Annotated in this window: 210 protein-coding genes, 7 tRNA genes, 1 pseudogene and 1 riboswitch (1 of these 219 cut by a window edge); of the genes and pseudogenes, 125 read left to right on the plus strand and 93 right to left on the minus strand. The window is 44.4% G+C overall.

Annotation, left to right across the window (positions count from 1 at the left end):
• Nucleotides 1-101 precede the first annotated feature (101 nt).
• The 3 genes from MWG72_RS01445 (at nucleotide 102) to MWG72_RS01455 (ending at nucleotide 4,873) form a co-directional block, all read left to right on the plus strand.
• Complete coding sequence (locus MWG72_RS01445; protein ID WP_247143084.1) at nucleotides 102-1,295, plus strand: MFS transporter; 1,194 nt, start codon at nucleotides 102-104, stop codon at nucleotides 1,293-1,295.
• A gap of 222 nt (nucleotides 1,296-1,517) precedes the next feature.
• On the plus strand, nucleotides 1,518-3,926 hold the full coding sequence (locus MWG72_RS01450; RefSeq protein ID WP_004644879.1) for a YgiQ family radical SAM protein: 2,409 nt from the start codon (nucleotides 1,518-1,520) through the stop codon (nucleotides 3,924-3,926).
• 398 nt (nucleotides 3,927-4,324) lie between these two features.
• Nucleotides 4,325-4,873, plus strand: coding sequence for a DUF2726 domain-containing protein (locus MWG72_RS01455; RefSeq protein ID WP_004732580.1), 549 nt, complete (start codon nucleotides 4,325-4,327; stop codon nucleotides 4,871-4,873).
• A 54-nt stretch (nucleotides 4,874-4,927) separates the two neighbouring features.
• On the opposite strand, the gene MWG72_RS01460 is transcribed toward MWG72_RS01455, so the two are convergent.
• Both MWG72_RS01460 and shiA read right to left on the minus strand, forming a co-directional pair.
• Nucleotides 4,928-5,284: a RidA family protein gene (locus MWG72_RS01460; RefSeq protein ID WP_005101539.1), complete on the minus strand. Its 357-nt coding sequence runs from the start codon at nucleotides 5,282-5,284 to the stop codon at nucleotides 4,928-4,930.
• Nucleotides 5,274-6,584: a shikimate transporter gene (gene shiA / locus MWG72_RS01465; protein WP_005264011.1), complete on the minus strand. Its 1,311-nt coding sequence runs from the start codon at nucleotides 6,582-6,584 to the stop codon at nucleotides 5,274-5,276. The genes MWG72_RS01460 and shiA overlap by 11 nt, the downstream gene beginning before the upstream one ends.
• A 15-nt stretch (nucleotides 6,585-6,599) precedes the next feature.
• Here shiA and MWG72_RS15495 point away from each other — a divergent pair, with 15 nt between their 5' ends.
• The gene (locus MWG72_RS15495; protein ID WP_004644884.1) at nucleotides 6,600-6,728 is read left to right on the plus strand and encodes a hypothetical protein; all 129 of its coding nucleotides are present in this window, start codon (nucleotides 6,600-6,602) and stop codon (nucleotides 6,726-6,728) included.
• A 78-nt stretch (nucleotides 6,729-6,806) separates the two neighbouring features.
• Here MWG72_RS15495 and dinB read toward each other — a convergent pair whose 3' ends face one another.
• The 4 genes from dinB to mdtD form a co-directional block, all read right to left on the minus strand.
• Entirely contained in the window at nucleotides 6,807-7,862 is a 1,056-nt protein-coding gene (dinB, locus tag MWG72_RS01470) for a DNA polymerase IV (protein ID WP_005248454.1), read from the minus strand.
• A 20-nt stretch (nucleotides 7,863-7,882) separates the two neighbouring features.
• Nucleotides 7,883-8,899, minus strand: a complete 1,017-nt coding sequence (locus MWG72_RS01475; protein ID WP_247143085.1) for an MBL fold metallo-hydrolase — start codon at nucleotides 8,897-8,899, stop codon at nucleotides 7,883-7,885.
• Nucleotides 8,900-8,956: 57 nt separating this feature from the next.
• A complete protein-coding gene (locus MWG72_RS01480; protein WP_247143086.1) occupies nucleotides 8,957-9,736 on the minus strand; it encodes a glycoside hydrolase family 25 protein in 780 nt (259 codons plus the stop codon).
• Between the two features lie 66 nt (nucleotides 9,737-9,802).
• On the minus strand, nucleotides 9,803-11,194 hold the full coding sequence (mdtD, locus tag MWG72_RS01485) for a multidrug transporter subunit MdtD (protein WP_005248451.1): 1,392 nt from the start codon (nucleotides 11,192-11,194) through the stop codon (nucleotides 9,803-9,805).
• A gap of 177 nt (nucleotides 11,195-11,371) precedes the next feature.
• Here mdtD and MWG72_RS01490 point away from each other — a divergent pair, with 177 nt between their 5' ends.
• Nucleotides 11,372-13,189 (plus strand): choice-of-anchor I family protein, encoded by a 1,818-nt coding sequence (locus tag MWG72_RS01490; RefSeq protein WP_420908499.1) that lies wholly within the window; start codon nucleotides 11,372-11,374, stop codon nucleotides 13,187-13,189.
• A 153-nt stretch (nucleotides 13,190-13,342) separates the two neighbouring features.
• Entirely contained in the window at nucleotides 13,343-14,317 is a 975-nt protein-coding gene (locus MWG72_RS01495) for a hypothetical protein (RefSeq protein WP_086044352.1), read from the plus strand.
• A 66-nt stretch (nucleotides 14,318-14,383) separates the two neighbouring features.
• On the opposite strand, the gene MWG72_RS01500 is transcribed toward MWG72_RS01495, so the two are convergent.
• Nucleotides 14,384-15,004 carry an LOG family protein gene (locus MWG72_RS01500; RefSeq protein WP_004281026.1) on the minus strand — a complete coding sequence of 207 codons (621 nt, stop codon included), beginning with the start codon at nucleotides 15,002-15,004 and terminating at the stop codon, nucleotides 14,384-14,386.
• 332 nt (nucleotides 15,005-15,336) lie between these two features.
• Here MWG72_RS01500 and MWG72_RS01505 point away from each other — a divergent pair, with 332 nt between their 5' ends.
• The 6 genes from MWG72_RS01505 (at nucleotide 15,337) to MWG72_RS01530 (ending at nucleotide 23,819) form a co-directional block, all read left to right on the plus strand.
• On the plus strand, nucleotides 15,337-16,914 hold the full coding sequence (locus MWG72_RS01505; protein WP_005248442.1) for a TerC family protein: 1,578 nt from the start codon (nucleotides 15,337-15,339) through the stop codon (nucleotides 16,912-16,914).
• Nucleotides 16,915-16,987: 73 nt separating this feature from the next.
• Complete coding sequence (locus MWG72_RS01510; protein ID WP_005263978.1) at nucleotides 16,988-17,452, plus strand: YchJ family protein; 465 nt, start codon at nucleotides 16,988-16,990, stop codon at nucleotides 17,450-17,452.
• Between the two features lie 61 nt (nucleotides 17,453-17,513).
• Complete coding sequence (locus MWG72_RS01515) at nucleotides 17,514-18,158, plus strand: trimeric intracellular cation channel family protein (RefSeq protein WP_004644893.1); 645 nt, start codon at nucleotides 17,514-17,516, stop codon at nucleotides 18,156-18,158.
• Between the two features lie 129 nt (nucleotides 18,159-18,287).
• Nucleotides 18,288-19,607: a niacin transporter NiaP gene (gene niaP / locus MWG72_RS01520; RefSeq protein ID WP_004644895.1), complete on the plus strand. Its 1,320-nt coding sequence runs from the start codon at nucleotides 18,288-18,290 to the stop codon at nucleotides 19,605-19,607.
• A 165-nt stretch (nucleotides 19,608-19,772) separates the two neighbouring features.
• A complete protein-coding gene (parC, locus tag MWG72_RS01525; protein WP_219307623.1) occupies nucleotides 19,773-21,992 on the plus strand; it encodes a DNA topoisomerase IV subunit A in 2,220 nt (739 codons plus the stop codon).
• 150 nt (nucleotides 21,993-22,142) lie between these two features.
• Nucleotides 22,143-23,819, plus strand: a complete 1,677-nt coding sequence (locus MWG72_RS01530; protein ID WP_004644897.1) for a long-chain-fatty-acid--CoA ligase — start codon at nucleotides 22,143-22,145, stop codon at nucleotides 23,817-23,819.
• Between the two features lie 51 nt (nucleotides 23,820-23,870).
• Here MWG72_RS01530 and MWG72_RS01535 read toward each other — a convergent pair whose 3' ends face one another.
• Nucleotides 23,871-24,251 (minus strand): hypothetical protein, encoded by a 381-nt coding sequence (locus MWG72_RS01535; RefSeq protein WP_005108436.1) that lies wholly within the window; start codon nucleotides 24,249-24,251, stop codon nucleotides 23,871-23,873.
• Nucleotides 24,252-24,351: 100 nt separating this feature from the next.
• On the opposite strand from MWG72_RS01535, the gene MWG72_RS01540 reads away from it, so the two are divergent.
• The gene (locus MWG72_RS01540; RefSeq protein ID WP_005108437.1) at nucleotides 24,352-24,750 is read left to right on the plus strand and encodes an MAPEG family protein; all 399 of its coding nucleotides are present in this window, start codon (nucleotides 24,352-24,354) and stop codon (nucleotides 24,748-24,750) included.
• A gap of 117 nt (nucleotides 24,751-24,867) precedes the next feature.
• Complete coding sequence (gene ppa, locus MWG72_RS01545; RefSeq protein WP_004732536.1) at nucleotides 24,868-25,404, plus strand: inorganic diphosphatase; 537 nt, start codon at nucleotides 24,868-24,870, stop codon at nucleotides 25,402-25,404.
• A 95-nt stretch (nucleotides 25,405-25,499) separates the two neighbouring features.
• Here the strand turns inward: ppa and MWG72_RS01550 are convergent, their stop codons facing one another.
• A complete protein-coding gene (locus MWG72_RS01550; protein WP_247143087.1) occupies nucleotides 25,500-26,819 on the minus strand; it encodes an OprD family outer membrane porin in 1,320 nt (439 codons plus the stop codon).
• Nucleotides 26,820-27,416: 597 nt separating this feature from the next.
• Here MWG72_RS01550 and MWG72_RS01555 point away from each other — a divergent pair.
• Nucleotides 27,417-28,151: a TorF family putative porin gene (locus tag MWG72_RS01555; RefSeq protein WP_004732532.1), complete on the plus strand. Its 735-nt coding sequence runs from the start codon at nucleotides 27,417-27,419 to the stop codon at nucleotides 28,149-28,151.
• A 45-nt stretch (nucleotides 28,152-28,196) separates the two neighbouring features.
• Here MWG72_RS01555 and MWG72_RS01560 read toward each other — a convergent pair whose 3' ends face one another.
• Together MWG72_RS01560 and MWG72_RS01565 are read right to left on the minus strand one after the other, a co-directional pair.
• A complete protein-coding gene (locus MWG72_RS01560) occupies nucleotides 28,197-29,687 on the minus strand; it encodes a YifB family Mg chelatase-like AAA ATPase (protein WP_247143088.1) in 1,491 nt (496 codons plus the stop codon).
• Nucleotides 29,688-29,753: 66 nt separating this feature from the next.
• A complete protein-coding gene (locus MWG72_RS01565) occupies nucleotides 29,754-29,981 on the minus strand; it encodes an accessory factor UbiK family protein (protein ID WP_247143089.1) in 228 nt (75 codons plus the stop codon).
• 277 nt (nucleotides 29,982-30,258) lie between these two features.
• Here MWG72_RS01565 and glnK point away from each other — a divergent pair, with 277 nt between their 5' ends.
• From glnK to MWG72_RS01600, 7 genes are all read left to right on the plus strand, one after another.
• Nucleotides 30,259-30,597 carry a P-II family nitrogen regulator gene (gene glnK, locus MWG72_RS01570; protein WP_004281042.1) on the plus strand — a complete coding sequence of 113 codons (339 nt, stop codon included), beginning with the start codon at nucleotides 30,259-30,261 and terminating at the stop codon, nucleotides 30,595-30,597.
• A gap of 59 nt (nucleotides 30,598-30,656) precedes the next feature.
• Nucleotides 30,657-32,069 (plus strand): ammonium transporter, encoded by a 1,413-nt coding sequence (locus MWG72_RS01575; protein WP_044108967.1) that lies wholly within the window; start codon nucleotides 30,657-30,659, stop codon nucleotides 32,067-32,069.
• Nucleotides 32,070-32,209: 140 nt separating this feature from the next.
• Nucleotides 32,210-32,674, plus strand: a complete 465-nt coding sequence (nrdR, locus tag MWG72_RS01580; protein ID WP_004281044.1) for a transcriptional regulator NrdR — start codon at nucleotides 32,210-32,212, stop codon at nucleotides 32,672-32,674.
• Between the two features lie 2 nt (nucleotides 32,675-32,676).
• On the plus strand, nucleotides 32,677-33,765 hold the full coding sequence (gene ribD, locus MWG72_RS01585) for a bifunctional diaminohydroxyphosphoribosylaminopyrimidine deaminase/5-amino-6-(5-phosphoribosylamino)uracil reductase RibD (protein WP_005248431.1): 1,089 nt from the start codon (nucleotides 32,677-32,679) through the stop codon (nucleotides 33,763-33,765).
• Nucleotides 33,762-35,054, plus strand: coding sequence for a DNA adenine methylase (locus MWG72_RS01590; RefSeq protein ID WP_004644908.1), 1,293 nt, complete (start codon nucleotides 33,762-33,764; stop codon nucleotides 35,052-35,054). Before ribD ends, MWG72_RS01590 begins: the two co-directional genes overlap by 4 nt.
• A gap of 22 nt (nucleotides 35,055-35,076) precedes the next feature.
• Nucleotides 35,077-35,736, plus strand: a complete 660-nt coding sequence (locus MWG72_RS01595) for a riboflavin synthase (protein WP_004644909.1) — start codon at nucleotides 35,077-35,079, stop codon at nucleotides 35,734-35,736.
• Nucleotides 35,737-35,845: 109 nt separating this feature from the next.
• Entirely contained in the window at nucleotides 35,846-36,391 is a 546-nt protein-coding gene (locus tag MWG72_RS01600) for a VTT domain-containing protein (protein ID WP_004281049.1), read from the plus strand.
• A 61-nt stretch (nucleotides 36,392-36,452) separates the two neighbouring features.
• Here MWG72_RS01600 and blhA read toward each other — a convergent pair whose 3' ends face one another.
• Genes blhA through MWG72_RS01615 form a run of 3 tightly spaced genes read right to left on the minus strand, consistent with a single transcriptional unit; the run spans nucleotide 36,453 to nucleotide 38,957 of the window.
• Nucleotides 36,453-37,082, minus strand: a complete 630-nt coding sequence (gene blhA, locus MWG72_RS01605) for a cell division protein BlhA (RefSeq protein WP_004281050.1) — start codon at nucleotides 37,080-37,082, stop codon at nucleotides 36,453-36,455.
• Between the two features lie 26 nt (nucleotides 37,083-37,108).
• Nucleotides 37,109-37,516 carry a DNA polymerase III subunit chi gene (locus MWG72_RS01610; RefSeq protein WP_005263953.1) on the minus strand — a complete coding sequence of 136 codons (408 nt, stop codon included), beginning with the start codon at nucleotides 37,514-37,516 and terminating at the stop codon, nucleotides 37,109-37,111.
• Nucleotides 37,509-38,957 carry a leucyl aminopeptidase gene (locus MWG72_RS01615; protein ID WP_247143090.1) on the minus strand — a complete coding sequence of 483 codons (1,449 nt, stop codon included), beginning with the start codon at nucleotides 38,955-38,957 and terminating at the stop codon, nucleotides 37,509-37,511. Before MWG72_RS01615 ends, MWG72_RS01610 begins: the two co-directional genes overlap by 8 nt.
• 156 nt (nucleotides 38,958-39,113) lie before the next feature.
• Here MWG72_RS01615 and lptF point away from each other — a divergent pair, with 156 nt between their 5' ends.
• The 4 genes from lptF to MWG72_RS01635 all read left to right on the plus strand — a co-directional run bounded on the left by lptF (nucleotide 39,114) and on the right by MWG72_RS01635 (nucleotide 44,163).
• On the plus strand, nucleotides 39,114-40,214 hold the full coding sequence (lptF, locus tag MWG72_RS01620) for an LPS export ABC transporter permease LptF (RefSeq protein WP_247143091.1): 1,101 nt from the start codon (nucleotides 39,114-39,116) through the stop codon (nucleotides 40,212-40,214).
• 2 nt (nucleotides 40,215-40,216) lie between these two features.
• Complete coding sequence (gene lptG / locus MWG72_RS01625) at nucleotides 40,217-41,287, plus strand: LPS export ABC transporter permease LptG (protein ID WP_247143092.1); 1,071 nt, start codon at nucleotides 40,217-40,219, stop codon at nucleotides 41,285-41,287.
• A gap of 124 nt (nucleotides 41,288-41,411) precedes the next feature.
• The gene (gpmI, locus tag MWG72_RS01630; RefSeq protein ID WP_004644915.1) at nucleotides 41,412-42,959 is read left to right on the plus strand and encodes a 2,3-bisphosphoglycerate-independent phosphoglycerate mutase; all 1,548 of its coding nucleotides are present in this window, start codon (nucleotides 41,412-41,414) and stop codon (nucleotides 42,957-42,959) included.
• Nucleotides 42,960-42,990: 31 nt separating this feature from the next.
• Nucleotides 42,991-44,163 (plus strand): S41 family peptidase, encoded by a 1,173-nt coding sequence (locus MWG72_RS01635; protein ID WP_247143093.1) that lies wholly within the window; start codon nucleotides 42,991-42,993, stop codon nucleotides 44,161-44,163.
• Here MWG72_RS01635 and MWG72_RS01640 read toward each other — a convergent pair whose 3' ends face one another.
• The 3 genes from MWG72_RS01640 to gacA are packed head-to-tail and all read right to left on the minus strand — an operon-like array spanning nucleotide 44,164 to nucleotide 47,826.
• On the minus strand, nucleotides 44,164-45,588 hold the full coding sequence (locus MWG72_RS01640; RefSeq protein WP_247143094.1) for a sigma-54-dependent transcriptional regulator: 1,425 nt from the start codon (nucleotides 45,586-45,588) through the stop codon (nucleotides 44,164-44,166).
• Between the two features lie 14 nt (nucleotides 45,589-45,602).
• On the minus strand, nucleotides 45,603-47,168 hold the full coding sequence (locus MWG72_RS01645) for a sensor histidine kinase (RefSeq protein WP_247143095.1): 1,566 nt from the start codon (nucleotides 47,166-47,168) through the stop codon (nucleotides 45,603-45,605).
• 22 nt (nucleotides 47,169-47,190) lie between these two features.
• Nucleotides 47,191-47,826, minus strand: a complete 636-nt coding sequence (gene gacA, locus MWG72_RS01650; protein WP_005108454.1) for a response regulator transcription factor GacA — start codon at nucleotides 47,824-47,826, stop codon at nucleotides 47,191-47,193.
• Nucleotides 47,827-48,045: 219 nt separating this feature from the next.
• On the opposite strand from gacA, the gene MWG72_RS01655 reads away from it, so the two are divergent.
• A complete protein-coding gene (locus MWG72_RS01655; RefSeq protein WP_247143096.1) occupies nucleotides 48,046-49,107 on the plus strand; it encodes a serine hydrolase in 1,062 nt (353 codons plus the stop codon).
• Nucleotides 49,108-49,165: 58 nt separating this feature from the next.
• On the opposite strand, the gene thrC is transcribed toward MWG72_RS01655, so the two are convergent.
• From thrC to xerD, 4 genes are all read right to left on the minus strand, one after another.
• A complete protein-coding gene (gene thrC, locus MWG72_RS01660) occupies nucleotides 49,166-50,305 on the minus strand; it encodes a threonine synthase (protein WP_005248423.1) in 1,140 nt (379 codons plus the stop codon).
• 56 nt (nucleotides 50,306-50,361) lie between these two features.
• Nucleotides 50,362-51,669, minus strand: coding sequence for a homoserine dehydrogenase (locus MWG72_RS01665; RefSeq protein WP_034438395.1), 1,308 nt, complete (start codon nucleotides 51,667-51,669; stop codon nucleotides 50,362-50,364).
• Nucleotides 51,670-51,795: 126 nt separating this feature from the next.
• Nucleotides 51,796-52,605 (minus strand): DsbC family protein, encoded by an 810-nt coding sequence (locus MWG72_RS01670; RefSeq protein ID WP_005101478.1) that lies wholly within the window; start codon nucleotides 52,603-52,605, stop codon nucleotides 51,796-51,798.
• Between the two features lie 99 nt (nucleotides 52,606-52,704).
• Nucleotides 52,705-53,622 carry a site-specific tyrosine recombinase XerD gene (xerD, locus tag MWG72_RS01675; protein WP_247143097.1) on the minus strand — a complete coding sequence of 306 codons (918 nt, stop codon included), beginning with the start codon at nucleotides 53,620-53,622 and terminating at the stop codon, nucleotides 52,705-52,707.
• 174 nt (nucleotides 53,623-53,796) lie between these two features.
• On the opposite strand from xerD, the gene MWG72_RS01680 reads away from it, so the two are divergent.
• From MWG72_RS01680 to ftsW, 5 genes are all read left to right on the plus strand, one after another.
• Nucleotides 53,797-54,057 (plus strand): FeoA family protein, encoded by a 261-nt coding sequence (locus MWG72_RS01680; RefSeq protein WP_004281065.1) that lies wholly within the window; start codon nucleotides 53,797-53,799, stop codon nucleotides 54,055-54,057.
• Nucleotides 54,054-55,910 carry a ferrous iron transporter B gene (gene feoB, locus MWG72_RS01685; protein ID WP_247143098.1) on the plus strand — a complete coding sequence of 619 codons (1,857 nt, stop codon included), beginning with the start codon at nucleotides 54,054-54,056 and terminating at the stop codon, nucleotides 55,908-55,910. The genes MWG72_RS01680 and feoB overlap by 4 nt, the downstream gene beginning before the upstream one ends.
• Nucleotides 55,911-55,969: 59 nt before the next feature.
• On the plus strand, nucleotides 55,970-56,221 hold the full coding sequence (locus MWG72_RS01690) for a DUF6587 family protein (protein WP_247143099.1): 252 nt from the start codon (nucleotides 55,970-55,972) through the stop codon (nucleotides 56,219-56,221).
• A gap of 162 nt (nucleotides 56,222-56,383) precedes the next feature.
• Entirely contained in the window at nucleotides 56,384-57,730 is a 1,347-nt protein-coding gene (gene murD / locus MWG72_RS01695; RefSeq protein WP_247143100.1) for a UDP-N-acetylmuramoyl-L-alanine--D-glutamate ligase, read from the plus strand.
• A 20-nt stretch (nucleotides 57,731-57,750) separates the two neighbouring features.
• Nucleotides 57,751-58,947, plus strand: a complete 1,197-nt coding sequence (gene ftsW / locus MWG72_RS01700; RefSeq protein WP_004281069.1) for a putative lipid II flippase FtsW — start codon at nucleotides 57,751-57,753, stop codon at nucleotides 58,945-58,947.
• Here the strand turns inward: ftsW and MWG72_RS01705 are convergent.
• The 7 genes from MWG72_RS01705 to MWG72_RS01735 all read right to left on the minus strand — a co-directional run bounded on the left by MWG72_RS01705 (nucleotide 58,936) and on the right by MWG72_RS01735 (nucleotide 65,692).
• Complete coding sequence (locus tag MWG72_RS01705) at nucleotides 58,936-59,196, minus strand: zinc ribbon domain-containing protein (protein WP_004281070.1); 261 nt, start codon at nucleotides 59,194-59,196, stop codon at nucleotides 58,936-58,938. The two genes, ftsW and MWG72_RS01705, sit on opposite strands and share 12 nt — an antisense overlap.
• Nucleotides 59,197-59,253: 57 nt before the next feature.
• Nucleotides 59,254-60,174, minus strand: a complete 921-nt coding sequence (gene gluQRS / locus MWG72_RS01710; RefSeq protein ID WP_247143101.1) for a tRNA glutamyl-Q(34) synthetase GluQRS — start codon at nucleotides 60,172-60,174, stop codon at nucleotides 59,254-59,256.
• A gap of 2 nt (nucleotides 60,175-60,176) precedes the next feature.
• Entirely contained in the window at nucleotides 60,177-60,704 is a 528-nt protein-coding gene (dksA, locus tag MWG72_RS01715) for an RNA polymerase-binding protein DksA (RefSeq protein ID WP_004281072.1), read from the minus strand.
• Between the two features lie 210 nt (nucleotides 60,705-60,914).
• Nucleotides 60,915-61,727 (minus strand): metallophosphoesterase, encoded by an 813-nt coding sequence (locus tag MWG72_RS01720; protein ID WP_004281073.1) that lies wholly within the window; start codon nucleotides 61,725-61,727, stop codon nucleotides 60,915-60,917.
• A complete protein-coding gene (locus tag MWG72_RS01725; protein WP_247143102.1) occupies nucleotides 61,724-62,359 on the minus strand; it encodes an NUDIX domain-containing protein in 636 nt (211 codons plus the stop codon). The genes MWG72_RS01720 and MWG72_RS01725 overlap by 4 nt, the downstream gene beginning before the upstream one ends.
• A gap of 76 nt (nucleotides 62,360-62,435) precedes the next feature.
• Nucleotides 62,436-64,331, minus strand: coding sequence for a phosphomethylpyrimidine synthase ThiC (gene thiC / locus MWG72_RS01730; protein ID WP_247143103.1), 1,896 nt, complete (start codon nucleotides 64,329-64,331; stop codon nucleotides 62,436-62,438).
• A gap of 88 nt (nucleotides 64,332-64,419) precedes the next feature.
• Nucleotides 64,420-64,552, minus strand: a riboswitch (TPP riboswitch).
• A gap of 108 nt (nucleotides 64,553-64,660) precedes the next feature.
• On the minus strand, nucleotides 64,661-65,692 hold the full coding sequence (locus tag MWG72_RS01735) for a hypothetical protein (RefSeq protein ID WP_247143104.1): 1,032 nt from the start codon (nucleotides 65,690-65,692) through the stop codon (nucleotides 64,661-64,663).
• A gap of 291 nt (nucleotides 65,693-65,983) precedes the next feature.
• Between MWG72_RS01735 and abuO the strand changes: the two genes are divergently transcribed.
• Nucleotides 65,984-67,321: a multidrug efflux outer membrane protein AbuO gene (abuO, locus tag MWG72_RS01740; protein WP_247143105.1), complete on the plus strand. Its 1,338-nt coding sequence runs from the start codon at nucleotides 65,984-65,986 to the stop codon at nucleotides 67,319-67,321.
• Between the two features lie 112 nt (nucleotides 67,322-67,433).
• The gene (gene phoU / locus MWG72_RS01745; RefSeq protein WP_005108465.1) at nucleotides 67,434-68,153 is read left to right on the plus strand and encodes a phosphate signaling complex protein PhoU; all 720 of its coding nucleotides are present in this window, start codon (nucleotides 67,434-67,436) and stop codon (nucleotides 68,151-68,153) included.
• A gap of 60 nt (nucleotides 68,154-68,213) precedes the next feature.
• Here phoU and MWG72_RS01750 read toward each other — a convergent pair whose 3' ends face one another.
• Complete coding sequence (locus MWG72_RS01750) at nucleotides 68,214-70,016, minus strand: ABC transporter ATP-binding protein (protein WP_114541455.1); 1,803 nt, start codon at nucleotides 70,014-70,016, stop codon at nucleotides 68,214-68,216.
• 151 nt (nucleotides 70,017-70,167) lie between these two features.
• Between MWG72_RS01750 and MWG72_RS01755 the strand changes: the two genes are divergently transcribed.
• Entirely contained in the window at nucleotides 70,168-70,788 is a 621-nt protein-coding gene (locus tag MWG72_RS01755) for an alpha-ketoglutarate-dependent dioxygenase AlkB family protein (RefSeq protein ID WP_213686750.1), read from the plus strand.
• Nucleotides 70,789-70,851: 63 nt separating this feature from the next.
• On the opposite strand, the gene ruvX is transcribed toward MWG72_RS01755, so the two are convergent.
• Entirely contained in the window at nucleotides 70,852-71,295 is a 444-nt protein-coding gene (gene ruvX, locus MWG72_RS01760) for a Holliday junction resolvase RuvX (protein ID WP_247143106.1), read from the minus strand.
• Nucleotides 71,288-71,842: a YqgE/AlgH family protein gene (locus MWG72_RS01765; RefSeq protein WP_004281085.1), complete on the minus strand. Its 555-nt coding sequence runs from the start codon at nucleotides 71,840-71,842 to the stop codon at nucleotides 71,288-71,290. The genes ruvX and MWG72_RS01765 overlap by 8 nt, the downstream gene beginning before the upstream one ends.
• Nucleotides 71,843-72,511: 669 nt before the next feature.
• Here MWG72_RS01765 and MWG72_RS01770 point away from each other — a divergent pair.
• Genes MWG72_RS01770 through MWG72_RS01785 form a run of 4 tightly spaced genes read left to right on the plus strand, consistent with a single transcriptional unit; the run spans nucleotide 72,512 to nucleotide 75,942 of the window.
• Nucleotides 72,512-73,870, plus strand: coding sequence for a COG3014 family protein (locus MWG72_RS01770; RefSeq protein ID WP_034438391.1), 1,359 nt, complete (start codon nucleotides 72,512-72,514; stop codon nucleotides 73,868-73,870).
• 19 nt (nucleotides 73,871-73,889) lie between these two features.
• Entirely contained in the window at nucleotides 73,890-74,291 is a 402-nt protein-coding gene (locus tag MWG72_RS01775; protein ID WP_005248406.1) for a YcfL family putative periplasmic lipoprotein, read from the plus strand.
• 12 nt (nucleotides 74,292-74,303) lie between these two features.
• Nucleotides 74,304-74,903: a penicillin-binding protein activator LpoB gene (gene lpoB / locus MWG72_RS01780; RefSeq protein WP_005108476.1), complete on the plus strand. Its 600-nt coding sequence runs from the start codon at nucleotides 74,304-74,306 to the stop codon at nucleotides 74,901-74,903.
• A gap of 52 nt (nucleotides 74,904-74,955) precedes the next feature.
• Entirely contained in the window at nucleotides 74,956-75,942 is a 987-nt protein-coding gene (locus MWG72_RS01785) for a CsgG/HfaB family protein (protein ID WP_005108477.1), read from the plus strand.
• Between the two features lie 86 nt (nucleotides 75,943-76,028).
• Here MWG72_RS01785 and recN read toward each other — a convergent pair whose 3' ends face one another.
• Nucleotides 76,029-77,690, minus strand: a complete 1,662-nt coding sequence (gene recN, locus MWG72_RS01790; protein WP_247143107.1) for a DNA repair protein RecN — start codon at nucleotides 77,688-77,690, stop codon at nucleotides 76,029-76,031.
• A gap of 440 nt (nucleotides 77,691-78,130) precedes the next feature.
• On the opposite strand from recN, the gene ppnP reads away from it, so the two are divergent.
• The 3 genes from ppnP (at nucleotide 78,131) to MWG72_RS01805 (ending at nucleotide 80,271) form a co-directional block, all read left to right on the plus strand.
• A complete protein-coding gene (gene ppnP, locus MWG72_RS01795) occupies nucleotides 78,131-78,454 on the plus strand; it encodes a pyrimidine/purine nucleoside phosphorylase (RefSeq protein WP_004281089.1) in 324 nt (107 codons plus the stop codon).
• 137 nt (nucleotides 78,455-78,591) lie between these two features.
• On the plus strand, nucleotides 78,592-79,341 hold the full coding sequence (gene rlmB, locus MWG72_RS01800) for a 23S rRNA (guanosine(2251)-2'-O)-methyltransferase RlmB (protein WP_005101440.1): 750 nt from the start codon (nucleotides 78,592-78,594) through the stop codon (nucleotides 79,339-79,341).
• 6 nt (nucleotides 79,342-79,347) lie between these two features.
• Nucleotides 79,348-80,271, plus strand: a complete 924-nt coding sequence (locus tag MWG72_RS01805; RefSeq protein ID WP_005108480.1) for a DMT family transporter — start codon at nucleotides 79,348-79,350, stop codon at nucleotides 80,269-80,271.
• Nucleotides 80,272-80,292: 21 nt separating this feature from the next.
• Here MWG72_RS01805 and coaE read toward each other — a convergent pair whose 3' ends face one another.
• Genes coaE through pilB form a run of 4 tightly spaced genes read right to left on the minus strand, consistent with a single transcriptional unit; the run spans nucleotide 80,293 to nucleotide 84,724 of the window.
• Nucleotides 80,293-80,892, minus strand: coding sequence for a dephospho-CoA kinase (gene coaE / locus MWG72_RS01810; RefSeq protein WP_064102364.1), 600 nt, complete (start codon nucleotides 80,890-80,892; stop codon nucleotides 80,293-80,295).
• A 1-nt stretch (nucleotide 80,893) separates the two neighbouring features.
• Nucleotides 80,894-81,754 (minus strand): prepilin peptidase, encoded by an 861-nt coding sequence (locus MWG72_RS15500; protein ID WP_276520244.1) that lies wholly within the window; start codon nucleotides 81,752-81,754, stop codon nucleotides 80,894-80,896.
• Nucleotides 81,754-82,983 carry a type II secretion system F family protein gene (locus tag MWG72_RS01825; RefSeq protein WP_247143108.1) on the minus strand — a complete coding sequence of 410 codons (1,230 nt, stop codon included), beginning with the start codon at nucleotides 82,981-82,983 and terminating at the stop codon, nucleotides 81,754-81,756. Before MWG72_RS01825 ends, MWG72_RS15500 begins: the two co-directional genes overlap by 1 nt.
• A gap of 31 nt (nucleotides 82,984-83,014) precedes the next feature.
• Nucleotides 83,015-84,724: a type IV-A pilus assembly ATPase PilB gene (gene pilB / locus MWG72_RS01830; RefSeq protein WP_247143109.1), complete on the minus strand. Its 1,710-nt coding sequence runs from the start codon at nucleotides 84,722-84,724 to the stop codon at nucleotides 83,015-83,017.
• A gap of 277 nt (nucleotides 84,725-85,001) precedes the next feature.
• Between pilB and tpiA the strand changes: the two genes are divergently transcribed.
• From tpiA to MWG72_RS01885, 11 genes are all read left to right on the plus strand, one after another.
• Nucleotides 85,002-85,793, plus strand: coding sequence for a triose-phosphate isomerase (tpiA, locus tag MWG72_RS01835; protein ID WP_247143110.1), 792 nt, complete (start codon nucleotides 85,002-85,004; stop codon nucleotides 85,791-85,793).
• Nucleotides 85,794-85,806: 13 nt separating this feature from the next.
• A complete protein-coding gene (gene secG, locus MWG72_RS01840; RefSeq protein WP_005248398.1) occupies nucleotides 85,807-86,136 on the plus strand; it encodes a preprotein translocase subunit SecG in 330 nt (109 codons plus the stop codon).
• 53 nt (nucleotides 86,137-86,189) lie between these two features.
• Nucleotides 86,190-86,274, plus strand: a tRNA-Leu gene (locus MWG72_RS01845).
• A 53-nt stretch (nucleotides 86,275-86,327) separates the two neighbouring features.
• Nucleotides 86,328-86,404: transfer RNA gene (locus MWG72_RS01850), tRNA-Met, on the plus strand.
• Nucleotides 86,405-86,484: 80 nt separating this feature from the next.
• A tRNA-Met gene (locus tag MWG72_RS01855) sits at nucleotides 86,485-86,561 on the plus strand.
• A 66-nt stretch (nucleotides 86,562-86,627) separates the two neighbouring features.
• Nucleotides 86,628-86,704 (plus strand) — tRNA-Met (locus MWG72_RS01860).
• A gap of 88 nt (nucleotides 86,705-86,792) precedes the next feature.
• Nucleotides 86,793-86,869, plus strand: a tRNA-Met gene (locus tag MWG72_RS01865).
• 223 nt (nucleotides 86,870-87,092) lie between these two features.
• A complete protein-coding gene (rimP, locus tag MWG72_RS01870; protein WP_004281103.1) occupies nucleotides 87,093-87,617 on the plus strand; it encodes a ribosome maturation factor RimP in 525 nt (174 codons plus the stop codon).
• A gap of 34 nt (nucleotides 87,618-87,651) precedes the next feature.
• Entirely contained in the window at nucleotides 87,652-89,136 is a 1,485-nt protein-coding gene (gene nusA, locus MWG72_RS01875; RefSeq protein WP_004281105.1) for a transcription termination factor NusA, read from the plus strand.
• Nucleotides 89,137-89,146: 10 nt separating this feature from the next.
• Nucleotides 89,147-91,855, plus strand: a complete 2,709-nt coding sequence (infB, locus tag MWG72_RS01880) for a translation initiation factor IF-2 (RefSeq protein WP_247143111.1) — start codon at nucleotides 89,147-89,149, stop codon at nucleotides 91,853-91,855.
• On the plus strand, nucleotides 91,855-92,259 hold the full coding sequence (locus MWG72_RS01885) for a ribosome-binding factor A (protein ID WP_004281108.1): 405 nt from the start codon (nucleotides 91,855-91,857) through the stop codon (nucleotides 92,257-92,259). Before infB ends, MWG72_RS01885 begins: the two co-directional genes overlap by 1 nt.
• 85 nt (nucleotides 92,260-92,344) lie before the next feature.
• Here MWG72_RS01885 and MWG72_RS01890 read toward each other — a convergent pair whose 3' ends face one another.
• The 11 genes from MWG72_RS01890 to MWG72_RS01940 form a co-directional block, all read right to left on the minus strand.
• Nucleotides 92,345-92,746 (minus strand): Na+/H+ antiporter subunit G, encoded by a 402-nt coding sequence (locus tag MWG72_RS01890; RefSeq protein ID WP_005108489.1) that lies wholly within the window; start codon nucleotides 92,744-92,746, stop codon nucleotides 92,345-92,347.
• A 10-nt stretch (nucleotides 92,747-92,756) separates the two neighbouring features.
• Nucleotides 92,757-93,032 carry a monovalent cation/H+ antiporter subunit F gene (locus tag MWG72_RS01895; protein ID WP_005108490.1) on the minus strand — a complete coding sequence of 92 codons (276 nt, stop codon included), beginning with the start codon at nucleotides 93,030-93,032 and terminating at the stop codon, nucleotides 92,757-92,759.
• Nucleotides 93,029-93,547 carry a Na+/H+ antiporter subunit E gene (locus MWG72_RS01900; protein ID WP_180086795.1) on the minus strand — a complete coding sequence of 173 codons (519 nt, stop codon included), beginning with the start codon at nucleotides 93,545-93,547 and terminating at the stop codon, nucleotides 93,029-93,031. The genes MWG72_RS01895 and MWG72_RS01900 overlap by 4 nt, the downstream gene beginning before the upstream one ends.
• Nucleotides 93,547-95,355: a monovalent cation/H+ antiporter subunit D gene (locus MWG72_RS01905; RefSeq protein WP_180086796.1), complete on the minus strand. Its 1,809-nt coding sequence runs from the start codon at nucleotides 95,353-95,355 to the stop codon at nucleotides 93,547-93,549. The genes MWG72_RS01900 and MWG72_RS01905 overlap by 1 nt, the downstream gene beginning before the upstream one ends.
• Complete coding sequence (locus tag MWG72_RS01910) at nucleotides 95,355-95,720, minus strand: Na+/H+ antiporter subunit C (RefSeq protein WP_114541783.1); 366 nt, start codon at nucleotides 95,718-95,720, stop codon at nucleotides 95,355-95,357. Before MWG72_RS01910 ends, MWG72_RS01905 begins: the two co-directional genes overlap by 1 nt.
• A gap of 4 nt (nucleotides 95,721-95,724) precedes the next feature.
• On the minus strand, nucleotides 95,725-98,562 hold the full coding sequence (locus MWG72_RS01915; protein ID WP_247143182.1) for a monovalent cation/H+ antiporter subunit A: 2,838 nt from the start codon (nucleotides 98,560-98,562) through the stop codon (nucleotides 95,725-95,727).
• A 423-nt stretch (nucleotides 98,563-98,985) separates the two neighbouring features.
• Nucleotides 98,986-100,347 carry an ATP-binding protein gene (locus tag MWG72_RS01920; RefSeq protein WP_247143183.1) on the minus strand — a complete coding sequence of 454 codons (1,362 nt, stop codon included), beginning with the start codon at nucleotides 100,345-100,347 and terminating at the stop codon, nucleotides 98,986-98,988.
• A gap of 62 nt (nucleotides 100,348-100,409) precedes the next feature.
• Nucleotides 100,410-101,912: a UvrD-helicase domain-containing protein gene (locus tag MWG72_RS01925; RefSeq protein WP_004281118.1), complete on the minus strand. Its 1,503-nt coding sequence runs from the start codon at nucleotides 101,910-101,912 to the stop codon at nucleotides 100,410-100,412.
• Between the two features lie 15 nt (nucleotides 101,913-101,927).
• On the minus strand, nucleotides 101,928-102,710 hold the full coding sequence (gene hisIE, locus MWG72_RS01930) for a bifunctional phosphoribosyl-AMP cyclohydrolase/phosphoribosyl-ATP diphosphatase HisIE (RefSeq protein ID WP_247143112.1): 783 nt from the start codon (nucleotides 102,708-102,710) through the stop codon (nucleotides 101,928-101,930).
• A gap of 226 nt (nucleotides 102,711-102,936) precedes the next feature.
• Entirely contained in the window at nucleotides 102,937-103,824 is an 888-nt protein-coding gene (locus MWG72_RS01935) for an SDR family NAD(P)-dependent oxidoreductase (RefSeq protein WP_004644933.1), read from the minus strand.
• A gap of 295 nt (nucleotides 103,825-104,119) precedes the next feature.
• Nucleotides 104,120-105,397: an O-acetylhomoserine aminocarboxypropyltransferase/cysteine synthase family protein gene (locus tag MWG72_RS01940; RefSeq protein ID WP_213686766.1), complete on the minus strand. Its 1,278-nt coding sequence runs from the start codon at nucleotides 105,395-105,397 to the stop codon at nucleotides 104,120-104,122.
• Between the two features lie 308 nt (nucleotides 105,398-105,705).
• On the opposite strand from MWG72_RS01940, the gene ettA reads away from it, so the two are divergent.
• Nucleotides 105,706-107,367: an energy-dependent translational throttle protein EttA gene (ettA, locus tag MWG72_RS01945; RefSeq protein ID WP_005263915.1), complete on the plus strand. Its 1,662-nt coding sequence runs from the start codon at nucleotides 105,706-105,708 to the stop codon at nucleotides 107,365-107,367.
• Nucleotides 107,368-107,443: 76 nt separating this feature from the next.
• Here the strand turns inward: ettA and MWG72_RS01950 are convergent, their stop codons facing one another.
• The 5 genes from MWG72_RS01950 to MWG72_RS01970 all read right to left on the minus strand — a co-directional run bounded on the left by MWG72_RS01950 (nucleotide 107,444) and on the right by MWG72_RS01970 (nucleotide 110,128).
• Nucleotides 107,444-107,785, minus strand: a complete 342-nt coding sequence (locus tag MWG72_RS01950) for a membrane protein (RefSeq protein WP_004281123.1) — start codon at nucleotides 107,783-107,785, stop codon at nucleotides 107,444-107,446.
• Nucleotides 107,786-107,942: 157 nt separating this feature from the next.
• Nucleotides 107,943-108,018: transfer RNA gene (locus MWG72_RS01955), tRNA-Glu, on the minus strand.
• 38 nt (nucleotides 108,019-108,056) lie between these two features.
• Nucleotides 108,057-108,132, minus strand: a tRNA-Ala gene (locus MWG72_RS01960).
• Between the two features lie 57 nt (nucleotides 108,133-108,189).
• On the minus strand, nucleotides 108,190-109,698 hold the full coding sequence (gltX, locus tag MWG72_RS01965; RefSeq protein WP_247143113.1) for a glutamate--tRNA ligase: 1,509 nt from the start codon (nucleotides 109,696-109,698) through the stop codon (nucleotides 108,190-108,192).
• A 127-nt stretch (nucleotides 109,699-109,825) separates the two neighbouring features.
• Entirely contained in the window at nucleotides 109,826-110,128 is a 303-nt protein-coding gene (locus MWG72_RS01970; protein ID WP_004281126.1) for a hypothetical protein, read from the minus strand.
• Between the two features lie 393 nt (nucleotides 110,129-110,521).
• On the opposite strand from MWG72_RS01970, the gene MWG72_RS01975 reads away from it, so the two are divergent.
• The 9 genes from MWG72_RS01975 to MWG72_RS02015 all read left to right on the plus strand — a co-directional run bounded on the left by MWG72_RS01975 (nucleotide 110,522) and on the right by MWG72_RS02015 (nucleotide 120,964).
• Nucleotides 110,522-111,502, plus strand: a complete 981-nt coding sequence (locus MWG72_RS01975; RefSeq protein ID WP_247143114.1) for a sulfate ABC transporter substrate-binding protein — start codon at nucleotides 110,522-110,524, stop codon at nucleotides 111,500-111,502.
• A gap of 266 nt (nucleotides 111,503-111,768) precedes the next feature.
• Nucleotides 111,769-112,788, plus strand: a complete 1,020-nt coding sequence (locus MWG72_RS01980; RefSeq protein ID WP_034435774.1) for a sulfate ABC transporter substrate-binding protein — start codon at nucleotides 111,769-111,771, stop codon at nucleotides 112,786-112,788.
• Nucleotides 112,789-112,972: 184 nt separating this feature from the next.
• Complete coding sequence (gene rsmH, locus MWG72_RS01985) at nucleotides 112,973-113,884, plus strand: 16S rRNA (cytosine(1402)-N(4))-methyltransferase RsmH (RefSeq protein WP_247143115.1); 912 nt, start codon at nucleotides 112,973-112,975, stop codon at nucleotides 113,882-113,884.
• Between the two features lie 76 nt (nucleotides 113,885-113,960).
• Nucleotides 113,961-114,227 (plus strand): cell division protein FtsL, encoded by a 267-nt coding sequence (gene ftsL, locus MWG72_RS01990; RefSeq protein WP_370940785.1) that lies wholly within the window; start codon nucleotides 113,961-113,963, stop codon nucleotides 114,225-114,227.
• Nucleotides 114,228-114,242: 15 nt separating this feature from the next.
• Entirely contained in the window at nucleotides 114,243-116,066 is a 1,824-nt protein-coding gene (gene ftsI / locus MWG72_RS01995) for a penicillin-binding protein PBP3 (protein ID WP_247143116.1), read from the plus strand.
• 11 nt (nucleotides 116,067-116,077) lie between these two features.
• Nucleotides 116,078-117,574 (plus strand): UDP-N-acetylmuramoyl-L-alanyl-D-glutamate--2,6-diaminopimelate ligase, encoded by a 1,497-nt coding sequence (locus MWG72_RS02000; RefSeq protein WP_247143117.1) that lies wholly within the window; start codon nucleotides 116,078-116,080, stop codon nucleotides 117,572-117,574.
• 9 nt (nucleotides 117,575-117,583) lie between these two features.
• Complete coding sequence (locus MWG72_RS02005) at nucleotides 117,584-118,987, plus strand: UDP-N-acetylmuramoyl-tripeptide--D-alanyl-D-alanine ligase (RefSeq protein WP_247143118.1); 1,404 nt, start codon at nucleotides 117,584-117,586, stop codon at nucleotides 118,985-118,987.
• Nucleotides 118,988-120,106, plus strand: a complete 1,119-nt coding sequence (gene mraY, locus MWG72_RS02010; protein ID WP_004644946.1) for a phospho-N-acetylmuramoyl-pentapeptide-transferase — start codon at nucleotides 118,988-118,990, stop codon at nucleotides 120,104-120,106.
• 54 nt (nucleotides 120,107-120,160) lie between these two features.
• The gene (locus MWG72_RS02015) at nucleotides 120,161-120,964 is read left to right on the plus strand and encodes a putative RNA methyltransferase (protein WP_247143119.1); all 804 of its coding nucleotides are present in this window, start codon (nucleotides 120,161-120,163) and stop codon (nucleotides 120,962-120,964) included.
• A 50-nt stretch (nucleotides 120,965-121,014) separates the two neighbouring features.
• On the opposite strand, the gene ponA is transcribed toward MWG72_RS02015, so the two are convergent.
• Nucleotides 121,015-123,540, minus strand: a complete 2,526-nt coding sequence (gene ponA / locus MWG72_RS02020; protein ID WP_247143120.1) for a penicillin-binding protein PBP1a — start codon at nucleotides 123,538-123,540, stop codon at nucleotides 121,015-121,017.
• A gap of 165 nt (nucleotides 123,541-123,705) precedes the next feature.
• Between ponA and MWG72_RS02025 the strand changes: the two genes are divergently transcribed.
• The 18 genes from MWG72_RS02025 (at nucleotide 123,706) to MWG72_RS02110 (ending at nucleotide 145,723) form a co-directional block, all read left to right on the plus strand.
• A complete protein-coding gene (locus tag MWG72_RS02025) occupies nucleotides 123,706-124,764 on the plus strand; it encodes a pilus assembly protein PilM (RefSeq protein WP_004644949.1) in 1,059 nt (352 codons plus the stop codon).
• Nucleotides 124,764-125,402: a PilN domain-containing protein gene (locus tag MWG72_RS02030; RefSeq protein ID WP_180180631.1), complete on the plus strand. Its 639-nt coding sequence runs from the start codon at nucleotides 124,764-124,766 to the stop codon at nucleotides 125,400-125,402. The genes MWG72_RS02025 and MWG72_RS02030 overlap by 1 nt, the downstream gene beginning before the upstream one ends.
• Entirely contained in the window at nucleotides 125,399-126,121 is a 723-nt protein-coding gene (locus MWG72_RS02035) for a type IV pilus inner membrane component PilO (protein WP_005108513.1), read from the plus strand. The genes MWG72_RS02030 and MWG72_RS02035 overlap by 4 nt, the downstream gene beginning before the upstream one ends.
• Nucleotides 126,121-126,648: a pilus assembly protein PilP gene (locus tag MWG72_RS02040; RefSeq protein WP_005108515.1), complete on the plus strand. Its 528-nt coding sequence runs from the start codon at nucleotides 126,121-126,123 to the stop codon at nucleotides 126,646-126,648. Before MWG72_RS02035 ends, MWG72_RS02040 begins: the two co-directional genes overlap by 1 nt.
• A 17-nt stretch (nucleotides 126,649-126,665) precedes the next feature.
• Entirely contained in the window at nucleotides 126,666-128,819 is a 2,154-nt protein-coding gene (locus MWG72_RS02045) for a type IV pilus secretin PilQ (RefSeq protein WP_247143121.1), read from the plus strand.
• A gap of 36 nt (nucleotides 128,820-128,855) precedes the next feature.
• On the plus strand, nucleotides 128,856-129,392 hold the full coding sequence (gene aroK / locus MWG72_RS02050; RefSeq protein WP_005101380.1) for a shikimate kinase AroK: 537 nt from the start codon (nucleotides 128,856-128,858) through the stop codon (nucleotides 129,390-129,392).
• A gap of 28 nt (nucleotides 129,393-129,420) precedes the next feature.
• Nucleotides 129,421-130,500, plus strand: coding sequence for a 3-dehydroquinate synthase (gene aroB, locus MWG72_RS02055; protein ID WP_247143122.1), 1,080 nt, complete (start codon nucleotides 129,421-129,423; stop codon nucleotides 130,498-130,500).
• Between the two features lie 10 nt (nucleotides 130,501-130,510).
• Entirely contained in the window at nucleotides 130,511-131,389 is an 879-nt protein-coding gene (locus tag MWG72_RS02060) for a hypothetical protein (protein ID WP_044109019.1), read from the plus strand.
• Between the two features lie 449 nt (nucleotides 131,390-131,838).
• Nucleotides 131,839-136,314: a glutamate synthase large subunit gene (gene gltB / locus MWG72_RS02065; RefSeq protein ID WP_247143123.1), complete on the plus strand. Its 4,476-nt coding sequence runs from the start codon at nucleotides 131,839-131,841 to the stop codon at nucleotides 136,312-136,314.
• A 73-nt stretch (nucleotides 136,315-136,387) separates the two neighbouring features.
• Entirely contained in the window at nucleotides 136,388-137,809 is a 1,422-nt protein-coding gene (locus MWG72_RS02070; RefSeq protein ID WP_247143124.1) for an FAD-dependent oxidoreductase, read from the plus strand.
• 183 nt (nucleotides 137,810-137,992) lie between these two features.
• Entirely contained in the window at nucleotides 137,993-138,583 is a 591-nt protein-coding gene (locus MWG72_RS02075; RefSeq protein WP_005108521.1) for a LemA family protein, read from the plus strand.
• Nucleotides 138,584-138,612: 29 nt separating this feature from the next.
• Complete coding sequence (locus MWG72_RS02080) at nucleotides 138,613-139,656, plus strand: TPM domain-containing protein (RefSeq protein ID WP_247143125.1); 1,044 nt, start codon at nucleotides 138,613-138,615, stop codon at nucleotides 139,654-139,656.
• A complete protein-coding gene (locus MWG72_RS02085; RefSeq protein WP_005248353.1) occupies nucleotides 139,650-140,210 on the plus strand; it encodes a TPM domain-containing protein in 561 nt (186 codons plus the stop codon). The genes MWG72_RS02080 and MWG72_RS02085 overlap by 7 nt, the downstream gene beginning before the upstream one ends.
• Nucleotides 140,211-140,420: 210 nt before the next feature.
• On the plus strand, nucleotides 140,421-140,936 hold the full coding sequence (locus MWG72_RS02090; protein ID WP_247143126.1) for a prepilin-type N-terminal cleavage/methylation domain-containing protein: 516 nt from the start codon (nucleotides 140,421-140,423) through the stop codon (nucleotides 140,934-140,936).
• A 70-nt stretch (nucleotides 140,937-141,006) separates the two neighbouring features.
• A complete protein-coding gene (locus MWG72_RS02095; protein ID WP_247143127.1) occupies nucleotides 141,007-142,644 on the plus strand; it encodes a PglL family O-oligosaccharyltransferase in 1,638 nt (545 codons plus the stop codon).
• Nucleotides 142,645-142,762: 118 nt separating this feature from the next.
• Complete coding sequence (locus MWG72_RS15505; RefSeq protein ID WP_276520246.1) at nucleotides 142,763-143,065, plus strand: pilin; 303 nt, start codon at nucleotides 142,763-142,765, stop codon at nucleotides 143,063-143,065.
• 199 nt (nucleotides 143,066-143,264) lie between these two features.
• The gene (gene tfpZ, locus MWG72_RS02105) at nucleotides 143,265-143,999 is read left to right on the plus strand and encodes a TfpX/TfpZ family type IV pilin accessory protein (RefSeq protein ID WP_247143128.1); all 735 of its coding nucleotides are present in this window, start codon (nucleotides 143,265-143,267) and stop codon (nucleotides 143,997-143,999) included.
• Between the two features lie 89 nt (nucleotides 144,000-144,088).
• Nucleotides 144,089-145,723 (plus strand): PglL family O-oligosaccharyltransferase, encoded by a 1,635-nt coding sequence (locus tag MWG72_RS02110; protein WP_247143129.1) that lies wholly within the window; start codon nucleotides 144,089-144,091, stop codon nucleotides 145,721-145,723.
• A gap of 47 nt (nucleotides 145,724-145,770) precedes the next feature.
• Here the strand turns inward: MWG72_RS02110 and bfr are convergent, their stop codons facing one another.
• The 6 genes from bfr to gmk all read right to left on the minus strand — a co-directional run bounded on the left by bfr (nucleotide 145,771) and on the right by gmk (nucleotide 150,646).
• The gene (gene bfr / locus MWG72_RS02115) at nucleotides 145,771-146,235 is read right to left on the minus strand and encodes a heteropolymeric bacterioferritin subunit Bfr (RefSeq protein ID WP_247143130.1); all 465 of its coding nucleotides are present in this window, start codon (nucleotides 146,233-146,235) and stop codon (nucleotides 145,771-145,773) included.
• Between the two features lie 235 nt (nucleotides 146,236-146,470).
• Nucleotides 146,471-146,665: a bacterioferritin-associated ferredoxin gene (locus MWG72_RS02120; protein WP_004644972.1), complete on the minus strand. Its 195-nt coding sequence runs from the start codon at nucleotides 146,663-146,665 to the stop codon at nucleotides 146,471-146,473.
• A gap of 220 nt (nucleotides 146,666-146,885) precedes the next feature.
• Nucleotides 146,886-147,269 (minus strand): RidA family protein, encoded by a 384-nt coding sequence (locus MWG72_RS02125; RefSeq protein ID WP_004644973.1) that lies wholly within the window; start codon nucleotides 147,267-147,269, stop codon nucleotides 146,886-146,888.
• A gap of 75 nt (nucleotides 147,270-147,344) precedes the next feature.
• Nucleotides 147,345-149,450: a RelA/SpoT family protein gene (locus MWG72_RS02130; RefSeq protein ID WP_004644974.1), complete on the minus strand. Its 2,106-nt coding sequence runs from the start codon at nucleotides 149,448-149,450 to the stop codon at nucleotides 147,345-147,347.
• A gap of 214 nt (nucleotides 149,451-149,664) precedes the next feature.
• A complete protein-coding gene (gene rpoZ / locus MWG72_RS02135; protein WP_004281186.1) occupies nucleotides 149,665-149,946 on the minus strand; it encodes a DNA-directed RNA polymerase subunit omega in 282 nt (93 codons plus the stop codon).
• Nucleotides 149,947-150,022: 76 nt separating this feature from the next.
• Nucleotides 150,023-150,646 (minus strand): guanylate kinase, encoded by a 624-nt coding sequence (gene gmk / locus MWG72_RS02140; RefSeq protein ID WP_247143131.1) that lies wholly within the window; start codon nucleotides 150,644-150,646, stop codon nucleotides 150,023-150,025.
• Nucleotides 150,647-150,779: 133 nt separating this feature from the next.
• On the opposite strand from gmk, the gene ispH reads away from it, so the two are divergent.
• From ispH to rplS, 12 genes are all read left to right on the plus strand, one after another.
• Nucleotides 150,780-151,730, plus strand: coding sequence for a 4-hydroxy-3-methylbut-2-enyl diphosphate reductase (ispH, locus tag MWG72_RS02145; protein ID WP_247143132.1), 951 nt, complete (start codon nucleotides 150,780-150,782; stop codon nucleotides 151,728-151,730).
• 160 nt (nucleotides 151,731-151,890) lie between these two features.
• Nucleotides 151,891-152,427 carry a pilus assembly FimT family protein gene (locus MWG72_RS02150; RefSeq protein ID WP_247143133.1) on the plus strand — a complete coding sequence of 179 codons (537 nt, stop codon included), beginning with the start codon at nucleotides 151,891-151,893 and terminating at the stop codon, nucleotides 152,425-152,427.
• The gene (gene pilV / locus MWG72_RS02155; RefSeq protein WP_005248333.1) at nucleotides 152,424-152,927 is read left to right on the plus strand and encodes a type IV pilus modification protein PilV; all 504 of its coding nucleotides are present in this window, start codon (nucleotides 152,424-152,426) and stop codon (nucleotides 152,925-152,927) included. The genes MWG72_RS02150 and pilV overlap by 4 nt, the downstream gene beginning before the upstream one ends.
• A gap of 1 nt (nucleotide 152,928) precedes the next feature.
• On the plus strand, nucleotides 152,929-153,918 hold the full coding sequence (locus MWG72_RS02160) for a PilW family protein (RefSeq protein ID WP_005248317.1): 990 nt from the start codon (nucleotides 152,929-152,931) through the stop codon (nucleotides 153,916-153,918).
• A gap of 10 nt (nucleotides 153,919-153,928) precedes the next feature.
• Nucleotides 153,929-154,687, plus strand: coding sequence for a pilus assembly PilX family protein (locus tag MWG72_RS02165; RefSeq protein WP_005248315.1), 759 nt, complete (start codon nucleotides 153,929-153,931; stop codon nucleotides 154,685-154,687).
• Between the two features lie 11 nt (nucleotides 154,688-154,698).
• On the plus strand, nucleotides 154,699-158,700 hold the full coding sequence (locus tag MWG72_RS02170; RefSeq protein ID WP_247143134.1) for a pilus assembly protein: 4,002 nt from the start codon (nucleotides 154,699-154,701) through the stop codon (nucleotides 158,698-158,700).
• 5 nt (nucleotides 158,701-158,705) lie between these two features.
• A complete protein-coding gene (locus MWG72_RS15510) occupies nucleotides 158,706-159,341 on the plus strand; it encodes a type IV pilin protein (RefSeq protein ID WP_005248313.1) in 636 nt (211 codons plus the stop codon).
• On the plus strand, nucleotides 159,335-159,769 hold the full coding sequence (locus MWG72_RS02180; RefSeq protein WP_005248312.1) for a type IV pilin protein: 435 nt from the start codon (nucleotides 159,335-159,337) through the stop codon (nucleotides 159,767-159,769). The genes MWG72_RS15510 and MWG72_RS02180 overlap by 7 nt, the downstream gene beginning before the upstream one ends.
• Nucleotides 159,770-159,907: 138 nt before the next feature.
• Nucleotides 159,908-160,165, plus strand: a complete 258-nt coding sequence (gene rpsP / locus MWG72_RS02185; RefSeq protein ID WP_004281198.1) for a 30S ribosomal protein S16 — start codon at nucleotides 159,908-159,910, stop codon at nucleotides 160,163-160,165.
• Between the two features lie 30 nt (nucleotides 160,166-160,195).
• Nucleotides 160,196-160,744, plus strand: a complete 549-nt coding sequence (gene rimM / locus MWG72_RS02190; protein WP_247143135.1) for a ribosome maturation factor RimM — start codon at nucleotides 160,196-160,198, stop codon at nucleotides 160,742-160,744.
• 28 nt (nucleotides 160,745-160,772) lie between these two features.
• Nucleotides 160,773-161,507 carry a tRNA (guanosine(37)-N1)-methyltransferase TrmD gene (gene trmD, locus MWG72_RS02195; protein ID WP_247143136.1) on the plus strand — a complete coding sequence of 245 codons (735 nt, stop codon included), beginning with the start codon at nucleotides 160,773-160,775 and terminating at the stop codon, nucleotides 161,505-161,507.
• Nucleotides 161,508-161,692: 185 nt separating this feature from the next.
• Nucleotides 161,693-162,067, plus strand: a complete 375-nt coding sequence (rplS, locus tag MWG72_RS02200; RefSeq protein ID WP_004281205.1) for a 50S ribosomal protein L19 — start codon at nucleotides 161,693-161,695, stop codon at nucleotides 162,065-162,067.
• 522 nt (nucleotides 162,068-162,589) lie between these two features.
• Here the strand turns inward: rplS and MWG72_RS02205 are convergent.
• From MWG72_RS02205 to MWG72_RS02225, 5 genes are all read right to left on the minus strand, one after another.
• The gene (locus MWG72_RS02205) at nucleotides 162,590-163,561 is read right to left on the minus strand and encodes an esterase/lipase family protein (RefSeq protein ID WP_247143137.1); all 972 of its coding nucleotides are present in this window, start codon (nucleotides 163,559-163,561) and stop codon (nucleotides 162,590-162,592) included.
• 69 nt (nucleotides 163,562-163,630) lie between these two features.
• Nucleotides 163,631-164,599, minus strand: a complete 969-nt coding sequence (locus MWG72_RS02210; RefSeq protein WP_247143138.1) for an esterase/lipase family protein — start codon at nucleotides 164,597-164,599, stop codon at nucleotides 163,631-163,633.
• Nucleotides 164,600-164,732: 133 nt separating this feature from the next.
• Nucleotides 164,733-165,704, minus strand: coding sequence for an esterase/lipase family protein (locus tag MWG72_RS02215; protein ID WP_247143139.1), 972 nt, complete (start codon nucleotides 165,702-165,704; stop codon nucleotides 164,733-164,735).
• An 84-nt stretch (nucleotides 165,705-165,788) separates the two neighbouring features.
• Nucleotides 165,789-166,799 carry an esterase/lipase family protein gene (locus MWG72_RS02220; RefSeq protein WP_247143140.1) on the minus strand — a complete coding sequence of 337 codons (1,011 nt, stop codon included), beginning with the start codon at nucleotides 166,797-166,799 and terminating at the stop codon, nucleotides 165,789-165,791.
• Between the two features lie 389 nt (nucleotides 166,800-167,188).
• Nucleotides 167,189-168,217 (minus strand): lipase secretion chaperone, encoded by a 1,029-nt coding sequence (locus MWG72_RS02225; protein ID WP_247143141.1) that lies wholly within the window; start codon nucleotides 168,215-168,217, stop codon nucleotides 167,189-167,191.
• Nucleotides 168,218-168,387: 170 nt separating this feature from the next.
• On the opposite strand from MWG72_RS02225, the gene truB reads away from it, so the two are divergent.
• From truB to MWG72_RS02240, 3 genes are all read left to right on the plus strand, one after another.
• Nucleotides 168,388-169,293, plus strand: coding sequence for a tRNA pseudouridine(55) synthase TruB (truB, locus tag MWG72_RS02230; protein WP_180086831.1), 906 nt, complete (start codon nucleotides 168,388-168,390; stop codon nucleotides 169,291-169,293).
• A gap of 12 nt (nucleotides 169,294-169,305) precedes the next feature.
• Nucleotides 169,306-170,070, plus strand: coding sequence for a sulfite exporter TauE/SafE family protein (locus MWG72_RS02235; RefSeq protein WP_005248297.1), 765 nt, complete (start codon nucleotides 169,306-169,308; stop codon nucleotides 170,068-170,070).
• Between the two features lie 134 nt (nucleotides 170,071-170,204).
• Entirely contained in the window at nucleotides 170,205-170,672 is a 468-nt protein-coding gene (locus MWG72_RS02240; RefSeq protein WP_005248295.1) for a hemerythrin domain-containing protein, read from the plus strand.
• Nucleotides 170,673-170,812: 140 nt separating this feature from the next.
• Here MWG72_RS02240 and MWG72_RS02245 read toward each other — a convergent pair whose 3' ends face one another.
• On the minus strand, nucleotides 170,813-171,691 hold the full coding sequence (locus MWG72_RS02245; RefSeq protein WP_247143142.1) for an EamA family transporter: 879 nt from the start codon (nucleotides 171,689-171,691) through the stop codon (nucleotides 170,813-170,815).
• 360 nt (nucleotides 171,692-172,051) lie between these two features.
• On the opposite strand from MWG72_RS02245, the gene MWG72_RS02250 reads away from it, so the two are divergent.
• Nucleotides 172,052-173,182 (plus strand): hypothetical protein, encoded by a 1,131-nt coding sequence (locus MWG72_RS02250; protein WP_247143143.1) that lies wholly within the window; start codon nucleotides 172,052-172,054, stop codon nucleotides 173,180-173,182.
• A gap of 53 nt (nucleotides 173,183-173,235) precedes the next feature.
• Here the strand turns inward: MWG72_RS02250 and MWG72_RS02255 are convergent, their stop codons facing one another.
• On the minus strand, nucleotides 173,236-174,102 hold the full coding sequence (locus MWG72_RS02255) for an EamA family transporter (RefSeq protein ID WP_247143144.1): 867 nt from the start codon (nucleotides 174,100-174,102) through the stop codon (nucleotides 173,236-173,238).
• Between the two features lie 125 nt (nucleotides 174,103-174,227).
• Entirely contained in the window at nucleotides 174,228-175,460 is a 1,233-nt protein-coding gene (gene serA / locus MWG72_RS02260) for a phosphoglycerate dehydrogenase (protein ID WP_005108551.1), read from the minus strand.
• A gap of 354 nt (nucleotides 175,461-175,814) precedes the next feature.
• On the opposite strand from serA, the gene MWG72_RS02265 reads away from it, so the two are divergent.
• From MWG72_RS02265 to craA, 4 genes are all read left to right on the plus strand, one after another.
• The gene (locus MWG72_RS02265) at nucleotides 175,815-177,224 is read left to right on the plus strand and encodes an FAD-binding oxidoreductase (RefSeq protein ID WP_247143145.1); all 1,410 of its coding nucleotides are present in this window, start codon (nucleotides 175,815-175,817) and stop codon (nucleotides 177,222-177,224) included.
• A 141-nt stretch (nucleotides 177,225-177,365) separates the two neighbouring features.
• Nucleotides 177,366-177,743 carry a hypothetical protein gene (locus MWG72_RS02270; RefSeq protein WP_004281576.1) on the plus strand — a complete coding sequence of 126 codons (378 nt, stop codon included), beginning with the start codon at nucleotides 177,366-177,368 and terminating at the stop codon, nucleotides 177,741-177,743.
• A gap of 78 nt (nucleotides 177,744-177,821) precedes the next feature.
• Nucleotides 177,822-178,406 carry a hypothetical protein gene (locus MWG72_RS02275; RefSeq protein ID WP_114541843.1) on the plus strand — a complete coding sequence of 195 codons (585 nt, stop codon included), beginning with the start codon at nucleotides 177,822-177,824 and terminating at the stop codon, nucleotides 178,404-178,406.
• Nucleotides 178,407-178,670: 264 nt separating this feature from the next.
• Nucleotides 178,671-179,900: a chloramphenicol efflux MFS transporter CraA gene (gene craA, locus MWG72_RS02280; protein ID WP_247143146.1), complete on the plus strand. Its 1,230-nt coding sequence runs from the start codon at nucleotides 178,671-178,673 to the stop codon at nucleotides 179,898-179,900.
• 179 nt (nucleotides 179,901-180,079) lie between these two features.
• Here the strand turns inward: craA and MWG72_RS02285 are convergent, their stop codons facing one another.
• The 5 genes from MWG72_RS02285 to MWG72_RS02305 form a co-directional block, all read right to left on the minus strand.
• Entirely contained in the window at nucleotides 180,080-180,376 is a 297-nt protein-coding gene (locus tag MWG72_RS02285; RefSeq protein ID WP_004645001.1) for a DUF3817 domain-containing protein, read from the minus strand.
• Nucleotides 180,377-180,496: 120 nt separating this feature from the next.
• Nucleotides 180,497-182,680, minus strand: a complete 2,184-nt coding sequence (yccS, locus tag MWG72_RS02290; RefSeq protein ID WP_247143147.1) for a YccS family putative transporter — start codon at nucleotides 182,678-182,680, stop codon at nucleotides 180,497-180,499.
• A gap of 126 nt (nucleotides 182,681-182,806) precedes the next feature.
• Nucleotides 182,807-183,349: a superoxide dismutase family protein gene (sodC, locus tag MWG72_RS02295; protein WP_216986355.1), complete on the minus strand. Its 543-nt coding sequence runs from the start codon at nucleotides 183,347-183,349 to the stop codon at nucleotides 182,807-182,809.
• 122 nt (nucleotides 183,350-183,471) lie between these two features.
• A complete protein-coding gene (locus tag MWG72_RS02300) occupies nucleotides 183,472-184,602 on the minus strand; it encodes an AI-2E family transporter (protein WP_420908500.1) in 1,131 nt (376 codons plus the stop codon).
• 128 nt (nucleotides 184,603-184,730) lie between these two features.
• Nucleotides 184,731-185,375: a ParA family protein gene (locus MWG72_RS02305; protein ID WP_005249839.1), complete on the minus strand. Its 645-nt coding sequence runs from the start codon at nucleotides 185,373-185,375 to the stop codon at nucleotides 184,731-184,733.
• Between the two features lie 124 nt (nucleotides 185,376-185,499).
• Between MWG72_RS02305 and MWG72_RS02310 the strand changes: the two genes are divergently transcribed.
• Complete coding sequence (locus MWG72_RS02310; protein WP_004281564.1) at nucleotides 185,500-185,967, plus strand: Holliday junction resolvase-like protein; 468 nt, start codon at nucleotides 185,500-185,502, stop codon at nucleotides 185,965-185,967.
• Between the two features lie 26 nt (nucleotides 185,968-185,993).
• Complete coding sequence (locus tag MWG72_RS02315) at nucleotides 185,994-186,572, plus strand: hypothetical protein (protein WP_247143149.1); 579 nt, start codon at nucleotides 185,994-185,996, stop codon at nucleotides 186,570-186,572.
• Nucleotides 186,573-186,596: 24 nt separating this feature from the next.
• Here the strand turns inward: MWG72_RS02315 and MWG72_RS02320 are convergent, their stop codons facing one another.
• Nucleotides 186,597-187,220 carry a class I SAM-dependent methyltransferase gene (locus MWG72_RS02320; RefSeq protein WP_247143150.1) on the minus strand — a complete coding sequence of 208 codons (624 nt, stop codon included), beginning with the start codon at nucleotides 187,218-187,220 and terminating at the stop codon, nucleotides 186,597-186,599.
• A 191-nt stretch (nucleotides 187,221-187,411) separates the two neighbouring features.
• On the opposite strand from MWG72_RS02320, the gene MWG72_RS02325 reads away from it, so the two are divergent.
• Entirely contained in the window at nucleotides 187,412-187,975 is a 564-nt protein-coding gene (locus MWG72_RS02325) for a hypothetical protein (protein ID WP_005101258.1), read from the plus strand.
• Nucleotides 187,976-188,048: 73 nt separating this feature from the next.
• Here MWG72_RS02325 and MWG72_RS02330 read toward each other — a convergent pair whose 3' ends face one another.
• Complete coding sequence (locus tag MWG72_RS02330; RefSeq protein ID WP_005101257.1) at nucleotides 188,049-188,381, minus strand: HopJ type III effector protein; 333 nt, start codon at nucleotides 188,379-188,381, stop codon at nucleotides 188,049-188,051.
• Nucleotides 188,382-188,555: 174 nt separating this feature from the next.
• Here MWG72_RS02330 and crcB point away from each other — a divergent pair, with 174 nt between their 5' ends.
• The gene (crcB, locus tag MWG72_RS02335; protein WP_005101255.1) at nucleotides 188,556-188,936 is read left to right on the plus strand and encodes a fluoride efflux transporter CrcB; all 381 of its coding nucleotides are present in this window, start codon (nucleotides 188,556-188,558) and stop codon (nucleotides 188,934-188,936) included.
• Between the two features lie 89 nt (nucleotides 188,937-189,025).
• On the opposite strand, the gene MWG72_RS02340 is transcribed toward crcB, so the two are convergent.
• Complete coding sequence (locus MWG72_RS02340) at nucleotides 189,026-189,277, minus strand: type B 50S ribosomal protein L31 (RefSeq protein ID WP_004645016.1); 252 nt, start codon at nucleotides 189,275-189,277, stop codon at nucleotides 189,026-189,028.
• Nucleotides 189,278-189,373: 96 nt separating this feature from the next.
• Entirely contained in the window at nucleotides 189,374-190,672 is a 1,299-nt protein-coding gene (locus MWG72_RS02345; protein ID WP_005248249.1) for an ABC1 kinase family protein, read from the minus strand.
• Nucleotides 190,673-190,959: 287 nt separating this feature from the next.
• Here MWG72_RS02345 and MWG72_RS02350 point away from each other — a divergent pair, with 287 nt between their 5' ends.
• A complete protein-coding gene (locus MWG72_RS02350; protein ID WP_005108569.1) occupies nucleotides 190,960-191,172 on the plus strand; it encodes a DUF1737 domain-containing protein in 213 nt (70 codons plus the stop codon).
• A 202-nt stretch (nucleotides 191,173-191,374) separates the two neighbouring features.
• Here the strand turns inward: MWG72_RS02350 and MWG72_RS02355 are convergent, their stop codons facing one another.
• Both MWG72_RS02355 and MWG72_RS02360 read right to left on the minus strand, forming a co-directional pair.
• On the minus strand, nucleotides 191,375-192,733 hold the full coding sequence (locus MWG72_RS02355; RefSeq protein ID WP_338149384.1) for an MATE family efflux transporter: 1,359 nt from the start codon (nucleotides 192,731-192,733) through the stop codon (nucleotides 191,375-191,377).
• Between the two features lie 39 nt (nucleotides 192,734-192,772).
• On the minus strand, nucleotides 192,773-193,231 hold the full coding sequence (locus MWG72_RS02360; RefSeq protein ID WP_005108571.1) for a DMT family transporter: 459 nt from the start codon (nucleotides 193,229-193,231) through the stop codon (nucleotides 192,773-192,775).
• Nucleotides 193,232-193,357: 126 nt separating this feature from the next.
• Between MWG72_RS02360 and hemW the strand changes: the two genes are divergently transcribed.
• Together hemW and MWG72_RS02370 are read left to right on the plus strand one after the other, a co-directional pair.
• Nucleotides 193,358-194,512, plus strand: a complete 1,155-nt coding sequence (gene hemW, locus MWG72_RS02365) for a radical SAM family heme chaperone HemW (protein WP_247143151.1) — start codon at nucleotides 193,358-193,360, stop codon at nucleotides 194,510-194,512.
• A 173-nt stretch (nucleotides 194,513-194,685) separates the two neighbouring features.
• A complete protein-coding gene (locus MWG72_RS02370; protein WP_247143152.1) occupies nucleotides 194,686-195,630 on the plus strand; it encodes an HNH endonuclease in 945 nt (314 codons plus the stop codon).
• Nucleotides 195,631-195,707: 77 nt separating this feature from the next.
• Here MWG72_RS02370 and MWG72_RS02375 read toward each other — a convergent pair whose 3' ends face one another.
• From MWG72_RS02375 to hemF, 5 genes are all read right to left on the minus strand, one after another.
• The gene (locus MWG72_RS02375) at nucleotides 195,708-195,917 is read right to left on the minus strand and encodes a cold-shock protein (RefSeq protein ID WP_004281542.1); all 210 of its coding nucleotides are present in this window, start codon (nucleotides 195,915-195,917) and stop codon (nucleotides 195,708-195,710) included.
• Nucleotides 195,918-196,264: 347 nt separating this feature from the next.
• Nucleotides 196,265-198,088 carry an acyl-CoA dehydrogenase C-terminal domain-containing protein gene (locus MWG72_RS02380; protein WP_247143153.1) on the minus strand — a complete coding sequence of 608 codons (1,824 nt, stop codon included), beginning with the start codon at nucleotides 198,086-198,088 and terminating at the stop codon, nucleotides 196,265-196,267.
• A 397-nt stretch (nucleotides 198,089-198,485) separates the two neighbouring features.
• Complete coding sequence (gene aroE / locus MWG72_RS02385) at nucleotides 198,486-199,274, minus strand: shikimate dehydrogenase (RefSeq protein ID WP_247143154.1); 789 nt, start codon at nucleotides 199,272-199,274, stop codon at nucleotides 198,486-198,488.
• A gap of 99 nt (nucleotides 199,275-199,373) precedes the next feature.
• Entirely contained in the window at nucleotides 199,374-199,580 is a 207-nt protein-coding gene (locus MWG72_RS02390) for a hypothetical protein (protein WP_004732323.1), read from the minus strand.
• Nucleotides 199,581-199,714: 134 nt separating this feature from the next.
• Nucleotides 199,715-200,671, minus strand: a complete 957-nt coding sequence (gene hemF, locus MWG72_RS02395) for an oxygen-dependent coproporphyrinogen oxidase (protein WP_247143155.1) — start codon at nucleotides 200,669-200,671, stop codon at nucleotides 199,715-199,717.
• Nucleotides 200,672-200,909: 238 nt separating this feature from the next.
• Between hemF and hemN the strand changes: the two genes are divergently transcribed.
• Nucleotides 200,910-202,283 carry an oxygen-independent coproporphyrinogen III oxidase gene (gene hemN, locus MWG72_RS02400; RefSeq protein ID WP_247143156.1) on the plus strand — a complete coding sequence of 458 codons (1,374 nt, stop codon included), beginning with the start codon at nucleotides 200,910-200,912 and terminating at the stop codon, nucleotides 202,281-202,283.
• Nucleotides 202,284-202,422: 139 nt separating this feature from the next.
• Here hemN and ribA read toward each other — a convergent pair whose 3' ends face one another.
• Complete coding sequence (ribA, locus tag MWG72_RS02405) at nucleotides 202,423-203,025, minus strand: GTP cyclohydrolase II (protein WP_004281536.1); 603 nt, start codon at nucleotides 203,023-203,025, stop codon at nucleotides 202,423-202,425.
• Between the two features lie 309 nt (nucleotides 203,026-203,334).
• Between ribA and dxs the strand changes: the two genes are divergently transcribed.
• The 8 genes from dxs (at nucleotide 203,335) to MWG72_RS02445 (ending at nucleotide 212,164) form a co-directional block, all read left to right on the plus strand.
• Nucleotides 203,335-205,245, plus strand: coding sequence for a 1-deoxy-D-xylulose-5-phosphate synthase (dxs, locus tag MWG72_RS02410; RefSeq protein ID WP_005101231.1), 1,911 nt, complete (start codon nucleotides 203,335-203,337; stop codon nucleotides 205,243-205,245).
• Nucleotides 205,246-205,359: 114 nt separating this feature from the next.
• The gene (locus MWG72_RS02415) at nucleotides 205,360-206,190 is read left to right on the plus strand and encodes an inositol monophosphatase family protein (protein WP_004281534.1); all 831 of its coding nucleotides are present in this window, start codon (nucleotides 205,360-205,362) and stop codon (nucleotides 206,188-206,190) included.
• A 552-nt stretch (nucleotides 206,191-206,742) separates the two neighbouring features.
• Nucleotides 206,743-208,530: a DEAD/DEAH box helicase gene (locus MWG72_RS02420; RefSeq protein ID WP_114541560.1), complete on the plus strand. Its 1,788-nt coding sequence runs from the start codon at nucleotides 206,743-206,745 to the stop codon at nucleotides 208,528-208,530.
• 405 nt (nucleotides 208,531-208,935) lie between these two features.
• Nucleotides 208,936-209,754, plus strand: coding sequence for an ABC transporter ATP-binding protein (locus tag MWG72_RS02425; RefSeq protein ID WP_247143157.1), 819 nt, complete (start codon nucleotides 208,936-208,938; stop codon nucleotides 209,752-209,754).
• Complete coding sequence (gene mlaE, locus MWG72_RS02430; protein ID WP_004281531.1) at nucleotides 209,751-210,530, plus strand: lipid asymmetry maintenance ABC transporter permease subunit MlaE; 780 nt, start codon at nucleotides 209,751-209,753, stop codon at nucleotides 210,528-210,530. The genes MWG72_RS02425 and mlaE overlap by 4 nt, the downstream gene beginning before the upstream one ends.
• Nucleotides 210,530-211,207: an outer membrane lipid asymmetry maintenance protein MlaD gene (mlaD, locus tag MWG72_RS02435; RefSeq protein WP_247143158.1), complete on the plus strand. Its 678-nt coding sequence runs from the start codon at nucleotides 210,530-210,532 to the stop codon at nucleotides 211,205-211,207. The genes mlaE and mlaD overlap by 1 nt, the downstream gene beginning before the upstream one ends.
• A gap of 18 nt (nucleotides 211,208-211,225) precedes the next feature.
• The gene (locus tag MWG72_RS02440; protein ID WP_005249877.1) at nucleotides 211,226-211,858 is read left to right on the plus strand and encodes an MlaC/ttg2D family ABC transporter substrate-binding protein; all 633 of its coding nucleotides are present in this window, start codon (nucleotides 211,226-211,228) and stop codon (nucleotides 211,856-211,858) included.
• A gap of 15 nt (nucleotides 211,859-211,873) precedes the next feature.
• Nucleotides 211,874-212,164: an STAS domain-containing protein gene (locus tag MWG72_RS02445; protein ID WP_004732307.1), complete on the plus strand. Its 291-nt coding sequence runs from the start codon at nucleotides 211,874-211,876 to the stop codon at nucleotides 212,162-212,164.
• A 251-nt stretch (nucleotides 212,165-212,415) separates the two neighbouring features.
• Here MWG72_RS02445 and MWG72_RS02450 read toward each other — a convergent pair whose 3' ends face one another.
• Nucleotides 212,416-213,429 (minus strand): CorA family divalent cation transporter, encoded by a 1,014-nt coding sequence (locus MWG72_RS02450; RefSeq protein ID WP_005108587.1) that lies wholly within the window; start codon nucleotides 213,427-213,429, stop codon nucleotides 212,416-212,418.
• Nucleotides 213,430-213,581: 152 nt separating this feature from the next.
• Here MWG72_RS02450 and MWG72_RS02455 point away from each other — a divergent pair, with 152 nt between their 5' ends.
• Both MWG72_RS02455 and MWG72_RS02460 read left to right on the plus strand, forming a co-directional pair.
• Entirely contained in the window at nucleotides 213,582-214,172 is a 591-nt protein-coding gene (locus MWG72_RS02455) for an LOG family protein (RefSeq protein WP_247143185.1), read from the plus strand.
• 30 nt (nucleotides 214,173-214,202) lie between these two features.
• Complete coding sequence (locus MWG72_RS02460; RefSeq protein WP_005108590.1) at nucleotides 214,203-214,604, plus strand: NUDIX hydrolase; 402 nt, start codon at nucleotides 214,203-214,205, stop codon at nucleotides 214,602-214,604.
• 4 nt (nucleotides 214,605-214,608) lie between these two features.
• Here MWG72_RS02460 and MWG72_RS02465 read toward each other — a convergent pair whose 3' ends face one another.
• Nucleotides 214,609-215,244 carry a ComF family protein gene (locus MWG72_RS02465; protein ID WP_247143159.1) on the minus strand — a complete coding sequence of 212 codons (636 nt, stop codon included), beginning with the start codon at nucleotides 215,242-215,244 and terminating at the stop codon, nucleotides 214,609-214,611.
• Nucleotides 215,231-217,276, minus strand: coding sequence for an ATP-dependent DNA helicase RecG (gene recG / locus MWG72_RS02470; protein ID WP_247143160.1), 2,046 nt, complete (start codon nucleotides 217,274-217,276; stop codon nucleotides 215,231-215,233). The genes MWG72_RS02465 and recG overlap by 14 nt, the downstream gene beginning before the upstream one ends.
• A 33-nt stretch (nucleotides 217,277-217,309) precedes the next feature.
• Between recG and MWG72_RS02475 the strand changes: the two genes are divergently transcribed.
• On the plus strand, nucleotides 217,310-218,113 hold the full coding sequence (locus tag MWG72_RS02475; protein WP_247143161.1) for a Rossmann-fold NAD(P)-binding domain-containing protein: 804 nt from the start codon (nucleotides 217,310-217,312) through the stop codon (nucleotides 218,111-218,113).
• A 107-nt stretch (nucleotides 218,114-218,220) separates the two neighbouring features.
• Here the strand turns inward: MWG72_RS02475 and plsB are convergent, their stop codons facing one another.
• Nucleotides 218,221-220,788: a glycerol-3-phosphate 1-O-acyltransferase PlsB gene (gene plsB, locus MWG72_RS02480; protein WP_247143162.1), complete on the minus strand. Its 2,568-nt coding sequence runs from the start codon at nucleotides 220,786-220,788 to the stop codon at nucleotides 218,221-218,223.
• A gap of 282 nt (nucleotides 220,789-221,070) precedes the next feature.
• On the opposite strand from plsB, the gene MWG72_RS02485 reads away from it, so the two are divergent.
• Together MWG72_RS02485 and MWG72_RS02490 are read left to right on the plus strand one after the other, a co-directional pair.
• A complete protein-coding gene (locus MWG72_RS02485) occupies nucleotides 221,071-221,943 on the plus strand; it encodes an acyl-CoA thioesterase (protein WP_004645045.1) in 873 nt (290 codons plus the stop codon).
• Nucleotides 221,944-222,116: 173 nt separating this feature from the next.
• Nucleotides 222,117-223,364 (plus strand): dicarboxylate/amino acid:cation symporter, encoded by a 1,248-nt coding sequence (locus MWG72_RS02490; RefSeq protein ID WP_247143163.1) that lies wholly within the window; start codon nucleotides 222,117-222,119, stop codon nucleotides 223,362-223,364.
• A gap of 278 nt (nucleotides 223,365-223,642) precedes the next feature.
• On the opposite strand, the pseudogene yihA reads toward MWG72_RS02490, so the two are convergent.
• The 5 genes and pseudogenes from yihA to MWG72_RS02515 form a co-directional block, all read right to left on the minus strand.
• Nucleotides 223,643-224,419 (minus strand): annotated as a pseudogene (yihA, locus tag MWG72_RS02495) (ribosome biogenesis GTP-binding protein YihA/YsxC); the annotation flags it as partial.
• Nucleotides 224,420-224,524: 105 nt separating this feature from the next.
• Complete coding sequence (locus MWG72_RS02500) at nucleotides 224,525-224,965, minus strand: RrF2 family transcriptional regulator (RefSeq protein ID WP_004732285.1); 441 nt, start codon at nucleotides 224,963-224,965, stop codon at nucleotides 224,525-224,527.
• 97 nt (nucleotides 224,966-225,062) lie between these two features.
• Nucleotides 225,063-225,824 (minus strand): globin domain-containing protein, encoded by a 762-nt coding sequence (locus MWG72_RS02505; protein WP_004281516.1) that lies wholly within the window; start codon nucleotides 225,822-225,824, stop codon nucleotides 225,063-225,065.
• Nucleotides 225,825-225,977: 153 nt separating this feature from the next.
• Entirely contained in the window at nucleotides 225,978-227,528 is a 1,551-nt protein-coding gene (locus tag MWG72_RS02510) for a helicase HerA-like domain-containing protein (protein ID WP_005249894.1), read from the minus strand.
• A gap of 18 nt (nucleotides 227,529-227,546) precedes the next feature.
• On the minus strand, nucleotides 227,547-228,749 hold the full coding sequence (locus MWG72_RS02515; RefSeq protein WP_247143164.1) for a PLP-dependent transferase: 1,203 nt from the start codon (nucleotides 228,747-228,749) through the stop codon (nucleotides 227,547-227,549).
• 163 nt (nucleotides 228,750-228,912) lie between these two features.
• Between MWG72_RS02515 and MWG72_RS02520 the strand changes: the two genes are divergently transcribed.
• The 3 genes from MWG72_RS02520 to rplC all read left to right on the plus strand — a co-directional run.
• Complete coding sequence (locus MWG72_RS02520; protein WP_005101206.1) at nucleotides 228,913-229,647, plus strand: type 1 glutamine amidotransferase; 735 nt, start codon at nucleotides 228,913-228,915, stop codon at nucleotides 229,645-229,647.
• Between the two features lie 272 nt (nucleotides 229,648-229,919).
• Nucleotides 229,920-230,231, plus strand: coding sequence for a 30S ribosomal protein S10 (gene rpsJ / locus MWG72_RS02525; protein WP_000070912.1), 312 nt, complete (start codon nucleotides 229,920-229,922; stop codon nucleotides 230,229-230,231).
• A 60-nt stretch (nucleotides 230,232-230,291) separates the two neighbouring features.
• Nucleotides 230,292-230,686, plus strand: partial view of a 50S ribosomal protein L3 gene (gene rplC, locus MWG72_RS02530; protein ID WP_004645054.1) — the 5' portion only. Its footprint extends 244 nt past the window's final position; the window shows 395 of its 639 coding nt (coding positions 1-395); it begins with the start codon at nucleotides 230,292-230,294; its stop codon lies off the right edge, out of view.

Consider the following 230,686-nt stretch of genomic DNA (forward strand, 5'->3'; position numbering starts at 1 on the left):
AGAATTTAGTCAAATAAATGTTATTTATGTGCTATTTCGACTGAAACATCACATAAAAATAAAATTGAGAGGCGTATACTGAACCGGTCTATGGAGCGGATATGTCCTCAAATTCATCTTCAAGCCATATTGAATATGGCTCTTCTGCTTTTAAAGCAGTGCTTTTTTCCTTATTCCTTGCTGGCTTTGCCATTTTTTCATCACTGTATTGCGTACAGCCCATGATGCCGATTCTGGCTGATTATTTCCAGGTCAGCCCGACTCAAAGCAGTTTCCCTTTATCTTTTTCTACCATTGCCTTGGCAGTTGGCCTGATTTTTACTGGACTAATATCAGACCGATTCGGTCGTAAGCCGATTATGGTCTGGTCTCTATTTTCAGTCTCAGTATTATTACTATTAAGTGCAATATTGCCGATCTGGTCCGTGTTTCTGACCACACGAGTAATGATTGGATTGACAGTCAGTGGTGTCGCAGCAGTCGCGATGACTTATATCGGGGAAGAAATTGCAGAAAAAGATATCGGTTTTGCCATGGGCTTATATATTTCTGGCACAGCGATAGGTGGTATGGGAGGGCGTTTAATTGCCGGAGTTTTAGTTGATTTTATCTCTTGGCAATCTGCTACTTTGTTGATTGGTATTTTAAATCTCTGTATTGCAGGCTTATTTTATTACCTATTACCCGCTTCGCAACATTTTAAAGCCTATCCAATCAAGCTGAATCGTTTTAAAAACTCATTTAGGCAGAATCTTGCTGATCCGAAACTTCGGGTTTTATTCCTGCAAGGTTTTATCTTGATGGGCTGCTTTGTCTCGGTATTTAATTATCTGAGTTATCGCTTGATCCAAGCGCCATTTGAATTATCTCATGTCTGGATTGGCGTGATTTCGATTACTTATTTGGCTGGTATTTATAGCTCCCCTCGAGCAGCACACTGGGGACGGCATTATGGCAAATTCAGAATATTGGCAGCCATGATCCTGATGATGCTTGTGGGCTTGGCGCTGATGCTGATTAATCAGTTGGTTGTTGTTTTTATCGGATTGCTGATTTTTACTTTTTCTTTCTTCGCTGCCCATTCGACTGCCAGTAGCTGGGTGTCGATCCAGTCGTTACAGTATCGGGCAGTCGGTTCGTCGCTGTATTTATTTTGCTATTACCTGGGTTCAAGCGTGTTGGGGAGCTCAAGCGGATTGGTATGGGAAAATTATGGCTGGATAGGATTAACTGTGTTTATCACAGCGTTATTACTGACAGGTTTGGCATTTAGTTTAAGACTCCGTTCAAATTAGAGATTCTGTCCAAGCTTTCCTCCTCATAAATAAGATAAATTTCTTTTTTGATATATTTAAACTTTAGATTCAAGTGACAAATAGAAAGTGGTTCAGTTAGTCTCTGATTTTGTATAAATTATAATCAAGCAAGCTAGACCTGATTCATGGTAAAATAATCGGCTTTCATCTTTGATCTTATTTTTAGATCTCCTATCATCTGCCAGCCGAGAATTGCTAGCCATGTCTACTGCTTATACCATGCAGACTGCGCCAAAAGCGTTGTTTGATTACGACAAATATTGGGCGTCTTGTTTTGACCCTGCGCCATTTTTGCCGATGTCACGCGAGGAAATGGATCAACTCGGCTGGGACAGCTGTGATTTTATTTTAGTTTGTGGTGATGCTTATATCGATCATCCATCTTTCTGTTCAGGCATTATTGGCCGTACCCTGGAAGCACAAGGCTTCCGTGTCGGTATTATTGCACAGCCAGACTGGACCAGCGTGGATGCGTTCCGCGTTTTGGGTAAACCAAATATTGCCTGGGGTGTAACAGCAGGGAATATGGATTCCATGATCAACCGTTATACGGCTGACCGTAAAATCCGTTCTGATGATGCCTATTCACCAGACAATCAGCCAAACAAACGTCCAGACCGTGCGGCAACTGTGTATTGCCAGCGTGTTCGTGAAGCTTATCCGGATGTACCAGTATTGCTCGGCGGTATTGAAGCGTCGTTACGTCGTATTGCACATTATGATTACTGGTCAGACAAAGTCCGTCGTTCAGTCTTGATGGATTCAAAAGCCGATCTTTTAATGTACGGTAATGGCGAACGCTCAATCACTGAAATCATGCATCGCTTGGCGCGTGGCGAGAAAATTCACGAGATTACTGATGTTCGCGGTACAGCGTTTATTGTGAATAAACACAACCGTGCCTCTAAAGCCAAGTTTGTGGAAATTGCATCGAATGATGTCGATGCCATTGGCCGTGTTGATCCAATTATTAACCCGTATGTCATGACTGAAGATATCGAGGGTTGTGAGATTGAACAAGGCAAGGATTCTAGCCAGTACCAAGGTTTTCAAAAAGAACATGTCGCTAACCCGATTGTGCGAGCAGGGGATGACTTAGATCCTGATACACAAATTGTGCAACTGCAACCGGCTTCTAAAGCGATTAAACATAAGTTACCGCCGCGCGAATTGGCCGTAATTCGTTTGCCTGCTTTTGAAGAAGTGGCTGCAGATCCAGTGCTCTACGCACATGCCAACCGTATTCTGCATCTGGAAACCAATCCGGGAAATGCGCGTGCCATGGTGCAAAAGCATGGTGAACGTGATGTCTGGTTGAATGCACCGCCAATTCCGTTGACTACCGAAGAAATGGACTATGTGTTTGACCTGCCTTATGCACGTCTGCCGCATCCTGCTTATGGCAATGCACGTTTCCCGGCATTCGACATGATCAAGTTCTCTGTGAATATCATGCGTGGCTGTTTCGGTGGTTGTACCTTCTGTTCAATTACGGAACATGAAGGTCGTATTATTCAGAACCGTTCTGAAGAATCGATTCTGCGTGAAGTGGAAAAAATCCGTGATACCGCACCGGGCTTTACGGGTATTATCTCGGACTTGGGTGGCCCAACAGCCAATATGTATCGTTTGGCCTGTAAAGATCCTGAGATTGAAAAGAACTGTCGTAAACCGTCATGTGTATTCCCGGGCGTTTGTCAGAATTTGCATACGGATCATGCTCCATTGACGCAGTTATACCGTAAAGCGCGTTCTTTACCAGGCATTAAAAAGATTCTGATTGGTTCAGGCCTACGTTATGACCTTGCGGTTTTAAACCCTGAATATGTCAAAGAACTTGTCACCCATCATGTCGGTGGTTACTTAAAAATTGCGCCTGAACATACCGAAAAAGGCCCACTCAATAAAATGATGAAGCCGGGTATTGGGACTTATGACCGCTTCAAGCAAATGTTTGATCGTTATAGTAAGGAAGCAGGCAAGGAACAATACTTAATTCCTTACTTCATCGCGGCGCATCCGGGAACTACCGATTACGACATGATGAATTTGGCGATTTGGTTGAAGAAGAATGGTTTCCGTGCCGATCAGGTACAGACCTTCTATCCATCACCGATGGCGACTGCAACTACCATGTATTACACGGGTAAAAACCCGCTGGCGAAAGTGGCGCGTTATACTGAAAATGTTGACATTGTGAAAGGTGAGAAGCGTCGTCGTTTGCACAAAGCTTTCTTGCGTTATCATGATTCAAACAACTGGCCTTTACTGCGTGAAGCCCTGAAAGAAATGGGTCGTCAGGATTTGATTGGTAACTCGAAACAGCATTTAATTCCGACTTATCAGCCTGTAGGCAGTGCAGACGGTCAGTATCAATCGGCGCGTAAGAAGAACTCGACGGTTGCAGGTGATTCGCAAAAACGTACCGGTGAGCAAGGGAATCGTAGCAAGGCTGCACAAGCTCAGTCACGTCCTTCAAATACCAAGAAGCGTCCTGAACGTGGGCAAATTCTGACCCAGCACACAGGTTTGCCGCCGCGTGAAACAGGCGATGCCAAAAAACCGTTTGGTGGGCCAAAGCCTAAAGCGAAGCCCAAATCACGTGCATAATTAAGTTAATAAAAAGACACTTCGGTGTCTTTTTTTAGCTCTTGGGTAAAGTAACGTAGCCTGAGCTTGTTCGTTGAAAGTGTAAAAGAATATATTATTTGCATTAAGTTCTTTAAAAAAGTGATATAAAAATAACACTTTGTCGGAATTGTCCTACAGCTGGGCAGATATGTATTGCGATCAATTCCATGGATGTTTTAGAGTGCATTATCAGTACTTTAAATCCACTTTCATTGGCATCCAGAGAGATGTCACTTTAGGTAACACAGAATCGAGTTTTGATACCAGTTGTATGGGTATTTAAACAGATTAGTTGTTAGCTCTATTTAAAATAAAGCGTGGGTTTATACTGCACAACAATAAAACAAAAATGATTATAAGAATGCAAGGATTTAGGCATGACCACCTATATTATGATTGGGAGTTTCCTGCTCTTCTGTGTCGTGCTCATGGCATGGAAAAAGCTCGGAAATAATTCCAAACCACAAGACAGCGCGTTAAAGCAGCGTGCTATTTTTAACCTGAATGAGCAATTGACCTTCACTCGCCTGAGAGAAGTATTACCTGAATACATTATTCTGGCACATGTTTCCTATGATGCCTTAATGACGACTAAATTTAACCGGACTCGACATAAGTACCGCAACCTGACTGCAGATTTTGTAATTCTGGATCAGCAGCACCAGATTCTAGCCGTGGTGGGAGTAGATGACCCATTAATTTTGAAGCGTCCCCAGCAGACGGGTTTTCAGGATGCATTACTAACCATGGCAGGTTATCGGGTAATTCGTTACGATGATGTGCCGGAATATTATCAGTTGCGCCAGGACTTCTTGCAGGAGCAAGCGCAAATGCAGAAAATGCCCAAATATACAGTTAGCAATGATCTGAAAAAATATTATTTATATTCGGATTTAGAGCGCAGTAAAATCAAAGCTGTGGGCTAAAACAAAAAAGCATGCCAGAAGCATGCTTTTTTTATGAGTATCGATCTTGAAACATTATTCTGGTTTAACCGCCACGACAGTCAGTTCGACCAATACCCGTGGATCATAGAGTTTTGCTTCTACACAGGTACGAGGCAGCGCTTCGATATCAGCGACCCAGGCATCCCAGACTTCATTGAAGGCTGCATAATCCTTCTCAATATCTTTCAAATAGATGGTTACCGACATGATGTGACTTTTGTCTGTGCCGGCATCTGCCAGAAACTGGTCAATAATATCTAAAGTCTGTTGGGTTTGCCCTTTAATATCCAGTTCAACATCTGTGGCCAGCTGGCCGGCAAGATGCACCAGATTACCGGCAATAGCAATTTCCGAAAAGCGTTTCGATACGTGTAAACGTTCAACTGTCATGTTGTTCATCCTGAGTTTTGGGCATCAGGGCTGCGACCAGTGCAGTCAGCAGACAACCCACCGCCAGATAGATGGCTACATAATGCCATGAACCATCCGCCCAAATCACCAGTGCCGCTGCAATAAATGGGGTAAAACCACCCCCAATGATGCTCGCCACCTGATAGCCAACTCCGGCACCGCTGTAGCGGTATTCTGTGCCAAACAGGGAGGTGAAAATCGGTTGATGGACACTGACCACCATATCGTGTGCGACGTTCGCCAGTAAAATTGCCCCGACAATGATCATCCAGGTGTTTTGTGCATCGAGCGCCATAAAAAATGGAAAGGCTGAAAGCGCACCAATCAAACCGCCCCAGACACACATTTTCTGATGATTGAATTTATCCGCCAGCCAGGCAAAGAAGGGAATACTGAAACAGCTGATGGCACCGACCATCAGCGTGATATTCAGGAAGAACTGTTTGTCCATGCCTAGGTTGCTGGTGGAATAGTTCAGGGCGAAATTGGTGACCAGATACATGGTCAGCAATTCAGTCAAACGTAAGGCAATAATATAAAAGAAAGCTTTTGGATGTTTGCTGATCGCCTGCAAGATCGGCAGTTTTTCTGGTTGATGATCAGCTTTCACCACCTTTTCCACAAACTCTTGCGATTCATCCTGATCACGTCGGATCCACATCGCTACAGCTAACAGTACGATGCTGGCCAGAAAGGGAATACGCCATGCCCAGTCCGCAAAAGCCTGTTCGCCTAGGGTCGCAATAATAATGGAGACTGCACCAGTGGCCAATACCAGGCCAACACCATAGCCGACCTGAACCCCGCTGCTATAAAAGGCTTTTTTACCCTTGGGTGCATTTTCAACTGCCATCAGAGCTGCGCCGCCCCATTCACCACCCACGGCAAAGCCTTGCAAGGCACGGCAAAACACCAACAGCACCGGAGCCCACCAGCCAATTGCTTCAAAATTTGGCAGCAGACCAATCCCGACCGTGGAAATTCCCATCAGGATTACCGTAAGTACCAGCATTTTTTTACGGCCGAGCTTGTCACCAAAGTGACCAAATACCACACCACCTAAAGGACGAAACAGGAAGCCGACCCCAAAGGTGGCCAGAGCCGCAAGGGTACCCATGTTCTCGCCAATACTGGGGAAAAACTGATCTTTAAAAATTAAGGCTGCAACAATGCCATAAAGGAGAAAATCATACCAATCGACAACAGCACCAACAAAACTAGATAGCGCAGCTTTACGTGCGCGTTGTTCTTGAACAACAGAAGAATTTACAGAAGACATGCAGGAGGGGATTCCATGAGTTACATCAGAGTTGCCCTGCAATATTCGGATTTGATCGTCACGCTAATCACAGGACATCATGCTGAAAGTAAAGGTGATTTTCAGCATCTCGGCACATACATGGATAATGCATTGCGCAGATAGAGTACTCTAAAAAATCAAAATGTAAAAACAAAGTTGCCGTATTTTTAAACTGATGCCTAAAACATGATCAAAAAAGGTTTAGAGTAGCAATAACTGGGTTTCAGTTTCGGGGACGCTGAGCTGATACACGCCGACGCCGATCAGCCGAAATTGCATCTGCGGAGCAATATGCAGGTCGTCGAGCAGTAAGTCCAAGGCTTGGGCTAATTCCTGTGGGCTACGCAGCACCTGTTTAAAACTTTTACTGTGTTGCATCACCTGAAAATTCTTGAGTTTTAATTTGACCGTAACGCCGCGAGCAGAAAGCTGTTTCTTTTGCAGGCTTTGCCATACTTGTCCAAGTAAAGGCTCCCAATAGGGGCGACATTGGTTCAGATGCAGGTCATCATCAAAAGTGGTTTCTTTGGAAATTTGCTGGCGTTCCCGTTCCACTTCGACCGGTCGTTCATCAATGCCTTGAGCATACAAAAATAGCCGCCGGCCATATTTGCCAAAATGTTGAATTAGTAAGGCTTCATCGATTTGCTGTAAATCGCCTAAAGTTTCTAGATTCAGGCTTTTCAGTTTTTCCTGAGTGACTTTACCGACGCCGGGAATTTTTTTCAGTGGCAGATCCTGGATAAAACGCTGTACCTGCGAAGGTTTAATCACACAGATCCCATTCGGTTTGTGCCAGTCCGAAGCAATTTTGGCAAGAAACTTGTTGGGTGCTACACCAGCAGAAGCGGTTAATCCGGTGGCTTGAAAAATATCCTCGCGAATTCGCATGGCGACTTCGGTAGCACTTGGGATTTGTTTTAAATTTTCTGTGACATCTAGAAAGGCTTCATCCAGAGACAGTGGCTCAATCAGGGAAGTATATTGCTGGAAGATCTGATGAATCTGTGCCGATACCTGCCGATATTTGGCAAAATCCGGCTCAATCACGATAACTTGAGGACATAGTTTGCGCGCCTGCCCCATGGACATGGCAGAACGCAGGCCATAAACCCGTGCCGGGTAGGAGGCAGCCGCGACCACCGCCCGAGGATGATGCGAGGCAATCACCACAGGTAAGTCTTTCAGTTCTGGACGTTCACGCAGCTCTACCGAGGCATAAAAGGCATCCATATCGAGATGAATAATTTTGCGCATGTTCGCTATCTTAAGGGGCTTTAATCGGATTGGGAAGCGAAGGCTGAGTTGAGTAAATAGGGTTGCGGTCCGCTGAGCAGAATGACTTTTGTCCCTTGTGTCTCGGCAGCCTGAATCAGAAGTTGCAAACTTTTTGGAGTGTCATCGGCAAGACGGGGTAAAAATTGCAGCGGCTGGTTTAAAGGCTGAAAAAAATCATCCCAATGCACCGGAATCACCACTTTGGGCTTGAGCAGGTTCAGGGTTTCAGCCAGATATTGCTGCTGATAGGCATCGGATTGTCTGGAAAGCTGGGCAATGCCTAAAAACAGGGTATCGACTTTCAGATGCTGCAATTGCTCTGGAATAAATCCGGTACTGGCCTTGACCAGAATTTTATATCCTACATGCTCAATCAGGTAATCGAAACTGCCACCTTCCTTAAATTCGGAAAATTTAGCCGGAAGGGTGAAAGGCTGCAGCAGCTCTTCGCCTAAATCATCATTTACCGCTGTAGGCGGGGTATGTTGTGAGGGAATGGCAGTGATCTGGAAATGGCCCCATTGCTGTATTTGCCAAGGCTTAACCAGCTGTAATTGCTGTGGAGTAACTTTGGGATTTGCCCGGGCGATATTCAGTGTGCTCGGTGAACCGACGATAGCAGTTTTGGGAAGCATCTCCAGTAAGGCCGGTATATCCAGAACATGATCATAATGCGAGTGACTGACCAGAATGGCTTGGGTTCGGCTCAATTCATGGTGTTGCACCAGTTGTTCAATGAGTAGCCTGTCACTTTGAATAGGGCGGTTAAGTACTTGCCACAAAGATGGCCGGCCAAAGAAACCATCGATCAGGATCTGATCGTGGCCATCATCGAGTAATAGGGTGGACACACCAAAAAAATTAACGGTGAGACCATGAACGGATGTACCGGTTTGCGGCTGCCACGCTTTAAAGTCACTAACCTTGCCCGAAGCTTGCAACAGATAAGCCAGTGTACACGCGATGAGCAAGAGAAGAATTACCAAACCGAGTAAAACGCCTTTTATCCATTTCAATCTTTTTATTTCCTTGTTGTTTTGTTTTTATAAAGAATTTTTTTCAGGCGATCAGCTTTATTTTGTTTGATTCTCAGATGAAGGTACTACAATCGCATTCTTCTTGAGAAAATCCAGCCATTGCTGTTCTGAGCCATAAAATACATTCAGGTCTACCGGTGTGGTAATGCCGGGAATTTTCCCCTGACTGGTATGTTGCCAAAACGTCCATTTAGGCTGGTTTTTTAGATCAGGCAGACCCTTGTATTCACGTACCCAGAGCGGTACGTCGGGAAAATGTCCTGTCAGTACAATATTATAAAAAGCTTTAGAAATATAGAAAATCGGCTGTTTGCCATAATGCTTTTTCAGGACATCGTGCATGATCTGGATTTCGCTTAAAAGCTGCTCTTTAGAATAGGTATTGATACATTTGCTGTCATATTCCAGATCAATCACTGGCGGTAAGGCATCCGGTTTATTGGGAACAGCGTCAATAAAGTTCTGTGCCTGAATGCTGCCATCGCGGCAGAGGCGGTAGAAATGATAGGCACCGACCAGAAAGCCGCGTTCCCGGGCCTTGAGCCAGTTTTCCTGAAATTTGGTATCTTTAAAGTCGCCGCCTTCAGTGGCTTTCAGATAAACAAATCGGTATTTTTCAGGCGAAATCTGCTGCCACTGAATCTCTTTTTGATGATGCGATACATCAAAACCCTGGATTGGGTAATCGGCCGCATGGGCAGAGGGTGCTTTCATCAGGCAGAGATAGACCATGGCGCTAGCGATCACAGTGATCAGCACGCCAAGCCCAATCAAGAGCGATTTATTAACTCTGTTCGGAGCCTGATTTTTTTGCATCTTCAGTCCTTGCCTATATGTGATTTAGCCTAAAACTTACAATCAGCCAAAAGTGAATATATCGCATCAAACCGGGGTATTTTTAGGAATATGCCAGAAAATATAGGCTGCAATAATATTGATACAGCCTAAACAGATCAGTGACATATGAAAAGCAGCCACCAGATTGTCAGCGCCGTAATAGGCACTCAGCATGTTTACCAGTGTTCCTGCCAGTGCCACCCCGATACTCATCGACAGCATCATGATCATCGACAGGAAACTGTTGCCGCTACTGGCATCCTGCTGGCTTAAGTCCTTTAAGGTCAGGGTATTCATCGACACGAATTGCAGTGAATTTAAAATGCCGAAGATAAAGAAATGAATCGCACGGAGCCAGATAGGGGTTTCCGCTGTGGTTAGGGCAAAACTGGCAATACACAGACCCACCAGCAAAGTATTGACCAGCAAGACACGGCGATAGCCAAAACGCTGAATGATGTTGCGGATAATCGGTTTGGAGGCCAGCGAACCGAGCACAGTCGGAATCATCAATAAACCGGTAATAAAAGGTTCAAAACCGAATGCGACTTGCAACATCAGAGGCAATAAAAACGGAATCGAGTTGCCGCCGAGACGGGCAAAGAAATTACCCAAAATACCAATCGCATAAATTTTATTTTTAAACAGCCGGCTGCGAAACAGGGCGTTGCTATGGGTATGCGAATGATAGGCATAAACCAAGGTGGCCAATAAACCGGCTAGAATCAGGCTCAGGCTCCACCACAGCGAGTTTTGTGGACTGGCAAAATTTTCAATTCCCAGACAGAGGCCCACCATGGCCACGACCAGCAAGATAAAGCCCCAATAATCAAAGCGAGCGACTGTAGGTTCAAGTACATTCGGCATGGCCTTAAAGGTAATCAGTGCGCCCAGCAAGCCAATCGGCAAATTGATCAGGAAAATCCAATGCCAGGACAGATATTCGACCATCCAGCCACCTAGGGTCGGCCCAATTAAAGGACCAATCAGGCCGGCCAGACTCATCAGGCTCATAGCGGCCAGAAATTGGGTACGGGGAATGATCTTCAGCATCGCCAAACGGCCGACCGGCAGCAATAATGCACCACCGATCCCTTGAAAGATCCGGTACACCAATAATTCATTCAGGCTACTTGACCAGGCACAGCCCAAAGAGGCCAAAGAGAAAATAATAATCGCAGCAAAATAGGTATTTCTAACCCCGAACCGGTCTGCCAGCCAGCCACTTAAAGGAATGCAGGCTGCCACAGACAGCACATAAGCCACAACCACACTATGCATGCGTAGCGGATCTTCCTGCAAATTTTGGGCAATTGCAGGTAGGGCGGTATTAATAATGGTGGTATCCAGCCCCTGCATGAAAAAGCCAATCGAGACCAACAAGACCAGCAGTCTGAACTCGGGATCTAAGGCTTGATGCGTAGGCGTGGCATTCATAATTCTGGAAAACTGAAAATTTTGAATAGTTTAAAGGAATCAGTCGAGTCTGTCGTATATAAAGCGTGTCAACTTTTATAGCAGTGTTGTGTCAAGTAACTGCAACCGATCTGTCATGGCACTGCAATGCTCTGGTTATAAATTGGTCACGAATTCTTCATGATAGATCAACAAAAAATGAAATTAAAATTAAAGTCTTTGATAGTGGCCATGCTGGCTGTGGGGATGGTGGCATGTGGAAGTGAGAATGAAAATGAAACACCGGTTCCAATCGTCGAGGCTACACCGAACTCGATCGAGTTAAGCAAATTAGCTGCTTATGAATCGGGTATGTTTGCGCAAAGTGCAGCAGAAATTCCGGCCTTTGATGCCGAGAGTCAACGCCTATTCGTGGTCAATGCCAAAGAAGGCGTATTGGATGTACTGGATTTAAGTCGACCTGATCAGCCGAAAAAAATAACATCTATCACGGTCGATGACATTGCGCCAGAGGCTGAGGTCAACAGTGTCGCGGTACATAATGGCATTGTCGCCATTGCGATTCAGGCTGCTGTGAAAACCGATCCTGGCTATGTGGCCTTATATCAGGCCAAAGACCTGAGTAAGCTGGCCCACGTACAGGTGGGTGCCTTGCCGGACATGTTGACTTTCACACCGGATGGTCAAAGCTTGCTGGTGGCCAATGAAGGCGAGCCTTCTGATGATTATCAGGTCGATCCAGAAGGTTCAGTGTCTGTCATTAGTCTGGCCAATTTAAAAGCCCCGATCGTTCGTACAGCAGACTTTAAGGCCTTTAACGGACGGGAAGCAGCATTGCGTGAACAGGGCATCCGCATTTTCGGACCAAAGGCCAGCGCAGCGCAGGATTTTGAACCTGAGTACATCACTGTTTCAAAAGATGGAAAAACCGCCTGGGTTGCCTTACAGGAAAACAATGCCTTGGCCAAAATTGATGTGGCTTCTGCCAAAGTACTTGCTGTTTATCCATTTGGCTTCAAAGATCATGGCATGAAGGGTCATGGCATGGATATCAGCGATGCGGATGGTATCGACGGTAAAGGCAAAATCAATATTCAAACTTGGGCCAATGTCCGTGGCTTATATATGCCAGATGCGATTGCAAGTTTCGAGGTCGCGGGCAAAACCTATATTGTGTCTGCCAATGAAGGCGATGCCCGTGCCTGGGGTGAAAACAATCCTGCATATTTCAATAACGATACCAGCCAGGGCTTTGTAGAAGAATGGCGGGTGAAACACTTGGTCCATACCAAAGGTTTTGACCGCCGTCTGGGTGATGATTTGCCAGCTCATCTTCGTGTATTGGCCAAAGGAGCAGAACTCAATCCGAATAATTTTGCGTATTGTGGCGCGGTGGCAGGGGATGCCAAAGACTGCCGTGAAGATCATCTGCTGGGACGTTTAAATATTACGTGGACTGAAGGCTATCAAAAAAATGCCGATGGTACAGCCAAACTGAATGAACGGGGCAATCTGGTCTATGATCATTTATATAGCTTTGGTACACGCTCGGTCAGTATCTGGGTGGAAAATGATCAACAGACCGGTTTAGAACTGGTATGGGATTCGGGTGATCAGTTTGAGCAGTATATTGCCAAACATCATCCTGAGATTTTCAACTTTAATCATGAAGAAGCCGGACTGGATAATCGCAGTGACAATAAAGGGCCGGAACCTGAAGGGGTGACCTTGGGGCAGATTGGTCAAAAAACCTTTGCCTTTATTGGGCTGGAGCGTGTCGGTGGCATCATGGTCTATGATGTGTCTACACCTGCATCACCAGTCTTCGTGCAATATATCAATTCACGTGATTTTAAAGCGACCACAGAGCAGATTGAAATAGGACAAGCCGGTGATTTAGGACCGGAAGGTTTGGTATTTATTCCTGCCAAAGACTCCCCGAATAAGAAACCACTCTTGGTGGTCGGCCATGAAGTCAGTGGCAGTACCACGATTTATCAAGTAAATCTCAAGTAGTCAAAAGCTTTTAAATTCAGGGCACTTCGGTGCTCTTTTTTGTAAGGTGACCGCATATATGACATTTTTGTCATTAAAATGAAATAAAACCGTCATAATCTTGGGCCAACTTTTCAGCAATGCTGAAATCTCCTCGCGTATAGGTTTGTTTTTATGACAATCGAGATTTTGATGGTGATCGGCTTCTGTTTGGCCGCTTACTCTATTGTCGGAAATGATGTACCTCAAACCCTAGGGACATTTATTTCTTCGAATTCACATCGCCCATGGTGGGTGTTGTGGATTTATATCAGCTCAATTTTAATTGTCGTATTGGTCTATGGTTGGTATGCATCTGGGGTGGGTGATGCCTCATACGGTCGTTTAGAAACGATTCCTTTCCCTGAAGGTGGTATTACCTGGCTGTATATTGTGCCGCCAATTCTCCTGTTACTACTGACCAGATACGGGATTCCAGTCAGTACCACCTTCCTGGTGCTTACGATTTTCTCTCCTGCCAGCTTAGGCTCGATGATGGTCAAATCGATGATGGGCTATGCCGTCGCCTTTATTGTAGCGATTGTCATCTATCGTTTTGTGGTCAAGCAGCTGGCACGCCATTTTGCCAAGACACGTCATCAGGAGCACTCCAAGGTCTGGATGGGCTTGCAGTGGGTTTCTACCGGTTTCCTGTGGAGTCAATGGCTGATTCAGGATCTGGCTAACATCTTCGTGTATGTGCCACGTCAGGTGCCGTTTGAATTCCTGATGTTTGCGATTACGGTATTCGTGGTCTTGCTGGGTGTGATTCTGTATCAACGTGGCGGGGCGATCCAGAACATTGTCGACACCAAAACCGGTGTGACCGACATTCGTGCTGCAACGATTATCGACTTCATGTATGCCATTATCCTGTTAGTTTTTAAAGAGTGGAGCAACATTCCAATGAGTACCACCTGGGTATTCCTGGGCTTACTCGCAGGTCGTGAATTTGCCATGTCAATGATTCTGGATGAAGTCAACAAACATCGTACTTCACGTAATGTCAGTGCAGATGCCATGAAACTGATGTTCGGTCTGGCCATGTCGGTCATTCTGGCAACAACTTTGCCGATGTTTTATGAGTTTGTGACGAATTATGGTCAATAAGTCCTGATATTAAAAATCCAATAAAAAAGCGAGCCAGGTGCTCGCTTTTATCTTAATTGGAATGGTTTAAACCACAAATCTTTGCGGATGGCCTAAATTAGTTAAAGTTGTATAAATTTCTTCTTCGTGTTCGCAAATGATCAGTTTGGCGCGATGCTGTGGCGGTAAAAAACCATCTTCGACCGCACGGTCCAGCTGTGCAATCAAGGCATCATAGAAGCCATTCACATTATACAACATCATCGGTTTTTGATGCTGGTTCAACTGGCCCCAGGTGGCAATTTCCAAAATTTCTTCAAACGTGCCGAGTCCACCTGGCAAGGCCACAAAGGCACAGGCCCGCTCGGCCATCATGGCTTTACGTTGATGCATGCTGGTCACCACATGTAATTCGGTCAGCTGATTATGGGCAATTTCATAATCCAGCATAAATTCAGGAATCACCCCAACGGCTTCACCACCATGCTGGATCATGGCATCCGCGACCTGTCCCATCAGGCCAATACTGGCACCACCATAGACCAGACCAAAACCATGTTCTGCCAGTCCTTGCGAGAGATGAATGGCTTTTTCTAAATAAACCGGTTTGTTGCCTGCACGTGAACCACAATAGAGTGCCACTAAAGGGCGTGTTGTTTTTGGGGAGTTTTCTTTAAAATAATCTGTCATTTGAATTACGCTTTGCATTTATTTTCTTCACCTTATCATTTTTCTTTCTTGTGACTCTAGCTTAATTAATAAATATGACAATTCTGTGTGCGGCTACATTTTCACTGCATTATAGCTAGGCAAAATTCATCGATAAACAGCCATGAAAAAAGGTGAATTTCGATTTGATCTTGCTATACTAAAAATTGGTTTCACAACAATAGAACGAAAATGGGTAGTGGTAGTTGGCCGTGTAACTCTATAAATCGCCGTCAAATAATTGATATTATTCAATATCAAAAATATTATGCTGTTTCATTACAGTCTCGGTTCATTCAATGCAGCAGTCCTGAGTGTCAGGAGCCAAGCGTATGATCTTTGAATGGATGTCGGATCCTTCAGCTTGGGTCGGTTTACTCACATTAATTGTTCTTGAGATTGTACTCGGGATCGACAATCTGGTTTTTATTGCCATTTTGGCGGAGAAACTGCCACCAGAACAGCGTAATGCCGCGCGGATTGTGGGCTTAATGCTGGCCTTGGTGATGCGTTTGATCTTGCTGGCTTCGATTGCCTGGGTGGTGACCCTCACTGATCCACTGTTCCACATTTTTGATCATGCTTTCTCGGGCCGAGATCTGATTCTATTGTTTGGTGGGGTATTCCTGCTGTTTAAAGGCACCATGGAACTGCATGAGCGTCTGGAAGCCAAACCGGTCATCAAAGAAGAAAATCCGGTCCATGCGGTATTCTGGATGGTGATTGTGCAGATCGTGGTGCTGGATGCCGTTTTCTCATTGGACAGCGTGATTACTGCGGTTGGCATGGTCAAAGACCTGTCAGTTATGATGATTGCCGTGATTATTGCCATCGGGATTATGCTCTGGGCATCCAAAGCCCTGATGGATTTCGTCAACAGACATCCGACCGTGGTGATTCTGTGTCTGGGCTTCCTGATGATGATCGGGTTCTCGCTGGTGGTCGAAGGCTTCGGTTTCCATATTCCGAAAGGTTATCTGTATGCTGCAATTGGCTTCTCGGTGATTGTCGAATTTATTAACCAGACCATGAAACGCAATCAGGAAAAAATGGTGACCACCACGGATATGCGCTACCGTACTGCTTCAGCCGTAATGCGGATGCTGGGTGGTAAACCTGCTCAGGACAATGATTCGTCTGAACCGGAAGATGTTCTGGCTACGCGTGCCTTTGCTGATGAAGTCTTTAATGATGACAATGGCATCTATCATAGTGTCATGGTGCAGGGGGTACTGGGTCTGTCTGAACGTCCGGTCAAGTCGGTAATGACGCCACGTCCTGAACTGGAATGGATTGATCTGGACAATGACGCTGACAGTATCAAAGAACAGTTATTGCAGATGAGCCACTCGCGTCTGATTATCGCCCGGGGTGAACTGGATAATATTGCCGGTGTGGTACTGACCCATAAAGTCCTCAACGAATACATTGAAACCGGGGTGCTGGATTTTGAAAAGCACTTACGTGAACCGGTGATTGTGCATGAAAATGCCCAGGTCTTGATGGTGATGGAACAGTTGCGTCAGGCTCCATTGCAGATGGCAATTGTCCTGAATGAATATGGTTCAATTGAAGGGATTGCCACCCCAATTGATATTCTTGAAGCAATTGCCGGTGAATTCCCGGATGAAGATGAGTTGCAAGCCGCCGCGGAAAGCCTGGAAGATGGCAGCCTGATTCTGGATGGTTCCACCGATATTCGTCATGTTTCCTTGCTGCTGGATCGTGATCTGGTCAATGAAACCGAAGAATATTCGACTTTATCTGGTTATGTATTGTTCCATATGGCACGTTTACCACATAGCGGTGAAAAGTTTGAAGCAGATGGGCATATCTTTGAGGTCGTGACGATGGACGGTCATAAGATCGATAAAGTGCATATCATTCCGCAGCTTCCTGCACAGGACTAGATTCTAGCCAATGTTTGGCCTGTAAAGTTTGCTAAAATAGCCCGCATTGTCGGGCTATTTTTATGGAACTGAAATGTCAGAAGCATGTCCATGTGGACAAGGCGAATATCACAGTTGTTGTCAGCCACTGCATGTAGGGCAAAAGGTCGCAGAGACTGCACAGCAACTCATGCGTTCCCGTTACAGTGCCTTCGCCAAGCATGAAATCGATTACATCAAAACCACGACTGCGCTGGGTCAGCAACAAGCGCTGGATCTGCAGGCAATTAGTGAATGGAGTAAAGCCAATCAATGGTTAAAGCTTGAAATTGTTCAAGCCAATGAAAAACTAGATAAAAATCATGCCTTGGTCGAGTTTAAGGCACATTATCATGATGGCAAGCAGGCACAGGTGCATCATGAAGCTTCGCATTTTGTGAAGTTTGAAGGTCGCTGGTATTTTCTGGATCCGACTACAGACCATAACATCACCATGAAACAGGCCTGCATTTGTGGTTCGGGGAAAAAATTTAAGCAATGTTGTGCCGGATTCTTATAACTTTCACACAGATTTAGCTTAGAATAGCCGCCATCTCATAGCCTCAGGTGGAAGCAGGGCGATGTTACTGACCGTCATCTATATTATTGCAATTACCGCTGAAGCCATGACCGGGGCACTGTCCGCTGGCCGGCGCAGCATGGACTGGTTTGGCGTGATGATTATTGCCTGTGTCACGGCACTGGGCGGTGGTTCGGTCCGTGATGTTCTGCTCGGACATTATCCCTTGACTTGGGTCAAACATCCCGAATATCTGGTGCTGACCTGTTGCGCCGCCTTCGTCACCATCCTGATTGCCAAATGGATGCGACAGTTACGTAATGTCTTCCTGGTACTGGATGCCTTGGGGCTCATTGGCTTTACCATTATTGGCTGCCAGATTGCCCTGGAAATGGGACATGGTTTTGTGGTCAGCGCCGTCGCGGGTGTTTTGACCGGAGTGTCTGGCGGGATTTTGCGTGACATTTTATGTAATGACGTGCCGCTGGTGTTCCGCCGTGAACTGTATGCCAGTATTGCCTTTGTTTCAGTGATCTTTTACTGGCTCTGTAGCCACTACGGCTTGTCGCAGGATCTGACCATTTTGTCTACCCTGATTTTTGGTTTTAGCTTACGTCTGATCGCCATCTATTTTGGTCTGGAAATGCCAAAATTCATTTATAAAGATGATGATGAGCACTCGGCATCTTCCAAAGACGAATCTTAATTTTTAAATGTATAAAGTGCGGCAATAAAAATAGCCGCATTCAGCTCAATTCGTAGTATAAAAAATATAAAGCAGCCCACCTGTTGAGAAAGCAGCATCTCCCGTTCCACCTGATCAGAGATTTTTGTTATGGATTTAGTTTCTCGCATACAACGCTTACCGATTGGTAGGTTTCACTACACCTTGCTGGTGGTGATTGGACTGGGCTGGATGTTTGATGCGATGGATACCGGATTGATTTCCTTTATCCTGGCAAAAATGGCTGAAGACTGGCAGATGACTGCCGATCAAAAAAGCTGGGTGGTGTCGATCGGTTTTGTCGGCATGGCGATCGGGGCGATTTGTTCAGGTGGCCTGGCAGACCGTTTTGGCCGTAAAACAGTCTTTGCTGCGACCCTGGTCATTTATAGCCTGGCCACTGCAGCTTGTGCTTTTGCACCGGATCTGACCTGGCTGCTGGTATTCCGTTTTATCGTCGGTTTGGGCTTGGGTGGTCAGCTACCCGTGGCCGTAACGCTGGTCAGTGAATATATTCCTGCGCATGTACGTGGCCGTTTTATTGTCTTGCTGGAAAGTTTTTGGGGGCTGGGCTGGCTGGTCGCGGCGCTAGTATCGCGCTTTATCATTCCAGATTTTGGCTGGCAAACCGCTTTCATGATTGGTGGCCTGCCTGCGCTGTATGCCATCGTGATCTGGAAAATGGTGCCGGAATCTATTCCTTTCCTGATTAACCGTGGCCGTATAGAGGAAGCTTCGGCACTGGTGAAAAAGATTGAGCGTCAATGTGGCGTTCAAGTCTATGAAATTTTTGAAGTGAAACCGGTCGCAGAGAAGCAGAATATTTCATTTTCCCAGTTATGGTCGGGTATCTTTGCGCGCCGTACGCTTATGCTCTGGCTGATCTGGTTCGGTATTATCTTTTCCTATTATGGCATCTTTACCTGGTTGCCAAGTTTACTGGTCAAAGAAGGCTATAGCATTGTCCAGTCTTTTGAATATGTGCTGATTATGATTCTGGCGCAGTTGCCCGGTTATCTGGTGGCGGCATGGCTGGTCGAAAAACTCGGTCGTAAGCCGACTTTGGCCGGCTTTATTGGCATGTGCGCGATTTCTGCCTATTTCTTTGGTCAGTCGGGTAGTGTTACTGAAATCGTGATTTGGGGCTGTCTGATGTCCTTCTTTAATCTGGGTGCCTGGGGCGTACTCTATACTTATACGCCGGAACAATATCCGACCAATATCCGTGCCTTTGGTTCAGGCTGGGCCGGGGCTGTTGGCCGGATTGGCGGTATCGCGGCACCTTTTGCTGTAACCCATCTGATGGGTATGCCGAATGGCTTTAGCTATGTCTTTACCATGTTTACGGCAGTTCTGGTCGCTGTCGCGATTGTGATTCTGGTCTTGGGTGAAGAAACCAAAGGCAAGACCCTCGAATCGATGGGCTTATAAAGGGAATGATTTTTTAGTTGCTTAGGGCCTATAAAGTGGATATTTTTAGGCCATAAGACACAAATTGTCGCGCTGAACGATTTGATGCCCTTGTGTCATCTACAGCCACGACTTAGCATAAGAAACATTGATACAAAAACGAATTATTTAGGACTATAGGTTGTTATGACAAGCCTTGCGCATCATGCGACAGAAAACCGCTCCGTAGCAGAATTTACCGAACAAGCTTATCTGAATTACGCCATGTACGTGATTATGGATCGGGCACTCCCTCATATTAGCGATGGCCTGAAACCGGTACAGCGCCGGATTGTCTATGCCATGAGTGAGCTGGGCCTGAAATGGACCAGCAAACCAAAGAAATCGGCACGTACAGTCGGTGACGTACTGGGTAAATACCATCCGCATGGTGACTCGGCCTGTTATGAAGCCATGGTGCTGATGGCACAGCCCTTTAGTTATCGTTACCCGTTTATTGAAGGGCAGGGCAACTGGGGTTCACCAGATGATCCAAAGTCTTTCGCAGCGATGCGTTATACCGAAGCCAAGCTTTCCCAGTACAGTGAACTATTACTGTCTGAACTGGGACAGGGCACCTGTGAATGGCAGGACAACTTTGACGGTTCGATGAAAGAACCGGTGAACTTGCCGGCACGTGTACCGAACATCTTGCTGAATGGCACCACTGGTATTGCTGTCGGTATGGCCACAGACATTCCACCGCATAACCTGCGTGAAGTGGTCAAAGGGACGATTGCGCTAATTCGTAATCCGAACCTGACCGATGAAAAAATCGCAGAATATATTCCTGCGCCAGACTTGCCGACCAAAGCTGAAATTATCACCCCGCCTGCTGAACTGTTAAAAATTCAGACCACAGGTCGTGGCAGCTACCGCATGCGTGCGGTCTATAGCGTCGATAAAAACGAAATTATCATCACCGAACTGCCTTATCAGGTGTCAGGCTCCAAAATCATCACCCAGATTGCCGATCAGATGCAGGCCAAAAAACTGCCTTTGGTCAGCGATGTACGGGATGAATCGGATCATGCCAATCCAACCCGTTTAGTGATTGTATTGCGTTCGAATCGTATTGATGCCGAATCGGTGATGAGTCACTTGTTTGCCACCACCGATCTGGAATCCAGCTACCGCGTCAACATGAACATGATTGGTGCGGATGGCCGTCCACAGGTGAAATCGATTCGTCGTATTTTACTAGAATGGATTGAAATCCGTAAAACCACGGTAACACGCCGTCTGCAATATCATCTGAACAAGATCGAAAAACGCCTACATATTCTCGGCGGTCTGATCATTGCTTATCTGAATATTGACGAAGTGATTCAGATTATTCGTGAAGAAGATCAGCCAAAACCAGTTTTGATGCAGCGTTTTAACATTGACGAGATTCAGGCCGAAGCGATTCTGGAACTGAAATTGCGTCATTTGGCTAAGCTTGAAGAAATGGAAATGCGCCGTGAACAGGAAGAACTGGAAGCGAAAGCGGCAGTAATTCGTGAACAATTGGCCAATCCGGAATCTTTAAAAAGCCTGATCATTTCTGAGCTGAAAGACGATGCCAAGAAATTTGGCGATGATCGCCGTTCGCCAATCGTACAGCGTGCCGAAGCTGCTGCAATTAATGAAACTGAAATGTTGCCGGCCGATCCGGTAACGGTGGTGTTATCAGAAGCTGGCTGGATTCGCTGTGCCAAAGGTCATGAAGTCGATGCAGAAAATCTGAATTTCCGTGCGGGTGATCAATACTTGAGTCATGCACAGGGCAAATCCAATCAACGCGTTTATGTATTAGATGACACTGGGCGTAGTTATGCCTTGGCCATCAACACGCTGCCATCTGCGCGTGGTCTCGGCGAACCACTCAGTTCAAAACTGTCTCCAGGCAGTGGGGTAGGTTTTAAACAGGTTCTGGTGGCAGAGGATGAAACTGAAATTCTAGCAGCAAGCAACAAAGGCTATGGCTTTAAAACCCAGGCCAAGCAGCTGGATACCAGTGCCAAAGCGGGGAAAGCTTTCCTGAATTTATCTGAAGGGGCAGAGGTCATGAACCTGCAGCCGCTCGAAGATGCTACACATGTTGCACTGCTCAGTTCAGCAGGACGTCTGTTGATTGTCGATTTAGCAGAATTACCTGTATTGAACAAAGGTAAAGGAAATAAATTGATACAACTTGAAGATGGTGATCAAATTTTGTCCATGACACTATTGAAGCTTGATGAAATAATTCAAGTGCTTGCAGGACAACAGCAGTTAAAATTAAAAGGGGATGATTTGCGCAAATATATCGGCAAGCGCGGTGCAAAAGGACAGCTTTTACCACGCGGATATCAAAAAGCAAATAAACTGTTGATTCAAAGATAAGACTAGCATCCATCCTGCGAAATACGTTATATATGAACAACGATTCAACAAGATGGATGCAATATCGCACATATACAAGTCTAAAAATGGCGTGTGATATTGAAAAAAACAGTTGAAATACTAAGGATTATGATTGGAGAGATGGCCATTATGGAAAAAATTTGGTTTGCTGAATACCAAAAAACAGGGATTCCAGAAACAGTAGAATTACCAGCAGAAAATACTTCTCTAGTAGATATTTTTGAGCGTAATTTCCAAAAATTCGGCTCGCGTGATGCCTTTATCTTTATGGATAAGGCCATGACTTTCAATGAATTGGAAGAGGCGAGCCGTAAGTTTGCAACTTATCTACAAAGCTTGGGGTTAGCAAAAGGTTCACGTGTGGCAGTGATGATGCCAAACGTTCTTCAGTATCCGGTTGTGGCACTTGGGGTGTTCCGCGCAGGTTTGGTACTGGTCAACGTGAATCCACTCTACACATCGCGTGAACTTGAGCATCAATTGAATGACTCAGGTGCTGAAGTACTGGTGATTATTGAAAACTTTGCTTCTGTTTATCAAGCGATTATTGGTAAAACACCAGTGAAGCATGTCGTGGTCGCTTCTGTCGGTGACATGCTGGGTGCCTTGAAAGGAACTTTGGTAAATTTTGTCTTGCGTTCTGTGCGCAAGCAAATTCCAGCTTGGGATATTCCAGGCCATGTGAGATTTAATGCGGCGTTATCTAAAGTTAATCCAAGTAACTATAAACGCCCTGAATTGACCCTTAGTGATACAGCAGTTCTTCAATACACAGGTGGTACGACGGGTGTATCTAAAGGTGCTGAACTGACACATCGTAACCTGGTTGCGAACATGTTGCAGTGTGACGGCATCTTCCAGAGTAAATTTGGTGCGCAAGATGGTCAGCCAGATGACCGTATTTTCTGTGCCTTGCCGCTTTATCATATCTTTGCATTCATGGTATGCGCACTTTACGGTATGTACAAAGGTCAGGCGAACGTTCTGATTCCAAACCCGCGTGATTTACCTGCGGTGATGAAAGAACTACGTAAATATCAACCGACTTTCTTCCCGGCAGTGAATACACTGTTCAATGCGCTGGTAAACAATGAAGAGTTTAAGCAACTTGATCATAGTAAACTGAAAATGGCGATGGGCGGCGGTATGGCCGTACTTCCTTCTACTGCAGCAGCATGGAAGAAAGTTACCGGAACCAATATCGTTGAAGGCTATGGTTTGTCTGAAACTTCTCCGGTGGCAACAGCAAACCCACCTGCGTCTGAAGAATTCAGTGGCACTATTGGTATTCCATTACCATTGACTGAAGTGGCTATTCTGGATGATGAAGGCAATGAAGTTCCACTGGGTGAGCAAGGTGAAATTTCAATCCGTGGTCCTCAGGTCATGAAAGGCTATTGGAACCGTCCGGATGAAACTGAAAAAGTCATGGTGAATGGCTTCTTCCGTACCGGTGATATCGGTGTCATGGATTCACGTGGTTATGTGAAAATTGTAGACCGTAAGAAAGACATGATTTTAGTGTCTGGTTTTAACGTCTATCCATCTGAAATTGAAGAAGTTGTAGCAACTCATCCAAAAGTACTGGAAGTGGCTGCGATTGGTGTGCCAGATGAAAAATCGGGTGAAGTGCCAAAACTGTTTGTCGTGAAAAAAGATCCGTCTTTAACCACAGAAGAAGTTTTAGCATTCGCTAAAGAAAACCTGACCGGTTATAAACGTCCACGTTATGTCGAGTTTATGGATGAATTGCCAAAATCAAACGTAGGTAAAATCCTGCGTAAAGATTTACGTAAAACAGCCTAATACCTATAAGAAAAAAAAGCGCCGTCAGGCGCTTTTTTTGATTTGGACTTTTTATTTTTTCATTAACCAGCGATCAAAATAAGGACGACCTACACCAACTACTCCCAAGAAGATAAACATGGTGCCAAACTGGCGAGTAAATCCGGTTTGATTAAAGCTGCCATAACTTAGAATGTTATCGACCAAGCAATACACCAGAATCGCGACCAGCCAGTGCCAGAGAGGCATACGCTTGATACCGACGAAATAAAAGGCAATCCATAAAATGGCAAAGGTGAAGATTGGTGACCAGATATTCATATTGGCACAAATGACAGCCATCAGAAATGCCACAATCGGCAGGACAATTTTTAATACGCGATCCACTTGACGTTGATGCTGGCGTTGTTTCTCGAGGACATCGAACATTTCATTTTGATCAGGCGCGACCATAGTGAATCCTTAACAAGTAATAAAAAGCACTCTATTTAACAAAATTTATTCACGAAATGCCATGCTATGATAGAGATAAAATTTTCATGAGAAAAAACAGATGCACAGCATTAGTGGGGTTATTTATCTCATTTTGGCCGCTTGTCTTTTGCCTTATGTGTTTACATTGATTGCAAAAAAATCAGCAGGCTTCAGCAGCAAAGACAATCAGAACCCACGGGCATTTTTAGAAAAGTCTTCAGGCTTGGCCAGTCGCGCGAATGCTGCCCAGCAGAATAGCTTTGAAAGTTTGCCACTCTTTATTGCTGCTATTCTAATGGCGGAATATATGGTGGTGCCGCAAAGTGTAGTGATGACTTTTGGTGTAGCTTATCTGGTTTTTCGTGTGTTGTACGGAATCTGCTATTTAGCCAACTGGGCGACTTTACGCTCTATCGTATGGTTGCTCTCGATGTTATGTCCGGTAGCTTTATTGCTGCTGATCATCAAGTTAGTTTAAGTCATCAGGTCTGCGGACATATTTACAGTTCGATATTTTAAAATCCAAAAAAATCTTTAAAAACCGTTATAATTGTCGCGGTTTTTTAAAAGATATAACTTGTTAAAGAGTGATGCTATGAGCTACAGCAATATCCCAGCGGGTAAAGATGCGCCAAACGATATCTATGTGATCATCGAAATTCCTGCAAATGCAGCACCAATCAAATACGAAATCGATAAAGATTCTGATGCGTTATTTGTAGACCGTTTCATGGGTACAGCAATGTTCTACCCAGCAAACTACGGTTATGTACCAAACACACTATCGCTTGATGGTGACCCATTAGACGTACTGGTTGTAACGCCTCATCCAGTAGAGCCAGGTTCTGTCATTCGTTGCCGTCCTGTCGGTAAATTGAACATGGAAGATGATGGTGGTGTTGATGCGAAACTGGTTGCAGTTCCACATGACAAACTGACTCCAATCTACAAAGATGTTCAGGAATATACTGATCTTCCTCCATTGTTGATCAGCCAGATCGAACATTTCTTCCAGCATTACAAAGATCTTGAGCCAGGTAAATGGGTCAAGCTGAGTGGTTGGGAAGGTGCTGATGTTGCGAAACAAGAAGTTATGAGCTCAATCGAAGCTTATGCAGAAGCAAATAAATAATTGCTTTTTGTCGTCCAGGTTTTAACTTTTTAAAGCCTGGAATAAAAAAACCTGCACATTGTGCAGGTTTTTTTATGACTTGAAATTCGTGTGAATTAGAATAATTTCACAGGAATGTCTAACCAGATACGCCATTCATTAGTGTCACCAATGTAGTTAGATTGATAATCATCACTTGCACGGTAGTAAGAATGACGAAGACGTAAGCTTGCATCTTTCGCAAAACCAGACTGAACAGTATATTTCACTTGGTTAAAGAATTCGCGCTCATGCTCATTATCACTGATCATAGTACCTGCATTGTTAGTAGCTTTAATATCCCAACCATAAACAAAAGCAGATGTCCAAGATAATCCAGGAACATTTACAGCACCAAAGTCAAATGTATATTGAAGTTCCGCTGATTTTTCGTCATTACCAATAAAGTCAGACAGGTATGAATTCGGCATATAAATCGATTGTTTACCATCACCTACGCCTGTACCCAAACCATAGTCATAGCCAGTGTTACCAAAATTTTGCTGGTAAGCAAGCATGACATTATGTGGACCATGATTATAAGTTGTAGATAAAGCTAAAATAGTATTATCGAATGAATCATCTGGTGAGCCGATTTGAGAATAAAGATATGGATTTGCTTCTTTATCCCATTTTGTATGGTAACCACTGAAATCATGAGTTAATGTGCTTTTATCTGCCAATGCATAGCTATAGTTGGCATTAACATAGTGGCGGTCTAAGCGGTCTTTAATGTCTGTACCATAATAAGAAGCATTAACTGCATCATTAAATTTATATTTCGCGCCCCAAACCACTGCACGATCTAGCTTTGCACCATCGGAATTGATTTGGTTGGAAAGCTGATTTTCTGTGAATTTACCAGCAATCAGGTTTAAGTTTTCAATTTCGTTACTTTGAACCAATACGCCAGTATAGTATTCAGGCACTAAACGCGCAGTATTGCTTGCAAGTACAGGTAAGTCTAAAACCTGAGTACCGTAAGTCGCAGTCGTATTTGATACACGAGCTTTCACATATGCACCGCCACGAGCCCAGTGGTCATAAGCATCTTTAGTACCATCAGCATTATTTTGAGGGTGGACTGGGATCATATCATTGCCAGTATGACCATTTTCACCCAATTTAAATGAAGCATCACCAATAATACCAGCACCAAAGCCTACAGTACCTTGAGTAAAGCCAGAGTCTAGTTTAACAATCGCAGTTTGTGCAAATGAGCTCGTATCTGGTACGTTATTTTTCTTGTCACGGTGCAAATAGCCGGTACGGAAAAGTACAGAACCTTCAGCATCTTCTACAAAACCTTTAGACTCGCTTTGCTCGCTAGCGAAAGCGGTAGAAACCAAAGCAGCCTGAATCAAAACTGCTAATGTTAATTTTTTTGAATTTTGCATTGGGAAGAGAGCCTTATACAAATTGATCGGAATTTTTTAGGAATTGTATAAGAATTGCTGAAAAAATGTCATTTTTTATTGGATATATTCCACTAAAGTTTAGATTTTTTTAACTCAAATTAAACAATAGCAAGGATTTGAGGTGATTAATTTCTAACCTATCGGTAAAAAGTGAGTAAAAACATAATTTTATTGGAAATTATAAATGATATTTCTAAAGTGGTGAAATGAATGTGATCAGCTTATTTATTTTGAAACGGGAGAAAAATATGATCAAAAATTACGCACTATTTTTTAGCACAAATTTTAATCATTACAAAAATGGAATCAAAATGGGGCAAATCGTAAATGATTATGTATAAGTATTAAAAAAGTGATGAAATAGCCTTAAATACATTTATTTAAAAGAAAGCCTAGATAATTCAGTTTTTCATAATTTAAATTTTAATTTAAAAACAATAACTTAAGTTTTATTTGTCTTTTTAGATTTATTATTTTGGTTCCTTTTATCCAGATTGGCATAGCTCTTGCAAATTTTGAGCTTGAGTTTAATCAATGATCATAAAAACGTCTCAGACGATCTGGGGGAGCCACACAATGAAATTAACATTAAAAGTATTATCTCTTGCTTTATTGGGCGCTGTATCTTCTTTTACTTTTGCTGAAGAACCTGTTGCTGAACATACGGTATCTGGAAATATCAGCGTACTTTCGAGCTATAACTTGCGTGGTATTACTAACATTCCTGAAAATAGCGGCGCTACCTTACAAGGTGGACTTGATTATAACCATGCGTCTGGCTTCTATGCAGGTTGGTGGGGATCTACGCTAGATTACCCTTTGTCTGAAGAAGGACGTGATGCTTTCGAAAATAACTTCTATGCTGGCTATAGCCATGCAGTCAATGATGACTTAGGTTTAACGATCGGTACGACCTACTATTATTATTATGAATCTGATGTCAATTCTGATGGATTTGAGCTGTTACTGGGTATGAGCTATAAAGATTTGGGCGTTACAGCACAAACCCTTCTTGAAGATACCACTTGGGGCAATGCAGGTGATACCTATTTAAAAGCTACTTATAGCTATGCTTTACCACAAGATTTCAGCTTGGATACAGCTTTAGGCTTATATGCTTATGAAAAATCAGGTGACTTTATTGAAGGAACTACGGAAAGTTTTGGTTTCCGTCATTTTGACATCGGTTTAAGCAAGCCACTTGGTGACACAGGTGTGACTGCAAGCATGAATTATATCTTGGGTGGTTATGACCGTTTTGATGAAAAACAAAAGAATAAAGTTGTATTCGGACTCGGTTATAGCTTCTAATTTTCTTTAGATAAAAAGGCGACCTTAGGTCGCTTTTTTAATGAGCTAAATCTGCTGCTGTCCGCGATAAGATAGAGCTTCCGAAAGATGCTGACTTTGAATATCTGGACTTTGATTTAAATCGGCAATGGTGCGTGCAACACGCAAGACCCGATGATAGCCACGTGCTGATAAATTCAGTTTTTGCTGAGCCATTTCAAGTATATTCTGAGCAGACTGATCTAACGAGGCATATTGCTCTAGCTGCTTTGGACTCAAACTTATATTCAAGCTATTTTGCCGTTGCATCTGAATTTCATAGGCCGCAATGACGCGTTGTCTGACCGTTTCGGAGTCTTCGGCGGGTCGATTGTCCTGTAGCTCATGTGCCTGTAATGGCGGTACATCAATATGCAAATCAATCCGATCCAGCAACGGGCCTGAAATCCGGTTCTGATAGCGTTTAATACTTTCGGGTGAACATTGGCAGCGGATATCTTGATTAAAGGCATATCCACACGGGCAGGGATTCATGGCAGCCACCAACTGGAAATTGGCCGGAAAGGTAATTTGGCGTGATGCTCGGGAAATGACGATTTCCTTCGCTTCCAAAGGCTGCCGTAAGACTTCCAGAACTTTGCGGTCGAATTCAGGCAGTTCGTCCAGAAATAAAACCCCTAAATGCGCTAGGGTAATTTCTCCTGGCTTGGGGTGTGAGCCGCCACCGACCAATGCTACCGCCGAAGCAGTATGGTGGGGTGCTCGAAAAGGCCGTTGCCCAAAAGGGTGATTGGCATTCGCCACCGAATAAATACTGGCCACTTCCAGATTTTCCTGCGTCTTTAAGGGCGGCAAAATACTGGCCAATCGAGAAGCCAGCAAGGTCTTGCCTGTTCCGGGTGGGCCTCGAAACAGCAGGGAATGACCACCTGCCGCAGCAATTTCCAAGCCACGCCGTGGTCGTAATTGTCCTTTTACATCCGCCAGATCAAACTTATAAAAATGGTCTGTATTGAGTGGACTGGCTTCTATTTGCGGTAAGCGCTGCGCTTGGGAAAGATGTTCACACACTTCTTTTAAATGATTGGCTGCAAAGACTTTAAAGTCTGGGAGCTGACAGGCTTCCTGTGCATTGGGGCCAGGCAAAATCAGTTGATGCTGGTCGCTTTGACAGGCAATGGCAATACTTAAGGTGCCGCTGACAGGACGTAATTGACCATCGAGGGCCAACTCGCCAATAAATTCAAGATGCTCGGTGCAATCTTCTGGAAGCTGACCTGAAGCCACTAAAATGCCTAAAGCAATCGGTAAATCCAGACGTGATCCATCTTTTGGTAAATCTGCAGGGGCCAGATTAATGGTCAGACGTTTGGTCGGAAATTGAAAGCCGCTATTCAAAATGGCAGAGCGTACCCGGTCTTTACTTTCACGTACCGCCGCTTCGGGAAGCCCTACTATAGTGAGCGAAGGCATACCCGAACTGACATGAACTTCGACTTCAATTAAAGGCGCATGCAGGCCCAGTAAGCCTCGCGTATAAATTTTGGCAAAAGACATTATTATTGTTCCAATATGGTGCGTTATTTTTATAGTTCTGGTGTCTTTTGTGCACTGTACTTGTGCTTATTTTTTGTTCGAAATTTTCTCTTCTAATGCTTCCACCTGTTTCAGTAAATCATTCAGGCGATGATTGGCATTATTTAGGGCAATACGCTGACGTTCTATTTCTTCTTTAGACACCAAATCCATTTTCGCCACAGCTTCATTTAACAGGGCACGGATATTATGTTCCAAATCTTTCTTGGGTTGTTCGACTTGCTGCAAAATTGCTTGTAATAAAGTTTCAATCATCGTCTGATCCATCGCCGTAGAAAGGAGCACACAGTTTAGCATTGCTAAAATGCAGACTATAGTATTTCAGACAAAATATAGACTTATTCGATTAAAGATATTGTAAAAATCCACATAAAAAATGTCTATTTTTTGAAGATTCAAAGCCTTTATCCGTATAAAATAAGGTATAAATAAACCACATGCCGGGCTTTCTAATTTCCCCCGACCTTAGGAATCTTGGCATGAAATTTGAACGTAAAACCTTACTGGTGAAATAAGCCGAAGGAAAACAAACATGAAGCTCGTAACTGCAATTGTAAAACCTTTTAAATTAGACGATGTTCGCGAAGCATTGTCTGAAATTGGTGTTCAAGGCATCACTGTAACTGAAGTGAAAGGCTTTGGTCGTCAAAAAGGTCACACTGAACTCTATCGTGGTGCTGAATACGTTGTAGATTTCTTGCCGAAAGTCAAAATTGAAATCGCGATTAGCGATGAAATGGTAGACGCGGTGATTGAATCTATTACTCGTGTGGCGAGCACTGGAAAAATCGGTGACGGAAAAATTTTCGTGACTAACTTGGAACAAGTCATCCGTATTCGTACAGGTGAAACAGGTGCAGACGCTGTCTAACTTGGCACGAAGTTTGCTGAGTACCTAATAACTCACAAAAACTTGGTTGGGGGATACGAATGAAAAAAATGCTACTCGCGTTCGGCATGGCCGGCGCTCTTTTTGGTGGTTCTGTTGCATGGGCTGAAGAAGCTGCAACAGCAACAACACCGACAGAAGAAATTGTGCTTGTTGAAGAAGCAGGCGATACAACAAATACAACAACAGACACTACAGCAGCAATTGCTGAAGCAGCGCCAGTTGAAGCTGCAGCGCCTGCAGAAGAAGAACCAACGCTAGATACCGGCGATACCGCCTGGGTTTTAACCTCTACCGCTCTAGTTTTACTCATGACTATTCCTGGCTTGGCGCTATTTTATGGCGGTATGGTCCGCAAGAAAAACGTTCTGGCGACGATGGCACATAGCTTTATTGCTGCGGCGGTGGTCAGTATTGCCTGGGTGATTATTGGTTATACCCTAGCTTTCGGTGAAGGTAATGCCTTTATAGGTGGTCTGGATAAGTTCATGCTGGCTGGTATCACCACAGAGGCGCTTTCAGGCACGATTCCTGAAATCCTGTTTGTGATTTTCCAAATGACTTTTGCCATCATTACGGTTGCCATCATTAGCGGTTCGATTGCAGAACGTATGAAATTTGGTGCTTTCGTTGCTTTCATCGCACTTTGGGTGGTGATTGTCTATGCACCAATTACCCACTGGGTATGGGGTGGTGGCTGGTTAGGTAACGACGGCGCGCTTGATTTTGCCGGTGGTACGGTTGTACATATCAACTCGGGTGTTGCCGGTCTGGTAGCAGCGTATATGCTAGGCAGACGTATGGGCTTGGGTCGTGAATCTATGGCACCGCATAACCTGACGCTTACTGTGGTCGGTGCATCTTTGCTCTGGGTAGGCTGGTTCGGTTTCAACGGTGGTTCTGCATTAGGTGCAAACGGTTCTGCAGGCTATGCCTTGATCGTGACTCAAGTCGCAGCGGCAGCAGCAGCCATTTCTTGGTTAATCACTGAAAAACTGGCACGTGGTAAAGCTTCTGTACTGGGCGGCGTATCGGGTGCAGTTGCTGGTCTGGTGGTCATTACTCCAGCTGCAGGTTTTGTGACTGTCGGCGGTGCATTGGCAATGGGTCTGATCGGTGGTGTGGTGTGTTTCTGGGGGATTACTGCACTGAAACGCGCATTGAAAGCCGATGATTCTTTAGATGCCTTTGGTCTGCATGGTGTAGGTGGTATTGTCGGTGCGATTTTAACCGCGTTCTTTGCCAGCGAATTCATCATGGGTGACAATGCCCCTGCCAATGTTATGCATCAGCTTTGGGTGCAAGTGGAAGGTGTACTGGCGACGATTGCTTACTCTGCGATCATGACCTTCATTATCCTGAAAGTCATCGACTTGATCATTGGAATCCGTGTAGCATCTGATGATGAGCGTATGGGTCTGGATTTAAGCCAACATGGCGAACGTGTCGAATAATAATAAATCCACCATAATCAATATATAGTGTAAAACAGCCCGAATGGGCTGTTTTTTTTCTATATGTTGCGTAAAACTCTACAAAGTTTGTAATTTTTGCTACACTCGGAATCCATCTGGATTTGTTCAATTAAACCGCTATGCATTGCCCATTTTGCAATACTGCAGACAGTAAAGTGATTGATTCACGCCTGGCAGCTGAAGGCTGTCAGATTCGTCGTCGCCGTGAATGTGTCAGTTGTAATGAACGCTTCACTACCTTTGAAAGCTATGAAGTGGTGATGCCGCGCGTCATCAAGTCGGATGGCAAAAATGAACCTTTCGATGAAGCCAAATTACGCCGTTCCCTGATGCATGCCTTGCAAAAACGCCCGGTGACCCAGGAGCAGATTGAAACAGTGCTGAGCGATATTCAGCTACAGATTCGCCGTCTGGGTGAGCGTGATGTGAAATCACGTACCATCGGTGAAATCGTGATGCAGTCTTTATTTGCTCTGGATCATGTTGCCTATGTGCGTTTTGCTTCGGTCTATCAGGATTTTCAGGATGTCGAAGCTTTTCGTCATCAGATTGAACAGATGCAACAACGAGAATTACAAGAATAAGCATGGCTGAACTGAATCAAGATCAAATCTGGATGCGCCGGGCCATTGAATTGGCACGTCAGGGGCAATATTCCACCAAACCGAATCCGAATGTCGGCTGTGTCATTGTTAAAGATGGCATCGTGATTGGTGAAGGCTTTCATCCCCAAGCCGGCCAGCCACATGCTGAAGTCTTTGCGCTGCGTCAGGCCGGTGAACAGGCACGTGGTGCAACCGCTTATGTGACTTTAGAACCTTGTGCGCATTATGGCCGGACACCGCCTTGTGCCAAAGGTCTGGTGGAAGCAGGTGTGGCTAAAGTTGTCGTGGCCTGTCCTGATCCCAATCCGCTAGTGGCCGGAAAGGGCGTACAGATCCTGAAAGATGCGGGCATTGAGGTAGACGTTGGCATCTGTGAAGATGAAGCGCATGAGCTGAATCAAGGCTTCCTGAAAGCCATGGCGACCGGTATGCCTTATGTGCGTTTAAAAATTGCCTCAAGCCTGGATGGCCGTACCGCGATGGCATCAGGTGAATCGAAATGGATTACCGGTGTAGCAGCACGTCAGGATGTACAGCATTGGCGTGCGATTTCAGGCGCGGTGATTACCGGAATTGAAACGGTCCTTGCTGATGACTGTCAGCTGAATGTACGTCAACTGGATGCTGTTGAAGATATCAAGACCGTGGTGCAACCGAAACGGATTGTTCTGGATCGTCAGGGACGTCTGCCACTGAGTGCAAAGATTTTAGCGCAACCTGAAACAGTGATGGTCATGGGGCCATTTCGTCAAGAGCTTGCAGACCTGGGTGTGCTACACTTGCCGGTACAGCCTTTAGCAGAATTATTAAAGCAACTGGTTCAGCAGCATCAGATTTATGATGTCTTGGTGGAAGCAGGGGCGACCTTATCTACGGCATTTTTACAACAAAAATTGGTTGATGAACTGATCAGTTACGTTGCACCGACCCTATTGGGTCAGTCTGCGCGTACCATGTTTAATGCAGAATTTAGCCATATGGCCGAACAACTCCGATTTAAGCTGCGCGATGTAACTCGCTTAGGTGATGACGTGCGCTTCAGGCTAATTCCTTTTCAAGAGACACTATGAGTTCAGAGTCTACGGTTTATCATAAACGTCGCCATGCGGCACGTACCACCGATGAATATCTTTTCCATCAGCTGGTTCCTTATCTAGGTAACAAACGCCGTTTACTGCATTTAATTCTGGAAGCGTTGGAAAGTACGGGAACTCTGAACCGTGCTGATGGTCGTGCGCCGATTTTTGCTGACTTTTTTGCAGGTTCAGGCGTGGTCTCGCGCTTGGCCCGTCAGAATGGCTATCGTGTGATTGCCAATGACTGGGAGCCGTATAGCCATGCGCTGAATCATGCGGTACTGGCCTGTACTGAAGCACCGGCATTTAAAGAACTCGGTGGCTATCAGAAAGCGATTGATTATCTGAACCGTCTGCCGGAAGTTAAAGGCTGGGTGACGCATAACCTGTGTCCGCGTAATGATGAAATTTATGATCCAGCCCGTGATCGTTTGTTCTTTAAACGTCGTAACGGCATGCGTATTGATGCCATCCGTCAGCAGATTGCAGCCTGGCAGGCACAAGGTGCAATTGATGATGTGGAAATGTCTGCCTTGCTGGCACCCTTGCTGTATTCCGCCAGTTTTGTCAGCAATACTTCAGGCGTTTTCAAAAGCTTTCATCATGGCTGGGGCGGGAAAACCCAAACTGCGCTGGAACGGATTGAATCATTGCTGTGGCTGACTCCAAGCCGTTTTTGCGAGTCGGATCAGAAAAAGGGAATGGCCGCAGAAATGTGGTGTGTCGATGCCCAGCATCTGGCCAACCAGATGAGCGGCTTTGAAGTAGATGTAGCTTATCTGGATCCACCGTATAATCAGCATGCTTATAGCAGTAATTATCATGTGCTGAATGCGCTGACCTTATGGGATCAGGCCGATTTACCGACTCCGGATACCAAGGGCTTTAAGAGCGGGATTGACCGGGCATGGCGCAAAGAGCGTCCGAGCCAGTACAATTCCTCTAAATATGCCAAAGAAGCTTACGAGAGCCTGTTGGCCACCATCAATGCACGTTTCATTCTGACCAGTTATTCAACTGACGGTAATATCAGCGCTACCGATTTGTTACAGGCCAATCTGAAACGTGGCCGGGTGACCTTGCTAACCCAGGATGTGCCGCGTTATCGTGTTAGCAAACAGCGCCAGTCTGAACGTGCCCGCGTGCTGGAATTTATTGTGATTACCGATACCCACGCCAAGTCAGGTCCACCGATCCGTCAATTACTCAGCCAGCTGCATCATTATGCAGAATTGGGTGGTGTGGATACGACCGGCGTTAGTACCCAGTTGGCCCTCTGGTAAAAGAATTGAAAAGGAAATAAAAATGTTTACAGGTATTATCGAAAGCCTCGGCAAAGTCGAAAGTCTGCAAAGCGTTGGTGGTGATGTACGTTTACGCATCCAGACCGATCTGGACATGTCTGATGTACATCTGGGTGATTCTATCGCGACCAATGGTATCTGCCTGACCGTGATCGACTGGGGCGAGAACTGGTATGCGGCTGATGTTTCCCGTGAAAGTCTGAACCGGACCACGCTCGGCACCTGGAAAGCCGGTCAACCTGTCAATGTTGAAAAAGCCATGTTGCCGACTACGCGTTTTGGCGGTCATATTGTGTCAGGTCATGTCGATGCAGTCGGCGAGATCACCCTGGTACGTGAAGATGCACGTTCAATTTATTATGAAGTGACTGCACCTGCTGAAATTGCCAAATATCTCGCAGAAAAAGGCTCGGTCACAGTCGACGGCATCAGTCTAACGATTAATCATTTGCGTGGTAGCGTGATTAGTCTGAACCTGATTCCACATACTGCTGAACGTACCAATATCGGTACCTGGAAAGTCGGTAGCAAGGTCAATCTGGAAGTGGATGTATTGGCACGTTATATCGAGCGTTTATTGCTCGGTGATAAAGCCGCCCAAACCACTGAACAATCAAAAATCAGTATGGATTTCCTGGCTGAAAATGGTTTCTTAAAATAAGAGAAATGTTGATTTACTGAACAGTCTGATTGAAAAATTAGACTGTTTTTTTATTTTTCGGGATAATCAGCAGTTCAACTTGCAAATATTGCCTTGGTGGACGGGTCGAATGCTCGATTTTTTACTTAACTTGGAACAGTCATTGCCGCTATTGCTCGATCAATACGGGGTATGGATTTATGCAATCCTGTTTCTGGTGATTTTTGCAGAAACCGGTTCAGTGTTTTTCTTTTTTCTGCCCGGCGACAGTCTATTGCTGGCTGTGGGAGCTTTGTGCGCCAGCAGCGATCTGGTGACCCTGCATTCGATGGGGCTGTTGTTATTCACTGCCTCGGTGTTGGGCTATAGCGTGAATTATTACACCGGAAAAGTTCTCGGTTTAAAATATTTCAATCAACATTCACGTTATTTCAAGCCGGAATATATGGTGAAAACCAATCACTATTTTATGAAACATGGCGGTAAAACTATTTTAATTGCACGTTTTATTCCCTTTGTCCGCTCATTTGGCCCTTTTGCCGCCGGCTCAGCGCATATGAGCTTTGCCACATTCAGCTTTTATAATATTGCGGGTGGCATCCTCTGGATTGGCACTTTATTAAGCATTGGCTATCTGCTCGGAAATGCTGCCTTTATGCTGGCAGATTTTTTGTAAGATGCGACATAGAAGATAAAAAAGCCCGAATTTTCGGGCTTTTTTAATGTGAAAGGATCATTTAAATATTGCGTGGCTGATCAGAAAATTCAGAATTTTTCAGCATATACTCGATTTCTTCTTTGGCTGCCGCACGCATTTTTTCACGAAGTGCATTCACGGTCTGTTCAATCACGGTTTCTGCCTCAAGTTCCAGACGTAAACGCACACTTTCTAATTCGGATAAAATGGACTGGTCCTCAATCTGGATGCGACCTTTGGCAAAATCAAAAGTCGTTTCAGGATTTTTTGCATAACGTGCGACATAGTGCTGCACTTCAGCCTCTAGATGCGTATTTATTTCAGCAAGCACCTGACTCTGTTCGCTAAATTTACGCTGTTCCTCATGACGTAGCTGTTCTTGATAGGCCTGTTCTTCAGCACGTTTCTCGGCCAAGGCTTTTTCAAGCGCGAGCTGTTTGCGAATACGGGCTTCTTCAATTAATTCGGCCTTGCGCTGTGCATAGGCAGCTTCAATCTTGCGTTCAGATTCTTGCTGTAAGCGCTGGTCGCGACTCTGCCATTCTTCCAAAGACGTTTCTGGCTTTAAAATATCGCAGATCCGAGAGAGGTCATCGATAAAGGTCTGACGTACAGCTTCCGGCACATTTAACCAGCGCTGTTTAAAATCGGGACCTACATTTAATGCCACGTGCCTCTCCTTGTGGATGATATCGGTTAAAGCTTATGGGTGTCCGGCTCAATACCTAAACGACGATATTGCTTAAATTTTTCACGTCCCAGCTGTTTCGCTGTTTCATGATTTTCAATGATCTCAATAATGTGACTAAATTTTGCGTAAGGTTCAAGTGCTTCCGGATTAAAATTGAAAATAATCCAGTCGGACTGTTGCGGTAGTGTTGCCGAAATACAGACCGTCGCCTGAGGCTGATCAATACCATGTGGAATAAAACTCGCTGGGTCAAAACTCCACAGACATTCATCCAGCTGTTGTTGCAATTCGGCATCGGCACACAGTAACCAGATCCGCGCCGGCTGACGCAGAATCTTACGACATAAACGACAAGTGCTGTCCACTTGTCGTTCAGGGCTTTTTTCAAATAAATAAAAGCTGACTTTAGCCATTGCTTTGAACGCGATTCGCCAGGAACTGCATCAATAATGGGACTGGACGGCCGGTTGCACCTTTATTGGTACCTGAGTTCCATGCCGTACCTGCAACATCGAGATGTGCCCAGCGATATTCACGGGTAAAACGTTGTAAGAAGCAGGCAGCGGTCACAGAACCGGCTTTTGGCCCACCGATATTGCCAATGTCGGCAAATGGTGAATCCAGCTGTTCCTGATAGTCATCCAGTACCGGCATACGCCATACCCGGTCAAAGGAGTGCTGGCCGGCAGCTTCCAGTTCTGCTGCCAGTTTATCATCTGGCGTGAACAGACCCGTCAGCACTGAACCTAAAGCGACCACACAGGCACCAGTTAAGGTTGCGATATCAATCACCAAAGCAGGGTTAAAACGTTTTACATAAGTCAAGGTGTCACACAGCACCAGACGACCTTCGGCATCGGTATTCAGGATTTCAACCGTCTGACCACTCATGGTGGTTACGATATCGCCAGGACGGGTGGCTTTGCCTGAAGGCATGTTTTCTGCTGCAGCAATGGTTCCCACCACATGTAGAGGTAAGCGGGACTCACACAGTGCACGCATCGTACCGAGTACAGAGGCTGCACCGCACATGTCGTATTTCATCTCGTCCATGCCTGCGCCCGGTTTAAGTGAAATACCGCCAGTATCAAAAGTAATACCTTTGCCGACCAAGACTACCGGTGCTTCGCTACGTTCTGACTGATATTCCATGCTGATAATACGGCCCGGACGGTCTGAACCTTTACTTACCGCAAGGAAGGCACCCATGCCTAAATCTGCCATCTGCTGTTCATCCAGCAGAGTGACTTTAAGCAGCTCCGGATATTCAGCCGCCAGAGCTAACGCCTGTTCTGCAAGATATTCAGGGAAACAGATATTGCCCGGACGGTTGCCCAGATCACGTGCCAGGTTTTGTCCGCTTTGCACCGCTTGTACCAGTTGCAACTGTTCGGTAGTTAAGACGCTATGGGTCGCAATCAGGTCGATCTGTTCAAGTACAAATTCATTTTTCTTGGATTTGTACTCATCATAACCATAGCTGGCCTGAGTCAGGAAGAGTACAAACATATAGTGGAGTTCTTGTGGAAGTTGTGTCAGATCTACAGAAATCTGTTTGAATTTTTTTTGAGTGACTTGAATAATAGTTTGAGCGATTTTTGCAAGTTTTGCCGGTTGCAGTTCAGCGACCTTGCCTAAACCAATCAGCGCTGCATGGCTGGACTGGCTCACCTGACCAATCAGGCTCAGGCTTTCGGCCAACGCTGCCTTGAATTGAGAGGCTTCAATTAATGTGTCTAAATTATTGATTTGATAGGTTGCGGTTGTATTCTGAAGTTGTTCTGAGTCAACTAAAATCAACAAAGATTGACTTGATCCATTCTCTGGGAATGACGTATTAATTGTAAGTTTCATATTCTGTTTTCACGCCTGTCTAGATGGGTAAATCATTCAGTCATTGAAACATTTATCCGAATAGATTTTCAATGGGCAGGGCGGCCTAGGTTTTATATTTTTGCTATTCGGGTAAACTAGCACTCGTTTTATGGACCTTATTTTGGAAGAATTAATTTGATTATTCGGCGTTATCTGGTCAAGCAAGTTGTCTCGACATCCTTGGTGGTGATTGCCTTATTGACCTTGATCATGATGGGCGGTCGACTGATCAAGTATTTTGGTGTCGCGGCGCAAGGCCGTCTGGATGCAGGCATTTTATTTAGCATTATTAGCTACCGTTTGCCTGAATTCTTGACCCTGATTCTTCCGCTCGGTTTCTTTATTGGACTGATGCTGGTGTTTGGCCGTTTATATGTCGACCATGAAATGGCCGTGATGAATGGCAGTGGCGTCAGTCGGCATCAATTGGCGCGTCTACTGGTGCCGATGACCCTGGTGTTTTTGATTGCTCAGGCCGGATTGATGCTGTGGGCTGCGCCGTGGGGCATTCGCCAGTTTGAAGCCCTGACCACCAGTCAGGCGGTACGTACCGGCTTTGACCTGGTGCGACCGAAAGAATTTATCTCCTCTGGGCCCTATACCATTTATGCCGGTGACCTGTCAGAAGACCGTAAAAATTTAAAAGATATTTTCTTTTATCAGCGTGCGGAAAAAGAAGGCAAACCGGATGTGATGATTCTGGCGCAGGAAGCCACCCGAATTGAAGTACCGAATGATGCTGCCAATGTGGTCGATCTGGTTAATGGACGCCGTTATGAGATCTATCCGGGTACACCGCAATATACTCAAGCTGAATTTGAAAGCTATCGTCTGCGCTTAGAAAGCGATGAAGAAGCGCAATTTGCCAGTACTGAAGTTGAGGCCTTACCGACCTCGCAATTGTGGCAGAACCGTCAGGATCCTGTGGTGGCCAGTGAGTTGGGCTGGCGGGTGTTTGTTCCTTTTGCGATTCTGATTGCCCTGATTCTGGCTGTGGCCTTGTCTGAAGTGAGTCCACGACAGGGTCGATATCTCAAGTTATTTCCTGCCCTCATGATTTTTGCCAGTCTGATTGTGGCCCTGATGGCAGTGAAGACGCGGATCAGTAAAGAAGAAATGGGCATTTGGGCCTATCCATTGATTCTGATTGCCTATGCAATTGCGGGTGCCTTGTTCTCGCGTAAACAGAAATTAGGCCCGAAAATCAAGAAACAGATTCAGCGAGTGAGGTCTTAACAATGTTGGCACGTCGTATAGTTGCAAAACATGTGACCCAAACCACTGCGCTGGCGATGCTGGGTGCAACCGCGGTATTGGCGGGTTTACAGGTATTATTTACTTATCTGGGTGAGCTTGGTTCGCTCAAAGATGGTTATGGTGCCTGGGATGCCTTGAAATATGTGCTTTGGGGCGCACCAAATTATTTATATGAAATCCTGCCGATTTCTGCACTGATTGGTGCAGTTTTAGGTCTTGGTACATTAGCCTCGAATAGTGAACTGATTGTGATGCGTTCGGTTGGTGTGAGCTTATGGCGCATTGTCGGCTGGGTCATCCGTTCAGCACTGCTGTTGGTGGTATTGTCTTTTGCCCTGAGCGAATGGGTGATTCCGTATACCAATGAACAGGCCAAAAGCGTCAAGAGTGCCAGTAAAGCCGCTCAACTCGGTGAAGTGCGTGGTTACTGGACTCGGGAAGGGCAGCGCTTTATTTATATCGATTATGCCAACTCGCAAGGTCAGTTGAAAAATGTGCAGATGCTGGACTTTGACCAGAACTATCGTTTGCGCGGTACCTTGCAGGCAGATCAGGGCCAGTTCGTCAAAGATGGTTCCTGGACGCTGGACAACACAGAGCAGTTCGATATTTTACAAAATGGCAATGCCACGCTGGTCAAGCAGCAACAGCAACCTTTAGCGCTGGCATTGCAGCCCAAATATGTGCATATGGTGACGATTGATCCTGAAGATTTATCGCCGAGTCAACTGATTAGTTTCATGAGTTATATGCATGAATACAGCCAGGTACCAAAAACCTATCAGTTGGCCTTCTGGCAAAAACTCGGCTCGCCTTTTGCCTTGATTGCACTAGTGGTGATTGCCTGTTCATTTATCTTCGGGCCATTACGTCAGCAATCCATGGGTTTCCGTCTGGTGATTGCCTTATTTGCCGGCCTAGGTTTCTTCTATCTGCAGGACTTCCTCGGCTATGCCAGCTTGATTTACGCACCATCTCCGGCCTGGTTCGTGTTTATTCCGATTCTGATCATGTTCGGCATCGGCGGCTACTTGCTGCATCGGGCACGCTAAACCATAGGAAAATAGAACAAATCAATCATCATGAGAGGCCTAAACCATAGCCGGGTCATGGCCTCTTTTTATAAACTTCGCTAAAATAGAGCGATTAATTCGTAGACGAACAGAGTATTTCATTATGACGGATGCAACTGCTGGCAAAATCCCTCACGTTTTGGTGATTATGGATGGTGTGGGTCATCGCGAAGCGGTCGAAGACAATGCGTTTTTAGCAGCTAAACGACCAAATTTAACTGCGATACAGGACAAGCATCCGCATGGTTTGATCTCGGGTTCTGGTGAAGATGTTGGCCTGCCAGATGGCCAGATGGGTAACTCTGAAGTCGGACATATGAACCTCGGCGCAGGTCGTGTGCTGTATCAGGACTTTACCCGAATTACCAAAGACATTCGTACTGGCGACTTCTTTGAACATGAAGTACTGGTCGATGCGGTGGAGAAAGCCAAAGCTGCAGGTGGGGCAGTACATTTGCTTGGCCTTTTGTCTGAAGGCGGTGTGCACTCACATGAAGATCATATCGTGGCGATGGCAGAGCTAGCGCTGAAACGCGGTGCGCAAGTTTATTTACACGCATTTTTAGATGGTCGTGATACACCGCCTAAAAGCGCGCAGCCTTCTTTAGAAAAACTTGATGCCTTATTTGCGCAATATCCGGGTCAAGGTCGTATTGCGACCATGATTGGCCGTTATTTTGCCATGGATCGTGACAACCGTTGGGATCGTGTTGAACAGGCCTATCGCTTGTTGACTGAAGGTGAAGCGGTTCGTACAGCTGCCAGCGCAGTTGAAGGTTTGGAACAGGCTTACGCAGCCGATGAGTCGGATGAGTTTGTTAAAGCGACCCGTATTGGCGATCTGGCGAAAATTCAGGATGGCGACAGCGTCGTATTCATGAACTTCCGTGCCGATCGTGCCCGTGAATTGACTCGCGCATTTGTAGAAAAAGACTTTGCGGGTTTTGAACGTAAAGTCGTGCCGAATTTGGCGAAGTTTGTCATGCTGACGCGTTATCAAGCCACGATTGATGCACCTGTAGCGTATATGCCTGAAGCGTTGAAAAACTCGATTGGTGAATACTTATCTGATTTGGGTAAAACACAGCTGCGCATTGCGGAAACAGAAAAGTATGCGCATGTGACTTTCTTCTTCAGCGGCGGCCGTGAAGATGAATACCCAGGTGAAAAACGTATCCTGATTCCATCGCCAAACGTAGCCACTTATGACCTTAAACCGGAAATGAGTGCTTATGAAGTGACTGATGAGCTGGTGGCTGCGATCAATTCAGGTGAATTTGACCTGCTGGTCGTGAACTTTGCCAATGGGGATATGGTTGGTCATACTGGCGTATTCGATGCTGCGGTGAAAGCAGTAGAAGCGGTTGATACCTGTTTGGGCCGGGTTTACGAAGCCGTGATGGCGCAAAAAGGTCATATGATTGTGACTGCCGATCATGGTAACGTAGAGCAGATGCAAGACTATCACAGTGGTCAGGTACATACTCAGCATACCACTGAACTAGTTCCATTTATTTATGTGGGTCCAACTCAGGCCACGATCGCAGAAGGCGGTGTACTGGCAGATGTCGCACCGACTTTATTAAGCCTGATGCAAGTTCCGGTACCTGCTGAAATGCAAGGTCGTAACCTGATTCAGCTTGATGCATAATTTTCGATAAAATTCTAAAAAAGGTCAAAGAATGACAAGAACACGCTGGAAGTCTGTTGTAATACCATGCTTACTGATGTGTTTGAGTCATTCAGCCTGGGGTGCGGGTTCAAATGAGCCGGCATTCGATGATATGGAAATGGATGGGCAAGTTTATTCTGAAATTCCTGTGGCATCTATTCAGGAATTCGTACAAATTTATGGCATCGTAAAAGACAATTATATTCAAGATAAAAATGACGATGCCTTATTCCAGCAGGCCATTCAGGGTCTGGTCAGTGGCTTAGATCGCTATTCCCGTTATTTGTCGCCTGAAGATTATAAGCAACTGCGTGAATATACCGAAGGTGATCTGGCCAGCATTGATTTTGATCTGCAATTTGACCCGCGGTTGAAGCAATGGGTAGTTCAGGGACTGAGTTCCGATGCTGATTCAGCCAAGCAGGGACTTCGAAATGGCGTCACGGTTTATAAAATTGACGATCAGGTATTAAATAGCCTGAATCAGGAACAAGTCCGGCAGTTATTGAGCGGAGCCGTTGGCTCTACGCTCATGATTCAGCTCTCCCCGCAAAGTCCGGCCGTTCGTCTGGTCCGCAATACCAAACTGGATACTGAAATTAAATCGAGCCTGCACAATAATCAGGTTCTGGTTTTACAGGTCAAGGTTTTTCAGCAAGATACTGCCAATGAAATCAAACGTCTAATCGAAAGCTATGCCGACAAGCGCTTAAAAGCCGTGCTATTTGATTTACGCAATAATCCCGGTGGCTTACTCTCGGCTGCAGTTGAATCTGCCGATTTATTTTTGAATCAGGGCGTGATTGTGTCGACCAAAAGCCGCGCTGAAGGTAATCAGCAATTTCAGGCCTTGCCGAGTTTTGAGTTTCAGAATCTGAAAGTTGGGGTATTGATTAATAACCGCTCGGCTTCTGCAGCAGAAGTGTTTACAGCAGCCCTGAAAGAACATAACCGTGCCTGGGTCGTAGGCGAAAAAAGCTATGGCAAAGGCGTAGTACAGAAACTCTTTCCTTTAAGCAACGGTTCGGCTCTACAGATGACAGTATCGCAATACTTTAGCCCGAGTGGCCAGATGATTGAAGGGCGGGGCGTACAGCCGCATTTCAACTATCCGTTTAAGCAGGAAATGCGTGAGGAGAGTTATCTGGAACATGTCACAGACTTGCTGCTCCTGCAAAAATAATTATTCGTCTTCTTCGGTATCCAGTCCGAACTTTTTCAAACGATAGCGCAGGGAACGGAATGACATGCCGAGTTTTTTGGCGGCCAGTGTCCGGTTCCAATGGGTCAGATTCAGCGCATTGAGTAAAATTTCTTTCTCGACCTTTTCCAAAAACAGCTCTAAACCCTCTTCAGGCAGCTTTTTAGGTGCAATCAGGGTTTCGGTCGCAATGATCTCGCTGGTGAGCGTATTCATCTCCTGAGGGCTGTTTAGCGCCTGACGCAGCGGTGCACTCTGCAAATGCTGAAGATCAATACGCTCTTCATCACTTAAAGTAATCGCGCGTTCCATAATATTACGCAATTCACGTACATTACCTGGATAATATTGTCCCAATAAGAACTCTTTGCTGCGTTCGGTCAGTTTTTTATTAGGAATTCCCCATTCCTGGCAAATCTTCTGAATAAAGTGTTCGGCCAATAACAGAATATCTTGGCCGCGTTCACGCAATGGCGGTAAAGTCAGATCCATTACATGAATGCGAAAATATAAATCCTGACGGAATTTGCCTTGTTGCACCAAGGCTTCCAGATCCTGATGCGTGGCACTGATCACGCGGAAATCCACATCAATTTCGGTATCTGAACCGAGTGGACGAATACGTTTTTCCTGAACGGCACGTAACAGTTTGACCTGCATAGAAAGCGGTAATTCTGCAATTTCATCCAGAAACAGGCTGCCTCCATGGGCAGATTGAATCAGTCCCTGTTTGTCCTGAGCAGCGCCGGTAAAGCTGCCTTTTTTATGTCCAAACAGTTCACTTTCCATCAACTCAGTCGGAATGGCGCCACAGTTAATCGCAATAAAAGGACCTTCATTGCGGTTACTCAGGCGATGGACCAGATTGGCCACGACTTCTTTACCTGTTCCCGATTCACCCGTGATAAAAACCGGTGCCTGGGATCGGGCAATTTTTTGTAAGGTAATGCGCAATTGCTGAATCGGCAGGGATTGTCCAATCAGCATTTTATGTTCGAGCGCATCGTTCGGATTATTATGCGAATAATCCACCGGTTTATTCAGCGCTTTTTGTAAGAGTTGCTCTAGGTGTTTTTGATTAATCGGTTTACTGACAAAATCAAAAGCCCCTGCTTTAAGCGCGGCAATGGCGATTTCCATGTTGCCATAGGCGGTCAGAACCGCGACCGGAAGTGCCGGATAGAGGTTGCCTATCCAGTCCAGAAGCTCCAAACCATTGCCATCGGGAAGGTTTAAGTCGGTCAGACAGGCATCATATTGATGATTGGCAAGGCATTTTTTAGCGTCTTCCAAACGATGGGCAATGTGCGTGCGAATTCCCATGCGCAGCAATGACATTTGCATGAGGGTACATAAATCCTCCTCATCATCCACCAAGAGCACCAGTGGTTGTTGTTCCCCATTCATCTTCCTTGACCCCTTTAAAGCGTAATACGTTGACAGCTGATGCGAAAGCATGCGCCCTGTTCTTGTTGTATATAGTTTAATTGTGCCTGATTTGCTTCGCAAAAACTATGTGATAAATACAATCCTAATCCGGTACCACTAATCGATGTGCTAAAAAAGGGTTTAAACAATAAGGCCTGATCATGTAAGGCTACGCCAGAGCCAAAATCCCGTACGTCAATCCAGACCCGATGTTCATAGGGATGCACATTCAGCTGAATATAAGTAGCATCTGCTGAATTGTGGCGAATGGCATTACGAATCAGATTAATCAGGATTTGCCGGAATTGTGCTTCATCAAACTGAATCACTAGCGGGATATCAATATTAAATTGAATCTGATCGCGAATATCGGCCAGATCTTCCTGGATAAATAACGGGATAAATTCATTGAGATGAATCGGTATCGGGTGGGTTTCTTTATTTTTGACCATATTCAGCGTGTCCTGAATAATCCGGTCAATCCGGGTCGCCTGTCGGCCAATCATCTGCTGGAGTAGCTGTTGCTGTTCAGTTTCTGAGTCCAGATACAAATCATTGGCCTGCACAATGGCCGCCAAGGGGTTACGAATTTCATGGGCAATACTGGCTGAGAGTTGACCCAGTGCAGCAAGTTTAAGTTGCTGCACCTGCTGATTCAGTTTTTTGGCATCCTGTAACACCAGTAGCATTAGAGTCTGATGCGGCACAATCAGTTTTTGCACCTGCACATGAATATTATAGCGACTTTGCTGGGATTCAAACTGAAAGCGCTCACCATTTTCCAGTGTTTCAAAATGGATCAGTTCAAATAAATCTGGCTGTGACTGAGATAAGGTGAATTTCTCATGGCTGTATTTTGACTCAATTCCTAGAAGATTACAGGCAGCAGGATTACTGAGTACCACATGGTAGTTTTCATCCAGAACCAGATAGCCAGTTTCAATCTGCTCCAGAATATAGCGGTTAATATTCTGTAAGCGATGCAGTTCCAGCGATTGGGAAAAATTCAAATTTTCCAGAATCTGAAAACGGCGCACGGCAATTTGTCCAATGCCATAGACCACAAAAAATAAAAAGGCCAGCAGGGCGCTATTACTGATATTGCTGAGTGATGAAAATGCAAAAATACTGCCGATAAAATGCTGATATATAACACTGATGACAGCAATGAGGGTGACAACTAAGGCCTTTTTTCCATCTAATAATAAGGATCCAGAAAAGATAGTAATCACAAACAGCAGCCCAATTTGCAGATTAGGACCGTCGCTCGCCAAAGTCAGCAAACTTAAAACGCAGACATCGCTAAAGAAAATCATAATCAGCTGCGGCTGGATCAGGCGTCTGATCCATTTCAGCACAAACAGCTGTACGGTATTGATCGCAATCCCGATTCCCAGTGCATAATAATACAGCTGCGGGTATTGATAATCAGTGGTGAGTTCGGGGTAGGTCAGCAGAAAAATCAGCAACAAACCGGTGCTGATCAGCAGACGATAAGCGCTGTACCAGATACCGAGATGGTATTGATTCAGTTCAGCATAGTTTTTTTGTTGTGCCATATGCACCGGAAATCGTTAAAAGCTAAGGTTTAATAAGTCCATAGCGCATGGCCAGATGAGTCAGTTTAACATCGCTATCGATATTCAGTTTTTCAAAAATACGGTAACGATAGGTATTCACAGTTTTAACACTCACAAAGAGCTTGTCGGCAATTTCCTGGGCGCTGATACAATTCACGACCATCATCGCGACTTGCATTTCACGTTCTGACAATGCATCAAAAGGCGATTGTTGTGTATCAGAAAGGTAAGAGCTTGCTAACTGTTCCGCAATGTCTGCACTGAAATATTTGCCGCCTTGCATGACTTTATTAATCGCACGGACCATTTCCGAAATCGGTGCACCTTTGGTGATATAACCTTTGGCACCGGCTTTCAATAACAGGGACGGATAAGGTTCTTCCGCCAAACCGCTGACCGCTAGCACTTTGGTTTCCGGCGCACTCTGAAGTAGACGGCGCGTGGTTTCTACGCCGCCAATGCCCGGCATATTCACATCTAACAAAACTACATTAGGATGATGTTGACGAACTAGAGAGATCGCTTCTTCACCAGATTCAGCTTGTCCAATTACCTGAACCTCCGCATGGTCTTCTAGCATTCTGCAAATTCCAGTACGAACTAATTCATGGTCGTCCACAACTAAAACTGTGATCACCTACGCTCTCCCTCTGTTAAAAAAATCATTTTTTTGTTACATAAAGCAAAATAAGCTTGCAATGAAAGTACAAAATTAGCAATCCTATTCGCAAGATTAAATCTGAAACTTATCACACAGTGTCAAGAACAAAAAATGTTCGGCATTGTGTTTAAATGTAAGGCATATTAGAGGTAATACGCAAATCAATCTTACCTCTGTTAGTTGAGTGAAGGAATAGTGAAGAAAATAAACAAGTCTTTAAGGCATCTACTCGGCCTGTCCGTGTTAATCAGCATGAGCACGACAAGTTTTGCTGAAATCATTATGAATTCTGGCACGGCAGAGGGCGGTTCCAGCATTAGTTGGTCTTCTGAAGAAGTTAACCAGTTAATGAGCGATGATTTTAATGCCTCTGCCAATGAGCCTTCGCCACCCGGTTCAGCCACAGTGACCACTACTTTGCGTCAGGCCGGCACAGCAGCGCCAATAGCAGTCAAGCCTGCTTATACTGCACCGCAGATTATTGATACCAATCATTTTAGTAATCAACCTTCTGTCAATGCGCGGGCTGCACTGGTCATGGATGCACAAACCGGTGAAGTGCTGTTTAGCAAAAATACCAATACTGCCTATCCGATTGCATCGATTACCAAATTAATGACGGCTGTGGTGATTTCTGATGCACGTCTAAATATGTCGGAAAAAATTACCCTGCAACAGGCTGATTTTTCCTGTTCAGGTTGCAAAAGCTCAAGCTCGACTTTAAGAGCAGGAGACAGCATGAACCGTGCTGAAGCTTTATTATTTGCTCTGATGAAGTCCGAGAACCCAGCTGCTGCCGCTTTGGCACGAACCTATCCGGGTGGTCGATCAGCGTTTATTGCCAAGATGAATGCAAAAGCCAAAGAGCTCGGCATGAATTCTACCCGCTTTATGGAGTCGACAGGTTTGCATCCGGGTAACGTAGCTTCAGCTCGTGACTTGGGAATCTTGGTAAATACTGCTTCTCAATACGGCCTGATTCGCCAGTTCTCGACCACGCCAAGCTATGACTTTAACTTGGGTTATCGTGTATTGAAATCGAATAATACCAATGCCTTGGTACGTAATGGCGGATGGAATATCAATATTTCTAAAACCGGTTTTATTAATGAAGCAGGGCGCTGTGTGGTGATGCACACCACTCTGAATAACCGTCCTGTGGCAGTGGTACTTTTAGGTGCAAACAGCTCACAGGCGCGTACCAATGATGCGACCCGTTTAATGAGTTGGGTTAGCCAGCAACCTAAACGAATCTAATTGATTGGTTCATAAAAAAAACCCTGCACTTGCAGGGTTTTTTTAATTCTGGCCGAAATTACATATTCGACAGAATAGAGTCTTTAACTTGAGTCATGGTCGCATCAATCGACAGCATCACAGCATCAGCACATTGCTTGATGGCAGTGTCTGGATCTTTCAGACCGTTACCCGTTACGGTACATACGATCACTGAACCTTCAGCAATTTTACCCGCTTTAATATCACGGATCGCACCGCCGACAGACGCAGCAGACGCAGGCTCTACGAATACACCTTCATACATAGAAAGCAGACGTTGAGCTTCAAGAATTTCCGCATCAGTCAGTTCATCAAACCAGCCGTTTGAATCACGAACAACCGCTTTAGCATGATTGAAGCTTTGCGGATTGCCGATACGAATCGCAGTTGCAACAGTTTCCGGGTTTTCTACTGGGCCGCCACGAAGGAACGGTGCAGCACCAGAGGCTTGGTAACCTGCCATGATTGGCAAACCTGCCGGTTTAGGACCAGTGAAAGCATCAGTTTCAGCATCGTAAACGACTTGCTCAAATTCTTCTTTCGACTGGTTAGCCACCGCTTCGGTATAACCCATCCAGTGTGCAGTGATGTTACCCGCGTTACCTACAGGCAGGCAGTGATAATCCGGTGCACGACCTAAAGCTTCAACGATTTCATAAGCAATGGTTTTTTGACCTTGCAGACGGTATGGGTTGATTGAGTTTACAATCGTTACCGGTGCCTGATCGGCAACTTCTTTAACCAGACGCATACCGTCATCAAAGTTACCGCGAATTTGCATGGTGATCGCACCATACATCATCGCTTGAGCCATTTTACCCATGGCAATTTTGCCTTCAGGGATGAGCACGAATGCTTTGATGCCAGCACGCGCAGCATATGCAGCCGCAGCCGCAGAGGTGTTACCAGTAGATGCGCAGATGATGGCTTTAGAGCCTTCTTCAACGGCTTTCGTCACCGCCATAGTCATACCGCGGTCTTTAAATGAACCAGTCGGGTTTAAGCCCTCGTACTTCACATAAATTTCAACATCTTTACCAATAATGCGTGGAATATTCTCAAGCTTGATCAGTGGAGTATTACCTTCACCCAAAGAGATCGCACGAGTAGTTGCAGACACTGGTAAACGGTCGCGATAGCGGTCAACTAAACCAGTATAACGATTGGCATTCGACATGATGATGTTCCAATTGTGTGTAGAGCTTGGCAAGGGGAATCCTCCCCTCAACCCGATTAATTATCAAGCGATTCTAAACGAATTCGTACAATTTCGCCATGAATGACGGGTAATGCTTGAATTTGTGAAAGCGCTGCATCCATTTTTGATTCCTTGACTGGATCAGTCAGAATCACGATAGGAATAAGGTCTTTAGATAAACGCGGTTGCTGCATGATCGCATCAATACTGATGCCGGCACGACTGAGAATCGTGGTCACATCGGCAAGCACGCCCATCTGATCTTCGGCATTAATACGGATGTAATAGCCGGTGGTCATTTGTTCACGACTCAAGATCGGTAAATCACTGAGCGCTTCAAAAGCCAGTTGCGGAATGGTGCCTGCGCCGTCTTCTGTGTAAATAATGTCACGGACAATATCAACCACATCGGCAACAACCGCAGAAGCCGTTGGTCCCGCACCTGCGCCAGCACCATAGTACAGTGTTGGGCCGACCGCATTGGCTTGTACCAGAACCGCATTTTTCACACCATTCACATTGGCAATCAGCTGGTCATCTGGAATCAGGGTCGGGTGTACACGGAGTTCAATCCCGGCATCGGTACGGCGTGCAATGCCCAAGTGTTTAATCCGGAAACCGAGGTCTTCGGCATATTTCACGTCTTGTGCAGTGACTTTGCCAATGCCTTCAGTAAAAACTTTGTCAAACTGTAGCGGAATACCAAAGGCACATGAGGCCAGAATCGTCAGCTTGTGTGCAGCATCAATTCCTTCCACATCAAAGGTTGGATCAGCTTCGGCATAACCCAGTTCTTGAGCTTCTTTCAACACATCTTCAAAAGCGCGGCCTTTTTCACGCATTTCACTGAGAATGAAGTTACCCGTGCCGTTAATAATACCGGCCAGCCATTCAATCTTGTTGGCTGCCAGACCTTCACGAATCACTTTAATAATCGGAATGCCACCGGCCACTGCCGCTTCATAGGCAATCTGTACGGCATTGTCTTCAGCCGCTTTAAATAGCTCGTTGCCGTGTTCAGCCAAGAGTGCTTTGTTGGCCGTTACAATATGTTTGCCATGTTTCATGGCTTCCATAATAATTTCAAAAGCAGGATGAATTCCGCCCATGACTTCAACCACGACGTCTACATCAGGCTGACGTACGATGTCCATCAAGTCGGCACTTTGTTTAACCGATTCTGGCAGATCCAGATCAGGACGTGGACGACGGGTGCCTACATGGGTAATTTCAATTTCACGACCGGTGCGACGTTTGATCTCAGCAGCATTTTCTTTTAATAGTTTCAAGGCACCACCACCTACAGTACCAAGACCGAGGATTGCCAGACGAACTGGTTTCACGTCACACTCCAAATTAAACAGTTTTTTACAAGAGCCTAGATCATAGCTAAAAAACCCGCCTGACTCTAGGGTCATTTCAGAATATCTTTATCTATAAAATAAAGTTAAATAACTTATTAAAATGAGTTATTTAAGCCGATTCAATAATTCCGATGTAGACAGGTAACCGCCCAGATAAGTACCTGCTGAATTATAAATGGCAGGGGTACCATTCACACCCATATTTAGACCCATTTGATATTGATCTTGAACAGGATTTTCACACTTCTCTGCACTAATCTGTGCGCCTGAAATCGCCTGGTCAAAGGCACTGCGACGGTCGGCACTGCACCAGATCGCTTCCATGGCTGGCATATGCTGTTCACCACGCGGCCAAGCGATATAACGCACTTCAATGCCTTTGGCATTCATCTCATCCATTTGTTCATGGAATTTATGGCAATACGGACAGCTGACATCGGTAAACACATAGACCACATGCTTGGCTTTGCCTTTGGCTGGATAGACCAGCAAGTCTGCTGGCTTGAGTTCAGCAAAGAGTTTATTGTTGATGCCTGCCTGAAGGTTTTCGCTGACATTGTGCAGCTGTTTGTCACCGAGACGGATCACATCGCCCTGAATCAGATATTTACCGTCACTGGTGACATAGACTGCAGACATGCCTTCCAGACTCACCCAGTACAGGTTCGGCACTTCAGTGGCTTTAATGTCGGTAATTTTGGCACTGATGCCAGCGGTTTTGAAATGCTTTTCCAGCGTAGAAGCCAGACGCTGTTCTGCATTGCGTTCGGTCAGGGTAGAGGCTTCGCCCGTCGCCGGTGCGCTCGCAGTCAACTCTTGCTTTTTATCGTTGTTAGTGGAATTGGAACACGCAGTCAGGCCCAAACCAGCAGCAAGTGTGCAAGCCATAAAAATTTTTGAGCGGGCAAATGTCATAAAAAACCCTTTTCTTCTTGGATTAAAAACAGAGCATTAGCATAACAAAAAAAAATACCCACACGTCAAACTTCTCAGTTTATTCCATCCGGATATGTTTTAAGCTCGTGGATGATGGGTCGCGTGTAGCTGTTGCATCCGTACTTGTGCTACATGGGTATAAATTTGGGTGGTAGACAGATCAGTATGCCCGAGCAGCATCTGTACCACGCGTAAGTCTGCGCCATGATTGAGTAAATGCGTCGCAAAGGCATGGCGCAAGGTATGCGGTGACAGTTCGGACTGGATTCCGGCCTGCAGCGCATAACGCTTAATGGCATACCAGAAATTCTGCCGGCTCATGATACCGCCATGCTGGGTCAAAAACAGATAATCGGTCGAAGTTTTATACAGTTGCGGACGGGCTTCATTCAGATATTTTTCTACCCATTCACAGGCCATTTGTCCCATCGGCACCAGACGTTCTTTATTGCCTTTACCGACAATCCGTAAATAACCCTGTTTTAAATTGATCAGTTCCAGACGCAGGTTAATCAGTTCGGTCACCCGAAGTCCGCAGGCATACAGCACTTCAAACATGGCACGATCGCGCAGCCCTAATGCCGTGTTGATATCCGGGGCATGAATTAAGGCTTCGACATCTGCTTCGGAGAGATCTTTGGGTAAGGCCCGGCCCAGTTTTGGGGTTTTATGTGCAGCCACCGGATTGTCGCTACGCAGTTTTTGCTCACGCAGAAATTTATAAAATGAACGCAAGGCAGACAGGCAGCGGGCAATCGAACGTGGGCTTTTTTGCTGTTTGGTCAGCGCAATCAGTACATCGGAAATATCATCATGATTCCATTCCGGCAGAGGCTTGCTCAGGCATTCTGCACATTGCACCAGATCGGACAAATAGGCATTGCGGGTATGCGGGCTGACTGTTTGTGCAATCAGATAATCACGAAAACCCTGTAAATAACTGAACGTATCAGGAATCTGGACAGGGGCAGGAATACGGGGTTTTTTATTCAGCATAAGGTGAAAGGATCTGATCTGAAAAAGCGATAATCGGGATTGGTATTCTCCACTGTAGTTTAATTTTATGACAGTGTCGATGTGGTATAAGGCTAAATCGAAATGTAATTAATCTTATTTGTTAATTATTCTCATTTGTTTGTATACTGTACAAAATAGTTTAGGAATTTCACGGTGCGTTTGTCTGATTTAAAAGCAAAACAAATTGCCATCATTCGAAAAGTGAGTCGAACAACTGATGGTGAAAGTGCTCTACACGATGTTGTCGCGAGTCGTTTGGAAACTTTAGGCTTTGTACCAGGTACAAAGGTACAGGTCATTACTAAAGGTATTTTTGGTGGAGATCCCATTTTGATTCAAGTTGGATTCACACGTTTTGCTTTGCGTAAATCAGAAGCAGCCAAAATTGAAATTGAACAGGCGGTGTCGGCATGAGTGATACATTACGTATTGCCCTTGTCGGTAACCCTAACTGCGGTAAAACTTCATTATTCAACCACTTAACCGGAACACGCCAAAAAGTCGGTAACTATGCGGGTGTGACGGTTGAACGTAAAGTCGGTACATTTCAGCTTGCCTCAGGCAAAGCGGTACGGGTACTGGATTTGCCGGGAACTTATAGTCTGGATGCAACCAGTCCAGATGAAGAAATCACCCGCAACGTCGTACAAGGTAAAATCGCGGAAGAGCAAGAGCAGGATGCATTTTTGTGTGTGGTAGATGCCACCAATCTGAAATTGCATTTGGGTCTGGTGCTGGAAATGATTGCACTGGGTCGTCCAGTACTGGTCGTGCTGAACATGATGGATGAAGCACGTCGTCGTGGCATGCAGATCAATACCCAGAAGCTGTCTGAACGTCTGGGCGTGCCTGTGGTAGAAACGGTGGCTGTGCGCAATTCAGGGATTGAAAACCTGAAAAATGCGCTAGATCAAGGCAAGTATTCTGTACCACAGACTGAGCTCAGTGGCTTGAAAGGTGATAGTCACCAGCGCGTAGAAAACATTCTGAATGACGTGGTCAATTTCGTCGATCAGGAAGATAAGCGTACCGATTTTCTTGACAAGATTTTTCTGCATCCGGTATTGGGCTTACTCAGCCTAGCTGTAATGATGTTCGTGATTTTCCAGGCGGTATTTGCCTGGGCTGCGCCGTTTATGGATGGCATCGAAACCTTCTTCGGCTGGCTGGGTGAGTTCCTCGGCGAATATATTTCGCATCCCTTACTGAATAGTCTAGTGGTGGATGGGATTATTGCCGGTGCCGGTGGCGTGGTGGTGTTCCTGCCACAGATTCTGATTCTGTTCTTCTTTATTCTGGTACTGGAAGAATCAGGTTATTTACCGCGTGCTGCTTTCCTATTAGATAAGCTGATGTTTAAAGCCGGTTTATCAGGACGTGCCTTTATTCCGTTATTGTCCAGCTTTGCCTGTGCCATTCCCGGCATCATGGCATCGCGGACCATCAGTGATCCACGAGATCGTTTAACCACGATTTTTGTTGCACCTTTAATGACCTGTTCGGCGCGTTTGCCAGTTTATGCCTTGCTAATTGCGGCATTTGTACCCGCACAAACTGTCTGGGGTTTCCTGAATCTGCAAGGTCTGGTGCTCTTCGGTCTTTATATGGCAGGTATCGTAAGTGCCTTGCTGGTGTCTTTTGTGTTGAAATTCTTCCACAAAGATAAATCACAGCACATGCTGCTGATGGAACTGCCAAGCTACCGTTTTCCGGACTTGAAGAACGTTTGGATCGGCTTATTGGATCGCGGCAAAATCTTCTTGAAACGTGTCGGCGGCATCATCTTCGCCTTATCGATTGTGCTGTGGTTCCTGTGTACGTTCCCGCAGCCACCAGAAGGTGCAACCCTGCCGGCCATTGATTATTCATTGGCAGGGATGCTCGGTCATCTGATGCAACCGATCTTTGCACCCCTCGGTTTTAACTGGCAGATCTGTATTGCCCTGATTCCGGCGATGGCAGCGCGTGAAGTGGTCGTTGCAGCACTGGGCACAGTCTATGCGATGTCGGCAGTTGATGAAGATGCGATGTCTGAAGGTCTGGCTGCGCTGATCAGCGGTGGAGGTGATCTGGGCTGGTCAGTTGCGACAGGTTTGTCTTTGCTGGTGTGGTTTATTTATGCACCACACTGTCTGGCGACCTTGGCAACGGTTAAACGTGAAACAGGTTCCTGGAAAACTGTCAGTATTATGACTGTTTACCTGTTTGGTCTGGCATATTTTATGTCATTCCTAACTTATCAAATTGCTTCATATTATTTGGGCTAAATCTCAGCTTGGCCTTGGCCAGTTGAGTTTACTGCATTGTATATGTATGGGAGATTGAGATGATTGAAATTCTAATTGTGACAGCACTGGTGCTTTGGAGCATGCTGGTTGTCTTTAAAAAGGTGTTTCCCAACACCTCTAACTCAGTCTTCCAGAAGTTGTCTGATGCCTGTGCAGCCAAGGGCTGGCAGCGTCTGGCCAAATGGCTGCAACCGGGTATAGCTGCAGGCTGTGGTGGCAACTGTGCCTGCCCAGTTTCAGAAAAAAGTATAGAAGATAAGCCAGCCCAACAAGCGGTGAAATGGAAATAATTTCCTTTTCTGACTGAATTTTAAAAACCGTCATGATCATGACGGTTTTTTTACGCATGGACACAAAAAAAATGTGCAGAAAGGCCAATCAGAAAAGGCATTCAAAACAGCAAAGTGCTACCATTTCGTCAGTTTCAAAATAGACCAAAATATGGGGCGAAAATGTTAATACAACGTGGTGGGTTAAAAGTCGTTGCAGGACTCGGAATATCAGGTGTTGCAGCAGTCAATTTCTTGCATAGTCAGGGCTACCGCGTTGCAGTAACAGATTCAAGAGCTAACCCGCCAGGGCATGACCAGATACCCGCTGAGGTTCAGACCAGTTTTGGTCAGTTTGACGCCGAACTGTTACTTTCTGCAGAAGAAATCGTGATTAGCCCCGGGCTTGACCCTAAACTTCCTGAAATTCAGGCAGCGATTAACAAGGGTATTCCGGTAGTCAGTGAAATCCAGATTTTACGCCGTGCTACGGATAAGCCTATTGTGGCGATTACCGGTTCTAATGCCAAAAGTACCGTGACGACCTTGATTGGCCTGATGGCAGCAGATGCAGGCAAAAAAGTCGCTGTCGGTGGCAATCTGGGGCGTCCTGCGCTAGACCTCACCAAAGATGATCCTGAGCTATATATACTTGAGCTGTCCAGTTTTCAGCTGGAAACCACCTCAAATCTGGCGGCTGAAGTCGCGGTGGTGTTGAACATGAGTGAAGATCATCTGGATCGTCATGGCGATATGATGGGTTATCACACGGCGAAACACCGGATTTTCCAGGGTGTGAAAAAAGTCGTATATAACCGTGATGATTCTCTGACCCGTCCATTGGTACCGGACGTAACACCGATGCAAAGCTTCGGCCTGAATGCACCAGATATGAACCAGTACGGTATTCTCAAGGATACGGATGGCAGCATCTGGCTGGCGCGTGGTCGTGAGCGTCTGCTGAAAAGTACCGAGATGTATATGCAGGGCACGCATAATGTTGCCAATGCCTTAGCCTGTCTGGCGCTGGGTGAAGCGATTGGCCTGCCACTGGAAAGCATGTTGAATACCTTAAAGACCTTTAAAGGTCTGGAACATCGCTGTGAATTCGTTAAAGAAGTGCAAGGCGTACGTTATTATAACGACTCCAAAGGTACCAATATCGGCGCAACCTTGGCAGCACTGGACGGTCTCGGCATGGCCATTGAAGCCCAAGGCGGTAAAGTCGCGATTATTCTCGGTGGTCAGGGCAAAGGGCAGGACTTTAAAGCCTTGCGTGAATCATTAAGCAAATATGCCAAAGTAGCGGTATTAATTGGTGAAGATCGTCCCGTCATTGAAGCAGCGATTGCGGGTACGACTGAACTGATTCATGCGGACAGCTTGCAGCAGGCAGTAGAAATCTGCCAAAAGCACACTCAGGCACATGATGTCGTGCTATTGTCTCCTGCATGCGCAAGTTTTGATATGTTCTCGGGTTATCCTGAGCGTGGTCGCAAGTTTGTTGCGTATGTGAATGAACTCAATTAAGAATAACAAGGATTCGTGATATGGCTGGGTTTGCTCAGACTACGATCAATAAATTAAATCAATTTTATACGCAGTGGATACCTAGAATACCTGCTGAAGTGAATCCACGGAATGTATTGATTTTCTGTGTGTTGGCTTTGCTCTGCATTGGTTCGATCATGGTGGCATCGGCCTCGATGCCCTATGCAGAACGTATGCATGAAAATCCGTTTCACTATATTAGCCGACATGGGATTTCGATTTTTGTCGCTGCCGTAGCAGCTTTTCTGGCTTATAAAATCCCCTTAAAAGTCTGGTTTAATAACACTTTCTTTTTGTGGATTATTACCATCGTACTTTTGGTGGCCGTGCTATTTGTCGGGACGGAAGTCAATGGTTCCAAACGCTGGATTCGGATCGCAGGCTTTACCTTACAGGCTTCGGAAGTCGCCAAAGTGATGATGGCAATTTTTACTGCAGACTACGTGGTGCGCCGTGCGGAAGAAGTACGGAATAATATCAAGGGTCTGGTCCGTTTAAGTGCCATCATGGGGGCTACCGTCGGTTTGATTATTCTCGAGCCTGACTTGGGTGCAACCGTGGTAATTACCTTAACCATGCTTGGCGTGTTCTTTCTGGCGGGTGCGCCGTGGATTCAGTTCGGTGTGGCTTTTATGACCTTGGTCGGCGCATTTGCTGCCGCGATTCTGTTGGAACCGTATCGTCTGCAACGTCTGCTGTCTTTTTCGAATCCTTGGGAAGATCCCTTAGGCACCGGTTATCAGCTCTCTAATGCCCTTATGGCCTTTGGCCGTGGGGAATGGGCAGGGGTAGGCTTGGGGCATAGTATCCAGAAAATGTCTTATTTGCCTGAGGCGCATACCGATTTCATGCTGGCAATTTTGGGTGAAGAATTTGGCTTTTTAGGCATTTCAACCATCCTGATCTTGTCCTTCACCATGCTGGTTTGCTGTATCCGCATTGGACACCGCGCCTTGCAGCATCAATATTTGCGTGCCGGCTATCTGGCTTATGGCATCAGTATCATTTTCCTGTTACAGATTCTGGTAAATGCCGGTATGAATATGGGCATGTTGCCGACCAAGGGTTTGACCTTGCCATTTATTAGTTATGGCGGTTCATCCCTGATTATCTGTGCGGTCATGATCAGTCTGATTCTGAAAATTGATTCGACCACGCGTCAGGTCAATCCAAGCCGCGAAGAATCAAGCTTCTAGATTGGAGTTTCGTCCTGGCTCTGGCTGAGCATGGTCCAGTACCGTGCTCGGCATTGCGGTTCCACAATTGGAACAGGTCACAAAAGCAGATTTAGGCTTGGAAAGTGGAATCAAGGGTATAAAAAATAAAGAAAAATAATTACGCTGCTGTTTTAGCTCATAGCCCGAACGAGTACGGCAGACCGGACACAGAAACTGGCTTTTCTCAATGGTTTTGGTTTTAGGGCCGACGCCAAAAATAAAAAACATACTCTTCTTCCTATCAATTTTTCATTCTAGAAGTCTAGCTTAAGTGAAAAGCTGTTTTTATAAATAGTGACCTTGTAGCTCAGTTGTATGTGGAATCCGCTCAATGTCCCATTGTACTACCGCCTGTTGCAGCATCCGATCGGGAGTGTCCAAATCAACTTCAGCCTGATGCAAAGCCTGAAGTGCCTGTTTTAATAATTGGGGTGCCTGAGTTAAATCCAGTGCTTGGGCCAGATTCTGTTTTGACAGTTTTTGCCCCTGATCATTCATTGCCAGCGGTAGATGCATATAGCTCAGACGCGGATAACCGAGTAACTGTCCCAGATAGATTTGCCGTTCGGTATTATCTAGAAGATCAGCTCCACGTACCGCATGAGTCATACCTTGCAGATAGTCATCGACTACTACAGCCAGCTGGTAATTCATAATGCCGTCACGACGTTTTAAGACAAAATCGCCCAGATCTTTTTTCAGTTCTGAACAGTGCTGACCTTGCAGCCGGTCTTCAAAACAGATTTCAACATCTTCAACTTTTAAACGGATGGCCTGATGCTCAAAAGCCAGACCCAAGTCACGACAGGTATCCTGATAGATATGATTGGAACCGAGCATTTTACGGGTGCATTGGCAAGCATAGACTAGACCTTGCTGACGCAATTGCTGGATGACGTCTTCGTAAATATCTAAACGGTCTTTCTGGAAAATGATTTCGGCATCAGGTTCAAGCTGAAAGGCATCCATGGCACGCAGGATATGCTCTTCGCTGCCGGGATAAATGCGGGGAATATCGGTGTCTTCAATCCGGACCAGCCATGTGCCTTGATTGGCTTTGGCATCGCAGTAACTGGCAACTGCGGTAATGAGGGAGCCAAAATGCAAAGGGCCGGTTGGCGATGGCGCGAACCGGCCCACATAAGCCATCCTGTTGTCCCCCTCCTTTTTTAAAGGAGGGGTTAGGGGAGGATTATTTACAGACATGCTTAACCGTTATTTTGCTTCTCTTTGATCTCTGCAAGGGTTTTGCAGTCAATACATAAAGTAGCCGTCGGACGTGCTTCTAAACGACGCAGACCAATCTCGATACCACAAGTTTCACAGAAACCATAGTCATCATTCTGGATTGCTTCGATCGACTGTTCGATTTTACGAATCAGTTTACGTTCACGGTCACGGGTACGTAACTCAATCGCAAACTCTTCTTCCTGAGTCGCACGGTCATTCACATCTGGAAGAGCAGTATTTTCGTCTTGCATCGTATTCAGGGTACGATCCACTTCTGACATCAACTCAGCTTTCCAAGCCAGCAAGATTTGGCGGAAATGCTGAAGCTGACCTTCAGACATGTATTCTTCATTTTTTTTAGGTTGATAAGGTTCAATACCAAATAAGCTAGCAGTAGAACCACCGTCAGTCGTTTTAGGCTTAGATTTGCGTACGCGCTTTGCAGCTTTCTCTTCTACAACATCAGTTTGATTGTCTAAGACTTGATTTTGGTTGTCATTCGCCATTTAGGGCATTCCTCATCTATGCGTATGATTGCTACGCAAAAAATATGGTGATATGCAGTTTTTTATCCACCCTGTAGAAAGATTATCCTCCTATGGGGGCCGTCATCATATAGACTTTTTATGCTTATTGATAGTCTTTGATGTCTGGACTATGCATATCACATTTCCTTTGGTTGCAATAAAGTAATGCAAAAAAAACAAATTGAAAAGTTAATAACCTGAAATTTCGGTATTAATATTTTGCTGGCTCAATGCCACCCGTTCAATATAGGTATCAAACTCACCATTTTGTTGCAAATGTAATACACGATAACCTGGTGCCGCCTGATCTAGCGCGAAATCTTCACTTTTAGGTTTAAACTGCACACTGGTCGATGGCGTGGATAAAAAGTAGATGCCATGCCATTCGTTGCAGGAATCCTGATGCACATGACCAAACAGAACCAGCTTGATATTATGATGCCGAGCCAGTACATCTTTTAAATCTTCAGCATTTTTCAGCCGGTGCTGATCAATCCAGTACGATTTCATCGCAAAAGGATGATGATGGCAAGCGACAATGACATGCTGATGCTTAAATTCAAGCAATAATTGGTCCAATTGATCGAGTTGAGCTTGTTCCACCCAGCCATCGATCTTGCCTTGAACGGCACTATTTAACAGGATCATGGTCCAGGTGCCAAAATGAATGGCATGTACCTGATTCGCATGCTGGTGAAAAGGGAACACCCGAGAATCGTCATGGTTACCTGGAATCTGATAATACGGCACGTTTAAAGACTGGACAAATGCTAAATAGCGTTGATAAGTCTGCTCGACCGGCACCTGTGCCAGATCACCGGTATGAATCAGTGCATCCATTTGGGGAAAGCGCTGTTGGATCTGCTGCATCACTTCATGAAAACTCTGCTCGGGATTCATCCGGGCAAATTCCAGCTCTTCCCGATCCATCAGATGAGTATCAGAAATCTGGATAATAGTCCAATCCGGCTGTGTGTTTATGCTTGACTGCTGAAAACTCATGTCTTTCCCCTTAGACATATTCCTGCAGTATGAATATGTTGTTGCAACCATTGCAAGGCCATAATGACAGGTGCATTTCTTAAGCGACCATTCGTGAGCAAGGACGGAATATCGGCATAATCCAGAATATGCAGCTGGATATTTTCACCTTCATCTGGCATGCCAAAAATACCGCCCTGTTCAGGCAATTCAGTTTGGGCCACATATAAATGAAACAGTTCGGAACATGCACCTGCGGAAGGATAGAAGCTGAAAATGTGCTGTAGCTCATCCAGAGTACAGCCTGATTCTTCGAGTGCTTCGCGACGGATGCATACTTCGGGTGCTTCATTGCCATCCAGAACGCCAGCAATCACTTCGAGTTGCCAAGGAGAGTCGATATCATCCAGTCCGCCAATCCGGAACTGTTCGATCAGGCCGAATTTCTGCTGTTGATGATTGTACATCAGCACACCCGCTGCTTCTGGCCGATGAATCAGCTCACGTTGCAAAATAGGGGTTGAGCTTTCCTGATTAAATAAACGGTGTTTCAGGCTGACTTTTTCTACCTGAATAAATCCCTGGTACAAGAACTCACGTGCCTCTACGCTAAAGTCTTTTTTATTATAAGAGGCCTGTTTAATAATATTCATATGCTCAGATAGAATGAATTGATTTATTTTCATCCTATCTGAGTTTTTTTTGAAGACAACTGTTTTTTTTACAGTTTTATAGTTTGTGGTATAAATTTTGACCAGAGTTGTGGAAGCTGGCTTTCATCTGATTCATGCCGGCTTCAATTTCGGCCTGAGAGCTTGCCGGCTGATCAGGATTGGCCTGTTGACTGGCATAATCACGAACATTCTGGCTAATCTTCATTGAACAGAACTTTGGTCCGCACATGGAACAAAAGTGCGCGGATTTATGCGCGGCTTTCGGCATGGTTTCATCATGCATGCTGCGCGCCGTGTCCGGATCCAGACTCAAGTTAAACTGGTCTTCCCAGCGGAACTCAAAACGCGCCTTGGACAGGGCATTATCCCGGGCTTGCGCACCCGGATGACCTTTGGCCAGATCGGCTGCATGTGCGGCAATCTTGTAGGTAATAATACCGTCTTTGACATCCTTTTTATTGGGTAAACCGAGATGCTCTTTCGGCGTCACATAACACAGCATTGCGGTGCCGTACCAGCCAATCATCGCGGCTCCTATTGCCGAAGTAATATGGTCATAACCCGGTGCGATATCGGTGGTGAGTGGCCCCAAGGTATAAAAGGGTGCTTCTTTACAGACTTCCAGTTGCAGATCCATATTTTCCTTGATCATATGCATCGGGACATGGCCCGGGCCCTCAATCATCACCTGAACATCATGCTCCCAGGCACGGTGGGTCAGTTCGCCCAAAGTTCGAAGTTCGGCAAATTGCGCTTCGTCATTGGCATCCTGCACACAGCCCGGACGTAGGCCATCGCCGAGACTAAACGATACGTCATAAGCTTTCATGATCTCGCAGATTTCATCGAAATGGGTATACAAGAAGTTTTCCTGATGATGTGCCAGACACCACTGCGCCATGATCGAACCGCCACGCGATACGATACCGGTCAAACGGTTGGCAGTCAGCGGTACATATCTTAAAAGCACGCCGGCATGAATGGTGAAATAGTCCACACCTTGTTCAGCCTGTTCAATCAGGGTGTCTTTAAAGATCTCCCAGGTCAGGTCTTCGGCCACACCATTGACTTTTTCCAGTGCCTGATAGATCGGTACGGTTCCAATTGGTACAGGAGAGTTGCGGATAATCCATTCACGGGTTTCATGAATATTCTGGCCGGTCGAGAGGTCCATAATCGTATCTGCGCCCCAACGTGTCGCCCAGGTCATTTTCGAGACTTCTTCTTCGATACTTGAACCGAGTGCAGAATTACCAATATTGGCATTGATTTTGACCAGAAAATTACGCCCGATGATCATCGGTTCCAGTTCCAGATGATTGATATTGGCCGGAATAATTGCACGTCCTGCAGCGACTTCCTGGCGGACAAATTCAGGGGTGATTTCAGTCAGGTTTTTTGCACCAAAATTCTGGCCCGGATGCTGGCGCATATCGACACCATCGAGTTGACGCAGATTTTCACGAATGGCGATGTATTCCATTTCCGGAGTGATGATGCCTTGCTTGGCATAATGCATCTGGGTGATGTTGCGGCCGCATTTGGCTTTGCGAGGTTTCTGGATATGGGCGAAACGGATTGCGGCGGTACGGATATCGCGTAAACGCTGGCGACCAAATTCAGAACTGAGCTGATCCAGAATTTCGCTATCGTTGCGCTGTTCAATCCAGCTTTCACGAACATTCGGCAGACCTTTGTTCAGGTCAATCGTCACGTTGGGGTCGGTATACACACCCGAGGTGTCATAGACCATCAAAGGTGGATTATGTTCGCCGCCCAGACTGGTCGGGGTTTCACTTAAGGAAATTTCCCGCATGGGTACCTGAATATCAGGACGGGAACCTTGCAGATAGACTTTACGTGAAGCGGGTAGAATTCGCGTTAAATCGCGTGCTTCCTGTTCATGAGCAGAGAGAGTAGTTTCAGAAGAAAGATTCGTTAACTGGTTCATGGCTATGATCCTTATGAATGACATCAACGAATCAAGCACGACCAAAAACGTAGGCAGATTTATCCTGAACAGATAAAGCAAGGGCTGGGTTTTTAGCTGGCTTGATTCCTACGCAGGTATTAACCTGATCAGGTTCAACGGTACTCATGCTCAATTCCTGATAATGATAAAAGGAATCACATGATCTCAGCGAGGCATTACTCGCGCTCCGTCAAGCGAGGCTAAAGCTTAGCTCAGTTTAGGCAGAATAAACAGGTCTAAATCGCTCAACTTTAAGCGAGGATTGATTTAGACATGGTCCTACTGATTGAAGGTGAAACTGATCCCAACTAGATACAGATGGCATCGGTAAAGCAGTTCTTATCGTATTTTTGTGAGGGCGGGCTGATCTGGGCATAGTACAGAATCTGTTCTGCTTCCGAGCGGTTTCTATAATCGGCAGGCAAGACTTGTTGGCGCTGTTCCGGAGTCATGTCCAGAAATTCCAGAAACAGGCGTGCCTGTGTGGACAGCGTTGATTTCTGGCCGTTTGATAGTCCAATAATAGTTTCCAGATGACTGGTATCCACAGCATAACGATCGCGATAATCTTCCGACACCGGGGATTGCTCGGTACCTCTAAACAGGAAATAGGTATATTGCTTCAGCAGATATTCAGCATCGCGTTTATAACTGCTATTCGGATAAGTCTTGAGATAGTCTTCCCAAAGCAGACTGCGGGCTGCAATATCAGCGGCTTCAATCTGCAGGCGTTTTTCCACCAGCACCGGTTCCATATTCTGTTCCGCCAGATTTTCAATAAAGGCTTTTTCAGCGGCCGGTAAATAAGGGGCAAAAATACGCGCCAGATATTCCGGACTGCGGCGATAATGTAAAGTGCCATCCCCCAGATCCAGCAGTTCTACATAAGCCTGCCCCTTGTGTTTTAACAGATACTGGTCACGTGAGGTGAGCTGTTGAAAATGCGCATGCTGAATGGTCGGATGCTGGGCCATTTCCAGTGCATACTGCTCAAAGGCGCGTTGCTGGAACTCGGTGCGATCCACCTTTAAAAAGTGCTGATACATTTCGGTAGAGCGCTGCATCAGGTGCTTCTGCTCCGCCAAGTCCATCAACGGCAGGCATACTTTAAGATCCTGATTAATCTGCTCCAGCGCAAACGTCGTGCGCTGGTCATTAATCTGGGACATATTTTTTTCAATATTTTGGCACATGAGGCTAAAGTCATTGACTGGACTTTGCGTTTGCTTTGCCTCAGTCTGTTCGACCTGGATCTGTGGATCTGAAGGCTGTTGGCAGCCCCCAAGAAGCAGCACGCTACCAGCAATCAAACAGGCTTTGAATATCGACGGGAATGGCATTAACACTATGCTTCAGGACTCTGTATATAGGTGAATTCAGAAAATAACGGCCTTACTGGGAGGTATATTGTATAGGTCAAATTAAAATACTATGTTTAGTATTGTGAATTGCTTTGTTACATTGCAGACAGAGATCTTGAAAATTGAATTAATCGTGAATAAAACGCGATAGTTATATTAAAAAGTTAATAAAAATCATACGTAAAAATTCAAGAGATCTCTTTAGTATGGCTTAGCTTAAAGCGCCAGCATTTTTTGATCTGAATGGCTGTTAGGGATGAACACTATAAAATGAAACTAAAACTCAGTGTCATGGCGGGGATATTGGCAAGTAGTCCGGCAGTTTTTGCACTGGATTTGCAAGAAGCCTATGCGCGCGCCCAGCAAAATGACCCGAACTGGCAGGCGAATGTGTTGCAGTATCAGGCCGATCAGCTCAATCTGGGGATTGCCAGCGGCAATTTGCTGCCGACCGTGTCCCTTTCAGGCAATGTCACCCGTAAAAACCAGTCCGTCAACAACTCAGAGTCTGAAGGTTTGCCTGCTGAATTTGGTGAGTTACAAAGTTCCAGTACAACCAGTCGTCAGGTGACGGTTACTGCACGTCAGCCTTTATTCCGCTGGGATGCCTGGCAAGGCTATAAGCAGGTCAAGACCTCGGTCGAACTGAGTGAAGTCAATCTGCGCTTGCAAAAACAGCAGCATATTTTACAGGTGGCCGAAGCCTATTTTAATGTCTTGCGTCAGCAGTCTTTGACTACGGCCTATTTACAGGAAGAGCAGGCACTGTCTGAGCAGTTACGGATGATGAATGCTAAGCTCAAAGAAGGTCTGGTAGCGCGCAGTGAGGTCAGTGAAGCCAATGCCCAGTATCAGAGTGCCCAGGCCAACCGGATTTCGACCCAGGTTCAGCTGGTACTGGCCCAAGAACAGCTGGCACAGTTAATCGGCCCTTATCAGGAAAATCTGGCGGTATTACGCAACGATTTCCAGTTCCAGAAACCGGTTCCAAGTGATATGCAGTCCTGGACCGAATTGGCACAAAGCCAGAATCTGAATATTCTGCAAGCGCGTCTGCAAAAGCGCTATTCTGAAGATGCCAAACGGGTCGAGCAGGCTGCACTCTATCCGCAGGTCGAAGCGGTCGGAACCTATGGCTATTTAAAGCAAAGTCCGGCCACGATTATGTCCAGCAATGGAGATTTCGACCAGATAGGTGTGGAAGTGAACTGGAATGTATTTAGCGGTGGACGCACACAAAAAAGTATCCGTCAGGCCGGTGTCAATGTGCAAAAAAGTGAAGCGCAACTGGATGCAGCCATCCGTAAAGCCAATACCGATGTGAAACAGTCCTTTATGCAGGTAGAAACCGATCAGGCCAAACTGAATGCACGTAAAGCCGCGATGGACTCTTCGGAAATTGTCTCACAAGCGTCCAGAGCCCAATATCAGGAAGGCTTAAAAACCATGGTCGATGTGTTGCTGGCACAGCGTAATGCCTTTTCTGCCAAGACCGATTATTTGAATGCCAAATATGATTATCTGTTGCATGTGCTGCAATTGCAGGCCTCGGTCGGGCAGTTAACCGAAAAGGAACTGGCAGAGCTGAATGCCTGGCTGATTGAATAGGATTCGCCTCAGCCTCTATGAGGCTACTATTGTCATCAAACTTTCATCATAGATATGCTTTAATATGATTTATTATTGATCATTGTCCTCTATCGTTCAGGAGTAGCTTTCCTTGTGTCCAAATAATCCTGTATTAAGTCATCACATTTCTTCGCAATTTAATGAAGAACTGCAGGACGTAAATACCAAATTCATGACGATGGGCGGACTGGTAGAACAGCAGGTAGCTAATGCCATTCATGCCCTATTGGACACAGATGTCTCAATGGCAGTAGATGTGCAGTTTCAAGATAATGTCGTCAATCAGATGGAACGAGATATTGATGAAGCGCTGACCCTGATTCTGGCGCGCCGTCATCCTGCCGCGATTGATTTACGTATGGTGCTTGCCATGTCCAAGGCCAATACCGATCTGGAACGGATTGGCGATGAAGCCTCGAAAATAGGCCGAATTGCACAAAGCTTATGTGAAGAGGGCGGCTCACCGCGCGGTTATATGGAAACCCGGCATATTGGCAACCAGGTGCGGGTGATGATTCATGATGCACTGGATGCTTTTGCGCGTCTGGATGTAGATCAAGCTTTGAAGGTCATGTTGGCAGATGCGGATATTGACCGTGAGTATCAATCAGCCACACGTACGCTTATGACTTATATGATTGAAGATCCGCGGCATATCAGTCGTGTCATCAATGTATTATGGGTGCTGCGTTCGCTAGAAAGAATTGGCGATCATGCCCGGAATATTTCGGAACAGGTGATCTATATGGTCAAAGGTTTTGATGTGCGTCATACCAGCGTTGAAGAAATTGAACAGAAAGTTCAGCGTTAAACGTTCCAGACTTAAATAAAAAAACCTCCAGCTCGGAGGTTTTTTATTGGGATAGAAAAGCTAACTATGAGTTTCTTCCTCAGCATCATCTTCAAAAGTTTTGGCAATTTTTTCAATATTTAGGCTCTTGGCCATCGCATCAAAGATTTCCTTATATACGCCTTGCTGATGATAAAGCTGATCGTGTTCACCATGTTCAGCAATCGTTCCTTCTTTCATCACATAGGTATAATCTGCATCAATAATCTGCGACAGGCTATGCGAAATGATGATCACGGTACGGCCTTGCTTGATCTGGTCCAGACTTTGTTTGATCTGTTCCGTGGCAATTGCATCCAGACTCGCCGTCGGTTCATCCAGAAAAATGATTGGTGGATTTTTCAGGAACATCCGTGCCAAGGCAATCCGTTGCTGCTGGCCGCCAGACAGCATCAAGGCATCGCTGTCATAGCCATCCGGTAACTGTAAAATCTGCTCATGAATCGAGGCTTTTTCTGCCGCTTCAATTACATCCTCCATTGAGGCAGTAGTTTTGCCGTAGCGGATATTGTCAAAGATGGTGCCCTGAAAAATATGGTTTTTTTGCAAGACCAGACCAATATGATCGCGTAGATATTGGGTGTCATAATCTTTCAGATTAATGCCATCCAGTTTGATCTGGCCTTGCTGCGGTTCATAAAATTTATCCAGCAGACTGATCAGGGTGGATTTTCCGGCACCCGATAAGCCCACCAAGGCGGTAATTTTATTGGGGCGAATTTCCATATCAATATCTTTCAGAGCATGGTGGCCGTTTGGATAATAAAAATTCACGCCACTGAGTTCAAACTTGCCTTGGACAACCGGTTTCTGCTGACCGCTTTGTTCAATTTCATCATCGGCTTCCAGAATCTTGAAAAAGCTTTCTGAATAGATCATGGCATCATTCACTTCATCATAAATCCGGTGCAGGGATCGGATCGGGGCAGAGACATTGTTAAATAGCAGCACATGAAACATGATCATGCCGATACTCATCTGGCCATCCAGCACAAAGTAGGAGGTTAGAATAATGATCAGTACAATCCCGATCTGTTCCAGAAAAGTTTTCAGGCCATCAAACAGGAAACTGGTCTGGCGGGTTTTCATCTGATTGTCGGTCAGTTCGCGCTGTAATCCCAACTGCTTTTCCGATTCAATCGATTCACGGTTAAAGGATTTGATTACGGTAATCGAATTGATGATGCTGAGAATGCCTTGACTCTTTTTCTCCCGGCCATCGCGAAGACTGCGGCGCCAGCCCCCGAGTTTTTGCGCCTGTTTATAGGTCAGCCAGAAATAGATCGGGACAATGGCAGTTGCAACCAGACCGACATAGACATTGGCATAGTACATCAACCCCAAAGCCACAATGGCACTGGTAAATAACGGTAAAATATCAATGAAAAAGATCTGTACCAGACGGGTCAGTGAGCCAATACCACGGTCAATCCGGGTCTGTAATTTACCGGCCTGATTATTTTCCTGATTAAAAAATTCCAAACGATATTTTAAAAACTTTTCAATAATCCCTTGGGCCAGATCCTGAGAGACAAAAATTCGCAGTTTCTCTCCATAGAACTTCTGCCCGAACTGGACAAAGGCATTAATAATTTCTTTGCCGAGCAAAATTGCCGAAATCGTGATCAGAATATGCCAGCCTTGCTCCAATCCTTGACCGGCTTCGAGTAGCGAATTGATGCTGTCGACCGCATATTGCAAGGTAATGGCATTGACCTGTGCGGTGAATGAACCAATCAGGGTCAGAATCAGCGTGGCAATCACCAGCAACCGGTAAGGCTGAACAAAGGGACGAAGTTTCTGAAACAGCTGCCATAAGTTCATAAAAGGATTATTTTTATTGTGAAAGTTGAATTCAGTCTAGGCAGGAATCATGCCAGCCACAAGCATAAATGTTGTAGTCATTTGTGAAGAGCAGTTGTAATCCTTTAGGTCGAATGTCAGTATTTTCATGTGGATACTGGATCTGATTGATATGACGCTCGATTTATTTGCACCCCAGCCGCAAGCCAATGTATTACCTTTTGATGGGGTAGTGGAGGATTATGGCTTGATTTTGGATGAGGAACAAAGCCAGCAGTATCTACAGCATTTTCTCAGTCAGCTGGCCTGGCAACATGATGAAGTGCATTTATTTGGCAAGCACCATGTCACCGGTCGCCAGGTGGTCTGGTATGGCGATGAACATTATCAGTATCGTTATTCTGGTACGCTCAAACAAGCTCAGGTATGGACACCCGGATTATTCCGTTTAAAGCAGCATATTGAAATTCTGGTCGGTCATCCCTTTAATTCCTGTCTGGCCAATTTGTATGAAGATGGTTCCCAAGGCTTGGGCTGGCATAGTGATGATGAGCCGGCGTTATATACAGGTACTTCTCGGGAAAATGTCATTGCTTCTCTGAGTCTGGGAGCCACCCGCAAAATGAGCTTTAAGCATAAAATTCGCAGTGATAAAGTCGATGTACTGTTACACAGTGGACAACTGATTGTGATGCGAGGTGCGACACAGCAACACTGGAAGCACAGTATCAGCAAAACCAGCAAAGTTTTAACACCAAGAATTAACCTGACTTTTCGTTATTTTTATCCTTAAGAAGCATTTTGGAGCATAAAAAAGCACCCTAAAGGATGCTGATTAAAAAATTTTCAAAACAGATTAAGGCGTGATTCCAGCAGGATGGCGATACCAGCTTTCAATCAACAAGGTAGCCGCAATACTGTCGGCAGAGAGTTTTTTGCCGCGACCTTGAGCCTGATAATGATCCAGTTCATCGCGTGCTTCACGGGTAGTCAAACGTTCATCTACCATCCAGGTTTCAATATTGGTCTGATGACGTAAACGGCGGGCAAATTTTCGCGCCCGTGTCGACAGCTCGGATTCACTATCATCCATATTCAATGGCAAACCGACCAGAAATAAATTCGGTTGATGGCTTTTCACGATTTTGAGCAGTTCATCCCAGTTGGGGATACCATCTTTCATGGGAAATAAGGGCAGGGGATTGGCACTTGCAATCAGGGATTGTCCAACTGACATTCCCATTTTTTGTGTACCAAAATCAAACGCCATAATGGTTTGTAGCACGTTTACATCAGGCATGTCCAATCTCGGAAGATAACCAGTTGCGGTCTACACCCATTTTTTTATAGGCAGCGTCCCAACGGTCGTTATAAGGGAGGTTAAAAATCAGATCCATATCGGAATCACAAATCAGCCAGTCACCACGGGCAATTTCCTGTTCCAGCTGGTGTTTGCCCCAACTGGCATAACCGAGGGCAATCTGATAGCGACCGACCCCTTCATTATGCGCAATGGCATCCAGAATATCTTTGGAAGTGGTAATGCAGACATTTTCACCTACGGCGATGGAGGAATGCCAGGTCGGCTGACCAGTATGCAAGACAAAACCGGCCTCAGGGCGTAAAGGGCCGCCTTGTAATACTTCATGCGGATTGACATTGTCTGCTTCAATATCAAGATCATTCAGCAATTCTTTAATTTGAATGCCGGCAGGTCGATTGATAATGATGCCTTGAGCACCATCTTCATCATGACGCGCGAGATAAATGACCGTCTGGGCAAAAAAATCATCATTCGCATGCGGCGGTGCAATCAGACAACGATGTGTCAGAAACTGTTTGGTCACCTGAGCAGTTCTCCCAAAGTCAGTATGCTATGCAGTCTGAAAAGTAAAGCATGGCCTACGGGCCTAATTGCAATCACTTAAACAGCGGCTTTCTTCCTGCTAGTTATCCCATAAAATGCTTGGGCTGACAACTTGGATATAAGGCAAATTAGGCATGAACAGGTTAAGGCCGGTTTTAATATTCTTTTTAAAACGACCTTGAGTAATTTCATTTAAATGGATGGAAGGTAGTTTTAAGCGTTTTTTATTTATGCTAAAACAGCCAGATAAACCGAGTAAAAACTTACTCAAATTTTAATATAAAATATTAAATATATTGTAGTGGAATGAATTAAATAATAACAATAGATCATTCATTTTTAAAAGTAGACTTTATATAGTTTCTTGCTTTTAAATAGAATTTATCTGAAAACTACAGTTAAATTATTAGAATCTTAGCTCATTAATTAAGCCCTAACTATATTTCGATACATAGTTTCTTGTGATTAAAATATGGTCAATATTAGGCAAAAAACTATAATATTTGTTTATTTATGTAATAAATTTACGATATATTGTACAAAATATTTCAATTATTATACACAATATGCATATTGAAACCATATTGCTTTATTCGTAGAATGCAGAAATTTTCATCTTTAGTTTATTTTTTTATTAAATGGGGTTGTTATGCATCATATTTTAAAAGGGACTTTAATTTCTGCGCTATTTTCTGTGTCGGTCACTTCACAGGCAGCAGTATTTAGTAGTTATAATGAAGAAGGTAGTTTTTTCCGCAGTCATTTGAATAGCGCTTTATCTGAAAACCTCATTACTCAGTTTAAGGACAAAGCTGATTCAAAGGATGGAGTTTTATATTTACTTGAACAAGCCCGCTTATTACAAGTCAACCATCAATATGAAGAAAGCCGAGATTATTATAAGCAAGCCTTTACGCTGTTAGAAAAACAAAAAAATCGGGCCAAAATTAGTGTGTCCCGAATGGGGTTTAAGGCCCTTGCCATGGTCAGCAATGACTCTGTAGTGCCTTATCTGGTACCAGCACATGAGCAGGTGCTGGCGCATATTTCCCAAGCTAAAAACTATATTTTCTTAAAGGATCTGGAAGCTGCTGCGGTAGAAATGCGCGTGGCTCAGGGCCTCCAGCGTGAAATCGAATTGTTGCACCAAAAAGAACTAGAAAAGAAAAAAGACAAAGTAGCTAAAAACACGGAAGCAGAGAAGAATCTAAGTGTGCTGGATGAAGCTTTTGTCGGTCTGGACCCCATAGCCGGCAAGATTAAGAACAGCTATCAGAATGCCTACGCTTTTTATATGGCAGCCAATTTATGGGAAACCTTGGGTGAATACAATGATGCCTTGGTTGATTATAAGAAAGCTTATGAGTTACAACCAGATAAGCAAATTTCCGAAGACGTGAAACGCCTGGATCAACTGGTCACACAGCATAAGAAGGGTAGTGTTCCGGTGATTGTATTTATCGAACAGGGAATTGTACCGCAAAAGGTGGAAAATAAAATTGATGTCCCTACACCGGGCGGTTTAATCAATATTGCTTTTGCGACCTATGAACCAAGTACCTATGTGATACCAACTAGCCTGAAAGTGAAAGTCAATAATAAAGCTTTACAAGACAGTTATGTGATTAGTGATATTGGTGCTTTGGCCGTCAAGGACCTCAAAGAAAAAATTATGGCGAATGTGAGCAGTCAGGTGCTGCGCGCCACTGCAAAATATGCCGCACAAAAAGAACTTGGTAACCAGTTTGGTGTGTTTGGTCAACTTGCCGGTAACGTCTTAAATATGGCGACTGAGCGTGCTGACTTGCGTGGCTGGAGTACCTTGCCGAGTAATGCCCAGATTGCGCGCTTAAATTTAACGCCGGGCAAACATAATTTACAACTTTCTAGCGGGAGTGTATCTAGCTCTCCGGTCACCCTAGATGTGAAAGCCAATCAAACAGTGTTTGTCTATGCCCATCATGTTAATGACAAAATTACGGCTAGTGTAAGCACCATTCCACATTAATCATAAATAAGGGAACAATATGAAACGTCAATTTAGCTTTGCTGTACTTGGTTTAGGGGCGCTGTTCATGGTGGGTTGTACCGCACCGAATGCCTTATCTACCCAAACCAATGCCAATAATGAAATGAGTATCCGCACCATTACCAATAATCCGGTATTAACTACGGAAGTCTTTGTGGAACGTGTGAATATGAGCTTGGTTGGTGATTTAAAGCGTGCTTCAATCGCGATCAAAAACCGCCGTTTTAACAATAAAGATTTTAGCTACAAGATTGTTTGGGTGGATGCACAAGGTGTGGAAGTTAATCCTGAAGGTGCCATCTGGAAGCCGATCCAGTTAACCGGACGTGAAACCAAAGGTGTGCAGTCCTTGGCGCCAAATCCATCTGCTGTTGATGTTGTTGTGTATTTGAAAAAATAAGAGAGACTTGAAATGAACGCAAAATTGATTTTCGCCGCATTGGCAACTACGACACTGCTTAGTGGCTGTGCCTCTACTGGTTCAGTAAGTTATGGTGATGCCCAAGCAGTCGAAACCTTAACCACAGACTTTGGTTCAACTGACTTGCAAATGATTGCAGCCAAAATGGTGGATGACATGTTGATGTTCCCGCCAGTGGTGCAAATGACCCAAAACCGCCGTCCGGTCATTGTCCTTGATCGGATTCATAACAAAACCCAGGAACATATCGATACCGAATCGATTACTGACAGTATTCAGAACAAACTAATCAATTCTGGAAAATTTCGTTTTGTTGATATGAAATCGGTGAATGCGGTGGCACAGCAGTTAGCTTATCAAAAGCAAAGCGGTATGGTGAACCAGTCAACAGCAGTACGTGCCGGTGGTCATATTGGTGCCGAATTTATGCTAAATGGCAACTTGTCGAGTATTGTGAAGAATGCCGGTGGCAAGAGTGATGTGTATTACAAGTTCACTTTTAAATTGCAAAACCTGCAAACTGGTATCGTAGAGTGGACTGGCGAGAAAGAAATCCGTAAGGCAGGCAAACGCTCGACTTTTGGTCTGTAATTTCAATGAAGGTCACTGTGCTTTTGGCACAGTGACTGTAGAAGAATATAATATGAAAAAAATATTACTTGCAGGCCTGTTGTCTGGATTGTTGAGCGCTCCGGCCTTTGCAGCCATTAAAGAAGTGGTTAAAGAAGCCAGTGGAAGTGGTCCAACTCAACACCAGGCGATTTCTGAAGCCTTATTAATTGCTGTGCAATCGGTAAATGGTGCTTCAGTTTCTTCCCAAATGAATTATGAAGAGACTGTTTCTGTATCGGTGAATAATCAGGGCTGGAGTTATAACGGTAAAGTTTCACCAGTTTTTAGTGTGGCAAATCAAGGTTCAGGTTCAGTGACCAAGTTTCAGGTGCTGAGTGTGACGGGTGCAAAAAATAATTACCGTGCCAAAGTTCGCGCACATGTGGTGAAGTTTGAATCGACTGTACAAGACCAGCATTTGCGCAGGATTGCAGTATTGCCATTCCAGATGGCCGAGAAAAATAACCGACTGGCCAATGACACATCTGCCTATGAGTTTAGTCAGGAATTATCCGATACTTTAGGAAATTATCTGGCTCAAAGCGGACAGTTGAGTGTGGTAGATCGTCATTATCTGGATGAAATGCAGTCTGAAAATGCATTCCTGTATTGGGATGGTGCACCGCATGAGCTGGCGCGTATCGGTCAGAAAGTTGGAGCAGACTATTTACTGGTGGGACGAATTAATGATCTGTCTAGTGCCAGCCATCAGCAAATGTATGGTTTGAATGCCGGCGCTGAACAAGTGCGTTTAAGCTGGCGTGTCATTGAAGCCAATACCAGTAAAGTGGTAGCAGCGGGCACTTTCAATCGAACTCTGTCTAATTTAATGACACAGAATATTCTGACCAATAGTTTAAATGACAGTACGGCGGATAAAATTGCTCAGGGCTTAAACCCGGAAATTTTACAGGGCTTAAAATTACAGCCTGTACAGTCGCAGACTGGTCAATCTTATGATTCATCACCGGGCTATGAAATGACGCCAGGTTCAAGCGATCAACCTGTAAAATGGTAAGTTAATATTAGTTCGAATGATTTTTAACACATAAAGAATCTCTGACCTAAATGCAGGGATTTTTTATGTGTCGCTTTACAAGTAGCTCAAGCCTGCTGAAATTTTAGCTGACGTAACTGGCGGGCATGTTGCAAGGTGGTTTCACTAATCTCCACACCACCTGTCATTCGAGCAAGCTCCTGAATAATTTCATTTTCTTCAAGGTTAATAATTGTGCTGCTGGCAGGATCAGTCTGCTGTTTTTTCACCAGTAGGTGCTGATCAGATTGTGCTGCAACCTGCGCCTGATGAGTAATACACAGAATCTGTACATGTTGGGCCAGATCGGCCAGTAAACGCCCGACAATTTCTGCCGTACCGCCACTGATCCCGACATCAATTTCGTCAAAGACCAGTACTTCGGCTTCAGTTTTTTCCGCATTCATCACCTGCATCACCAGCGCAATACGCGAGAGCTCACCACCTGATGCAACCCGAGCCAGTGGCTGTGCCGGAATGCCTTTATTGGCAGTAAACAGCAATTGAATAAAGCTGAGACCTTCACTAGATGGATGTTCCAAAGGCTCAAACTTAAACTCAAAATGTGCTTCAGGCAGTGCCAGTTGTTTGACCTGCTCAGTGAGCTGCTTGGCCAACGGTACTGCGGCTTCACGGCGAATCTGATCCAGATGTTGGGCTTTATCCAGAAACTCCTGATAAGACACTGCTACCTGCTCAGCGAGTGTTTCCGGATCTTCCAGTTGATGTAACTGTTCCAGTTCAGTTTGCCAGGCTTCATATTCTTCTTTGAGCAATTCCGGCTGGGTACGATATTTACGTGCCAGACGATGGAAGATTTCCAAAGTTGAATTCAATACTTCCATACGTTCCGGATCAAAACTTTGCCGATCCATGAACTGGCGTAAATTCGCTGCTGCATCTTCAAGTTCGCTTTGGGCATTCAGCAGGGAAGTATAAATCCCGGAGAGCTGCTCACTGCGTCCGGCATGCGATTCGACCCGACGCATAATTGATGCCAGTTCCTGAGTGATATTCTGTTCAGCTTCATCCAGCACATTCAGACTATAGACACAGTCCTGCATGATGGCTTCATGATGCGAGAGCCGATCAAATTCCTGCTCAATTTCCGGATAATCCGTCTGAACAATTTCTTCTAGTTCTTCGATTTGCAGCTCAAGGGTTTCCAGACGCTGCTTGCGTGTCGCTTGTGCATCCAAAGCTGCTTGATGCTGGCGGATATTTTTTTGCCAAGTGCTATAGGCATCACGTACTTCTTGGGCCGGCGCATAAAAATGATAATAACGATCCAGCCAGTGCTTCGGATAAGGGGGTTCTAATAATTGTTGCTGGCTATGCTGGCTATAGAGTTGTACCAGCAGACGTCCAATTTCTTTCAGTTCAGACAGACTGCTCGGACGTCCATTAATCCATGCCTTGCTACGGCCGGTGGCAAAAATCACCCGGCGTAAATGAATTTCACCTGACTCATCATCCAGTTCATGTTCTTTTAACCAGGCGGCTTCAGGACTGTGTTCCTGATAACTAAAACTGGCGGTGACATCCGCCTTTTCCGTACCATAACGCACATAATTAGTATCGGTTCGCTCACCCAAACAGGCAGACAATGCATCCAGTAAGAGGGATTTACCTGCACCGGTTTCACCGGTTAAAACGTTAAAACCTTTATCAATATCAATAGCAAGATGTTCAGCTAAAGCAAAATTGATCAGAGTTAAATGTGTCAGCATAAACGCATCCGGGCTGCGAAAAGTTTGATTGAAATAGCCTGATGTTGGATTGGGGTCACAACATGGCTGTGATTATTATAAATCAGGACGAATCAATTTCATTCTATCTTAAATTTTAACGATTCATATATGCTTATTTCACTGTATTTTCGCAAGAAGCTGACTCAGAAGTCCGTTAATTCACTGCTGATTTTCATATTTTTGACATCCCCAATCTTTAAATTAATGACTCAATTCAGCTTATTTCAAAAGAGAATGCACAAATCGAAACTGAAGTTCATCTACCAGCAAAATACAGGCCAAAACATCCTACAAATAGAAGGGATTCAGCGATACAGAATATTTTATCGGCGTCGATAAACTTCGATTGATTAGTTGAGGGTGCACATTTAAACTACAGCAATCAAAATATTACAAAATGCTTTATCTGGAGAAATCGCATGTCAGCTCAGTTTGATCATGTATCTGTACTTAAAAAATCTAATGTATATTTCGGCGGGTTGTGTATTAGTCACATTGTACAATTTGAAGATGGGACCAAGAAAACTTTGGGTGTCATTCTGCCATCAGAAAATGCTTTGACCTTTGAAACACATGTTCCTGAGCGCATGGAAATTGTTTCAGGTGAATGCCGTGTGCAGATTGGCGATAGTGAAGAAAGTGAGTTGTTCCGTGCCGGTCAGTCTTTCTATGTGCCGGGCAATAGCCGTTTTAAAATCGAAACCGATGATGTGCTGGACTATGTCTGCCATTTTGAAGGTTAAGTCCAGATTCAAGATCAGTGCAAACCGGGCAAGAAATTTCAGTGCGAATCGGTTAAACTAATCATTCTATAGAAATCCTGTGAAGTCAGCTTTACGGGATTTTTCTTTTGTATATACAACTAATCTAGAGGTCGTTCATGGCAAAACCTGAATATTTTTATGGCGTACATTCAGTGGAGTCATTGTTAGAGCTTGAGCCTGAACGTGTCTTGACATTATTCACTCTCAAAGGACGCGATGATCAGCGTTTAAAGCGTGTACTGGAACTGGCTGAACCGTTTGGGATAAGTGTACAGCAAGCCAGCCGTGACAAACTGGAGAAACTGGCCGGGCAACCCTTTCATCAAGGTGTGGTCGCTGCGGTACGTGCACATCCGACCCTGAATGAAAAAGATCTTGAGTCATTATTGAGCGCAAACCCTCAAGCGTTATTATTGGCTCTGGATCATATTACCGATCCGCATAATCTCGGTGCCTGTATCCGTACAGCCGCTGCAATGGGCGTTGAGGCAGTGATTGCGCCACGTGATCGTTCTGCAACTTTAACCCCGACAGCACGTAAAGTGGCTGCTGGTGGTGCGGACAAAGTCAAATTCATTCAGGTGACCAATCTGGCGCGTACTTTGGGTCAAATCAAAGAAGATTTTAATGTTCGTGTGGTTGGTACCATGCTGGATGAAAAAGCGCTGCCGATTCAGAATTTTGATTTTACCGGTACCGGGGTTTGTGTGGTGATGGGTGCGGAAGATACCGGCCTACGTCCAATTACCCAAAGCCAATGTGATCAGACCGTGTATATCCCGATGGCAGGTAATCTGCAAAGTCTGAATGTCAGTGTGGCTACAGGTATGGCACTGTATGAAGCCTGCCGTCAGCGTAACCTTTAATTGATGATGGCATTGTCAGACCGTACCCAAGGCTATGTTTTTTTAGTTGTTACCATGTGCATCTGGGGCGGTTTTACCTTAACGGCCCGCCTGAATGCACTTTGGCAGATCAGTGCCTGGGATATTGTGGCCTTGCGTTTTTCTCTGGCCTTCCTGATTCTGATGCCGATCTTGCTCTATCGTAAAGAGGCCGCTTTTTTACTGAAAAAAGAGCCTTTTATTTTAGCGATGATTGGTGGGGTGATTTACTGCCTGTTTGCCTATAGCGCTTTTCACTACGCACCTACCGCCCATGCTGCAATTTTCTTGAATGGCTGTATTCCAATCTGTACCGCGATTATGGCTTTTTTTCTGATGGGGCAGGCTTTTGATAAACATACCTGGGCCAGCCTGATCATTATGATCGTAGTACTATGTCTCATGAGTATGCTGATGTATAGGGAAACTGGTGTGGCCTTTGGAGCAGGAGACGGACTGTTTTTTATTAGTGCTATACTTTGGGCGATTTTTACCGTTTTATTGCGTAAATATCAGCTAACTGCATGGCAGGCAATGTGTGGTGTCGCGATCTGGTCGGCAGTGGTTTATGTGCCGATTTATCTGCTATTTTTACCGAAAAACCTGAGTGTGCCTGAACCCGAGCATTTACTGTTTCAGACCATTTTTCACGGCATATTTGTGGTGATTATTGCTACTTTAAGTTATGTAGAAGCCATCAAGCGTCTTGGTGCATTTAAGGCAGGCAGTATTACCAATCTTGCACCTTTTATTGCGGCAATTCTGGCTGTACCTTTATTAAATGAAACTTTAAGTCTGGCCATGGTGTGTGGCCTGATGGGTATGGCAGTTGGGGCCTTACAGCCGTGGCGCTGGTTACAGCATCAGGACAGTCTAAGCCGAAAATTAGCAGAACAAAAAAAACAGTCTTAATCAGACTGTTTTTTTTATGCTTCAGCTGGCTGCCATGTTTAAATATTTTTGATGTAATAGTCTGAGATGAGCATAGAGATGATCCAGATGACCATCATTTAGGACAATATCATCGGCCATGGTCTGCTTTTGTTCGCGGGACATTTGGGCAGCAATGATATTGCGAATTTGTTCGATATTCTGGCCGTCACGTTGTGAGGCCCGCTCAATTTGCAGTTCGATGGTGGCGTCAATCAGTAAGGTATGCTGGGTGAGTTCGTGCTGATTGGTCTCAAATAGTAGTGGTGAAACCAGAATGGCATAGGGACTTTGCGCAGCATGTAGTTGCTGGATAATGGAAGTACGAATTGCCGGATGGGTAATACTTTCCAGAGTTTTGCGTGCTTCAGGAGACTGGAAGATATATTCACGCAGGGCACGACGATTCAGTGAGCCATCGGCAAGCAGTACCCAATCGCCAAAAGCCTGCTGAATCTGGGTAAGTGCAGGCTGCCCAATTTCGACCACTTCACGCGCTACCACATCGGCATCGACTACCGTGATCCCTTGTGCTTCAAACCACTGACTGGCAGCAGACTTGCCACTGCCAATCCCACCAGTTAAACCGAGTACAAATTTCAATTTATTGACCTAAATACACTTTCATAATTTGTTCACCCCAAAGGAAAGCGATCCAGCCGGCAATCGCAATATAAGGACCAAAAGCAAAAGGCTGATTTTCCTTGCGGACTTTTAGCAGGATGATGCCAATAATCGCACCTACCAGGGAAGACAGCAGCACAATTAAAGGCAGTAATAATGGACCCATCCAGGCACCCAAAGCGGCTAGCAATTTAAAATCGCCATAACCCATGCCTTCCTTGCCGGTAATGATTTTAAACAGGTAATACACCACCCATAGACACAGAAAACCAATGATATACCCCCAAATGGCAGAGCTTGGGGAGGTATAGAGTGCATAACTATTTACCCCCAAACCTAGTGCAGCCAGGGGCAGGGTATAACGGTCCGGTAATAACTGGGTATCAAAATCAATAAAGGTTAGCGCAATCAGCACATAAGTCAGGATCAGGCCAAACAGCATTTGCATTGTCGGGCCAAATACTGCGACGACAAGCAGTGCACAAACTGCCGTCAGAATTTCAACAAATGGATAGCGGATACTGATGGGATTCTGGCAGTTGCTACATTTTCCGCGCAGGACCAGCCAGCTGATAACGGGAATATTCTGGTACCAGCGGATTGGCTGATGACATTTAGGACAAGTCGAAGCGGGTTTGCTTAAACTTAATTTAGTTTTATCAATCACCGGCTGTTCCGGATGCAAGAACATCTGACAATCGGTACGCCATTCCTGTTCCATCATCTTGGGCGTACGGTAAATCACTACATTCAGAAAGCTGCCGATACATAAACTAAAAAGCCCAACTGCGATATACAGCGCCGTTGGGTTTTGAATAAAATATTGAATAAGATCTTGCATTAAACCACAGAACCCATTTGGAAAATTGGAAGGTACATGGCGATCACTAGACCACCGACAAGCACACCAAGAACAGCCATAATTAACGGCTCCATCATCGAAGTTAAGCCGTCAACTGCATTGTCGACTTCATTTTCATAATGCGTGGCTACTTTGTCCAGCATGGCATCTAGCGCACCTGACTCTTCACCAATTGCGACCATTTGGATAGCCATGGAAGGAAACTTGTTGGTGACCCGCATAGCAAACTGCAGCTGTTGGCCTGTGGCAACATCTTCACGAATTTTCATCACAGCATCTTCATATACGACGTTATTGGTTGCGCCCGCAGTAGATTCCAATGCATCAATCAAGGGCACACCAGCTGCAAAAGTGGTGGCCAAAGTACGGCTATAACGGGCAATAATTGCTTTATACACCAGATCCCCGAAAATCGGTGCTTTGAGTGCGGCCTTATCCAGAAAATCACGGAATTTTTTACTACGTTTCTTGGCTTCAAGAAAAGCGGTAATCAAAGCGCCAATGGCAATAATCAGCAGGAACCAATATTTTTGCATCCATTCCGACATATTGACTACCATTTTGGTGAAAGCAGGCAGGTCGGCGCCAAATGAAGAGAATAAGTCCTGGAAAACCGGTACCACTTTAACCATCAAGATAATGGTAACAATCAGGGCGACCACAACCACCGCAGCCGGATACTTCATGGCTTTTTTGATTTTTTGCTTGAGCAGTTCGCTTTTTTCTTTATAGATTGCGACCCGATCCAGCATGGTTTCTAGCGCACCGGATTGTTCACCAGATTCGACCAGTGAACAGAACAGGTTGTCGAAATATTGTGGGTATTTGCGCAGTGCACCGGCAAAGGTATTACCGCCTTCTACTTCACCTTTAATTCCCAGTACAACTTCACGCATCGCTGGATTTTCCAGACCTTCTGCGACAATTTCAAAGCCTTGCACCAGTGGCACACCGGCTTTCATCATGGTCGCCAACTGTCGGGTAAAAATCGTAATATCTAGTGTACTAACACGTTTTTTCATCAAGCCTTCGAGAATATTTTTTTTCTTTTCCCGAATGGTCTTGATGCTGATGCCTTGTTTTCGCAGGGTGACCTTGGCCAAAGCCATATTTTTTGCTGGCAATTCCCCCTTGATCTTTGCCCCCTTACGATCAATTCCTTCATAGCTGAAGATCGGCATCATCTGGCCTTTCTTTACTGCTGCCATACCTTTATCCTTATTTTAGATCAGCATCCGATCATTCGCTGGTGACACGATTGACTTCCTGTAAAGAAGTCACCCCCTGCATCACCTTGATTAAACCTGACCGGCGTAAATTGTTAAAACCTGCACGTGCGGAAGCATCGGCAATTTCAAGTGCATTACCGTCCTCCATAATAATTCTGGAAATTTCGGGCGTTACTTTCATAACTTCATAAATACCGACACGACCTTTATAGCCTTCGCGACACTCATTGCAGCCCACCGGTTCATAAATTTGGAACTCAGGTTGCTGCAAGTCGGTTTCGGTAAAACCCATCTCCAGTAAGCTTTGTTGCGGAATATCGGCAGGTTTCTTGCATTGCGAACACAGGCGACGTGCCAACCGTTGTGCAATGACTAGGTTCACCGAAGTGGCAATATTGAAAGAAGGCACCCCCATATTGCGTAAACGGGTCAAAGTCTCAGGCGCACTATTGGTATGCAGCGTCGACATCACCATATGACCGGTCTGCGCAGCTTTAATCGCAATCTCGGCAGTTTCCAGATCCCGGATCTCACCGACCATGACGATATCCGGGTCTTGACGTAAGAAGGACTTCAGTGCGGCAGAGAAGGTCAGGCCAACTTTATTATTAACGTTGACCTGATTAATCCCTTGCAAGTTAATCTCGACCGGATCTTCCGCTGTGGAAATATTGGTATCTTCACGATTCAGGATATTCAAACCGGTATAAAGTGAAACGGTTTTACCGGAACCCGTCGGGCCGGTAATTAGCAGCATCCCTTGTGGTTTGTCCAGTGCCTGCATAAACAGTTCTTTTTGTTCCGGTTCATAACCCAATGCATCAATCCCCAGCATCGCACTGGATGGATCCAGAATACGCAGTACCAGCTTCTCACCAAACAGTGTAGGGAGAGAGTTGACACGGAAATCAATGGCTTTGTTTTTGGATAATTTTAGTTTAATTCGACCATCTTGTGGTACACGTTTTTCTGAAATGTCCATTTGTGACATAACTTTAAGACGTGAAGACAAACGATTTGCCAGCTGTAGTGGTGGTGTTGCAATCTGGCGTAATACCCCATCGACCCGATAACGTACCCGATAGATTTTTTCATAAGGTTCAAAGTGTAGATCCGAAGCACCCATACGAATCGCATCGATGAGTAACTTATTTATATATTTGACAATTGGTGCTTCATCACCTTTATTGCTTTCATCATCTTCTTTATTCGGATCGGTGGATTCAACATCAACATCCAGATCAAAGTCTTCATCAAACTCAAACGTGCTTTCTTCAGTAAAATTCTGCTCGATCAGTTTTTCAAGTTTATTGTGTTCAACAATAATCGTTTCAATATTGAGTTTGGTGGAAAAACGGACTGCATCAATTGCTTCGATATTGGTGGGGTTACTGATCGCAACATATAAAATACTGGAATTTTTAAAAATCGGCAGGATGCGATGCTTGGTAATCAGCTTTTCATCAATCACATCCCGCAAAATTTGGGCAGGATCATAGGCACTGATATCAAACAGTGGTTCGCCAAATTCAACTGAAATCGTTTCAGCAATGACGGTCGGGGAAAGTTGCTGCTGGTTAATTAACTCAGCCACGATATCGATTTTTTCTTGCTTGGCATGCGCCAACGCACTGCGCATATCTTCAGCCGAGATGACGCCTTCCTCGACCAAACGACGAATAAATCCGGTAAATCTTGGCGACCCCTGTAATGCTGTCATGCTATAAATGCCTACTCATCAAATTCTTTTAATTGCTATATTAAAATTATACGTTTGTTACGTAAAAATACCATAGCCAAGAGTGCTGCTCGCTTCCTCATCTCCAGTAAAAGCATGAACTGGTTAGAAGAAGTCCTCATTTTTTTAAGTGATAACAAAAAATAACCATTTTGGATAGTCTAAACTGAGAATGAGTGATAAGAAAACTATTCTTTTAATTTTCCAATTCCGTGTAGAATGTGCCCAATTCAAAATATGTAAATGAAATAGGTTAATTATGTCGGTTTCGACGATTACCCCTTGGGTGATAGGTAACTGGAAAATGAATCCAGTGCAGGCAGAGGCATTGAGCTTGGTACGTGATATTAAGAATTTGCTGGAGACTGCACCAATTGCCGAAGATCAATGTCATTTAGGTGTGGCACCGATTGCGGTTGCCTTAAGCCAGATTCAGGCAGAGCTATCATCTGCGGTTCGTCCAATTTATACCGTAGCACAAGATGTTTCACGTATTTCAGGAATGGGCGCTTACACCGGTGAAGTTAGTGCTGAATTGCTGGCCGACAGTCAAATCCAGTATGTACTGGTGGGTCATTCTGAACGCCGTGAAATATTTGCAGAAAATGCTGATATTTTAAATGCTAAAATCAAGAATGCTTTAAGTGCTGGTTTGACGGTAATTTATTGTATCGGTGAAAGCCTGGAACAACGTGAAGCAGGGCAGGCAGAAGCTGTAGTATTGCAACAAATTTGTGATATCGCTGCTGTGGTTGAAGCCGAACAATGGAAAAATATCGTGATTGCCTATGAGCCGATCTGGGCGATTGGTACAGGTAAAACAGCTTCTCCTGAAGATGCGCAGGCCATGCATGCACAAATCCGTCAAGGTTTAAGCCAGATTACGGGCTATGGCGAGAGTATGGCGATTTTATATGGTGGTAGTGTCAAGCCGGAAAATGCAGTAGAGTTAGCAGCCTGCCCAGATATCAATGGGGCATTGGTCGGTGGTGCATCACTCAATGCTGAGTCGTTCCATAAAATTGCTCATGCATTTGCAAATACACAATAATTAGGAGTTCAGCATGCAAACTTTTGTGCTGGTAGTACATATTATCTTAGCTGTTTTGATGATTGTCTTGATTTTGGTTCAGCATGGTAAAGGTGCAGATGCTGGTGCCTCTTTCGGCGGCGGTGGTGCAGCGACAGTATTTGGAGCTTCAGGTTCGGGTAATTTCATGACCCGTTTAACTGCGATTTTTACTGCACTGTTCTTCGTGACCAGTCTGACTTTGGCGATTTTGGCCAAGCAACAAACCTCGAATGCCTATAGTTTGGGATCTGTTCAGTCTGCGCCGACCGTACCTGTGCAATCGAATGAAACTTCACCAACTGCACCAGAAACGACCGAATAGTTTTAATTAATCCTTTCTTTTTTTCAGTGATGCGACTAGAATGCGTCACAGCTGCGGTGGTGGTGGAATTGGTAGACACGCTACCTTGAGGTGGTAGTGCTTTCGGGCGTGGGGGTTCAAGTCCCCCCTTCCGCACCAACTTATAATCCAGAAATTTAAGTTGGTGTATGCAGCTGAAAAACTTCTATTGATGCGGGATGGAGCAGTCTGGTAGCTCGTCGGGCTCATAACCCGAAGGTCGTTGGTTCAAATCCAGCTCCCGCTACCAATCAATCCTTTTTAAAGACGCAAACTTTCAAGAGGCAGCTTAAACCAGTATTAAGCTGAGAAATATAATTTGCATGTTGTTGCGGGATGGAGCAGTCTGGTAGCTCGTCGGGCTCATAACCCGAAGGTCGTTGGTTCAAATCCAGCTCCCGCTACCAATCTTTTAAAGATGCAAACTTTAAAAGCAGCTTGGAATATTAAGCTGAAAGTTTTTTGTACGCTGATGCGGGATGGAGCAGTCTGGTAGCTCGTCGGGCTCATAACCCGAAGGTCGTTGGTTCAAATCCAGCTCCCGCTACCACTTTTTCAGCGACAGATGACAAATATGCAGAATGATGTGGTTTTGATTGAAAAGTTCTCATCTTTTGTATATAATTTTTGCACGTTGATGCGGGATGGAGCAGTCTGGTAGCTCGTCGGGCTCATAACCCGAAGGTCGTTGGTTCAAATCCAGCTCCCGCTACCAAGTTTCTAAAAAGAGGCTCACAACAAGGTGGGCCTTTTTGCACAGTGGGATTTGAAAAAATCTTAAATTGTGCATTAATTGGGGCGATTTACGCCCTTTTTTATTGGCTATCGTGTAGTGTCGACATTATTTGGTCAAATCTCCATGTTTCACTACTACTATAGTTTGTATTGGTTTGTAGTGGTCAAATAGATCATAAAATCGCACCAGATGACGAGAGTAAATGAAGCTATCAAATAAAACTCAAGCACTTCAGGACTTGATTGCACCAGCAGTTGAAGCCTGTAATGTAAACCTTTGGGGGATTGAATTCCTGCCACAGGGTAAATGTTCGTTATTACGTATCTACATCGACAAGCCAGTCGATGAGAGCGTTGCACCAGCAATCAATGAAGATGGTGAAGAAGAGCAGGGGCGTGGTATTGGCGTTCAGGATTGTGTGCGTGTCACGCAGCAAGTGGGCGCAATGCTGGATGTTCATGATCCGATCTCGGGTGAATATTCACTTGAAGTATCTTCGCCAGGCTGGGACCGTCCATTCTTCCAGCTCGAGCAGATGTCAGGCTATATCGGTCATACCGTAGCACTACGTTTGATCAGTGCGGTAGATAACCGTCGTAAATTCCAGGCCAAACTGGTTGCTGTCGATCTTGAAAATGAAATGATTCAAGTTGAAGTAGAAAAGCAACAGGTATTGGAGATCGACAGTCACAATATCGATAAAGCAAATTTGGTCTTCCAAGATTAATTGAATAAATAAAAATTTAACGAATAGGTGACGTATGGCACGTGAAATTCTGACCGTCGTTGAAACGGTTAGTAACGAAAAAGGTGTACCTCGTGAAGCGATCTTTGAAGCGCTTGAGCAAGCTTTAGTTGCTGCGACAAAGAAAAAATTCTACGAAGGAACACATTCGGAAGAAGCACGTTTACGTGTGGAAATCGATCGTAAAACAGGTGACTATCGTACTTTCCGTCAGTGGGAAGTGGTTGCAGACGAAGACCATGAAATGCCAGCTTGTCAGGATGCCATCTCTGATGTCGATCCGGCAAAATGGTCGATTGGCGACATTCGTGAGCTTGAAGTGGAATCGATTGACTTCGGTCGTATTGCAGCGCAAATTGCCAAGCAAGTGATCGTACAGAAGATCCGTGAAGCAGAACGTGCACTTGTAGCCGATGCTTACGAATCGAAAGTCGGCGAGCTGATTTACGGTGAAGTGAAAAAACAAACCAAAGACGGTTTTATCATTGACCTAGGTGACAATGCTGAAGCGTATCTTGCTCGTGAAGAAATGATTCCGAAAGAAATCCTTCGTCCGAAGCAACGCGTGAATGCGATTCTCTTCAATGTCAACCGTGAAGGTCGTGGTGCGCAGTTACAACTGTCACGTGCTAAACCGGATATGCTGATTGCATTGATGAAGAAAGAAATCCCTGAGATTTCTGAAGAAATCATTGAAATTAAAGCGGCGGCTCGCCAACCAGGTGTTCGTGCTAAAATTGCAGTGAAAACCAATGACCACCGTATTGACCCGGTGGGTGCTTGTATTGGTATGCGTGGTACTCGTATTCAGGCTGTACAGCAAGAGCTCAATGGCGAGCGTATTGATGTGGTAGTTTGGTCGGATGATCCTGCGCAATATATCGCAAGTGCATTGGAACCAGCAGATGTATCGAGTATTGTCATCGATGAAGATGCACGTACTGCAGACATCATTTTCGCAACCAGCGACCAGCTGGCACGTGCGATTGGTTCACAAGGTCAGAACGTTCGTCTGGCATCTGAATTGACTGGCTACAAGCTGGACATGATGCTGGAAGAGGAATACTACGCCCGTCAACAAAACGAAGCGCAACAATATTTAGACATGTTTGTTACCCGTCTGGATATCGCGGAAGATTTGGCGATGGCATTGGTAGAAATGGGCTTCACCTCGCTTGAAGAAATTGCTTATGTCCCTGCAGAAACGTTTGATGAAATCGAACTGGATGCGGAACTGGTTGAACTACTGCAAAGCCGTGCGAAAGAAATTGCACTTGCTGATGCATTACAACAGCAAGAGAACATACAAGCGCCAAGTGAAGAACTTGTTGCAATGGAAGGCATGACAGTAGAGATCGCGCAAGCGCTAGCAGCTCGTGGTGTGGTAACAGTGGATGATTTAGCAGATCAGGCGACTGACGATATCGAAGATATTGAAGGTTTGGGTGCTGAGAAAGCAGGTCAACTCATTATGAAAGCGCGCGAATCATGGTTTAACTAGGAGGTAGTATATGACGGACAAGTCGATTAAAGAGTTAGCCCTCAATGTGGGTCGTCCAGTTGAGAAGCTCCTAGAGCAGGTTCGTGAGGCAGGTTTACCACAGCGTAAAGCTGACGATATTATTACCACCGAACAACAAGACAGCTTGATGAGTCATGTGAAAAAGTCACAGGGTTCAGAAAGCCAAGCAGGGCAAATCACGTTGAAACGTAAAACGACTAGTACGGCTAAAGTAGCCAGTACTTCAGGTAAGGCGAAAACGATTAATGTAGAAGTTCGCAAGAAGCATACATTTGTTAAGCCGGATCCAGAACAGATCAAAGCAGAAGCATTGGCGAAAGCCAAGGCTGAGCAACAGGCCAAAGCTGCGTCTGAGCAGAATACAGCGCAAGCTGCTTCTGCCGAAGCTCCAAAAACTGGCGTAAATAACGCGAATAAAGCTCTAGAAGCGATGCGTGCTGCTGCAAAGCAAACCAGCGACAAGCAAGAAGTTTCTAAAGCTGCAGTTGTGGTAAAACGCAAATCAACCAACAAGCCGATTGTGAAGCAAGTTGTTAAACCAACTGAAACCGCTGAACAGAAAAAGGCACGTGAAGCAGAAGCAGCAAAATTAAAAGCTGTTGAAGAAGCAGCACGTCGTAAAGCGGCTGAAGAAGCGCAACAACGTACGCTTGAACAAATGCGTCAAATGGCGTCTAAGTACACCGCGGAAGATACCACTGCAACGATTCGTGTTGTTGATGATTCTCCTCTGGCTGCCGGTCTTGTTGGTCAGGCATATGAAGACTCATTTGCCAAAGAAGACCGCGAAATCAAACGTGGTACGAATACGCCGAGCGCGCGTGCACCTAAAAAAGGTGGTCGTCGTGGTCAGGAAGAGCAAAGCTTCAGCAAACAGCCTAAGCGCGGTTTAAAAACCAGCCAAGGCAATAAGCACGGCTTCGAAAAACCTGTGAAAAAACAGGTTTACGATGTTGAAATCGGTGAAACGATTGTCGTTGCTGACTTAGCTGCGAAAATGGCAGTTAAGGTTCGTGAAGTGATTAAATCACTCATGAAAATGGGTGAGCTAGTGACTCAGAACCAGGCGATTGATCAAGAGATTGCTGCACTTGTTGTTGAAGAAATGGGCCATAATCCGGTACTGGTTTCTGATACACAAGCTGAAGATAACTTGCTTGAAGCAGCTGAAGAAGCACGTGGTGCGCAATCTACGCGTGCGCCTGTTGTTACCATTATGGGTCACGTTGACCATGGTAAAACATCACTGCTTGACCGTATTCGTCGTGCCAAAGTGGCTGCTGGCGAAGCAGGCGGTATCACACAGCATATCGGTGCTTACCATGTAACTACTGATAAAGGTATGATTACATTCCTCGATACTCCGGGACACGCAGCATTTACTGCAATGCGTTCACGTGGTGCGAAAGCAACAGATATCGTGGTACTGGTTGTTGCAGCAGATGATGGTGTAATGCCACAAACTGCGGAAGCGATTGACCATGCACGTGCTGCGGGTACGCCAATCATTGTTGCAATCAACAAGATGGATAAAGAATCTGCTGATCCAGATCGCGTTCTGAATGAATTGACTGTGAAAGAAATTGTGCCAGAACAATGGGGTGGTGACGTTCCAGTGGCAATGGTTTCTGCACATACTGGTCAAGGCATTGATGAACTTCTTGATATTATTTCGATTCAAGCTGAACTTCTAGAGCTTAAAGCATCTGAAGAAGGTGCTGCACAAGGTGTCGTAATTGAAGCACGTGTAGACAACAGCCGTGGTGCGGTAACGTCTATTCTGGTTCAAAATGGTACATTGAAAGTAGGTGATCTTGTTCTTGCCGGTTCATCTTATGGTCGCGTTCGTGCGATGACGGATGAAAATGGTCAGCGTATCAAATCTGCAGGTCCTTCGATTCCGGTGGAAATTCTGGGTCTTCCAGAAGCACCAATGGCGGGTGACGAAGTTCTTGTGGTGAGTGACGAGAAGAAAGCACGTGAAGTTGCCGATGCGCGTATGGATCGTGAACGTCAAAAACGTCTTGAGCGTCAATCTGCAATGCGTCTTGAAAACATCATGGCGTCTATGGGCAAGAAAGATGTGCCTATCGTAAATGTTGTGTTGAAAACTGACGTACGCGGTACCTTGGAAGCATTACACGTTGCACTTGCTGAGCTTGCGACTGATGAAGTTAAAGTACGTATCATCGGTTCTGGTGTAGGTGCGATCACTGAGTCTGACGTGACACTGGCTGAATCTTCAGAAGCAGTTCTACTCGGCTTTAACGTACGTGCGGACAACGCTGCGCGTCAAAAAGCAGATGCAGACAGTATCGACATTCGTTACTACTCAATCATATATCAATTGATTGATGATGTGAAAGCAGCAATGAGCGGTAAGCTTGCACCAGAACATCGTGAAACGATTCTGGGTGTTGCACAAGTACGTGAAGTATTCCACTCAAGTAAGTTTGGTGCGGCTGCGGGCTGTATGGTACTTGAAGGCGTATTGCATCGTAACAAACCGATTCGCGTATTACGTGATGACGTGGTTGTGTTCCAGGGCGAGCTTGAATCTCTTCGTCGCTACAAAGAAGTGGTTGAAGAAGTTCGTGCCGGTATGGAATGTGGTCTTGCGGTGAAAGGCTATAAAGACATCAAAGCACTTGATAAGATCGAAGTGTACGATGTTCAATTGATTAAACGGAGTCTTTAATGGCGGGTAGTCAACGTCTGAAGCGTATGGCGGATACAGTACAACGCGAGTTGTCCGAACTGATCCGTCAGGAGCTGAAAGATCCACGCTTAGGTGGTCTGGTGACCATCTCTGCGGTGAAGGTGAGCCCAGACCTGGGATATGCGGAAGTTTATGTCACTGTGATGGGACGTGAACTTGGCGATGAGCAAAGCCAAGAGGCCAATAAAGAAACTCTGGATGTGTTGAACAAAGCATCTGGTTTCCTGCGCCACGAGCTGAGTCGTCGTATCAAAACCCGTATTACGCCTCGTCTACGTTTCCATTACGATAAGACCAATGCATATGGTAACTATATGTTTGGTCTGATCGCTGAAGCAGTGAAGGACTTACCTGAAGCTGAAGCAAAAAAAGATGATGAATAAGTCTTAGGACTAAAAAAGCCACCTTCGGGTGGCTTTTTTTATCTCTCTATTTTGAGATTTGGGAGAACTGGAATCGCTTGCTCAATTAATCTAAATCATCATTGCGATTGATTTTCTTTTCATAAAAGGTACGACGGCGTGAACGCTGCCAAGGCAGGGGGCGTTCCAGCGTTTCCGGCACTTCGCCACTCAAAGAGCGTAACCGCAAATGCAATGCAGCCTGTGCCATCAGATTGGCGGATACCGGCGCAGTAATAAAGGCAAACAGGGTAATCAGCACTTCAGCAAAGCCGAAACGGCCATACATGGCAGAGAAAATCATCGCCGCAATTAAAAAACTGCCGAGGCCCAAAGTACTGGATTTGGTCGGTGCATGCAGACGCATGAACAGATCGGGCAAACGCACCATCCCAATTCCGCCGACCAGCATAAAGAAAGCACCAATCAATAGAAAAATCGACACCAGTATTTCTAAAATTAAAGACATTTAAAAACTCCTAGTCGATGACATGGCCAGTGGTAAAATAACGCGCCAAGGCTGCGGTAGAGACAAAGCCCAGCATCGCGACCAAGAGAGCGCCTTCAAACAGAAAGGTGCTGCTCCAGTAAATGCCTAAAATCACCACCAGGCAGGTGGCATTCAGAAACAGGGTGTCCAGTGCCAACAGGCGGTCAACAATAGAGGGACCGGTAATCAGACGGATCAGACACAGTAACATGGAGATGGTGACCGCACCCAGACAAATCAATAATGCATAAGGTAGAATCGTCATGCTTTTTCTCCTGATCGTGCATTAAAAATCTCAATGAGCGGGCGTTCATAGCGCTGCTTAATTAGCTCGATTTCGGCCGCTTCATCATCTGTGCTTAAGGCATGCACCAGAATATCACCACGATCCTGGTCAATCCCTGCAGATACCGTGCCCGGTGTGGTGGTAATAATCATCGCCAGCAAGGTGTTGACTTCTTCATGTTCGGTGTCTAAAGGCACTCGGAACCATTTTGGATGCAGATTCTTCGTCGATCCTAGCACCAGTTTTGCGACTTTGATATTGGCTACTACAATATCCCAAACTACGACAAAGAACAGGTGCAGGGCAGGAGTCCACTGGATATTGGGGGTATAGTCAATAAAGGGTTCGACCATACGTGGAATGATCACCGCGAGTAGCAAGGCCATCAGCAGGGTTCCAGCGTCCAGGCTGTGTGCCAGTAAAACCCAGCTCAGTCCTACAATCACAGAAACCAGCGGATGCGGGAACCAGCGTTGAAATAATGATTCAGCCATTAAGGTCCCTCCGCCGGTTTAAGTTGATTATCATCATATTCGGTCTGTTCAATGTGCTGCTGGTCAATCTGGCGTTGCTTGAATTCAGAAATATGTTCACCCTTCAAGGTCGCTTCTGAAATTACATAAGGAATCAGATGCGCATTAGGATCTATCACCTCACCACCATATTTGGTTTCTGGCAAATACTTCGGATCGAATGGCTGGACGCTAATAAACTGACCTTCTGCATCCGGTTTTAACAGCGCGGCTTCATAGACCGAATTGTTTTTGATCTGTTCCGCAGTCTGATAATTATATTGATAAATCGGTCCGGCAAACACCACGTAGGCGGTTAAGCTCGCGAGCAATATATAAATCACCCGGTCATTGCGTGCCGGCGCTTTACTCGGCAGGGCTTCATATTTATGAAACTCTTCAGAATCAAGATCATCTTCAGGTCTGCTCGAACGCCAGAACAGGATAAAACCGACCCGGGTAAAAGCCAGAATACTGAGAAAACTTACCAGCAAAATGGTCAGGATAATAATCATCTGATAATCTGAATTAGCAGAAGCCTGCAAAATAAAGATTTTACCGAAGAATCCACTAAACGGTGGCAGGCCTGCCATCATCAAGGCGATGATGAAATAGACAATCGAAACCAGCTTGTTCTGTTTCATCAGTGGGGCGATTTTAAAATGATCTTTAAATTCGCCACGCTGTGAGGTAATCCAACCCGACAGAATATAAAATGCGGCCGCAATCAGGGTACTGTGTACCAGGTAATATAGCGCACCCGCCCAAGCCGCAGTATTATTCAGGCCAATGGCCACCAAAATCGTTCCGACTGAAGACAGCACCATAAAACCGACAAAACGGCGCAGCCGTTCGGTGCCAATCGCACAGATCACCCCATAGACGGATGTGACCAGGCCAATCACTAGCAGACAGTTCATCAGAATCTGATGGCTATATTCATCATCAAAAACCGTGCCGTTGATCCGCAAAATCGCATAAACCCCGACTTTGGTCATGATGGTAAAGAGCGCGGCAACAGGAGTCGTGGCTACTGCATAGGTTTTGGGTAACCAGAAACCCACCGGCAGCATTGCTGCTTTGATTCCAAACACCACAAACAGCATCAAGCCACCAGCAACCGCCAGTTTATGCTGATCTTCTGCAAGGGTTGGCAGCAAACGGGCCACATCAGCCATATTCAGGCTGCCGACACTGCCATAAATCATCCCGAGTCCAATCAGGAACAGCGCAGACGCCAGCAGGTTAATGGTGACATAGTGAATTCCCAGCTGAAAACGTGCCTTACCTTGTCCATGCAACAGCAGTACATAAGACGCCATCAGCAAAATTTCAAAGAATACGAACAGGTTAAACAAATCACCGGTTAGGAATGCACCAGTCAGACCCATCAGCAGGAAATGCACCATGGCATGGAAATAACGGCCGCGTAAGTCCCATTCTTTGCTGGCATACCAGACCACAGGCAAGGCGAGCGCATAGGTCAACACCAGCATCATGGCCGAGAGCTGATCCAGCACCAGCACGATCCCGAATGGTGCTGCCCATTCGCTGAGGGTGTATACGCTGATTTGGCCCTCGCTGCTGTTTATCAGATAGCTAACGGCAATGATCAGGCCCAAGATTCCCGAGAGATGGCTGATACCACGACGCCAGGGTTGACGCCAGTCCGTGATCAGAGAGCCTGCACCCGGATTTCCCAAAAGTACCAAGGCAAAAGCGGTAAAGGCCGGCAAAAGAATGCTGAAAATAGGAGTATGTTGAGTCCAGAAATTGAGAAGATCAGTCATTAAGGCTCATCCTCACGTGGATCAATCTGGGGGATATCTTCTTTTGAGTCAACGTGGTCTGTTCCTGATTCGTAGCGGCTACGCAGTGCCAGTTGGACAATAAAGGCAGTGGTGGCAAAGCCAATCACGATGGCCGTCAGCACCAGTGCCTGAGGTAGAGGGTCAGTCACATTCGCGGCTTCGGTTAATACTGCAGGCGAATTCATCTGAATCCGGCCCATGGCAAATAAAAACAGGTTGACCGCATAACCAATCATGGCCAAGCCCAATACCACCGGGAAGGTACGGGCACGCAGGATCAGATAAATGCCTGTGGCTGTCAGCAGGCCAATCGCGGAGGCTAATAAAAATTCTAAACTGATCATTCTATTATCCTCTTGGTACGGGGCCAGTCATGCTTGAGTGACGTGAATCGCCCAAGACCGAAATCATCAGCATGGTCGCACCGACAACAGTGACATAGACGCCGACATCAAACAGTGCAGCCGAAGCCAGATGCATTTCTCCAATGATGGGCGGAGAGACATAAATATGTGCACTGGTCAGGAATGGACGTGACCAGAACCAGGCCGCGATTCCGGTCAACCCTGCAATCGTTAAGCCGATCCCGATCCAGATTTCATACAGGCGACCGGATTTCGCACCCAGCAACTGTTCGGTTTTGTCCTGTCCCACTGCAATATATTGAATAATAAGTGCCAGTGAAGTCACCAGTCCGGCAATGAATCCACCGCCCGGCAGGTTATGGCCACGCAAAAAGATATACAGGCTGACTACCAGCGCGACCGGCAAAATCCAGGATGCGGTAATACGCAACATCAGCGGGGAAGGATTAAAACGATAGGTCAGGCCTTGGGTCATGGTGGTACCATGCGCACGCATGCCATCCATCAGGCTAAGGACACCAATCGCGGCAATCCCCAGGACGGTAATTTCGCCGAAGGTATCGAAACCACGGAAATCGACCAGAATCACATTCACCACATTGGTTCCGCCGCCCAGTGGAATGGACTGTTGCAGGAAGAACCATGAAATGGAATTGTGATCACGGGTCATGATCAGCCAGGCAATTGCCGCAATCCCTAGACCGCCGCCCAAGGCAATAATGGCATCGCGCCAGCGACGGGTCGGGCTCGATTCATACGGAGTTAGTTGTGGCAGTAAAGATAAACTCATCAGGAGCAGAACCGTGGTGACTACATCGACCGTAATCTGGGTCAATGCCAGATCGGGCGCCGAGAAGCCGATAAAGACCATGGTGACGACCAGGCCGACTGCACCGCTAATCAGTACCGCTTTAATGCGCTCATGATGGAACCACAGCAGCATCCAGCAAGCAGAGAATAGCAGTAACCACAGGATAATCGCCAGGGCAGGGGCATGGGTCAGCTCGCGCGTACCCGTACCCACCGCATTGCTGAGTAATGGGAACCCCACCAGCCCGACGGTAAAAATTACAATCCACAATAAATAGCTTTGCAATTTGCCATTTTCAGTGGCACGGCGGAAACGGCGTGAATTCAGCAGCAAATTTTTCAAAAACAGGTCGAACAGCACTCGGCCCTGTAAGCGGCCCAGTTTTGGATCCAAGTCGATTTCACGTAAGGCGCCACCTTTGGCGAGAGAAAAGTAAAAGATTATTCCGCCGAGCAGAGCAATCACACTCATCAGCAGGGGCAGGTTGAAACCATGCCAAAGCGCCAGATGAGTACCTTCAAAAGCAAAATTTTGGGTCGTCGCTTGAGTGGTGCTATTGACAATTTTTTCTACCAGAAGAGCGGGTAATAGACCGACTAAAATACATAAAATTGCTAACAAAGTGGCCGGTGCGCGCATACCAAAGGCAGGTTCATGTGCATCTTTATTCGGAACCTGCTTGCCTAGCGGACCATCGAAAAAGACCCCATGCACCAGTCGAATGGAATAAGCCACCGCAAAAATCCCGGCCAGTGTCGCGACAATAGCAGAGCCGACCATAAGTGGACCACTTAAACTGGCGACCAGTTCGGTAAAGAACATTTCCTTGGACAGGAAACCATTGGTCAACGGTACACCTGCCATGGATGCTGCCGTGATCATGGTCAGTGTTGCGGTAAAGGGCAGTAATTGCCACAAGCCAGACAATTTACGTAAGTCACGGGTACCGGATTCATGATCGATGATGCCGGCAATCATAAACAGTGCCGCTTTAAAGGTGGCATGGTTAATAATATGGAAAATCGCTGCTGCAACGGCCAGTGGTGAACCAATCCCCAGCAGACACATGATCAGACCTAAATGGCTGATAGTTGAATAGGCGAGCAAGCCTTTCAGGTCTTCCTTAAAAATGGCAAAGAAGGCGGCCATACACAGGGTAAACAGACCGACAAAGGTCACAATATTATGAAACAGTGCAGCACCGGCAAAAATCGGGAGCAAACGTGCGACCAGGAATAAACCGGCTTTGACCATGGTGGCCGAGTGCAAATAGGCAGAGACCGGTGTCGGCGCAGCCATAGCATTCGGCAACCAGAAGTGAAACGGGAACTGCGCACTCTTGGTAAAGGCACCGAGTAAAATCAGCAACAAGGTTGGAACAAATAAATGATGGGACTGAATCTGTTCAGTCATCATCAGGATTTGGTCAAGTTGATAGGTGCCAGTAATTTGACCAAGCAGGACAAAACCACCCAGCATCGCCAGACCACCCATTCCGGTAATGGTCAGGGCCATACGTGAGCCACGTTGCGCCGCTTCGTAATTGCTCCAGTAACCCACCAGCAAGAAGGATGAAATACTGGTTAGTTCCCAAAAAACCAATAAGATAATCAGGTTATTCGACAATGAAATTCCGAGCATCGCGGCCATAAACAGCATCAGCAGAAGATACAGTTTGCTCAGTGAATTTTTGGGATTGAGGTAATAATAGGCATAAATATAAATCAGGGTGCCAATTCCGCTGATCAGCAAGGCAAACAGCAATCCCAGAGAGTCCAGGCGAAAACTGAAATCGATGCCGAGCTGGGGCAGCCAGGACCAGGTCTGGGTAATCACTGCGCCATCAAATATGGCAGGCGCCTGACTCAATAATAATAAGAAACTGCTGAGGCTGACACCAATTGCCCCTAAAGCCGTTACCCCGCGCGAAAATTGTTTCAGCCACGAGACAAGGGTTGTGCCTAATACTAACGGTAACAATATAATAATCGGCAGCACACTCGTATCCATTGTCATGATTTAGGTTTTGACCAACCTAAGGTGAATCTTTATCTTTCAAGGACTACAGGACCACAAGGAGCGACCCAAACTTCTCAATCTTGAAAGCCAAAAGAATATAAAACAGTTGTATTGCGCAACTTATAAACGATAGCAAATTCCGATTTTACAATGAAATTCGCAAATAAAACCGATCATATTACAGGATAACAACAACATCAACGTTTTTATGTGGAACTTATAAATTATACGCCGGCTCGGATTTAACAGGCGCTGCATGCTTAAACAGATCATCCAGAAGTGACCGAAAATTAAGATTAAATTGCAGGCATTGATTGTAAATTTGACTCAAAATAGTTTAATCAGGGCAAAAAGAGAATGCTGAAAAGGCTTCCTTGTTTACTCAAACAGTCGCTCTTATTTTTTTGAATCTGTTTAGAGCGACTGAGGTAGCGTCGGATGATGCTCCTGAGCAAGTAAAGCGAGCAATTCTTGTTGCTGTTCCGGATTTAACTGTTGTTGAATCATTTGCAATACAGCAAGCGGTGTGATGGGTTCGGTGACCGTTTCCAATAAAGTATCTTCGGGCGAGATATCTTTATTTCGCTGCAATTCCAGCTCTGCGTAGATCTGATCAAACTGGGTTTTCATACTTTCAAGGTGAATGGGGTGCAGCTGTTTATTTTCCAGTTTCAGACATTGAAAAGCGTGTGCCTGTTCCAGTAATTCAGGCCGGTTGCCGGTCGCAATGATTTGCAAGTTAGGAAAAGCCTGATGCAGGCGTGATAGGATCACTGCTGCCATCTCCTGATCCAGTTGATGATCAATTGCATCAATCAGTAAAATACCTGTACCTTCCTGACATGGAAATAAACTATTGGGATTCAATAGACAAAGACGCCGCACAATATCACCCACCAGCGCAATCCAGTTGCGGATACTGTTAGGCAGTTGCTGGAAGCTAAAGGTCTGTTGCTGATAGGTCACCATTAGTTGCAGCTTGGGCTGGTATTTTAAATAAATCTGGCTGACTTCTGGCAGGATCAGTGACAAGGCCTGTTTTAAAGCGGTGAGATTCGGTGCATGCAGATGTGCCTGGGCTTTCTCAATCTGCCGGGCCAGTTCATCTGCGCGAATGTTTTCAGGCTGCTGCAAGGCGCGGGCCAAAATCTGATCCATAATCTTGGCACTTTGCGCATTTTCAATATCACTGATTTCACGAAACCATTCAAAAAAACGGGCAAAGGTGGTGAAAGGAATCGCAGCTATTTCATAAGCATGTGCGGACTGGAGAATGGCCGGGTTATTTTTGCTGAGCAGATTGACTTCATTGGTAAAACGTTCAGCAGGATAATAGGCAATTAGCGGCAAACCGAGCAGGGGATCGTGCAAGCGGGCTTTCTGATACAGGCTGAGCATGCTTTCAAGCTGTGAGGTTTCTGCTTTGCTAAAACCCAGCCCCTGACTGTTTAAAGTCTTGTAGATTTGCCATGAACAGCTTTGTAGCTGGGTAGGCTCAGACTGACTGGATTCTGGTAAGCTGCCCATCTCTTCAGGAAAACCGATCCGGATATCAATTTTGGATTGCAGCCGGTTTTGCGTGATGTCCTGATCTTGCATCACCAGACCCGCAGCACGGCTATCACGATAACGGGCTGCAAACCAGGTCAGTGCCTGATAGCTAAAACGTAAAAGTGTAGTTTTGCCAGTTCCCTGATTGCCCAGAATCAAGGTGATCGTGCATTGCGGATAATTAAATTGGAGCTGAATGTCGGAAAAATGCAGAGTATGTTTCAGTTGAAGCGCTTAGATGTGCATAGATCACCTGTCCTATGATGTTTACATCCATGCCATGCACTTTAACCGACTGCCTGCCGAAGCGACTGCGGCATTTTGATTTTCAGTTGCTGAATCAGGTCATAAATGTGATGAATATTTAAACTCACTTTAGCACGTGTACAGGCCACGTAAAGTAATCTTAATTCTTCATCACTAATTTTATGGTCTTTTTCATTCAGCTTAAATTGATAGTCATCTTCAATATGAACCCGATCCCATTCCAGACCTTTGGCCTTGTGTGCCGTGGAAATAATATAATCGGCTTGGGCAATTGGGGTGATTTTAGCCAGGGCTTTTTTTAGTGGATCAGTCCCATGTTCGTCCACCAGTTTGACCAGTGGCTTGATGTCACTACCTTCATTGGTTTCACAATATTCATGGACATCATGCCAGGAGTTAAACCAGGCCAGTTCCGGTACATCAACCACACGTTTGCCCTGTTTCAGCATGGCGGCCGCATCGACAAAACGATTCAGTTTGACGTGATCGGCTTGCAGGCTGACTTTATCGCCACGAACTAAACCTGCTAATAACAGTTCCATGGCGCGGGCATTGGTCCGGCATAAAATTGCATCCCGCATTTTGGTATGCGGTTTATTCACGACTTTAGAATCTAACAATGGATTGCCGAGTAAAGGCACAGTTTCATTTAAGGCACCTAAAATGGCATTGGCATTCAGGGCAATTTCAGGACCGAAACGAAATGAGGTGGTCAGACGTGATTCAGGTAAAGGCAGTTGCTGCATGGCATTGACTGCACCACGCCAGGCATAAATCTGCTGATGGGCATCACCGACATAGATCACCTGGGTGCTGCGCTGTTTCAGCAAAATTCCCAGCATTAAGGGATCGGCATCTTGGGCTTCATCGAATAGTACATAATCGGCCGGGATATTCGGCTCGGACAGTGCCCAGAGTTTCAGGTAAATGTCATGACCGATGCCGGCCTGATGATTTGGATCAATCGACTCTAGCCAGCGTCGTTCGACTGCCGGATAAAGTTTCTTCTGTAAAGTCTCGATATCATCCGGATGCAACCAGCTCGGCGCCTGAATATGCCGTGGGGCAGGGTATTGCGAACTGGTCGAGCAGAAATAGCCGACCGCATTGGCAACCAAACTTGCCAGACGCGAAGGCATCAAGACATATTTTTCATAACGCCCACCCATCATACGGCGCATGGTCATCGGTTCAAGCCGGTATTCTTTGGCAATAAAACTTGGACTCAAGCGTGGCAAGCGCAGTTTGTCGGTGACTCCACGTGGAACACTGCGAAACGCCAGCGAGTGAAAAGTACGGCAATCGACACCCCGGTGAAACTTGGCCTGTGCTTCACTGGCAATGGCCTTGTTAAAAGCCAGATACATGCCACGTCTTTGCGGCATGGCATCACTGATCATTTGCAAGGTAGTGGTTTTACCTGTGCCAGCATAGGCAATGACTTTAAAGGATTTGCCCAGACGTGCGTTATCAATGGCAGTGGCCTGCTCATAGGTCGCGGTCGGTTTTTTTAAATCAGACACAGATGAATTCAAGGCTTAATGCTGACGGTTGGCTTTTTCAACCAGGCCGGACAAGCCTTGGCGACGTGCCAGTTCATTTAATACCAATTGCACATCCAGGTCGAAGTAACCCAGCATCACAATGGTATGGAACCAAAGATCTGCCACTTCATAGATCAGATCATTTTTATGGTCTGCCGAAGCATCCTGGTCAAAGTCTTTGGCTGCCAGCACGGCTTCAAAGCTTTCTTCACCGACTTTTTCTAGAATCTTGTTTAAACCTTTATGGTAGAGCTTGGCCACATAAGAGGAGTCCGGATCGGCCTGTTTGCGTTCTGCCATCATCTGACCCAGATAAGACAAGACTTCAACCTGTTCAGATTGAGCGGTTGAGGCTTCCATTGCCAGCGTATGCGGATTCGTAGATTTTTCGCCATAAATCGCAGATGGATCTTTCAACTGTGCATCGACAATTTCCCAGCCATTTGGCGTAAGCTTGCGATAGAAGCATGATTCACGGCCGGTATGACAGGCAATGCCACCATGCTGTTCAATTTGCAGTACAATCACGTCGGCATCACAGTCCAGACGGATTTCATGTACGGTCTGAAAATGTCCTGATTCTTCGCCCTTATGCCATAACTTGCTGCGTGAACGAGAGAAATACACTGCCTGATTTTTTTCGGCAGTTAAAGCCAAGGCTTCACGATTCATCCAGGCCACCATCAACACACGTCCGCTTTGATGATGCTGGGCAATGGCAGGGACTAATCCTTGTTCGTTAAATTTTACTTCATCGAGCCATTGCGCGTTGTTCATAAGGGTTTCCATCATTTCAATCAAAATATAAAAATACGGATAGGAAATATCCGCTGATAGTGTACGTGATCTCGCAGCATTTGCAGCAAAAATCTGTGCTTGAAAGGACAGGCTGTGTCGTGGATTTTCAAATCAGCCCACTTTATTCCAGATCTTGCAAAACTGAGCCATAGAAAAGCCGCCCGGTCGGCGGCTCGTATTTCCATTAAATTATCCGTAGGAACAATTACCAGTGTTCGCCCGGGAACAGACGTGCATATGCTTTTTGCACCAAGTTTAATTTTTGTGGTTGGCCCACAGATGCAGTTGAACTTGGGAACAGGTTATAACCAATCGACATCAAGACATTGTTGATATCCGGTGCAATTGAATAGGTAATGGAAGCCAGGCGGCCCAAACCGGTCGCCACTTTCTTCGGACGTTTCACAATCGCATAGGCAATCAAGTCAGCCGCCTGTTCCGGAGAAAGCGTTGGGACATATTTATAAATTTTAGTTGGCGCAATCATTGGAGTGCGCACCAAAGGCATATAGATCGATGTGATTGCGATTTTATGCGAATGCACTTCTGCAGACAGGCAGCGGCTAAAGGCATCCAGCGCAGCTTTTGAAGCGACATAGGCTGAAAAACGGGTGGCATTGGCCAGTACGCCAATCGAACTGATGTTAATAATATGACCCGCGCGACGAATCATCATTTGCGGCAGGATATTCATCACCAGACGCACGGCGCCAAAATAGTTCAGCTGCATAGTCCGTTCAAAATCATGAAAACGATCTACTGACTCATGCACGGCACGGCGGATCGAACGTCCTGCATTATTGATCAGAATATCAATATGATCGACTGAGGCAATAATCTGTTTGGAAACTTCATCAATCGCTTCCATATTGTTTAAATCACATGGAAAGATTGAGGCTTTGCCGCCTTTGGCTTCAATTTCTGATTTTACTTGTTCTAGGGTTTCCTGAGTACGGGCCACCAGTAAAACATGGGCACCTGCATCAGCCAGTTGATGTGCTGTCGTTAAACCAATACCGCTGGATGCACCGGTAATCAGGACGGTTTTACCTGCAACACGTTTTTCCAGTTGTTTGTGTAGTCTAGTTTTCACGTTTGTTATCCCTAATTTGAAGTCAGCGTTCAAATTATTTTTATTAAAGGTCTATGGCGCTCTAACAGAAGATGAGAGCGAAGGTGAGTCCAGATATGATAACCAATTCTTCAGGAAAATCTATAAATTAAAGTATTGAAATTAAAATAAAAATTAGAGTAATTGCTCTATTTGTGTTCACTCTTTCATTTAACTTTTAACATGAAAATAAAAAGTAAAGCAAGTGGCTGTTTTAGAAAATAAATAAAAAAACCTCACCAAAATGATGAGGTTTCGAAGCGGCTCGGGCACCTTTTTAAACGGCCGCCAGCGCCTGTTCCAGATCGGCAATCAGGTCATCACTATGTTCAATCCCAATGGATAAACGCACCATATCCTCACTGACGCCTGCCGATTTTAACTCTTCGGCATTGAGCTGACGATGCGTAGTAGTCGCCGGATGGCAGGCCAGACTTTTAGCGTCGCCGATATTGACCAGACGGGTGAACAATTGCAGGGCATCAATAAAACGTGTGCCGCCTTCGAGACCATGTTCTACCCCAAAGGTCAGAATGGCAGACGGTTTACCTTTCACATATTTCTGTGCCAAGGCATGCTGTGGGTGATCTTTCAGGCCGGCGTAATTAACCCATTTCACTTTAGGATGTTTTTGCAGATATTCAGCGACTTTCAGTGCGTTTTCAGTATGACGTTCCATCCGTAGGCTTAAGGTTTCCAGACCTTGCAGAATCAGGAATACATTCTGTGGACTGATCGCAGCGCCGGTATTGCGCAGTGGCACTACACGGGCACGGGCGATATAAGCCGCCTCTCCCAAAACTTCGACATAGTTCACGCCGTGGTAGCTTGGATCAGGCGTATTCAGGGCAGGGAAACGTTCAGGGTATTTACCCCACGGGAATTTACCGCTATCCACAATGATGCCACCAATTGAATTGCCATGACCGCCGATATATTTGGTCAGGGAATGCACCACAATATCTGCACCAAAGTCGAAAGATTTTTGTAGTACTGGGGTGGCAACGGTATTGTCGACAATCACCGGTACGCCATATTCATGTGCAATTTTAGCAATGGCTTCCAGATCAATAATATTACCCAGTGGATTACCAATCGATTCAACAAAAACCAGTTTGGTTTTTTCATCAATCAAGTCACGCAGACTTTCCGGCTTTTCATAATCAAAGAAACGTACTTCAATGCCCTGTTTTGGTAGGGTATGTGCAAAGAGGTTATAGGTACCGCCATATAGTGTTGACACAGAAGCAATGTTGTCACCAGCTTCAGAAATGGTCTGAATGGCATAGGTAATCGCAGCCATGCCAGAGGCCAAAGCCAGTGCTCCGATCCCGCCTTCCAGTGCTGCAACACGTTGTTCCAGAACCGCAGTGGTCGGGTTCATAATTCGGGTATAGATATTGCCCTGAACCTTTAAATCAAAGAGATCGGCCCCATGTTGAGTATTGTCAAAGGCATAAGACGTGGTTTGGTAAATCGGCACTGCCACAGCTTTGGTGGTTGCTTCTGGGGTATAACCTGCATGAATCGCAAGGGTTTCTGCTTTATAACTCATTCTGTTTGATCTTCTTGTTTAAGTTTATGGCTTGAGTGTAGCATTTTCACATATGAGTAAAAGTGCAATTTTATTGAAATAAATATATGAAATATTCATATATCGACCTGGATTTGAGTCGTTTATTTTACTGAAAACAACTGTTTAAAAAAACATCATCAATAAACTTGTAACAATGCATTGAAGTTCATGGCAATGGCTTATGTTTTCGCAGCTTTCTGCGTATAATAGCCGATTATTTTTTCGCTCATTTTTGAGCTGGGGTGGTTGTTTTAACCCCATTTGGTTTTTCAGTTGAGGAGTCCTACGTGGCCCAATATATTTACACGATGAACCGAGTGTCGAAGATGGTTCCGCCTAAGCGCGAAATCCTGAAAGACATCTCCTTATCATTTTTCCCAGGCGCTAAAATTGGTGTGCTTGGTTTAAACGGTGCAGGTAAATCTACCTTGCTTCGTATTATGGCGGGCGTAGATAAAGATTTCTCTGGTGAAGCACGTGCGCAACCGGGTATAAAAATCGGTTATCTTGAGCAAGAACCACCTTTAGATGAAACTAAAGACGTTCGTGGTAACGTCGAAGATGGTTTGCGTGAACCGCTTGATGCCTTGGCACGTCTGGATGAAGTCTTTGCTGAATATGCAGCAGAAGATGCGGATTTCGATGCACTTGCGAAAGAGCAAGAGAAGCTTGAAGCGATTATCCAGACTTGGGATGCACATAACCTTGCCAACCAGATGGATCAAGCGGCTGCAGCATTGAACCTGCCTGCTTGGGATGCAGATGTATCTAAGCTTTCAGGTGGTGAGCGCCGCCGTGTGGCACTTTGCCGTTTACTTCTGTCTAAACCAGACATGTTGCTTCTCGATGAACCGACGAACCATTTAGATGCTTCTTCTGTATCTTGGTTGGAACGTTTCTTGAAAGACTTCCCGGGTACCATCGTTGCGATTACGCACGACCGTTACTTCCTGGATAACGTAGCTGAATGGATTCTTGAGCTTGACCGTGGCATGGGTATTCCGTATCAAGGTAACTATTCTTCTTGGCTTGAGCAGAAAAATGCCCGTTTAGAGCAAGAGAACAAGCAGGAAGAATCTTTTGCTAAAGCATTGAAAAAAGAACTTGAATGGGTTCGTTCTAATGCCAAAGGTCAGCAAAAGAAAAACAAAGCGCGTATGGAGCGTTTTGAAGAGCTTAACTCGCGCGAATTCCAGCAACGTAACGAAACTTCTGAAATCTACATTCCACCTGGCCCACGTCTGGGCAACAAGGTTGTAGAAGTTGAAGGCATCAGTAAATCGTTTGGTGATCGCTTACTGTACAAAGATTTAACGTTCACAGTACCACCTGCTGCAATTGTGGGTATCGTGGGTGAGAACGGTGCGGGTAAAACCACGCTATTCCGTATGATGACTGGCGAACAGCAACCAGATACCGGTACGGTAACGCTGGGTGAATCGGTTAAAGTGGCTTATGTCGGTCAGATCCGTGACACGCTAGACAACAACAAAACTGTCTGGGAAGAAGTGTCTGGTGGTTTAGATATCTTGAAGATTGGTGATTACGAAATCGCATCTCGTGCGTATATCGGTCGCTTTAACTTTAAAGGCCAAGATCAGCAAAAGCGCGTAGGTCAATTGTCAGGTGGTGAGCGTAACCGTTTACAACTTGCGAAAATCCTGCAAATGGGTGCTAACGTTATCCTACTCGATGAACCATCGAACGACTTGGATATCGAAACTTTACGTGCACTTGAGGATGCTATTCTGGTATTCCCAGGTACTGTAATGGTGATCTCGCATGACCGTTGGTTCCTGGACCGTATTGCAACGCACATCTTGTCATTTGAAGGTGAAACACCTGAATTCTTCACTGGTAACTATGCTGAATTCGAAGAATATCGCCGTAAGCGTGATGGTGATGATCTTGTCGCGAAGCGTCAAAAATATCGCAAAATCGGTGTTTAATCATCTCCGACTTTTGTAAATAAAAAACCAGCCTCAGGGCTGGTTTTTTTATATTTATTACATGGTGGAGGGTAAATTAGATTTCCCACTCATGATTACATTCACGGCATTTCCATTTCTTTTGTGTTTGCATGAATGCCTGCATTGAAATTTTAAAATCAGGTAAGTCCTTATAGAACATAAAGCCTGCGATCAAAGAAAGAATAAAGACGATCACAGTCGCAGTCTGTAAAGTGGTACCTGCACCATCGCCAAAAATCCACATCGCGATGCTAATAATCACCAGCAATAGCAACAGGAACAGGGCAGGGACCAGAAACATTAAGCTTTTAGGAACCACTGGGCGTGGAGCTGCTTGACCTGGCTGGGCCACCGGCATGATTTTCGGGCTTTGACACTTAGGGCAACGATATTGCATTACAACTCCAAAATTCTAAATTACTGATTATTTTATCGGAAGATGCGAAGAAACCGAAATATTGCCCAACATAAAATATACAGGCAATAAAAAACCCAAGTCGCAATGCTTGGGTTTTTTATAAGATGACCATAATATATTACGATGATCTCGAATATGGCGTCCCTACGGGGATTCGAACCCCGGTTACCGCCGTGAAAGGGCGATGTCCTAGGCCTCTAGACGATAGGGACAATTGAGGCAAATAACACAGCTAAAGCAAGACTTGATTTGGTGGAGTCAAGGAGGATCGAACTCCTGACCTCTACAATGCCATTGTAGCGCTCTACCAACTGAGCTATGACCCCAGTCTGTGTGAGCGCTATATTAGGGATATCGCGCTCACACGTCAACACAAAAATTAATTAAGCTTGATCAACTGCTTCATTTTTCGGCAACTTTAAGCTTTCATTGAGTTTTTCCCAGACTTTCAGCTCTTTTTTGCTTGGACCACCGACAATTTCCAGTGCATGACGTAAACGTGCAAAGGTTAGATCCGGACCAATGGTCACCATCGTTTGCATCACTGGTGTAGACGCAGTCGAACCGGCGATCGCAATAAAGAACGCAGGCATGAAATCACGTAGCTTGATTTCCATCTGTGTCGCCAAGTCCATCAAGGTCTGGCTCACCGTGTCGTTATTCCAAGTAAACAGGCTTTCTAAACGCCAAATTGCGAATTGAAGACTTTGACGTACCTGTTCATCCGACAGTTTCTTGCTTTCAAACTGTTCTTTAGACAGGGTCGGGAAATGGTTGAAATAATGTGCAGACCAGTTCACAGCTTCAGACAGCAGGTTAATACGCGGTTGAATCGCAGCTGCAATTTCTTCTAATTTGGCACGATCTGCTTTCCAGGCCAATAAGGTGTCTAGAAGTTCAGCCGGGCTGAGTGCCTTGATCCATTGACCATTTAACCAGTTCAATTTCTCAACATCAAAGATCGGACCACCGAGTGATACACGTTTGATATCAAAATGTTCAATCATTTCAGCCAGAGTGAATTTTTCACTTTCATCTGGCATTGACCAGCCCATGCGACCCAAGTAGTTCAACAAGGCTTCAGGCAGTACACCGATGTCTCTATAGTAGTTAATTGAAGTCGGGTTTTTACGTTTAGATAGTTTTGATTTGTCTGGATTACGTAGTAGTGGCATGTGGCAGAGTACCGGCATTTCCCAACCGAAATATTGATACAGCAACTGATGTTTCGGAGCAGATGGAATCCATTCTTCACCACGAATTACGTGGGTGATTTGCATCAAATGATCATCTACTACGTTAGCCAGGTGGTAGGTTGGTAGGCCATCGGTTTTCAGCAGGATTTGCATGTCTACTTGCGCCCATGGAATTTCGACTTCACCACGTAGCATGTCATTGAATTTACATACGCCTTCAGTTGGTACTTTCATACGGATGACGTGTGGTTCGCCAGCGGCCAAACGGCGCTCAACTTCTTCTTGAGTGAGATTCAGACCGCGACCGTCATAACGTGGCGACTCACCACGTGCCTGCTGTTCTGCACGCATTTGATCCAGTTCTTCAGCAGTTGCGAAACAGTAGAAAGCATGACCTTTCTCTACCAGTTCCAAGGCATAATTTTTATAGATATCCATACGTTCTGACTGGCGATACGGCGCATGCGGGCCACCGACATCAGGACCTTCAGACCAGTTCAGACCCAACCAGCGCAATGAATCCAGGATCATTTTTTCAGATTCAGGCGTTGAGCGCAGTTGGTCAGTATCTTCAATACGAAGAATGAATTCACCGCCATGCTGTTTAGCAAAACATAAGTTAAACAAGGCGATATAGGCAGTACCTACATGCGGAAAACCAGTAGGAGAAGGTGCAATACGAGTACGAACAGTCATAGCCGGATCTAATCTTAGATATAAAATTGCAGCTATTATAGCGAAAAAGCCACATCACTTAATGCTTTATTCAACATTGAATGATGTGGCTTTTAAATCCGGGAATATTCAGCGCTGTTGAGGCTGATTAAGAATGAGCGCTCGAAAAAATACTTTGGACAAAGCGGGTGAAGCGGTAATTCTGTTCTGCAAAGAAATTTTGCGAAGGTGCGACTTTAAATGCAGTCAAGACTTTGAGATTATCTTCTGTTTGAAGTGTTTTTTCAGTTTTTTGTTGCTGAATCGCTTTTTCAATCGGCGAAGTCTTGCTTTCAACAGTGCTTACTGTAGGCTTCGGCAAATCTGTCTTCACAACGACGGCATGACCGAGTTGAATCGAGAACAACATAATCAGGCTTAGGATGCTGGCTGTGAATAATGTAAATTTCATATCCAAACTTCCTCCTTACTTCGGGTTGGTTTTATTTTGTTAAAAATGTTTTTTTAATACTCTGCCTACAATTTAATCACAGTTGATCATAAAGAAGTAGAACCAAGTCACATTTTTTACAAAAGAAATAATATAACTCTGTGGAAAATTACCAAAAATCGTAATTTCCTGTTTTGGTGGCCTATTTTTAACAGACAACTGTGAAGAGAACGTGAAGAACTGTCTTATATTGTAGCAGAAGATTACTTTTCTAGCAGAATATGTATCCGGATTTAATTGTTAGAAGATATCTCAAAATCAGAAATAGATTGTAGATATTGTTATAAATTAATGATTGTTATGCTTATTTTTGATTTGTATAGTGCAGCTCATATAAACAAAGAGTTACATAAGATGAAAAAAATAATAGCATCCGCAATCTTGACAATTTTAGTTGGAACAGCTGTACAGAATTCCGTCGCCAAAGATTTCCTGAATGTCTCTTATGATCCGACCCGTGAATTTTATCAGGAATATAATGAAGAATTTGGCAAGTTCTGGAAGCAGAAAACCGGACAGAAGGTCAATTTTAAACAGTCACATGGTAGTTCAGGCAAGCAGGCGCGTTCAGTGGTCGATGGTTTGCAGGCCGATGTCGTAACCTTGGCCTTAGCCAATGATATCGAAGAAATCGTCAATGCAGGTTTAATCGAGAAAGGTTGGCAAAAAGAGTTTCCGAGTAATTCGGCACCTTATACGTCTACGATTGTATTCTTGGTGCGTAAAGGGAATCCAAAGCAAATCAAAGACTGGAATGATCTGACCAAAGCGGGTGTAGATATTATTACCCCAAACCCGAAAACCGGTGGCGCGCCGCGTTGGATCTATCTTTCTGCTTGGGGTTATGCACTGAAACAGCCCGGCGGTAATGATGCGAAAGCCAAAGAGCTGGTGAAAAAACTTTATCAAAATGTCAAAGTGCTCGACTCTGGTGCCCGTAGTTCACTGACGACGTTTGCCGAGCGCGGTATTGGGGATGTGCTTTTATCCTGGGAAAATGAAGCCTTGCTGGCGACCCAAGGTCTGGGTAAAGACAAGTACGATATCGTTTATCCATCGATTTCAATTCTGGCCGAGCCATCGGTAGCGATTGTCGATAAAAACGTGAATAAAAATGGCACTACCCATCTGGCAAAAGGCTATTTGAACTATTTATATTCACCAAAAGGGCAGGAGCTTGCGGCGAAATATTTCTTCCGCCCGCGAGATACTAAAGTCGCTGCCAAATATTCGGTTCAGTTCCCGAAAATCCAGACCTTCACCATTGATAAAGTCTTTGGTGGTTGGGCCAAAGCGCAAAAAACACATTTTGTGAATGGAGCGATTTATGACTAGATTTACAATGAAAAAAGATAAGTAAGCGGTAGTCTAAATAGAATAAGGAAAATGGCTAAAGTGTTATCCATTTTTTCTATATCTAATGCATAAAATTCTATATATTAGAGATAAGTAGAATAATAAAATAGTATTTTTCTTTTAAAAACATAATATTAATGCAGAAAAACCTTTCATTTTATCGTGTTGTGATGTTGTAGGGTGAATTGCGATAAATGATTTTATTTCATATAGTTATATCTAATGAAGATAAACTCTGTGCTGCCATGAAAACTCAATTAAAATCGTTATTTAGTGCTGCCTTGTTGGCGACTGGTTTAGGCATGACCGCGACTGCTTCACAAGCAGCAGACCGTCAGTTTCTGAATGTATCCTATGATGCCACGCGTGAGTTCTATGATGAATTTAACAAATCATTCGGCGCTTACTGGAAAAGCCGCACCGGTCTGGATGTGAATTTTAAGCAGTCACATGGCGGTTCGGGCAAACAGGCGCGCTCTGTGGTCGATGGCTTGAAAGGTGATGTGGTGACTTTGGCGCTGGCCAATGACATCGAAGAAATTGTGAAATCTGGTCAGATTCAGCCGGGCTGGCAAAAGGAATTCCCACACAACTCCGCACCTTATACCTCGACGATCGTATTCATGGTACGTAAAGGCAATCCGAAAGGCATCAAGGACTGGAATGACTTAACTAAACCAGGCGTGCAAATTATTACGCCGAACCCGAAAACGGGTGGTTTGCCGCGTTGGGTGTATCTGTCTGCATGGGGTTATGCCGAGAAACAGCCAGGTGGTAATAAAGCCAAAGCACAGGAATTTGTCGGCAAGCTTTATAAGAATGTGAAAGTGATGGATTCTGCTGCACGTGCTTCAATGACCACCTTTGCTGAGCGTGGGATTGGTGATGTATTGCTGACTTGGGAAAATGAAGCTTTAGTAACGCAAAAAACCTTGGGTAAAAACAAGTTTGATATCGTTTATCCATCAATTACGATTTTGACTGAACCGTCAGTGGCGATTGTGGATCGTACCGTGGAGAAAAATGGCAATAAATGGTTAGCAACAGGTTATATCAATTACCTGTATTCACCCTTGGGTCAGGAAATGGCAGCTAAACATTTCTATCGTCCACGTAATGAAAAAGTATTAGCGAAATATTCGGCACAGTTCCCGAAAATCAAAACCTTTACCATTGATGAAGTCTTTGGTGGCTGGGCCAATGCACAGAAAACCCATTTTGTGAATGGTGCAATTTTCGACCAGATTTATAACAGCAAACGTTAATTGATCTGCGAAGTCATCTGGATTGAAAAAAGCCTCCGAAACAGGAGGCTTTTTTGTATGAGAAAAATGCTAAAACGGTTTTCTCTATGGAAAGTAATATTTATCTACAAAAAGTCGTTTGGAGCTTTGCCTAAACAGGGTGATAATGTGCAGTTAAATTTTTCCCCCTATTGATTGAGTTTTTATGTCACATATTTCTGTATTACTTCACGAAACGATTGATGCCTTGTTGGCGGGTCGCAATACGGGAACTTATGTGGATGGAACCTTTGGCCGTGGTGGACATACGCGTTTATTGCTGTCCAAATTAGATGAAAATGCACGCGTCTATGCCTTTGATAAAGATCCACAAGCACTGGCTGTAGCGGCTGAACTCGAACAAGAAGATTCACGTTTTAAAATTATTCATGCCAGCTTTGCTGATCTGAAAGAGGCGCTTGCTGAGCTGGGCATTGAACACGTTGATGGGGTGATGGCGGATCTTGGTGTTTCTTCACCGCAGCTGGATCAGGCTGAACGTGGTTTCAGTTTTATGAAAGATGGCCCGCTGGATATGCGCATGGATAACTCGCAAGGTCCAACCGCAGCAGAATGGCTGACCCAGATTGAAGAAGAAGCCCTGGCGAATATCATTTTTAAATATGGTGAAGAGCGTTATAGTCGCCGTATTGCCAAGTCAATTAAGGCTGCCGGATATATTGATACCACGGCAAAGCTGGCTGAGATTGTAAAAGTAGCACACCCGAAATGGGAAAAAAATAAGCATGCTGCGACCCGTACTTTCCAGGCGATTCGTATTGCTATTAATAAGGAATTAGAAGATATTGAAATCTTCTTGCCTCAGGCCGTTGAAATCTTGAAACCTGAAGCACGTTTGGCGGTGATTAGCTTCCATTCACTGGAAGACCGTTTGATTAAACAATTTATTCAAAAAGAGTCAACGCTTGAAGAGGATTCAGGCTGGGGAATGCCACAACAACAGAAAGATACGCGACGTTTAAAGAAAGTTTCTCGTGTTAAAGCCAGTGATGAGGAGGTTAAAGCCAATCCTCGTTCACGTAGCGCATGGCTTCGGGTAGCAGAACGTTTAGCTTAATAGGCAGATCATGAAAACGGAAGTGGTTGATAAAAAAACAGAAAAATTGTGGCTGAAAAAAGTTACAATCTATCTCATGCTGATACTGATGGTCTTCATCAGTGCAGTATTTGTGGTATTTCAGGTATTTGAATACCGTCAGGATAACAGAAAGCTGAGTACCTATCTGCGTGAAAGGGATGACCTGAATGCAGAGTGGGGGCGTTTGCTGATTGAGCAGCAAACTTTCGGTGCGACGGCACAGATCGGTACGCGTGCAGTGACACAGCTGCGTATGTATTCACCTCCGGTTTCACAAAGTGTCGTGATTTCCTTACCACAAACTTCAGATGAGAAAAAATAAGGCTAGCGTTCCGACATGGTAGACAAGAGAAAGAAGCAACCGGTACGTAAAAAACAATCGGTCACCGACAAAAATGCCTCAAATGTTTATATCAATCGTTTTTACATCATGTGGGCGGTGGTGCTGCTGTGTTTTGTGACACTGATTTGCCGTGCTTTCTATGTACAGATTATTAATAAAGATTTTTTGCAAAATAAAGCCAATGCCAATATTTTAAGAACCAATACCATCAAGGCGATGCGTGGCGTGATTTATGATCGTAATGGCATTCCATTGGCGATCAGTACTCCGATCATGAAAATTGTGATTGATCCACGTGATTATTTTGACAATAAAAAACTGTATGAAGAGACCATGCTGGCGCTGGAAAAAGAACCGAATAGCCGCAAGCTCAAACGTCAGTTACCCGATAAAAACCTGAATCTGGATGAGCTGGCTGATGCAGTCGGTATGGATCGGGCAGAACTGCGCAAAAAAATGGAAGAACGTCCGCGTTCACGTTATCTGATCCTGAAAAAAGAAGTTCCGCCACAACAGGCCGAACTGATCATGAAACGTAATTTTCAGGGCGTATATACCGAGAAAAACTATAAACGTTATTATCCGCAGCCGCAGCCAAACTCTCAGATTATTGGCTTGACCAATAGCGAAGGCAGCGGCATTGAAGGTCTGGAAATGCAGCTGAATAGCCGTCTTTCCGGAAAGGATGGCGAGCAGCAGATCATTCGCGATAAAAAAGGCAACCGGGTCAAAGAACCTGAAGTGATTAAAGAAGTTGAGCCGGGCGAAAATATTACCCTGAGTATCGACTCGCGTCTGCAATATATTATGTACCGTGAGCTGACGGCGGCCGGTGTTGCCAATAATGCCCGTTCAGCGACTGCGATTGCGGTAGATGTCAAAACCGGTGAAATTCTGGCGCTGTCCTCATGGCCATCCTATAACCCGAATGATAAAAACAGCCTGCTCAACAAGGATGCCATGCGTAACCGCGGTGCAGTCGATTCGTTCGAGCCGGGTTCGACCATGAAGCCGCTGACCGTGGCAATGGCGCTGGAAAGTGGCAAATATACGGCGAATTCAGTCGTGAATACCACACCGGGCAGTATGCGGGTCGGTAATCATACCATCCGTGATACGCATAACTATGGTCAGTTGACACTCGGGGGTATTCTGCAGAAATCCTCTAACGTTGGTGTGGCGAAACTGGCCTTGTCGCTGCCTTATGAAACCTTACCAACCTTCTATAAACGTCTCGGTTTTGGTCAGCGTTCAGCAGTGAAATTCCCGGGTGAAAGTGCCGGTTTGATTCTTCCACCAAGTAAATGGAATGTGTCAGAAGTAGCAACCATGTCCTATGGTTATGGTCTGAACGCGACGGTACTTCAGCTGGCTGATGCCTATGCCATGCTGGCCAATAAAGGCGTAAAAATGCCGCTGAGCCTGTACAAGCTGGAAGAGCAGCCGCAGGGTGAACAGATGATCGATGCCAAGATTGCCGATCAGGTCCTGCTGATGATGGAAACCGCAACCTTACCAGGTGGTACGGCAACTCGCGCCACCATCCCAGGTTATCGCGTGGCAGGTAAAACCGGTACTGCACATAAGTTGCGTGCCGACCGTAAAGGTTATTCGACCAGTGAATACCGGGCTTTATTTGCCGGCGTAGCACCAGTCAGTGATCCACGGATTGCCATGGTGGTGGTGGTAGAAAATCCACAAGGCACCTACTATGGCGGTACCGTATCTGCACCAGTCTTTGCCCGCGTGATGCAGGAATCCTTGCGTCTGCTGAATGTCCCTCTGGACAAACCTTTAGAACCTCCCAAAGTCCAGTAAATAGGTGATCAATGTCTATTACATTTCAAGATCTCTACACCCCTCACGATGTCGCTGACTGGATGAAGCAATCCTTTCAGGGCTTCGAGCTGGATAGTCGTAAAGTTAAACCCGGACAGATTTTTATTGCCTTGACCAGTCTGTCACAACCGGAAAAAACTGCTCAATTTGCCCAGAAAGCCTTAGAGCAGGGCGCATTAGCCGTGATTTCAGAAACTGAACTGGATGTATCTCCAAATCTGATGGTGGCAGATGTACGTCATCTCATGGGGCAATGGCAAAAGCAGTATTTGCAAGCAATCCAACCCGTTGCGGCTGCGCGTATTCTTGCAGTCACCGGCACCAATGGTAAAACCACGATTTCTCGCTTGGTGGCTGAATTCATCATGCTGCAAGGTAAAGCCTGTGCGGTGATGGGCACAACAGGTAATGGAATTTTGCCGAACCTAGAAGCATCTTCGCATACCACCCTGGATGCCTTGCAACTGCAAAATGCCTTGCATGGCTATGCGCAGGCCGGTGCGGAGTTTGCCTCGATTGAAGCCAGTTCGCATGGTCTGGAACAAGGCCGCTTGAATGGTTGTGATATCGAGATTGCGGGCTACAGCAATTTGAGTCGTGACCATCTGGATTATCATGGAACGCTACAAGCTTATGCAGAAGCAAAGTCTGGTTTATTCCGATTTAAATCTTTAAAAGTGGCTGTCATCAATATTGATGATGAACATGCACAGATCATGCTGGATGCTGCGAAAAATAATCCGGCACAGCCTAAAATTTTGACTTATTCCACCAAGCAAAAAGCGGATTATCAGGTTCAGGATATTCAGTACAGCATTTCAGGTGCGAACTTTAAACTAGAAACTGCTTCTGCTGAATATGTGGTTAACAGTCCATTACTGGGTCATTTCAATATTGAAAATCTGGTCGCCAGTCTGATCATGGCGGAGCAGGCTGGTTTTGACCTGAACAATTTGATTGCAACTGTACCACAGCTTAAAGGTGCGCCAGGTCGCATGCAGGTGCTACGTGATGGTGAGCGCCTGTTTGTAGTGGATTATGCGCATACTCCGGATGCTCTGACTCAGGTTCTGGTGACCTTGAAACGGCATGTCTCGCAAAATCTCTGGGCAGTCTTTGGTTGTGGTGGCGACCGTGATCGCGGTAAACGTCCCCTGATGACTCAGGCTGCTTTAGACGGTTCGGATATTGCAGTACTCACTTCGGATAATCCGCGGACCGAAGATCCGGCACAAATTTTTGCGGATATGAAAAATGGCATTGATTTTTCCGGCAAAACCTATCATGAAATTCATGACCGTCGTGAAGCGATCAAGTTTGCGGTTAAACACGCGCAGGCGGGTGACATTGTCGTGATCGCAGGGAAAGGGCACGAAAATTATCAGGAAATTGATGGCGTACGTCACTGGTTTGATGACGTGATCGAAGTGCAGGCGGCGATTGATGCCCAGCATTGCAGTACAGATTCAGCCTATTCAGCGCATTAGGATTCAGATATGCATACCTCAACAACAAGTACTGCGGCGCTGGAGCCGTGGAGCATAGAACAATTACAGCAGGCCACCCAAGGCTACTGGCTGAATGATAAAAAGCCTGCAGGCCAGATCAAGCGGATTTTGACTGATTCACGTGATGCAGAAGCTGGTGATGCTTTTCTTGCGCTGAAAGGCGAGCGTTTTGATGCACATGACTTTATTGCGCAAGTGGCGGCTCAAGGTTGTGACATTGCCATTGTCAGCCGTCCGGTGGATGCTGATATTTGCCAGCTAGTGGTAGAAGATACCCGTCTGGCATTGGGATTGTTGGGTGCTTATCGCCGTCAGCAGAATCCTCAGCTCAAAGTGATTGCCTTGACCGGCAGTAGTGGCAAGACCACGACTAAGGAAATGTTGGGGAGCATCTTGTCGCGTCTGGCACCGACCTTGGTGACACGTGGTAATTTGAATAATGACCTTGGTGTGCCAGTGATGTTGCTTGAGCTGCGTCCTGAACATCAATATGCAGTAATGGAACTCGGTGCAAGTCATCAGGGTGAAATTGATTACACTTCAAAAATGGTGCAGCCGCATGTGGCGGGGATCATTAATATCGGGACTGCGCATTTAGGTGAATTTGGCGGTCGTGACGGGATTTGCCGCGCGAAATCCGAGATTTATGCGCATATCTCTGAAACCTCAATTATTCCTGCTGCAGATGATTTTGCTGAAGTCATTCGTGCCGCAGTAAGAACTGAAAAAAGCTTAAGTTTTGGTGCTGGTGGTGAAGTCTATGCCAGCGATGTAGTACTTGAAGCTCAATCTTCAAGCTTTACCCTGAATACAGCACAAGGCTCCAAAACAGTTCAGTTGCCGTTTGCCGGTGAGCATAATGTTGAAAATGCGACCGCAGCAGCAGCTTTTGCCCTGGCGATCGGTATTGGTCTGGATGATATCGTGGCCGGTCTGGAACAGGCCGTGGGTGCCAAAGGTCGTCTGAACTTTATTCCGTACAAAGACTATTTATTTATTGACGACACCTACAATGCCAATCCGGGTTCGATGCGTGCAGCGGCTGAAGTTCTGGCGCAGCAGCAGGGCATCCGGGTGATGGTCACCGGCGATATTGGTGAACTCGGTTCATCTGCCGCAATCGAGCATTACAAGCTCGGTCGGGATCTGGTCTCGGTGAAAGGCATTAATTTTGTGGTGGCTGTAGGTGAATTTGCGCCTGCCGCACAAGAAGGTGCTCGTAGTACACAATATGGTAAAAAAATGCAGGCTTTCCTGAATCAGGAGCAGGCATTACCGTTTTTAATTCGTTTGATTGAAACACATCAACCTCAGCCGATGTCATTCCTGTTTAAAGGGTCGCGTTTTACCCATATGGAAACATTGATGGCTGCATTGATGGAGAAACTCTAAATGCTGTTATGGCTCTTTGAACATTTGGCGGGCTTTGACAGCACGTTTCAGGTGGTTCGTTATTTAACTTTACGTGCTTTGCTCAGTGTCTTGACGGCATTGACCATCGGTCTGGTGCTCGGTCCTGTAATGATTCGCAAGCTTCAGGCGCTGAAATATGGTCAGGCAGTCAGCTCGTATGCCCCTGAAAACCATGCTAAGAAAATGGGCACGCCGACCATGGGCGGGGTGCTGATCCTGCTTTCGATTGGTATCTCAACTCTACTCTGGGCAGATCTTTCCAATCCTTATGTTTGGATTGTGCTGGGTGTGATGGTGATTTTCGGTGCCGTTGGCTGGGCCGATGACTGGATTAAAATCCGTTATAAAGACAATGCGGGTTTGCCTGCGAAGAAAAAATTCTTTTGGACTTCAGTTGGTTCTTTGGGTGCTGGTATTGCTTTGTATGTCATTGCACAGCAACAGACTAATCCGGTGCATACCGCGAATATGCTGGATCTGCTGATTCCATTCTTTAAAGACCTAAGCATTCCATTATCGATGATCCCATTGGGCATTGGTTTTATTATCTTTACCTATTTCGTGATTAACGGTGCCTCTAATGCCGTGAACTTGACTGATGGTCTGGATGGTCTGGCAATCATGCCAATCGTGCTGGTTGCTACAGGTTTGGGCGTATTTGCCTATTTGGCCGGTGACGTGCGCTTTGCCAATTATCTGCATATTCCTTATGTAAAATATTCGTCTGAACTGGTGGTGGTCTGTGCTGCCATGATCGGAGCGGGTCTGGCTTTCCTTTGGTATAACGCCCATCCAGCCCAAGTATTTATGGGGGATGTCGGTGCTTTATCTCTCGGTGCAATGCTCGGTACGATTGCCGTCATGGTTCGTCAGGAAATCGTATTTGCGATTATGGCCGGTGTCTTTGTGGTGGAAGCGGTTTCAGTGTTCTTGCAGATTGGTTCATTAAGAATGCGCAATAAACGTGTATTCCTGATGGCACCGCTACATCATCATTATGAAAAGAAAGGCTGGCGTGAAACCCAGGTGGTGATTCGTTTCTGGATTATTACGATTATGCTGGTAGTTTTGGGTCTAATGACCTTAAAATTGCGTTAGAAAATGCATGAGAAAAAGTCGGCGCATGCCGGCTTTTTTGTTTTGGAGAAAATGATGAATTTACTCATGTGCCCAGTCTGTCGCCAGCAGTTGAGCTTAAATGAAAGAACATGGCGATGTGAGAATCATCATAGTTACGATGTCGCCAAACAAGGCTATGTGAACCTGCATGTGGTTCAGCATAAGCACAGCAAAAACCCGGGAGATACGCCTGAGTCTGTGCAGGCACGTCGCGCATTTCTTAGTGCAGGTCATTATGCGCCTTTGCAACAGGCTGTCGTGGAAAAGATTCGCGAGTTGCGGATTGAGAACCTTTTAGATATTGGCTGTGGAGAAGGCTATTACACCAATGCCATGCAGGCTGAAGTGCTGCAATGTGTGGGAGTTGATATTGCCAAGAATGCAGTTCAGGTGGCTGCCAGACTGAATAAAGACATTACTTGGGTGGTGGGAACCGGGGCAACCTTGCCTGTACTAGATGAATCGATTGATCTGTGTACCAGTTTATTCAGTCCGATTCCCAAACAGGAAATCCTGCGGGTCTTGAAGCCGAAGTCTTATTTGATGGTGGTGACACCAGCACCACAACATTTATATGCCATGCGTGAAGCGCTGTTTGAAGAAGTGAAACCACATGAGCCGCAGAAGTTTGTTGAGCAGTTACAAGATGAATTTAATCTGATCAGTGAGCAGGTGATTGATGCACCGATGATTTTGCCACAGGCAGATTTGAAAAACCTGATTGCGATGACGCCATATGCTTATAAGGCCAAGCTGGAACACCGTTTAGCACTCGAACAGCAGGATCAGTTTGAATTACTGGCTCAATATCAGATTTACCTGTTTCAGAAAAAATAAAAAATGCATATAAAAAAGCCCTCAACTGAGGGCTTTTTTATATCGTCAGATTACTGGACTTCTTCGATCAGATTTTCCAGTGAGTCTACCCGGTTCGGCTGAAGAGGCTGTTCTTGAGGTGCAGAACTTTCATTATCTGGTAAACGAATCGGTTGATCTGGCAAATCTTCAAAGTCAGTTTCTGTGCGTTTCGGGACGACCACAGGTGCAGGACGGTAAAGCGCTGTCGCCAGAGGCGGAGAAGATGGATCATTCTGTGCTTCATCAGCCTGAACCCCCTTATTACGATTTACTGGTGCCTTGGCATTCCGGTCTAAACGTACCCATGCTTCCGGCTGGCCTTTTAATGCCTTGCCCATAAAATCGGTCCATATCGGTAGAGCTGCCACACCACCATATTCACGACGACCTAAAGTTGTCGGCTGGTCAAAGCCTACCCAGGTGACAGTGACCAGCTTGCCATTAAAGCCAGCAAACCAGGCGTCTTTGGCATCGTTCGTGGTACCGGTCTTCCCGCCAATATCGCTGCGACCAATTCTTAATGCAGCACGACCAGTACCATGTTGAATTACGTCACGCAAAATGTTGGCCATGTCATAGGCAGAGCTGGATTTTAAAATACGCTGTGCCTGACGATAATTACTGTCTTCGGCAGAGACTTTAGGTGGGGCCTGTTGTTGCTCTAAAGTTGTATTGTTGATTGCAATTGCTTCGTCATCTGCGGTAATGGGGTCAGTGGCTTGAACTGTTTCTTCTTTTTCATTAATACATGAAATACAGGCATATTCAGGCTTGGCTTCAAAGATGGTATTGCCATAGGCATCTTCAATGCGGGTAATAAAATGCGGCTGAATTCGGTAACCGCCATTGGCAAAGGTGGCATAGCCAGTCGCCATCTGAATCGGAAGAACCTGCGGGGTGCCTAAGGCAATGGTATAGTTACGTGGAATCTGACTGTCTTGTAAACCAAAATCCATAAATAACTGACGTGTACGTTCAATCCCGACGGCCTGTAATAAGCGCACTGAGACTGTATTACGTGACAGATAAAGTGCACGACGTAGCGGGATCATACCCAGATAACGGCCATCCGAGTTACGTGGCGTCCATTTGCCAATGGTAATGGGTGCATCATTGACCATGGTATGCGGTGTCATGCCACGTTCTAAAGCCAGGGCATAAACAAAAGGTTTAATGGTTGAGCCCGGCTGACGCCAGCCTTGGGTTGCACGGTTAAATTTCGACTGATAAAAATTATATCCCCCGACAATGGCTTCAATCGCACCATTATTTGGGTTGATGGCAATCAATTGTCCTTGCACATTGGGAATCTGCACCAATGACCAAGAGGTTTTATTTTCATTAGGTCTTAAACGAACAATGTCTTTGACTTTGACAATCTCGGACGCTTTGCTCGGTGCACCACCTACACTATTGACGTTACGAAAGCGACGTGCCCAGGACATACCTGACCAGGGAACAGTCACGCTGCTTCCGTCCTGCATGAGGGCTTCAAAACTGGAATTACCCACCTGAGTTACTTGCGCAGGATAAGTGTTGGCATAAGCACGGAACTTGTCGAGGGGTTGATCATGTGCTTCAGCACCACGCCAGCCATGTCGACGGTCATAGGCTTCTAAACCTTCCTGTACTGCTTGTTCTGCATAGGTCTGACGTTCACTATGAATGGTGGTATAGACTTTATAGCCGGAATCTACCGCCTGTTCACCAAAGTTTTGTACCAGTTCAGAACGTACCATCTCACCGACATAAGGGAATTTGTTTCGGGTGCTCCGGTCAGGCATATCCAGATTAACCGGTTCAGCAATGGCTTGCTGATACTGGCTCTGGTTCAAATAGCCTAGTTGTAGCATACGACCCAAAATCCAGTTACGACGTTCCAAGGCACGTTTGGGATTGGCGACCGGATTATATCGAGAAGGTGCTTTAGGCAGGCCAGAGATCATGGCCATTTGTGCAATTGAAAGCTCTTCTAAGCTCTTGTTATAGTAAATTTTAGCTGCTGCGGCGATGCCGTAAGCATTTTTCCCCAAGAAAATTTTATTGACATACAGGGTCAGAATTTCTTCTTTACTTAAGTTTTGCTCAATTTTACGAGCCAGAAAAATTTCTGTCAGTTTACGCTTTAGCGTCCGTTCAGGGCTAAGGTAATAGTTTTTTGCCACTTGCATGGTAATGGTCGAACCGCCGGTCTGTACATCCGAGCCAGTCACCGTTTCACTGAGTGCGCGGCCCAAGCTTTTAAAGCTGATTCCGCTATGCTCAAAAAAGCTGGAATCTTCAGCGGCGAGGAAAGCATGAATAAACTCGGGCGGAATTTGTTCATATTTCACGGGAACAGAAAGCTTGCCTCCATATTCGGCAATTAATTCATTATCTGAACTAAAAACTTGTAAAGGCTTTAATAAAGGGGCCTTTTTAAGCGTAGACATTTCAGGCAAAGATGGGGCAATATAGAGATACATGCCATAGAAACCCATCGGAATTGAGATCAGTATAATGATAATGATCAAAAAAAATGGATGAACAAGGCCTGAACAAGATAGCTTTTTCATAACAAGTAAGTTTTAATAAGAGCTAATGGCGAACTAATTACCGGTCAGTATATCCTGTCGATATCCATATTGTTAGATGAGTTATTGTATCTATATAAAATTATAGACTGGACCAATTGGTAAGTTAGATTGAATTGGGGACAAAAAAATAATAGGAAGTGTATTGTGCGCAGGTTATATCGTAAACCAAATAAGGGGTTAATAGGAGTCGATATTAGTTCGACTTCTGTTAAGGTTTTAGAACTTTCTGTAAAAAGTGGCCGTTACTGGGTAGAGAGCTATGCTTTGATCCCATTATCGGAAAACAGTGTTGTTGAAAAAAACATTTTAAACCCAGAAGCAGTCGCTGATGCCCTTGGGCGTGCAATTAATTTGGGTAATACCCAGTCGAATCAGGCCGCTTTTGCGATTCCAACTTCAATGGTCATCACCAAAATCATTGAGATGGATGCAGACATGTCAGATGATGAACGTGAAGTTCAGATTCGTGAAGATGCAGAACAATACATTCCTTTCCCACTCGATGAAGCAAGTCTGGATTTTGAAGTTCTGCCAGACCGCCTTTCCAATCCGAACCGGGTCAATGTACTGCTGGTCGCTACCCGAATTGAAAATGTCGAAGCACGTTCTGAAGTTTTAGAGATTAGCAGTCTAACGCCTAAGATTGCAGATGTAGAAAGTTTTGCGCTGGAAAATGCCTTTAAGGTATTTTCGGATACTTTACCGATGGGGGTCAATACGGTTGGTATTTTAGACATTGGTCATAGTATGACGACCTTGTCGGTGATGCAGAACAACAAGATTATTTATACTCGTGAGCAGGTGTTTGGCGGTAAGCAATTAACTCAGGAAATTCAGAATCGTTATGGATTATCCTTTGAAGAAGCTGGACGTGCTAAAAAAACCCGTGCCTTGCCGGATGATTATGATATTGAAGTGCTAGAACCATTTCTGGATGCCGTGGTACAACAGGCAGCGCGTTCATTACAATTCTTCTTTTCATCTTCTCAGTTTAATGAGATTGACCATATTTTACTGGCCGGCGGGAATGCCAATATTCCAGGTCTGGCAAAATTATTACAACAAAAACTCGGTTACCGTGTCACGATCGCGAATCCATTTTTACAAATGGGCTTTTCTCCTCAAATTGATATTAAAAAAATTGAAAATGACGCGTCATCACTCATGGTTGCATGCGGTTTGGCATTAAGGAGTTTTGATTAATGGCAAGAATTAACTTACTTCCTTGGCGTGATGAGCTAAGAATTAAAAGAAATAATGAATTTGTGGCAATCTGCGTGGGGGCGCTTTTCTTGGGATTAGCGGCAGCAGGTTCAACCTGGTTTTATTATGATCACAAACTTCAGGATCAGGAGCAGGCCAATCAGCTGATTCAAAGTACCAACCAGAATCTGGATGTGCAGTTAAAGGCGCTTGAAGGTTTGCAAGAGCAGCGTAATGCGATTGTTGAACGGATGAAACTGATTCAGGGTCTACAAACTCAGCGTCCGATTGCGGTACATTTGATTGATGAAATTGTACGGGTGACCCCAAGCAATATGTATATCACCAAATTCCAGCGTACCGGTGACAAGTTTACTATTGAAGGTCGAGCTGAGAGTCCAAATACGGTCGCAGAACTGCTCCGTAATCTGGAAGCTTCATCTTGGTATCGAAATGCCTTTATGAACGCTTTCCTAGTGGCTGAAGAAGCAAAAGAAAAGGCACCTAGCTCGATTATTCCACGTGTGGAAGAGTCCTATGGCAGTTTTACCGTGACGGTAGATCTGGATCAAATCGCTCAGCCAGTACTTAACGAAGAACAACAAGCAGTCGCTACAACTACGGGGGCATCATCATGAGTAATGAAGAATTCGATGAGTTCAGCCAGGATGTCGTCGCTGTACCCAAAAACAAAATGACTGTTGAAAAGTTTTTTCAGCAATTCAATACATTAGATCCAAACAATTATGGTAGCTGGCCTTTGTCGGTCAAAATTACCTGCTGGATCTTCATTGCTGCATTGGCATTTGCGGTGATTTACTTTGTCATGATCAGAAGCACGATTGAATCGATTTCACAAGCCAGTGCTCAGGAACAAAACCTGCTGAATGAATTTCGTGAAAAAGAATCCAAATTACGCAATTTACAACAATATCAAATCCAGCTTCAGGAAATGGAAGCCCGTTTTAACCAGCAGTTAGAACAGTTACCGAAAGAAACTGAGATTCCGGGTCTGGTTGAAGATATTAACCTGAGCGGTGTGAATTCAGGCCTGAAGTTTAAAAATATCCGTCTAGAGCCTGAAATTAAACAAGAGTTCTTTATTGAACAGCCGATTGCAATTGAAGCGACTGGGGATTATCACGCTTTTGGTTCTTTTGTCAGCAGTATTGCCGGCTTGTCGCGTATTGTCACGCTACATGATTTCACCATTATTGGTACTGAAAACAAAGAGAAAAAATCTGAAATTCCGGTCATTGATTACGTGGTGAAAGCCAAAACTTATCGTTATGTCGGTAATGCGGAAGGTGCGGCAGAACAATCTGCAGTTAATAGCACTACTCAGGGGGCGCAGTAATGAAGAATATTAAAATTACTTCGGCTTTAACGCTTGGGTTTTTGTTAGTGGGGTGTGATTCACGTATTGATGCCGTCAATCAGGAAATGGCCAACATCCGTAATCAGCCACCTTTACCGATTGAACCTGCACCTGATTTTATGCCAGTGGAAACTTTTAATTATGCAGCGCACCAAATCAAAAGTCCTTTTTTACCAAGCTCTTTGGCTGCTGAACTGAAAATTATGGCGGGGAAACGGGTTTATCCAAACCTATCACGTCAACTACAACCGCTAGAAAGTTATCCGCTGGAAACGTTAACCATGAAAGGCAGTATGCGCAATCAGGCAGGACAGATTCTGGCTTTAATCCAGACGCCTGATGGTGAGGTTGAGCGGATCCAACGTGGTAGCTATATGGGACTTAATCATGGTCGTGTGGTTGGAATTACACCAACACAGATCGATTTGATTGAGATTATTCCCGATGGTCGTGAGGGATATGTGGAACGTCCGCGAAGTCTGGTTCTTATCGGGCCGGCGCCATAAGTTTTAAAGGAATAACAATGAATAAGAGTATTAAAGAATTTGTTTTTGGGGATGCTAATACAATGAATCGTGTGTTTCGTCAGTTTTCAATGGGTGCTGTTGCGATTGCGGTGATGCAAGCGGCCAGTGCGCAGGTTTCAATGACCAATATAGTACCTATGCAGCTTCCTGGGCAAGGAACTGAGATTCGGGTGATGTTCAATGGTTTGCCACCACAACCACAAGCCTACCAATTAGAATCACCGTCACGTTTGATTCTGGACTTTGACAAGGCCCAACAGAATTTAAAACAAAGCAGTATTCCGGTGGCAACACGTGAAGCCAGTTCGGTCGATGTCACTTCGGATGCGCAGCGGGCACGTCTGACGGTAAATCTGACCGAAGCCGGAGCCTTTACGACTCGCGTGGAAGGCAATACCTTTATTCTTAAAATTAACTCGGCAACTCCTGTAGCCATAACTCAACCTGTGCAGCAACAGTCAGCTCAGGGTATTAGCAACATTGGTTTCCAGCGCGGTGCGCAAGGTGAGGGTCAAGTCGTTATTGATCTAGCAGGTAATAATACCCCGGTTGATGTACAACAGCAGGGTACTAAAGTTATTGTACGGACTTTAGGCTCTAAAATCCCTGCACATTTGACACGTCGACTCAATGTCAATGATTTTGCGACTCCGGTATCGAGTGTTGATGCCGTGAATCAAAATGGTTCAGGAGTCATTACGATTCAGTCTGCGGAAAGTTATGAATATATGGCTTATCAGACTGATAGCAAGCTGACCATCAGTTTGAAACGACCAGAAGCCAAGAGTCCATTGCGTCCTAAAACCGTTGCCTATACGGGTAAGAAGATTTCTTTAGATTTTCAGGACATCGAAGTCCGTCGTGTACTACAGCTCCTGGCTGATTTTACCGATATCAATATGGTGGCTGCAGATAGTGTACAAGGTAACATTACCTTGCGCTTGAAAGAGGTACCGTGGGATCAGGCGCTGGATATTGTGCTAAAAACCAAAAATCTGGATAAACGCCGTAATGGCAATGTGATCTGGATCGCACCAGTTGCAGAGCTGATTAAGGCTGAAGAGGAAGAAGCTAAGGCTATTAAGCAGAGTGTTGCACTTGCCCCTATCCAAACTGAATATATGCAGCTCAGTTATGCCAAAGCCGCTGATATTGAAAAACTGATTACACAGAATAAAGGGGCATCTGGCTCAGGTGGTTCGAGTAGCACGAATAATAATGATGGTGGAGAAAGTTTATTAAGTTCACGTGGTTCAGTATCTGTTGATGCACGAACTAATACCATTATTGTGAATGATACTCAGCTCTTTATTGATAAAATCCGGAATATGGTGGATCTACTTGATGTACAGGTCAAGCAGGTGATGGTCGAAGCACGTATTGTGCGAGCTACCACTGACTTCACCAAAGAGATGGGGGTGAAATGGGGGCTTCTGTCTCAAGGTATAACTGATAATAATCATTTATTGGTAGGTGGTAGTGATACTACATTATGGGATTTAAAAACACCTGATGATGATGGTAAGTATACGATTCAACGACCGGATAATCTTAATGTGGACTTGGGGGTTACTAGTCAGGGTGCAAGCCGTATTGCCTTTGGTTTAATCAGTCTCTCTGATTTTATGCTTGATCTTGAGCTTTCTGCACTTCAGGCAGATGGTTATGGCGAGGTGATTTCTACCCCTAAAGTACTGACAGCGGACAAGCAAAAAGCGACTGTTGCATCTGGTTCACAAATTCCATACCAGTCAGCAGAGGGTGGTGGTGCGAATGCAGTGTCTACCACGGAATTTATTGATGCCACCTTAAGTCTGGATGTTACGCCAAGTATTACGCCAGATGGTAAAGTGCAGATGGAACTCAATATTACCAGTGACTCTCCAGGCAACCCGACACCGACCGGACAACTCACTATTAACAAAAACCAGATCAACACCAATGTTTTGGTGGATAATGGTGAAACAGTCGTTTTAGGTGGTATTTTTGAGCAGGAAACTCGTAATGCGCAAACCAAGGTGCCATTCTTGGGAGATATCCCTTATGTAGGTCGTTTATTCCGTAAAGATTTAAAGGCGGATAACAAACGTGAGTTGCTGATTTTCGTTACACCTCGAATTGTTAATGACAGTGTTTCAAGAAATCATTAATATATTTTGAATTTAACAAAACGAATAGGTGACTCCTTGCCAAGCAAAGAGTTTGAAACCCTACCAAATATTTATTTGGTAGGGCCGATGGGGGCCGGTAAAACAACAGTAGGACGACATCTCGCAGAATTGTTAGGACGTGAATTTCTAGACAGTGATCATGAAATTGAACGTAAAACAGGAGCGACCATTCCCTGGATTTTTGAAAAAGAAGGGGAGCAGGGGTTTCGTGACCGTGAAACTGCTGTCATTAATGACCTTACCTCACGTCCCCATCTGGTTTTAGCCACTGGTGGTGGGGCCATTACTCAGACCTTAAATCGGGATTATCTGAAACAGCGCGGAATTGTTGTCTATCTCTATACGCCGGTTGAAATTCAACTGCAACGTACCTATCGCGATAAAAACCGTCCCCTCCTCCAAGTCGAAAATCCGGAACAAAAGTTACGGGATTTATTGGCAGTCCGTGATCCCTTGTATCGGGAAGTGGCGCATCATATTATTGAGACCAATCAGGGTGCTGCACGAGATCTGGCGCAACGGATTCTCAATCTCATTACTTCTAAAAACTAAGTTCATTGAATAAAGTGGTTAATCAAGCATGCAAACCTTATATGTAGAACTCGGAGAACGCCGTTACCCTATTTTTATCGGGAGCGATCTGGATCCACAAGCCTTATTGGCACCCTATATTCATGGCAAGCAAGTGATGATTGTGAGCAATACTACGGTTACACCACTTTATTTGCAGCGTTATCAAACGGCGATTGAGGCTTTGGATAAGCGTGTCGCGAACTGTGTTTTGCCTGATGGTGAAAAATATAAAGATAGCCAGTATCTGAATCTGATTTTTGATGCACTGCTTGAAGCCGGGTTTAACCGGGACTGTACTGTGCTTGCGTTGGGTGGTGGTGTGATTGGAGATATGGCCGGGTTTGCTTCGGCCTGTTTCCAGCGCGGTGTCTATTTTATCCAAGTACCGACGACTTTGCTGTCGCAAGTAGATTCAAGTGTCGGTGGTAAAACCGGGATTAATCATCCATTGGGTAAAAATATGATTGGGGCTTTCCAGCAACCGCAAGTGGTACTAGCGGATATGTCGCAGCTTGCTACTTTGCCTGATCGCGAACTTTCAGCAGGCTTGGCTGAAGTGATTAAATATGCCCTACTCGGTGATGAAAAATTTTTAGTCTGGCTTGAAGAGAATATAGATGCTCTGGTCGCTCGTGATGAGAAATTATTGGCTGAAGCCGTTTATCGTTCCTGTGCGCATAAGGCACGGATCGTGGCCAATGATGAGAAGGAGCAAGGGGAACGTGCTTTACTTAATTTAGGTCATACCTTTGGTCATGCGATTGAATCCTACCTGGGTTATGGGGTGTGGTTACATGGCGAGGCTGTTGCCACCGGTATGGTGATGGCTGCGGATCTGTCACAGCGTATGGGTTGGATTTCTCAAGAAGATTTAGAACGTACAAAAAAAATCATTTCTCGTGCCAAACTTCCTGTGGTTTGTCCTAAAATCCCTCTGGATGATTTTCTGGCCTATATGGCACATGACAAAAAAGTCTTAAATGGACAATTGCGTCTGGTGTTATTAAAGCAATTAGGCGAAGCAGTGATTACCCGGGACTTTGATCTCGAGTTAATGAAACAGGCAATTTTAGCCAGTCAAGCATAGGTTTAGTTTTATGGCAGCATTACATACTCCTTGGCAAAAGATTCAGCATTATTTCTGGCTGGTCTGTGGAGTAGGCTGCCTATTTGCTGCCTTAGTCTTTTGGGCGGTGACTGATTCAGATGATGTCATCGAAATTGAAAAAAAGCCTGAAACTGAAGTTCAGTTGCAGATTCAGCCGGAAAAAGTAGCCACAATGACCCATCTTGGTGCGCTTTTTCAGGAAGTGAAACCATTGGACCTAAATACGCGTACCGTCGTGAATGCCAGTCATGAGCCGGAATTTCGCGGTACCAAATTTGTCAATGAAGCGAAAAACCAGCACGCCATTGAATTATTTCGTGTGACCAATGAAGCCATTTTAAAAAGTTTTCTTAAGAAACAGTTCGATCGTAAACCTTTTATTTATTTAAGAATCTCGGGTGAAAATCAGCCAGAACAATATGTATTGTTATATGGTCAATATAAGACGGCGGCGCAAGCTAATCAGGCACTCTCTACACTGAAGTTAAATTTACCGGCCTCAGTCAAGCCTGAAGTTGTAGCAATGCAGCAATATGTCAGTCTGGTCAATAATCTGGGTTCAGAGGAGTTGGCCAGTAATCAAAAGCTTTACGAAATTCGTTTGAAAAATGTGCCTTTGCCGAAAGTAGATGAATCGGTACGACTTAGACAGCAGCAAACCCAAACTGAGTCCAAGCCGCGTAGCTCTGATGCTGCGACTACCAGTACCACAATTGTGCGCCGTGATTCATCGGGAAATGTAGTTGATGTACAGAAATCTGAAAGTGCTGTAGAAGGTACACCTCAACCACAAAATAACAATAATCGACCTGCTCAGGGCAGTAATCCGCGTCCTCAAAATAACGAGATTAGTGATCCATTTAATTAGTCCGGTCTAAAATAGCGCATCCAAAAAATTACAGAATTAAAAATGGGCGCTTTTGGTGCAAAAAATGCACATTAAAATTAACCCTTAGAATGCTGTTCTGCGCTAAATCTTTGTCATCTGTATTGTTTTAATTTATGCGCTGTTTGTTGGCATGGAATTTGCTTTATTGGTGCATGAATTGAATTAATCTCCCTGTTTTAGCGCGAAAAATGATTCGATGACACCGTATGAATGTCATATTTATTCCAGATTTTTATGTTATTCATGAGCAGAATAAACTTTATTTGTTATGCATTTAGTCTAAAAAAGGACTAGTCTGGAGAAATAAAGAAAAATGCTTTTGCTCTACCAAGACGGTCTTCGAAAGTCCATTAGACGCCAGCGCAGAGAAAAATTTAGATTGTTTAATAGCCTGTTGAGGCTTAGTGAAAGAAGGGTACGCTATGCACATGCCATCGCCTAATAATGTAGCTCCCGCTCAAGGTTTATACCAACCGGATGAGTTTAAAGATAACTGTGGTTTCGGTTTGATCGCCCATATGCAGGGCGATGCTAGCCATGATCTCGTCAAGACCGCGATTCATAGTTTGAGTTGTATGACTCATCGTGGTGGTATTGCCGCGGATGGCAAGACGGGAGATGGTTGTGGTCTGCTCTTAGCAATGCCGAAAAAATTCTTCTGTGAAGAAGCGAAACGCTTAAGTGATACCACCTTGAGTGAAGTATTTGCTGTGGGTTCGGTGTTTCTAAATCTTGATCCGGCGCTCGCTGCGCATGCCAAACAGGTTTTAAACAAAGAGATTGAAGCTGAAGGTTTAATCGTTTTGGCGTGGCGTGTGATTCCGACCAATGTAGATGCGTTGGGTGAAATTGCGTTGCGGTCAATGCCGGCATTTGAACAGATTATTGTTAATTGTCCAATGGGTGTGACTGAGGTTGAATTTAACCGTAAGTTATTCCTGGCACGCCGTCGTGCAGAGCAGCTTTTAAGCAATGATACGTCTTTCTATGTCACAACTTTGTGTTCAACGGTGATCAGTTATAAAGGCTTGATGATGCCGGAAGCGATTGCAGATTTTTATACAGATCTGGCTGATCCACGTTTGGAATCGCATATTGTGGTGTTCCATCAGCGCTTCTCGACCAATACCTTGCCTCGCTGGCCTTTGGCACAACCGTTCCGTTACCTGGCACACAATGGTGAAATCAATACCATTACTGCGAACCGTAACTGGGCCATGGCACGTGTACCAAAATTTGAAAATCCGTTATTACCAGGTTTAACTGAACTGAATCCAATTGTGAACCGTACCGGTTCAGATTCTTCAAGCTTGGACAACATGCTGGAGATTCTGGTGGGTGGCGGCATGGATCTGTTCCGTGCACTCCGTATGCTGGTTCCGCCTGCTTGGCAAAATGTGGAAACCTTAGATGCTGATCTGCGTGCTTTCTATGAATTCAACTCAAAACATATGGAAGCTTGGGACGGCCCTGCAGGTCTGGTGATTCAGGATGGTCGTCATGCGATCTGTATGCTGGATCGCAACGGTCTGCGTCCTGCGCGTTGGGTGATTACCAAAAATGGCTATATCACGTTGGCGTCTGAAATTGGTGTCTGGGGTTACCAACCTGAAGATGTGATTTCTAAAGGCCGTGTCGGCCCAGGCCAGATGCTGGTCATCGACACGCAGACTGGCAAGGTACTGGATACGCAAGATGTCAATAATCATCTGAAACGTATGCGTCCATACCGTGAATGGTTACGTGAAAATTCTGTGCGTTTGCAAGGCAGTCCAGAGCTGGAAGAATATTTATGTGATCAAGGCTTAAAAGGTGATGGCCTGAAAGCGGCACAAAAAATGTTCATGGTGACCTTTGAAGAGCGTGACCAGTTATTGCGTCCGATTGCTGAAAGCGGTCAGGAAGCTGTAGGTTCAATGGGTGATGATACCCCAATGGCAGTATTGTCTCGTCAGGTGCGCCATGTGTCGGATTATTTCCGCCAGCAGTTTGCACAGGTGACCAACCCGCCGATCGATCCGCTACGTGAATCGATTGTGATGTCACTGGAAACCTGTTTAGGTCGTGAACAAAACGTCTTTGAGCAAGGGCCTGAGCATGCAGACCGCTTGATCATTTCCAGTCCTGTACTTTCTAATTCGAAAATGCATCAGATCCGTACGCTGGGTCGTGCCGGTTATGAAATTGCAGATATTGACTTGAACTATGCTGAAACCGAAGGTCTGGAAGCAGCGATTGCGCGTATTTGTGAAGAATCTGCACAAGCCATTCGTGATGGTAAAACCTTACTAGTGCTTTCCGACAAGAAAATCCGTGAAGGTTACTTGCCTGCCAATGCCTTTATGATCACCGGTGCGGTGCATCATCACCTGATCAAGACCGGTTTGCGTACTGACGCTAACCTGATTATTGAAACCGGTTTTGCTCGTGATCCACATCAGTTTGCCGTGCTACTTGGTTTTGGTGCGACAGCCATCTACCCATACCTGGCTTATGACGTGATCAATGATCTGGTCGCCAAAGGTGAATTATTGGGTGACCCGATTTATGCACAAAACAATTTCCGTAAAGGGATTGAAAAAGGTTTACTGAAAGTTCTTTCCAAAATGGGTATTTCTACGGTTGCTTCTTATCGTGGTGGTCAGCTGTTTGAGGCAGTGGGCTTATCTAATGAAGTGGTGGATAAATGCTTCATCGGTGTGCCAAGCCGTATTCAGGGTGCCACTTTTGTCGATCTTGAAAATGATCAAAAACAGTTGGCGGATATTGCCTGGAAAAACCGTAAACCAATCGATCAGGGTGGTCTGCTAAAATTTGTATTCGGCAAGGAATACCATGCCTTTAACCCAGACGTGATCAACTCGCTACATAAAGCAGTACGTTCGGGTAATTATGCAGACTTTAAAGAATATGCAGAACTGGTGAATAACCGTCCGATCGCAACGATCCGTGACTTATTCAAACTGAAAACAGACAACTCGATTCCAGTCGAACAAGTGGAATCAGTTGAAGATATTCTGCCGCGTTTTGACTCTGCCGGCATGTCTTTGGGGGCACTGTCACCTGAAGCGCACGAAGCGATTGCGATTGCCATGAATACGATTGGTGGTCGTTCAAACTCGGGTGAGGGCGGTGAAGATCCAGCGCGTTACGGCACTATTCGTAACTCGAAAATCAAACAAATTGCATCGGGCCGTTTTGGTGTAACGCCTGCTTATTTAACATCAGCAGAAGTTCTCCAGATTAAAGTCGCGCAAGGTGCAAAACCAGGTGAAGGTGGTCAGTTGCCGGGTGGTAAAGTGAATGGTCTCATTGCCCGTTTACGTTACTCTGTGCCGGGCGTTACCCTGATTTCGCCACCTCCGCATCACGACATCTATTCAATTGAAGATTTATCACAGTTGATCTTTGATTTAAAACAGGTTAACCCACAGGCGATGGTATCAGTTAAGCTGGTTTCTGAACCGGGTGTCGGTACGATTGCGGCAGGTGTAGCGAAAGCGTATGCCGATTTCATTACCATTTCTGGTTATGATGGCGGGACAGCGGCTTCTCCACTTTCTTCAATTCATCATGCAGGTTCACCGTGGGAACTTGGTCTTTCTGAGGCGCATCAGGCCCTTCGTGTCAATGACCTGCGTGGTAAAGTTCGCGTACAGACAGATGGCGGTTTAAAAACCGGTCTGGATGTCGTAAAAGCAGCAATTCTGGGTGCAGAAAGCTTCGGCTTTGGTTCAACCCCAATGATTGCCTTGGGTTGTAAATACCTGCGTATCTGCCACTTGAATAACTGTGCAACCGGTGTAGCAACCCAGCAAGATCATTTACGTCAAGAGCATTATATTGGCGAGCCACAAATGCTGATCAACTTCTTCACCTTTATTGCTGAAGAAACCCGTGAATGGCTGGCAGCACTTGGGGTATCGAGTCTGAAAGACCTGATTGGCCGTACGGATCTGCTGGAAGTTTTGCCGGGTGAAACTGAAAAGCATGCACATCTTGATTTAAGCAAATTGCTGGAGTCGCATCCTGCTGCAGAAGGTAAAGCACAGTACTGCGAAGTACAGGGCAATGCGCCATTTGATAAAGGCATTCTGGCTGAAAAGATGGTAGATGAGATTCTGCCTGCGATTGAAGCGGGAACTGGCGGTGAATATAGCTTTACGATCGGTAACTGTGACCGTTCAATTGGTGCCCGTCTATCTGGTGAAATTGCGAAACGCTATGGCAACCTGAGCATGGAAGCCCATCCGGTGAAAGTTCACCTGAATGGTACTGCGGGTCAGTCGCTGGGGGTCTGGAATGCTGGTGGTCTACATATCAGCCTGGAAGGCGATGCCAATGACTATGTCGGTAAAGGCATGGCTGGCGGTCGTATCTCGATCTTCCCGCCAAAAGGTTCGCCATTCCAGACCCAAAATACCGCGATTATTGGGAATACCTGTTTGTACGGTGCGACTGGCGGTAAGTTATATGCAGCGGGTACAGCGGGCGAGCGTTTCGCGGTGCGTAACTCGGGTGCATTTGCCGTGATTGAAGGTGCAGGTGATCACTGCTGTGAATATATGACCGGTGGTGTTGTGACAGTGCTGGGTAAGGTTGGGCATAACTTCGGTGCAGGTATGACTGGTGGTTTTGCTTATGTACTTGATCTGGATAATGACTTCGTTGATCATTATAACCACGAGCTGATTGAGCTGAATCGTATTTCTACGGAAGCGATGGAAGAGCATAAAGCCTTCCTGGGTCGTATCCTGGATGAACATATTAAAGAAACGGGTAGTGCTTGGGCGTACAAGATCCGCCATGAGTTTGACTTCTACAGCCGCAAGTTCTGGTTGGTAAAACCAAAAGCAGCCAACTTGCAAACGCTGTTAAAAACAACTCAAGCTGATCCACAATAATTCCACTACTGCAGAAACATAGGCAGATGTAAGGCAACTGTGAACCCCCTTACATCTCCCCACGGAGAGAGACATGGCAGAACGCCTGAATAATGACTTTCAATTCCTGGATGTCGCACGCCAAGATCCAGAGAAAAAAGAGATTGATGTCCGCAAAGCAGAATTTGTGGAAATTTATAAGCCTTATACCGCGGAAATTGCAGCCAACCAGACGCATCGCTGCCTAGGTTGTGGTAATCCGTATTGTGAGTGGAAATGTCCGGTACATAACTATATTCCCAACTGGTTGAAACTGGTGTCTGAAGGACGTCTGTTCCAGGCGGCTGAACTGTGTCACCAGACCAACACCCTACCAGAAGTCTGTGGTCGTGTCTGTCCGCAAGACCGTCTGTGTGAAGGGGCGTGTACCCTCAACGACGGTTTCGGTGCGGTGACGATCGGGAATGCAGAAAAATATATCAACGATACCGCCTTTGCATTGGGCTGGCGTCCAGATATGTCCAATGTGCAATGGACCAATAAAAAAGTCGCAATCATTGGTGCAGGTCCTGCAGGACTTGGCTGTGCAGATATTCTGGTGCGTAACGGGGTAAAACCTGTGGTCTTTGATAAACGTCCGGAAATTGGTGGTTTGCTGACTTTTGGTATTCCAGAATTCAAAATGGAAAAAGACGTAATGAAGCGCCGCCGTGAAATTTTCACCGGTATGGGCGTGGAATTCCGTCTGAATACTGAAATTGGCACAGATGTGACCATCGACCAGTTACTTGCAGATTATGATGCGGTATTCATGGGCATGGGCACCTATACTTATATGAAAGGTGGTTTTGCCGGTGAAGATCTGGATGGTGTGTATGATGCACTGGATTTCCTGATTGCCAATGTCAATCGTTGTCAGGGCTGGGAAAAAGACCCAGCTGAATACATCAGCGTGGAAGGTAAAAAGGTCATCGTTTTAGGCGGTGGTGATACGGCCATGGACTGTAACCGTACTTCGATCCGTCAAGGTGCTGAATCGGTAGTTTGTGCTTATCGTCGTGATGAAGAAAATATGCCAGGTTCACGCCGTGAAGTGCAAAATGCGCGTGAAGAAGGGGTGAGTTTCCAGTTCAACCGTCAGCCGATCGAAATTGTCGGTGAAAATGGTAAAGTGACCGGTGTGAAATTTATTACTACTCAGCTGGGTGAGCCGGACAGTCGTGGTCGCCGTAGTCCAGAGCCGATTCCGGGTTCAGAAGAAATTCTTCCAGCGGATGCAGTCCTGCTTGCTTTTGGTTTCCGTACCAGTCCAGCAGACTGGTTCACCGATGTGGAAATCAATCTGGATGGTTCAGGTCGTGTCGTTGCCGCTGAGCAGCAGCAATACAAATTCCAGACCTCAAATCCAAAAATCTTCGCTGGTGGTGATATGGTGCGCGGTTCGGATCTTGTAGTGACTGCGATCTGGGAAGGTCGTCAGGCAGCTGAAGGTATCCTGGATTATCTAGATGTTTAACAGTTGAAAATTCACTGAATTCATTTAAACAACCCGCTACGGCGGGTTTTTTGTTTTTGGATATTGTCTAACTTAAAGAGAGGCCATTAAAAAAGATTATAAAAAGTAACAAAACTTTAGAAAATACTGTTTAAAATCAAATTAATTATATAAATATTAATAAAGAATTGAGGACAAGATATCATGCGTGTATTCAAACAATCTCTTATCGCCTTAATGCTAGCCAGTACCTTGACCCTGAGTGGTTGCGGCTATAACACCTTACAAGTCAAAGATGAAGCCGTAACGGCAGCCTGGTCGGAAGTCCAGAACCAGTATCAGCGCCGTGCCGATTTGGTGCCTAATCTGGTCAATGTGGTCAAAGGTTATGCCTCGCATGAAGAGCAGGTCTTAACAGAAGTGACCCAAGCACGTGCCAATGTTGCCGGCCTGAAAGTAGATCGTGAAGTACTAGAAGATCCTGAACTATTCCAACGCTATCAGGAAGCACAGGCCCAGATGACCAGTGCCTTGTCTCGTCTTTTAGCCGTCACTGAGAATTATCCAGATTTGAAAGCGAACCAGCAGTTCCGTGATTTACAGGTGCAGCTAGAAGGAACTGAAAACCGGATTGCAGTGGCACGTAACCGTTATATTACGACAGTACAGGACTTCAACTCTTATGCGCGCCAGTTCCCGCAAGTCATGACCGCCAAAGTGATTGGTATGGACACCAAACCGAACTTTAGCGCCGAGCAAAGTGCACAGAAAGCACCAACGGTTTCCTTTGAATAAGTAATATCTGTAGATAAGTGAGAGATCAGATGCCTGAAATACTGCTGAAATACTGTGCTAGTTTGATTCTTATGTTGGGCATGGGAATGACAACACTTGTTTCAGCAGAAACGGCGACGGCTACAGATACTGAAGAAGTCATCGTAGCCCGTGAAATCTTGCAGCCTAAAAATAATAATCAAAATACTCAAACTCAAAATACAGAAACTGCAGCATCACAACCACAAATTGCCAATGACATGGCGGAAGGGCAGCTTCAGCGCGACTTGCCCAGCCTGAATGAACCGGTCATTGATCAGGCAAATTTACTCAGTCCCGCTGAAAAACAGCAACTCACTCAGCGCATTCTAAAACTTTATAATGAAGGCAAAGGGCAAATAGGTGTAGTCATTGTTCCGACCACGGGGCAAGAAGATATTTTTGATTATTCCATGCGTGTTGCTGAAGCCTGGCAATTGGGTTCGGCTAAACGTGATAATGGCTTATTGATGACCATTGCGATGAATGAACGCCGTATTCAGATCCTGACTGGCTATGGTTTGGAAGGCGTTATTCCAGATATTGTCGCAGGGCGAATTATCAATGACAAAATTACACCATTTTTTAAACAGGGCCAGTATGCTCAAGGGATTGCTGCAGGTCTGACTGAAATAGAAGGGATTTTAAATCTGGATCCTGAAATTGCAGAACAGGCGGCAGATGAGCTGAAAGAGCGTCAGGAACAGGCTTATCAGGCACAAAAAGCCAGCAAGGCGACGTTCAGTAGTGTGCTGTTTATTATTGTCGCAGGTGTCATAGGTTCCATGATTTTCGGCAGAAAACTGAGCGCTGCGACTGCCGCAGTTGCAGGAACGGCTGCCAGTCTAGTAAATGGCATGGGTTTGCTTGCAAGTTTGATGATTGGTGCAGGTATTTTCTTTTTATTGATTACCTCTATAGCCCAGCTGATTTTACATGCCTTCTTGGCCGGTGGCGGCCGAGGCGGCGGTAGTGGCCGTGGTGGTTTTGGTGGCGGCGGCTTCGGCGGGGGCGGTGGAGGTTTTGGCGGGGGAGGAGCATCAGGCTCATGGTAACAACTACAGATACAACAGATATAGTCACGCAGCCCAAACTGGAAGAACATACACAGCCAAGCTTTAAACGCTGGCTCAAGCATTTCTTTTATATGCCGGCAACCAAGCGCTTTTTTTCCAAGCAGGATCAGCATGCGATTGCAGTTGCGGTCGAAGAAGCTGAGCATGAGCATGTAGGGGAAATTCAGGTGGTGATCGAAGGCTGTCTACCTTCACGATCCGCCTATTATCAAGATACTTTATGTCGGGCCCGACAGTTATTTGCTGAAATTGGCGTTTGGGATACCGAATATAATAGTGGAGTACTGCTGTATTTGAACCTCTGCGAGCACAAGGTTGAAATTGTGATTGATCGTGGAATTAAAAATGCAACGACCCAGCAAGTCTGGGATGAAATCTGCCAAAATATTATTCAGCATTTAGTCCGGCAGAAGTTTAAAGAAGGGGTAATTGAGGGCGTAAAGCAGATAGGACAGGTTCTGGATCAGTACTATGATCGTAAAATAGATGATTTAGAAAATGAATTAGGGAATAAACCGATTATTCTGGGGTGATTTTAGTCAACTAACTGACAAAATTTGTCAGTTAGTTACACAAAAGAAAACACAAAAATTACAAAAATAAAAATATTTTTTTAAACTGCTGTTTTTTTTATTAAAAATATTATAATAAAAATTGGCACACTTAGTGCTAAATATAAAATTAAGCTAAATGAGCTTTTCTTTAGGCTTATAAATAAACAAAAAACATTTGTGGAGAATGTTATGAATACAGTACAAAAGGGTTTTACCCTTATTGAATTAATGATTGTTGTAGCAATTATCGGTATTTTGGCTGCTGTTGCACTTCCTGCTTATCAAGACTATACAGCACGTGCAAAAGTGTCTGAAGTAGTATTGGCTGCATCAACTTGTCGTACTGCGGTTTCTGAAGCATCACAAACAGGTTTCTCAGCTGCTCGTACAGCAGCAGATCAGTTTGGTTGTGGCGAAGGTGGTGGTCCTAATAGTCCACTTTCGCAATATGTAGAAAAAATTTCAACTACTACAGCTGGCGTAATTAGTGTAACAGCACGTAATATTAGCCAATTAGGAACTGATGAGATTGTAGAATTCCGTCCATTCTCTGATCCTGATGCTCAAACAGCAATGGCCGCGTCTGACTTCTCTCGTGGTACAGGTGGTACACTTAAACCAGTTAAAGCTTGGACTTGCGTAGGTAAAAGTGGTTCTGTAACTAATGGTATTGAAGATAAATATTTGCCAGCATCTTGCCGTTAATATTTAGAACTTAAAAAATAGGAGGCTTGCCTCCTATTTTTTATATTTAAAATAAATTAGTTGAACTTTTATGTTGATAATCAATATTATAATATTTTCCCTATTAATTTTAGCTTGGTTATTACCGAATCATTATTTGCCTTGGTTATCTGCTTATCAAGAGCTTTGTATGTTTCTTGTAGCATTACTTTTTATTTTTCTACTTATTTTAAAAAATAAAATTTACGTACCAAAAATTGCATATGGCATCTTTTTAATTTTCCTAATCCCTATAATTCAGTTTTTTTTAGGAATTATTCATAATTTAGGTGATGCTTTGCTAACCTCAATGTATATAGGATTCTTCTTAATTGCATTGATCGGGGGTTATAGTATATCTAAATTAAAGCATAAAAATAGAACAAAAATATTAAATTTTTTTCTTATATCATTTTTATTTTCATCTATAGTTTCTGTAGGCTTACAATTCAATCAATGGTTACTTTTAGATGGAAACATCTGGATCGTTGATTTGGCACCAAATGCAAGACCATTTGCAAATGTGGCTCAACCTAATTTATTAAGTACATTGCTTATAATTGGACTATTTTCAGTATTTTATTTCTATGAAAATAATAAAATAAATAAGTTTTCTGCCAGCTTGGCTGCAATATTTGTTCTTTTTGGTATAGCATTAAATTTTTCTAGAACAGCATGGGTTTTCTGCATTGTTTTCATTATTTTCTATTTATTTAAAAAACGTACTATAAAAGATGAATTCTATTTAAAAACTTTAAGTGTTTTTATTTGGAGTGGAGTCTTTTTGATTTATTTATTACTCATTCCTTATTTGTCGGAAAAATTAGGTTTACTCTATGAGGTTGACTTAAATAGACGTGTAACTAGCGGTATGGAGCGTCTAAATATGTGGTCTCAAGTATTAGATATTATTCAGCAGCAGCCTTTCTTGGGGTATGGTTGGAATCAATTAAATATTGCTCAAATGAGTGTGGAAAATATAAATTTAAATCATCCTATTTTTGGATATAGTCACAATTTTGTTTTAGATTTACTCATCTGGAATGGGGTATTAATTGGTGTAATTTTGGTGGGTATAATGGGGTATTTTTATATAAATTTATCTATAAAAATAGATCAAAAAAATGATTTAATATTATTGGCAATTATTGGGATAATCATATTGCATAGTATGTTGGAATATCCATTTGCTTATTCCTATTTTTTAATTCCTTTAGCTTTTTTAACAGGATTAGTTTATGGTAATTATTATTGCAATCATATCACTCTAAAAAAATCAAAAATTTTATCTAGTATTCTAAATATAGCTTTGACTAGTGTACTCCTTCTAACAGCTTATGAATATTTAAAAATTGATCCAGAGTATCAAGCGATGCGATATGAAAATGTTCAGCTAAAAGATAGAGAGCCTGGACAGGAAGAGCAACAATATTTGATGCTAACCAGCATCAATGATTATATTTGGTTCGTTCGATACCCTTTACAATCCGGTATGTCAGATTTTGAACTACAAAGAGCAAAGCAGGTCGCTTTTAAGAAGCCAGGAAAAGCAGTATTAATTCATTATGCTAAACTTTTGATCTTAAACAACAGAGTTGATGAGGCACAGTTTGTAATCAATAAATATAATGCATTTTATCATTCTAAATTAAAAATAAGTGATCTTAAATTTGATATAACTCACAATTAATACAAAGCAATGAAATTTTTTTGCACTTTATTTTTAAAGTTATTGATTTCATGATTTATTTTTATTGGTACTATTCTAGCTTTATCTTTCTTATAAGTTTAACAAGGTAGGTAAAGTTATGGAGAATGGGTTTACTTTAATCGAATTAATGATTGTAGTGACTATTCTAGGTATTTTATCCTTTATCGCATTGCCTACTTACCAAACTTATATCATATGTTCTAAAATAATTGAGGTGTTAATGGTTGCAACTATTTTTAAAATAGCAGTCACAGAAGCCTCACAATTAGGTCTTTCTGATTTGCCAACAACATGTAAAGAATTCAGTTGTGGTACTTTAGCAGGTGGTGAATCTCATTTAGTTGCAATTCTCTCTACTGTTATGAACGGTGAAATTTTGATAGAAGAACAAACCATATAGGAATTTAGGTCGGCAAGTTTATACTGAGCTAATTCTTATAGTGATGCAATGATGTAAGTTTTATCACAAGTGCAAGACTTTGTTATCTTTATCTATAAGGTCGTAAGTAGGTGGAAGTGTCAAACTAAGGCAGATGGCACTGGTATTCCATTAAAATATTTACCTATGAGCTGTCAATAATTTAGTGGTTATCAATATAATGAATCCTAGACTTAAGTTTTTTTTAAAACATCTTTCTTGCTCACTATTAATTGCTTTAATTGTTGTGGGAATAGTTTTTTTTGTATGGTATCCCACACCATTGGCATCTGCTGTGGGGGTGACAGATATATTTTGGATGCTTCTAATAATAGACGTTATACTGGGCCCAGTACTTGGTTTTATCGTTTATAAAGTCGGAAAAAAGACTCTCAAATTAGATTTAACGGTAATCATTTCTATTCAAATTTTAGCTTTTATTTATGGTGTTTATAGTTTAGAGCAAGGGCGCCCAGTTTGGATTGTATATAGCGTTGATCGCTTTGAGCTTATTAGAAAAAATGATCTGATTAAAAAAAATATTAAGCAAGCTTTACCAGAATTTCAAAAGGAGTCAATGCTTCATCCAAAATTTGCAACCCTAGAGTTTGCAAAGGATCTAAGCAAGCGCAATGATGATATGTTTTTCGAGGTTTTTACAGGAATTTCACTTTCACAAAGACCTGAATTATATGTGAATTTTAATTCCGTTAAAATGATTAACAAAGCACGCTGGAAGTCAATAAAAGATCTTAAAAGCTATAATGAGTCTTCATTAGTAGATAAAATCTTAGTAAATTATCCGAATGCAAATGCTTATTACCCACTTAAAGCTCATGCTAGAGATATGGTTGTGTTAATTAATAAAGAAAAAGCTGAAGTCATCAAAATCGTCGACCTCCGTCCATGGAACTAATTTCTTTTATGTAGCATTTAAAAAAGCAGATTACCTTTTAATCTGCTTTTTGTTTATCATGTGCCAAACTTCCATTGCCTGATATTTCCATGAAATTCACGCTTGCCCTCATCGCAGCAATCCTGATCTCCCTTGCGTGGCTCATGCCTATTCACTACCGCCCGTGGGTTACCTATACGGGTGAGCTGTATGCATTTTTTGCATTATTTGCCTTGGCTGCAATTTTTTTTAAAGAAAAATTAAGAATACCAGTAGTTGGTTTGCCATTATTAGTGCTTGCCTGTGTCCCGCTGATTCAATTTCTTATGGGGCAGGTATTTTTCTTTAGTACTGCCATGATGGGCTTTATCTTTGTCTTTAGCTTTTGGCTCTCAAGCGTGCTGGGTTATAACTTTTCTATAGGAAATTATAAAAGGGAAGAAACTTTTGCCCATTTAAGTTATGTGTTTCTAGCTTCAGGTACGCTGACAGGAATTATTGCGATATGCCAATGGACTAACTTGGACGCGACTTTGCCGGGTATGGTGAATATCAGTGGCAATCAGCGGCCCTATGCTAATTTCGCTCAGCCCAATAATATGGCAACTTTTTTAGTCATGGCATTGATGAGCTGCCTTTACTTATATGAAAAGAAAAAAATTCAGACCAAGTGGCTATTTGCCTGCGCTGCATTAATTGTTATGGGGGTTGCTTTAAGTCAGTCACGTACGGCCTGGGTAGCCGCGATCGCGATTATCCTGTATCTAGGTTTTTATCAATATAAAAGCGTTATTCGACTGAAATGGTATTACAGCATTGCTTGGTTCATTTTCTTTATTTTCTGCATTGTGGCTTTTCCATTACTCAGTCAGCTCGCTGCACAAGCGATGAATACGGACGTCGTACAAAGCAGGGATGTGGTATCTCGTGCTACGGGAGATATGTCACGTATTGCGATCTGGCAGCAAATGATTGCCGCGATTCAGGTTCAGCCATGGTCTGGCTATGGTTGGTATCAGACGAGTGCTGCGTTCGTTTCAATCAGCGATACCGTACAAGGACCTGTCTGGGTTCGTAGCGCGCATAATTTTATTATCGATTTCCTGCTCTGGAATGGATTGATCATCGGTCTGCCGTTCTTGGCCTACTTTGGTTATCTGGGCTATCAGTTACAACGCTGGGTGAATACGCCAGAATCAGTGATCGGTATTCTCATGATGGGGGCTTTTCTTACCCATGCCATGTTCGAGTTTCCACAGCATTATGCCTATTTCCTGCTACCAGTCGGTTTTATTCTGGGTACAGTTTTTGCGCAAAATCCAAAGATCAAAACCATTACTTTACCGGCATATGCTTTGCAACTGACTTGGGAAATTGGTTTAGTAATCTTACTGCTGATTTATCGGGATTACGACGTTGCAGTACCAAAACTCGGACAAAGTATTCGTTATGAAAAGCAACCTGAAAAAATCACCAATGAAAAACCAATTTATTTGCTGACCGAGTTTAATCATCGCATTGCCTGGATTCGTCTGAATCCTTATAGCAAAGCGTCTGCTGAACAGATTCAGGAAGGTGAACAAATGGTCTTAAGTTATCCAACCAAATATAACCTGATCAAATATGTCAAACTTTTAGCTTTTAATGGATATGAGGTGGAAGCCAAGCACCAGCTGCAGCGCTTAAGAACCATTCAGAAAACTGAAATGAGTTATGAAGAATTAATGCAGGATATGCCTCGCTAATATAAAAAGCCAGCAGATGCTGGCTTTTTCTTGGCTTAATTTTAAGTTTAGAGCTGACTTTGAATATAGTTTTCAATGCCAATGCTTTCGATCAGATCAATTTGCGTCGTGGTCCAGTCTAGATAGTTTTCTTCTTTCTCTAGGATTTCCTGAACCAGATCACGTGTTACATAATCCATTTGGGTTTCAGCCAATGCCACTGTTTTCTGGATGGCTTCAATATTCTCTTTGACTTTGCGCACGTCACAATGCAGCACTTCTTGAGTATGCTGACCAATATACAGTTTGCCCAGATTTTGTAAATTCGGCAGACCTTCCAAAAATAAAATACGTTCAATAATTTTGTCGGCATGTTTCATCTGAATGATGGATTCTTTATATTCTGCCGAGCCCAGTTTCTCAATGCCCCAGTCATTAAACATGCGCGAATGCAAGAAATACTGGTTAATCGCGGTTAGGTGGTGATACAACACCTGATTGAGCTGATTAATCACATCACGATTGCCTTTCATTACATCACTCCATTTAAACCTGTTTATCTTTCTAAGAAAGCGTTTTAACTCTGATAGTAAAGCAAGTCAGTGGACAATGGCGAGTAATTTATGGAACAGCAAATGAAAATCGCAATCGAATCCATCCAGACTCAGATGAGTGGCAATAAAAACCCGCCAGAGTCAAAGGCGGGGGAGGAGTAATGATCGAAGATCATTGTTTTTCATTATGCTTATAAGGAGAAATATTTTTAATTTATGCTGCAACTGCCAGCCGTGCTGCAATTTGTGAAACTTCATCACTGATGATCATACGGGCTTCTGGTGCACAGCGGCCACAGCAAGTTCCCAAGTCCAACATATCGCGGACATCACGATAACTTTCAGCGCCATTTGCAATAGCATCTTTAATGTCTTGATCTGTAATGCCACGGCATAGACAAACGTACATAGGACACAACCACAGTGATTAAATAAGATAAGTAATATTATTGATAATTGTTATCGTTTGTCAATAAAAATCATTTGAAATAGCTTTTATCATGATTGATGATTTAGATAAAAAATCACTGCCTGAGCGGAAATCCAAGTACTGCTTAGATTTCCGCACAAGAGTGATTTGTGATTTAGAATGAGATATTGCAGGGCGGGAATTAAGTGGTTTTTATAACTTATTGATTAATGATGACAATACCATCCATTTCAACCAAAGCATCTTTAGGCAGGCTGGCGACACCTAAAGCGGCACGTGCTGGATAGGGCTGGGCAAAATACTCACCCATAATTTGATTGACCAGTTGAAAGTGAGATAAGTCGGTCAGGAAAATATTCAGTTTGGCAATATCTGCCAAAGAGCCACCAGCGGCTTCACAGACTGCTTTTAAGTTATCAAACACCCGGCGAATTTGAGCTTCAATGCCTTCAACCAGTTCCATACTATAAGGATCCAGGCCAATTTGACCTGATAGATATAAGGTATCACCCACTAAAATGGCTTGCGAATAAGTGCCAATCGCAGCAGGGGCATTTTCAGTATGGATTACTTGGCGGGACATTAATTTCTCCTTTTATCATCGACATACATCATATTCGATCAATTCGGCCGATCAAAGCACTATCGTTTTAAATGATTAACTCGCTTTAGAGGCTTCACTGAAAACGACGGGCTGTGCCAGGCGGATAATTCGCGGGAAACCGAAATACATGCGTAAATCCCGGATAATCTGTGCAATCTGTTTACGGTTATGCACCACGATATTGACGTAAGTTTTGTCATCCTGAGTGCGCACCATTTCCACCCCGGAATGCGCTTTACGACATTGGTAAATCAGGTCGGAAATCTGTTCGTCATTCATGTCCAGGTCAATGCTGAGATAGGCAGTAAAGCTGATATCTTCCAGATCATCAGAGGTCCACTGCAACAACATGATATTTTCTGGATGCTGATGCTGTTCATGCAGCAGGTTATGGCAGCGCGCACGATGCACAATCAGACCGCGACGGGTCAAATGCCCCTGAATTGGATCACCCAGCACAGGATTGCAGCAATGTGCATATTTGACATCGACACCTTCCGTTCCCTGAATCAGACGGTCTGAGCTGGCAATATTCTGATGTTGATCTTGGGCAAATAAATGGTTGGCCACCAGTTGCGGTAATAAATCACCGACTGCAATCTGTTCAAACAGCTGTTCCTTGCTGGAAACATGGCGCCATTCCAAAAGGTTCTTCCAGTCTGCTTCCGTCAGATCACGAATGGAACGATGGAACAGTTTCAGTGCACGATTGAGTGCCTGTTGTCCGACCAGACGTTGCTCATCTGGATCTTGATCGCGCAGAATATTCTGAATAGCACGACGGGCTTTCTGGGTATTAATAAAACTGAGCCAATCCGGATTCGGGGTGGCGAGGACATCGGTAATAATTTCGACTACCTGACCACTCACTAAAGGCGTTGAAAGCGGCTTAGTTTCATTGTTAATTTTTGCACCAACGGCATGGTTGCCTAGGAATAAACTTGCGGCATAAGCAAAGTCCACCGCCGTGGCACCTTGCGGCAATTCATGTAAATGACCGTGCGGGGTATAGACCCAGATTTTTTCCTGATGTAAATAATCCAGTAGTTCACTGAAAGTGGTTTTGGCACATTCACCATCGACCAGGACATTCAGATTCTGCATCGAGGCCTGAATCGCAGAGCGGCAGGCCTGCGGCGCACTTTCACCGAGCACAACGCCAAAGCGTGCCGCTTTACGCATGAGTTCTGTTTGAATGGTGAGCGACAAGGTCGTCTTTTCGCCTTTCAGTCGCATCATCAGGGACTGGTTGCCACCCGGTAATGGACGACGGATATGGTCTTCATAGCTTTGAATCTTAAAGCTATGGGTCAGAATCTCTGCCAGTCGGTCACAATCGGCAATGCTCTGTAAAATAATTTCAAAAGCATGGCTGTGAGTTAATTCTTGTAGATCGATGTCATTTTTAACGAAGTGGCGCAGTAGCTCAATATTGTTATTTTTCTTCTTAATTCGGCCCTGAATGGCATTCTGTTGCAGCAGTTCGGTCAGGTTCTTTTCCCATTTTGCCTGATATTCACAGCGTTTGGGCTTGGTTTCCAGTAGAGCAGCCTGCACATTGTTATACATGTCCAGATCTAGATTCTGATAACAAAGATGTTCCAGGTTATCAGCCATTTCATTCATGCCGACAATACGGGCCATTGGAACAAAAATTTCAAAGGTTTCGCGGGCAATACGTGCACGTTTGTCTGGACGCAGTGCATCCAAAGTGGTCATGTTGTGATAACGGTCGGCCAGTTTCACGATAATGACACGTGGATCTTGTAGAGTCGCTTGCAGGATTTTCCGGAAAGAAGCCGCTTTATTATATTCTTTATCACTGGAATGGCTCAGTTTGGTGACACCATCGACCAGTTCAGCAACGGTAAAACCAAAAATCTTGCTAATATCATCTTTGTTAAATTCGGTATCTTCAATCACATCATGCAGCAGGGCAGCCATTAAAGTTTCAGTATCCAAACGCATATGCGCCAAGATACAGCTGACCGCAATCGGATGTAAAATATAAGGTTCACCACTTTTACGCACAATCCCGTCATGCGCCATATCTGCATAATCACAGGCCGCAAGCACACGTTCGACATCGCTTTCACTTAAATACGCATCGATAATGATCTCTAACTGCTGCTTGGCTTGACTGACCTGTGGGCCTGGCATAAAACACCTTTTCAACTGAATTTTTTACAAATAAAACCTGAAAGCACTTTAGAAATGTGAATTTCCTGGCTTGATGGTTTTTTGCTGCTACAGAGCAGAAAACCAATACAAACTTGATAGCTAACCCTTATGTTATAACCGTTCTGGCATAAATATAAAAGTCACATAACAAAAAAAGCCTAGTTTAGAACTAGGCTTTTTCAGTGACGATCTCTTATTGGAAAGAAAAACCGTCTAAGTTTAGATTATTTGCAGAAAGTGCAAGGTCTAGACTTGATGTTTGATAGTCTTGATCACGTTGTTTCAAAATATCTTTTGAGACATGACCTGAAGCGATTTCACGTAAAGCAACAACAGTCGGTTTGTCATTGTCCCATTCTACAGTTGGTTCAATACCTTGACGTGCCAATTGACGCGCGCGCTTGCTTGCCACTAGTACAAGCTCAAAGCGGTTGTCTACATGGTCTAAACAATCTTCAACGGTGACGCGTGCCATAAGAATTCTCGTTTGAATAATAAATTTTAACAGACTGCACAGTATAAAAGGCTTTGTCTATAGACTCAAGTTTTAATCACTGTTCAGTTGGTGTGATGAGCTGCTGAATCAGTTTTTCATGACGGTTGGCCTGTTGCGACAAGGTCAAGCGGTTAGCGATAATGACCGCTTCCAGGTCATGCAGCGCCTTATTAAAGTCATCATTGATAATAATATAGTCAAAGTTGCTATATTGTTGCATATCTTCTACCGCGCAGCTGAGACGATGTTCGATCACATCCACCGTGTCGGTGCCGCGGTTAGACAGGCGTTCACGCAGGTCAAACTGGCTTGGTGGCAGAATAAAGATTTGTTTTGATTCAGGAAATAAGCGACGGACCTGCTGTGCACCCTGCCAGTCAATCTCGAGCAGGACATCATGACCTTTGGCCAGTTGTTCTTTGACTGTGGCTTGCGCAGTACCGTAGTAATTACCAAATACTTCGGCGTATTCGATAAAACCACCTTCATTGACCAGATTTAAAAAATCGTCTTTGTTGGAGAAATGATAGTGTACGCCATCGAGTTCGCCAGGTCGTTGACCGCGTGTAGTGTGTGACACAGAAACGTGAAGATTGTTGACACGCTCAAGTAGGGCTTTAACAAGGGATGTTTTGCCTGTTCCAGACGCTGCAGAAACGACAAACAATAGACCCGACATGATATTTTTCCTGATATGATAAAATATCTTCTCTATTTTAGAGTAGAGCGGCTTTAAACTAAATAGTTGTCAGTCGATTGTTTACATTTATTTCAATTGAACCGCTAAAAATGGTGTGAGTATTGAGGATTCTATGGAAATTGTTTTAGCCAATCCGCGTGGTTTTTGTGCTGGTGTAGATCGTGCCATTGCGATCGTGAACCGTGCCCTAGAATGCTTTAACCCACCAATTTATGTGCGGCATGAAGTGGTGCATAACAAATTTGTGGTGGATGACTTACGTCAGCGCGGTGCGATTTTTGTCGATGAGCTCGACGAAGTTCCTGACGATAATATCGTGATTTTTAGCGCACATGGTGTTTCTAAAGCGGTACAACAAGAAGCTGAACATCGTGGTTTGAAAGTTTTTGATGCGACTTGTCCCTTGGTGACTAAGGTGCACATTGAAGTGACGAAATATGCACGTGAAGGGGTGGAAGCGATCCTGATTGGTCATGAGGGCCATCCCGAAGTTGAAGGCACCATGGGGCAATATGACAAAAAAAATGGCGGTGAGATTTATCTGGTTGAAGATGAAGAAGATGTCGCCGCTTTAACGATACGCAATCCTGAAAAAGTGGCTTTTGTCACGCAAACCACTTTATCAATTGACGATACAGCGAAAGTGATTGATGCTCTGCGCCAGAAGTTTCCGCTGATTCAGGGTCCACGTAAAGATGATATTTGCTACGCCACACAAAACCGTCAGGATGCAGTGCGCGATCTGGCTGAACGTTGTGATGTGGTTCTTGTAGTAGGGTCTCCAAACTCGTCTAATTCAAACCGCCTACGTGAGCTGGCGGAACGTATGGGTAAAGCGGCTTACCTAGTCGATAATGCCGATGAGCTTAAGCAGGAATGGTTTACAGGAAATGCCCAGATTGGGGTAACAGCAGGCGCATCTGCACCTGAAATTCTAATTAAACAGGTCATTCAGCGTTTACAAGATTGGGGTGCACAAGCGCCTAAAGAGTTGGATGGACGGGAAGAGAACATTACCTTTAGCCTGCCTAAAGAGTTACGTATTCCTGTAACACAAGCCTAGAATGTTAACTGTTTAACATTCTCTTTCTTTTTTAAAAATAAGCAGATAACTGGAAAATGACAGTTATCTGTTTTTTTATGCCTTTTATCTGCTCTGTGTAGGTTTTGTAACTTTAATGCGTATTATTTTAACTGGGCCAAAATTTTGCCTGGGGGAGAGTATGCAGAAAAATAAAGGATTCACTTTAATTGAGCTGATGGTGACGATTGCGGTATTGGCAATTATGGCGACGATAGCTGCTCCTTCTTTTGGGGATTTGATTGCAAAACGACATTTAGATACCTCAATTCGTGAGCTGTCTTTGGTGTTAAGTGATGCGCGAGCACAAGCTACAACTTTAAGAAAAAATGTGACAGTAAAATTTGAAAGTGGAACAAACACAGCAGAAATTCTTTATTGGATACCCAAATATGACGATGTGGATTTGAATTCAAACGCCAATGATGTTGATTTTTCTGATGTTGCCTATAATTCAGTAGGTATTCCACGGCAGAGAACAAAAACAATTGATAATGAAAATTATGATAAAGATCAAACTACAGATCTAACCACCATACCACCCACTAATCCACCAACAGTGGAAGTTTTATTACCGCTTAAATTTGAGTTATGTAATTCAAAAATAAAACAAAGTCGCACTATTACACTTTCAATGAATGGCACCGTGGAAAAAATTGAATTAGGGGTGTGCTCATGAATAACATGAATACGCAAAAAGGTGTTGGCTTAATAGAGGTCTTGGTTGCCTTGTTATTGTTAGCCATAGGTATTCTAGGTTTTGTTGGGTTGCAATTAAGAGCAGTGGATGCAGCAAATGAGGCAACAGATCGAACCATTGCAATCAATATAGCGCGTGATTTAGCTGAAAGAATGCGAGTGAATAAATCGGAATTGGCTGAGTATAAAACGGCGATCAATGCGAAGACTAAAAAAGATGGTTGCGTTGGAAGTGTACAAAGCTATGTACCGAATTGCTCTAGCCAAGTTATGGCTCAGTTTGATGCGAGTCAGATTACGCAAAAGGCAGCAGAAGTGGGACATGTAGTTAAAATCAATAATTGTGTCGGTAGTAGCCTGAATTGTATTTATGTAGCTTGGGGTGACACCAATATAGAAAGTAATTTGAACGCTTGTATTGATTCTTCAACTGGGGCTTACGTAGCAAATTCTAAGTGTTTAGTTATGGAGGCTTTTTAAAATGAATTTAAATAAAAAGCTGTTTTTGTATTCTAAACAAGGTGGTTTCACACTTTTAGAGTTAATGATTGCACTCAGCTTAGGGCTTGTTGTTAGTGCAATTGCTATTCAGTTGGCTTTAACAGGGCAAAAAGGTGTATCTACTCAACAGGCACTTTCTGATTTGCAGAATGATTCACTTTTTGGCTTGGAAACATTTGTACGTGAAATACGTTTGGCTAACTTAAATGCGGTTGAGCCGATGATCAATGACAGGGTTCTGCACGGGGGAATAGTGTTGGACGCACGCAACTACACCCAAAAATTTAAAAATGGTGAGGATGGTAAACCTACTACAACTTTAGATATTACACTTAAAAATGCTTTGTCTGAGGGTGCGGTAAGTAATTCATCTAACTTAGTGGGGCAAGCTAGTGACCAATTGGTGATCCAATATAAAAACTCAATGGGAAATCAATTTGACTGTGAAGGTCGCCAAATTACGAAAGATGCTTATGTGGTGCAGCGTTATTTTTTAAGAAATGATAGCAATAGAAATGACCCGAATAAACCATTGGCTTTGGCATGTACAGCTGCTAGTTATACAGGAGATGAGCCAACGGAAATTGATTTGTCTGGTAATGGACAAATTATGATTCCTAGAGTGGATCACTTAAGCATTCAGTTGGTTGTTGCAAGAGATGGAATGAATAAGGCTTGTTCTGCTACTGCAGCAGCAGATGGGCAGTTGGATTGTTTTGGTCAAATTTCAATTGCCGATTATAAGAATCTTGCTGCTACAGAGAAACCACAGATTGTTGCAGTCAAAGTAGGGTTGTTGGTTCGCTCGAATAATACCGTGGGAAATAATGACTTGTTTAATGCCGATAAAGAATATCAAGTTTTGAATACCCGAGCGAAATTGAATCCACATGACAAAAATAAGTTGTATATGCGAAATGTAGTTACACAAACCATTGCGATACGTAATGGTTTTGGCATCGCGAAGTAAGGAGAGGGAAATGAATGTACTAAAAGTAAATCATAGACGCTCTCAAAATGGTTCAGTACTTATTGTTGTATTGGTAATGCTGATTGTGATTGCAATTGCGGGTACATGGGCAATTCGTTCCAGTATTACTTCTTTAAATATTTCAACGAATGCGCAGGCAAGTTCATTATTGGTTCAAAACAGTGATTCAGTATTTTTTACTTTAGAGAACAAAACCAGTAATGCTTTGCAATTTGCTCAAATGCGTATTGGTGATGGTATGTTGGCTTATGCGTTACGTCCTGAAAATAAAGGTAAAGAATTAGTATTTTGTGTGCGAGGTAATGTGACAGATAACTTTTCTGGAAGTCGTATTGCCAGTTCTGTGTATTGGCAGAATAAGAAAATTGTAAATACAGAATTGGGACAAAATGGTTTTTGTCAAACAACTCGTGGTGATTTTATTAGTGGTCGTCAAGCTGTAATGACTCAAGTCACTGTGCGTGCAGCAGATACGGATCGAGATTGGGAACACATGATGGAAGGCGATGACAAAGAAAGTTCAAAGAGTACGGGAATTCAGCACGTGGTGATTACGGCAACCTCTTTACTTCCAAATTTAAGTTCAGCCAGTGTTCAGCAGGTCAATAATTGTTTGAAAAATCACACCAGCTTTGTTGATCCTTTGGTTGATAACGATACCGTTACTGATTGTTTGGCAAGAAATAACGTTCCATATAGTACTCAAGATATGGAATACAGTTTGCGCACGCTAAAAGCTAGCTCGTAGGGGGATAGAAAATGAAGCAGCATCAGATTCAAAAAATTCAACAGCAGCAGTTGAAGCCTATAAGTAAATTCAAACTTGCGATATTAGCAGCTTCTATTACCTTTTTAATTGCTCAGACTGCGACTTCTTATGCGAGTGATATAGAAATCTATACTTCCAATAGCAGTTCAGCAGCGGGAGCTGTAATTGTGATGATGTTAGATACATCGGGCAGTATGGATTTGCATCAAGTAGGTGATGATGCATGTGATATACCTGATGGTGTTAGTACATCTAATGTTGTATTAAAGAAGGGTATAAATCATCCGGATGGCTATGGGTATAAAATTAATTATTGTGAAGTAGGAGCAGGGAAGGCCTACTTTTATAGGACAATAGTCGAATCAGTACAAACATCCGCAACAGGCTGTGGACGTAGAAATAGATCTCCATGCTATGAAGATCAGAATGTATGGTATCGATGCGGTGCTGTGAATGTAGGTAGCGTCTATAAAAATAAAGACTCATGTGCAGTAAGGATAGCAGCTCCGAGTATAACTGGTTATCAGCCGGAACTAGGAGGGTATAGAGATTCTTCAACTTATTATTATAAAAATACTGTTGCAACAAATATATACCTGGATAGAATTAGTCGGTTGAAAAATGCCCTGTACGCGTTGGCAGTAATGCCACTATATAATGATACAACAAAAACAGGCATTAAACCGAATGTACACATTGGGATAGGAACTTATCCATATTTAACATCTTCAGAGAATAACAAAAGGGGGTATATTCGTATACCAGTAGCTGAATGGGGAGATATTGGTTCAGCTCAGCGTCAAAAAGTAATAGACCTTGTTAAAAGTAATGAATTTAAAGGTGAAGGTGGGACACCTACATCAGCAGCTTATGCAGAAGCGGCTGCTTATCTCTTGGGTACAACCACTAGGGGCGGTAGTAGCAATAGTTATAGTGGAAGTAACTTAGCACCATCTAGTATTTATGCTGATGGAAAATATACATCACCAATCAATCAATGTACTGGAGATGGAATTTATTTCTTAACTGATGGTCAGCCACAAACAGATAAAGATTCAAATACTCAAACGATTATGCGAAGAGCATTATCATCCGGTACTTGGGTATTTGGAGATGGATTTAGTAATAATACAGGTGCGAATGATAATTATTCGTTTAAATCAGATTGGAAAGCTATAGGATCTTTTTCAAAACAATTAAATGATGTTACAGAATTAAAGCGTATTACAGGGTTAACCAAAGAAAAAGGAATTGCAACTGCCGTTGTTGGATTGGGTAAAGTTTTTGCTGATGCTGAAAATACAACAGATCAGGACGGTAAAAATGCATATGAATGGGGTCTGCATAGTTCTGCAGGCGGTAGTTTTGGTCAGGGTGGGTTTACTTCAGCTGATGATTCAGCACAAATTGTCGCCAGTTTAAACCGCTTTATTGAGGATCGAAGTGTTGATATTCCAAGTATTAGTACTGGCTCTTCAACTATTCCGTTAGATAGTCTAAATCCAGAAGTTGTACAGGGATATTCATACTTCCCTCAATTTGAACCTAAGGTGAAAGACTCTGATGTTAAGCAATTGTGGTTTGGTAATTTAAAGAAATACTATGTTGTTGATAATGGTATTTTTGCTGATGAAGCAGGAACTAAAAAAGTTGTTGTGAAGAAGAGTATTCTTGCAGATTTAAAAGATATTTGGTCTAAAGACAGCACAATGACTTACCCTTCTGGTACATCAACTTATAAAAAGTATGGTGTATTAGGTAAGTTAAAATATGGCATAGAAGAAGAAAAACCTGCACGTTATATATATACAGACTACTCGTTTGATGGAACAAAAGAAGAGGGTAGCCGTATTGCTCAAGACTTAAGTTTAATTCAAGTTAAACCAACATATACAACTAGCTCTAAGACAAAAACAGACGATCCTGAGCGTGTAAGAGCCTTAATGGCATTGTTAGGTTATCAAATACCGGCTAATGAATCTACGAATGGTTATGATCTGAGTAATGCAGCTCCAGTTGAAGTTTTGCGTCAAATGGGAAGCAGTTTACATTCTTTACCAGTGCTATTAACTCAGAGTGGTAAGGCAATAGCAAAACGTAATGAATCAGGGGGAGTCTATGTAGACAGTGAAGACCGTCAAGACTACATTTTGTTTGGGACAACTCAAGGCTTATTGCATGTGGTTGATGCAGATTCTGGTGAGGAAAAATTTAGCTTTTTACCGAAAGAGATGTTGGAAAAACAGTATGAATTACTGAAGGTGGGTGCAGGGAGTTGGAATAAAGGTAAAGCAGGTCTGTATTATGGTATCGATGGGGAGTGGACGGCACATACAGTATATGTAAGTAAAGATGATGGCACGCTTACTGTGGATGGTATTGCTAGAGATGTTGCAGGCTCTAACTCTAGTGAAAAAGAAAATTTAAAAGGAAAACAGTGGGTTTACGGTGGTTTAAGAATGGGTGGTCGGAGTTATTATGCCCTTGACTTAACAGACCTGGACAATTCAGTCGCAAAACCGAAAGTTAAGTTTCATATTGATCCAGCGAGCAGTAGTGTTAAACGTTTGACGTATGATAAGGATGGTAACCCTCAGTTATCAGAAAAAGTCTATGATGCCTTGGCCAACATGGGTCAAAGTTGGTCAAAACCTAAATTGGATTATGTTAACTGGAAAGGTGAGCGTAAGCTCGTTATGTTTGTAGGCGGCGGTTACGACGCTGGTGGTCCAGAGGGTGATGGTCTTTATGAAAATGGTGTTCGATCAGGCTATGGTGGATATGAATATCATGATTATAAACAGGCGCAAGTTTCATGTGCTGCGGGTAATTTAAAATGTAGTACTGATAGCCGTGGTTCCGGCGTATATATGTTTGATGCTAACAATGGTGATTTACTTTGGTATGCAGACTCTACTAATGGTGAAAATGGTATTGATCATGTTAAAAATGAAGACCTTAAATATAGTGTAGTAAGTGAAATTAAAACTATTGATCGAAATAATGATGGTGTAGTCGATCATATTTATTTTGGGGATTTAGCTGGTCAAGCTTTCCGTATTGATTTTAAAAATGCTGGGGGCTCTACTTTTGATTCACAAGTAACCAAAATTTTGAATTTACATAAAACAGATGGTAAAAGCCCTCGCTTTTATTATATGCCAACATTTACAGCACATCACAGTGCGGGGAAATTGGAAGGCGGTAATATAGTCGTTGCATCTTTTGTCTCAGGGAATAAAAGCTCACCATTATTGGCTACATCAGATTCTCCAACAGCAACAGGGCAGTCAAATTCAACAGGTCTGAGCTATGATGCTGTTTATGCGCTGTATGAATATGATATTCATCCAAATGGGTCTTACTATCCAGCGACACGAACAGCTGCTAAAACACTAGCGACCAGTGCTGAATCAGCAGCTGCAGCAACTCCTAATAAGACCAAGCTTAGATTGTTGACGGATATTATTAATAATAAAACAGCAACGGCTTCAAAAGGTGCAAAAATTGATCCATCAAGTGGCTGGGGAGGTTGGTATTATCCATTTAATAAAAACTTCACAGAAGCACAAAAAGAAGCCAGTACTGTTACAGTTAGCGAAGGCATAGTAAAAGGAATTACTCCATTGGTTGCAATGGAGGGAAATTTGTATGTAACTATGTATGATGCATCTGCTACAGGTACAACATCTTCATGCGGTGCTGGTGTAAAAGGTGATAGTTTTACACAGCGGTTATGCTTACCGACAGGTGTATGCCCTGAACAGGCTAGATATACCTATCATTTAGGTGCTGGTATTGTGGGTTTAAACGTTGGTCCAATGACTAGCTCTAAAGGGAATAAAGGGATTATTGTTCCAGATCCAGATCCAGATAATGTGAAATGTGTAGGTGCTGATTGTGCTACTATAGGTAACCGTTTTATTCCAGCAGGTGGTTCGTTGAAATTTATTCCACATCGTTGGTATGAACGCTATTCAACGAAGGAGTGAAAAGAATGAAATCTCCTTTTTCACAAAACAAGTCGCAGTTGGGTTTTACCTTAATTGAGTTGATGGTGGTTGTGGTGATTGTGGCGTTACTCGCTGCAATCGCTTTGCCAAGCTATCAGATTTATGTACAACGTTCACATTTGGCTCAAGCACAACAGGAAATGCAAAAGCTTGCTGAGCAATTGGAGCGACATAAAGCTAAGAACTTTAGTTATAAAGGTTTTGAGGCAAGTTATTTATATAGAGATAAAGATGGTGTTTTGAATTCAAACTTTGATACGGCTAAACAGCAAATTTCACTCCCTATTCATTCGACTAATCCTAGTTATAGATTAAGCATTATTGGTTTTTATACGGTCAGTGAGTTTGAGAAGGATGAAGAGGGGAATGTAACCAGTACCATCAAAGATCCTGAAATTAAAACGGATTTATTGAACAAAAAGATTGATTTTGATAAATCCTCACAGTCTGACATGTTTGCTATAGGAAGTAGCTGGGCAATAAAAGCAGAAAGTTTAGATCAAAAGAACTATGGTCTTTTATTAAATAGCTTGGGTGCCAAGTGTATGAATAAAAAAGATTATACGAAAGTAAGTTATACCTCATGTGGTAATGAGGGAGATGGAGCTGAATCATGGTAAAGCAAGGGTTTACGCTTATTGAATTGATGATTGTTGTTGTAATTATTGCAATATTGGCAGCCATCGCTTATCCCTCTTATCAACAATATAAAATCAAGATGAATCGAGCAGAAGCCCAATCAGAAATGATGTTCATTGCAGAAAGAATGAATGCTTATAAAGGGATGAATGGTTCTTTTTCGGGGGCAACAATTGCTCAAATATATGGATCAGCGGTTACACCGAAACAAGGTACTGCTTTGTATAGTTTAAGTTTTGATGCTGTTTTAACTAATACAACAAGTTGGACGTTAATTGCAAAGCCAATCACAGGAACCTTACAGGCTGGTGATGGGTGGGTGTGTTTGAATAATAAATCTGAAAAATACTGGGCGAAAGGAGCATCAAGTTGTGCATTATCGCCAAACTCCAACTGGGATGGTAAATAAATCCAAAATTGTAGCCAAACACTTTTTGATCTTTCATTCAGGGCAAAGTTCAAGTAAAATACTGCCCTCTATGAAAGGGGTTTGAGCTGTATCGATGGTCGGTACAAGGATAATCCGTAAAAACTATAAGGTTCTATCATGGTTGTTATTCGTCTTGCACGCGGTGGTGCTAAAAAACGTCCGTTCTATCAAATCATTGTGACTGATAGCCGTAATGCACGTGACGGTCGTTTCATCGAACGTATCGGTTTCTTCAACCCTACAGCCCAAGGTAAAGCAGAAAAACTTCGTTTAGATGCTGACCGTTTTGCTCACTGGGTTTCTCAAGGTGCTCAACCTTCTGATCGTGTTGCTTCTTTAGCTGCTCAAGCTAAGAAAGCTGCAGTTGCTGCATAATTTTTATATAAATTAGGTAGTAGCTTGCCCATGACACCAACACAGAATGTTCCCGAAGATCGTATTCAGATTGGACAGTTGCGTTCAGCATATGGATTAAATGGGTGGCTCTGGGTCTATTCCAATACAGAACCTATGAGCAACATATTTGACTATCTGCCTTGGTACATTGAGACCAAAGCAGGTTGGCAAATTGTCGATGTAAAACGTTGGAAACCACATGGTAAAGGCCTGGTTGTTTCGCTGAAAGGTGTGAGTGATCGCACTGCTGCAGACGAACTGGTTGGCTCCAATGTCTGGATCTCTAAATCGCAACTGCCTCAAGCTGGTGTAGATGAGTATTATTGGTCTGATTTAAAAGGTCTAACTGTGTTAGGTCTGGACGATCAGGAACAAGAAATCAATCTCGGTCAAATTTTTGAGCTGTTTGAAACAGGTGCTAACGATGTGATGGTGGTTCGCGCAACTGCCGACAGCATCGATGGCGAAGAGCGAATGATTCCATGGCATAAAGATGTGGTGCAACGCGTTGATCTTGAAGCTGGTCGTATCTACGTCAATTGGGGCGTAGATTACTAAGAATTTTTCGGAAATAAGGGAGTCTGCGATGTTCTTTGCAGTCATTACGCTTTTTCCTGAAATGTTTGAAGCGATTACAGCCTATGGTATTAGCGGGCGCGCAGCAAAACGTGAATTGATGCAAGTTCATTGTATCAATCCTCGCGATTATGCGACGGGCAACTATAAACGGGTGGATGAGCGTCCATTCGGTGGTGGTCCGGGTATGGTGATGATGGCTGAGCCTCTGGCAAAAGCAATCCAGCATGCCAAAGAGCTTGCAACGCAAGCGGGTGCAGTTCAGGTTCCTGTGGTGTATATGTCACCGCAAGGACAGACCTTAAACGAAACTGCGGTACAGGATTTTGTCAAATATGACGGAATCATTGTACTGTGCGGACGTTATGAAGGCGTTGATGAGCGTTTGATCCAGCAATATGTTGATCAGGAATGGTCAATTGGAGATTACGTGTTGTCAGGTGGTGAACTTCCTGCGATGGTTTTATTGGACAGTATTATCCGGAGACTTCCGGGTGCCATGTCTGATGAACAATCACACGTGCAAGACTCATTTGTGGATGGTCTGCTAGATTGCCCACAATATACCAAGCCAGATCATTTTGAAGGTTTGGATGTGCCTGAGGTGTTAAAGTCCGGGCATCATGCCAATATTGAAAAATGGCGGTTTTTGCAGCGATATCAGCGTACACTTGAACGCCGCCCAGAGTTGGTGGAAAAAGTCGAGCTGACCAAGCTGCAAAAAAAATGGCTGAAAGATTTGTAAGATATTGATGAGTAATCATTTCTGTCTTCAAGCCAGTACTTAAAATGATTTAAGTATTCTTTAATAGGCTCTTTATGGTTGAGATGGTCAACTATAAAGGGAAAGATAATCGGGTGTATGCGCTTTAGCCTCTATACCCAGCGATGATCAGACCTCTTCTGACTCGCACATATTGGAGATACCCCATGAGCGGTAAGCATCCTTTAGTTCAAGTAATTGAAAACGCACAATTGAAACAAAACATCCCTGCTTTTGCACCAGGTGATACAGTTATTGTTCAAGTTAAAGTAAAAGAAGGCGACCGTGAGCGTTTACAGGCGTTCGAAGGCGTTGTAATTGCTAAGAAAAACCGTGGTTTGAACTCTGCGTTCACAGTACGTAAAATTTCTAGCGGTGTTGGCGTTGAGCGTGTATTCCAAACTCACTCTCCAATCGTTGCTGGTATCGAAGTGAAACGTCGTGGTGACGTTCGTCGTGCTAAACTTTACTACCTACGTGAATTGTCTGGTAAAGCTGCACGTATTCGTGAAAAATTACCAGCTCGTAAAACTAAAGCTTAATTTTAAGCTTTATACGAGTGAAAAAATGCGCCTTTGGGCGCATTTTTTATGCCTGATTTTTATTTGGATTTATTCGAAATGTTCCTGCAAAGGCAAGATCATGGCATCCAAAATATCCAAGAAAATTTTATGAATAAACATCAGGAATAATACAAAATATCCCCAAGACTGGAATCCTGCATTAAAAAGTTGAATGCAAATAAAACATTGTGTGATAGCCAGTAAAATACTGATCCATACATTTGCGATAATATGTCGATGACAAGAGGGACAATAATAAGGCTCATATTTTTTAAATTGAAAAGGATTAATCACTTTTCGTTTGCAACAGGGGCAGGTTCTTTTAAATCTGTTTTTGATTTCTATAGAAGGTATCTGCATTTATTTTATTTCACAGTTCTTTTTATATTTGATGAATATTTTATATGCAGTTTAATCATGATTAACAAGTAAATTTCAAGAAAAAATTTGGAGAAAAATAAGATAGAAAAAGCCTCTGGATGAATAGAGGCTTGTGTAGCTCTATAAACCTTGCAGTTTTAAGCGGTTGGCATGCTGGCGATAAACATCGACTGGGTCTGGAGCAAAGACATTTCTTAACCCGAGTAACTGGTTCACTTCATCCAGGTGGTTCCAGTTGTAGTTATCCCGAATGGTTTTACCGAATTTGGCACTACAGCGGGAGACCAGACCATCATTTTCCTTGCCGCCATCAATGAGTAGGGCTGTAACTTTGAGTGCTGAATCAGGATCGAGCGGGTTGGTGACTTGGCCTACACCTGTGAATGAATAGTTGTAGATACCTTTTTGTTGATATGCACCTTCACCACAGGTGGTAGTCGGCATACCCAGCGGATATTTCTGGTTGAATTGCGCAGATCCTGCCAGGGTCAGGCTGCGACCACCAGCCAGAGAATCATGCGGGAAACTGTTCGGATCCAGACCTTGTGCCCAGGTGATGGCCTTAGACACCAGGTTAATGCCACCCACTAAAGGTCCTTGTATCGGTGTGCCTTCTGCTTGTAGGATCAGGTCTGCAACCGGGGAACCCTTATGCGGAGCACCGACGGAAGTCAGGGAAGCAACTATTCCATTCCCTGCACCTGCGACATAACGAATGGTCGGGCCGCCATGGGAATGACCGATCAGATTGACTTTCTTTGCACCGGTAATGGCCAGAATTTCATTTACTTGCTCTAAAAGTTGCTCACCACGAATTTCCGATGAGTTAAAAGGCGAGACACGTGTTGCCCAAACATTGCCGCCATTACGCGCCAGATCCGGTAAAATCTGATACCAGTAATCCAGTCCAAACTGGTCAGTACCGATCCGGATAAAGCCTGCCATGCCATGTGCAAATACAATCGGGTATTGTGTTTTTGCATAATTGGACACGACAAATCTGGATTCTGCTTGCTGTAAATTGGAAGCCTGTACATATTGGCCCGTAAATAATGCGCAGCATAAGGTTATAAAATGCGTTTTAATTTTCATAAAGTTCCATTTTGGCGGTTTAAAAATTAAAAAATCCCTGCACATTGTAATGACAGGGATGAGGTTGAATTACAGGCCTTGCAATTTGAGCCGGTTGGCATGTTGCCGATAAACATCGACTGGGTCTGGAGCAAAGACATTTTTTAATCCGAGTAACTGGTTCACTTCATCCAGGTGGTTCCAGTTGTAGTTATCCCGAATGGTTTTACCGAATTTGGCACTACAGCGGGAGACCAGACCATCATTTTCCTTGCCGCCATCAATGAGTAGAGCTGTAACTGTCAAGGCTGAATCAGGATCGAGCGGATTGGTGACTTGACCTATACCGGTAAATGAATAATGACGAATATCACCGTCTTTTTCCTTACCTTCACCGCAGGCGGTGGTTGGCATACCGAGCGGATATTTCTGGTTGAATTGAGCGGATCCTGCTAGGGTCAGACTGCGACCACCAGCCAGAGAATCATGTGGGAAACTGCTCGGATCCAGACCTTGTGCCCAGGTGATGGCCTTAGACACCAGGTTGATACCACCGACTAAAGGCCCTTGTATCGGTGTACCTTCTGCTTGCAGGATCAGGTCTCCAACCGGGGAGCCCTTATGCGGAGCACCGACAGAAGTCAGGGAAGCGACTATTCCATTCCCTGCACCTGCGACATAACGAATGGTCGGGCCGCCATGCGAATGACCGATCAGATTGACTTTCTTTGCACCGGTAATGGCCAGAATTTCATTTACCTGCTCTAAAAGTTGCTCACCCCGAATTTCCGATGAGTTAAAAGGCGAGACACGTGTTGCCCAGACATTACCGCCATTACGCGCCAGATCCGGTAAAATCTGATACCAGTAATCCAGTCCAAACTGGTCAGTACCGATCCGGATGAAACCCGCCATACCATGTGCAAAGACAATCGGATATTGGGTCTTGGCATATTGTGAACTGGCTTTTGCTGTGACCTGACTGGCCTGGGTGGATGCCTGGGTGCTGAGACATGTACCCGCCAGCAGCAGGCCGGTGATTAATATTCCGAATTTCATTATATTTTCCTCACTTTTGTTGTTTTAACGGGATGATCCTCATCCAGTCGCCTAAAGTTCCCCTATGTAGCAGGGACTCAGTTTCCTAAGTTTTTTTAATTAATAAAGATGATCTATTCATAAAATAAGTGATTTATAAGCCTTGCAGCTTGAGCCGGTTGGCATGTTGGCGATACAGTGCGACCGGATCCTGCGCGAAAGGACCCAAAATGCCAAAAAACTGGTTTACTTCATCAAAGTGGTTATGGGCATAGTCCTGACGAATGATTTGGCCATAACGTCCGCTACACAGCGGCAGAGCACCATCATTGGCTTCTCCTTTCAAGAAACTGCTACCTAAAGTCACGACTGTAGACTCAATTACATCCAAGGAATTAGTTGCCTGCCGGTTGCCCATCCAGGAATAGTGGTAAATTCGATTTGGCGTGAGTTTGCTGCCCTGAGATTGACAGTCTTTGGGAATGGCAGAGGAGCCATATTTCATATTGAAAGCCTGAATCGCCTCTGGGTTCATAGCTTCCAGTGCTTCGATCATACTGACCGGATACTGGTTAGCTGTAACCAGATTCATGCTATGTCCCAGAATTGTACCGATGGCATGGATAAAGGGTGCAAGGAGGAGTGTCTGGCTGGCATTGACAAAAACTGGTGTGCCTTGCATAGCGCCCGCAATAGCGGTTAAGGAGGCAGCTTTATGTGGCGCAACGCCCTCGATATATTGAATCGTTGGGCCACCTTGGCTATGCCCAATCAGATTGACTTTCTTCTGACCAGTTAATGCCAGTACTTCATCAATTTGCATCAAGAGCTGTTCACCGCGGAGTTCATTGGACGCAACAGCAGACAATTCGGCAGAAAATACCCGTGCACCATGCCGGCTCAGGTCTTGGGGAATCTGATACCAGTAATCCAGACCGATGCTCTCCGTTCCAATCCGGTTAAAACCCAGACCAAAACCATGAACAAAGACCATCGGATATTTTGTCCTGGCATAACTTGAGAGGACAAAATTGCTTTTATATTGCTGTAATGCCGCGGCTTGCACAGGACCAGTTACTAGGGAAACCAGTAGCAAAAAGCTTAAGTAAGATATTATTTTTTTCATTGCAGCTTCCCGATCACGGATAGGTCAAATAAAAAATAATCAGAAAAAAGCCTATATCTCAGCTGAAATATAGGCACTCTGGGGTTATAAACCTTCTAATTTGAGCCGGTTGGCATGCTGGCGATAGAGGGCGACCGGATCGGGTGCAAACATCCCCTTCAGACCAAACATCATGTTGGCCAGGTCAGTATGATTGAGTTTGTACTGGTCATGAATCACCTTGCCCATGAACGCACTACAACGTGACACCATGCCGTCATTGTCTTTACTGCCATAAGATAAAGGGCCGAGCTGCATCAGGATCGTGTCAATATCCAGTGCATTGGTGGCTTGGGCCACACCCGTCCATGAATAATAATGGATGCCTTTACTGTCTTTCTGCTTTAAATTTTTATTGCAGTTTTCTGTGGATGCCAATACACCATCTTTGACCACCTGCTGCGCCACTGTGGCATTAAAAGTATTTGAGCCGGTCTGGGTCAGGGATTTCATGGAAGCATCAAAATCAATTTCCAGTTCAGGTTTAAACTGGCCTAATGCAATCAATGGACCAATAATATAATCACCTAAAATGTTAAAGGCAGTACGGGTCAGGCGATTATTTTGAATATCATCTGCCACTTTGGAGCCATGGTAGGTTCCTGCAACGCCAGTGATAGACGAAATATACTGCGGCTGGGTCGCTGCGACATACAGTACTGTCGGTCCGCCATGAGAGTGACCAATCAAATTCAGTTTTTGCTTGCCGGTAATTGCCAGAACCTCTTCAACCTGTTGAACCAGTTGTTCACCGCGATGCGCCGTTGTATTTGCCAGAGACAATTGTGCCGCAAAGACGGTAGAGCCATTACGTGCCATATCTGGCAGAATCTGATACCAGTAATCCAGCCCGATACTATCGGTGCCAATGCGTGACCAGCCTAGCCAGCCATGCACCATCAAGATCGGATATTTGGTCTTGGCATAGTCAGACCGGGTCTTTTCGATGACTTGTGTTGCACTCGCTGCAGCCTGAGTATGTGCAGAAAAACTGAATCCCAGAGTTGTCGCTAAAGCCACAGTCAGTAACTGGGCTATCTTGCTGAAAGTATGCATAGCTGTCCCTTTTTAATTTTATCGTTATTCAAGCAATCATTGCTTTTTGTAGAGTGTTGCAAACCACAAAATCAGACGATGAAAATACAGGTCCGGCTTTCAGTGGCTAAGCAAATTTTATTTTTAAAAGGGGTATTTTTTCATTTCAAAGCGTTTAAACCATGTCATTTGGGGACATGCAGGACGGGAGGGGTTTACATTGTAAATATATGTTTTATCTACACATGTATTTAAATAAAAAGTCTTTGAAATAATTAAAATTTGTCTAAGTTATTTTGTGTAAATTCGAAATATTTTGAAACAACTATAAAAGATCATTTTGAGAAAAAATATAAAGTTAGCAAAAGGGCATTTATAAAAAAGCCATCAACAGGTGATGGCTTTTGGGCTTAGTCAGCAAAGGGCAGCTTGGCTCCCTGATCATGAACCTGTTCAAAGGTTTCTACCCGGAGTTGTTCTTGCGGTGTATTAAAATGTTTACTGCGAAGCTGGGCAATGGCTTGCTGTTTGGCGGTATCTGACATGCCGGACTGGGTAATCTGATCCCGTTCATCTAAATAGCCCGTCACCCGGTTTTTCCAGTCGCTGCGTTGTACATCCAGTTGTTCCAGACGCTGTGTGGCTTCAGGGCCGACTAGATTAATCCGCATCTGCCGGATTTCATCGCTGGAACCGCCACGAGCCTTAATATTAGCGGTTAGTTTGCGCAGATCTTCCAGTTTATTCAGTTGTTCCAGATTTTCCTGCCAGTCCTGTGGGAGCTGTTGAAACAGTGCTTTGAGCTTTTGGGCTTTTTCAGTCTCAGTCAAGCTTTTGTCTGCCAATACGCTCATCCGGTCCAGGGTATATTCATGATAGGCATCTTCTGTGCCAAACAAGCCTTCAATTTCATACTTGGAAAAGTACTGCTGGCGCAAATTCTGGGTACTGTTATGGATGCTACGATAATAGGCAGGATCTTCCTGATTCAGCCCAGTCGGTGCAGTGAGCTGGCCCAAACCCTGACGATACTGGATATAACGATCCCATAAATCCAGAATTTGCGAGAGTGCTGGTTCTTTATGATTCTGGCGAATATAGGCTTTAAAATCCTGCTGGATCTGCTGCAGATTTTTTTCGCCAAACTGAGTAATAAAATATTCAAAACAGTTGCGGGTCTGTTCATTCACGATCAGACGGTTGCTGGCATCTAACTGCATCTGACAATTAATTTCGGTATCTTGCTGGCTGGCACTGGGGAAGGCTGCATTGGCAGGGCCATTGACCAAGAGTGCGGTTTGCTCTGCCTGAGTTTCAGTAAAAGGTGTTTTTGTCCCGGTATCCGCCTGGTTATTTTCTTTTGGAGACAGCCATAAGATCAGCGTGAGAATGCACAGCACCAGCAACGCCAGAATGATCCATATTTTATATTTCTGCATATCCTATGCACCTATTTTCTCGTTGTTTCATTATTTTTAGATGTTCAAGCTTTTAGATATTAAAGCCGGCTCAATATGCCATAAAAATCATTAGAGACTATAGAAAAGTTGTAAATCATCTCGCAGGGTTTTACCATGGCGCCAATTTATAAAATGTCTGATTTTTTGCCATGAAAGCATCATCTCCTAAAATTCAGCGTCGTCATCTTAGTGGTGTCTTCCTGCTTAATAAGCCTTTGGGTATCAGCTCTAATGCCGCATTGCAAAGAGTCCGCTGGTTGTACCGTGCACAAAAAGCCGGCCATACCGGTGCGCTGGATCCGCTGGCATCCGGTTTATTGCCCGTGTGTTTGGGGGAGGCGACCAAGTTTTCGCATTATTTATTAGATTCGGTCAAGCGTTATCAGACGACCGTATTTTTGGGGCATAGTACCACCACGGGCGATGTCGAAGGTGAGGTGCTTCTGGAAAAAGCGGTTCCTGAACTCTCGGAAGCCTTGATTCAGGACACATTGGCACAGTTTATCGGGGATATCCAGCAAGTGCCGCCGATGTATTCTGCCTTGAAAAAAGAAGGCCGTCCTTTATACGAACTGGCGCGCAAAGGTATCGAGATTGAACGTGAAGCGCGTCCAATTACGATTTTAGCGATTGAGTTTTTGTCCTTTACGGAGAACAGTATCACGCTGGATATTACCTGTTCTAAAGGCACTTATATCCGGGTTTTGGGGGAAGATATTGCCAAAGCGCTGGGAACTTATGGCCATCTGACTTATCTGCACCGCATCAAAACCGGCCATTTTGATTTGATTCCGAGTTATACCATTGAATATCTGGAGAGCCTGAGCGAAGCAGAGCGTGATGCACTGTTGTTGCCAGCCTATGCACCGGTTGATCATTTTCCAAAAGTGCAGGTACCCGAAGGTCGTGCAGAATATTTTAGCCGCGGCATGGAAAGCAATATCGAACATGAAGCAGCTGAACAGGTGCTGGTTTTTGATGGAGATAAATGTCTGGGGCTGGCAGAAATTACTGATAAAAAACGTCTGGTACCCAAACGCGTCCTGAACCTCTAATCGAGTCAATATATGGAAATTGAGATCATCATCAGTCTGGTTGTCTTTGCATTTTTTGCAGGGGCGATTGATGCTGCCGTGGGCGGTGGTGGTCTGATCCAGATCCCGGCAATTATGGGGAGTTTACCGCATTTACAGCCTGCTACGGTCTTTGGCACCAATAAACTCGCGTCCATTTGTGGTACCGCTTCAGCGGCATTTTCCTATCTGCGTCAGGTAAAACTGCCCTGGTTGCTCTTAGGCGTGATTGCACTATGCAGTTTTGTCAGTTCTTTTATTGGTGCAGCCAGTGTTACGCTAATTCCAGTCGAGATCCTTAAGCCTTTTGTGCTGGTCATGTTGATCGTGATCGCAATCTATACCTTAATGAAAAAACAGTTTGGCCAAGTGCATACCGAACAAAAACTGAATCGGAAAATGCTGATTCTGGCCGCTTTGGGCAGTCTGGCGATAGGCTTTTATGATGGTATCTTTGGTCCGGGCACCGGCAGTTTCTTTATTTTCTTTTTTATTCGCTATTTAAGCGTCGACTTCCTGCATGCGTCGGCTTTGTCGAAAATTGCCAATTTCACCACCAACCTGGCCGCCTTAAGCTTTTTTATCCCTAGTGGCAATGTGCTGTTTATGGTCGGGACAATGATGGCGGTAGCCAATATTTGTGGTTCCTTGGTCGGGGTGCGTTTGGCATTTAAATATGGCAGTGGTTTTATCCGGATTTTATTCCTGATTCTGGTCAGTCTGCTGATTTGCCGGATGGCATACCAGATGTTTTTTTAGATCTAAACCCGATGTAAATCATTCTCGATATTAAAATTTCTTAACAAATCACTGTATAAACTGTGTCTGAACCTGTTCTGAAAATCTTCTAGAATCAATGATATGAAAAATAAAACAATCGGAGAAATATCGGAATGACGACTATTTTTGAAGCATTAAGAGAGAGTCATGAGATTCAGCGTGATCTTGCAGAAAAACTATTACAGACTTCCGGGGATACACCAGAACGCCGTGAGCTGTTCAAGCAACTGAAAAATGAATTATTTGCGCATGAAGCTGCGGAAGACCGTTATTTTTATATTCCCTTGATGATGACTGATTCAGGCCTGAATATTACCCGCCATGCCTTGGCCGAACATCATGAAATGGATGAAATGATCGAGGAACTGACCGCAACTGAATTGAGTAATCCGGGCTGGATTGCCATGGCCAAAAAACTTTCCGAAAAGGTGCATCATCACTTAAAAGAAGAGGAACATGGTTTCTTCCAGCAGGCCGGTAAAATTCTGGATGAAAAGCAGAAGACCGCTTTGGCAGTGCAGTACCAGAATGAATACCAGCGTTATAAAGACATGAAAAAAGATATGCTAGTACAAAGCTAAGCTTTAAATTCAAGTTGAATAAATAAAAAAGATGGCTGTAGTGCCATCTTTTTTATGCCTTCTATATTTTTCTTTCAAAGCAAGTAAAAACACAGAATGGATAGAATATTTAATCAGTTGTTCAAATTCCAATAAGGCTTTTAGGCATTCCGCTCTGCCGAGCCTTGACGTGCGGCACGTACAGTCACGCCGACTGATGCCAGCATGATACAGATCAGTGCCACGGTCTGAAGAAGTGTAATTTTCTCCCCCAATAGCATAAAACCAGTCAGTGCAGCCAAGGCGGGAGACAGGCTGGACAATGTCCCATAGCTGGTCTTGTTTAAATGCTGCAAAGCTTTTAAGTCCAGCGCATAGGGAATCGCTGTGGCCAGCACTGCAATGATAATCGCCTTGCCCCAATGTTGCGTATCAATCAATGCGGGCGCGTTGTTGTAGAGCCCAATTGGAAGCAAACACAGAGCTGAAATACTGATCGCAATAGTCAGTGCATGCATGCCAATATTCTGCTGCACCACACGTTGGCCAAAGAAAATATACAGTGCCCAACATAAACCCGCACCTAAAGCACAGGTGGCACCTAACAGGTCGAAATTACTGCTATTGGCTTGTCCCCATGGCACCATTAAAGCAATGCCTAAAATGGCCATCAATACCCAAATATAGTCACTGCGATGTTTAATCGAAATAAGGGCTAGACCTAAAGGACCAATAAACTCCAGACCAACTGCAATTCCCTGTGGTAATTTTCCGAGGGACAAATAGAATAAAATATTCATGACCCCTAAAGCGGCGCTATAGCAGAGCAAATCCCGCCATTTCAAAAAAGGCAAACGCTGAATGATTTTCCAGGAACGAAACATCACGCCGACAATGATCGCTGCAAAACAGAGTCTTAAAATGGTCACTGTGATAGGGTCAAGGACCAGAAAAAGTTGCTTGGCGAAGGATGCACTGATCTGGTACGACATCATGGATAAAACCATGTACAACACAGCAAGGAGTTGGGCGTTTGGCATGGGAGTTACTTACACCAGAAAGGTGTAATCAGGACATGGAAGAAAGCGGGATTATAGCAAAACGGTTAATTTTTAATGAGTAGGGGTGGAAATATTTTCCCGAGGCGAACTTAAATTTTGATTCAATCAAGTTAAATTTTAACCGGATCAAATATCTAAAGATTTTAAATTAAAAGTTAATCTTCTATGTAATTGCGGTTACAAATTAATCAATTTTTAAATTGATCTTGTTTTTATATTTATTAAAATATCTTAGACCTCGTGATTCGGGTTAGTTTTAAAATAACAATGAAAACATCTTAGGTCCCGTGTTTCGGACAGCATTAAAATAACAATATCAAATAATTAAGGTAGATAATAATGAAATTAAGAATACTCTCTTGCGCCATTTTTAGCTGCATGCTGGCAGCATGTGGTGGCTCCGACAGTTCTGATAATAATGAACCAGTCACTAGTCAACCTGCACCGACCAATCCTGGAACCCCGGGTGATGGAGCATCAGACACCATTTCTGAATTCTATAACTATCAATTCAACTTACCGAATATTGATGGATCAGAGATGGAATCGCAAAAACTTCTATTAGCCAGTCATAAAAATAAAATTACTGACGGCATATTATATGCGGATGATAATAGCGCTGTTGATACTGAATACGCTCTTGAAGAAGATATGATCTTCTCAACTTATGTCACAACAAAAGGGGTGTTCCCTGCAGATCGCACCCGTACAGCATTAGGTTATAAGCTAGAAAAAATATTAGAAAATACGACGACTCAATTTAAAAGCCGCCCTGTGACAATACCGGAGAACAATATCAGCAATCATCGACACATAGCGTGGTATGACTTATCAGGGAAAGCATTAACTGAACGTACCAATATTGCTGTGGTGAAAATGTATGATGATCCTGTGACCAGAGTGTTCTTTAACAGTGATAATACGACAGCTGAGCGTAAATATTATAATGAGTTTGCAACCAGTTTCGTCGATTTGCAGAAAGCGCGAAAATTCCCGAATGGATCTAAATGTTTCCGTCTTCTGGCTGAACATCCTGAAGAAGAATATATTGAATTTGATCCGGAAGTAAAAACTGGCTTTAGCACACTGGCTGAATGGCAGGCACAAGCGTCTGTCCAAGAGATGGCAAAAACGATTCTAGATGGCACGATGGCTAACTTGAAATATAAAAAGGCAGAATATAAAGACGATGCCATGCAATATTACAAATATTTCGGTGCGATCGAATATCAAGGCGGAATTTATTCAGTTGATTTCTCGGAACATGGGGAACATATTGATCATGACGACTATATTGCTCAATCAAGACAGGCTGCCTTGGATGACTTGAATAAACAAGAAGGTGTAACTTCTTTAATGATCAAATGGACAGAGTATACCTATGATCAGCTTGCCTCTGGATGTGATGGCTATAATGTGACAGCAGCGACCGCATTAAATACTGCGATTAAAGACGCAACACCACGTTAAAATTTGAAAATAAGTGATATTAAATAAAGGTGCTTTAGCGCCTTTATTTTTATTCAAGGTTTCCTTTTTTGTACCGTTACCGTACAGCCTACCGAAGCACTGATAATCGTGGCCAATGCCAGCCATTGTGTCCACAACAAAGTCTCGCCTAGAAAGACCAGCCCCGAGAGTGCGGCAATGGCGGGTTCCAAACTCATCAAGGTGCCGAAACTGAGTGCGCTTAAATTTCTTAGTGCAATCATTTCTAGGCTAAAAGGCAGGGCACTAGCCAATATAGCCAAAGCCACAAAATACAGCAAACTCATCGGTTCAAAAGTATGTGCCGGCATGCCTGCAAAGAGCGCAATCGGCATCAAAACCAGCATGCCGACAAACATGCCCAAGCATACAGTATGATTGCCAGAAACGCCCGAAGGTCTTTGGCCGGCAACGATATATAAGGCCCAGCAGGCACCGGCACCCAAGGCGAATGCAATCCCGATCGGGTCAAGCGGCTGGGCAGCCTGATCAAAAGGGAATAGCAGAATCAGGCCCAGAATCGCCAGTCCGACCCAGACAAAGTCGAATTTTTGCCGCGCATAAAACAGTGCAACACTTAAGGGGCCAATAAATTCAAAAGAGACGGCAATCCCCAGCGGCAGGCAATCAATCGACAGGTAAAACAGTAGATTCATGCCAGCCAGGGCAAGGCCATAACTGATAATGGCTGGCCACTTGATCTGTCTGAAATGGATTCGCCAAATTTTAAAAATCAGTGCCAAAATCATAGCGCCTAACAGCAGACGCATGGCTGAAACGGTCAGGATGGGAAACTGACCGAACAGATATTTGGCAAAGGAGCCACTGCTTTGCATACTGATCATGGCGATCAACAGAATCAGCGGCGCTTGCACCATTGGTGCAATTTTAAAATTCAGCATGACTAAATAGGTTTCGATTTCTCGAATAGCGGAAGAGCAGCATAAGCTGAAAAAGGTATTAAAAATACAAACCTTAAAAACAAAAAACCACAGCCCGAGAGCTGTGGTTTTTTTGAAATCTTGAATTAGAACAATACGCGTGCGCGGATTGTACCTTCAACATTAGAAAGCATATCAAGTGCTTCATGAGATGCAGCAGCATCTACATCCATCACTAGGTAACCGACATCACCTTTAGTCATCAGTGACTGACCAGAGATGTTGATGCCTTGTTCAGCAAACAGGTTGTTGATTTTAGACAACACGCCCGGAATATTTTGATGGATGTGCAGTAAACGGTGTTTGCCTTCAGTCAATGGCAATGCAATTTCTGGGAAGTTCACCGCAGAAAGCGTCATACCCTTGTCAGAGTAAGCTACAAATTTCTCAGCGACTTCCAGACCGATGTTCGCTTGCGCTTCCATGGTCGAACCACCCACGTGCGGAGTCAGGATCACGTTTGGCAGGTTACGCAGTGGAGAAACAAATTCTTCACCGTTCGCTTTAGGTTCTTTCGGGAATACATCTACCGCAGCACCAGCAATGTGACCAGATTTGATCGCATCTGCCAGATCTTCGATCACGACACAGGTACCACGTGCCGCGTTAATGAAGATCGAACCTTCTTTCATTTGCGCGAACTGATCTTTGGTCATGAAGTTACGTGTAGACGGAACATCAGGAACGTGTAGAGAAACCACATCGGCATTTGCCAAAAGTTCGCCCAAGCTACCGACTTGACGTGCATTACCTAAAGGCAATTTAGTCACTGTATCGAAGTAGATCACTTTCATACCCATGCTTTCAGCAAGTACAGAAAGTTGTGAACCAATTGAACCGTAACCTACGATACCTAAAGTTTTACCACGTGTTTCGAACGAACCAACTGCAGATTTGTTCCAGCCGCCTGTATGTGTGTCTGCTGATTTTTCAGGTACACGACGTAGAAGAAGAATTGCTTCAGCAAGTACAAGTTCAGCCACTGAACGCGTATTTGAGTAAGGCGCGTTAAAGACTGGAATACCGCGACGCATTGCAGCGTCCAGATTTACCTGATTGGTACCGATACAGAAACAACCGACAGCAATCAGTTTGTTCGCAGCTTCAAAGACTTCTTCAGTCAATTGAGTACGGGAACGAATACCGATGAAGTGAGCATCTTTGATCGCTTCTTTCAACGCTTCACCCTCAAGCGCAGTTTTACGATAATCGATGTTGGTATATCCAGCAGCATTTAGAGTGTCGATTGCATTCTGGTGAACGCCTTCTAACAACAAGAAACGGATTTTATCTTTAGGTAGAGATAGATGTTGGCTCATTACGGCTCCGCTACAAAGGCCAAATTTAGTCGCGGTATAATAGCACAGGAAAAGCGCACTTATACATTTCCTTGATGACGCTCACATCAGCTATTCTGGCAAGATATATTGATAATAATGATCATGGGGTTTGATTTAAATCTGCATTTTCAAAGGTATATTATCAAAATTGTCATTTTTCGAGGGAAACGCTAAAAAATAGCTTATAATATTGCGCCATGCTTTTAAAGCAGCGTGATCCGGTGCTTTAATAATCATGTTTCGCCTGATTTGTATCCATGTTTTTATGCGTAAAAAATGTGCAAATGAACCAGCGAAGTCTCTCTTGTTTAAATCATGCTAGGTCTGTAAACGATGAATCCTCCAGTCGCTTTAACCCCTGAGTTATTGACCCAATTGACTGCAATTGTGGGTGAAAACCGTATTAAAACCGATACGGACAGCCTCCAGAATTGGGGTCGCGATCATACGAAGCACTTTGATCCAAACCCGTCAGTCGTCGTTTTTCCATCGTCCACTGAGCAAGTTCAAGACATCGTTAAATTGGCGAACCAATTTAACGTTGCAGTGACTCCATCGGGTGGTCGTACCGGTCTTTCTGCAGGTGCAGTCGCAGCCAATGGCGAGATCGTGGTCAGCATGGATAAGATGAACCAGATTCTGGAATTCTTCCCGGCAGACCGTATGGTGCGCGTACAGGCAGGTGTGGTGACTGAACAGTTACAGAACTATGCTGAAGAGCAGGGCATGTATTATCCGGTTGACTTTGCGTCTGCAGGTTCATCGCAAATTGGCGGTAACATCGGTACCAATGCTGGCGGCATTAAAGTGATTAAATACGGCATGACACGTAACTGGGTGCTTGGCCTGACGGTTGTCACAGGTAAGGGCGATGTATTGCGCCTGAACAAAGGCATGATCAAGAATGCAACCGGTTATGCGCTTCAGCATTTATTTATCGGTGGTGAAGGCACGCTGGGTCTGGTGACGGAAGCAGAAATCAAGCTTGAACGTCAACCGCAAGACCTGCAAGTGATGGTACTGGGTGTACCTGACTTTGATGCGATCATGCCGTTATTGCATGCCTTCCAGGCGAAAATTGATTTAACCGCGTTCGAGTTCTTTGGTGAACTGGCGATGCAAAAAGTCTTGGCCAATGGTCATGTACAGCGTCCATTTGAAACTGAATGTCCCTTCTATGTGTTGCTTGAGTTTGAAGCGCCGTTTGAACCGATTATGGACAAGGCGATGGAAATCTTCGAGCATTGCATGGAACAAGGTTGGGTGCTGGACGGCGTAATGAGCCAAAGCCTTGATCAAGTAGAAAGTTTATGGCGTTTACGTGAAGATATTTCTGAATCTATCGCGCCGTTTATTCCATATAAAAATGACATCTCAGTTCTGATCACGCACGTTCCTGCATTCATTAAAGAAATTGATGCGATTGTTTCAACGAATTACCCAGACTTTGAAATCTGCTGGTTCGGTCATATCGGTGACGGTAACCTGCATTTGAATATCCTGAAACCTGAAAACTTAAGCAAAGACGAATTCTTTGCCAAATGTCAGGTAGTGAATAAGTATGTCTTTGATACCGTGAAAAAATATGACGGTTCAATTTCTGCGGAACATGGTGTGGGCATGACCAAGAAGCCATATCTTGAATATTCGCGTTCGGCGGAAGAAATTGAATATATGAAAGCCCTGAAAAAAGTGTTCGATCCAAATGGCATCATGAACCCGGGTAAACTTTTCGATCTTTAATCGGTCGGAATTGAAAAAAGCGCATCGAAAGGTGCGCTTTTTTATTGCTGTGTAAATACAGTTACAGAGTCTAAATGGTTTTGTAGTAAGAAGCTCGGCATGATGGGTTGGAATAAGAATGACGATAAAGGGTTAAATAATATGTTCCGGATATTGGCAGTCGCAACTCTCGCTTTTGGTATATTGGGTTCAGGCTGTGCAACTGCTCAACAGGTCATTGCAAAGGTACAGTCGTCTTCGGATACGCCTTTGGAACAGGTTTTACAATTAAGACCGGATTTACGCAAGGAACTGGCAACGGTTGAATTACGGCAGTTCTTTGACAAGGTAGAGTCGCCCACGATTGGACAGGTCAAAGTCACTGAAACCGGTTTAATGGATGATTCGGTACGTTCGGTACAGACCATTTATTATTTTAAACGGGAAGATAACAGCTGGATGCTGGAAAACACCGAGAAGTTGTATCGTTGTGCAAGAGGTTCAAATACCAAGACTTTCCAGAAAGCGGTCTGTCCATAATAGTGTTTGATCTTTAGGCAGTTTTTGGTTAAAAGCGTATCTAAGGATGCGCTTTTTTGTTTTGGGAAGGGGGAGTTAATGGACTCAAATATATTAGCCGCTACAATTGGCGTAATTGGAGGATTTTTAGCTTCACTCTTATTATTCTATCTAAATAGGTTTTATACCAACTACGATAAAAGAAAATCAGAAAAAATCCTACGAGAAAAATTATTGTATCGTGAGAAAGATAGTGAACTAGAGGCAGATCAAAATTTTATTTTTTCTTTACCTAATTTGAAAAGAGAAGTGTATTTAAACTGTCATATCAATTGGGATAGCGGAATCACTCTTAATATGATGAAAGGTAATGAAGACTTAATCTGGTTTTTAAGATTCTGTTGGCTAAGCTTAGTAAGATTTTTTCCTCAAGATCATTTTTCAACAGAAGGACATGTTAATTATATTGATCAATTTATCATGGATAGGGCTAACTATCATTCCTCTAGATTAGACTGTAGTGACCAATTAAAAAGTGGGAGTATTTCAAAAATAACGCTAGGATATTCAATAGCAAAAGATATTGATCAACTAATTATAGACTTGGTAGAACAAATTCTTCATTTTGAAAATGTTAGAAAAGAAAAATGGTTTCAAGAGTGGAATTCAGTAGAGTCTATTTGATTTTTATAAATTATTAGAATATAGATGAATAATGTATCCTCCCTTGATTTGTAATGATTATAAGTACTTTTCATTTCACGGCTTTTCAATAATTTTTATGAATTAGATAATTTGGTTTCAAGTCGCTAAAAGCAAAAATAATATTTTGATTAGGTCATTAAAAAAGAGAACGGACTTAAAAACAGGACTCTGCTAAAATTTCTTCTTTCTATTTTAGACAAAGTTCAGTCTGTTAAAACGGGCAGACTGACAATAAAAACTCCCATGCAAAATATCCACACCCAAAAACTGACCCGTGCCATACTTATGTTCCCGCTGGCACTGGTCCTGTTTGAATTCTCAGTCTATATATGTAATGACCTGATTCAACCGGCCATGCTGGCGATTACCCGTGATTTTGGCGTAAGTAGTTCATGGGCACCATCCTCCATGTCCTTTTTCCTGTTGGGTGGGGCATTTGTCGCAGCGATTCTGGGACCTTTGTCCGATCGTCTTGGACGTAAAATGGTACTGCTGGGTGGTGTGGCATTTTTCACGATTAGCTGTCTGGCTATTTTATTAACACCCAATATCGAAAGTTTCTTATTCCTGCGCTTTTTACAGGGCTTTGGCCTGTCCTTTATTACCGCCGTTGGTTATGCCGCCATTCAGGAAAGCTTTGAAGAACGTGATGCCATCAAAGTCATGGCACTGATGGCCAATGTGTCTTTGCTGGCACCCTTGCTAGGACCAGTGCTGGGTGCCTTTATGATTGATCATATCTCCTGGCATTGGGGTTTTATCGGCATTGCATTTCTGTCATTTCTGAGCTGGTTCGGCCTAAAAGCCAAAATGCCAAATCTGAAAGTCAGTATTCCCAGACAGCCGGTCAGCTATATTCTGGATGACTTTAAACAGGTTGTAAAAAATAAGCGCTTTGTGATTATGACTGTAGCCTTGCCTTTGGTGAGTCTGCCTTTGATGTTATGGATTGCATTGTCACCAGTGATTCTGGTCGAGCAATTTGGATTCAGTAGTGTGCAATATGGTCTGGCGCAGTTTCCGGTCTTGGGTGGCCTGATTGCAGGTAATCTGATTTTGCTGAAAATTATCGATAAAATGCCGCTGGGTAAAACCGTATTATTGGGTCTGCCACTGATGCTGTTGGGTGCAGGTTTATTGATGTTGGGCTTATTGATTCCAGAGTATTTTGTCCATTGCCTGATTATCGGTACCACCTGTATCAGTCTCGGTGAGGGTGTAAGTTTTTCGGTACTGTACCGTTTTGCACTGATGTCTTCTGAAGTGTCCAAAGGCACGGTGGCCGCGACGGTTTCTATTATCCTGATGCTCAGCTTTTTTGTAGTGATTGAAGCAGTACGAATGGCATATGAAGCCTATGATATTTGGGCCTATTGTGTTGCCTCTTTGATTCTGATTGCACTGTGGTTTACTTTGCCACGCATGCAACTCAAACAGTTAATGCTGGAAAGACAGGAGCGTGGGGAGTTTTGATTCCTTATTAAGGGAAATTATAAATTATTGAAATCATATGTTCAGTATTGAATTTCCCTCTCCTTTTAGGAGAGGGCTAGGGTGAGGTTAAGTATTTAATAAGTTCCCTCTCTCTAACTCTCTCCCAAAGGGAGAGAAAATTTTCTTTTGACTGATCTAATTATATTAGGATTCTACAATTAAGCTTCAGCGGGCTGTTCCAGCTTCTTCAATTTCATATCAAACAGGAATGGACCGAAAGGCAGAATCGAAGCGATTAAACCCATCACAAACATGCTGAGAGACCATTTCTGTTTTTCACATACTGCGAATAAAACCACCAGAAACAGCACAAACAGTACCCCATGACCCATACCGACATATTTGACCAGAATCGGATTATCCATCATATATTTCACTGGCATCGCGATAAATAACAGCAGCAGGAATGAAATCCCTTCAAGCAAACCGACCAGACGCAAAGTTTTGATGTTCATAATACATATTGATTTAACCGAATTGGTTTTGAGTGTACCGAATATCACCTGAATATTGAATCTTAATAATAAAAATATATTCAATATTTTTAATAAGTTATAACCAAGTAAGGCAGTTGGTTATTTAATCTCGGCACCTAGTAATTCATGACGTAATTTTAGTAATTCCGGTAAGGTTTCCAGCAATAAACTGATCTGTTTCAGCACCAAAAGCAGATGTGCTGACTGGTTTTCCTGGGTACTTAAGCGTTGAATTTCTGCCAGTTTATGATCAATGCCGTAGGTATTTAAAGGCTGTTGTTGCAGCAATACCGCAGTTAAGGTCTGCTGGCACCAACGCATTAAATCTAGAATTTGCGCATCAGTGACCTGCTCACGGTGACTCCCCAATGCTGCAATATAACTGAGCTGGCTATGGCTATAGACCAGATAGCGAAAGGCACTTTTAACCAGTTGCGGATCTGGATTCGGTTCGGTGCTCAGGCTTGAAATCATGCTGGATAAATCAATCTGCGCATTGTGGGCCAGACGTCGTGCAGTCCGGTAAGCAATACTGTTATCTTTACCGTTTTGATATTGCTCGACCACTGCAGCAAAATAGTCCAGCGTAGCAAGCGATGATTTTTTAATATTGCTGGAAATATTACGAAAATTCCAGTCAGGCCAGATCCAGCTTACTGCCATCCAGGCAATCAGACAGCCCAACAGAGTATCAATAATACGTGGCAAAATGATCGCATAACCGGCACCTTTCAGGTTAAAAATCAGGAGTACCATCAAGGTCGCCATGAGGGTGGCCATGGCATATTTTTTGGAACGTAGATAGAAGAAACCGACACCAAAAATTACTGTCAGGAGTAACTGACCTTCGACACTTGGCACAAAATACAGAATGGGAACACCTAGCATGACCCCCAATAATGTTCCCAGAGTCCGCAATTTGAGCCGGCTTTTGGTGGCAAAATAACTGATCTGACAGACAAACAGGCTGGTCAGTAAAATCCAGTAGCCATTTTTCGCAAAAGGTAATAATGAAATGGCATAGCCAACTAAAAACACAATCGCAATCCGCACCGCATGCCGAAAGAGTGCCGATTGCGAACTTAAGTGTGGTTTGAGTTTCAGCCAAAGATCTGTGCTATCGCGAATATCATCATCAAACAGACTCAAGTCATCAAAATGCTGCTGATAGCGTGGTTTATACAGTGCCTGTTGATCATGCAGGTGTTGTAACTGTTCATGTACACTCAGCAGATTGGCCAGAATAAGCTGTAAATTTTTGACTTGAATATTCTGTGGGTGTTGGGCAATCCAGTCCTGCATTGATTCCTGTAAATGTTTCAATGCCAGTTCATCATCCGTAGACAGGTAAAATTTTTCATTGCGTAGCACACAGTCTGCCAGATGCTGACAGGCAAGGGCTTGCAGGCGGATATTTTTCTGAATCCGAAAAATCAGGTCAGTGCGGCTAAAATGCTGTTCGATCTGTTCATAATGCAGATAATTCGCTGTGGCCTGTTCATGAATATCCTGCATCAGAAAATACAGATTCAGCCAGTAAATGGTGTTGCCATTGGCACGCGAAGCTTTGAGTCGGGTCAATAGCGAATCTTTGCTGCGGTTAAAACTCTGAATGACTAAAGTATTTTTAAGTGACAACTCATAGAGCAGGTTTTCAACATTCGGATGCTGGTCCGGATCAAAAAGTTTGGCTTTACTCAGCAGTAAATCCGACATGTGCTGCAAACTTTGTGCGAGATTTTCCTGAACCTGCAAGGTAGGATGCAGCAGAAAAAATAGAATAGACGTCAGGCCGTACCATAGCGCCCCAATGACAAAATAAAGCGGCTGTTCATACCAGTGCTGATATTCGCCCAAGCCAAACATGGTATAGATTGACAGTAAAATGGTGCCAAATGAAATTGTGGCATAACGTTGGCCTAAGGCTCCCATTAGAATAAACAGCGCACTGGACAGCGACAGCCACAGTGCAAACCAGAATTTATGTGGAGCAAGAAATTCCAGAATGCTGCTGACACTAAAAAACAGAATGATGACCAGTAACAGGTTGCGCAAACGCAGGCTCAGCCGGTCATCAAAATCAGTCAGTGCCGTGGCAATTGCCCCTAAAGTTACTGGAACGATCAAGAACTCATAACCCAGAAATTTCAGACCGAAAGTAGTACCTAAAAACACCAGCAGGATCTGCAGGCAATAAGTCATCAGCGCACTAGACTGAAAGGGCAGCAGGACAGGTTTTATAATTTTAACAAAAGTAGCAGTCGCAGGTCGGGCAGCATTCACAAGGACAGGATCCGGGAAGTAAAAACGCAAAGTTCTGAATGCAATTTAGACGCCAAAATAAAGGAAATGTCTATAAAAAACGGGCATAGTGCCCGTTTTTCTATTGAGTCATTGGCATGAAGGTGTTTAGATCACACCACAGGCAATACGTTCACCGCCGCCGCCCAAGGGTAATGGGTTGTCTGAATAGTTGTCGCCACCGGCATGAACCATAATGGCACGACCCTGAACATCAGCCAGTTTCAGACGTGGCGCAAGCAGGGTGACACGTGCACTTCCATCTGTATTGACTTTCAATGCGGGTAAATCACCTAAGTGACCTGTCACTGGTGTACCGTGATGCGGTGCTTGATTTGGATTGTAATGGCTACCTGCAGCCAGTGCTGCACCCATCTTGCCGTCTTTCATGGCAGGCGTGCATGAGCCATTTTCATGAATATGGAAACCGCGTTCACCCGCAGGAAGTTGTTTCAGGTTGGTACGAATAACCAGACCGGCTGGGCTGTCACTGAGTAATACGGTCCCAATCTCTTGGCCCACACCTTGAGCAGTTACAGCATTCACAGTCACTGCTCTGACCACTTCATTTGATGGAGAAGTTGAGGCACAACCGGTAAAAAGTGCGGCGCTTAACGCGCAAAGTGTCGTAATTTTAAACAATGAAGACATGATTTTGGCATCCTGATCTTTATTCTGTTTTGTGGATTCATTTAAACAGAGCAAGATCAGAAGCTCTATATAGAATCAGTACTTAAATGTTTTGTTTTGTTTAAGTCGATTCTATCTATACTTTAAGGTGTCTTGGGCGGTGTGTCCTTGGTTTCTGGATCAATCTCATGTGCCATGGTGGCTTTAGGCATCATCAAAGGTTCATTCAGATTACTTTCATGTAACCATTCACGCCAGATTGCAAGCAGCACAGCTAGAATCACCGGGCCAATAAACACCCCGACCAGACCAAAGCTGGCAATACCACCCAAGACTCCAAACATGATCAGCAGGAAAGGAATCTGGGTTGCGCCAGAAATTACCAGTGGACGAATCACGTTATCGGCAGTACTGACAATACAGACACCCCAGACCATGACCCCAATGGCTTCAATGGTTTGTCCTTGTGAAAACAGCCATAACGCCACCGCACTATAGGCGAGGGGTGGGCCAAAGGGAATCAGGGCAAAAATAAAGGTCACAATGGTTAAAACCATCGGATTCGGCACACCTGCAACAAAATAGCTCAGACCTGCCAATAAGGACTGTGCAATCGCAGTCAAACCAACCCCATAGACTACGGCACGTGTAGTCGCAGAGATGGTGGAAAAATAATGATGTACACGTGGACCGACCACCATTTCAAAGGCTTTACGCACCTGATTTAAAATGGTCTGACCATCACGGTAGAAGAAAAACAGCGAAAGTACCGCAAAACATAATTTAAAGATGTTTTTGCTGACTTCATTCAACACCACTTTGCCGTAATTCAGATGACCTTGAATCCAGGTCGATACCGACAGTGCAATACTCTGTGGATCAGTGTTGATTTCATTTAAGGTTCGGGTAATTTCCTTGCCCACAATCGGAAGCCCGCGAATAAAATCAGGGACATTCAGGTGACCGGAAAACACTTGTCGCTGCAATTCAAAATACAGGTTACGACCTTCGTGCTGCAGCATGAAAATGGCGAAAATAAACGGCAGACCAAAGACCAGAATCACGGCCAAGATCATTACGGTTGCACTCAATGTCGGTCGATTGCCGCACAAGCGTAACACCGACTGATACAGCGGCCAAGTCATATAGGCAATAATTGCTGCCCAAACTACAGGAATGATGAAATACTTGAGTATATGAAAACTCAAAAAAATCAGGATAAAGAACAATCCAAATAATAAGACTTTTTGTAATGTAGGCGCGTACTGTTGCACTGAATTTAATGACTCATTTTTTAGGTCGTGTTCAGGCATATTAACTGAAAAAAAAGCGATCGAAAATGATAGCTAGCCAAGTAGCGAGATTATTTTCCCAAAGCTATACCACGATTCAGATGATTGACTCAAAACCACTGACTCGGATCATCAATAATGGCATTCAGTACCGGTTGCCATTGAGCCTGCAGTTCCCGGTAGATTTTCTGAGGTTTATCAAAGACGGACAGGCCTTCCATAGCCAGTCGGCTATAAGGGGCACGTTCCGAAATCCAGGCCACTGGCTGCTGGTCGATCTTGTCAAAAAATTGTTGTATGTCCTGATTGCTGGCGGCATTTGGTTTGGTACGGTTGGCCAAAAGTAAAATTTCAACCTTGCCCTTACGGATGCGTTTAATATCCTGCAAATGTTTGAGAAAACGGCGGGTCGAATCGATATCAAAAAAAGAAGGCTGGATCGGGATGATAATCGCATGTGCTTCACTGATCAGCTGTTCGGCATGATCGTCGGTCAAAGCACCTGGTGCATCAATAATCAGGTATTCGATTTGTTTGGGCGCGTCACCAATGGACTTGCTGTTGCGCCAGTCCAGACTTTGAATTTGTGCCGCCTGTGCTGGACGATGCTTGAGCCATTGCAATGTTGATTTCTGGTTGTCGGCATCGGCCAATGCTACCTTATAACCTTTTTGTGCGAGTGCTGACGCTAAACTAATGGCTGTCATGGTTTTACCACAACCGCCTTTCTGATTCGCAACTAAAATTGTTTTCATGACTCAAGGTGATTTTATTCTGTTCCGGCCTAGCATATCATTCTTTTCAAGTATGCAAATGGCCGAAGTCCTCAACTTCAGTCGAATGCGATACTATAAAAATCAGGCAAATTAGGAAGATTGAATGTCCATATGGATGGCCATGCTGATTGGCGCATGTATCGGGGTGGTATTAACCACTATTATTTTAAGTCAGACGCGTAATGGACGGATCAAAGCCGAATATGAGCAGTATATTGCCGAGCTGGAACTGGAGCATCAGCAGTCCCTCATTGCCGCGCAAAAACGCAGCGTGAATACCAGCCGTGCAGTCCTCAAAGGTAAAATGGCGGAACAGCTCGCGCCGATCATGCCGGAATTTCAATATCTGCCGAGTGATGCCAAGTTTCTGGGCGATCCGGTGGATTATGTGGTCTTTGATGGCTATACCGATTTTCGTGATGGCGAAGGCGACGCTGAAGATATTGAAGTGGTCTTGATTGACATTAAAAGTGGTGGAGCACGTCTGACCAAAGGCCAGCAAGCCATTGCCCGAGCGATTCAGGAAGGGCGGGTACGTTTTGAAACCATTCGGATTGATTTTCAGGATTGACCAAAATCCAGTGAAGAATAAAAATTATGCAAAAATTACTGATCACTGCGCTGCTGTTTATGCTTGGACTCTGGGTCTGGAATGAGTTTTTTCGTGCCATTCCGCATCTGCAAGAAAAAGGCGTACTTAAAAACTTTAAAGTAGAACCCGTTAAGCGCATTTCCGCGACTTATATTGTGCATGATCACCGTTTCGTAAAACCTGATCGTCGGGTGCTGCATCAGGCCAGCCCTGTGGTGGGGCATTTTAATGATCTGGCCTATCTGAGTAATATTGATGTGCTGTTGCTGACTCAACCGCTGCCCGCTATACAGGCAAAACTGGAGTTTGATGAAGCAAAACGCTGCTATCAGCTCGAAGGACAAACCAATAAAGCGGAGCGTGACTTCGTCAATACGCATGTACAGTATTTTAGTCTGATTGCTGCCACTGAAAAAATTGCCGATCAGATTCGCCGGCTAAAATCGGGGCAGAAAATCACGCTCACTGGTGATCTGGTAACAGTTCATTCAGGCACGACTGGACAAGAATTCCGGGTTGGAACAGGCTCTGAATATCGTGCTCATTGTCAGTTGCTGCAAGTAACCCACGTCCAGCAGCACTAAATACAAGAGAGTAGTGAATTAGCTCTATGGTTTAAGAAACCGGGCTAACAACATACGTTGGCCAATCTTGGGTATACCTTCCGCATCTACATAATTTAAAGTTTCTATTTCAAAACCGGTTTCCAGCAAGGCGGTCTCAATATCCCGATTCAGATGACAGCCATCTGCGACTTTCTTTTGAATGGGAGTGAGTAAATGTTGTAGACGCTGAATATTTAAATTTTGTCGATTCAGAACATGTTCGACCACATGTAAAGTCCCACCCGGTTGTAGCACACGATAAATTTCCTGCAGGCTCTGTTCCAGCTCTGCAATACTACAAAGCGTCCAGGTAGATACAATATTTTCCAGACTATTTTCGGCAAAAGGTAAAGCTTCTGCACTGGCCTGAATATGTTCGACCTGAAAAGCGGCCTGTTGAATTCGTGATTCTGCCAGTTTGAAGATCGTCGGGTTTGGTTCTAGTGCATAGACCTTATCAACCGATTGATAAAAAGGCAGATTCAGGCCGGTACCAAAACCAATTTCCAGTACTTCACCGGAAATATCCAAAAGTAGTTCACGACGCAAGTCCATCAAGGATGGCGTTTGCATCACTTGATTCAGCAGATGCGGAAAGATATGTTGTTGATAAAGTTTATACAGCATTTGAGTTATTTTAATTTGATGGAAATACGTTCTAGCTTAACTGAAAAATAAAATGACAGGCATATATCGAGCTGACTAAATACGTGCAGTTTGTTACCAAGTTCAACTGTTTATTCATTAAAAAATCCGTAAGATCAAGGAAGATATCCTTAAAACGTTTGATCAACTTGATTAGGATTAGATTAAAAATTATGCTCAAATACTTTAAACATTATGCTTTGCTGGCCAGCCTGTTGCTGCCTATTTCGGGCTATAGCTCGGTCGACCACAATATTGCCAAAGGTTTGCCTCCTGTCGTTAAAGGCCAGTCAATTTCGGTCTTGCAGCCCTTTAAAGGTGATTTCCGTATTCTGGGTTCCAAGGTTTATAGTTCTGACCCGCAAGCCAAATTCTCTCCGATTGATTATGCCGTCAGTTGGGGGCTGTTTGCTGAACCTGAAATTGCCCGACATATCACAGTGAATCAATATGACCGTTATTTAAACTGGAAAATGGATCGGGTGCCAGTGCCGGTAGAACAAGCCAAGCAGATGGTGTCCAATATGCATATCATTCCTGCCAATCCTGAAATTGCCAAGGCAATTAAAAAAGTAAAGCGTGGCGATCTGGTGCGTATGCAAGGGGAACTGGTTGAAGTGCGTGACAAAGATCTGGTCTGGAAATCGTCTTTAACGCCGACCGATACGGGTGATGGTGCCTGTGAAGTTTTCCGCGTCAGTTCCATTAAGTGGATTGAAAAAGTCGGTAAGAGCTAAAACAGACATCCTATACACTTCTGAGTTGTATAAAAAACCGCTCCTTTGAGCGGTTTTTTTATCTGCTTAGTACTTACTTCGCAGTTAAAGCCTGACCTTCAAAGGCAATTCCATCCCAGCCATTGAGCATAAACTGGCGGATATTCTGATGATCAGTCGCCTCTGGCGTCGCCAGTACAGAAGCATAATGCTCAGCAAACAGGCTTAAGGTCTGTGCCTGATCCAGACCATTTAATTGTGCAAAAGAAAAGACTTTGGCGCTGCCCTGGTTTTCTGTGGCCGCATTATTCTGCTGGCCATTTTTAAATGCAGTCGGTGTATGCGTATAACGCGATTCGATATAAGTAATCACATCTGCAAATTTTGCTTCGCCTGCTGCCAACTGGGCCAATAAATCCTGTGCCATGCTGTTTTTCCTGTGCCATTCATGAAAATTGGATGCAATAAATATAGCAATTTTCTTGCGAAGTTCCATGGTATTTCATTGATTTTCGGTTCAAGATAACAGTGAAATTTATCCATGCTGAATATGAAACTTTGGATAAAATAAACTTGATCAATAAATAGAACAGGAAAAAATATGGGCTGGCTTTGGGTGGCAATGGGTGGGGCAATCGGTGCCAGTCTGCGTTATGCAGCAGGACTTTGGCTGTTCAAACCACAAATGCAATTTCCTTGGCCCACCTGGTGGATCAATATTTTAGGCTGTTTATGTGCCGGGATTTTTTTTGCCTGTAGCCAAAAATATCCAGTACTCCAACAAGAAGCTCGTCTGTTTTTAATGGTGGGAATTCTCGGTGGTTTTACCACATTTTCCAGTTTCGGTCTGGAAAGCTTTTTGTTATTCAAGCAAGGTGCTATGGGCCTAGCGCTGTTATATGCATTATCCAGCTTAATTGTCGGCATTATTGTTCTGGCGCTGGGCTTTTATTTAACTTCAATCGTATTGGCACAGAGTTAAAATAAGCGCATAAAAAAGTCAGGAAATTGGAGGTCATTTCCTGACATAAACCACGATTTAAATCTTAAGATAACTGAGGGTTTTCGGTTTTAGCCCCGTTTAAAGCGGCCAAAACGTTTGTTAAAGCTTGCCACACGTCCTTCATTGCTGGTCTGACGTTGCTCACCCGTATAGAAAGGATGTGATGCACTCGAAATATCTAGTGTTACATAAGGATATGTTTTACCTTGATATTCTTTAGTTTGGTTCGAGTTCATCGTGCTGCCAATCACGAAATAGGCATCGGCATTGGTATCATGGAATAACACTTCACGATACTCAGGATGGATATCTGAACGCATATCTAACTTCCTCATGATTCTTGATTAAATGTTATAATGTAACATTTGATATTTCAAGTAATCTAGGGTTACAGCGTGTAAGCCTATCGTCTCAACTTAGCTTCGACTCGGTACCAGTTCTTCAAATACATCACTTAAATCATCATGTACTTTGAGATGAATCAGGTTCCAGTATTGTCCTGAAATTGTGCGATTCACCATCAAGGTATCAGGAGAGGGCTTAAATACATCCCAATATTTCAACGAAGGTTTCAGCAACTCCATCCCATCATGATGCGCTGAGTTTTCGGCAAAATCATAGTCAGTGACCAGAGGACGCATGAGCACTTCCAGCCACTGTTCATATAATTCTTTCGGGAATTTTCCAGTTTCAGTCAAGGAATGCAGCGCATCCAGCTGTTGCTCGATCACGGGAATATTCTTCTCGCGTGCAGCATGGATCAGTTCCCTAAAATGTCCAATCACTTCAGTCGATAAGGTTTTGACGCCACCATAGTCATAAACAATCACAGAGCCATCTTCACGAAATGCAAAGTTGCCTGGATGCGGGTCACAGTGAAAGCGTTTCAGATAAAAAATTTCCTGACCAATGGCGCGGAAGAGGCGGCGGCCTAAAGCATTTCGGGTTTCGAGTGGCCAAGTGCTGGCAGTTTCGATACTTTCACCAAGCTCTTGGCTTAAGGTCAAAATATGTCGCGATGAATACTCATGAAACACTTTCGGAATCACAATTTTATTGTCCAGAGGCTCATGGAAGGCACGGGCGATTTCCAGATTCTGGGCTTCAATTTCATAGTTCAACTCATTGTCCAGACTGTGCTGAATTTCTTTAAATAATTGATCTTGAAGTTTACGGTCAATCTTTAATACGCCCATCATGCGCAGTGCCAGACGAACTTGCTTCAGGTCGCTTTCGCAGGCTTCATCCACACCAGGATATTGCACCTTGACTACAACTTGCTGGCCATTCGGTAGAGTGGCTTTATGCACCTGACCAATCGAGGCCGCGGCAAATGGCTGTTCATCAAACTGCTGGAAAAGTTGCTGTAAAGGTTTACCCAATTCTTTTTCTACCTGTGCCTGAATTTCTTTAAACGGCATGGGTGGCGCCTGACGCTGTAATTTAGCAATGGCTTTAGCGACTTCGGGCGGGAAAACGTCTTTATATTGAGAGGCGATCTGGCCAACTTTCATGACTGCGCCTTTCATTTCCCCCAAGGTATCCGCAATCTGCACACCAATATCCTGAAATAATTTACTGCGCGCAGTGTTTTTCTGCTCGTCATCGGCAGTTAAATTTTTAATGGAATTGGAGAGGGTTTTACCTGCAATACTTGCGGTCATTCCGGCAAGTTTCATAAAGCGACGACCGGGTGTGCTAGCCGTTTTTGCCATGCGAGATTCCTTGAAACCAACTATGAATGGATGTATTTGATCATAGGTGACAAAGGTTCAATTGCCTAGATTTAATTGTAGAGGTTGTGTTGTGATTTCCTTCAGCTTCTCCATGTTTAATGCATCATCTTTGATTTGTTAAAAGATTTATCTTTATTACTTGCGTTTAAACTATAAGAATATGCCGGAATCCATCATCGTTTTAGATAAGACCGAGTACTAATTCTGAATGTTGTTTTATAGCTAAAAGCTTAAAATAAACAGATTGCTGTAATGAAGAAAATTCAATGAAAGTCTATCGATATTTTACTGGGAAGGATGATGTGCATTTTTGTGCGCGGGTGACCCGTGCCTTAAATGAGGGTTATGAGCTATATGGTTCACCCACCATGGCTTTTAATGGTACGGATGTAATTGTGGGGCAGGTGGTGACCAAAGATGTGGCGGATGAATCGGAGATTCCACAAGGGTTGAAGGAGGCTTTGGGAGCTAATTCTTAACTTCTACATCGAAATTAGAATGCTCAAGGCTATGCTCTCATCTTTTATTTTTATGCTGTCGCATCGGCAATTTTTACTTTTGTCATGGCAAAAGTAACAGAACCGTTTCGTTGATCTGATGCTACTTCCCTGTATCACAGCTCAACGGTGACATCCATGTAACCTACCCAATATTTAAGATTGCTTGAAAGTCGCTAAGTTTTTACATCTTTAAGCTTAAACGTCTGTTATTGCCATAGAGTCGTGCCAGCAATAAAACACAGGCAACACTTAGACCTACAATCAGGCCAACCCAAACACCGGCGGCGCCCATCTCGGTAAAGCGGGATAAATATACCCCAACCGGGAAGGCGATGACCCAGTAAGCCAGCATGGTAATCCACATTGGCCCCTTGGTATCCTGCATGCCGCGCAGACAACCTGCCGCACTGATCTGCCAGGCATCCATCAGCTGATAGGCAATGGCAAACAGAATCAGATACACCGCAATTTGGGTCACGATCATATCTGAGGTGTAGAGCGCCACGATTTCATTGCGGAAAACCCAAAGCAGAATCATGGTCAGGATCGCCAGAATAGTGGCAGTAATCAGGCCGAGATATTGCACTTTACGCATGGCTTGCCAGTTCTGTTCACCATAGTAAGTGCCGACCCGAATGGTCAGGGCAATTGCCAGTGACATGGGAATCATGAACAGTTGTGAAGTGACAGAAATAGCAATCTGATGGGCAGCAACAATGGTCTCTCCCAAGGGACTCAGCACAATTGCTGCTGTACTGAAAATACTGACCTCAAAGAAGATCGCCAATCCAATCGGAAAACCCAGTTGCAGAATACGCTTCACCCATTCCGGGTTGATTTTTTCCCAATGAGTAAAAGGCTGGGTACGTTGATAGGCCTTATTCTTAAAGATATACAATGCCAGAGTCATGAGCATTAACCACTGCAAAATCGCTGTGGCAAACCCACAGCCTGCACTGCCCAGGGCCGGAACAGGGCCAATACCATACATAAAGATATAGTTCAGCGGAACTAGCAAGACCAGCGCCAATAAACTAATCACGGTCACCGGACGCGGATTTCCAATCGCTTCAGAATAGCCGCGTAAGGCCGCATACATGGTTACCGCTGGCATACCAAAACCAATCGCATGCAGAAATAAACCGGCTTTAGGTTGTAAGCTTTCCGGTACACCTAAAAGTGGCAAAGTGGCCGGCAAGAGTTGCAAAATCAAGCCGGCAATTACCCCAAGAATCAGGGCAACCCAAAGCGATTGACGTGCAATGGTGGCAATTTTTTCAGGTGTGCGTGCGCCATTGGCCTCAGCAACCAAAGGCGTCGTGGCAATCATAATGCCACTAAACAGCAGCATCACCGGAATCCAGAGTCCTACTCCGACGGCAATCGCGGCAAGATCGGTAGCAGACAGGTGACCGGCCATAATGGTATCAATCAGACCCAGACCAGCCTGAGAAAATTGGGTCACCAGAATGGGTAACATCAGATGAAACAGTTTTTTTAATTCAAAACCAAAGGTTGTGACTGGTGAAACATTCGACACAAAAATTACTCATCGTGATCATGTGCTTAAATAGAAGGTTTAGCGTTGTAAAGTGAGAAGCACACCAATAAAAATTACCACGCCGCCTAAAAGACGTTGCCAATTAATCGGCATTTTTTCATTACCCAATAATCCCAGATGATCGACCAGCATCGACATCACCATCTGACCAAAAATAATGAGACCGCTAAGAACCAGAAAGCCAAGTTTGGGCGCTGCATAAATGCTCATGCTAATCGCGTATACACCCACGATGCCCCCGAGCCATAAATACCAGGGAACACTCATCAGTTCCTGTAAACCGGGTTTGGGATTGGACTGAAAAAGTACGATTACGGCGAGCACTATTGTACCAATCAAAAAGGAAAAAAATGCAGCTTGAATAGGAGAATATAAATATTCTTTTAGTTGTGTATTAATTGCGGTCTGGAGTGTCAATAAAACACCGATTGCAAAAACCAAAGGAAGTAAAATAATAAGTTGAGAAGATATTTTCATAATTTTAACTGACTAATTCTATTTAAATTTTTAGGCATATCACACGATCAAATTTAATTTTAGCAGTGTTGCCGCCGAGTCATGTTAAAATTCGGCTATATCTTGTAATCGTTTTTGAGTAGTTCTTTGGCTGAATTGAATCCTGCTGCTGTCCCTTTGTCCTTATATATTCATATGCCTTGGTGTGTGCGCAAATGTCCTTATTGTGACTTCAATTCGCATGCGGTTCCGGATGGTCAATTATCACTGGAATTGGAACAGGAATATTTACGAGCACTGGTGGAAGACTTTAAAACTCAGGTCGATTTTGCCCAAGGCCGGCAGATTTACAGTGTCTTTATTGGTGGGGGGACGCCGTCACTGATTTCTGCCCCAGGCTATCAATGGTTATTTGATCAGCTCAAAGCCGTTATTCCCTTTGCCGAAGGCTGTGAGATTACGCTGGAAGCCAATCCCGGCACAGTCGAACATGATCCGTTTGCCGGTTATTTACAGGCCGGAATTAACCGTCTGTCGATTGGGGTGCAGAGTTTTAATACCGAGCATCTCAAGCGTTTGGGACGGATTCACAGCAATGAAGATGCGATTTCTGCCATTGGGTTAGCACGTGAAGCCGGCTTTCAGCGCATTAATGTCGACTTGATGCATGGTTTGCCTGAACAGACCTTGGATCAGGCTTTGCATGATTTAAAATTGGCCGTGGAACAGGGTGCTACACATATTTCCTGGTATCAGCTAACGATTGAGCCAAATACGGTATTTTTCCGGACTCAACCGATTTTGCCTGTCGATGAAGTATTGGAAGATATTCAGGAGCAGGGTGAGCTCTACTTAAAAGCGCAGGGTTTTATCAACTATGAAGTTTCGGCTTGGCGTAAAGAACTGCCTTCAGCACATAATCTGAATTACTGGCAGTTTGGTGATTATCTGGCAATTGGCGCCGGAGCACATGGCAAAGTCACTCAGACAGATGGCGTGTATCGGTTCCAGAAAACCCGTTTACCTAAGGACTACTTAGCCAAAGTACCTGCCGAGCATGTGCAGTTTAAGCGGATTGAAGATGCCGACATGCCATTTGAATTTATGATGAATGCGTTACGTTTAAATCACGGCGTGGAAGCCAAGCTCTATGCAGAACGTACTGGCCTGAGTCTGGATCGCTTGAATGAGTTGCTGAGTTCTTTGCGTGACAGAAAGTTAATGGTCGATGATCAAGATCGTCTTTCATGTACCGAGCAGGGGCATATCTTTTTAAATTCGGTACTGGAAGAATTTCTTTAATTATTTAATTTCCCCATTGTTCTAAAAGAAACCCTAATAGGATTCTATTGGGTTTTTTTTATTGCCTTAAATAAAATGCCTAAATTCTGATTGACGCTTTCTTAGAGAGAAGTTTTCTGAGAATATTCAAAGATTAAATTAAATGAATATTATAATTTCTAGAGGGTGGGGAGGTGGATACATTATGGGATTTTCAACAGCTGGATTTAACTAATACCCGATTCTTTATTTTTGATAGTAAAAGTGATCATCTGGTTTATGAAGATCGGGACTTTAAAGAATATCATTGGGATCAGTCTAAATATAATCGAGTCAGGGAAGGGGATTTCTTTTTATATCGACGACCGCAAAAAGCCTCTGAAATTAAAAATCAATTCTATCTTTATGGTGCAGGCCGTATAGCCAAGATTATTGCACCTACTGCCATTCCTCAAAATCATCAAAAACGCCGAACCAAACCGGTCTTTGCGAAAGTGATCGATGGTATACGTTTTATAGATCCTATTCTGCAGTCCGATTTGGAAGATTTTCAATGGACTTTTAAACCACGCGGAAATACTTGGGAACATTTTTTTCAACAATATGGCATGAATGAGATCACGGCAGATGATTTTTGGCGATTACTTAAATTAGCAGGAAGAGGAGAAAAACAGGATGCTTTGTTAGATACGCATTTACGTCAAGAAATCCTCGATTATAGTGTTGAAGATCAATATGCAAGGGTAAAGGTTCGCGGTTCGCCACACCAGAAATTTGCTTTACAAGTTAAACTTAATTATCAATATCAATGTGCGATCTCTGGTATTAAGACCAAAGCCTTTTTAGTGGCTTCTCATATCGTACCTTGGTCTGAAAATCAGGTACATAGAAGAAATCCGCGTAATGGAATTTGTTTATCTTCTTTATTGGATCAAGCTTTCGATCAGGGATTTATCACGCTAGATAAAGGGCTTAAAGTGTGTCTTGCGAATCAAGCCAAGCAAGATGCGAGTTTATACGCCTATTTAAAACTTTATCACGGTAAACGAATCGACGTACCAAAACGTTTTGCCCCTGATCCGGTATTTTTAGCCTGGCATAGAGCACACCGGTTTTTAGAACAACCCAATGATCTTTAAAAGCGAGCGGTATGAGAGAAATGATAGGCACAAAAAAAGCACTCTAAGAGTGCTTTTTTCAATATCTTGCTTCTAAATTATAGAGCAACGATATTTACAGCTGTCGGGCCTTTTTGACCTTGAGCTACGCTGAAAGAAACCTTTTGGCCTTCAACTAAAGTTTTGAAACCTGAACCAGTGATTTCGCTGAAATGAGCAAAAACGTCTGGACCTGATTCTTGTTGAATGAAACCAAAACCTTTAGTTTCGTTGAACCATTTTACTGTACCGTTAACTGTATTAGACATAATATAACCTATTGAATCGTATGAATTTATAGCCAAAATTTCAGATGACTAACTGTAACTTTGAAAAATAAAAAGGATGGAGCTTTTTGATCTGTAATACGAAGGTTTATGACTAAAACTGCGATACTTAAAAGAAGACTAACCAAAACAAGAATTTTTCTAGTTGGGATTATCATACCGCTTATTTTGAGATATACAAGCGTTTTATTTGGCTAATTTATTAGGATATTGAAAAATATAAAATTAAATTTGTATATTTTCTATCCAGAAAGGTTTTTTAAGTTAAACAAGGGTATCTACATCAATAAAAAGAGCGCCGAAGCGCCCTTTTTAACTCAATTTACAGCTTAGTAGTCAAAGCTAAAGTGTTCTGGTGCCAGTGCCGTCATGGTTTTAGAGGGATTCACCATCGCTTCTGCGTGACCTTGAGTACGTGGCAGAATACGTTCAAAGTAGAAATCAGCAGTTTTGATTTTCGCTTTATAGAATTCTGGAACTTCCGTACCGTCATTAGAAGCTAGTTTGGCTGAAGCGACTGCAGCTTGCTGTGCCCAGAAGTAGGCCATCATCACATAACCGGAGAACATCAGGAAATCGACTGATGCAGAAGAAACGATGTCGCGGTCCTTACGTGCAGCCAGCATGATACGCACAGTTAGTGCATTCCACTGTGCACAGAGCTTGGTTAAATCCCAGGCAAAGCGGCGCATATATTTATTACGTGCATGCTGACCGCAGAATTTCAGGATTTCAGCAGTGTAATCACGAATAACTTTACCTTTTGATGTCAACAGCACTTTACGGCCAATCAGATCCAGTGCCTGAACACCTGTTGTGCCTTCATACAGGGTAGAGATACGTGAGTCACGTACGATCTGTTCCATGCCCCATTCTTTGATATAGCCATGTCCACCGAAGACTTGCATACCGTGATTTGATGCCTCATAACCCATTTCGGTCAGGAAGCCTTTCAGGATTGGAGTATAGAACCCAAGATGGTCATCATGCTGTTCAAATGCTGCAGTATCGCCACGCAGCAAAGCATCATTCATGTTGTCGGCAATTTTTGCTGCATGATAAATCATGGCACGGCCACCTTCAGCAATGGCTTTTTGCGTCAACAGCATACGGCGTACATCAGCATGGTGAATGATCGCATCCGCCACTTTTTCTGGATCTTTTTTGCCAGACAAGGCACGCATTGACATACGTTCTTTAGCATAAGGTAAAGCACCCTGGAACGACAGTTCAGCATGACAAATACCCTGAATCGCAGTACCAATACGCGCCGTGTTCATAAAGGTGAACATAGCGTGCAAGCCTTTATTCGGTTCGCCAATCAGGTAGCCAGTCGCATTGTCAAAATTCAGTACAGCCGTTGCTGAAGCGCGAATCCCCATTTTGTGTTCAATCGAACCGCAGTTCACTGGATTACGCTCGCCGATCCCGCCATCTGCAGCAGCAATAAATTTCGGTACGATAAACAGAGAAATCCCTTTGGTACCTTGCGGCGCATCTGGAAGGCGTGCCAGTACGATATGTACGATATTTTCAGTCAGGTCGTGCTCACCTGCGGAAATAAAGATTTTGGTGCCTGAAATGGCATAGCTGCCATCTTCTTTCGGCTCTGCTTTGGTCTTAACTTGACCCAAGTCAGTACCACATTGCGGCTCAGTCAGACACATGGTGCCCGCCCAAGTTCCTGCAACTAAGTGAGGCAGATACGTGTTTTTCTGCTCAGCGGTACCATATTGCATGATAGTGTTGATACAACCCACACTTAAACCCGGATACATCTGGAATGACCAGTTTGCAGTCCCCATCATTTCCGATTTGATCAGGTTTAAAGACATTGGCAGGTTTTGGCCACCAAATTCTTCAGGATAAGACAGACCTTGCCAGCCACCTTGTACGAACTGGTCGTAAGCTTCTTTAAAGCCTTTCGGTGTTTTTACTTCGCCATTTTCAAAATGACAGCCTTCTTCATCACCGCTTTGATTCAACGGCGACAGTACATTTTCACAGAAATCTGCAGCGCCTTCTAAGATCATATCTACCGTGTCGGCATCGGCATATTCACCATTCGACAAATTCTGGTAGTGCGCAGGGTAGTCAAGCACTTCATTCATAAGGAAGCGAATGTCGTGTAAAGGGGCTTTATATGCTGGCATGCGTTTAATCCTGATTGAAATTAGTTTTGGATTATCTGTATCGATTCTTTGATTATTCACATTCGGGATAAAAAAACATTGATGAATTCAGTGAATAAAAATGTCAGAAAAGCGAATCGATTTTTAAGGCTAATGAATGAAATCATCGAATTTCATCATTAGGTGTTTACATTACAGGAAGATTAAAAACTTGTTATATCAATGGAATTTAATGAGTTAAAAGGTGATTTGTCCAGTATATTTTTGTATGAATTGTGCTCGGATTCAGGTCGCAAAATAACTCATTCTAAAATGTCATTAAAACCAATTCATGGTTTTTCAGCTTATAAAAGTAGTAGGAGGAGAGTAAAGGGTTGCAGTTGCAACCCGAACTGAACTCATTGGAGAGATAGGGGTTTTAAAGAAACTCTTTTAAATCCGGCTTGATACCATTCCAGATGTAAAAAGATTCAATTGCCTGACCGACCAGCATGCCAAAACCTTCAGATGTCGGTACACCGCGTGCCTTGGCTTGATCCAGAAAGGAAGAAGGTTTGCCATAGGCCATTTCATAGGCCCGTTTAAACTGTAACGCCTCTGGTAAAACCAAAGCATCACCACTGAGGCTGGCAGAGGTGGCATTAATCACCAAATCAAATTCACCGGCTAAATTGTCTAGTGAAATCGCCTGTAATTCGACTTGAGGTACGGCATCCTGAAGATCAGCGACCAGTTGTTCCGCGCGTGCCAAGGTACGATTGGCGATTACGATTTTTTTCGCACCTGCTTGGGCGAGTGGATAAATCACACCACGCGTGGCACCGCCTGCTCCAATAATCAGAATATTGGTATTTTCCAGTGGCCAGTCTAAGGCACGGATGGCTTCAACCAATCCCTGACCATCGGTATTGTCGCCATGCAGGATGCCATTTTCCATCCATAGCGTATTCACTGCTTTGGCAATTTTGGCCCGTTCACTCAGCACCTGACATTGGCCAAAAGCCTGCTCTTTGAAGGGGACAGTAACATTCAGGCCGCTACCGCCCTGGCCAAAGAATTCCTGAATGTTGGCTTCAAAGCCATCCAGTGGAGCCAAACGTTTACTATAATTCAGGTCGATCCCAGTTTTGGCTGCAAAGGCGTGGTGCAATTCTGGAGAACGTGATTGTTCAATCGGGTTACCAATCACGGCAAATTTTTTGCTCATTTCACAATGTCCATGTGCGGAAATGGCCATCAATATACGTGAAAAAGCGCAGGGACTAAAGCCTGCGCGATTTTAAATTGCTGCTAAGTTATCAGGGTTTTAGGAGCTGCAAATATCCATAATATGTTCCGCAAACATCAGCGCCATACTGAGAACAACCCCAAGCCCAGTCAGGATACTCACCAGAATAGCGGCGCCATCCAGAATCAGATTATGACTCAAAATTGCGGTACTCATCGCGCTGATGGCGAGAGCCAGAAAAAGCCAAAAGGCCAACACAGGTAGATTTAATTGAAGATTATGCATTGTTATTCTCACTAGACATCAAATGGAATATGATCGATGTAGCGATAGGGTGCCGCGATCAAATCAGGTATTTCTATGCAGCAGTATAGAGGATATATCTATTAAAGCAGCCCTCTATTTGAGGGCCGTTTGTATCATTTCATTGCGTTGGATTTTAATTCTGTTAACCAGTCATGTGGTTTCAGGTAGTAATCTGTTAAGCGTTTTTCCGATGAGCCCTCATCCCATTCAGGGCGATATGACCATCCGGTAAGCGGGGGCAGGCTGACCAGAATCGATTCAATCCGGCCACCAGTCTGCAAGCCAAACAGGGTGCCGCGGTCATAAACCAGATTGTATTCCACATAACGGCCGCGACGGTATAACTGAAACTCGCGTTGTGCTTCGGTATAAGGCTTATCCTGATTGCGCTGGAAAATCGGCAGAATGGCTTCCAGATATCCATTGCCTACAGCCTGCATATACTGGAAACAGGTTTCAAAATCCCATTGATTCAGGTCGTCAAAAAACAAGCCGCCAACGCCACGCTGTTCATCACGATGTTTCAGATAAAAATAATCATCACACCATTGTTTATGTTCAGGATAAACCTCTTCGCCGAATGGCGCACATAGATCATGCGCCGTTTGATGCCAAGACAGTACATCTTCATCATTCGGATAAAACGGGGTCAGGTCAAAACCGCCACCAAACCACCAAATCGGATCTTGGCCTTCTTTTTCAGCCACAAATAAACGCACGTTGGCATGCGAAGTCGGTATATTCGGGTTTTTCGGATGAATCACCAGCGATACCCCCATGGCCTGTGCTTTGGCGCCAGCAATATTAGGATGACGTTCAGTCGCAGAAGCAGGCAGCTTGGAAATGTTGATGTGGGAGAACATCACGCCGCCTTTTTCAATCACCGTACCATTTTGCAAAACACGTGAACGGCCACCACCACCTTCCGGACGCTTCCAGTCATCAATAATAAATTCGGCCGTACCGCCGCCAGCACGTTCCTGCTGTTCTAATGCTGCACAAATCCGTGCCTGCAAGTCGAGGAGAAATTCACGAACGTGTTGAATATCCGTAGATGTAGGATGCTGCATCAGAGCCCTCGTAGGGAAATAAAAAACTAACGACATCAAAGCATAAAATCAGTCAAAGATTAAGGTCTAATTTGGTGATGCAATTCATCAGCCCAGACATTACATTCCACTATTCATAAGCAGAATGCATCATTAAATCCGACTAAATGGCTAGGTTGAATTCTTTTTTCAAGCTCAGCACAATAACTCACAAGCGCTCATTGGCTTGAGCATTTCTCGACGGTAATAGGTGGGTCTCATGTCGGTACAGGTCAATTCCCTGATTCAAAAATACAATGTTCCCGGGCCACGCTATACCAGTTATCCCACTGTTCCGTATTGGGAAGAGCAGAATTTCTCGCTGGAACAATGGAAGCAAACGCTAAAAAAGTCTTTTGATGAATCCAATCAAAGCGAAGGCATTAGCTTGTATATCCACCTGCCATTTTGCGAAAGCCTGTGTACCTTCTGCGGGTGTCATAAGCGCGTGACCAAACGCCATGAAGTCGAACAACCTTATATTCAGGCACTGCTGAAAGAATGGGGTCTATATTGCGAGTTATTACAAGAAAAGCCCATCATTAAAGAGATTCATTTTGGTGGAGGAACGCCGACCTTTTTTTCAATGGCACATCTGGCTCAACTAATTCAAGGCATTCTGGCCAAAGCAGACGTAGCGCCTGAGTATGAATTCAGTTTCGAAGGTCATCCCAATAATACTACGCGTGAACATTTGCAGGGATTGTATGACCTGGGTTTTCGTCGGGTCAGTTATGGTGTGCAGGATTATAACGAAACCGTGCAAAAGGCGATTCACCGGATTCAGCCTTATGAAAATGTTAAACAGGTGACCGAATGGGCGCGAGAAATTGGCTATGAATCGATTTCCCATGATCTGGTCTTTGGTCTGCCATTTCAGAGTCTGGATGATGTTTTAAATACTATTGAACAAACCAATTCGCTCTTGCCGGACCGTCTGGCTTTATATAGCTATGCACATGTGCCCTGGATTAAAGGTAATGGTCAGCGTGGTTTTAAAGATGCCGATGTGCCCAAAGATGCGATCAAACGGGAATGCTATGAAGCGGGTAAAAAGAAACTTCTGGCACATGGCTATCATGAAATCGGTATGGATCATTTTGCCTTAGAGAAAGATGCGATGTACCAGTCCTTTCAAGCTGGAACATTGCATCGCAACTTTATGGGGTACACCGCCTCTAAAACCCAGGTGATGATTGGACTCGGGATATCCTCAATCAGCGATAGCTGGTACAGCTTTGCGCAGAATGTGAAAACCGTTGAAGAATATTATGAATGCCTGGCGCGCAATGAAATTCCAGTATTTAAAGGTCATGTCTTAAATCAGGAAGATTTGATCATCCGGCAACATATTCTAAATTTGATGTGCAGCTTTAGCACCTCATGGGAAAATTCCGAGATGCTTTTCCCTGAAATTGATGAGGTTTTGGAACAGCTTGACGAAATGGCACAGGATGGTTTGATTCAATTTTCAGACTCGTCAGTCACGATTCTGGAGAAAGGGAAACCATTTGTACGCAATATTTGTATGGCTTTTGATTTACGTTTAAAGCGACGCATACCGGAGAACCGGATTTTCTCGATGACGATTTAATCTTCCCCTAACCCCATTTTTAAGAAAGATAGGGAAAACCTCCCCGAGCAAGACTTAAGCATTGCTTTAAGTCGAAGCGCAAGAAAGGGAGGTTTGGAGGGATTAAGTTAAAATAAGGTAGGACAGGGTTTTAAAAATATTAAAAATCATCCTTTTTATAAAGATGTGCCATGCGTTCGTGCTTGGTCTTGAGATATTGTTCATTAAAAGGGTTTAAACCCACAGTCAAAGGCACACGATCGATCACGTTAATTCCCTGGGCTTTTAAAGCCTCAATTTTAGAAGGGTTATTGGTCACCAGGCGTACTGCTTTCACCTGTAAATGATCCAGCATGATGCTACACATATCATACTGGCGTGCATCTGCGGGCAGGTTCAGCATTAAATTGGCATCTACGGTGTCATGTCCCTGATCTTGCAGAGCATAAGCGCGAATTTTATTGGTCAGGCCAATGCCACGACCTTCCTGACGCAAATACAGAATGACTCCGCGGCCCAATTCATTGATCAGTTTTAAAGTCGCTTGCAATTGCGGGCCACAGTCGCATTTGAGCGAAGCAAAGGCATCACCGGTTAAACATTCAGAATGCACACGCACCACTACAGGCTCATCTGATATTTCTTCAAGTCCTTTGGAAAGTGCGACATGTTCTTCGCCAGTCTCAGGGTCTTGAAATACAGTAATTTTAAATTCACCGTGAGCGGTAGGTAATCTTGACGTTGCGACAAATTCGATTGGCACAGCTGAACCCGTTAAATCCTGAAATTGGCTAAAGTATAGCGTAATGATTGAACATTGGTAGAATTGCAAAGTCGAAATTCTGCAATAGATTTTCTTTTTTGTAGAAAGCGAACGATAATAGTTGATAAATAGTAAGATTATTCAGGATAATCGTAGGCTGCAATTTTTTCACCCCGACGAGATCATTGTTTAATATTGCATCGCTAGAAGCGTAGCTGAATTGAAGCTGCTACAATTCAGCTATATGATCGGGTACTCCCCATTGACCTAGCTTTAGATTTGCCAGGCTTTAGAAGGCTTTGCCATAATATGCTGTATACAGAAATCCCAACTCAACGCCCTGTAACACCGTTGCTTGATGCGATCAATCATCCTGAGCAACTGCGTGCACTCGAGCAAAGCCAGCTAGAACAAGTGGCGGATGAGTTACGTCAATTCATTTTGTATGCTGCCGGGCAAAGTGGCGGACATTTTGGTGCCAATCTCGGTGTGATTGAACTCACCGTGGCTTTACATTATTGCTTTAATACACCGCATGACCGCCTGATCTGGGATGTAGGTCATCAGGCCTATCCGCATAAAGTGTTGACTGGTCGTCGTGAACAGCTCACCACGATTCGTGCCAAAGATGGTCTGGCTGCGTTTCCGGCTCGTGAAGAATCTGAATTTGATACCTTTGGGGTAGGGCATTCTTCGACGGCGATTTCTGCTGGCCTAGGTATGGCGCTGGCACGTCGTTATCAGAACAAGCCGTGTGAAGTGGTATCGATTATTGGCGATGGCGCCATGACGGCAGGTATGGCTTTTGAAGCTTTGAATGATGCCGTGGCACACAGTGCTGATCTGATGGTGGTGCTGAACGACAATGATATGTCGATTTCTTGCAGTACCGGTGGTTTTGCCAAACATCTGGCTGCCATTTGGGAGCGCGGTGAGTTCGTTAATGTTACCGAGCAGGGTGAGGCATATGTACAGCCACATCCAGAATGGTTGTATAACTCGCGTTTGCACAGTGCAGCAACCGATGCTGCAGATAACTTATTCCAAGCCATCGGCTTTGACTATTTTGGCCCGTACGATGGTCATGATGTCAAACAGCTGGTGCATGTCTTTAATGCGCTGAAAAAGCGTAAAGGCCCACGCCTGATTCATGTCTATACTAAAAAAGGCAAAGGCTTTGCTCCGGCAGAATCCGATCAAATCAAATATCACGCGATTAGCAAAATCAACGCCGTTGCCGCCAGCAATACTGCACCGAAATATTCGGATGTATTTGGACAATGGCTTTGCGATGAAGCGGCACAAGATGCCCGTTTGCTCGCAATCACACCTGCGATGTGCGAAGGCTCAGGCATGGTCAAATTTGCCAAAGAATATCCGGAACGTTTCTTTGATGTCGCGATTGCCGAACAGCATTCGGTTACCTTGGCTGCCGGTATGGCTTGTGAAGGCTTGAAGCCGGTGGTTGCAATTTACTCGACTTTCCTGCAACGCGGTTATGATCAACTGGTACATGACGTGGCTTTGCAGAATCTGGATGTTACTTTCGGTATTGATCGTGCCGGTCTGGTCGGTGAAGATGGCCCGACCCATGCCGGTGCTTATGACTATGCCTATATGCGTACTATCCCGAATATCGTGATCATGGCGCCGAAAGACGAAAATGAATGCCGTCAAATGCTGCATACTGCGTATTTATATCCAGGACCGGCAGCGGTACGTTATCCACGTGGCAATGGACTGGGCGTTGAGATTCAGCAAAAGATGGTTGAGATTCCAATCGGTCAGGCAGAAATCGTGGCCAGCTTTAATGGGCAGTATGATGAATATATTTCTGTGCTGGCCTTTGGTAGCCGGGTACAGGCTGCAGTCGACGCTGCTGAAGCATTTGCCGTGAAACATGAGATTGGCGTGCGTGTGGTTAACATGCGTTTTGTCAAACCACTGGATACTCAAATGCTCGATGATCTCGCTTTAAGCACCAGTCTGTTTGTCACGGTGGAAGAACATGCAGTGATGGGCGGTGCAGGTAGTGCCGTGAATGAATATCTGGCAGAAGCACAGATTGTCAAACCGATGTTGAATCTGGGTCTGGATGATACGTTTATGGCGCAAGCGACCCATGCACAGATGTTGCAGCAAGCGGGTCTGGATGCGCAAGGCATTGAAAAATCGATCAATCAGGCTTGGTCCAGCCTGGGGCAAAGCGTCTTGTCATAATATCTTAAAAATTTTAGACACATTTTTCCCAAAAAAGCCCTGATATTTGCTAAGATATCGGGGCTTTTATGCATTATTCTTTATCAGTGTCTTCAAATTTGTAGTGGGTGTTCAATGGAACCTATGGTGGTGATGGCTGCGCGTGCGGCTCAGTTAGTTGGTCAAGAGCTTTTAAAAGCGCATCAGAATCGTCATAAACTCGATCTACAAGTCGAAGAAAAAGGAATTGATGGTCCGGTAACGCGTGTAGATCGTTATTTGGAACAGTTGACCATCGATACCCTACGTAAAAGCTATAAAAATCACAGTTTCCTTGGTGAAGAGTTTGGCTATCAGGAAGGTAAAGGTCATGACGCCGATTGGTGTTGGGTGATCGATCCGCTAGATGGTACTTTAAACTTCATTAACGGTTTCCCGCATTTCTGTATCTCTATCGCAGTTCAGCACAAAGGCATTACTCAACACGGGGTGATTTATGACCCGGTGAAAGATGAGCTATTCTCTGCGAGTCGTGGTCGTGGTGCCATGATGAACCAGCGCCGTATTCGTGTGAATGTTAAAGACAGCCTGGAAAATACCTTTATGGCTGTTGGTCACGCTTATCGTGCCAAGCGTAATGGCGAAGTTGTGTCTTATGCCAAGAACCATTTTCAAACCCTGTTAAACGTAACTGAAGCTGGCGCGCAATATCGTCGTTCAGGTTCTGCAGCATTGGATTTAGCCTATGTTGCTGCAGGTCGTTTCGATGGTTATTTCGAACTTGGTTTAAAGCCTTGGGATATCGCAGCTGGCGAATTGATCGTAAAAGAAGCAGGCGGTACTGTAGTTGATGCACGTGGTGGTAGCGACTCTATGGAAAATGGTCAAGTTTTGGCTTGTTCAATGAAAATGCTTAAGCCTTTAATGCAAGCAGTTGTTCCTGCTTGGGGCGAAGCAGCAAAATAATCGGGTTTAGATGAATCAGATCTAATATTGAGAAAAGGCGTCCTTCGGGATGCCTTTTTTATGCACGGAAATTTAAGTCGCGAGAGACTGGTATAGGGGTATTGATGTTTGCTTGAATACTGGAAATATCAGGTGAATTGGCGAAAAGTGACTTTTTATACCGCCTGTTACATTTTTTATTATATTTTAAGTATTAGAAATATATAGATAAATTAAGAATAAGGGAAATTAGTTTTAAAACTTAATGACATTGTGGAATATTCTGCTATAATTCCGCCACGCACTTAATTTCTGTTCTTTACCTGAACACTATCTTCTAATCATTGTATGCGCGTGCTGTCCATAGAGAGGACATATCCTTCGCGCCCCAATCGCTTAAGCGATTCCTTCAGGTTTGCGGCCGTAATCATGCGTGCGTTATATCCACATCGTCGTTACTCGGATCGCTGCTGAATCCTAATATTTTCAGCATTATTTGCTGTGCCGCTTTTTGCCGATGTCCATAATTGTTATTTATTAAATGGAGCACCCACTTCAGGGTGAATACTCTCTATGAGCAAAACTTTTGCTGATTTTTCCCTCGACGAATCTCTAACACAGGCTCTCGACGCTTTAGGCTTTACTACTCCTACTCCTGTACAAGAACAAGCGATTCCAGCTGCGCTTGAAGGCAAAGACCTTCTTGTGTCAAGCCAAACAGGTTCTGGTAAAACTGCTGCATTCTTACTTCCTACGTTAAATGCGTTGGCAAACCAAGATACATTAGTACCGTTTAAAGACCGTATGAAAGCGGTTACTCAACCGAATATTTTGGTGATTTCACCGACTCGTGAATTGGCACAACAGGTATGTCAAGACGCGATTGCATTTGTACGTCACATGAAAGGTGTTCGTATTGCGGCAATCATGGGCGGTATGCCTTTCGGTAAGCAAATTCAACAGTTAAAAGGCGCGCAAGTTGTTGTTGCAACTCCAGGTCGTCTACTTGACTTGGTGAATCGTCGTCAAATCAAATTGGATAAAGTTGACGCGTTAATCGTCGATGAAGCTGACCGTATGCTTGACCTAGGTTTCTCTGAAGACTTAGAAGCAATTGGTGAATTGGCTGCAAACCGCAAACAAACTCTTATGTTCTCTGCGACTTTTGCACCACGTATCATTACACTTGCAGAACGCATGATGAATGATCCAATGCGTATTTCGATCGAAACTGGTCACTCTACAAATACTGATATTACTCAGACTTTGCATTGGACTGACGGTTTCGAGCACAAGAAAAAACTTCTTACTCACTGGTTGAACGAAGAAGACGTTGATCAAGCAGTAGTATTTGCGTCAACTCAAGAAGACACAGATATGTTGGCTGAAGAACTTGCTGAAGCAGGTCTATCAGTTGTAGCACTTCACGGTGCTATGCCACAAACTGTTCGTAACCGTCGTTTACGCAGCATCCGTGAAGGTCGTGCGAAGATCTTGGTTGCAACTGACGTTGCAGCGCGTGGTCTTGACGTACCAACTATTTCACACGTAATTAACTTCGGTCTTCCAATGAAGAATGAAGACTATGTACACCGTATCGGTCGTACAGGTCGTGCGGGTCGTACTGGTAAAGCCATTACTTTGGCGACTTACCGTGAACGCGGTAAAATCCGTGCTTTAGAAGACTTCCTTGATGCGCGTCTAAACGTATCTGAAATTGAAGGTCTTGAGCCATCTCCACCTCCTGCACGTGGTAGCCGTGATGGCGCTGGTCGCGGTCGTGGCCGTGATGGCGGTCGTCGTGATGGCGGTCGTGGTGGTTTCGGTGGTGGTCGTCGTTTTGAAGGCGAAAGCAACTTCAAACGTCGTGAAGGCGGTGATGATCGTCCACGTCGTAGCTTCGATGACAAACCTCGTGGCGAACGTCCAGCATTTGGCGAAGATCGTCCACGTCGTGACTTTGGTGATCGTCCAGCTCCACGTCGTGAAGGCGGTTTCGGTGATCGTCCACAACGTTCGTTTGATGACCGTCCAAAGCGTGACTTCGGTGATCGTCCAGCTCCACGTCGTGAAGGTGGTTTTGGTGACCGTCCTCGCTCTAATGATGACAACCGTGGCAACCGTGTAGATTACAAACCAGCTCGTGAAGGTGGTTATGGTGATCGTCCAAAACGTGATTTTGGTGATCGTCCAGCTCCACGTCGTGAAGGTGGTTTTGGTGATCGTCCACAACGTTCGTTTGATGATCGTCCAAAGCGTGACTTCGGTGATCGTCCAGTACGTCGCAACTTTGATGACAAGCCACGTGGTGAACGTTCGTTCGGTGGTGAAGATCGTCCACGTCGTAAATTTAACGACTAATTCAGTCGCTAGATGAAGATAAAAAACCGGTAGAAATACCGGTTTTTTTTATGCATTGAGTTTTTTGCTTTTTAACGTAAAATGTCTACTAAATCATGTTTTGTCAGGGTTATGATAATTATTAATATGAAAAGCTTAACTCTTCGATCTCAATTGATAGAGGTGTATATGCCATATATCGCATTGACTTTGATTTTATGTAATATTATCTATTATTTATACAGTCTTTTTAATTAATCAATGCACCTGGCTCAAGCTTAAGTGCATATTTTTATTACAAAAAATACGAAATAATCCATTGTTGTCATTTTTTATGATATTAAACCACCTTTTTCAACTGCTAACATTTTGAACTTCGTTCCTTTATAGTATGCATGCTGAAAAAATGCAGGAATAAACTCAGCTATGAAAAATCAAACAGCGCGAGATACTCAATCTCTGATTGAAGTCAAGAATCTGAGCTTCAAGCGGGGTGAGCGCGTGATTTATGACGACGTGAGTTTAAATATTCGTCGTGGGCAGATTACCGCCATTATGGGGCCATCCGGTACTGGTAAAACCACCTTATTAAGATTGATTGGTGGGCAGCTGGTTCCTGAGCACGGTCAGGTTTTATTGGACGGCAAAGATATTGCCACGATGTCACGTTCCGAACTTTTTTCAGCACGTGCACGGATGGGTATGTTGTTTCAGAGCGGTGCTTTGTTTACCGATATGAGCGTGTATGAAAATGTCGCATTTCCGATTCGGGCACATACCAAATTGCCAGAACATCTGATTAAGGAAATCGTGGCACTGAAACTGGAATCAGTCGGTTTACGTGGTGCAGAACAGATGATGCCATCTGAGCTATCCGGTGGTATGAACCGACGCGTGGCTTTGGCCCGTGCGATTGCGCTAGATCCTGAGCTGATCATGTACGATGAACCGTTTGCCGGACAGGATCCGATTGTGATGGGCGTTTTGACTCGTCTGATCCGTTCATTACGTGAAGCACTGGACTTGACCACGATTATTGTCTCGCATGATGTTGCAGAAACTTTATCGATTGCGGACTACATCTATGTGGTCGCAGAAGGCAAAATTCAGGGCGAGGGCACACCGGCAGAGCTAAAAGCGCATCCGTCTGCCTTTGTACAGCAATTCTTGACCGGTTCTGTCGAAGGTCCAGTGGATTATCAGTTTAGTCATCGGGCTTATTTAAGTGATGAGGTACGTTCATGAATGCAATTGCCGCATTAGGTAGACGCGTTATTGAACGTGTACAGGGGATTGGGGTCGCGACCCTGATGCTGTTGCAGATTTTATTTTCCATGCCGACCTGGCTTGGCGTAAAGCTGTTTATTTATCAGATGTATCGGGTTGGGGTATTGTCCCTGCTGATTATTGTGGTTTCTGGCCTGTTTATTGGTGCCGTGCTTGGTTTGCAGATGTTTAGCATCTTGTCGACCTTTGGTAGTGAGTCGATGCTAGGAACAGCGGTCGCGTTGACCTTGCTGCGTGAACTGGCACCTGTGGTCGCTGCTTTGCTATTTGCAGGACGTGCCGGTTCAGCCTTGACTGCGGAAATTGGCCTGATGAAAGCTACTGAACAATTGTCCAGTATGGAAATGATCGGTGTCGATCCATTGAAGCGGGTAATTTCGCCGCGTCTTTGGGCAGGGATTTTTAGCTTGCCAATGCTTTCCGTCATCTTTGCCGCAGTCGGCATTATGGGCGGCAAAATGGTCGGGGTGGATTTCCTGGGAGCCGATGAAGGCGCTTATTGGAGCGGCATGGAAAGCAGCGTGCAATTCTATAAAGATGTCTTAAATGGCACCATTATTAAAAGTTTTGTATTCGCATTAATTTGTACCTGGATTGCGGTGTATCAAGGCTATGCCTGTGTCCCGACATCGGAAGGTATTGCAACTTCTACAACGCGTACAGTCGTGTATTCTTCACTGTGCGTTTTAGGCTTTGATTTTGTGTTGACTGCGGTCATGTTCGGAGGTGTTTAATGAAATCACGTACTAGTGAGCTGGCCGTTGGTGTTTTTGTTATTTTGTTTGGTATTGCCTTATTTTTCCTGGCGATGCGTGTCAGTGGTCTGGTCGGACACAATATTTCCGACAGCTATAAAATGACGGCAACGTTTGAAAATGTAAATGGCATCAAGCCACGTGCCAAAGTCGCTTTAAGTGGAGTGAAAGTAGGACAGGTCGATGACATTACCTTAGATCCTGTAACGCGTCTGGCGACCGTGCATATGACCCTGGATGGCTCATTGACCTCGTTTAATGCTGAACAATTAAAGCAAGTTCAGCAGGAAGCACTGGAAGAGTTACGTTATAGTTCGGACTATACGGCTGCTACCCCTGCGCAACAAAAAGACATGGAAAAACAACTGTTAGCTAACATGAAATCCATCACCAATATTGATGAGGATGCTTATATTATGGTAGCGACCAATGGGTTATTGGGTGAAAAATACCTGAAAATTATTCCAGGTGGTGGTCTGAACTATTTGCAGCGCGGTGATCAGATTGCCAATACCCAAGGCACCATGGAAATTGAAGATTTAGTGACGAAGTTCATTACTGGCGGTGCCGGTAAATCGTCGGATAGTCAAGAAACTGCCCCAGAACAGGCGACAGTTTCAGAATCGACTGATGCAGAACCTGCATTTGTTGAATAATAGATTGAGGAGATTTCAGTGAAAACTTTAGTAAAACAAACGCTTGCAGCAAGCATTCTTTCCACAATGGTTGCTGGTACAGTGTTTGCTGCACCGTCTGAAGCACCACCTGCTTTTATTAAAAAAGTGGCAGATGGTTTGATTGAGCGCCTCAAAGCTGATAATGCAAAATTGCAGAACAATCCGGCGCTGGTAAAAGCGATTGTCCGCCAGAATCTGGATCCATACATTGATTCACAGTCTTTCACGCGTATTGTGATGGGGACTTATGCGACGAACCAGTATAGTACTGCTGCACAGCGCGCACAGTTTGAAAAGAATTTCCGTGAAACGCTCATTGAAAATTATGGTTCTGCATTTTCCAAGTTCAGCAATCAGACCTATAGCGTACGTCCATACAAGGCTAGCAATAGCAAAAACCCTGTTGTAACCATCGACTTTAATAATAAAGGCGAAAAAATTCCGGTAGCGTTTCAGCTGGTGGACAAAGGTTCACAATGGAAAATCCGCAACATCAATGTATCAGGTATTGATCTAGGTTTGCAATTCCGTAACCAGTTTGCTGCGACAGTCAAACGTAATGGCGGTAACATAGATAAAGCTATTGCTAACTTCAAACCGGATGCAGAAGCTGCAATCGACAAGAAATAATCAGATAGGTGAGCCGTGATTGTATTCAAGGATCAGGAATTGCAGGTTTCAGGCAAGATTGACTATGCTAATGCGCAGGACTATTACTTAGATGGTCTGCGTGTGGTTCAGTCACAGAGCAAGTTTCCGCTTGTGGTTAATCTAGCTGGGCTTGAAAGTGGTAGTACTTTGGCTTTGGCAGTATTGGTGCGCTGGTTGCGCCAGACGCCTCAAGCGCAAGGACTACAGTTTAAAGCTGTCCCTGCTAAAATGATGAATATCATTCAGGCCTGTCATTTACAGGATGATTTACAGATCATTCAGTAAATAAAAAAAATAAAAAAGCACCGAAAGGTGCTTTTTTTATTGTTGATACATTTTAAAAGTAAATTCCTTCCTTTATCAAAAGGAGGTTAGGAAGGATTAAAATATGACCTCACCCTAACCCTCTCCTAAAAGGAGAGGGAACTTCCTCTCTAAATTTATGGATAGAAATGATATTTTTAAAAACTACTATCTCAATAAATATTGGAAGTCCTCTCTCCCTATGGGAGAGAGTTAGAGAGAGGGTGAAGAAATTAAATCCACTTCTTCCATCTAAAGTAAATCAATGGCCCGATCAAAAAGCCGATCAAAATAATACTGACCATAACGAAGCTCATGGAGCCTTGTGCAAAAGGCAGAACTTCGGTATTCATGCCATAAATACTGGCAATGAGCATCGGCGGTGCAAGCATACTTGGCAGGATCGAGAATCGACGAATCGTATCGTTCTGTTCCGTGTTAATGAATCCGGACGTGGTATCGAGCAGGAAGCGCACTTTCTGGAACAGGAAGGCATCATGCTCCACCAGCGAGCGCACATCTTCACTGAGTTCTCGGATATCTGCATCATAAATATGACTGCCCAAGGCGCGTGGACGAGACAGGAAAGTCAGAACACGACGTAAATCGATCAGACAGAGCTGCGCTTTACCAAGCATATCTTCCAGTTGAGCTAGCCGGGTAATCATGTCATCCAGATCGAGAATCTGCTCGCGATGGCGGTTATTCAACACTTCAGTTGAATATTTCTCTAAATCTTTATGTACATCTTCCAGAATGTCGGCCAGCTCATCCAGTTTGGCTTCGAGCAGGCCCAATAAAATCCAGGTCGGATCTTTATAATCGATTTCATAATCATTGCGGCGCGCACGGGCACGGAAGGCACGAAAGGCCACCAGCTTTTCGCCACGCAAGGTAAAAAGACGGTCCTTATGCAGAATGAATGCTACGGTTTGTACCGTCGCCAGCATGCTGGATTCATCTTCGTTTTCATTCTCGACCTGATAGTTTTTATTTTTGGTTAAAAAATAGGTGCTGATATGCAAAATACCGTCATCATCACGGTAAAATCGGGCACTAGAGGAGATATCTTCCAGCGATTTTAAGGTCGGTAAGTTTTGCGCATAGGCATCTAGAATCCATTGCTGCTCTTCTTGTGAAGGTGCAATCAGATCAAGCCATACTAAATCTGGATGCAGGTCGAAATCACCATTAATCGTGATATCTTCTAAGCTACCGCGCTCTGTGGCGTAAAAGGCTTCAAGCATGCTGTCTTTTCTCCCTGGCGCAGTATGTGAATTGGAATGGGTGTATTTTAGACAAGGAATTGAATAAAAACACTGATATTAAGCAGTTATTTTTGGAAAAAGCGCGCTTGCAGCGATTTCGTACAATATAGCGTCAATTGGAGAGTGAAATGATGAATTCTATTGCAATTTTTTGTGGTTCAGCACTGGGCTCGGATCCTCTCTATGCCCAGATTGCCGAAAAGGTTGGTCAGACCTTGGCAGAAAGGCATCAGACGCTGGTCTATGGCGGTGGTCGCTCCGGTTTAATGGGCATTGTTGCTGATAGTGCTTTGGCTGCTGGTGGCAAGGTGATTGGTGTAATTCCAAGACAGCTGGTCAATCGTGAACTGGCGCATCCGCATATTACCGAGCTATTTGTGGTCGATAATATGCATGAACGTAAAACCCGCATGTCGGAACTGGCCCAGGGATTTATTGCCATTCCGGGTGGTGCCGGAACCCTAGAGGAAATTTTTGAACAATGGACCTGGGCACAGTTGGGAATTCATAAAAAGCCTTGTGCTTTTTTAAATGTAGATGGTTTCTATGATGATTTACTCAAATTTATCTATATGACGACTGAGAAAGGTTTTACCAAAGCGCGCTTTAGCGATGCTTTAATTGTGAGTGATAATCTGGATGATATTTTGCGCCAGTTTGAAAGTTATCAGCCACCTGAAGCGAAATGGGGTATGGCCGATCAGACCGATCTTGTAAAATAAGCTGTCCACAGCATGATTTGTAGAAAATAAATGAACGTGATTACGGTGGCTGCAGCCATTATTTTAAATGAAGCGCAGCAACTGCTGGTGGTTCGCAAAAAAGGGACATCCTGCTTTATGCAGGTTGGTGGCAAGCTGGAGCCAAATGAAGCACCAGAAGCAACGATGTTGCGTGAAATTCAGGAAGAAATTGGCACACAGGCGCAGATTCAGCAATTCATTGGGCGTTTTGAAACCCAGACGGCAAATGAACCTGATCATCAACTGGTGAGTTATGTCTATTGGGTAAGTCTAGATCAAGCGCCAAAAATTGAAGCGGAAATTGCCGAAATGAAATGGGTCGATCTGGATGAAAAAGAGCTACGACTCGCACCCTTGACCACTGAAATTGTGATTCCTTGGGTGAAGTCGCAGTTACTCGCCCAAGCTTAAATTTTCAGATTTGAGCACCTGCCAGACAGGCTGCATAAACTTTTTGACAGCCCAGTTGTTCAAGTGTTTGGCTCAGTGCTCGAATCGAGCTGCCGGTCGTCACCACATCATCAATAATCAGCACCCGACGGTAACGCAGCTTGGAAATGGTACGGATCTGGAATTGTGATTGGATGTCTTCAATCCGCTCCAGCCGGCTTAGGCCCTTTTGCGAGTGTTGTTTCATTCGTCGAACAGGTTGCCAGATGGGTACATTCAACTGTTTTGCCACATGTTTGGCCAGCACTAGAGATTGATTATAACCGCGCTCGGCCAGACGCTCATTCGAGATCGGCATCGGTACTATCGCACTGACTTTAGGCAGGTCTAAACTTAACAGCACACCTGCCAGTAAATTTTGCAAATGCAGTTTCTGTTCATATTTAAACAGTTGAATCAAACGATCCATCGGGTAGGCATAGTCGCAGGCAATCTGGAACTGCATTTCCTGCCGTTGAATGGTTTGATGTGCCCAGGGTAATTGTCGCCAGCAATCTTTACAAACTGAATGAATGGTTTGATGATCGGTCAGACACAGCTGGCAGGGCTGTAAGCGGGTCAGCCAGGATTTTCCATGTTCCAGTAATTTAAACATAGGCATAGCGCGGTGCTTCCGGTAGCCAGCGTTGCAATAATGCCTCGGCCTGATCGGGATAATCCTTGAGCATCTGCTGGGCCACATAATGTGCCTGATTGAGCAGGTGATCATCACGTTCAAGTTTGGCCACACGGAAATTCATGTCGCCAGTCTGTTTGGTCCCGAGTAGTTCTCCCGGCCCACGCAATTCTAGGTCTTTCTCGGCAATCATAAAACCATCATTGGTTTCACGCATGATTCTTAAGCGTTCCTGACCATTTTGCGACAGCGGATGTTTGTACAGTAGGGCACAGAAACTGGCTTTGGCACCACGGCCGACCCGACCGCGTAGCTGATGCAGTTGAGATAAGCCCAGACGTTCAGCATTTTCAATCACCATAATGGATGCATTCGGAACATCCACACCGACCTCAATTACGGTAGTGGCAATCAGCAGCTGTAATTCATTATTTTTAAACTGCTGCATTACCGCCTGTTTTTCATCTGCTTTCATCTTGCCATGTACCAGTCCGATATTCAGCGCAGGAAAGCGTTCCCGAATTTCAGCAAAAGTCGCTTCTGCGGCCTGAGCATCTAGGGTTTCGGACTGTTCGACCAGGGTGCAGACCCAATAGGCCTGCTTGCCTTCGGCACAGTTGCTGGCAATCCGTTGCAAGACTTCTTCGCGCCGGTCTAATGGAATGGTCACGGTCTGAATCGGGGTGCGGCCCGGTGGCAGCTCGTCAATCACCGAGGTATCCAGATCTCCATAGGCCGACATGGCCAGTGTGCGTGGAATCGGAGTCGCAGTCATCACCAGTTGATGCGGTGACATACCATCTAGACCTTTATTTCTGAGTGCAAGACGTTGATCCACACCAAAGCGATGCTGTTCATCAATAATCACCAGACCCAGTTTGGCAAACTCGACATTTTCCTGAAATAGGGCATGCGTCCCGATGACTAGATGAGCGCTGCCATCCCGAATCACCTGTTCCGCTGCGGCGCGAGCTTTACCTTTCTGCTTGCCGGAAAGCCAGGCTACATTTAAGCCCAAAGGCTCAAACCAGCGTTTAAAGTTCAGATAATGCTGCTCGGCCAGAATCTCGGTAGGCGCCATCAATGCAACTTGCCAGCCTTCCTCTAACGCATGGCAGGCCGTTACACCGGCCACCAGTGTTTTACCCGCGCCGACATCGCCTTGCACCAGACGCAACATCGGTTTATTGCTTGTTAAATCCTGTGCAATTTCTCTGGATACACGTTTTTGCGCAGCGGTCATTTCAAACGCCAGACTGGCTAAAAGCTGTTTGGCATAGGTCTGACTGGGCGCAAATGAAGGCGCTTCGACCTGCTGGATGAAGGCCCGACGTGTCAATAGGCTGATCTGATGCGCTACCAGTTCTTCAAAGATCAGGCGCTGCTGTGCAGGATGTGAGCCTTGTGCTAGTTGCAGCATATTGGCATTGACTGGCGGGTGATGGATATATTCCAGTGCCTGTTTCAGCGCATAACCATTGCTAAATTTTGCTGGCAGCAATTCAGGCAGATGATCGCTGTATTGAGCCAAGGCCTGCTGAATATAATCCCGTATTTTTGGCTGGGTCAGGCCTTCAGTCGCCGGATAAATTGCCGTAAGCTGGGTTTGAGGTAAAGGTGTGTCCTCAGTAATGACTTGCAGTTCGGGATGATACATTTCCAGACCGCGCGCACCAACCCGCACTTCACCAAAAATTCTTAAACGGTTACCCAGTTTGCAGCGGTCAGTAATGCCTTTATAAATATGATAAAAACGTAAAGTGACTTTGCCAAAATTATCATCTAGCAGCACAGCCATGGATTTGCGTTTGCCAGGGGGGAAATCCACACCTTTAACGATGCCTTCCAGCAGATAGCTGCGTCCCACGCTCAATTGATTCATAGGAATGATCGTGCTACGGTCTTCATAGTCACGTGGTAGATGAAAAAGCAAATCATCAGTATTGAAGATATTTAGTTTTTCGAGTAATGCAGCGGCGGCATTGCCAACGCCTTGTAACTGATGGACTGCAGCCATGTCCCCTCAACCAGATTTGTGATTCGGTGCTCAATGCATATTTTATTTATCGGTTATGGTAAAACATCCCGACGTGTGGCTAAACAACTATTTGAGCAAGGTCATCAAATTAGCACAATTAGCCAGAGTCCCAAAACAGATTCATTCGCAACTCATCTGATTCAGGATGTGCATCAACTGAATTTAACAGCAGTTCCTCCGATTGACTGGGTCTATGTATTACTTAGTCCAAAACAAAGTACGGTTGAAGGCTATCAGCAGACTTATCTGGATTCGGTTCAACCTATTGTGGCTGCCTTGAAACAGCATCCGGTGAAGCGGATTATGGTGGTGTCATCGACACGAGGATATGGGCAAAATTCCGGTGAAATCGTAGATGACGAAACTGAAATTCACCCGAATGATACTCAGGGCAAAATCTTGCAGCAGATGGAGCAGGCTTATTTCACTGCTTATCCTGAGCAATCTACCATCATTCGTCCGAGCGGCATTTACGGTACTTCAGTAATACGCCTGCAGAAAATGGCCGCCTCGATGACGAGTTATCCTAATCTGCACTGGTCCAACCGGATTCATATTGAAGATTTATCACGTTTCTTATCACATATGATTCACGTGGAACATCCTGAAAGGTCTTATATTGTGACTGATAACCGGCCAAAATTAATGCATGAAATATTGCAATGGTTCCAACAACAGATGGGACTTCCTTTGCTGCAAGTAGAAAGCGAGCAGGTGACAGGTAAGAAACTTTATGCGACTCGAATGCAGAAAATGGGATTTGAGTTAGAGCATCCAGATTGTTATGAGGATTATTTGGAGTTAATGAAAAAATAAATCCAGTAGATTGAAGTTCTTCCTCCCTCTGGGAGGAGGTTAGGAGGAGGGCTTTTTGAAATTACCTCTCCCTAGCCCTCTCCTGAAAGGAGAGGGAATAAAAAGCCTTACTTCTTTTTCCGCTTCGCGCGTTTCTTGGCTTGTTCAGCCGCAACTGCATCCAAAGCTTCTTTCAACTCTTCATCCGTAAAGTCGGTGATGTGATGCAGCATCTGCAACTTCACTTCATCCAGTACCAAATGTGCATACTGCGCCACATTGGTCAGCTGTTCATCAAAAACAATCGCATTGTCTTCATTGGTACATAGATAACCTTTTTGGGTTAATACCTTAATAAAGCTTTGGAATAAGGCTTTATCGAAGAACTCTGGCGAGTTGAACTCGTACAGCACAGACAGGCGCTGACCGACCAGATAACTGAGCTCTTCAACCTGACGGGTCGAGATATTGCCAGAACCACGCTGGGTAATCAGTGCCAAAGTCATGTAATAACGTTCCAGACTTTGAGTCACAGGTGCAGCCAGAACTTCGAGCTGATGATGCGCTTCCGTATTCGGTGCAGGTGCAATCAGGTTTTCGCCATCTTGCGTGATCAGTTTCGAGGCAATTAAGCTATCAATATGGGCATTGACCTGATTTTGAATCTCATCTTCATGCCATTTTAAAAATAGCTCAGCTTTGAGGAACGGATATAGGGTGCTGCTGATATTGATCACATCATGACGGCGGATGGTGCCGTTATGTTCAGTCAGGGCTGCAATCAGGGATGGCAATATAAAAGTATGCACAATATTATTACGGAAGTAAGTTAGCAGAACCGCCTGATTATCCTCAATCGCAATAATATCTCCCAGTACATGCTTCACCCGTTTGATCAGTTTCAGCTTCATTGCATAGGCAATTATTTCTTTGCCTGACAGCGGTGTAACCTGCATGCGTTCATCATAAGGCAGGGCGGTGAGCAAGGTGCGATAGGTATCCAGCTGTTTGATACAGATTTCTTCATCCAGCGTATGTTTTGGCGTGGCCAGCAAGATTAAAGATAATAACGATACCGGATTGATCACGACTGCACTGTTAATATTTTCCAGAATAGCCTGTGCAGAGCTATTCACCGCGTCAGAAACCGCTTGTGGAACCGGATCATCGTTCTTTTCGATCTTGATATTTTCTGCACCATGCTGTTTCAGGATATCATCCAGAAATACCGGTTTACCAAAGTTCAGGTGCACCTTGCCAAAAATACGTTCAATCTTGCGCAGGGTTTTCAAAATACCAAAAATAGACTCGGCTTCTTTTGGCTTACCACTCATCTCACCGACATAGGTACCACCTTCCATTAGGCGTTCATAGCCGATATAGGTCGGTACAAATACAATCGGTTTGGACTTGCCACGTAAATGACCATGCACGGTCATTGCCAGCATGCCCGTTTTAGGTGGCAGCAAACGACCGGTACGTGAGCGACCGCCTTCAATAAAGTATTCCAGCGGGGTATTACGTGATAGCACGCTATACAGATATTCTTTAAATACCGTAGTGTACAGTGCATTGCCACGGAAAGTACGGCGAATAAAGAAGGCACCACCACCACGTAAAATCTGACCGACAAAAGGCATATTGAGGTTATCGCCCGCAGCAATATACGGCACCATCAAGCCACGGCGATAGATCACATAAGACAATAATAAATAGTCAATGTGACTGCGGTGACATGGGGTATAGACAATTTCATAATCCTTGGCCAATTCACGCACGGTACTGAAATTATGGACTTCTACGCCGTCATAAAGCTGGGTCCATAAGCGGGTCAGGGCTTTATCGGCAAAACGTACAGTAGAATGAGAATAATCGGAAACGATTTCGTTCAGATAACCGATGGCGCGACGTTCAGACTCCAGCATCGAGATTTTGCTGCGAATACTGTCATTGCGAATCGCCGCCTGTACATCTGGCGACTTGATCAGGCCATGCATGACATTACGGCGGTCGGACAGATCCGGCCCGAGAATGACTTCACGCTGACCATCCAGGTAATCATTTAAAGTGCTGACAATATAAGTTGCTGGCGCTGAATTTGGATGCGTCTCTTTGGCAAAGTTAATCAAGGTGCGTAAAGATTGCGGTTCATGAAACTCTAAATAAGACTGGCGACCATGCAGGCCGATATTGACCAGTTGTTTGACCCGGCTTGGCGTAGACCAAGTATCGGTAAATAAAAGCTTAAACCAGGAATCTTCTTTCTCAGGTTCACGTCCCCAAAGTACTGTTACCGGAACCAGTTCGACATCCAGCTCAGGATGCTGTTCCAGGATTTCAATCAGACGTAACAGGCGTGGCGGGAAAGCATGCGGGGGAGAACTCAACAGGTTATTTTCATCATGATGCTGTAAAAACAGTACCGATGCTTTTTCCTTATTATTGCCCAGTTGCATTGGATCAAGTGCAGCCGGCAATTTTAAGCGTCGCGTTTCTGCATCGACAACCAGTGCATTACTACGCGAATGGTTCTGTAAAACGTAGCAGACCAGTTTCTGCGATTCTGCTGCAGTCTGATCAGATTCAGGCGCTGTCACTTCACTTGGTACTTCCCCAAGAACATGAGGGGTAACCACAAGATCAAGTAACTTACTTGAAAGCTTGCGATACATTTGACCAAAGCCATTCTTGGACATAGCTGCTCCTAATTTTACTGACCAAAACCACAGGACTTCTGAGGGAATTTATTTTGCGGGTTTCTAAAGCGAAACAATATATCTTTTTTTAACAACTTCAACAGAAGTGCTTCAATTTTAGCGTGAAAGCAGGTGCTTTTCCTAGTCACTTATGACATCAGTATGACAGAACAATCATACAAACTTTAGAGTTTCGGTCTGATTTTGTGGCAGAATATTCCAGATCAATTATTTAGATCCGTTTTTCCGTTTTGGATATCTCCAATATTACATAGGTTGCTTATGAATGCCTTAACACAGGAACTGGTCGAGCTGCTCAGCTTAGAAAAGTTAGAAGAAAACATTTTCCGGGGAATCAGCCGGAATCTGGTAGGCAAGCGCGTGTTCGGTGGGCAGGTTTTAGGGCAGGCACTACGCGCCGCGTCTTATACCACAGATCGTCCGGCACATTCATTACATGCCTATTTTCTATTTGGCGGGGATGTCAATGCACCGATTATTTATGAAGTGGATCGTATCCGTGACGGCAAGAGCTTTGTCAGCCGTCAGGTGCGCGCTATTCAGCATGGCCGTACCATTTTCATGTGTATGGTGTCTTTCGCGCATCAGGAAGAGGGCCTGAATTACCAGATTTCAGAGCCTGAATATCCACCGGCAGAAAGCCTGAAAAATGAAGCAGAGCTGATCAAGCAGATTATTGAGTTTATTCCGGAAAATGTTCGTGCATCTTTCACTCGTGATCGTCATGTGGAAATTCGTCCGGTCAATCCGCAAAATCCATTCCAGCCTCAACCTGAAGCACCGTCTTATGCACACTATATCCGTACGCATGACCGTATTGCTGCAGAAGTCGATCAGATCTCCTTGCATCAGGCCATTGCTGCTTTCTATTCTGACTTTACCTTGATGACCACGGCGCTTCGTCCACATGGTCTGAGTTATATTTCGCCAAGCTTACAATGTGCCAGTATTGACCATGCCATGTACTTCCATAAACCATTCCGTGCGGATGAATGGATGCTTTACGATATGGATGCCACCCAGAGCGCCAGTTCGCGCGGCCTGAATTTTGGCCGGATGTGGCAGAACGGCGAGCTGGTCTGCAGTACCTCTCAGGAAGGTCTGATCCGCTTACGTGAAATCGAAACACAATAAGTTTGTAGTCTGTCAAAAAGCCGAATCCTAGATTGGGTTTTTTGTTTTTAAGCCGGATGAAAAAGGCCATTTGATGCCATGCTTCAACCATGCGTTTATAAAATATTACTCGATTCTATAGACACTGCATGGCATAGTGCGGCTTAAGATCAATATTAAAAATGCATGAAAAGATGAGCTTAAATACGCAAATTTTAACTGCCGCCGTATTGGGGGTGCTGTTTGGATTTCTATTGACGATATTTCCGCAGACCTCATTTTTTGATATCAGCTTATATGGCATCGGCATCGTCAGCAGTATTTTTATTGGCTTGTTAAAAATGCTGTTAGTGCCGCTGATTTTTAGCTCGATCGTGGTCGGCGTATCCAATCTGCAGGCGGGTGGGCAGCTAAGCCGCACCTGGAAAATTACCCTGATGTGCTGTGTGACCACCACTACCTTGGCACTTATTTTAGGTCTGGCGTGTGCGCATCTGTTTGATGTCGGTAAGGGTGTGGATGTGCTGATGTTCCAGGATGCCATGGCACAACATCAAACACCGGATACGCTGACGCCTTCTTCTTTCTTTACCAACTTTATTCAAAATACCTTGATCAATCCCTTTAAAGCATTTTCGGATGGCAATGTCTTGGCGGTGGTAGTCTTTGCGCTATTTGTTGGTGTGGCACTGGTTGCGGGAGGAGATAAATTTCGTACCGTGCGCAAGCTGAGTCACCAGTTTTTCGAAATCATGATGTTGATGATTGGCTGGGTAATGAAACTGGCACCACTCGGTATTTTTGCCTTATTGGCCAAATTAATTGCCACTGAAGATGTTTCGGTTCTTAGTCGTCTGGCTGAATTCGCTGCGGTAGTCACCGGTACGACGATTTTTCATGGCATCGTGGTCTTGCCTTTATTGCTATGGATTTTCGGCAAGATGGATCCGGTCACGTTCTTTAAAGGCACACGTGCTGCCTTGATTACTGCCTTTGCCACCAGTTCCAGTTCGGCCACCATGCCCCTGTCGATGAAATGCGCACAGGAAAATTTAGGGGTACGCCCACATACCGCAGGCTTTGTAATTCCACTTGGGACCCAGTTAAATATGGATGGTACGGCGCTGTATGAAGCAGCTGCAGCTCTGTTTATTGCCAATTTAATGGGGCTGGATCTGAGTCTGGGGCAGCAACTGGTGGTCTGCGCGACTGCGATGATTGCATCCTTAGGTGCACCGGGGATTCCGAGTGCCGGTATGGTGACTATGATTATGGTCTTGCAATCGGTAGGTTTGCCTGCCGAGGCAATTGCCATTCTGTTGCCGATCGACCGTTTACTGGATACCGTACGTACAGTGGTGAATGTTCAGGGAGATATGATGATCAGCGTGGTGGTGGACCGGCATACGCGTGAACCCGATCTTCAAGCTACAGATAGCTAAAACATTTAAAAAAATAAAAAAAAAGCAGGTATTTGACCTGCTTTTTTATTTGTACGTTGAGTTTTAATAAATCAAGAATGATCACAGATCATTTAGGTGATATGGTCTTAATCCGCTGAACGCTTATTCTGATTTAGCTCATCTGCCGCTTTAAGCTCGGATTGATCCTGCTCAAGCAATTCCAGCGGTTCTTCAGCTTCATTTAAATCATGAGTCGATACTTCAGCATGCTCAGAATCAGCTTCACTAAGCTCGAGCTCTTCAAGCGGTTCATCAGATTCATTCAAATCATGCGCTGATGCTTCCGGAATGCTGTCCAGATCATATTCAGATGCTTGATCTAAGGTAAAGTTCAAACGGCCACCCATGACGCTGGCCAGTTCTTCTAAACCTTGTTTGTTCATGGAGGAAAACAGTTGAATCGAGAAATCCAGCTTCATCTTTTTCAATGCCGCTTTGACTTCCTGCAAGGCTTTGGATGCAGGACCACGGTTTAGTTTGTCAGATTTGGTCAATAACACATGCACGAATAACTGGCGGGAATAAGCCCATTCCAGCATCATTACATCAAAGTGTTGCAGGGGATGACGGATATCCATCAACAATACCAGGCCTTGCAAGCTTTGACGGTGAATCAGGTAATTTTCCAGTTCTTTTTGCCAGACCAGTTTCATTTTTTCAGGCACAGCCGCATAACCATAACCGGGTAAGTCGACCAGACGCTGATCCGGATTACCCAGGCTGAAAAAGTTGATCATCTGGGTACGGCCAGGTTTTTTCGATGCACGTGCCAACTGTTTCTGGTTGGTCAGGGCATTAATCGCACTAGACTTACCCGCATTCGAGCGGCCGGCAAAAGCAATTTCATAGCCTGTATCTTCTACACAAAGACTGAGTTTGGGTGCACTCATTAAAAATTCGGCTTTGCGTAGCCAGTTGAGTGCGCGCACAGAATATTCAGTAATGGCAGAATCAACTTTTTTCTCGTAGCTGATCTTTTGCTTAGGCGCATGGGCTGTCTTACTGTTTTTGGATTTTCCTCTGCTGTGGTGCATAACTCAACTTCAATAAATGATCTACAATGAAACATTATAAAGGAAGTCGCACAGGCAAGCGAACTTTGCCGCAAGAATAAGTCACAAGACCTGACCCGGAAGACTTTAAAGATTAATCAGGCCGATCGGAGAATTTGTACTGAAACGCGCATTTCGTGGCCTAATCACATCTTTAAGCACATATTGGTCCAGACTGCTATAAAACTGTTCCACCGCATCATCTAAAATACCTTTTAAACCACAGGTCGGACGTAATACGCAGGGTGGGCTATTGCATTCCACTACATTGCTGTCGCGTTGCAGGATCCGCACAATCTGTCCCAGCTGGAGGTTCAGGCTGGCCGGATTTAAACGTATGCCGCCACCTTTACCACGTGTGGTAATCAGCCACTCCTGTTTCGCCATAAAATGCACGATTTTCATGGCATGATTTTGTGAAACCTGTAATCGCTCGGCAAGTTCTGCAATGGTATAGGGGAGATCACGTGGCTGTGCGACATACATCAGAATCCGAAGCGCATAGTCAGTGAATTTATTGAGTTGCATAACGTCAACAGCTAGAAAATGAAAGAATTGAATGTTAAAAGCTCCACGAATGGAGCTTTTAATCAGAATCTGATGCTAGTCTAAACCGTTTTGGTAATTAAAGCTTGAGCGGGGCAGACACTTCAACTACATCACCAACTTTGTAGTGGTCGATCAGTGTCTGTGCAACCGAGAATGCGGTTGGATTTTCTTCCGCTTTCACAGTAATTTGATATTGCTCGTTTTGAGCCTGATCAAAGCTAAACTGTTGTGGTTGACGAATGTGCTGTTCAGGCACCTGTACACGTACTGAAATATGTTCACCGGCTTCAGCACTTGCAATCGCTGCACCATCTTTAGCTTTAAGTGTAAAGATTTTACCTGCGTCGGTATCATTCACTGCTGCTACTTCAAATTCGCGCCAGCCCGCCCAGCCACCATTTTCAGAAGCTAGGGTGGCATATTTAGATTTTTCCACACCAATCAAAATATCTGCCAGTTGCATATACGCTTCTTTCCAGGCTGCAATCAGGTCTGAGTCCATGGGTACATCTAAAACTTCGCTGATCGAGTGCAACAGATTCTCACCGACAATCGCATATTGATCCGGTTGAATATCCAGGCTGACATGTTTAGTGGTAATGCGTTCGATGGCTTTGGCCAAAACGCCCGGATTGGTAATGTTTTCGGCATAGGCAAGTACTGCGGCAGCCAAGGCACGTGGTTGACGGCCAGTACTTTGATGATCCATGTTGAAGGTGTTTTTCAACTCTGGATGGTTTTTCAGCATGCGGTTATAGAAATACGTGGTAAGTGCTACGCCGTTTTCACGTAAAACAGGAACAGTCGCTTGTACAAGTTCAATATGTTGTGGAGTCATGAGAGCCGTCTACAGGTGTTTTTTAAAAGATGTATTTAAATTACATCTTTTAAAATGGCTTTACAATAGCGCATAGTCATAAAACCATAAAAAAATTACGGGATATAAAAATATCCCATAAAAAGTGTGATGATGATCGGAAAAGGAGCGGGATTATTTGCGGCCAAACAGCGAACCCAGTAAGCCGCGCACAATTTTCTGCCCAGTACTCCCGCCCAGGCTACGGGCAGCACTTTTGGCAAAGGTGCCGACAATATCCTGAGTCAGTTTTTCTCGTTGCTTGGCTGCGCGTTCAGCTTCTTTTTGCTGTTCTCGTGCCAGACGTTCCTGTTCTTTAATTTGCTGCTTGGCAAGAGCTTCCTGTTCCTTGCTTTGCTGTTTGGCAAGTTCGGCGGCCTGAGCCTGTTGCTGGCGTTCTGCGACCTTATTTTGCAGCATTTCATGGGCGCTATCCCGATCGACTGGCTGCTCATAAATACCGGCGACAATACTTTGCTGCATGAGAGCCTTGCGTTCTTCAAGCGAGATCGGTGTAAAGGATGAATGCGGCGGCATGACCCAGCCACGCTCTACTATTTGCGGAATGCCTTTTTCATCCAGGCAGCTAATTAGGGCTTCACCGACAGCAAGTTCGGTAATCACCTGATCGACTTTAAATTCAGGATTGGCTCGGAAAGTCTCTGCTGCGGTTTTCACTGCTTTTTGATCTTTGGGAGTGAAAGCCCGCAAAGCATGTTGAACCCGATTGCCGAGCTGGCCTAATACACTTTCAGGTAAGTCCAACGGATTTTGCGTGACAAAATAAATCCCTACACCTTTCGAGCGAATTAGACGCACCACCTGCTCAATTTTTTCTTGCAGGGCAGGGCTGGCATTATCAAATAAGAGATGGGCTTCATCAAAGAAAAACACCAGTTTAGGTTTGTCCAGATCGCCCACTTCGGGAAGCTGTTCAAACAGCTCGGAGAGCATCCAGAGTAAGAACGTGGCATATAGCTTAGGCGTATTCATCAGCTTGTCAGCCGCCAACAAATTGATATTGCCACGTCCTTGACTATCCGTCTGCAAAAAGTCCATCAGATCCAGCGCCGGCTCGCCAAAAAACTGGTCACCGCCTTGGTCAGCCAGTGCTAACAAATTACGTTGAATCGCACCGAGACTGGCGGGTGAAAGATTGCCATATTCAGCTTTAAAGTCAGCCGCATGCTCAGAGACATAACTCAGCATCGCTTTCAGATCTTTAAAGTCGATCAGCAATAAACCCTGATCATCGGCAATCCGAAACACGGCAGATAAAACGCCTTCCTGGGTGTCATTCAGATTCAGTATTTGCGCCAGCAGCAGCGGGCCAATTTCAGAAATGGTAGTGCGAATCGGATGACCCTGTTCGCCAAATAAATCCCAAAACACCACTGGTGAGGCTGCAAAAGGAATGGACTCGATATTGAGACTTTTAATCCGTTCATCAAACTTGGGGCTGCTTTCACCTGCTTTGGCCAGGCTGGACACATCGCCTTTGGCATCGGCGAGGAATACAGGTACACCAATTCGAGAAAAGCTCTCCGCCAATACTTTTAAAGTCACAGTCTTTCCGGTACCAGTGGCACCTGCAATCAAGCCATGTCGATTGGCAAGTTGGGAATGCAGCACAATATCCTGTGTGGTATCCGCAGTTTTTTTAGCAATAACAATTGGTCTACCCATAGCTTTTCCTGTTATTTATTATTCGTTTTTAAGTTTTTTCATTTGTTCTAGTGCATGCTGAATATCTTGAATCAAATCTTCCGGATATTCCAGTCCAATACAGAAACGAACCAGCAAGCCGTCTTTTAAGTGTGAATGTTCCAGCACACGCATGTCTTTTAAGTTATATAGCATGACCAGACTGACAGGGCCACCCCAACTAAAGCCAAGCTTAAACAGTTTTAAGCTATCACAGAAATTCCGGATATCCTGCATTACGTATGTGCTGTCAAAGATCACGCTGACCAGGCCGGCACTATCACCTTGCTTGCAAATTTCTTTCCAGTACTGATGGCCTGCACTGTCCGGATCTGAAGGATGAAGTACTTGCACAAACTCGGTTTGCTGTTTAAGCCATGTCATTAATGTAAGCGCACTGTTGGATTGATGTTGATATCGCAGTTGCATCGAAGCCAGACTACGTTGTATCTGTGCCACATCATCACCAGAAACACTAATGCCCTGAATGGCATGCGCACGGAACAGTTTGTGATGCAGGGTCTTATCTCGCGTAACCACTGAGCCCATCAGGATATCACCACCGCCGCTTGGATATTTGGTCAGTGCATGTACCGTCATATCTACACTTAAATGCTCTTCACTAAAATCAAAGGCATCAAAAGCCAGACCTGCGCCCCAGGTATTATCCAGCGCAGTAAGAATATTGTGTGCCTGAGCTTTTTTCACTAAACCAGCCAGATCCGGAAATTCCAAGGTGACTGAGCCAGCAGCCTCGAGCCAGATCAGTTTGGCTTTATCTGTAGGCTGAAATGTATCAAGCTCTATGGGATTGTAGACCTTAACCGTAATTCCATAACGCTTTTCCATATTGCGTAAATGCTCCATGTTTGGACCATAGATATTGTCAGCCACCCAAACCTCATCGCCCTGGCTTAAAAAGCAAGAATTCACGAGATTAATCGCGGATAAACCACTCGGTGCGAGCAGGTGATATAAACCACCTTCGAGTTGTGCGATGTTATCGCCCAGCGTAAAGGTCGTAGGCGTGCCATGCGTGCCATAACTATAATCATAGTCATCGGTCCAATGGCGATTAAACAGGGCATCGGTATTGTTAAAGATAACCGTCGATGCACGATAGAGGGGAGGCTGAATGGTGGAAATCGCTTGAGGAGCCTTTCGTGGTGCATGAATCAGGCGAGTTTGAGGGTCTTGTTTCACGTGAATGCGCTCAAATGTAATCAAATATTACTCTAGCTTAAGAGAATCTGTGACTCACTGCCAGTTACGTTGTGAATTGTTTAAAAACAACAAGTCTTATAAAAAGTTGGCTTCATTTTTGCAAAACCTAAATCTATATAGCTAAAAAAATAGGTTGAGGAGCATGAAATCGCATTTAAAAGTGCATTATTTTCAGCATATTGCTGGTGAAGGTTTTGGTAGTTGTTATGAATTTTTAAAGCAGTATCAGGCGCACATTACAGCGACTGAATTTTTTGCTTTACCCGTCGATCGACCTTTGGAGATCGAGGCGCTGCCTGCAGTGGAAGAGGTGGATTTGCTGATCATTATGGGTGGTACCATGAGTGTGAATGATGAAGCGAATTTCCCTTGGTTAAAAATAGAAAAACGCTGGTTGCGTCGCTATCTTTCGCATGGTAAACCGGCAATTGGCCTGTGTCTGGGTGGGCAGTTGATTGCAAATGCTTTGGGTGCAGGTGTTAGTCGCAATCCAGAACAAGAATTGGGGTGGACCACGGTGCACAGAGTGGCGAATCTACCAGAGACGTGTTTTAGCCTGCCGGAGCAGTTTAATATTCTGCAATGGCACAATGAAACATTTGAATTGCCCAAAGGTGCAGTCCATCTGGCAGAAAATGAAGCCTGTCGTAATCAGATGTACCAGTTGGGCAGAAATGTATTGGGCTTCCAGTTTCATCCTGAAATCACGTCGGAAACCCTGGCATTGTTTTTGGAAAATGAAGAAGAGCTTGCGCAATTTTCAGGAAAATATGTGCAAAATTTATTTGAATTAAAAAAAACCACGAAGCAAAAATTTATTGAAGGAAATCAGATATTAAATCGTGCTATAGAATATGTTTTGGCAAAAACTGCCTAATATTTAAACAATAAACTATTGTTTTAAGTCATAAATTGAAAACTTGGATAAAACCATAAAAGAGATTTGCTTATGCATTAAACAATGGCTATAATAAGCGACCCTTCAATAGGAAGGGGGTTAACTGCGAATAAAGTAGTTAACTATCGTTACAGTCGTGGCATCGATCATGACCTTAGTGATATTTCACTGCTCTTGACACTTGCCCATATAAAGTGGGGTGAGATGCGTCAAGAGTGATTCTTTATATATTTGGCTTGGAGTTTACTGGTATGTCTAACCAGAGAATTCGTATCCGTCTTAAGTCTTTTGATCATCGCCTGATTGATCAATCAGCTCAAGAAATCGTAGAAACCGCAAAACGTACTGGCGCACAAGTGTGTGGTCCAATTCCAATGCCAACACGCATTGAACGTTTTAACGTTTTAACATCACCACACGTAAACAAAGACGCGCGTGACCAGTACGAAATCCGTACTTACAAGCGTTTGATCGACATCGTTCAACCTACAGACAAAACTGTAGATGCATTGATGAAGTTAGATCTTGCAGCTGGTGTTGATGTTCAGATCGCATTGGGTTAAGGCTTTCGGGTTAATTAACACTCTAAGTTAATTAGGCCGCTTTTTTAGAGGTTTATGCACATGGCTATTGGTTTAGTCGGTCGCAAGTGCGGTATGACACGTATCTTTACAGATGCTGGTGTTTCTGTGCCTGTTACAGTGATTGAGGTTGATCCTAACCGCATCACTCAAATCAAAACGCTTGAAACTGATGGTTATCAAGCGATTCAAATCACTACTGGTGAACGTCGCGAATCTCGCGTAACTAACGCTCAGAAAGGCCACTTCGCGAAAGCGGGTGTTGCAGCTGGTCGTCTAGTTCAAGAATTCCGTGCTACAGAAGCTGATCTTGAAGGTCGTGAAGTTGGTGGTACGCTTACCGTTGAATTGTTCCAAGTTGGTCAAGTTGTTGACGTAACTGGTCAATCTAAAGGTAAAGGTTTCCAAGGTGGTGTTAAGCGTTGGAACTTCCGTAC

This window comes from Acinetobacter lwoffii (assembly GCF_022967985.1).
In the GTDB taxonomy this organism is placed as follows: Bacteria; Pseudomonadota; Gammaproteobacteria; order Pseudomonadales; family Moraxellaceae; genus Acinetobacter.

Bases quoted from the DNA above. Each gene is read 5' to 3' on its own strand.
- MWG72_RS01445 (WP_247143084.1), top strand. From the start codon at position 102: ATGTCCTCAAATTCATCTTCAAGCCATATTGAATATGGCTCTTCTGCT.
- MWG72_RS01450 (WP_004644879.1), top strand. From the start codon at position 1,518: ATGTCTACTGCTTATACCATGCAGACTGCGCCAAAAGCGTTGTTTGAT.
- MWG72_RS01455 (WP_004732580.1), top strand. From the start codon at position 4,325: ATGACCACCTATATTATGATTGGGAGTTTCCTGCTCTTCTGTGTCGTG.
- MWG72_RS01460 (WP_005101539.1), bottom strand. From the start codon at position 5,284: ATGACAGTTGAACGTTTACACGTATCGAAACGCTTTTCGGAAATTGCT.
- shiA (WP_005264011.1), bottom strand. From the start codon at position 6,584: ATGTCTTCTGTAAATTCTTCTGTTGTTCAAGAACAACGCGCACGTAAA.
- MWG72_RS15495 (WP_004644884.1), top strand. From the start codon at position 6,600: ATGAGTTACATCAGAGTTGCCCTGCAATATTCGGATTTGATCGTCACG.
- dinB (WP_005248454.1), bottom strand. From the start codon at position 7,862: ATGCGCAAAATTATTCATCTCGATATGGATGCCTTTTATGCCTCGGTA.
- MWG72_RS01480 (WP_247143086.1), bottom strand. From the start codon at position 9,736: ATGCAAAAAAATCAGGCTCCGAACAGAGTTAATAAATCGCTCTTGATT.
- mdtD (WP_005248451.1), bottom strand. From the start codon at position 11,194: ATGAATGCCACGCCTACGCATCAAGCCTTAGATCCCGAGTTCAGACTG.
- MWG72_RS01490 (WP_420908499.1), top strand. From the start codon at position 11,372: ATGAAATTAAAATTAAAGTCTTTGATAGTGGCCATGCTGGCTGTGGGG.
- MWG72_RS01495 (WP_086044352.1), top strand. From the start codon at position 13,343: ATGACAATCGAGATTTTGATGGTGATCGGCTTCTGTTTGGCCGCTTAC.
- MWG72_RS01500 (WP_004281026.1), bottom strand. From the start codon at position 15,004: ATGCAAAGCGTAATTCAAATGACAGATTATTTTAAAGAAAACTCCCCA.
- MWG72_RS01505 (WP_005248442.1), top strand. From the start codon at position 15,337: ATGATCTTTGAATGGATGTCGGATCCTTCAGCTTGGGTCGGTTTACTC.
- MWG72_RS01510 (WP_005263978.1), top strand. From the start codon at position 16,988: ATGTCAGAAGCATGTCCATGTGGACAAGGCGAATATCACAGTTGTTGT.
- MWG72_RS01515 (WP_004644893.1), top strand. From the start codon at position 17,514: ATGTTACTGACCGTCATCTATATTATTGCAATTACCGCTGAAGCCATG.
- niaP (WP_004644895.1), top strand. From the start codon at position 18,288: ATGGATTTAGTTTCTCGCATACAACGCTTACCGATTGGTAGGTTTCAC.
- parC (WP_219307623.1), top strand. From the start codon at position 19,773: ATGACAAGCCTTGCGCATCATGCGACAGAAAACCGCTCCGTAGCAGAA.
- MWG72_RS01530 (WP_004644897.1), top strand. From the start codon at position 22,143: ATGGAAAAAATTTGGTTTGCTGAATACCAAAAAACAGGGATTCCAGAA.
- MWG72_RS01535 (WP_005108436.1), bottom strand. From the start codon at position 24,251: ATGGTCGCGCCTGATCAAAATGAAATGTTCGATGTCCTCGAGAAACAA.
- MWG72_RS01540 (WP_005108437.1), top strand. From the start codon at position 24,352: ATGCACAGCATTAGTGGGGTTATTTATCTCATTTTGGCCGCTTGTCTT.
- ppa (WP_004732536.1), top strand. From the start codon at position 24,868: ATGAGCTACAGCAATATCCCAGCGGGTAAAGATGCGCCAAACGATATC.
- MWG72_RS01550 (WP_247143087.1), bottom strand. From the start codon at position 26,819: ATGCAAAATTCAAAAAAATTAACATTAGCAGTTTTGATTCAGGCTGCT.
- MWG72_RS01555 (WP_004732532.1), top strand. From the start codon at position 27,417: ATGAAATTAACATTAAAAGTATTATCTCTTGCTTTATTGGGCGCTGTA.
- MWG72_RS01560 (WP_247143088.1), bottom strand. From the start codon at position 29,687: ATGTCTTTTGCCAAAATTTATACGCGAGGCTTACTGGGCCTGCATGCG.
- MWG72_RS01565 (WP_247143089.1), bottom strand. From the start codon at position 29,981: ATGATTGAAACTTTATTACAAGCAATTTTGCAGCAAGTCGAACAACCC.
- glnK (WP_004281042.1), top strand. From the start codon at position 30,259: ATGAAGCTCGTAACTGCAATTGTAAAACCTTTTAAATTAGACGATGTT.
- MWG72_RS01575 (WP_044108967.1), top strand. From the start codon at position 30,657: ATGAAAAAAATGCTACTCGCGTTCGGCATGGCCGGCGCTCTTTTTGGT.
- nrdR (WP_004281044.1), top strand. From the start codon at position 32,210: ATGCATTGCCCATTTTGCAATACTGCAGACAGTAAAGTGATTGATTCA.
- ribD (WP_005248431.1), top strand. From the start codon at position 32,677: ATGGCTGAACTGAATCAAGATCAAATCTGGATGCGCCGGGCCATTGAA.
- MWG72_RS01590 (WP_004644908.1), top strand. From the start codon at position 33,762: ATGAGTTCAGAGTCTACGGTTTATCATAAACGTCGCCATGCGGCACGT.
- MWG72_RS01595 (WP_004644909.1), top strand. From the start codon at position 35,077: ATGTTTACAGGTATTATCGAAAGCCTCGGCAAAGTCGAAAGTCTGCAA.
- MWG72_RS01600 (WP_004281049.1), top strand. From the start codon at position 35,846: ATGCTCGATTTTTTACTTAACTTGGAACAGTCATTGCCGCTATTGCTC.
- MWG72_RS01610 (WP_005263953.1), bottom strand. From the start codon at position 37,516: ATGGCTAAAGTCAGCTTTTATTTATTTGAAAAAAGCCCTGAACGACAA.
- MWG72_RS01615 (WP_247143090.1), bottom strand. From the start codon at position 38,957: ATGAAACTTACAATTAATACGTCATTCCCAGAGAATGGATCAAGTCAA.
- lptG (WP_247143092.1), top strand. From the start codon at position 40,217: ATGTTGGCACGTCGTATAGTTGCAAAACATGTGACCCAAACCACTGCG.
- gpmI (WP_004644915.1), top strand. From the start codon at position 41,412: ATGACGGATGCAACTGCTGGCAAAATCCCTCACGTTTTGGTGATTATG.
- MWG72_RS01635 (WP_247143093.1), top strand. From the start codon at position 42,991: ATGACAAGAACACGCTGGAAGTCTGTTGTAATACCATGCTTACTGATG.
- MWG72_RS01640 (WP_247143094.1), bottom strand. From the start codon at position 45,588: ATGAATGGGGAACAACAACCACTGGTGCTCTTGGTGGATGATGAGGAG.
- MWG72_RS01645 (WP_247143095.1), bottom strand. From the start codon at position 47,168: ATGGCACAACAAAAAAACTATGCTGAACTGAATCAATACCATCTCGGT.
- thrC (WP_005248423.1), bottom strand. From the start codon at position 50,305: ATGTCGAATGCCAATCGTTATACTGGTTTAGTTGACCGCTATCGCGAC.
- MWG72_RS01670 (WP_005101478.1), bottom strand. From the start codon at position 52,605: ATGACATTTGCCCGCTCAAAAATTTTTATGGCTTGCACACTTGCTGCT.
- xerD (WP_247143097.1), bottom strand. From the start codon at position 53,622: ATGCTGAATAAAAAACCCCGTATTCCTGCCCCTGTCCAGATTCCTGAT.
- feoB (WP_247143098.1), top strand. From the start codon at position 54,054: ATGAGTGATACATTACGTATTGCCCTTGTCGGTAACCCTAACTGCGGT.
- MWG72_RS01690 (WP_247143099.1), top strand. From the start codon at position 55,970: ATGATTGAAATTCTAATTGTGACAGCACTGGTGCTTTGGAGCATGCTG.
- murD (WP_247143100.1), top strand. From the start codon at position 56,384: ATGTTAATACAACGTGGTGGGTTAAAAGTCGTTGCAGGACTCGGAATA.
- ftsW (WP_004281069.1), top strand. From the start codon at position 57,751: ATGGCTGGGTTTGCTCAGACTACGATCAATAAATTAAATCAATTTTAT.
- MWG72_RS01705 (WP_004281070.1), bottom strand. From the start codon at position 59,196: ATGTTTTTTATTTTTGGCGTCGGCCCTAAAACCAAAACCATTGAGAAA.
- gluQRS (WP_247143101.1), bottom strand. From the start codon at position 60,174: ATGTCTGTAAATAATCCTCCCCTAACCCCTCCTTTAAAAAAGGAGGGG.
- dksA (WP_004281072.1), bottom strand. From the start codon at position 60,704: ATGGCGAATGACAACCAAAATCAAGTCTTAGACAATCAAACTGATGTT.
- MWG72_RS01720 (WP_004281073.1), bottom strand. From the start codon at position 61,727: ATGAGTTTTCAGCAGTCAAGCATAAACACACAGCCGGATTGGACTATT.
- MWG72_RS01725 (WP_247143102.1), bottom strand. From the start codon at position 62,359: ATGAATATTATTAAACAGGCCTCTTATAATAAAAAAGACTTTAGCGTA.
- thiC (WP_247143103.1), bottom strand. From the start codon at position 64,331: ATGAACCAGTTAACGAATCTTTCTTCTGAAACTACTCTCTCTGCTCAT.
- MWG72_RS01735 (WP_247143104.1), bottom strand. From the start codon at position 65,692: ATGCCATTCCCGTCGATATTCAAAGCCTGTTTGATTGCTGGTAGCGTG.
- abuO (WP_247143105.1), top strand. From the start codon at position 65,984: ATGAAACTAAAACTCAGTGTCATGGCGGGGATATTGGCAAGTAGTCCG.
- MWG72_RS01750 (WP_114541455.1), bottom strand. From the start codon at position 70,016: ATGAACTTATGGCAGCTGTTTCAGAAACTTCGTCCCTTTGTTCAGCCT.
- MWG72_RS01755 (WP_213686750.1), top strand. From the start codon at position 70,168: ATGACGCTCGATTTATTTGCACCCCAGCCGCAAGCCAATGTATTACCT.
- ruvX (WP_247143106.1), bottom strand. From the start codon at position 71,295: ATGCCTGATGTAAACGTGCTACAAACCATTATGGCGTTTGATTTTGGT.
- MWG72_RS01770 (WP_034438391.1), top strand. From the start codon at position 72,512: ATGCATCATATTTTAAAAGGGACTTTAATTTCTGCGCTATTTTCTGTG.
- MWG72_RS01775 (WP_005248406.1), top strand. From the start codon at position 73,890: ATGAAACGTCAATTTAGCTTTGCTGTACTTGGTTTAGGGGCGCTGTTC.
- lpoB (WP_005108476.1), top strand. From the start codon at position 74,304: ATGAACGCAAAATTGATTTTCGCCGCATTGGCAACTACGACACTGCTT.
- MWG72_RS01785 (WP_005108477.1), top strand. From the start codon at position 74,956: ATGAAAAAAATATTACTTGCAGGCCTGTTGTCTGGATTGTTGAGCGCT.
- recN (WP_247143107.1), bottom strand. From the start codon at position 77,690: ATGCTGACACATTTAACTCTGATCAATTTTGCTTTAGCTGAACATCTT.
- ppnP (WP_004281089.1), top strand. From the start codon at position 78,131: ATGTCAGCTCAGTTTGATCATGTATCTGTACTTAAAAAATCTAATGTA.
- rlmB (WP_005101440.1), top strand. From the start codon at position 78,592: ATGGCAAAACCTGAATATTTTTATGGCGTACATTCAGTGGAGTCATTG.
- MWG72_RS01805 (WP_005108480.1), top strand. From the start codon at position 79,348: ATGGCATTGTCAGACCGTACCCAAGGCTATGTTTTTTTAGTTGTTACC.
- MWG72_RS15500 (WP_276520244.1), bottom strand. From the start codon at position 81,754: ATGCAAGATCTTATTCAATATTTTATTCAAAACCCAACGGCGCTGTAT.
- MWG72_RS01825 (WP_247143108.1), bottom strand. From the start codon at position 82,983: ATGGCAGCAGTAAAGAAAGGCCAGATGATGCCGATCTTCAGCTATGAA.
- pilB (WP_247143109.1), bottom strand. From the start codon at position 84,724: ATGACAGCATTACAGGGGTCGCCAAGATTTACCGGATTTATTCGTCGT.
- tpiA (WP_247143110.1), top strand. From the start codon at position 85,002: ATGTCGGTTTCGACGATTACCCCTTGGGTGATAGGTAACTGGAAAATG.
- secG (WP_005248398.1), top strand. From the start codon at position 85,807: ATGCAAACTTTTGTGCTGGTAGTACATATTATCTTAGCTGTTTTGATG.
- rimP (WP_004281103.1), top strand. From the start codon at position 87,093: ATGAAGCTATCAAATAAAACTCAAGCACTTCAGGACTTGATTGCACCA.
- nusA (WP_004281105.1), top strand. From the start codon at position 87,652: ATGGCACGTGAAATTCTGACCGTCGTTGAAACGGTTAGTAACGAAAAA.
- infB (WP_247143111.1), top strand. From the start codon at position 89,147: ATGACGGACAAGTCGATTAAAGAGTTAGCCCTCAATGTGGGTCGTCCA.
- MWG72_RS01885 (WP_004281108.1), top strand. From the start codon at position 91,855: ATGGCGGGTAGTCAACGTCTGAAGCGTATGGCGGATACAGTACAACGC.
- MWG72_RS01890 (WP_005108489.1), bottom strand. From the start codon at position 92,746: ATGTCTTTAATTTTAGAAATACTGGTGTCGATTTTTCTATTGATTGGT.
- MWG72_RS01895 (WP_005108490.1), bottom strand. From the start codon at position 93,032: ATGACGATTCTACCTTATGCATTATTGATTTGTCTGGGTGCGGTCACC.
- MWG72_RS01900 (WP_180086795.1), bottom strand. From the start codon at position 93,547: ATGGCTGAATCATTATTTCAACGCTGGTTCCCGCATCCGCTGGTTTCT.
- MWG72_RS01905 (WP_180086796.1), bottom strand. From the start codon at position 95,355: ATGACTGATCTTCTCAATTTCTGGACTCAACATACTCCTATTTTCAGC.
- MWG72_RS01910 (WP_114541783.1), bottom strand. From the start codon at position 95,720: ATGATCAGTTTAGAATTTTTATTAGCCTCCGCGATTGGCCTGCTGACA.
- MWG72_RS01915 (WP_247143182.1), bottom strand. From the start codon at position 98,562: ATGGATACGAGTGTGCTGCCGATTATTATATTGTTACCGTTAGTATTA.
- hisIE (WP_247143112.1), bottom strand. From the start codon at position 102,710: ATGAACAACGCGCAATGGCTCGATGAAGTAAAATTTAACGAACAAGGA.
- MWG72_RS01940 (WP_213686766.1), bottom strand. From the start codon at position 105,397: ATGAGTTATAAAGCAGAAACCCTTGCGATTCATGCAGGTTATACCCCA.
- MWG72_RS01950 (WP_004281123.1), bottom strand. From the start codon at position 107,785: ATGCAATATCGTTGCCCTAAGTGTCAAAGCCCGAAAATCATGCCGGTG.
- gltX (WP_247143113.1), bottom strand. From the start codon at position 109,698: ATGACTGTTCGTACTCGTATTGCACCTTCTCCTACTGGTTTTCCGCAT.
- MWG72_RS01970 (WP_004281126.1), bottom strand. From the start codon at position 110,128: ATGAAATTTACATTATTCACAGCCAGCATCCTAAGCCTGATTATGTTG.
- MWG72_RS01975 (WP_247143114.1), top strand. From the start codon at position 110,522: ATGAAAAAAATAATAGCATCCGCAATCTTGACAATTTTAGTTGGAACA.
- MWG72_RS01980 (WP_034435774.1), top strand. From the start codon at position 111,769: ATGAAAACTCAATTAAAATCGTTATTTAGTGCTGCCTTGTTGGCGACT.
- rsmH (WP_247143115.1), top strand. From the start codon at position 112,973: ATGTCACATATTTCTGTATTACTTCACGAAACGATTGATGCCTTGTTG.
- ftsL (WP_370940785.1), top strand. From the start codon at position 113,961: ATGCTGATACTGATGGTCTTCATCAGTGCAGTATTTGTGGTATTTCAG.
- ftsI (WP_247143116.1), top strand. From the start codon at position 114,243: ATGGTAGACAAGAGAAAGAAGCAACCGGTACGTAAAAAACAATCGGTC.
- MWG72_RS02000 (WP_247143117.1), top strand. From the start codon at position 116,078: ATGTCTATTACATTTCAAGATCTCTACACCCCTCACGATGTCGCTGAC.
- MWG72_RS02005 (WP_247143118.1), top strand. From the start codon at position 117,584: ATGCATACCTCAACAACAAGTACTGCGGCGCTGGAGCCGTGGAGCATA.
- mraY (WP_004644946.1), top strand. From the start codon at position 118,988: ATGCTGTTATGGCTCTTTGAACATTTGGCGGGCTTTGACAGCACGTTT.
- MWG72_RS02015 (WP_247143119.1), top strand. From the start codon at position 120,161: ATGAATTTACTCATGTGCCCAGTCTGTCGCCAGCAGTTGAGCTTAAAT.
- ponA (WP_247143120.1), bottom strand. From the start codon at position 123,540: ATGAAAAAGCTATCTTGTTCAGGCCTTGTTCATCCATTTTTTTTGATC.
- MWG72_RS02030 (WP_180180631.1), top strand. From the start codon at position 124,764: ATGGCAAGAATTAACTTACTTCCTTGGCGTGATGAGCTAAGAATTAAA.
- MWG72_RS02035 (WP_005108513.1), top strand. From the start codon at position 125,399: ATGAGTAATGAAGAATTCGATGAGTTCAGCCAGGATGTCGTCGCTGTA.
- MWG72_RS02040 (WP_005108515.1), top strand. From the start codon at position 126,121: ATGAAGAATATTAAAATTACTTCGGCTTTAACGCTTGGGTTTTTGTTA.
- MWG72_RS02045 (WP_247143121.1), top strand. From the start codon at position 126,666: ATGAATAAGAGTATTAAAGAATTTGTTTTTGGGGATGCTAATACAATG.
- aroB (WP_247143122.1), top strand. From the start codon at position 129,421: ATGCAAACCTTATATGTAGAACTCGGAGAACGCCGTTACCCTATTTTT.
- MWG72_RS02060 (WP_044109019.1), top strand. From the start codon at position 130,511: ATGGCAGCATTACATACTCCTTGGCAAAAGATTCAGCATTATTTCTGG.
- gltB (WP_247143123.1), top strand. From the start codon at position 131,839: ATGCCATCGCCTAATAATGTAGCTCCCGCTCAAGGTTTATACCAACCG.
- MWG72_RS02070 (WP_247143124.1), top strand. From the start codon at position 136,388: ATGGCAGAACGCCTGAATAATGACTTTCAATTCCTGGATGTCGCACGC.
- MWG72_RS02075 (WP_005108521.1), top strand. From the start codon at position 137,993: ATGCGTGTATTCAAACAATCTCTTATCGCCTTAATGCTAGCCAGTACC.
- MWG72_RS02080 (WP_247143125.1), top strand. From the start codon at position 138,613: ATGCCTGAAATACTGCTGAAATACTGTGCTAGTTTGATTCTTATGTTG.
- MWG72_RS02085 (WP_005248353.1), top strand. From the start codon at position 139,650: ATGGTAACAACTACAGATACAACAGATATAGTCACGCAGCCCAAACTG.
- MWG72_RS02090 (WP_247143126.1), top strand. From the start codon at position 140,421: ATGAATACAGTACAAAAGGGTTTTACCCTTATTGAATTAATGATTGTT.
- MWG72_RS02095 (WP_247143127.1), top strand. From the start codon at position 141,007: ATGTTGATAATCAATATTATAATATTTTCCCTATTAATTTTAGCTTGG.
- MWG72_RS15505 (WP_276520246.1), top strand. From the start codon at position 142,763: ATGGAGAATGGGTTTACTTTAATCGAATTAATGATTGTAGTGACTATT.
- tfpZ (WP_247143128.1), top strand. From the start codon at position 143,265: ATGAATCCTAGACTTAAGTTTTTTTTAAAACATCTTTCTTGCTCACTA.
- MWG72_RS02110 (WP_247143129.1), top strand. From the start codon at position 144,089: ATGAAATTCACGCTTGCCCTCATCGCAGCAATCCTGATCTCCCTTGCG.
- bfr (WP_247143130.1), bottom strand. From the start codon at position 146,235: ATGAAAGGCAATCGTGATGTGATTAATCAGCTCAATCAGGTGTTGTAT.
- MWG72_RS02120 (WP_004644972.1), bottom strand. From the start codon at position 146,665: ATGTACGTTTGTCTATGCCGTGGCATTACAGATCAAGACATTAAAGAT.
- MWG72_RS02125 (WP_004644973.1), bottom strand. From the start codon at position 147,269: ATGTCCCGCCAAGTAATCCATACTGAAAATGCCCCTGCTGCGATTGGC.
- MWG72_RS02130 (WP_004644974.1), bottom strand. From the start codon at position 149,450: ATGCCAGGCCCACAGGTCAGTCAAGCCAAGCAGCAGTTAGAGATCATT.
- rpoZ (WP_004281186.1), bottom strand. From the start codon at position 149,946: ATGGCACGCGTCACCGTTGAAGATTGTTTAGACCATGTAGACAACCGC.
- gmk (WP_247143131.1), bottom strand. From the start codon at position 150,646: ATGTCGGGTCTATTGTTTGTCGTTTCTGCAGCGTCTGGAACAGGCAAA.
- ispH (WP_247143132.1), top strand. From the start codon at position 150,780: ATGGAAATTGTTTTAGCCAATCCGCGTGGTTTTTGTGCTGGTGTAGAT.
- MWG72_RS02150 (WP_247143133.1), top strand. From the start codon at position 151,891: ATGCAGAAAAATAAAGGATTCACTTTAATTGAGCTGATGGTGACGATT.
- pilV (WP_005248333.1), top strand. From the start codon at position 152,424: ATGAATAACATGAATACGCAAAAAGGTGTTGGCTTAATAGAGGTCTTG.
- MWG72_RS02160 (WP_005248317.1), top strand. From the start codon at position 152,929: ATGAATTTAAATAAAAAGCTGTTTTTGTATTCTAAACAAGGTGGTTTC.
- MWG72_RS02165 (WP_005248315.1), top strand. From the start codon at position 153,929: ATGAATGTACTAAAAGTAAATCATAGACGCTCTCAAAATGGTTCAGTA.
- MWG72_RS02170 (WP_247143134.1), top strand. From the start codon at position 154,699: ATGAAGCAGCATCAGATTCAAAAAATTCAACAGCAGCAGTTGAAGCCT.
- MWG72_RS15510 (WP_005248313.1), top strand. From the start codon at position 158,706: ATGAAATCTCCTTTTTCACAAAACAAGTCGCAGTTGGGTTTTACCTTA.
- MWG72_RS02180 (WP_005248312.1), top strand. From the start codon at position 159,335: ATGGTAAAGCAAGGGTTTACGCTTATTGAATTGATGATTGTTGTTGTA.
- rpsP (WP_004281198.1), top strand. From the start codon at position 159,908: ATGGTTGTTATTCGTCTTGCACGCGGTGGTGCTAAAAAACGTCCGTTC.
- rimM (WP_247143135.1), top strand. From the start codon at position 160,196: ATGACACCAACACAGAATGTTCCCGAAGATCGTATTCAGATTGGACAG.
- trmD (WP_247143136.1), top strand. From the start codon at position 160,773: ATGTTCTTTGCAGTCATTACGCTTTTTCCTGAAATGTTTGAAGCGATT.
- rplS (WP_004281205.1), top strand. From the start codon at position 161,693: ATGAGCGGTAAGCATCCTTTAGTTCAAGTAATTGAAAACGCACAATTG.
- MWG72_RS02205 (WP_247143137.1), bottom strand. From the start codon at position 163,561: ATGAAAATTAAAACGCATTTTATAACCTTATGCTGCGCATTATTTACG.
- MWG72_RS02210 (WP_247143138.1), bottom strand. From the start codon at position 164,599: ATGAAATTCGGAATATTAATCACCGGCCTGCTGCTGGCGGGTACATGT.
- MWG72_RS02215 (WP_247143139.1), bottom strand. From the start codon at position 165,704: ATGAAAAAAATAATATCTTACTTAAGCTTTTTGCTACTGGTTTCCCTA.
- MWG72_RS02220 (WP_247143140.1), bottom strand. From the start codon at position 166,799: ATGCATACTTTCAGCAAGATAGCCCAGTTACTGACTGTGGCTTTAGCG.
- MWG72_RS02225 (WP_247143141.1), bottom strand. From the start codon at position 168,217: ATGCAGAAATATAAAATATGGATCATTCTGGCGTTGCTGGTGCTGTGC.
- truB (WP_180086831.1), top strand. From the start codon at position 168,388: ATGAAAGCATCATCTCCTAAAATTCAGCGTCGTCATCTTAGTGGTGTC.
- MWG72_RS02235 (WP_005248297.1), top strand. From the start codon at position 169,306: ATGGAAATTGAGATCATCATCAGTCTGGTTGTCTTTGCATTTTTTGCA.
- MWG72_RS02240 (WP_005248295.1), top strand. From the start codon at position 170,205: ATGACGACTATTTTTGAAGCATTAAGAGAGAGTCATGAGATTCAGCGT.
- MWG72_RS02245 (WP_247143142.1), bottom strand. From the start codon at position 171,691: ATGCCAAACGCCCAACTCCTTGCTGTGTTGTACATGGTTTTATCCATG.
- MWG72_RS02250 (WP_247143143.1), top strand. From the start codon at position 172,052: ATGAAATTAAGAATACTCTCTTGCGCCATTTTTAGCTGCATGCTGGCA.
- MWG72_RS02255 (WP_247143144.1), bottom strand. From the start codon at position 174,102: ATGCTGAATTTTAAAATTGCACCAATGGTGCAAGCGCCGCTGATTCTG.
- serA (WP_005108551.1), bottom strand. From the start codon at position 175,460: ATGAGCCAACATCTATCTCTACCTAAAGATAAAATCCGTTTCTTGTTG.
- MWG72_RS02265 (WP_247143145.1), top strand. From the start codon at position 175,815: ATGAATCCTCCAGTCGCTTTAACCCCTGAGTTATTGACCCAATTGACT.
- MWG72_RS02270 (WP_004281576.1), top strand. From the start codon at position 177,366: ATGTTCCGGATATTGGCAGTCGCAACTCTCGCTTTTGGTATATTGGGT.
- MWG72_RS02275 (WP_114541843.1), top strand. From the start codon at position 177,822: ATGGACTCAAATATATTAGCCGCTACAATTGGCGTAATTGGAGGATTT.
- craA (WP_247143146.1), top strand. From the start codon at position 178,671: ATGCAAAATATCCACACCCAAAAACTGACCCGTGCCATACTTATGTTC.
- MWG72_RS02285 (WP_004645001.1), bottom strand. From the start codon at position 180,376: ATGAACATCAAAACTTTGCGTCTGGTCGGTTTGCTTGAAGGGATTTCA.
- sodC (WP_216986355.1), bottom strand. From the start codon at position 183,349: ATGTCTTCATTGTTTAAAATTACGACACTTTGCGCGTTAAGCGCCGCA.
- MWG72_RS02305 (WP_005249839.1), bottom strand. From the start codon at position 185,375: ATGAAAACAATTTTAGTTGCGAATCAGAAAGGCGGTTGTGGTAAAACC.
- MWG72_RS02310 (WP_004281564.1), top strand. From the start codon at position 185,500: ATGTCCATATGGATGGCCATGCTGATTGGCGCATGTATCGGGGTGGTA.
- MWG72_RS02315 (WP_247143149.1), top strand. From the start codon at position 185,994: ATGCAAAAATTACTGATCACTGCGCTGCTGTTTATGCTTGGACTCTGG.
- MWG72_RS02320 (WP_247143150.1), bottom strand. From the start codon at position 187,220: ATGCTGTATAAACTTTATCAACAACATATCTTTCCGCATCTGCTGAAT.
- MWG72_RS02325 (WP_005101258.1), top strand. From the start codon at position 187,412: ATGCTCAAATACTTTAAACATTATGCTTTGCTGGCCAGCCTGTTGCTG.
- MWG72_RS02330 (WP_005101257.1), bottom strand. From the start codon at position 188,381: ATGGCACAGGATTTATTGGCCCAGTTGGCAGCAGGCGAAGCAAAATTT.
- crcB (WP_005101255.1), top strand. From the start codon at position 188,556: ATGGGCTGGCTTTGGGTGGCAATGGGTGGGGCAATCGGTGCCAGTCTG.
- MWG72_RS02340 (WP_004645016.1), bottom strand. From the start codon at position 189,277: ATGCGTTCAGATATCCATCCTGAGTATCGTGAAGTGTTATTCCATGAT.
- MWG72_RS02345 (WP_005248249.1), bottom strand. From the start codon at position 190,672: ATGGCAAAAACGGCTAGCACACCCGGTCGTCGCTTTATGAAACTTGCC.
- MWG72_RS02350 (WP_005108569.1), top strand. From the start codon at position 190,960: ATGAAAGTCTATCGATATTTTACTGGGAAGGATGATGTGCATTTTTGT.
- MWG72_RS02360 (WP_005108571.1), bottom strand. From the start codon at position 193,231: ATGAAAATATCTTCTCAACTTATTATTTTACTTCCTTTGGTTTTTGCA.
- MWG72_RS02375 (WP_004281542.1), bottom strand. From the start codon at position 195,917: ATGTCTAATACAGTTAACGGTACAGTAAAATGGTTCAACGAAACTAAA.
- MWG72_RS02380 (WP_247143153.1), bottom strand. From the start codon at position 198,088: ATGCCAGCATATAAAGCCCCTTTACACGACATTCGCTTCCTTATGAAT.
- aroE (WP_247143154.1), bottom strand. From the start codon at position 199,274: ATGAGCAAAAAATTTGCCGTGATTGGTAACCCGATTGAACAATCACGT.
- MWG72_RS02390 (WP_004732323.1), bottom strand. From the start codon at position 199,580: ATGCATAATCTTCAATTAAATCTACCTGTGTTGGCCTTTTGGCTTTTT.
- hemF (WP_247143155.1), bottom strand. From the start codon at position 200,671: ATGCAGCATCCTACATCTACGGATATTCAACACGTTCGTGAATTTCTC.
- hemN (WP_247143156.1), top strand. From the start codon at position 200,910: ATGTCGGTACAGGTCAATTCCCTGATTCAAAAATACAATGTTCCCGGG.
- dxs (WP_005101231.1), top strand. From the start codon at position 203,335: ATGCTGTATACAGAAATCCCAACTCAACGCCCTGTAACACCGTTGCTT.
- MWG72_RS02415 (WP_004281534.1), top strand. From the start codon at position 205,360: ATGGAACCTATGGTGGTGATGGCTGCGCGTGCGGCTCAGTTAGTTGGT.
- MWG72_RS02420 (WP_114541560.1), top strand. From the start codon at position 206,743: ATGAGCAAAACTTTTGCTGATTTTTCCCTCGACGAATCTCTAACACAG.
- MWG72_RS02425 (WP_247143157.1), top strand. From the start codon at position 208,936: ATGAAAAATCAAACAGCGCGAGATACTCAATCTCTGATTGAAGTCAAG.
- mlaE (WP_004281531.1), top strand. From the start codon at position 209,751: ATGAATGCAATTGCCGCATTAGGTAGACGCGTTATTGAACGTGTACAG.
- mlaD (WP_247143158.1), top strand. From the start codon at position 210,530: ATGAAATCACGTACTAGTGAGCTGGCCGTTGGTGTTTTTGTTATTTTG.
- MWG72_RS02450 (WP_005108587.1), bottom strand. From the start codon at position 213,429: ATGCTTGAAGCCTTTTACGCCACAGAGCGCGGTAGCTTAGAAGATATC.
- MWG72_RS02455 (WP_247143185.1), top strand. From the start codon at position 213,582: ATGAATTCTATTGCAATTTTTTGTGGTTCAGCACTGGGCTCGGATCCT.
- MWG72_RS02460 (WP_005108590.1), top strand. From the start codon at position 214,203: ATGAACGTGATTACGGTGGCTGCAGCCATTATTTTAAATGAAGCGCAG.
- MWG72_RS02465 (WP_247143159.1), bottom strand. From the start codon at position 215,244: ATGCCTATGTTTAAATTACTGGAACATGGAAAATCCTGGCTGACCCGC.
- recG (WP_247143160.1), bottom strand. From the start codon at position 217,276: ATGGCTGCAGTCCATCAGTTACAAGGCGTTGGCAATGCCGCCGCTGCA.
- MWG72_RS02475 (WP_247143161.1), top strand. From the start codon at position 217,310: ATGCATATTTTATTTATCGGTTATGGTAAAACATCCCGACGTGTGGCT.
- plsB (WP_247143162.1), bottom strand. From the start codon at position 220,788: ATGTCCAAGAATGGCTTTGGTCAAATGTATCGCAAGCTTTCAAGTAAG.
- MWG72_RS02485 (WP_004645045.1), top strand. From the start codon at position 221,071: ATGAATGCCTTAACACAGGAACTGGTCGAGCTGCTCAGCTTAGAAAAG.
- MWG72_RS02490 (WP_247143163.1), top strand. From the start codon at position 222,117: ATGAGCTTAAATACGCAAATTTTAACTGCCGCCGTATTGGGGGTGCTG.
- MWG72_RS02500 (WP_004732285.1), bottom strand. From the start codon at position 224,965: ATGCAACTCAATAAATTCACTGACTATGCGCTTCGGATTCTGATGTAT.
- MWG72_RS02505 (WP_004281516.1), bottom strand. From the start codon at position 225,824: ATGACTCCACAACATATTGAACTTGTACAAGCGACTGTTCCTGTTTTA.
- MWG72_RS02510 (WP_005249894.1), bottom strand. From the start codon at position 227,528: ATGGGTAGACCAATTGTTATTGCTAAAAAAACTGCGGATACCACACAG.
- MWG72_RS02520 (WP_005101206.1), top strand. From the start codon at position 228,913: ATGAAATCGCATTTAAAAGTGCATTATTTTCAGCATATTGCTGGTGAA.
- rpsJ (WP_000070912.1), top strand. From the start codon at position 229,920: ATGTCTAACCAGAGAATTCGTATCCGTCTTAAGTCTTTTGATCATCGC.